Source organism: Propionicicella superfundia DSM 22317, from assembly GCF_000423465.1.
Classification (GTDB): domain Bacteria; phylum Actinomycetota; class Actinomycetes; order Propionibacteriales; family Propionibacteriaceae; genus Propionicicella; species Propionicicella superfundia.
Map to the genome: position 1 here is coordinate 1 of NZ_AUIA01000011.1, position 189,247 is coordinate 189,247.

177 protein-coding genes, 4 tRNA genes and 2 pseudogenes are annotated in these 189,247 nt (G+C 70.6%); 112 read left to right on the forward strand and 71 right to left on the reverse strand.

Translation table 11 applies throughout. The features are described 5' to 3' along the window. A partial coding sequence (locus G555_RS22700; RefSeq protein WP_036920445.1) for a hypothetical protein occupies positions 1-357 on the forward strand: 357 nt, incomplete at its 5' end. A gap of 1,676 nt (positions 358-2,033) precedes the next feature. Here G555_RS22700 and G555_RS23310 read toward each other — a convergent pair. From G555_RS23310 to coaA, 3 genes and pseudogenes are all read right to left on the reverse strand, one after another. Next, positions 2,034-2,138, reverse strand: coding sequence for a CPCC family cysteine-rich protein (locus tag G555_RS23310; protein WP_156887362.1), 105 nt, complete (start codon positions 2,136-2,138; stop codon positions 2,034-2,036). Positions 2,139-2,193: 55 nt separating this feature from the next. Further along, positions 2,194-2,556: pseudogene (locus G555_RS0100010) on the reverse strand (transposase); the annotation flags it as partial. A gap of 56 nt (positions 2,557-2,612) precedes the next feature. Then, a complete protein-coding gene (coaA, locus tag G555_RS0100015; RefSeq protein WP_051208081.1) occupies positions 2,613-3,581 on the reverse strand; it encodes a type I pantothenate kinase in 969 nt (322 codons plus the stop codon). Between the two features lie 107 nt (positions 3,582-3,688). On the opposite strand from coaA, the gene G555_RS0100020 reads away from it, so the two are divergent. Both G555_RS0100020 and G555_RS0100025 read left to right on the forward strand, forming a co-directional pair. Further along, the gene (locus G555_RS0100020; protein ID WP_028707285.1) at positions 3,689-4,030 is read left to right on the forward strand and encodes a holo-ACP synthase; all 342 of its coding nucleotides are present in this window, start codon (positions 3,689-3,691) and stop codon (positions 4,028-4,030) included. Next, positions 4,030-5,460 (forward strand): bifunctional ADP-dependent NAD(P)H-hydrate dehydratase/NAD(P)H-hydrate epimerase, encoded by a 1,431-nt coding sequence (locus G555_RS0100025; RefSeq protein ID WP_028707286.1) that lies wholly within the window; start codon positions 4,030-4,032, stop codon positions 5,458-5,460. The genes G555_RS0100020 and G555_RS0100025 overlap by 1 nt, the downstream gene beginning before the upstream one ends. Positions 5,461-5,579: 119 nt before the next feature. Here the strand turns inward: G555_RS0100025 and G555_RS16885 are convergent, their stop codons facing one another. Beyond that, positions 5,580-6,716: a glycosyltransferase family 4 protein gene (locus tag G555_RS16885; protein ID WP_036920450.1), complete on the reverse strand. Its 1,137-nt coding sequence runs from the start codon at positions 6,714-6,716 to the stop codon at positions 5,580-5,582. A gap of 300 nt (positions 6,717-7,016) precedes the next feature. Here G555_RS16885 and tsaE point away from each other — a divergent pair, with 300 nt between their 5' ends. The 14 genes from tsaE to G555_RS0100100 all read left to right on the forward strand — a co-directional run bounded on the left by tsaE (position 7,017) and on the right by G555_RS0100100 (position 21,672). Continuing rightward, positions 7,017-7,976 (forward strand): tRNA (adenosine(37)-N6)-threonylcarbamoyltransferase complex ATPase subunit type 1 TsaE, encoded by a 960-nt coding sequence (tsaE, locus tag G555_RS23275; RefSeq protein WP_342662656.1) that lies wholly within the window; start codon positions 7,017-7,019, stop codon positions 7,974-7,976. After that, on the forward strand, positions 7,973-8,617 hold the full coding sequence (gene tsaB / locus G555_RS0100040; RefSeq protein ID WP_028707288.1) for a tRNA (adenosine(37)-N6)-threonylcarbamoyltransferase complex dimerization subunit type 1 TsaB: 645 nt from the start codon (positions 7,973-7,975) through the stop codon (positions 8,615-8,617). Before tsaE ends, tsaB begins: the two co-directional genes overlap by 4 nt. Further along, positions 8,614-9,090, forward strand: a complete 477-nt coding sequence (locus G555_RS16890) for a GNAT family N-acetyltransferase (RefSeq protein ID WP_051207989.1) — start codon at positions 8,614-8,616, stop codon at positions 9,088-9,090. The genes tsaB and G555_RS16890 overlap by 4 nt, the downstream gene beginning before the upstream one ends. Beyond that, entirely contained in the window at positions 9,083-10,126 is a 1,044-nt protein-coding gene (tsaD, locus tag G555_RS0100050; protein WP_028707289.1) for a tRNA (adenosine(37)-N6)-threonylcarbamoyltransferase complex transferase subunit TsaD, read from the forward strand. Before G555_RS16890 ends, tsaD begins: the two co-directional genes overlap by 8 nt. 3 nt (positions 10,127-10,129) lie before the next feature. Beyond that, complete coding sequence (locus G555_RS0100055; protein WP_028707290.1) at positions 10,130-10,621, forward strand: NUDIX hydrolase; 492 nt, start codon at positions 10,130-10,132, stop codon at positions 10,619-10,621. A 337-nt stretch (positions 10,622-10,958) separates the two neighbouring features. Beyond that, a complete protein-coding gene (locus G555_RS16895) occupies positions 10,959-12,032 on the forward strand; it encodes a zinc-binding metallopeptidase family protein (RefSeq protein WP_169337834.1) in 1,074 nt (357 codons plus the stop codon). A 664-nt stretch (positions 12,033-12,696) separates the two neighbouring features. Continuing rightward, positions 12,697-13,689: a hypothetical protein gene (locus G555_RS0100065; protein WP_028707291.1), complete on the forward strand. Its 993-nt coding sequence runs from the start codon at positions 12,697-12,699 to the stop codon at positions 13,687-13,689. A gap of 108 nt (positions 13,690-13,797) precedes the next feature. Next, on the forward strand, positions 13,798-15,006 hold the full coding sequence (locus G555_RS16900; protein ID WP_036920452.1) for a THUMP-like domain-containing protein: 1,209 nt from the start codon (positions 13,798-13,800) through the stop codon (positions 15,004-15,006). Positions 15,007-15,158: 152 nt separating this feature from the next. Next, entirely contained in the window at positions 15,159-15,455 is a 297-nt protein-coding gene (gene groES / locus G555_RS0100075; RefSeq protein ID WP_028707292.1) for a co-chaperone GroES, read from the forward strand. A gap of 13 nt (positions 15,456-15,468) precedes the next feature. Then, positions 15,469-17,061: a chaperonin GroEL gene (gene groL / locus G555_RS0100080; RefSeq protein ID WP_028707293.1), complete on the forward strand. Its 1,593-nt coding sequence runs from the start codon at positions 15,469-15,471 to the stop codon at positions 17,059-17,061. A gap of 165 nt (positions 17,062-17,226) precedes the next feature. Beyond that, on the forward strand, positions 17,227-18,663 hold the full coding sequence (locus tag G555_RS20920) for a PAS domain-containing protein (protein ID WP_051207992.1): 1,437 nt from the start codon (positions 17,227-17,229) through the stop codon (positions 18,661-18,663). Between the two features lie 90 nt (positions 18,664-18,753). Continuing rightward, a complete protein-coding gene (gene guaB / locus G555_RS0100090) occupies positions 18,754-20,271 on the forward strand; it encodes an IMP dehydrogenase (RefSeq protein WP_028707294.1) in 1,518 nt (505 codons plus the stop codon). A gap of 4 nt (positions 20,272-20,275) precedes the next feature. Further along, positions 20,276-21,379, forward strand: coding sequence for a GuaB3 family IMP dehydrogenase-related protein (locus G555_RS0100095; RefSeq protein ID WP_028707295.1), 1,104 nt, complete (start codon positions 20,276-20,278; stop codon positions 21,377-21,379). Further along, positions 21,376-21,672, forward strand: a complete 297-nt coding sequence (locus tag G555_RS0100100; protein ID WP_028707296.1) for a chorismate mutase — start codon at positions 21,376-21,378, stop codon at positions 21,670-21,672. Before G555_RS0100095 ends, G555_RS0100100 begins: the two co-directional genes overlap by 4 nt. A gap of 142 nt (positions 21,673-21,814) precedes the next feature. On the opposite strand, the gene G555_RS0100105 is transcribed toward G555_RS0100100, so the two are convergent. Genes G555_RS0100105 through G555_RS0100120 form a run of 4 tightly spaced genes read right to left on the reverse strand, consistent with a single transcriptional unit; the run spans position 21,815 to position 23,671 of the window. Then, a complete protein-coding gene (locus G555_RS0100105; RefSeq protein ID WP_028707297.1) occupies positions 21,815-22,411 on the reverse strand; it encodes a recombinase family protein in 597 nt (198 codons plus the stop codon). Beyond that, the gene (locus G555_RS0100110) at positions 22,408-22,644 is read right to left on the reverse strand and encodes an antitoxin VbhA family protein (protein ID WP_028707298.1); all 237 of its coding nucleotides are present in this window, start codon (positions 22,642-22,644) and stop codon (positions 22,408-22,410) included. The genes G555_RS0100105 and G555_RS0100110 overlap by 4 nt, the downstream gene beginning before the upstream one ends. Beyond that, positions 22,641-23,480, reverse strand: coding sequence for a Fic/DOC family protein (locus G555_RS16910; RefSeq protein ID WP_084634460.1), 840 nt, complete (start codon positions 23,478-23,480; stop codon positions 22,641-22,643). The genes G555_RS0100110 and G555_RS16910 overlap by 4 nt, the downstream gene beginning before the upstream one ends. Next, on the reverse strand, positions 23,480-23,671 hold the full coding sequence (locus G555_RS0100120; RefSeq protein ID WP_028707299.1) for an antitoxin VbhA family protein: 192 nt from the start codon (positions 23,669-23,671) through the stop codon (positions 23,480-23,482). The genes G555_RS16910 and G555_RS0100120 overlap by 1 nt, the downstream gene beginning before the upstream one ends. A gap of 158 nt (positions 23,672-23,829) precedes the next feature. Between G555_RS0100120 and G555_RS23175 the strand changes: the two genes are divergently transcribed. Further along, positions 23,830-23,961, forward strand: a complete 132-nt coding sequence (locus G555_RS23175; RefSeq protein ID WP_281168159.1) for a hypothetical protein — start codon at positions 23,830-23,832, stop codon at positions 23,959-23,961. A 27-nt stretch (positions 23,962-23,988) separates the two neighbouring features. Here the strand turns inward: G555_RS23175 and epsC are convergent, their stop codons facing one another. Further along, entirely contained in the window at positions 23,989-24,543 is a 555-nt protein-coding gene (gene epsC, locus G555_RS0100130) for a serine O-acetyltransferase EpsC (RefSeq protein WP_036920454.1), read from the reverse strand. 140 nt (positions 24,544-24,683) lie between these two features. Between epsC and guaA the strand changes: the two genes are divergently transcribed. After that, positions 24,684-26,240 carry a glutamine-hydrolyzing GMP synthase gene (gene guaA / locus G555_RS0100135; RefSeq protein WP_028707301.1) on the forward strand — a complete coding sequence of 519 codons (1,557 nt, stop codon included), beginning with the start codon at positions 24,684-24,686 and terminating at the stop codon, positions 26,238-26,240. 87 nt (positions 26,241-26,327) lie between these two features. On the opposite strand, the gene G555_RS21585 is transcribed toward guaA, so the two are convergent. The 3 genes from G555_RS21585 to G555_RS0100150 are packed head-to-tail and all read right to left on the reverse strand — an operon-like array spanning position 26,328 to position 28,160. Then, entirely contained in the window at positions 26,328-26,633 is a 306-nt protein-coding gene (locus tag G555_RS21585) for a PspC domain-containing protein (RefSeq protein WP_084634461.1), read from the reverse strand. 4 nt (positions 26,634-26,637) lie between these two features. Next, the gene (locus G555_RS0100145; RefSeq protein ID WP_028707303.1) at positions 26,638-26,835 is read right to left on the reverse strand and encodes a hypothetical protein; all 198 of its coding nucleotides are present in this window, start codon (positions 26,833-26,835) and stop codon (positions 26,638-26,640) included. Continuing rightward, on the reverse strand, positions 26,832-28,160 hold the full coding sequence (locus G555_RS0100150; protein WP_028707304.1) for a PspC domain-containing protein: 1,329 nt from the start codon (positions 28,158-28,160) through the stop codon (positions 26,832-26,834). The genes G555_RS0100145 and G555_RS0100150 overlap by 4 nt, the downstream gene beginning before the upstream one ends. Before the next feature lie 145 nt (positions 28,161-28,305). Here G555_RS0100150 and G555_RS16915 point away from each other — a divergent pair, with 145 nt between their 5' ends. Continuing rightward, complete coding sequence (locus tag G555_RS16915) at positions 28,306-29,580, forward strand: ATP-binding protein (RefSeq protein WP_084634462.1); 1,275 nt, start codon at positions 28,306-28,308, stop codon at positions 29,578-29,580. Beyond that, complete coding sequence (locus tag G555_RS0100160; protein WP_028707305.1) at positions 29,577-30,227, forward strand: response regulator; 651 nt, start codon at positions 29,577-29,579, stop codon at positions 30,225-30,227. The genes G555_RS16915 and G555_RS0100160 overlap by 4 nt, the downstream gene beginning before the upstream one ends. A gap of 84 nt (positions 30,228-30,311) precedes the next feature. Here the strand turns inward: G555_RS0100160 and G555_RS0100165 are convergent, their stop codons facing one another. Further along, positions 30,312-30,572 carry a GlsB/YeaQ/YmgE family stress response membrane protein gene (locus G555_RS0100165; protein WP_028707306.1) on the reverse strand — a complete coding sequence of 87 codons (261 nt, stop codon included), beginning with the start codon at positions 30,570-30,572 and terminating at the stop codon, positions 30,312-30,314. A 105-nt stretch (positions 30,573-30,677) separates the two neighbouring features. Next, positions 30,678-31,907 carry a phospholipase D-like domain-containing protein gene (locus G555_RS0100170; protein WP_211223114.1) on the reverse strand — a complete coding sequence of 410 codons (1,230 nt, stop codon included), beginning with the start codon at positions 31,905-31,907 and terminating at the stop codon, positions 30,678-30,680. Positions 31,908-31,965: 58 nt separating this feature from the next. On the opposite strand from G555_RS0100170, the gene pcrA reads away from it, so the two are divergent. After that, the gene (gene pcrA, locus G555_RS0100175; RefSeq protein WP_028707308.1) at positions 31,966-34,377 is read left to right on the forward strand and encodes a DNA helicase PcrA; all 2,412 of its coding nucleotides are present in this window, start codon (positions 31,966-31,968) and stop codon (positions 34,375-34,377) included. 48 nt (positions 34,378-34,425) lie between these two features. Here the strand turns inward: pcrA and G555_RS0100180 are convergent, their stop codons facing one another. After that, the gene (locus G555_RS0100180; protein WP_028707309.1) at positions 34,426-35,340 is read right to left on the reverse strand and encodes a M23 family metallopeptidase; all 915 of its coding nucleotides are present in this window, start codon (positions 35,338-35,340) and stop codon (positions 34,426-34,428) included. Between the two features lie 306 nt (positions 35,341-35,646). Between G555_RS0100180 and sucC the strand changes: the two genes are divergently transcribed. Then, positions 35,647-36,819 carry an ADP-forming succinate--CoA ligase subunit beta gene (gene sucC, locus G555_RS0100185; RefSeq protein ID WP_028707310.1) on the forward strand — a complete coding sequence of 391 codons (1,173 nt, stop codon included), beginning with the start codon at positions 35,647-35,649 and terminating at the stop codon, positions 36,817-36,819. A 14-nt stretch (positions 36,820-36,833) separates the two neighbouring features. After that, positions 36,834-37,724, forward strand: coding sequence for a succinate--CoA ligase subunit alpha (gene sucD / locus G555_RS0100190; protein ID WP_028707311.1), 891 nt, complete (start codon positions 36,834-36,836; stop codon positions 37,722-37,724). Between the two features lie 469 nt (positions 37,725-38,193). Here sucD and G555_RS0100195 read toward each other — a convergent pair whose 3' ends face one another. Then, complete coding sequence (locus G555_RS0100195; RefSeq protein ID WP_028707312.1) at positions 38,194-40,242, reverse strand: hypothetical protein; 2,049 nt, start codon at positions 40,240-40,242, stop codon at positions 38,194-38,196. A 165-nt stretch (positions 40,243-40,407) separates the two neighbouring features. Here G555_RS0100195 and G555_RS22080 point away from each other — a divergent pair, with 165 nt between their 5' ends. From G555_RS22080 to G555_RS0100240, 9 genes are all read left to right on the forward strand, one after another. Then, complete coding sequence (locus tag G555_RS22080; protein ID WP_028707313.1) at positions 40,408-41,808, forward strand: cell division protein PerM; 1,401 nt, start codon at positions 40,408-40,410, stop codon at positions 41,806-41,808. Positions 41,809-41,912: 104 nt separating this feature from the next. Beyond that, entirely contained in the window at positions 41,913-42,497 is a 585-nt protein-coding gene (gene purN, locus G555_RS0100205) for a phosphoribosylglycinamide formyltransferase (protein ID WP_028707314.1), read from the forward strand. Further along, positions 42,494-44,041 (forward strand): bifunctional phosphoribosylaminoimidazolecarboxamide formyltransferase/IMP cyclohydrolase, encoded by a 1,548-nt coding sequence (purH, locus tag G555_RS0100210; RefSeq protein WP_028707315.1) that lies wholly within the window; start codon positions 42,494-42,496, stop codon positions 44,039-44,041. The genes purN and purH overlap by 4 nt, the downstream gene beginning before the upstream one ends. 88 nt (positions 44,042-44,129) lie before the next feature. After that, positions 44,130-44,717: a TetR/AcrR family transcriptional regulator gene (locus G555_RS20930; protein WP_051207995.1), complete on the forward strand. Its 588-nt coding sequence runs from the start codon at positions 44,130-44,132 to the stop codon at positions 44,715-44,717. Positions 44,718-45,143: 426 nt separating this feature from the next. Beyond that, positions 45,144-46,121: a sugar ABC transporter substrate-binding protein gene (locus G555_RS0100220; RefSeq protein ID WP_028707316.1), complete on the forward strand. Its 978-nt coding sequence runs from the start codon at positions 45,144-45,146 to the stop codon at positions 46,119-46,121. Beyond that, positions 46,096-47,697, forward strand: coding sequence for an ATP-binding cassette domain-containing protein (locus G555_RS16925; RefSeq protein WP_051208001.1), 1,602 nt, complete (start codon positions 46,096-46,098; stop codon positions 47,695-47,697). Before G555_RS0100220 ends, G555_RS16925 begins: the two co-directional genes overlap by 26 nt. Next, entirely contained in the window at positions 47,694-48,713 is a 1,020-nt protein-coding gene (locus G555_RS16930; RefSeq protein ID WP_051208005.1) for an ABC transporter permease, read from the forward strand. Before G555_RS16925 ends, G555_RS16930 begins: the two co-directional genes overlap by 4 nt. Positions 48,714-48,743: 30 nt before the next feature. Then, on the forward strand, positions 48,744-49,589 hold the full coding sequence (locus G555_RS16935) for a MoaF C-terminal domain-containing protein (protein ID WP_051208008.1): 846 nt from the start codon (positions 48,744-48,746) through the stop codon (positions 49,587-49,589). Between the two features lies 1 nt (position 49,590). Next, entirely contained in the window at positions 49,591-51,243 is a 1,653-nt protein-coding gene (locus G555_RS0100240; RefSeq protein ID WP_028707317.1) for an amidohydrolase, read from the forward strand. A gap of 112 nt (positions 51,244-51,355) precedes the next feature. Here G555_RS0100240 and G555_RS0100245 read toward each other — a convergent pair whose 3' ends face one another. Next, on the reverse strand, positions 51,356-53,890 hold the full coding sequence (locus G555_RS0100245) for a glycoside hydrolase family 65 protein (protein WP_028707318.1): 2,535 nt from the start codon (positions 53,888-53,890) through the stop codon (positions 51,356-51,358). 368 nt (positions 53,891-54,258) lie between these two features. Here G555_RS0100245 and G555_RS0100250 point away from each other — a divergent pair, with 368 nt between their 5' ends. Then, positions 54,259-55,113 (forward strand): bifunctional methylenetetrahydrofolate dehydrogenase/methenyltetrahydrofolate cyclohydrolase, encoded by an 855-nt coding sequence (locus G555_RS0100250; RefSeq protein ID WP_028707319.1) that lies wholly within the window; start codon positions 54,259-54,261, stop codon positions 55,111-55,113. 40 nt (positions 55,114-55,153) lie between these two features. Next, entirely contained in the window at positions 55,154-55,420 is a 267-nt protein-coding gene (locus G555_RS0100255; RefSeq protein ID WP_028707320.1) for a DUF3017 domain-containing protein, read from the forward strand. Positions 55,421-55,526: 106 nt separating this feature from the next. Here G555_RS0100255 and G555_RS0100260 read toward each other — a convergent pair whose 3' ends face one another. The 4 genes from G555_RS0100260 to purU all read right to left on the reverse strand — a co-directional run bounded on the left by G555_RS0100260 (position 55,527) and on the right by purU (position 60,335). After that, positions 55,527-56,516 carry a malate dehydrogenase gene (locus tag G555_RS0100260; protein ID WP_028707321.1) on the reverse strand — a complete coding sequence of 330 codons (990 nt, stop codon included), beginning with the start codon at positions 56,514-56,516 and terminating at the stop codon, positions 55,527-55,529. A 110-nt stretch (positions 56,517-56,626) separates the two neighbouring features. Further along, the gene (locus G555_RS22475) at positions 56,627-57,757 is read right to left on the reverse strand and encodes an acyltransferase family protein (RefSeq protein WP_028707322.1); all 1,131 of its coding nucleotides are present in this window, start codon (positions 57,755-57,757) and stop codon (positions 56,627-56,629) included. Positions 57,758-58,817: 1,060 nt separating this feature from the next. Beyond that, on the reverse strand, positions 58,818-59,366 hold the full coding sequence (locus G555_RS16940) for a type II toxin-antitoxin system PemK/MazF family toxin (protein ID WP_051208011.1): 549 nt from the start codon (positions 59,364-59,366) through the stop codon (positions 58,818-58,820). 117 nt (positions 59,367-59,483) lie between these two features. Continuing rightward, positions 59,484-60,335, reverse strand: a complete 852-nt coding sequence (purU, locus tag G555_RS0100275) for a formyltetrahydrofolate deformylase (protein ID WP_028707323.1) — start codon at positions 60,333-60,335, stop codon at positions 59,484-59,486. A gap of 93 nt (positions 60,336-60,428) precedes the next feature. On the opposite strand from purU, the gene G555_RS0100280 reads away from it, so the two are divergent. After that, the gene (locus G555_RS0100280) at positions 60,429-61,646 is read left to right on the forward strand and encodes an NADP-dependent isocitrate dehydrogenase (protein WP_028707324.1); all 1,218 of its coding nucleotides are present in this window, start codon (positions 60,429-60,431) and stop codon (positions 61,644-61,646) included. A gap of 9 nt (positions 61,647-61,655) precedes the next feature. Here the strand turns inward: G555_RS0100280 and G555_RS0100285 are convergent, their stop codons facing one another. The 5 genes from G555_RS0100285 to G555_RS0100305 form a co-directional block, all read right to left on the reverse strand. Next, positions 61,656-62,789 carry a zinc-binding dehydrogenase gene (locus G555_RS0100285; protein WP_036920457.1) on the reverse strand — a complete coding sequence of 378 codons (1,134 nt, stop codon included), beginning with the start codon at positions 62,787-62,789 and terminating at the stop codon, positions 61,656-61,658. Beyond that, positions 62,786-63,514 carry an HAD family hydrolase gene (locus G555_RS16945; protein WP_036920517.1) on the reverse strand — a complete coding sequence of 243 codons (729 nt, stop codon included), beginning with the start codon at positions 63,512-63,514 and terminating at the stop codon, positions 62,786-62,788. Before G555_RS16945 ends, G555_RS0100285 begins: the two co-directional genes overlap by 4 nt. A 35-nt stretch (positions 63,515-63,549) precedes the next feature. Further along, positions 63,550-65,244, reverse strand: a complete 1,695-nt coding sequence (gene phnE, locus G555_RS0100295; protein WP_028707326.1) for a phosphonate ABC transporter, permease protein PhnE — start codon at positions 65,242-65,244, stop codon at positions 63,550-63,552. Beyond that, positions 65,241-66,095 carry a phosphonate ABC transporter ATP-binding protein gene (gene phnC, locus G555_RS16950; RefSeq protein ID WP_211223115.1) on the reverse strand — a complete coding sequence of 285 codons (855 nt, stop codon included), beginning with the start codon at positions 66,093-66,095 and terminating at the stop codon, positions 65,241-65,243. The genes phnE and phnC overlap by 4 nt, the downstream gene beginning before the upstream one ends. A 97-nt stretch (positions 66,096-66,192) precedes the next feature. Beyond that, complete coding sequence (locus G555_RS0100305; RefSeq protein ID WP_028707327.1) at positions 66,193-67,110, reverse strand: phosphate/phosphite/phosphonate ABC transporter substrate-binding protein; 918 nt, start codon at positions 67,108-67,110, stop codon at positions 66,193-66,195. Between the two features lie 234 nt (positions 67,111-67,344). Here G555_RS0100305 and G555_RS0100310 point away from each other — a divergent pair, with 234 nt between their 5' ends. Continuing rightward, positions 67,345-68,451 (forward strand): 2-aminoethylphosphonate--pyruvate transaminase, encoded by a 1,107-nt coding sequence (locus tag G555_RS0100310; protein ID WP_028707328.1) that lies wholly within the window; start codon positions 67,345-67,347, stop codon positions 68,449-68,451. Positions 68,452-68,814: 363 nt separating this feature from the next. On the opposite strand, the gene G555_RS0100315 is transcribed toward G555_RS0100310, so the two are convergent. After that, the gene (locus G555_RS0100315; RefSeq protein ID WP_028707329.1) at positions 68,815-70,125 is read right to left on the reverse strand and encodes a UDP-glucose dehydrogenase family protein; all 1,311 of its coding nucleotides are present in this window, start codon (positions 70,123-70,125) and stop codon (positions 68,815-68,817) included. Between G555_RS0100315 and G555_RS22085 the strand changes: the two genes are divergently transcribed. From G555_RS22085 to meaB, 6 genes are all read left to right on the forward strand, one after another. Then, positions 70,124-70,321, forward strand: coding sequence for a hypothetical protein (locus G555_RS22085; RefSeq protein ID WP_156887352.1), 198 nt, complete (start codon positions 70,124-70,126; stop codon positions 70,319-70,321). The genes G555_RS0100315 and G555_RS22085 overlap by 2 nt on opposite strands. A gap of 142 nt (positions 70,322-70,463) precedes the next feature. Next, positions 70,464-71,789 carry a hemolysin family protein gene (locus G555_RS0100325; protein WP_028707330.1) on the forward strand — a complete coding sequence of 442 codons (1,326 nt, stop codon included), beginning with the start codon at positions 70,464-70,466 and terminating at the stop codon, positions 71,787-71,789. 115 nt (positions 71,790-71,904) lie between these two features. Beyond that, the gene (locus G555_RS0100330; protein WP_028707331.1) at positions 71,905-73,122 is read left to right on the forward strand and encodes a phosphotransferase; all 1,218 of its coding nucleotides are present in this window, start codon (positions 71,905-71,907) and stop codon (positions 73,120-73,122) included. A gap of 121 nt (positions 73,123-73,243) precedes the next feature. Next, positions 73,244-75,076 (forward strand): methylmalonyl-CoA mutase family protein, encoded by a 1,833-nt coding sequence (locus tag G555_RS0100335; RefSeq protein ID WP_028707332.1) that lies wholly within the window; start codon positions 73,244-73,246, stop codon positions 75,074-75,076. Continuing rightward, a complete protein-coding gene (scpA, locus tag G555_RS0100340) occupies positions 75,073-77,268 on the forward strand; it encodes a methylmalonyl-CoA mutase (protein ID WP_028707333.1) in 2,196 nt (731 codons plus the stop codon). Before G555_RS0100335 ends, scpA begins: the two co-directional genes overlap by 4 nt. A gap of 11 nt (positions 77,269-77,279) precedes the next feature. Then, positions 77,280-78,293 (forward strand): methylmalonyl Co-A mutase-associated GTPase MeaB, encoded by a 1,014-nt coding sequence (gene meaB, locus G555_RS0100345; protein WP_036920520.1) that lies wholly within the window; start codon positions 77,280-77,282, stop codon positions 78,291-78,293. A gap of 81 nt (positions 78,294-78,374) precedes the next feature. Here the strand turns inward: meaB and G555_RS0100350 are convergent, their stop codons facing one another. After that, on the reverse strand, positions 78,375-79,076 hold the full coding sequence (locus G555_RS0100350) for a TetR/AcrR family transcriptional regulator (RefSeq protein ID WP_028707335.1): 702 nt from the start codon (positions 79,074-79,076) through the stop codon (positions 78,375-78,377). Between the two features lie 213 nt (positions 79,077-79,289). Between G555_RS0100350 and G555_RS0100355 the strand changes: the two genes are divergently transcribed. From G555_RS0100355 to metG, 9 genes are all read left to right on the forward strand, one after another. Then, positions 79,290-80,228, forward strand: coding sequence for an NAD-dependent epimerase/dehydratase family protein (locus G555_RS0100355; protein ID WP_028707336.1), 939 nt, complete (start codon positions 79,290-79,292; stop codon positions 80,226-80,228). Between the two features lie 218 nt (positions 80,229-80,446). Then, positions 80,447-80,923, forward strand: coding sequence for a hypothetical protein (locus G555_RS0100360; protein WP_028707337.1), 477 nt, complete (start codon positions 80,447-80,449; stop codon positions 80,921-80,923). Between the two features lie 369 nt (positions 80,924-81,292). Further along, positions 81,293-82,378, forward strand: a complete 1,086-nt coding sequence (locus G555_RS0100365) for a BMP family lipoprotein (protein WP_036920461.1) — start codon at positions 81,293-81,295, stop codon at positions 82,376-82,378. Between the two features lie 58 nt (positions 82,379-82,436). Then, positions 82,437-84,032 (forward strand): ABC transporter ATP-binding protein, encoded by a 1,596-nt coding sequence (locus G555_RS0100370; RefSeq protein ID WP_084634467.1) that lies wholly within the window; start codon positions 82,437-82,439, stop codon positions 84,030-84,032. Further along, positions 84,029-85,258, forward strand: coding sequence for an ABC transporter permease (locus tag G555_RS16955; protein WP_425413813.1), 1,230 nt, complete (start codon positions 84,029-84,031; stop codon positions 85,256-85,258). The genes G555_RS0100370 and G555_RS16955 overlap by 4 nt, the downstream gene beginning before the upstream one ends. Continuing rightward, positions 85,258-86,550 (forward strand): ABC transporter permease subunit, encoded by a 1,293-nt coding sequence (locus tag G555_RS0100380; protein WP_051208014.1) that lies wholly within the window; start codon positions 85,258-85,260, stop codon positions 86,548-86,550. Before G555_RS16955 ends, G555_RS0100380 begins: the two co-directional genes overlap by 1 nt. An 8-nt stretch (positions 86,551-86,558) precedes the next feature. Continuing rightward, positions 86,559-86,963 (forward strand): cytidine deaminase, encoded by a 405-nt coding sequence (locus G555_RS0100385; protein ID WP_028707341.1) that lies wholly within the window; start codon positions 86,559-86,561, stop codon positions 86,961-86,963. Further along, positions 86,960-88,036 carry an adenosine deaminase gene (locus G555_RS0100390; protein ID WP_028707342.1) on the forward strand — a complete coding sequence of 359 codons (1,077 nt, stop codon included), beginning with the start codon at positions 86,960-86,962 and terminating at the stop codon, positions 88,034-88,036. The genes G555_RS0100385 and G555_RS0100390 overlap by 4 nt, the downstream gene beginning before the upstream one ends. 133 nt (positions 88,037-88,169) lie before the next feature. After that, positions 88,170-89,954, forward strand: coding sequence for a methionine--tRNA ligase (gene metG / locus G555_RS0100395; RefSeq protein WP_028707343.1), 1,785 nt, complete (start codon positions 88,170-88,172; stop codon positions 89,952-89,954). A gap of 22 nt (positions 89,955-89,976) precedes the next feature. Here metG and G555_RS0100400 read toward each other — a convergent pair whose 3' ends face one another. Then, the gene (locus G555_RS0100400; RefSeq protein WP_245581150.1) at positions 89,977-90,594 is read right to left on the reverse strand and encodes a uridine kinase; all 618 of its coding nucleotides are present in this window, start codon (positions 90,592-90,594) and stop codon (positions 89,977-89,979) included. 67 nt (positions 90,595-90,661) lie between these two features. On the opposite strand from G555_RS0100400, the gene G555_RS0100405 reads away from it, so the two are divergent. After that, positions 90,662-92,086 carry an outer membrane protein assembly factor BamB family protein gene (locus G555_RS0100405; RefSeq protein ID WP_169337836.1) on the forward strand — a complete coding sequence of 475 codons (1,425 nt, stop codon included), beginning with the start codon at positions 90,662-90,664 and terminating at the stop codon, positions 92,084-92,086. 29 nt (positions 92,087-92,115) lie between these two features. Here the strand turns inward: G555_RS0100405 and G555_RS0100410 are convergent, their stop codons facing one another. Further along, complete coding sequence (locus G555_RS0100410) at positions 92,116-92,922, reverse strand: purine-nucleoside phosphorylase (protein WP_028707346.1); 807 nt, start codon at positions 92,920-92,922, stop codon at positions 92,116-92,118. A 59-nt stretch (positions 92,923-92,981) separates the two neighbouring features. Then, entirely contained in the window at positions 92,982-93,491 is a 510-nt protein-coding gene (locus G555_RS0100415; protein ID WP_028707347.1) for a hypothetical protein, read from the reverse strand. Between the two features lie 135 nt (positions 93,492-93,626). Here G555_RS0100415 and G555_RS0100420 point away from each other — a divergent pair, with 135 nt between their 5' ends. Beyond that, positions 93,627-94,052 carry a hypothetical protein gene (locus G555_RS0100420; protein ID WP_028707348.1) on the forward strand — a complete coding sequence of 142 codons (426 nt, stop codon included), beginning with the start codon at positions 93,627-93,629 and terminating at the stop codon, positions 94,050-94,052. A 269-nt stretch (positions 94,053-94,321) separates the two neighbouring features. On the opposite strand, the gene G555_RS0100425 is transcribed toward G555_RS0100420, so the two are convergent. After that, a complete protein-coding gene (locus tag G555_RS0100425; protein WP_036920464.1) occupies positions 94,322-96,100 on the reverse strand; it encodes an ATP-binding protein in 1,779 nt (592 codons plus the stop codon). Between the two features lie 118 nt (positions 96,101-96,218). Further along, positions 96,219-96,905, reverse strand: a complete 687-nt coding sequence (locus G555_RS0100430; RefSeq protein ID WP_036920468.1) for an SDR family oxidoreductase — start codon at positions 96,903-96,905, stop codon at positions 96,219-96,221. Between the two features lie 138 nt (positions 96,906-97,043). Here G555_RS0100430 and G555_RS0100435 point away from each other — a divergent pair, with 138 nt between their 5' ends. After that, complete coding sequence (locus tag G555_RS0100435) at positions 97,044-97,490, forward strand: hypothetical protein (protein WP_036920471.1); 447 nt, start codon at positions 97,044-97,046, stop codon at positions 97,488-97,490. 42 nt (positions 97,491-97,532) lie between these two features. On the opposite strand, the gene G555_RS0100440 is transcribed toward G555_RS0100435, so the two are convergent. From G555_RS0100440 to G555_RS0100450, 3 genes are read right to left on the reverse strand one after another with little or no spacing between them, the layout of a single operon-like run. After that, on the reverse strand, positions 97,533-98,159 hold the full coding sequence (locus G555_RS0100440; RefSeq protein WP_028707352.1) for a Maf family protein: 627 nt from the start codon (positions 98,157-98,159) through the stop codon (positions 97,533-97,535). Next, on the reverse strand, positions 98,156-98,392 hold the full coding sequence (locus tag G555_RS0100445) for an acyl-CoA carboxylase subunit epsilon (protein WP_245581151.1): 237 nt from the start codon (positions 98,390-98,392) through the stop codon (positions 98,156-98,158). The genes G555_RS0100440 and G555_RS0100445 overlap by 4 nt, the downstream gene beginning before the upstream one ends. Continuing rightward, on the reverse strand, positions 98,389-99,969 hold the full coding sequence (locus tag G555_RS0100450; protein ID WP_028707354.1) for an acyl-CoA carboxylase subunit beta: 1,581 nt from the start codon (positions 99,967-99,969) through the stop codon (positions 98,389-98,391). Before G555_RS0100450 ends, G555_RS0100445 begins: the two co-directional genes overlap by 4 nt. Before the next feature lie 65 nt (positions 99,970-100,034). Here G555_RS0100450 and G555_RS0100455 point away from each other — a divergent pair, with 65 nt between their 5' ends. Continuing rightward, complete coding sequence (locus G555_RS0100455) at positions 100,035-100,811, forward strand: biotin--[acetyl-CoA-carboxylase] ligase (protein ID WP_028707355.1); 777 nt, start codon at positions 100,035-100,037, stop codon at positions 100,809-100,811. Between the two features lie 15 nt (positions 100,812-100,826). Here the strand turns inward: G555_RS0100455 and G555_RS0100460 are convergent, their stop codons facing one another. Next, on the reverse strand, positions 100,827-101,540 hold the full coding sequence (locus G555_RS0100460; protein ID WP_028707356.1) for a Type 1 glutamine amidotransferase-like domain-containing protein: 714 nt from the start codon (positions 101,538-101,540) through the stop codon (positions 100,827-100,829). Between the two features lie 55 nt (positions 101,541-101,595). Between G555_RS0100460 and G555_RS0100465 the strand changes: the two genes are divergently transcribed. The 9 genes from G555_RS0100465 (at position 101,596) to G555_RS0100505 (ending at position 109,990) form a co-directional block, all read left to right on the forward strand. Then, a complete protein-coding gene (locus G555_RS0100465) occupies positions 101,596-102,744 on the forward strand; it encodes a 5-(carboxyamino)imidazole ribonucleotide synthase (protein ID WP_028707357.1) in 1,149 nt (382 codons plus the stop codon). Next, on the forward strand, positions 102,737-103,231 hold the full coding sequence (gene purE, locus G555_RS0100470; protein ID WP_028707358.1) for a 5-(carboxyamino)imidazole ribonucleotide mutase: 495 nt from the start codon (positions 102,737-102,739) through the stop codon (positions 103,229-103,231). Before G555_RS0100465 ends, purE begins: the two co-directional genes overlap by 8 nt. Further along, the gene (locus G555_RS0100475) at positions 103,221-103,997 is read left to right on the forward strand and encodes an EI24 domain-containing protein (RefSeq protein ID WP_169337837.1); all 777 of its coding nucleotides are present in this window, start codon (positions 103,221-103,223) and stop codon (positions 103,995-103,997) included. Before purE ends, G555_RS0100475 begins: the two co-directional genes overlap by 11 nt. Before the next feature lie 91 nt (positions 103,998-104,088). Further along, on the forward strand, positions 104,089-105,546 hold the full coding sequence (locus tag G555_RS16960; protein ID WP_036920475.1) for an LCP family protein: 1,458 nt from the start codon (positions 104,089-104,091) through the stop codon (positions 105,544-105,546). Next, positions 105,546-106,565 carry a glycosyltransferase family 2 protein gene (locus tag G555_RS16965; protein ID WP_036920480.1) on the forward strand — a complete coding sequence of 340 codons (1,020 nt, stop codon included), beginning with the start codon at positions 105,546-105,548 and terminating at the stop codon, positions 106,563-106,565. Before G555_RS16960 ends, G555_RS16965 begins: the two co-directional genes overlap by 1 nt. Before the next feature lie 330 nt (positions 106,566-106,895). After that, positions 106,896-107,612, forward strand: coding sequence for a hypothetical protein (locus tag G555_RS0100490; protein WP_211223117.1), 717 nt, complete (start codon positions 106,896-106,898; stop codon positions 107,610-107,612). A gap of 35 nt (positions 107,613-107,647) precedes the next feature. Next, the gene (locus G555_RS0100495; protein WP_028707361.1) at positions 107,648-108,874 is read left to right on the forward strand and encodes a hypothetical protein; all 1,227 of its coding nucleotides are present in this window, start codon (positions 107,648-107,650) and stop codon (positions 108,872-108,874) included. Between the two features lie 51 nt (positions 108,875-108,925). Next, positions 108,926-109,120 carry a hypothetical protein gene (locus tag G555_RS0100500; RefSeq protein ID WP_028707362.1) on the forward strand — a complete coding sequence of 65 codons (195 nt, stop codon included), beginning with the start codon at positions 108,926-108,928 and terminating at the stop codon, positions 109,118-109,120. A gap of 453 nt (positions 109,121-109,573) precedes the next feature. Beyond that, positions 109,574-109,990 carry a hypothetical protein gene (locus tag G555_RS0100505; RefSeq protein ID WP_156887353.1) on the forward strand — a complete coding sequence of 139 codons (417 nt, stop codon included), beginning with the start codon at positions 109,574-109,576 and terminating at the stop codon, positions 109,988-109,990. A gap of 152 nt (positions 109,991-110,142) precedes the next feature. On the opposite strand, the gene G555_RS16970 is transcribed toward G555_RS0100505, so the two are convergent. Further along, positions 110,143-110,856: a TIGR03089 family protein gene (locus G555_RS16970; protein ID WP_156887354.1), complete on the reverse strand. Its 714-nt coding sequence runs from the start codon at positions 110,854-110,856 to the stop codon at positions 110,143-110,145. Between the two features lie 33 nt (positions 110,857-110,889). On the opposite strand from G555_RS16970, the gene G555_RS0100515 reads away from it, so the two are divergent. From G555_RS0100515 to G555_RS0100535, 5 genes are all read left to right on the forward strand, one after another. Then, positions 110,890-111,969, forward strand: a complete 1,080-nt coding sequence (locus tag G555_RS0100515; RefSeq protein ID WP_028707364.1) for a mannose-1-phosphate guanylyltransferase — start codon at positions 110,890-110,892, stop codon at positions 111,967-111,969. Positions 111,970-112,043: 74 nt separating this feature from the next. Further along, positions 112,044-112,691 (forward strand): hypothetical protein, encoded by a 648-nt coding sequence (locus tag G555_RS0100520; protein ID WP_028707365.1) that lies wholly within the window; start codon positions 112,044-112,046, stop codon positions 112,689-112,691. A 90-nt stretch (positions 112,692-112,781) separates the two neighbouring features. After that, positions 112,782-113,042 carry a WhiB family transcriptional regulator gene (locus G555_RS0100525; protein ID WP_028707366.1) on the forward strand — a complete coding sequence of 87 codons (261 nt, stop codon included), beginning with the start codon at positions 112,782-112,784 and terminating at the stop codon, positions 113,040-113,042. A gap of 140 nt (positions 113,043-113,182) precedes the next feature. Then, positions 113,183-116,179, forward strand: a complete 2,997-nt coding sequence (locus tag G555_RS0100530; protein WP_156887355.1) for a hypothetical protein — start codon at positions 113,183-113,185, stop codon at positions 116,177-116,179. Next, positions 116,176-117,558 (forward strand): DUF5719 family protein, encoded by a 1,383-nt coding sequence (locus G555_RS0100535; RefSeq protein ID WP_028707368.1) that lies wholly within the window; start codon positions 116,176-116,178, stop codon positions 117,556-117,558. Before G555_RS0100530 ends, G555_RS0100535 begins: the two co-directional genes overlap by 4 nt. A 40-nt stretch (positions 117,559-117,598) precedes the next feature. On the opposite strand, the gene G555_RS0100540 is transcribed toward G555_RS0100535, so the two are convergent. Next, positions 117,599-118,450: a tryptophan-rich sensory protein gene (locus G555_RS0100540; RefSeq protein ID WP_028707369.1), complete on the reverse strand. Its 852-nt coding sequence runs from the start codon at positions 118,448-118,450 to the stop codon at positions 117,599-117,601. 128 nt (positions 118,451-118,578) lie between these two features. Beyond that, on the reverse strand, positions 118,579-119,022 hold the full coding sequence (locus tag G555_RS0100545) for a metallopeptidase family protein (RefSeq protein ID WP_028707370.1): 444 nt from the start codon (positions 119,020-119,022) through the stop codon (positions 118,579-118,581). Positions 119,023-119,480: 458 nt separating this feature from the next. On the opposite strand from G555_RS0100545, the gene G555_RS0100550 reads away from it, so the two are divergent. Genes G555_RS0100550 through ahcY form a run of 7 tightly spaced genes read left to right on the forward strand, consistent with a single transcriptional unit; the run spans position 119,481 to position 125,322 of the window. Beyond that, entirely contained in the window at positions 119,481-119,837 is a 357-nt protein-coding gene (locus G555_RS0100550; protein WP_028707371.1) for a DUF3499 domain-containing protein, read from the forward strand. 19 nt (positions 119,838-119,856) lie between these two features. Then, a complete protein-coding gene (locus tag G555_RS0100555; RefSeq protein ID WP_028707372.1) occupies positions 119,857-121,218 on the forward strand; it encodes a phosphohexomutase domain-containing protein in 1,362 nt (453 codons plus the stop codon). Beyond that, a complete protein-coding gene (locus G555_RS0100560) occupies positions 121,208-121,399 on the forward strand; it encodes a Trm112 family protein (RefSeq protein WP_028707373.1) in 192 nt (63 codons plus the stop codon). Before G555_RS0100555 ends, G555_RS0100560 begins: the two co-directional genes overlap by 11 nt. Before the next feature lie 3 nt (positions 121,400-121,402). Beyond that, complete coding sequence (locus tag G555_RS0100565) at positions 121,403-122,428, forward strand: SIS domain-containing protein (protein WP_028707374.1); 1,026 nt, start codon at positions 121,403-121,405, stop codon at positions 122,426-122,428. After that, the gene (locus G555_RS0100570; protein ID WP_028707375.1) at positions 122,425-123,390 is read left to right on the forward strand and encodes a cation diffusion facilitator family transporter; all 966 of its coding nucleotides are present in this window, start codon (positions 122,425-122,427) and stop codon (positions 123,388-123,390) included. The genes G555_RS0100565 and G555_RS0100570 overlap by 4 nt, the downstream gene beginning before the upstream one ends. Position 123,391: 1 nt before the next feature. After that, positions 123,392-123,871, forward strand: coding sequence for a type II 3-dehydroquinate dehydratase (gene aroQ / locus G555_RS16975; protein ID WP_051208023.1), 480 nt, complete (start codon positions 123,392-123,394; stop codon positions 123,869-123,871). Beyond that, complete coding sequence (gene ahcY, locus G555_RS0100580) at positions 123,868-125,322, forward strand: adenosylhomocysteinase (RefSeq protein WP_028707376.1); 1,455 nt, start codon at positions 123,868-123,870, stop codon at positions 125,320-125,322. Before aroQ ends, ahcY begins: the two co-directional genes overlap by 4 nt. 99 nt (positions 125,323-125,421) lie before the next feature. Here ahcY and G555_RS0100585 read toward each other — a convergent pair whose 3' ends face one another. Beyond that, on the reverse strand, positions 125,422-125,931 hold the full coding sequence (locus G555_RS0100585) for a SixA phosphatase family protein (RefSeq protein ID WP_036920485.1): 510 nt from the start codon (positions 125,929-125,931) through the stop codon (positions 125,422-125,424). Between the two features lie 4 nt (positions 125,932-125,935). Beyond that, on the reverse strand, positions 125,936-126,724 hold the full coding sequence (locus G555_RS0100590) for an RDD family protein (RefSeq protein ID WP_028707378.1): 789 nt from the start codon (positions 126,722-126,724) through the stop codon (positions 125,936-125,938). 88 nt (positions 126,725-126,812) lie between these two features. Between G555_RS0100590 and G555_RS0100595 the strand changes: the two genes are divergently transcribed. From G555_RS0100595 to G555_RS16980, 3 genes are all read left to right on the forward strand, one after another. Beyond that, complete coding sequence (locus tag G555_RS0100595) at positions 126,813-127,811, forward strand: stage II sporulation protein M (RefSeq protein ID WP_028707379.1); 999 nt, start codon at positions 126,813-126,815, stop codon at positions 127,809-127,811. A gap of 27 nt (positions 127,812-127,838) precedes the next feature. Next, the gene (locus G555_RS0100600; protein WP_036920488.1) at positions 127,839-128,111 is read left to right on the forward strand and encodes a DUF3039 domain-containing protein; all 273 of its coding nucleotides are present in this window, start codon (positions 127,839-127,841) and stop codon (positions 128,109-128,111) included. Between the two features lie 77 nt (positions 128,112-128,188). After that, positions 128,189-129,556: an MFS transporter gene (locus G555_RS16980; RefSeq protein ID WP_169337838.1), complete on the forward strand. Its 1,368-nt coding sequence runs from the start codon at positions 128,189-128,191 to the stop codon at positions 129,554-129,556. A 6-nt stretch (positions 129,557-129,562) separates the two neighbouring features. Here the strand turns inward: G555_RS16980 and G555_RS0100610 are convergent, their stop codons facing one another. Beyond that, positions 129,563-130,750 carry a serine/threonine-protein kinase gene (locus tag G555_RS0100610; RefSeq protein WP_028707381.1) on the reverse strand — a complete coding sequence of 396 codons (1,188 nt, stop codon included), beginning with the start codon at positions 130,748-130,750 and terminating at the stop codon, positions 129,563-129,565. A gap of 165 nt (positions 130,751-130,915) precedes the next feature. Between G555_RS0100610 and G555_RS0100615 the strand changes: the two genes are divergently transcribed. Continuing rightward, the gene (locus G555_RS0100615; protein WP_051208106.1) at positions 130,916-131,398 is read left to right on the forward strand and encodes a MarR family winged helix-turn-helix transcriptional regulator; all 483 of its coding nucleotides are present in this window, start codon (positions 130,916-130,918) and stop codon (positions 131,396-131,398) included. A gap of 34 nt (positions 131,399-131,432) precedes the next feature. Further along, a complete protein-coding gene (gene malQ / locus G555_RS16985; protein ID WP_084634472.1) occupies positions 131,433-133,646 on the forward strand; it encodes a 4-alpha-glucanotransferase in 2,214 nt (737 codons plus the stop codon). A gap of 147 nt (positions 133,647-133,793) precedes the next feature. Here the strand turns inward: malQ and G555_RS0100625 are convergent, their stop codons facing one another. Then, a complete protein-coding gene (locus tag G555_RS0100625) occupies positions 133,794-134,375 on the reverse strand; it encodes an isochorismatase family protein (protein WP_028707383.1) in 582 nt (193 codons plus the stop codon). Then, a complete protein-coding gene (locus tag G555_RS0100630; protein WP_028707384.1) occupies positions 134,372-135,730 on the reverse strand; it encodes a nicotinate phosphoribosyltransferase in 1,359 nt (452 codons plus the stop codon). Before G555_RS0100630 ends, G555_RS0100625 begins: the two co-directional genes overlap by 4 nt. 35 nt (positions 135,731-135,765) lie before the next feature. Between G555_RS0100630 and clpS the strand changes: the two genes are divergently transcribed. Continuing rightward, positions 135,766-136,077, forward strand: a complete 312-nt coding sequence (gene clpS, locus G555_RS0100635) for an ATP-dependent Clp protease adapter ClpS (RefSeq protein ID WP_028707385.1) — start codon at positions 135,766-135,768, stop codon at positions 136,075-136,077. Then, positions 136,074-136,622: a DUF2017 family protein gene (locus G555_RS16990; RefSeq protein ID WP_051208029.1), complete on the forward strand. Its 549-nt coding sequence runs from the start codon at positions 136,074-136,076 to the stop codon at positions 136,620-136,622. The genes clpS and G555_RS16990 overlap by 4 nt, the downstream gene beginning before the upstream one ends. A gap of 29 nt (positions 136,623-136,651) precedes the next feature. On the opposite strand, the gene G555_RS22090 is transcribed toward G555_RS16990, so the two are convergent. Continuing rightward, a complete protein-coding gene (locus tag G555_RS22090; RefSeq protein ID WP_156887356.1) occupies positions 136,652-136,819 on the reverse strand; it encodes a hypothetical protein in 168 nt (55 codons plus the stop codon). Between the two features lie 29 nt (positions 136,820-136,848). Here G555_RS22090 and murI point away from each other — a divergent pair, with 29 nt between their 5' ends. The 5 genes from murI to G555_RS0100670 are packed head-to-tail and all read left to right on the forward strand — an operon-like array spanning position 136,849 to position 140,364. Beyond that, positions 136,849-137,679 carry a glutamate racemase gene (gene murI / locus G555_RS16995; RefSeq protein WP_036920540.1) on the forward strand — a complete coding sequence of 277 codons (831 nt, stop codon included), beginning with the start codon at positions 136,849-136,851 and terminating at the stop codon, positions 137,677-137,679. 54 nt (positions 137,680-137,733) lie between these two features. Beyond that, positions 137,734-138,468, forward strand: a complete 735-nt coding sequence (rph, locus tag G555_RS0100655) for a ribonuclease PH (RefSeq protein ID WP_245581152.1) — start codon at positions 137,734-137,736, stop codon at positions 138,466-138,468. Further along, positions 138,465-139,079 (forward strand): RdgB/HAM1 family non-canonical purine NTP pyrophosphatase, encoded by a 615-nt coding sequence (rdgB, locus tag G555_RS0100660; protein ID WP_028707387.1) that lies wholly within the window; start codon positions 138,465-138,467, stop codon positions 139,077-139,079. Before rph ends, rdgB begins: the two co-directional genes overlap by 4 nt. Continuing rightward, the gene (locus G555_RS0100665) at positions 139,076-139,870 is read left to right on the forward strand and encodes a thymidylate synthase (RefSeq protein ID WP_028707388.1); all 795 of its coding nucleotides are present in this window, start codon (positions 139,076-139,078) and stop codon (positions 139,868-139,870) included. The genes rdgB and G555_RS0100665 overlap by 4 nt, the downstream gene beginning before the upstream one ends. A gap of 14 nt (positions 139,871-139,884) precedes the next feature. Beyond that, positions 139,885-140,364 carry a dihydrofolate reductase gene (locus tag G555_RS0100670; RefSeq protein ID WP_028707389.1) on the forward strand — a complete coding sequence of 160 codons (480 nt, stop codon included), beginning with the start codon at positions 139,885-139,887 and terminating at the stop codon, positions 140,362-140,364. A gap of 123 nt (positions 140,365-140,487) precedes the next feature. On the opposite strand, the gene G555_RS0100675 is transcribed toward G555_RS0100670, so the two are convergent. Together G555_RS0100675 and G555_RS0100680 are read right to left on the reverse strand one after the other, a co-directional pair. Beyond that, positions 140,488-141,501 (reverse strand): hypothetical protein, encoded by a 1,014-nt coding sequence (locus tag G555_RS0100675; RefSeq protein WP_156887358.1) that lies wholly within the window; start codon positions 141,499-141,501, stop codon positions 140,488-140,490. Positions 141,502-141,626: 125 nt separating this feature from the next. Then, complete coding sequence (locus tag G555_RS0100680) at positions 141,627-141,962, reverse strand: hypothetical protein (protein WP_156887359.1); 336 nt, start codon at positions 141,960-141,962, stop codon at positions 141,627-141,629. 70 nt (positions 141,963-142,032) lie between these two features. Here G555_RS0100680 and G555_RS0100685 point away from each other — a divergent pair. The 5 genes from G555_RS0100685 to G555_RS17010 all read left to right on the forward strand — a co-directional run bounded on the left by G555_RS0100685 (position 142,033) and on the right by G555_RS17010 (position 145,832). Next, positions 142,033-142,113 (forward strand) — tRNA-Leu (locus tag G555_RS0100685). A gap of 178 nt (positions 142,114-142,291) precedes the next feature. Beyond that, positions 142,292-142,906: a TetR/AcrR family transcriptional regulator gene (locus G555_RS0100690; protein WP_028707392.1), complete on the forward strand. Its 615-nt coding sequence runs from the start codon at positions 142,292-142,294 to the stop codon at positions 142,904-142,906. After that, complete coding sequence (locus G555_RS17000; RefSeq protein ID WP_051208032.1) at positions 142,903-143,694, forward strand: patatin-like phospholipase family protein; 792 nt, start codon at positions 142,903-142,905, stop codon at positions 143,692-143,694. The genes G555_RS0100690 and G555_RS17000 overlap by 4 nt, the downstream gene beginning before the upstream one ends. Beyond that, on the forward strand, positions 143,691-144,503 hold the full coding sequence (locus G555_RS20935) for a putative ABC transporter permease (protein WP_051208035.1): 813 nt from the start codon (positions 143,691-143,693) through the stop codon (positions 144,501-144,503). The genes G555_RS17000 and G555_RS20935 overlap by 4 nt, the downstream gene beginning before the upstream one ends. A 72-nt stretch (positions 144,504-144,575) precedes the next feature. Then, positions 144,576-145,832, forward strand: a complete 1,257-nt coding sequence (locus G555_RS17010) for an MFS transporter (RefSeq protein WP_051208039.1) — start codon at positions 144,576-144,578, stop codon at positions 145,830-145,832. A 31-nt stretch (positions 145,833-145,863) separates the two neighbouring features. Here the strand turns inward: G555_RS17010 and G555_RS17015 are convergent, their stop codons facing one another. The 5 genes from G555_RS17015 to G555_RS0100730 all read right to left on the reverse strand — a co-directional run bounded on the left by G555_RS17015 (position 145,864) and on the right by G555_RS0100730 (position 153,044). After that, complete coding sequence (locus G555_RS17015; RefSeq protein ID WP_084634474.1) at positions 145,864-150,264, reverse strand: acyl-CoA dehydratase activase-related protein; 4,401 nt, start codon at positions 150,262-150,264, stop codon at positions 145,864-145,866. Positions 150,265-150,670: 406 nt separating this feature from the next. Further along, positions 150,671-151,159, reverse strand: a complete 489-nt coding sequence (locus tag G555_RS0100715; protein WP_028707393.1) for a Rieske (2Fe-2S) protein — start codon at positions 151,157-151,159, stop codon at positions 150,671-150,673. Between the two features lie 88 nt (positions 151,160-151,247). After that, a complete protein-coding gene (locus G555_RS17020; RefSeq protein ID WP_051208044.1) occupies positions 151,248-152,090 on the reverse strand; it encodes a sulfurtransferase in 843 nt (280 codons plus the stop codon). Between the two features lie 47 nt (positions 152,091-152,137). Then, on the reverse strand, positions 152,138-152,488 hold the full coding sequence (locus tag G555_RS0100725) for a NifB/NifX family molybdenum-iron cluster-binding protein (protein ID WP_028707394.1): 351 nt from the start codon (positions 152,486-152,488) through the stop codon (positions 152,138-152,140). A gap of 61 nt (positions 152,489-152,549) precedes the next feature. Continuing rightward, positions 152,550-153,044: a peroxiredoxin gene (locus tag G555_RS0100730; protein ID WP_028707395.1), complete on the reverse strand. Its 495-nt coding sequence runs from the start codon at positions 153,042-153,044 to the stop codon at positions 152,550-152,552. A 78-nt stretch (positions 153,045-153,122) separates the two neighbouring features. Here G555_RS0100730 and G555_RS0100735 point away from each other — a divergent pair, with 78 nt between their 5' ends. Next, positions 153,123-153,530: a DUF3618 domain-containing protein gene (locus G555_RS0100735; RefSeq protein ID WP_028707396.1), complete on the forward strand. Its 408-nt coding sequence runs from the start codon at positions 153,123-153,125 to the stop codon at positions 153,528-153,530. A gap of 32 nt (positions 153,531-153,562) precedes the next feature. Then, positions 153,563-153,859 (forward strand): GroES family chaperonin, encoded by a 297-nt coding sequence (locus G555_RS0100740; protein WP_051208109.1) that lies wholly within the window; start codon positions 153,563-153,565, stop codon positions 153,857-153,859. Between the two features lie 71 nt (positions 153,860-153,930). Here the strand turns inward: G555_RS0100740 and G555_RS0100745 are convergent. The 8 genes from G555_RS0100745 to G555_RS22485 all read right to left on the reverse strand — a co-directional run bounded on the left by G555_RS0100745 (position 153,931) and on the right by G555_RS22485 (position 159,333). Beyond that, positions 153,931-154,003, reverse strand: a tRNA-Lys gene (locus G555_RS0100745). Between the two features lie 91 nt (positions 154,004-154,094). After that, positions 154,095-154,814, reverse strand: a complete 720-nt coding sequence (locus tag G555_RS0100750; protein ID WP_028707398.1) for a type 1 glutamine amidotransferase — start codon at positions 154,812-154,814, stop codon at positions 154,095-154,097. Beyond that, complete coding sequence (locus tag G555_RS0100755; protein WP_028707399.1) at positions 154,811-156,112, reverse strand: Mur ligase family protein; 1,302 nt, start codon at positions 156,110-156,112, stop codon at positions 154,811-154,813. The genes G555_RS0100750 and G555_RS0100755 overlap by 4 nt, the downstream gene beginning before the upstream one ends. Before the next feature lie 2 nt (positions 156,113-156,114). Further along, positions 156,115-156,381 carry a hypothetical protein gene (locus G555_RS22950; protein ID WP_028707400.1) on the reverse strand — a complete coding sequence of 89 codons (267 nt, stop codon included), beginning with the start codon at positions 156,379-156,381 and terminating at the stop codon, positions 156,115-156,117. A 70-nt stretch (positions 156,382-156,451) separates the two neighbouring features. Beyond that, positions 156,452-157,279: an SGNH/GDSL hydrolase family protein gene (locus G555_RS17025; protein WP_051208047.1), complete on the reverse strand. Its 828-nt coding sequence runs from the start codon at positions 157,277-157,279 to the stop codon at positions 156,452-156,454. 88 nt (positions 157,280-157,367) lie between these two features. After that, positions 157,368-157,988: a vitamin K epoxide reductase family protein gene (locus G555_RS0100770; RefSeq protein WP_028707401.1), complete on the reverse strand. Its 621-nt coding sequence runs from the start codon at positions 157,986-157,988 to the stop codon at positions 157,368-157,370. Further along, a complete protein-coding gene (locus G555_RS22480; protein WP_051208050.1) occupies positions 157,985-158,752 on the reverse strand; it encodes a DsbA family protein in 768 nt (255 codons plus the stop codon). Before G555_RS22480 ends, G555_RS0100770 begins: the two co-directional genes overlap by 4 nt. Positions 158,753-158,838: 86 nt before the next feature. After that, positions 158,839-159,333, reverse strand: a complete 495-nt coding sequence (locus G555_RS22485) for a hypothetical protein (protein WP_169337839.1) — start codon at positions 159,331-159,333, stop codon at positions 158,839-158,841. 125 nt (positions 159,334-159,458) lie between these two features. Between G555_RS22485 and G555_RS17035 the strand changes: the two genes are divergently transcribed. Together G555_RS17035 and purL are read left to right on the forward strand one after the other, a co-directional pair. Beyond that, a complete protein-coding gene (locus G555_RS17035; protein WP_051208053.1) occupies positions 159,459-160,256 on the forward strand; it encodes a maleylpyruvate isomerase family mycothiol-dependent enzyme in 798 nt (265 codons plus the stop codon). Positions 160,257-160,471: 215 nt separating this feature from the next. Further along, the gene (purL, locus tag G555_RS0100790) at positions 160,472-164,353 is read left to right on the forward strand and encodes a phosphoribosylformylglycinamidine synthase (RefSeq protein WP_028707403.1); all 3,882 of its coding nucleotides are present in this window, start codon (positions 160,472-160,474) and stop codon (positions 164,351-164,353) included. Between the two features lie 124 nt (positions 164,354-164,477). On the opposite strand, the gene G555_RS0100795 is transcribed toward purL, so the two are convergent. Next, positions 164,478-165,416 (reverse strand): cyclase family protein, encoded by a 939-nt coding sequence (locus tag G555_RS0100795; RefSeq protein ID WP_051208056.1) that lies wholly within the window; start codon positions 165,414-165,416, stop codon positions 164,478-164,480. Positions 165,417-165,615: 199 nt separating this feature from the next. Between G555_RS0100795 and G555_RS0100800 the strand changes: the two genes are divergently transcribed. From G555_RS0100800 to G555_RS0100830, 7 genes are all read left to right on the forward strand, one after another. Further along, positions 165,616-166,920: a four-carbon acid sugar kinase family protein gene (locus G555_RS0100800; protein WP_028707405.1), complete on the forward strand. Its 1,305-nt coding sequence runs from the start codon at positions 165,616-165,618 to the stop codon at positions 166,918-166,920. Continuing rightward, positions 166,917-167,912, forward strand: coding sequence for a 4-hydroxythreonine-4-phosphate dehydrogenase PdxA (gene pdxA / locus G555_RS0100805; RefSeq protein WP_028707406.1), 996 nt, complete (start codon positions 166,917-166,919; stop codon positions 167,910-167,912). Before G555_RS0100800 ends, pdxA begins: the two co-directional genes overlap by 4 nt. Before the next feature lie 13 nt (positions 167,913-167,925). Beyond that, positions 167,926-168,720, forward strand: a complete 795-nt coding sequence (locus G555_RS0100810; RefSeq protein ID WP_028707407.1) for a DeoR/GlpR family DNA-binding transcription regulator — start codon at positions 167,926-167,928, stop codon at positions 168,718-168,720. A gap of 174 nt (positions 168,721-168,894) precedes the next feature. After that, the gene (locus tag G555_RS0100815) at positions 168,895-169,260 is read left to right on the forward strand and encodes a DUF2200 domain-containing protein (RefSeq protein ID WP_028707408.1); all 366 of its coding nucleotides are present in this window, start codon (positions 168,895-168,897) and stop codon (positions 169,258-169,260) included. Positions 169,261-169,399: 139 nt separating this feature from the next. Then, complete coding sequence (locus G555_RS0100820) at positions 169,400-170,227, forward strand: MerR family transcriptional regulator (protein WP_084634477.1); 828 nt, start codon at positions 169,400-169,402, stop codon at positions 170,225-170,227. A 142-nt stretch (positions 170,228-170,369) separates the two neighbouring features. Continuing rightward, positions 170,370-170,867 carry a MarR family winged helix-turn-helix transcriptional regulator gene (locus tag G555_RS17040; protein WP_156887361.1) on the forward strand — a complete coding sequence of 166 codons (498 nt, stop codon included), beginning with the start codon at positions 170,370-170,372 and terminating at the stop codon, positions 170,865-170,867. Positions 170,868-170,877: 10 nt separating this feature from the next. After that, positions 170,878-172,122, forward strand: coding sequence for a multidrug effflux MFS transporter (locus tag G555_RS0100830; RefSeq protein WP_051208061.1), 1,245 nt, complete (start codon positions 170,878-170,880; stop codon positions 172,120-172,122). Positions 172,123-172,299: 177 nt separating this feature from the next. Here G555_RS0100830 and G555_RS17045 read toward each other — a convergent pair whose 3' ends face one another. From G555_RS17045 to G555_RS23315, 5 genes and pseudogenes are all read right to left on the reverse strand, one after another. Then, positions 172,300-173,493, reverse strand: coding sequence for a TIGR02679 domain-containing protein (locus tag G555_RS17045; protein ID WP_084634479.1), 1,194 nt, complete (start codon positions 173,491-173,493; stop codon positions 172,300-172,302). Then, on the reverse strand, positions 173,490-177,638 hold the full coding sequence (locus G555_RS0100840; protein WP_028707411.1) for an SbcC/MukB-like Walker B domain-containing protein: 4,149 nt from the start codon (positions 177,636-177,638) through the stop codon (positions 173,490-173,492). The genes G555_RS17045 and G555_RS0100840 overlap by 4 nt, the downstream gene beginning before the upstream one ends. Next, complete coding sequence (locus G555_RS0100845; RefSeq protein WP_028707412.1) at positions 177,635-178,783, reverse strand: DUF2398 family protein; 1,149 nt, start codon at positions 178,781-178,783, stop codon at positions 177,635-177,637. Before G555_RS0100845 ends, G555_RS0100840 begins: the two co-directional genes overlap by 4 nt. After that, on the reverse strand, positions 178,780-179,715 hold the full coding sequence (locus G555_RS17050; protein ID WP_051208068.1) for a DUF2397 family protein: 936 nt from the start codon (positions 179,713-179,715) through the stop codon (positions 178,780-178,782). The genes G555_RS0100845 and G555_RS17050 overlap by 4 nt, the downstream gene beginning before the upstream one ends. Positions 179,716-179,761: 46 nt before the next feature. Further along, positions 179,762-180,325 (reverse strand): annotated as a pseudogene (locus tag G555_RS23315) (DUF2397 family protein); the annotation flags it as partial. A 220-nt stretch (positions 180,326-180,545) separates the two neighbouring features. Between G555_RS23315 and G555_RS0100855 the strand changes: the two are divergent. The 4 genes from G555_RS0100855 to G555_RS0100870 all read left to right on the forward strand — a co-directional run bounded on the left by G555_RS0100855 (position 180,546) and on the right by G555_RS0100870 (position 183,913). Then, positions 180,546-181,166, forward strand: coding sequence for a DUF262 domain-containing protein (locus G555_RS0100855; RefSeq protein ID WP_028707413.1), 621 nt, complete (start codon positions 180,546-180,548; stop codon positions 181,164-181,166). Between the two features lie 196 nt (positions 181,167-181,362). Continuing rightward, positions 181,363-182,202, forward strand: a complete 840-nt coding sequence (locus tag G555_RS0100860) for an ABC transporter ATP-binding protein (RefSeq protein ID WP_245581153.1) — start codon at positions 181,363-181,365, stop codon at positions 182,200-182,202. 68 nt (positions 182,203-182,270) lie between these two features. Further along, a complete protein-coding gene (locus G555_RS0100865) occupies positions 182,271-183,032 on the forward strand; it encodes an ABC transporter permease (RefSeq protein ID WP_028707415.1) in 762 nt (253 codons plus the stop codon). A 368-nt stretch (positions 183,033-183,400) separates the two neighbouring features. Then, positions 183,401-183,913, forward strand: a complete 513-nt coding sequence (locus tag G555_RS0100870; protein ID WP_028707416.1) for a MarR family winged helix-turn-helix transcriptional regulator — start codon at positions 183,401-183,403, stop codon at positions 183,911-183,913. On the opposite strand, the gene G555_RS22705 is transcribed toward G555_RS0100870, so the two are convergent. Next, positions 183,907-184,263: an aldo/keto reductase gene (locus G555_RS22705; protein ID WP_245581154.1), complete on the reverse strand. Its 357-nt coding sequence runs from the start codon at positions 184,261-184,263 to the stop codon at positions 183,907-183,909. The two genes, G555_RS0100870 and G555_RS22705, sit on opposite strands and share 7 nt — an antisense overlap. A gap of 79 nt (positions 184,264-184,342) precedes the next feature. On the opposite strand from G555_RS22705, the gene G555_RS0100880 reads away from it, so the two are divergent. Continuing rightward, positions 184,343-185,311 (forward strand): quinone oxidoreductase family protein, encoded by a 969-nt coding sequence (locus G555_RS0100880; protein ID WP_028707418.1) that lies wholly within the window; start codon positions 184,343-184,345, stop codon positions 185,309-185,311. 447 nt (positions 185,312-185,758) lie between these two features. Here the strand turns inward: G555_RS0100880 and G555_RS0100885 are convergent. Both G555_RS0100885 and orn read right to left on the reverse strand, forming a co-directional pair. Beyond that, positions 185,759-185,834 (reverse strand) — tRNA-His (locus G555_RS0100885). 70 nt (positions 185,835-185,904) lie between these two features. Next, positions 185,905-186,612 carry an oligoribonuclease gene (gene orn, locus G555_RS17055; protein WP_051208072.1) on the reverse strand — a complete coding sequence of 236 codons (708 nt, stop codon included), beginning with the start codon at positions 186,610-186,612 and terminating at the stop codon, positions 185,905-185,907. A gap of 86 nt (positions 186,613-186,698) precedes the next feature. On the opposite strand from orn, the gene ppk2 reads away from it, so the two are divergent. Then, the gene (ppk2, locus tag G555_RS0100895) at positions 186,699-187,640 is read left to right on the forward strand and encodes a polyphosphate kinase 2 (RefSeq protein ID WP_051208075.1); all 942 of its coding nucleotides are present in this window, start codon (positions 186,699-186,701) and stop codon (positions 187,638-187,640) included. A gap of 94 nt (positions 187,641-187,734) precedes the next feature. Then, positions 187,735-187,807: transfer RNA gene (locus G555_RS0100900), tRNA-Arg, on the forward strand. 186 nt (positions 187,808-187,993) lie between these two features. On the opposite strand, the gene G555_RS17060 is transcribed toward G555_RS0100900, so the two are convergent. Next, the gene (locus tag G555_RS17060; RefSeq protein ID WP_211223119.1) at positions 187,994-189,226 is read right to left on the reverse strand and encodes a recombinase family protein; all 1,233 of its coding nucleotides are present in this window, start codon (positions 189,224-189,226) and stop codon (positions 187,994-187,996) included. Between the last annotated feature and the right edge of the window lie 21 nt (positions 189,227-189,247).

Below are 189,247 nucleotides of genomic sequence, written 5' to 3' on the forward strand. Positions count from 1 at the left end.
TTCTGGGAGGCGCGGCATAGCGTGTCGTGGGTGACGGGTGCGGGGGTGCGTATGTTTCCGTTTGTGGGGCGGTTTACTCCGGTGGGGCGGGTGGAGGCGGTTGCGGTGAATATGGGTGCGGTTGGTCTGGTGGCGGATTGGTCGGTGGTGCTGGTGATGAAAGAGCGTTCGTCGGGGAGGTTTGGTAGGACGCCGTTGTACATGGATTGTTATACGTTTGGTGGGGCGACGCGGGTGGCGCGGCGTATGGCGGATGTCCTTGGTGTTCCGATGCGGGACGGGGAGATCGAGTTGCCCCCGGGGCGGGAGCGCGATACCGGGCTACCGGGGGAGCGTGTCATTGATGAGGGGCCGTGAGAACGAGGATCTGTACCAGCAGCCGGCCTGTGAGGCCGGTGAGCCTAGGTATGCCACGGGTCAGGAGCTCTCTCTCATCGTCATCCGATCGAATCGCCCAGAACGGTCAGACCCTGACGTGGGGGTTGGATGGAGCTGGGCGTCGTTACTCCCAGCACACCAACATCGACGGGGCGAACGTCACGACGTTGTGGAATCACTACACCGATACCGGGGGCAATCCCACATGGTCGGTGAATCGGCGTAACGGTATGGCGGAGGCTATGGTATGTGTCAACTACACAGCGGCTCATAAGCTCCTTAAGATTGGGCTGTCTTTGTGGTCTCGTGGTTACTTCCATAAGAGGGTGCGATGAAGATCAGATCCCTTATTGTCTACTCGTTCTTGGTGGCTCTCGTAACGCTCGCTTTTGGGTGTTCGCGTGGTGGAACCGTTCAGGACTATCGATGCAGCGCCAATGGGCGGACAGATCTTGAGAAGGTCATGCAGGAGGTTGAAAAGGTTCTTCCGTGGATTTCCGACGGTCAGATATATTGGGAATGCACGTGGTTGACCTCCGGGGATGCATACGCATATTACGCCAGCAGTCGCCCTCAGGATGTAAGCCGTGACGCGTTGCTGAAGCAGGACGGATGTTCGCTTGCGGGGGGCGAGGAAGGGCCTTTGGACGTGATATGCGAGTGGGATGGAATAAAGTTTGTCGCACCCATGGATGACAATAATGGTGACAATCGTTTCGTTATTTGGGTTACAAGAGACTGAACAGCACCATCCTGATGTGGCCAGCGTCGCCAGCCAGGCTATGGTTGGCTCGGTACCAAACAGGTTCATCTCAGTCGAGGGCGTAGTTGCGATCTGAAGCCTCCGCCCTCGGCTTTCGCGGCCCCATCAACTGTGTCGCCCATAGCCTGCTATCTTCCGGCAGGTTTGCTGGGCACTATCCTCCGCGTATGAATACTCTCATTCCAGGTGTTGTCATAGAAAAAGGTCGTTCGACGAAGGTGGTCGTTGATTGGGTCCTAGGGGGTCTGTCAAGTGCAAGCGAAGAGGGGCTTTTTATGCGAGATCGCGGAGTGGCTATTGGTGGACTGCTTTGAGATCGGTTTCAATGCTTATGTGAGTCGCGTGGGACTATTGTGCTATGTAGCTTTCGTTATACTTCTTGTCTGGCTCCTGGTGAACCCCAACGGGACTGGTGACGGTGAGTTCTTCTTGTGTATACTTACGAGGGTTCGGGCGGCAAACTCACAATTGAGGTCACGCGGCCTGCCTGGCCGGTGTGGCCATGATGGTCTCGTATTCTATGGGGGATGGGAAAGGGTGTTATGCGCGAAAGTGGGGCAAGGTTGGTTCGGCGGGCGTTCATTGTCCTTGGTGCCTGTGTGCTGTTGACAGGGTGCGGAGTGGATTATTCTTGCACCGCCGCAGGAAAGAGGGAACTGGAGAGTGTTCGACCTGATGTTGAGTCTCGACTCTCCGGAATAACATTCACTGGGGTAAGGGACTTCGACTGTGACTCTGGGGCACACGCCTCACTTGGGTATGAACGGACCGATACGCTGACTTCAGAATCGTTGAGCAAGCAGCTCGAGGCTTCGGGCTGCAAGCGCCAAGTCGGGCATACTGGAGAAGTGCTGTACGCGTGTGACGATCACGGTCGCGCTTTTTTCGTTTCTTATGTGGATGATATGGTAATTGCGTTCCTAGGCTGATCATCCCACCAGCAGATGGCGCACAACTCATAGTGACCACTCTCATGGAGCGTCCTCCTCTCGCAGATATAGACATTCTAGTTTCGCATCAGAGGTATCTGGCTGTTCAGGAGTTCCGTGAGGTCAGGCTCCCCGTGGTCCCACGGGTGCTTCCATAAGTTCCAATCGAGGGTGGAGTTGCGGTCGGAAGCCGCCGGTTTCCAGGAGCGATCTGGCGATGTGGTTCGTGAGCTTGCGGAGGCACAGGGTCGAGCTGCGGAGGCGTTCGAGGCGGCCGCTGAGCGCCTCGGTGGGTCCGTTGCTGGTTCGCGGGTGGTCGAAGTAGGCGAGCACGTCGGCAGCGCGCTTCTTCAGGGTGCCGCGCAGCGTGATTAGCTCGGACAGCGGCTTCGGGACGCCGTTGGACAGGTCGGCGATCAACGTGGTGATCAGCTCGCGCCCGCGTGGCCGGTCGGGATCGCGGTAGGCGCCGATCATGCGCTGGTGCCATTAGGCCCTACGCCAGCCGCAGACAATGCCGCGGGCTTCGATGGCGGCCCGGTTCACACCTTGCGGATGCGCACCCAACTCACCTGGTGGTTCTCGTTCTTGCGGAGGATCGCCGTCGCGCGGCCGCGGGTCGGGCGGATGTTGACGACGAGATTGGGGCCGTTGATGGTGTCCCAGATCTCGGTGGCCGTCGCGCGGGCGAGGTCGTCGGGCATGTTCGCGAATCGGACGAAGTACGACCGTGGATCGGAGAAGGCCGTCTCTCGGAGCGTCAGGAAGCGCGACACATACCACTGCTTGATGTGGGTCGTCGCCGCGTCGACGTAGATGGAGAAGTCGAAGAAGTCGCTCACCGCCAGGGACGTCCTCCCGTCGCTGCGGACACGGGCCGGCTCCAGCACGTTGAGGCCCTCGACGATGAGGATGTCGGGATGCCGGATGACGACCTGCTCGCCGGGGACGATGTCGTACACGAGGTGCGAGTACACCGGTGCGGTCACCTCGGGCTCGCCCGACTTCACGTCCATGACGAACTTGAGCAGCGCCTTGCGATCGTAGGACTCGGGGAAGCCCTTGCGGTTCAGGATGCCGCGGTCCTCGAGGACGGCGTTCGGATACAGGAAGCCGTCGGTCGTGATCAGGTCGACCTTCGGGCGGCCGGGGCCCCGGGACAGCAACTCGCGCAACAGCCGCGCCGTCGTAGACTTGCCCACCGCGACGGAACCGGCGACGCCGATGACGAACGGCGTCTGCCGGACGTTCTGCCGCAGATAGGCCAGCGACACCGAATGCAGCTTGCTGGTGTGCTCCCGGTACAGGCTCAGCAACTCGGTGAGCGGCCGGTAGACCTCCTGCACCTCCAGCAGGTCGGTCGGATCCCCCACGCCGCGCAGCGACGTCAGGAGCGGGTGGTCCAGCTCCAGCGGGAACGTGTCGGCCACTGCGGCCCAGTCGGCGCGCGTCATCGTCACATAGGGGCCGCTGGGAACCTCCGCCTCGGCCCGCTCCACCTGCTCGTTCATCGCGTACAGCCTGACACATCCGATGTGGGTGCCCCGAATGTAGCCTGGCGTGACAGGGGCGCGCGCCGTCGCCGCACCGTGCATCACCCAGGGGAAGGGGTCAGGACATGATCGTCGGACTCGGCGTGGACGTGTGCGCCATCGACCGCTTGGCCGAACCGCGCCGACGGCTGGTGGAGCGGCTGTTCACGCCGTCCGAGCAGGACGGTTCCGCGGCCACCCTCGCCGGCCGGTTCGCTGCGAAGGAGGCGCTCGCGAAGGCGCTCGGCGCGCCCGGCGGTCTCGTGTGGACCGACTGCGTCGTCGGCCGGCTGGAATCCGGGCAGCCGACGATCGAGGTGCTGGGCACGGTGCGGCGTCGCGCCGACGAGCTCGGCGTGACGAGCATCCACCTGTCCATCACCCACGACGCAGGCGTCGCCGTGGCCGTGGTCGTCTGCGAACGCTGATGTTCGGCGCGTACGACACCGCGCAGATCCGCGCGGCCGAGGCGGCGGCGATGGACGGCCCCGACGACCTCACGCTGATGCTGCGGGCGGCGACCGGGCTCGCCGTCGAGGTGGCGGGCGAGCTGCGCCGGGTGTCCGGCGGGGTGTCCGGGCGTCGCGTCCTCATTCTCGCCGGGGCGGGCAACAACGGCGGCGACGCGCTCTTCGCCGGTGCGTGGCTCGCGCGCCGCGGCGTCCAGGTCTCCTGGTGCCCCGTCATGGATCGGTTCCACGAGCGGGGCGCCACCGCGCTCGCCCGCGCCGGTGGACGCCGCGTCGCCCTCGCCGAGGTGCCCTCCGGACTGACGCGGCACGACGTGGTCGTGGACGGCGTGCTCGGAATCGGCGGCCGCGCAGGGCTGCCCGGCGGGCTCGCGCCGCTGACCGGCGCGCTGGCGCAGGCGAGGACGCCGGTCGTCGCGGTCGACCTGCCGACGGGACTGTCCGCGGACGCGGGCGGAGCGCCGGCAGGCGGGTATCTGCCCGCCGCCCTGACCGTCACGTTCGGCGGCCGCAAACTGTGCCAGGTCGTCCACCCGGCCGCTGCGGCGTGCGGGCGGCTCCGCCTCATCGACATCGGCCTCGACCTGCCGGCCCCCGTTCTGCGTTGCTGGGAGGCCGGCGACGTGGCTGCCCGGTGGCCGGTCCCGGGCCCGTCCAGCGACAAGTACGCGCGGGGCGTCGTCGGCGTCGACGCCGGTTCGGACGCCTATCCGGGGGCGGGTGTGCTCGCCGTGTCGGGTGCGGTCGCGGCCGGGGCGGGCATGGTGCGCTTCCTCGGTGCAGACCGGGTGTCGGACCTCGTCGTGCGCCGACTGCCGAACGTCGTGACGGCGGCCGGGCGGGTGCAGGCGGCCGTCCTCGGTCCCGGGTGGGGCGAACGTCCCGACGGGCTCGGCGCCGTCCTCGGGTGGGTGCTGGGCACCGATGTCCCCCTCGTCGTGGACGCCGACGCGCTGCGATACCTGCCCGCGGGGCCGCTGGGCGAGAGAGTCGTCCTCACCCCGCACGCCGGCGAACTCGCGCGCCTGCTCGGGCGGGAGCGGGCCGAGGTCGAGGCCGATCCCGTCGCGGCCGTGCGGGCCGCGGTGGCGACGACAGGCGCGACGGTCCTCCTCAAGGGAGCGACACAGTTCGTCGCCGGCCCCGGGGAGGACACCGTCGAGGTGGCCGTCCCCGGCCCGGCGTGGACGGGGCAGGCCGGATCGGGGGACGTCCTGGCGGGCATCGTCGGGACGCTGCTGGCGGCGGGCCTCACCCCGCGCGACGCCGCGACCGCCGGTGCCTCGGTGCAGGCCCTCGCCGCCGCCGCGCACCCGGGGCCGCACCCGCCTCAACGGCTGGCCGCGCGACTTCCCGGCCTCATCGCGGCACTCACAGCCGGTCGGTGAGCCTGTCGAAGCGGTCGGTGAGCCTGTCGAAGCGGTCATGGGTAGTCCTTTCGACGGGCTCAAGGACCCAGGGGGCGGGGTCCTGTCGACACGCTCAGGACCGTTCAAGGACCCTTGCGTCAGACGGCATGCGCCTGGCGGCGGCGCTGGTGGGCCGACATGGCCCGCTCGTAGTGGGACAGGAGATCGTCGCACACCGACTCCCACGTCGCCGTCAGGGTCGCCGCACGGGCGGCCTCGCCGAACGCCCGCCGCTTCGCGTCGTCCCCGACGAGATCGACCACCCGGGTGCGCAGCACGTCCAGCCTGCCGGGAGGGTACAGCCAGCCCGTCCGGGACGGCGCGATGATGTCCAGCGGGCCGCCCTTGGCCGGTGCGATCACCGGGACGCCGCTCGCCAGCGCCTCCTGCAACGCCTGCCCGAACGTCTCCAGCTCGCCCGGATGGACGAACAGGTCGAACGAGGCCAGCACCCGGGACAGGTCGGAGCCGCCGAGCTGCCCGGTGAAGTGCGCGCGGGGCAGCGCGCGCTCGAGGTACGCCCGGCTCGGGCCGTCGCCCACGACGACCGTCGTCGTCAGCGGGAGGTCTGCGAGGACGGTGAGATCCTCGACCTGCTTCTCGGGAGCGAGGCGCCCGACATACCCGATGATGCGGCGGCCGGGGGCCACGGCGGTCCGCCAGCTCTCGTCCCGGTGGCGGGGGTGGAAGCGGTCGGTGTCCACGCCGCGTCCCCACAGCTCCACCCGCGGCACCCCGCGGGCGAGAAGCTGACGCTGGGCCGCCGTCGACGGGGCCAGCGTGAGGGTGGCGAGCTGGTGGATCTGGCGGACGCGCCCCCACAGCAGCGGCTCGGCGATGGCGAGCCGGTAACGAGCGGCGTACGAGGGGACGTCGGTCTGATACACGGCCACGGTCGGCAGGTCGAGTCGCCCGGCGGCGAGCAGGCCGCGGTGGCCGAGCAGGAACGGCGCGGCCAGGTGGACGACATCGGGCCGGAAGCTGCGCAGCGCCGTCTCCAAGGTGCGCGACGTGCCCGTACCCACACGGAAATCCCGGTAGCCGGGCAGCGGCACCGCCCCGAGCGGGACGATCGGGTAGCCGTTGACCTCGGCCGGCACATCCCCCGCGCGGCCGGGGGCGAGGACGACGGCCTCGTCGCCGCGGGACTGGAGGTGGTCGAGGATGCGCAGCACCGAGTTGGTGACGCCGTTGACATGGGGCAGGAAGGTCTCCGTGACGATCGCTATTCTCATAAGCCCACATCTATGGGTTCCACGGGCTGCGACATCGGCATCGACGTGTCCGTCCGGGCAACGCCCGATGACATCTTGGCGATGCGACTCCGAAGGTGCCGCGCGGCAGGCCAGCGGCACGTCGCGTCCGCCGGAGGACGATCGTCTCGCGAGTCCGGCGGCCGGCTCGGGGCCGCGCGGCACGGGAGCGGGCGCCCGGCGCGCCGGCCGCCGCCCGCGGCGAAACCGCGCGATGCGGCCCGTCCGGGCCGGGCGGGTAGAGTGTGCTTCCGCCCTTTCCGCACCGAAGGAACGTGATTCGTGATCGCGGCAGATGCTGCCCAGGAGCCCGCTGTCCCGGCGTCGACGGCGAGCGGGGACCCCGCGCCCCAGGTGACCCTGCATCCCGCGGCGACCACGGACGCGGGCGAGATCGCGGCCGTGATCAGGGCGGCGTTCGGGGCTCGTCCGCGACTGGGCCCGCCTCCGTCCGGCCTGTCCGAGACCGCGGAGTCGGTCGCCGCCAAGCTCGCCGCCGGTGGGGGCTTCGTCGCCGTCACCGACCGCATCGTCGGGGTCGTCCTCGTGCGCCGCACCGGTCCCGTCGCGCGACTGGAACGGGTCTGCGTCCTGCCCGCCCATCAACACCACGGCCTTGCCGCAGCCATGGTGCGCGAGTCGGCGCTCCAGCTCGCCGCCGCGGGCGTGGCGAGGATCGAGGCCGGGGTGCGACCCGAGTACCCGGGGCTGCTGGCCTGGTGGCTCGACAACGATTTCGAACGGATCGGCGAGCGCGACGGGCTCATCCTCGTCGCCCGGGCGGCCCCCCAGCACGTCGCCGTGCCCGATGCCGGCGCCATGCGTGCCCTCGGGGAGCGGATCGCCGTGCACCTGCGGCCGGGCGACGTCCTCATCGAGTCCGGAGAGCTCGGGGCCGGCAAGACGACCCTCACGCAGGGGATCGGCGCCGGTCTGCACGTCGACCGTCCCGTCATCTCGCCGACGTTCGTGCTGTCGCGAGTCCACCCGTCCCTGGTCGGAGGCCCGGCGCTGGTCCATGTCGACGCGTACCGCCTCGGGTCGTGGGACGAACTCCTCGACCTCGATCTCGATCAGACGCTCGCGGACTCCGTGACCGTCGTCGAATGGGGGACGGGGATCGCCGAGCCGTTGGCGGCCGACCGGCTCGAGATCGACATCCGCCGTGACGATCCCGCGACCGACGAGCGACAGGTGTTCCTGACGGGTGTCGGGCCGCGGTGGGACGGGGTGACGCTGTGAGTGGCATCGTGCTCGGGATCGACACGGCGACGTCGGTGTCGGCCGGCGTGGCCGCCGCCGGGCGGGTGCTGGCCACCCGCACGCTGGAGGGCGACCGAAACCACGTCGAGCAACTGCAGCCGACGATCGACGCCGTGATCGCCGAGGCGGGGATCTCCCTGTCCGACCTGACCGGCGTCGCGGTCGGCATGGGTCCCGGGCCGTTCACGGGGCTGCGCGTCGGCATCGTCACCGCGCAGGTCCTCGCGGAGGCGCTGGGCGTGCCGCTGCACCGGGTCTGCACGCTGGACGTCCTCGCCGCGCAGTGGGAACGGCCCCCGGCGGACTTCGTCGTCGTCACAGACGCCCGCCGCCGCGAGGTGTACTGGGCGCGCTACCGGGACGGCGAGCGCGTCGACGGGCCGAACGTCACCTCGCCGGGTCTCGTGCCCGCCGGTCCGGGGGCGGGCCCCGGAGCCGGGCTGTGCGCACAGGTCGAGTCGTCGCCCGGTGCCCCGGGCGCCGTGTCCGGCGGGGTGCTGGCTGCCCGCGCCTCCGAGCTGCCCGATCCCGGCGCCGTCCCGCTCTATCTGCGGCGTCCCGACGCGACCGTGTCGACCCGGCGGAAGTCGGTTCTCGTCGTGCCGGGGAGGCGGTCGTGACCGAGGTCGGTCCCGTCGTCGCGGCGGAGGTCGCCCAGGTCGTCGCCCTCGACGCGCTCGCACCGCGCGGCTGGAGCCGGACATCGTGGGAGGCACAGGTGAGCGCCGAGAACACGCTCACCCTCGCCTGCCGGGACGGCGGACGGCCCGGCATCCTCGGGGTGGCCGCGTTCTCGCTCGCCGCCGACGTCGCCGACCTGTTGCGCGTCGCGGTCGCCCCGGAGCATCGCCGCCGGGGGATCGCGCGAGCCCTGGTCGCCGAGGGCATCGCCTGGGCCGAGTCGCTGGAGGCGACCCGGATGCTGCTGGAGGTCGAGCCCGGCAACGAGGCGGCGGTCGCCCTGTACGAGGGGTTCGGGTTCGCCCCGATCGGCGTCCGCACGGACTACTACGGCGCGGGCGCCGACGCCGTGGTGATGGAACGACCGCTGGGCGGCGGACAGCAGGGGAACCGAGGAGCCGACGATGAGTGAGCCCCTGATCCTCGGCATCGAGTCGAGCTGCGACGAGACCGGGGTCGGCATCGTCCGCGGCACCACGCTGCTGGCCAACGAGGTCGCCTCCAGCGTGGAGGAGCACGTGCGCTTCGGCGGCGTCGTTCCCGAGGTCGCCAGCCGGGCACACCTGCAGGCCTTCGTCCCGACGCTGCGACGCGCGCTCGCCGCGGCCGACGTCGACCTCGGCGACCTCGACGGCATCGCCGTCACCGCCGGACCGGGGTTGATGGGCGCCCTGGTGGTCGGCATCGCCGCCGCGAAGGCGCTCGCCGCCGCGACCCGGACTCCGTTGTACGGCGTCAACCACCTCGTCGGCCACGTGGCGGTCGACGTCCTCGAACACGGCCGGCTGCCGGGGGGCAGCGTGGCGCTGCTCGTGTCGGGCGGCCACACGTCCCTGCTGCGCGTGGGCGACATCGCGACCGACGTGACAGAGATCGGCTCCACGATCGACGACGCCGCCGGGGAGGCCTACGACAAGGTCGCGCGCCTCCTCGGCCTTCCGTACCCCGGCGGTCCGGTGATCGACCGCGCCGCCGCCGACGGCGATCCGTCGGCCATCTCGTTCCCGCGGGGCCTCACGGGGCCGCGCGACCGTCAGCGGCACCGGTTCGACTTCTCGTTCTCGGGGCTCAAGACGGCGGTGGCGCGCTGGGTCGAGACGCGGGAGCGCGACGGCCTGGACGTCCCCGTCGCCGATGTGGCGGCCTCCTTCCAGGAGGCGGTCTGCGATGTCCTCACGGCGAAGGCCGTCGACGCCTGCGCGGCCGTCGGCAGCGACCGGCTGCTCATCGGTGGCGGGGTGGCCGCCAACTCGCGACTGCGGGGTCTGCTGGAAGAGCGCTGCGCGGCCGCCGGGATCGCCCTGCGCCGCCCGCGGCCGGGACTGTGCACCGACAACGGGGCCATGATCGCCGCGCTCGGCGCCCAGGTCGTGGAGCGCGGACTGCCGCCGTCACCGGCCGACCTCGGGGCCGACTCGGGCCTGCCCGTCTCGCGGATCCTGGTCTGAGCCGTGCCCTTCACGCCGGTCATCGGGGTCCTCGCCTACATCCTGTCGCCGTCGCGGGACGAGGTGCTCCTCGTCCACCGGATCGCGCGTCCCGGCGACGCCCACTTCGGCAAGTACAACGGTCTCGGCGGCAAGCTGGAGCCCGGTGAGGACGTCGTGTCCGGGCTGCGCCGCGAACTGCGCGAAGAGGCGTCCATCGAGGCGACCGGGGTGCGGTTGCGCGGCACGGTGTCGTGGCCGGGTTTCGGCGCGGGCGGCGAGGACTGGCTCGGGTTCGTCTTCGTCGTGGACGCGTTCAGCGGTGTCGTGCCCGACCGCAACGAGGAGGGCCCGCTGACGTGGGTGCCGCTCGCCCGTCTCGCCGACCTGCCGATGTGGGAGGGGGATCGTCACTTCCTGCCGCTCGTGTTCGACGACGCGGTGGGTCAGTTCCACGGGGTGCTGCCGTACGAGGACGGGCGGCCGGTCTCCTGGGACGTCACGATCCTGCCGTGACCGGCTCGGCGTGGACGGCTGTGCTGGTCGTCCATCGGCAACCCTCCGCGCCGGCGACGCGGCGACCGTCCATACGGGGACACGAGTGCGGAGCCGTCCGGTCGTGTGCCCGACCGCCAGGTTGTGAGGCATACCGGGACGGTGGGCACGACCCTCGAAGGTTGACCGCCACCTTGCACGGCATACGACGCCGGATCCGGACCGGACAACCCGCAGAACGTGGCGGTCAACCCGCGCCGGAGGGATGACTCCGTCTCCGATGCCGCACAACCTGGCGGTCACCGGCCCCGTCCGCCCGGCGCGGGCGCGACATACGCGAGCGGATAGGTTGGCGGGCGTGATCCTGTTCTCCTGCCCGCGCTGCTCCTCGCCGGTCGCGCTCGAACATCGTGAATGTCCCTCGTGCACCGCAGCCCTCGCCTTCCATCCGCCGTCGCGGCGGATGGTCGAGGCGACCGGGTTCGACATCGAGGTCGACGGTGGCCTCTGGCACGAGTGCGCCAACCGGCGCGAGTGGCGCTGCAACTGGCTCGTCGCCGATCAGTCCGGTGCCCGCTGCTTCGCGTGCCGGCTCGTGCGGCACCGGCCACCGGCCGACGACACGCTCGCCAACGAGAAGCTCGCCGACGCGCTCGGCGACCAGCACCGGCTGCTGGTCCAGCTCCAGAGCCTGGGGATCCCGGTCGATCCCTGGTTCGAGGGCGACGGCGGGCTCGGCTTCGACCTGCTGTCGTCGTACTCGGAGAACCGCGTGGTCACCATCGGCCATGCCAACGGGATCGTCACGCTCGACCTCGTCGAGACCCTCGACCAGGTGCGGGAGCAGACCCGGGTGCGGCTCGGCGAGGCGTATCGGACGATGCTCGGCCACTATCGCCACGAGGCCGGCCACTACTACCAGTGGATCCTCGTCGAGCAGACGCGCTGGATCGACGAGTGTCGCACGCTGTTCGGCGACGAGCGGGCGTCCTACACCGACGCGCTCGCCCGGCACTACGAGAGCGGCGCCCCGGAGGGCTGGCAGGACGCCTTCATCTCGGAGTACGCGACCATGCATCCCTGGGAGGACTTCGCCGAGACCTTCGCCCACTACCTGCACATCACCGGGGTCCTACAGACATCCGCCTCGGCGGGGGTCGTGATCGACGCGGCAGGCCCGGTTCCCCCGCAGCCGGTGCGGCCGCGTCCGTCCTACGGCCCCGACGACTTCGACGCCATGCTGGCGGACTGGCGGTGGACGAGCGGCTTCTTCAATCAGGTGAACAGGTCGATCGGAAAGGCCGACTTCTACCCGTTCCGGTTCGTCGCCGCGCCGGTCGTCGAGAAGCTACGGTTCGTCCATCGCGTCCTGACCGCGCTGCCGCCCACGCACATCGCGCCGACCGACGGCTTCGCCCGGCGGGCGGCCTGAGCATCACGCGGCCGGCCTCTCCGGCCTGCGTTCCGAGGAGCGCCCGGACGGGCCGGTGAGGTGGTCCGGCCGTCCCGGCACGGCCCCGTCGGGAGCGAGACGGGACGGCTTGTGAATCCCCTGTGTCGTTCGGGAATTCCCGAAGGGGGACAGGGTAGGAGGTTCGATTGCTGGTGAACAAGTCGTCTGTTAGTGTGACGCGCGAAGCTTGGGTTCGGGGGCTCGCGGCCCCAGGGCTCAAGTAAACAAGGGGGAAAGCAGACCGGCGGTGTCCGCCTGTCTGGCAGTTTCGCGCTTCGCGGCGGTCGAGGGGAGATGGGCCGCACACGGGGCGTGAAAGGCGTGAGGACCGCTCCGGGCGAGCTGCTCGAAGCGATCCTCACGGAAGACCTCTCGCGCAAGGAACGTCACTGCAATGCGTTTGCGCGAAGGGACTCTGCGTGGTGGCGTGCGCTCGCGGCAGCGAGCCGCACAGCACCGCCGTCCACTGTAGTGGGTCGACGCGAGATCGTCCGCCCACTCGGTCTGTTGGTTGGTCTCCGGGCGTCCGGAACCAGTCGGGCCCTTGTGCGGACGTCGCTGGGAAGCCGGCGGCATCCCGGGGGCACGCCCCCTTCCGCCGCGCAGCTGCACGGTGGACGGTCAACCACAGTTAGGAACTTGCATGAAGAAAGGCAACACGGTGCTCGCCCGCGCCGGTCTTGTCTGTGCAGCGGCAGCACTCGCCTTCACCGCCCTTCCCGGGGTCACGACGGCCCACGCGGGATCGGCCGACACGGAGACCGCGTCCGTCTCGCAGACGGCGTCCGTCTCGCAGACCTCGAATCCGTCGGCGAAGTGGCCCACGCCGTACGCGACGTATGCCGGCAACGTCGACTACACCGTGGTCGGCAGCACGATGAGCGTGTCGGAGAACCGCAACAACTGCACGAAGAAGGCGTCGTCGTCGGCGACGCTCGACATCCCGTCCGACGCGAACGTCCTCAAGGCGACGCTGGAGTGGTCGGGCACCGGTCAGACCATCGACACGTCGGTGACCGCGAACGGCCAGACGATCACCGCGAACCGCACGTCGCGCCTCGCCGTGGCCAACGGCCTCAGCCTCATGTACTTCTTCGTGGCCTCCGCCGACGTCACCAGCCTGGTGACGGGCTCCGGCCAGGCGACCATCAGCGATCTGGCGTGGGCCAACACCGGCATCTACTGCACCTCCAACAGCGCCTACGGCGCCTGGACGCTCACCGTCGTCTACGAGAGCTCGACTGTGGAGAAGGGGCAGGTGAACCTCTACCAGGGGCCCACGCACACCAAGTTCCCGACTCCCGGGACGACCACGGTCGACCTGAGCCAGCTCCCGAGCCAGTCCTGCTGGGCCTCGGCGAAGATGACCAACGTGTGGTACGACGGTGACGCCTACAAGGGCGAGTACTTCTACGCCAACGGCATCTACAAGGGCAACAACACCCTCAACGGATCGTCCGGGCCGAACCTGGACATCGACACCTACTGGGGTGGCCTGAACGCGTACCAGACGTCCTTCAGCTACGCGATCAAGAACTTCAAGGTGTCGACCCAGTGGGGAATCGCCGTCGAGCACGCCGTCAACTCCTCCACGGTCGTGAAGATCGCGAACTGCGGAGACAAGACGAAGGCCTGATCCAAGGCTCTGCCACGTCCCGAGCACGGACCCAGCCCTCCCGGGCTGGGTCCGTGTTTCGTCCCCGGCCCGGGCAGCGCGACGACGCGGGCCCACTACCGTGGGGGCGTGGACGCCGAGACCGCCGAACTGCTCGTCTCCCCGTCGGGGGCCGAGGCCATCGCGGCCGCCGAGGCCGAGGACGATCCGGGTTCGCTGGCGGCTGCGACACGGCTGCGGCGCTCCTACCCGCCGGAGCTCGCCGCGGCGGCGCTCACCCAGGCCGCGCTGCGACGTCGGGCCGGCAGGAGACTCGGCCCCCGGGCGTCGGGGATGGTCCTCACTCCCGACGGCCTCGAACAGGCCACCCGGTGGGATGCCGCCGCCTGGCGAGCGGGGCTGGTCGCCGCCGCGGGGGTGACCCGCGTCATCGATCTGTGCTGCGGCCTGGGCACCGACGCCATGGCGTTCGCAGCGGCCGGCCTCGACGTCGTCGCCGTCGAGCGGGATCCGGCGACGGCCGTTCTCGCGCGGCACAACCTGGCCGGCCGGGCCGAGGTCCTCACCGCCTCCGCCGAGGACGCGCTGCCGGGGCTCGCCGGACGTCCCGGCACGGCGGTCTTCTGCGATCCCGCCCGGCGCACCTCCCGCGGCCGGAGCTGGGACGTCGCCGACCTCTCGCCGCCGTGGCCTTTCCTGCAGTCCGTGCTCGCCGCCGGCGAGCCCGCCGTGCTGAAGCTCGGGCCGGGCCTTCCCGCGCGCCTGATCCCCGCCGGCGCGGCCGCCGTGTGGGCGAGCGTGGCGGGGGATCTTGTCGAGTGCGGTCTGTGGCGCGGGCTCGCGTTCGATCCGGGTGCCCGCGAGGCCGTGCTGCTGCCGGCGGGGGACCGGCTGCGCGCGGACGGCTCGGCTCCAGCCCCGGCCGGCCGCGTCCCGGTTCCGGGCGATGTGCTGTACGAGCCGGACCCGGCGGTGATCCGCTCCGGTGCGGTGGGGGTGCTCGCCCGCGAGCTCGCCGCCGCTCCCGTCGCCGATCAGATCGCGTATCTGCTCGCCCCGGCGTCTCGCCGGACCTCGTTCGCGACGGCCTTCGCCGTCACCGAGGTGCTGCCGTGGAAGGAGTCCGCGCTGCGGCGATGGGTCGCCGAGCGCGGCATCGGCACCCTGGAGATCAAGAGGCGCGGGCTGGACGTCGATCCCGCCGCCCTGCGCGGACGGCTGCGCCCCCGGGGGGACGCCGCCGCGACGCTGATCCTCACGCCGACCGCGGAAGGTGCCGTCTGCCTCGTCGTCCGGCGGCTGCCCCGGACCCCCGTCCACGCCTGGCACTCCGCTTGATCGAGTGCTAACCGAGGTATAGATTCGGGTTAGCACTCAGCTCATGAGTGTGCCAAGGCGGGCGGCACCGCGACGACGTCCGACGAAGGCTGACAGCGAACACAAAACCACCGGTTTCGCCGGATGAACGAACTATTGAGAAAGGGTTGAACGTGGCAGTCACGATCAAGCCGTTGGAGGACCGTGTCCTCGTGCAGCCGCTGGAGGCTGAGCAGACCACCGCTTCCGGTCTGGTGATTCCCGACACGGCGAAGGAGAAGCCGCAGGAGGGCAAGGTCCTCTCGGTCGGCCCGGGCCGTGTCGACGACAAGGGCACCCGTATCCCGGTCGACGTCGCCGAGGGCGACATCGTGATCTTCTCCAAGTACGGCGGCACCGAGGTCAAGTACAACGGTGAGGAGTACCTGCTCCTCAACGCCCGCGACATCCTGGCCGTCGTCAGCAAGTAAGGAACCCGAACCCATGGCAAAGATCCTTCAGTTTGACGAGGAGGCGCGCGCCTCGCTCGAGCGCGGCGTCGACATCCTCGCCAACACGGTGAAGGTGACCCTCGGCCCCAAGGGCCGTTACGTCGTCCTCGACAAGAAGTGGGGTGCGCCGACCATCACCAACGACGGCGTCACCGTCGCGAAAGAGGTCGAGCTCACCGATCCGCACGAGAACCTCGGCGCGCAGCTCGCCAAGGAGGTCGCCACCAAGACCAACGACGTCGCCGGCGACGGCACCACCACCGCGACCGTCCTGGCGCAGGCGCTCGTCCACGAGGGCCTCCGCGCGGTCGCGTCCGGCGCGAGCCCGGTCGGCCTCAAGCGTGGCATCGACGCGGCCGTCGAGGCGATCTCCGACGAGCTGGCCCGCGTCGCCCGCGACGTGGACACCGTCGCCGACATGGCGTCGGTCGCCACCATCTCCGCCCGTGACGAAGAGATCGGCAAGCTCATCGCCGACGCGTTCGACAAGGTCGGCAAGGACGGCGTCATCACCGTCGACGAGTCGAACACGTTCGGCACCGAGCTCGAGTTCACCGAGGGCATGCAGTTCGACAAGGGCTACCTGTCGCCGTACTTCGTGACCGACCCCGAGCGCATGGAGGCGGTCCTCGAAGACCCGTACATCCTGATCCACCAGGGGAAGATCTCGGCGATGGCCGAGCTGCTCCCGCTGCTGGAGAAGGTCATCGCCGCATCCGGCACGCTGTTCGTGGTGGCCGAGGACGTCGACGGCGAGGCGCTGTCGACCCTGGTCGTGAACAAGATCAAGGGCACGTTCAACTCGCTCGCCGTGAAGGCCCCGGCCTTCGGCGACCGCCGCAAGGCCATGCTCGAGGACATCGCGATCCTCACCGGCGGCCAGGTCGTCGCCCAGGAGGTCGGCCTCAAGCTCGACCAGGTCGGGCTCGAGGTGCTCGGCCGGGCACGCCGGATCGTCGTCACGAAGGACAACACGACGATCATCGACGGCGCGGGCGAGGCGGCTGCCGTCGCCGACCGTGTCGAGCAGTTGCGCGCCGAGATCGCTCGCACCGACTCCGAGTGGGACCGCGAGAAGCTGCAGGAGCGGGTCGCGAAGCTCGCCGGCGGCGTCTGCGTCATCAAGGTGGGCGCGGCGACCGAGGTCGAGCTCAAGGAGAAGAAGCACCGCATCGAGGATGCCGTCTCGGCGACCCGCGCGGCCATCGAGGAGGGCATCGTCGCCGGTGGCGGCTCCGCTCTCGTCCACGCCGCGAAGGTTCTCGACGGTGACCTCGGCAGGTCGGGCGACGAGAAGACCGGCGTCGGCATCGTCGCGCGGGCCGTCGTCGAGCCGCTGCGCTGGATCGCCGAGAACGGTGGCCAGTCCGGTTACGTGATCGTGACCAACGTCGCCGGGATGCCGCCCGGGCAGGGCTACAACGCCGCCACCGACACCTACGGCGACCTGGTCGCCGCCGGTGTGATCGATCCGGTCAAGGTCACGCGCTCCGCGCTGGCCAATGCCGCGTCGATCGCGGCGCTCATCCTCACCACCGAGACGCTGGTGGTCGAGAAGCCGGCTGACGAGGACGACGACGCCTGACGCGTCGCACGACCGAGTCGAACGCGGCTGGGGTGGCAATATGCCCCCCAGTCGCGTTATTTTTAGGGGGGATTGCGCGGCGGCAGGGTGTTTCGCCCTGGCCCAGACGTCGTTCGCCCAGTCGGTTGGTCTTGTGGGACACAGTGCGAGGGGGTCGCGTTAACCATGCCGGACGTCCGGGTCATCGATGCGCACGACCGGATGCCCACGGGTGGCGTTCACGAGGTCGGCGTCGATCAGTTGTTCTTCTCGACGACGAACAGGCTGGGGATCATCGAGCAGGCGAACTCCGTGTTCTCCCAGGTCTCCCGATTCAGCCACGAGGAACTCGTGGGCAAGCCTCACAATCTGATCCGTCACCCCGACATGCCGCAAGGGGCGTTCCGGCTCATGTGGGACACGCTCGAGGCGGGAGAGCCGTTCTGCGCCTACGTCGTGAACCTGGCGAAGGACGGCTCCGACTACGTCGTCTTCGCCACCGTCACCCCGCTCGGGGACGGCTATCTGTCGGTCCGTTCGCGCCCCTGCGTCGAGGCGCTGAGGGATGCGTGCCTCGGCATCTACGAAGCCGTCCGGCCGGGCGAGCTCCAGAACCGGTTCCGCGGTGTGAACTCCCGCGAGTGCGCCCGGCTCGGGGCCGCGGACCTCTTCGCCCGGGTGCAGGCCGCCGGGTTCCCCACGTTCGAGGAGTTCGTGTGGACGGCGCTTCCCGCCGAGGTCCAGACGCGGACGGCGCTCAGCGGGCCGAGCGTCCGTCACGAGTGCACCGGGCCGCTGGCCCTCCTCCAGTCGTCGGCCGCGCAGGTGTCCATCGAACTGGACGAGTGGATGACGCGGATGGACGAGCTGCAGCACGCCATCGACGCGCTCACCGCCGAGGTGCCCGAGATCCGGTCCGCGATCGACGAGAGCGGGCGGACCGCGACCGAGGTGTCCGGCCGGCTGGGCGGGCACACCGGCATGGCTCCCATCATGCTCTCGGTGAACCTGTGGGCGTCGATGACGACCGACATCGTCAACATCCTGGACGACCTCGTCGACGAACTGGTCGGCCTGCGTTCGAGCTGCGCGCGGACCAGGTTCCGGATCGCGCTGGGCCGGCTCCACAACGACGCGGTGATCCAGTTCATCGAGGAGCTCGCGACATCGCGTCCCGGCACCGAGGACGCTCGTCCGGCCATCGCGGACCTCACACGCGCGCTGCAGGAGGGGATCGTCGAGACCGAGCGGCAGATGCGGGCCAACGCGCTCATGGCCGAGCAGGTCGCGGAGAAGCTCGAGTCGGCCCACGGGCTGCTGCTCATGCCTCACGGGCTGATCGCGAACTGGAGCCAGATGGTGGTCGGCCGCCAGGATGCGGAGGTGCTCCAGTTGCTGCCGACGATCGAGAACCAGATGCAGATCAGCGACGCGAACCTGGCTCGCCTCGCGCGCCTCGCCGAGACATCCCGTTCGATCGCCCAGCCGGTCGACGCGTCGACCGCGACGCGCCTGTGCCTCGGGATGCGGGACGCTGCGGCGGACCTGGCCGCGCCGCGGTCGGCGGGTGTCCGCTCCGACGACGAGACGGGCTACGCGGCGGACCCGCGCCGGCTGGCCTGATCGGCGGGGTCCGCCGGCCGCGACCTGGCTGTCGCGACCGGACCGCGCATCGCGTGGTTAGAATCGGACTCTGAATCGAAAGGTGGAAGCTTGTCCTCCGATGATGCCAGCACCCTGCCAGACAAGTTCTCGGCTCTCGGCCTGACCTTCGACGACGTCCTGCTGCTCCCGGGTGAGAGCGACGTCATCCCGAGCGAGGTGGACACGTCCACTCAGGTGAGTCGCAACATCACGCTTCGACTGCCGCTCGTCTCGTCCGCGATGGACACCGTGACCGAGCATCGGATGGCGATCGCCATGGCCCGCGAGGGCGGCCTCGGCATCCTCCACCGGAACCTGTCCATCGAGGACCAGGCGACGCTCGTCGACCGGGTGAAGCGGTCCGAGGCCGGCATGGTGGACGAGCCCATCACCGTCTCGCCCGAGGCCACGATCGGCGAGGTGGACGAACTGTGCAGCCAGTACCGGATCTCCGGCGTCCCCGTCGTGGGGCCCGACCAGGTGCTGCTGGGCATCGTCACCAACCGGGACATGCGCTTCGAGGACGACCCGCAGCGGCCCGTCGCCGAGGTGATGACGAAGATGCCGCTCGTCACCGGGCGGCAGGGCATCTCCGGCGAGGACGCCCTGGCACTGCTCGCGAAGCACAAGATCGAGAAGCTCCCGCTCGTCGACGAGCACGATCGGCTCACCGGACTCATCACGCTGAAGGACTTCGTGAAGTCCGGCAAGTACCCCAACGCGTCCAAGGACGGCCAGGGCCGGCTGCGGGTCGGCGCCGCGATCGGCTTCTTCGGTGACGCCTGGGAGCGGGGCATGGCGCTGGTCGAGGAGGGGGTCGACCTCATCGTCGTCGACACCGCGCACGGCCACAGCGGCGGCGTCCTCGACATGATCCGCCGCCTGAAGCGAGAGCATGCGGCGCGCGGTGTCGACATCGTCGGCGGCAACGTGGCGACCTACGAGGGCGCGAAGGCTCTCGTGGAGGCGGGCGTCGACGGAGTGAAGGTCGGTGTCGGGCCGGGCTCGATCTGCACGACCCGCGTCGTGGCCGGCGTCGGCGTCCCCCAGGTGACCGCCATCTACGAGGCGACGCGCGCCTGCGCGCCCGCAGGGGTTCCGGTCATCGGCGACGGGGGCCTGCAGTTCTCCGGCGACATCGCCAAGGCGCTCGTCGCGGGCGCCGATTCGGTGATGCTGGGTTCGCTGCTGGCCGGCTGCGACGAGAGCCCGGGCGAGTTGGTGTTCATCAACGGCAAGCAGTTCAAGTCCTACCGGGGCATGGGGTCGCTGGGCGCGATGGCGGCCCGCGGCCGGAAGGCGTCCTACTCGAAGGACCGCTACTTCCAGGCCGACGTCCTGAACGACGACAAGCTCATTCCGGAGGGCGTCGAGGGGCAGGTGCCGTATCGTGGTCCGCTGGCGGCCGTCGCCTACCAGCTCGTCGGCGGCCTGCGGCAGTCCATGTTCTACTCGGGGGCGGCGACGATCCCCGAGCTGCATGACAAGGGACGTTTCGTGCGGATCACGTCCGCGGGGCTGCGGGAGTCGCATCCTCACGACATCCAGATGACCGTGGAGGCTCCCAACTACTCCGGGAACAGGTGAACAGATGATCGAAATCGGTCGCACCAAACGTGCGACGAAGGCCTACAGCCTCGACGACGTGGCGATCGTGCCGACGCGACGCACCCGCGGCATCGAGGAGGTCGACCTGACGTGGCGCATCGACGCGCTGCAGTTGGAGTTTCCGCTCGTGGCGGCACCCATGGACTCGGTGATGTCTCCGGCGACGGCGATCACGCTGGGCCAGCTCGGCGGGCTGGGCGTGCTGAACCTCGAAGGGCTGTGGACGCGCTACGCCGACCCCGAGCCGCACCTGGCCGAGCTGGCCGAGATCGCCGACGCCCCGGCCGCGACGAAGCGGATGCAGGAGCTGTACTCCGAGCCTGTGAAGGCCGAGCTGATCACGGCCCGGCTCGACGAGATCCGGCAGGCCAACGTCCCGGTGGCGGGCGCGCTGTCGCCGCAGCTCACCCGGGAGTTCGCCGGCGTGGTGGAGCGTGCGGGCGTCGACCTGTTCGTCATCCGCGGCACGACGGTCTCCGCCGAGCATGTGTCGTCGCTGGCCGAGCCGCTGAACCTCAAGGAGTTCATCTACAACCTGGACGTCCCCGTGATCGTCGGCGGCTGCGCGAGCTACCAGACCGCGTTGCACCTCATGCGCACCGGTGCGGCCGGCGTCCTCGTCGGGTTCGGCGGCGCCTCCACCCGGCGGACCCGGAGCGTGCTCGGGGTCGAGGTCCCGATGGCGACGGCGATCGCGGACGCGGCCGACGCCCGTCGCGACTACCTGGACGAGTCCGGGGGCCGGTACGTCCAGGTGATCGCCGACGGCGGTGTGGGCGGCTCCGGTGACATCGCCAAGGCGATCGTCTGCGGCGCCGACGCCGCGATGGTGGGGCGTCCGCTCGCGCAGGCGACCGAAGCACCGGGCCGCGGCTACCACTGGGGAGCCGAGGCGTGGCATCCACGCCTGCCGCAGGGACGGCGGGAGCGTTTCGACACCGTCGGGACGCTGGAGGAGATCCTGCTCGGGCCGTCGCGTGTCGCCGACGGCACGATGAACCTCGTCGGGGCGCTGCGCAAGGCCATGGCCACGACCGGCTACACCGTCGTGAAGGAGTTCCAGCGGGCCGAGTTGGTGGTCCATTGAGTCGGCAGCAGAATCCCGAACTGCAGCGGCTGCGGGCGTCCATCGACAACATGGACGCCGCGCTCGTGTGCCTGCTGGCGGAACGGTTCAAGATCACCAAGCAGGTCGGGGAGCTGAAGGCCCGGGAGGGCCTCGCCCCGGCCGACCCCGAGCGCGAGGCCGAGCAGATCGCGCGGCTGCGTCGACTGGCCGAGATGGCCGACCTCGACCCGGAGTTCGCGGAGAAGTTCCTCACCTTCATCGTCGCCGAGGTCGTGCGGCACCACGAGGCGATCAGCGGGGCGAACGGCTGACACGTCCTCCGGACGACCGTGTCCGGCATCGCGCGGGTGGCTCATAGCCCTGCGCGCGTAGTCTCTCCGCGCGAAGCCGTCGTTTCCTGTGGTGTGCAGGGCGACATCTATCGGGGGGATGGGCAGGAGCGGTCAGGACCGCCTACGGCGAGACGGTCGGCTCGGCGTCCTCGTCGGCCTTCGCGAGGGCACGAGACACTGACGAGCTGCCGACTCCGAGCACCTTCGCGATGTGCGCGATGCTGTGCCCCTGGGCGCGCATCTGCACCGCCGCCGCGGTGCGCTCAGGCGTCATCACCGACGGCCGCCCGCCGGTGCGTCCCTGCGCGCGAGCGTGCGCCAGGCCGCGCCTGGTGTTCTCGCGGATCGTGGCCACGCGGAGCTGCGCCAAGACGGCCATGATGCCGACGATGGCCTCGCCCGTCGGAGTGCTGGTGTCGATGTCGAGGAAGGGTTCGGTCAGGCTGCGCAGGCGCACGCCTCGACGGCCCAGGTCGCGAATCAGTTCGATGGCCATCTGCTCGGTGCCGGCTACCCGGTCGAGCGCGCGGATCACGAGCGTGTCGCCCTCGCGCAGGTAGTCCAGGCACGCGCTCCACTGCGGCCGGTCAGCGATGCGGCTCGACTCGCCGTGATCGACGAACACGCGCACCGCGCCCGCGGCGCGCAGCTCGGCCGTCTGCGCCTCCGGGTTCTGCTCGCGGGTGCTCACGCGCGCGTAGCCCACGATGTTCGTCATCGGTGCTCCTGTCGTTGGCGCTCCGCAGCCTCAGCGACACGGCGGTGGTATTCGGCATCGTCGATCACGCCGCGGGTGTGGTCTGTCAGGAGCGCGACGTCGGCGCGGCTCGGCACCCAACCCTCGTGCCACGCAGCGGCAAGAGACTGCACCACCGCCCATCGCTGTGTCGTGTCCAGGTCCGTGAACAGCTCAGGCCAGCGTTCCTCGATCGCGAACGCGCTACCGGTCATCCTCGGCCCGTCTCCGGCCCGCTACGTCCGGTCCGACGCGCTGCGCGTGCCGCCACCGACTGCGGGTGAGGCGTCATAGACCTCGCAGTGCTCGGTGCCTGCGGGAGGCTCGCGGCGCGCAGCGCCGGTCCCCCCTGACTGAGGCCACGGCCTGGGTCGCCACCGGGGTCGCGTCCGGGCGGCGGTGGCTGTGCGATGGCCTGGTCCAACACTGCCGCAAGCTGGTCGTTACGGCCGGTGTCCTGGCTATGAAACCGGGCCTTGACGAACTCCTCACGCAGTGGGTTGCCGGGCTTGAACACCTCGGTGTCCAGGCGATGGCCGGCCTGCTCGCATAGCTCGGAGAAGAACACGAACTGCGTGCGGGTGTTGCCCTCGCGGAAGCTGTGGACGACGTTCAGCTCCCCCCACCGTTCAGCCAACTCGGTCACGAAGTCGTCACGGCCGAGACCCTGCACGTAGTCGGCGGCGGCGATCTTGGCGTACTCGGCTTCGGCGGCCGCGGTGAGCTGTGGTCCGGCGGGGTAATAGGAGTGCCCTTCCTTCACCATGAACTGGCCTATCGGCGCGGTGCGCTCCTGGCCGGCCCATTCATAGACGTCTTTGAAGATCGCGCCGTGGATTGCCTTCATATGGGCGTAGTCGAACCGGCCCACGATCGGGTGCTGCCGCAGCTCCTCCAAGCGGAACGCGGCCGCCGCCTCCTCCATCGTGCGCAGCTTGTCGGGGTCGGGCTCGCCGTGGGGCTTGCCCGGAGTGGTGAACTTGTTCCTCAACACAGACGTACCTGGGATGAAGTAGTCATCCCAGGTACGAAAGGTGGTGCCGCGGGCCATCAGTCCTGAACGTGCTGACGCATCGCTGCGACAGCCTCGTCGGCGGTCATCTCGTTGCTGGCCACCCGCTCCATGAGCGCGCGCAGCGCGGGGTCGGTGACCTCGTGACCGGCCAGCCCGAGAGCTGCGTCAGCGAACGCCAGCCGGTCGTCAACGTCAGCCCGAGCGGGCCGTGCGATCGCGTGAGCCATGATCTGCCCCTTCCCTGAGCTACTTCGATTCTACCGGAATCCAACCGAAAACGGCAGTAGGGGTGTTTCGGTTCACATGAGTTTCGGTGCACAGTTTCGGTGCACTCAGCGTCGGCGTGTCGCGGTACCGCCGGCGGGCACCACTCTCACCGAGGAGGGTGAGCGCGTCGACCGTCCAGTACGCGGAGGGCGAGATCACGTCGGGGAGTCTCACCGCGACGATCACGGGAGACGTCAGCGAACTGGAGATCGAAATGACCTACCTGGTGACCTCGTACAAGGTCTCGTAGCGCCGCCGTGCGGCCGGCTCGCGGCGCTCAGGCGATGATGTCGCCCGGGTTCGTGTTCGCGGGGATGCCGGTCACGACCGAGTTCGGCGGGACGTCCTTCACGACGAGAGCGTTGGCGCCGACCTTGGTCCCGTCCCCGACGGTGATCGGGCCGATGATCTTCGCGCCCGCCCCGAGCAGGACGTTGTTGCCGATGGTGGGGTGACGCTTGAACCGTCCGCGGGAGCGCCCGCCCAGCGTCACCTGGTGGTACATGAGGACGTCGTCGCCGATCTGCGCGGTCTCGCCGATCACGACCCCCATCCCGTGGTCGATGAAGAACCGCCGCCCGATCACGGCGCCCGGGTGGATCTCGATGCCGGTGAGGGCGCGGGACACCTGGGACACGAGACGGGACACCGGTCGCAACGGCGGGTACTGCCACAGCCTGTGGCAGAGGCGATGCAGCCATACCGCGTGAAGCCCGGGGTAGGAGATCGCCACGACCCATCGATCGGTCGCGGCGGGATCTTCGCGCATGGCGGTGTCGACATCCTCCCGGAAGCGCTCGCGCGCTCGCGTGAGCAGGGACGGCAGGGTCATGCCTCCATGAGACCGGAACGGCCGTGCATTGGCAAGCCGGACCCCGCGGCGCGCGCCCGGGCGCCGAGCGGAGGCAGCGGTGCGCGCCCGGGGTTCGTCGCCGGTCGGGCAGGACCGGGACGCGCCTCTAGACTGCCGCCATGCAACAAGCGTCCCTGCCGCGTCCCGTGCTCGTCGTGGACTACGGCGCCCAGTACGCCCAGCTCATCGCGCGCCGCGTGCGCGAGGCCGGTCTGTACTCCGAACTCGTCCCCCACACCGCTCCGGTCGCCGACCTGGCCGCCCGCCGCCCGCTGGCCATCATCCTGTCCGGCGGGCCGGAGTCGGTGTACGCACCGCGCGCGCCGCGCCCCGACGCCGGCCTGTTCGCGACCGGCGTTCCCGTCTTCGGCATCTGCTACGGCTTCCAGGCGATGGCCCAGGCGCTCGGCGGGACGGTCGCCCGGACCGGGCTGCGCGAGTTCGGCCGGACCGAGGGGGAACTGCTGGAGCCGGGCACGCTGCTCGCGGACTGCGCCGACCTGCGCGTCTGGATGAGCCACGGGGACGCGGTCACGGCCGCCCCCGAGGGATTCACGACGCTCGCCACGACGGCGGGTGCGCCCGTGGCGGCCTTCGAGGACCTGGCCCGCCGCTTCGCCGGCGTCCAGTGGCATCCCGAGGTGCTGCACACCGAGGGCGGCCAGCGCATGCTCGAGCACTTCCTGTACGACATCGCCGGGCTGGAGCCCAACTGGAGCCCGGCGGGCATCGTCGAGGCGGCCGTCGCCGAGATCCGCGAACGCGTCGGGTCGGCCGACGTGATCTGCGGGCTGTCCGGCGGCGTCGACTCGGCGGTCGCCGCCGCGCTCGTCCAGAAGGCCATCGGCAACCAGCTCACGTGCGTCTTCGTCGACCACGGACTGCTGCGCGAGGGCGAGGCGGAGCAGGTCGAGCGTGACTTCGTCGCCCACACCGGCGTCGAGCTCGTCGTCGTGGACGCGTCGCAGTCGTTCCTCGCGGCGCTCGCGGGGGTCACCGATCCCGAGGACAAGCGGAAGATCATCGGCCGCGAGTTCATCCGCTCCTTCGAGAAGGCCGCGCGCGAGATCGCGGCCGGCGGCGACGTCCGGTTCCTCGTCCAGGGGACGCTGTACCCCGATGTCGTGGAGTCGGGGGGCGGCGAGGGCGCGGCCAACATCAAGAGCCATCACAACGTCGGCGGGCTGCCGGACGACCTCGCGTTCGACCTCATCGAGCCGCTGCGCAGCCTGTTCAAGGACGAGGTCCGGGCCGTCGGCCTGGAGCTGGGCCTGCCCGAGGCGATGGTGTGGCGACACCCGTTCCCGGGGCCGGGGCTCGGCATCCGCATCGTCGGCGACGTCACCGCCGAGCGGCTGCGGATCCTGCGGAAGGCCGACGCGATCGCGCGCGAGGAGCTCACGGCCGCGGGGCTCGACCGGCTCATCTGGCAGTTCCCGGTCGTGCTGCTCGCCGGCGTCCGCTCTGTCGGGGTGCAGGGCGACGGACGCACCTACGGCCACCCGATCGTGCTCCGCCCCGTGACCAGCGAGGACGCCATGACGGCGGACTGGGGACGCCTGCCGTACGAGGTGCTGGAGCGGATGAGCACCCGGATCACCAACGAGGTCTCCGAGGTGAACCGCGTGGTGGTCGACATCACGAGCAAGCCGCCGGGCACGATCGAGTGGGAGTGACCCCCGAGAACCGCCGAACGCTCCCGAACTGCCGGAAAACTGCGAGAATCCGGCAGATCGAGAGCGTTCGGCGTAGGGCGCCGGCGGTCAGGCGGCCGGCGGCGGATCCTGCGGACCGTTCGGCTGGCTGCCCGGGTACTGCTGGTAGGTCTTGTCCGAGGACCCGGCGAAGGTGTCCTTGAGGCTGTCGACGCCGGTGCGTCCGCTGGAGTCCTCGGGGACGACCAGCCACAGCACGATGTACACCACCCAGCCGACCTGGGTGAACACGGCCAGCAGCACCGTGATCAGGCGGACCAGCGAGACGTCGAGGTTCAGGTACTTCGCGAGCCCGGTACAGACACCGGCGATCATCTTGCCTTCGGGTACACGGGTGAGCGGCATGTTGCCCATGGTTTCAGTCTCCTTCTCGTGAGTTCTGGCTGAGGTACAGGCCGAGGCCCCCGATGAGGACCAAGGCGATCGGGACGGCGAGGACGACACCCCATGGGACGGCGGCGAACGCGGACCACAGCGCGACGCTCGCGCCGGCGGCGGCGAGGATGCCGACCAGCAGGGCCAGCAGGTCGACACGGGTTCGGCGACGAGGGCTCATGAGTCCTTCACCGTGACCTCTCCCATGCCGACGTGGACGTGGACGCGCAGGCGCCCCGCATCGGCCGCGGCCTCGTCGTGGCGGTAGGTGCCGGTGAGCCGGGTCCCCTCGTCGGTGCCCTGCGACGTGGTGACCGATCCCATGCCGACATCCCACTCGACGTCGACCGCCCCGGATCGAGGGAGCAGGACGATCGCCTCACCGGTCCCGACGGACACGTTCAGGTCACCGGTCCGGTCGACCGTCAGGCCCGTCAGGTCGACGGTGCTCGTGCCGGCATCGAGCTTCAGCGACGACGACGGAAGCTCGGCCATGCTCGTGTATGCGTGCCGGTGGTCCCCGACCGTCAGCGACGACAGATCGCGGGGCAGCGCGACACACGACACCAGCGTCGCGGCGGCGAGGACGACGGCCACGACGATCAGGCCCCGGGGCCGTGCGAAGAACGCGCTCACGATCAGGGTCAGCCCGACGGCGAGCAGCACGACGGCAGGGTAGGCGAAGGCCGGGACCGCGACCGTCGAACTCGCCGTGGAGAGCACGGACAGCGCGACCACCGACGTCGCCAGGGCGATGAGCCACGTCCACCCCGCGCGGCGCGGAGCCCGCACCGGCGTCCGCACGCTCGCCGCGGGCACCAGCGAGGCGACCGGCGGCGGCGACGCGGGGCGCGGCGGGACAGGCTCGGTGGTGGCGGCCGTGCTGAACGGCTGGAAGCCCTCGGTCCGCTCCGGCGGCGCAGGGACGTCGGCGGCGACCGGCCGGACGTGTTCGGCCGCGCCCGTCCGCTGCTGCGGGAGCGTCTCCCACGGGGTGGGAGAGGGTGCGCCACCCGTCTGCTGCCGTTGCTCGGCGACGCGCCGCAGCCAGGCGTTCGCGGCCTGTTCGAACGCTTCGCTCTCGGATGTGCGCGGCAGGCTCGCCGGGGGAGTGGACGCGGCGCGAGGCCGTTTCGGGCGCCGGAAGCCGAAGTACCACACCAGGGCGAGGACGATGACCGGCCCCACCCCGAAGGGGAACGCCGACCCGGCCACGAGGAAGAACACGAAGCCGAGAACGGCGGCGACGACCCACAGCGTGGTGTCCGACCAGCGCCGCGTCCACCCCCACTTCTCCTTCAGCAGCGGCAGCTCGCGATCCTCCCGCGGGACCAGCAGCCACGCCGCGGCGTACCCGACCAGCCCGATGCCGGCCGAGAGCGCGAGGACGGCGGTCGCGACCCGCACGAGCGTGGGGTCGATTCCCCAGTGCCGCGCGATGCCACCGCAGACCCCCGCCACGTGGGAGTCCGAGGTGGAACGGCGGAACTCGGAGATCTGTGCCATGTCCCTATCCTGTGCCGGGTCGTCCCGTCGGACATCAGGGGTTCACCCCCGACTGTCCCCTGAAGACGGCCCGGTGACGGCGGGGTGACGTGCGGGAGAGCCCCCGGTGACACCGCCTGTGCGCACGTGTGAAGCTGGGTACATCATGGACGAACCGACCGAACCGGTCCCGGTCGACCCCCGGGACGCGCCCGATGTGCGGCGTGCGTCCCGGTCGTTGGACGATGCGTGGGTCGGTGGCGTGTGCTCCGGGCTTGCCCACCACCTCGGCTGGCCCGTCCTCGGACTGCGCGTGGCGTTCGTCGCCCTGGGCGCGGTCCAGTTCATCGGCGTGGCCGCGTACCTGGTGCTGTGGCTGGCCCTGCCCGTCCGCACGCAGGAGCGTCCCGTCGGCCTGGAGGCCGCGACCCGCAGCGGGCACCGGACCGAGATCGTCGGGCGCGGGGCGTGGGGAGGCGAGCTCGGGCTGATGCTCGCGCTCGTCTCGCTGGGCGTCGGGCTGCTCGCCCTCCCGCCACTGCTCGGCATCGGCATGAACGTGTGGTGGCTGGCGGCCGGCGCGACCGGGACCGCCGGGGTGTTCGCCCTGTGGAGCGCCGCCGACAAGATGTCGGCCCGTCCCGTCGAGGTGGGGACGCGTCGCCGCTGGGTGCTGCTCACGCGCGGGGGATGGCTGGTGTGGCTGCAGGTCACGGTCGGGGTCGCGCTTCTGGGAGTGGCGGGCTGGACGATCGTGTTCGCGGCCCGCGTGGACGGTTCGAGGGCGACGGTGCTCATCGTCGTGCTCGTCGTGGCGGGCATCGTCCTCGTCGGCGCGCCCGTGGCGAACCAGGCCCGCTTCTCCCTGGCCGCCGAGCGGGAGGCGCGGCTGGTCGCCGCCGCGCACGCCGACATGGCCGCCCATCTGCACGACTCCGTCCTGCAGACGCTCGCCCTCATCCAGCGCCAGGCCGACAATCCGCAGCTCGTGGCGCGGCTCGCCCGGCGCCAGGAGCGCGAGTTGCGCGAATGGCTGTACGGGGACCAGCTCGCCGACGAGACCCTCGCCGCGGCACTCAAGCGGGTCGCGGCGGACGTCGAGGACAACCGGGGCGTGGTCGTGGAACTCGTCGTGGTCGGGGACACACCCCTCACCGACGGGCTCCGGGCGCTGGTGCGTGCGGCGGGAGAGGCCATCCTCAACGCCGCGAAGCACTCGGGCGAACACGAGGTGGACGTCTACGCTGAGGTGGACGGCGACCAGGTCGAGGTGTTCGTCCGGGACCGCGGCGTGGGGTTCGACGTCGAGACCGTCGCCGCGGACCGGCAGGGTGTCCGCGGGAGCATCCTGGACCGCATGGCACGGCACGGCGGCCGGGCGCAGGTGCGCTCGACCCCCGGAGTGGGGACCGAGGTTCGACTGGAGATGAGGATCGCATGACCGAGACGTCCGAGATCACGGTGGTCGTCGTGGACGACCACGAGATGTTCCGCGCCGGCGTGAAGGCCGAGATCGGCGAGCGTGTGAACGTCGTCGGCGAGGCCGCGGACGTCGCGTCCGCCGTCGCCGTCATCGCCGAGACCACGCCGATGGTCGTGCTGCTCGACGTCCATCTTCCCGGGGGTGGCGGGCTGGAGGTCCTCAAGCAGGTGCACGCGACCTCCCCCGACGTCCGCTTCCTGGCGCTGTCGGTGTCGGATGCCGCCGAGGACGTCATCTCGGTGATCCGCGGCGGCGCGCGCGGCTACGTGACGAAGACCATCGGCGGCGACGACCTCGTGGACGCCATCCGCCGGGTCGCCGAGGGCGACGCGGTGTTCTCGCCGCGGCTGGCCGGCTTCGTGCTGGACGCGTTCTCCGGGGCGATCGACGTCGCATCCATCGACGAGGATCTCGACCGGCTGTCCAACCGGGAGCGGGAGGTCCTGCGGCTGATCGCCCGCGGCTACGCCTACAAGGAGATCGCCCGCGAGCTGTTCATCTCGATCAAGACCGTGGAGACGCACGTCTCCAGCGTGCTGCGCAAACTGCAACTGTCGAACCGGCACCAGCTCACGCGCTGGGCGACCGACCGGCGGCTGGTCTGACACGGAGCGTCCCGCCGGAGGCGGACATGCTGCGGGCCCGCCCTCGCGGACGGGCCCTGACGGCGGGGCGTGGCGGCGCCGGCGTCAGCTCTTGTTCTTGGTGATCAGGCCCCAGACGAACAGCGCGAGCAGGGAACCGCCGATGGCGAGCAGCCAGGTGCGGAGATCCCAGAAGGTCCCGAGCCCGATGTTGAACAGAGCCGAACCGATGAACCCGCCGAGCAGCGCCCCGACGACGCCGAGCAGGAGGGTGGCCAGCCAGCCGCCCGACTGCTTGCCGGGCAGAATGGCCTTCGCGATGGCTCCGGCGAGGAGCCCCAGAACGATCCAACCGAGAAATCCCATGCGTCAACGGTAACCACGGCGACGGCCCCGGGTCGAGACGGCCGACCCCGGGACGCCCCCCTTCGTACCCTGACGGGGCCCGCAGCGCAGGGCTGCGTCGCTCCGTCACAGGAACGGGCGGAGCGGCACGAGGATGCGCTCGGAAGCCTTCGACAGGAGGTTGCGCCGTTCCCACTCGTCCAGGGTCAGCTCGACGCTGTTGGCCAGATCCATGCGGAACGTCTTCTCCATGTCCCCGGCCAGGTCGGGGCTCGCGGCGTCCACGTTGATCTCGTAGTTCCACGACAGGCTGAGCCGGTCGAGATTGGCCGTTCCGATGGTGGACCACTCCCCGTCGATCGTCGCCGTCTTGGCATGGATCATGGTCCCCTGGTAGCGGAAGATCCGCACCCCGCCGCGCAGCAGCACGGTGTACAGGCCCCGCGACAGCCAGTCGGCGATGATGTGGTTGGACTGTGCCGGGACGATGATCCGCACGTCCACGCCGCGGCGGACGGCGTCGAGCAGCGCCTTCGTGAGGTCGTTGTCGGGGATGAAGTAGGCGTGCGTGAGGTAGATGTACTTCTCGGCCCGGTCGATCGCCTCGAGGTACATGTACCGGATCGGGAACACGAGCGCGCTCGGCACGTTGCGGGTGATCCGCACCGGGGACGTCCACCCGCGGCCCGTGGGCGAGTCGAGTTCCGGCAGGGCGGGCGGGCGGGCGATGTTCCAGTAGTCGACGAAGGCGTTGTCCAGCTCGGCGACGGTCTCGCCGCGCAGCCGGGCATGCGTGTCGCGCCAGCGCGTGGCGTACAGGGCGCCGATGTTGTACCCGCCGATGAAGGCCACCTCGGCGTCGACGATGAGCAGCTTGCGGTGGTTGAGCCCCGGCACGCGCGGGTGCCACAGTCCGGCGATCCCGTTGAACGGGGTGTGCCGCAGCACCTTGATCGGGGGCGGGAACCGGAAGAACCGGGGGTCGACGACGAGATTGGCGAAGACGTCGTACACGAGGTGCACCTCGACACCGCGCTCGGCGGCTGCGATGAAGGCGTCCTTGAAACGCTGCCCGACCGCATCGGACTTCCAGATGTAGGTCTCGAAGTAGATCCGGTCGTGAGCGGCGTCGATGGCCGCCAGCATGTCGTCGTACACATCCTGGCCGTAGGTGTAGACGCGCAGCGTCGTGTGCTCGGCGGTGATCTCGGGGGACGTCCGGGTGGGGAACTCCTTGTGGCGGCGTCCTCGCTTGCGGTAGTTGTCGACGATGAGCAGCGTCCCGATCGTGACGGCCTGAGCAGCGAAGGCGATCCCTGCGAGCACCCTGACGACGCGAGCAACCCAGGAACTCATGCGGCTCAATGTACCTGTGAGCCGGATTGGCAGGCATCTGACCTAGGGTGTACATGCGATGACCGAGACTCTTTTCCCCGACTTCCTTCCCGGCTTCACGACGCCTCCCGGCTCCGGCTCTGCGGCGGTCGGGGGCGTCTCCGCGCCTGCGCAGGAGGCCCGTGCCGGGTCACATGCGCCGGCGCTGAGGGAGGCCGACCTGCTGGAGGGGCTCAACCCGCCCCAGGCGGAGGCCGTGGCGCACACCGGCGGGCCGGTGCTGGTGGTCGCGGGCGCCGGTTCCGGCAAGACGCGGGTGCTGACCCGGCGGATCGCGTATCTCATCGCGAAGAAGGTCCATCCCGGGTCGATCCTGGCCATCACCTTCACCAACAAGGCGGCGGCGGAGATGCGGCAGCGCGTCGCCGACCTCGTCGGCAACCGGGCCCGTGTGATGTGGGTGTCGACCTTCCACTCGGCGTGTGTTCGCATCCTGCGGTCCGAGATCGGCCGGCTCGGCATCGCGCGCAACTTCTCGATCTACGACGACACCGACGCCAAGCGGCTCATGACGCTCATCACGCGCGATCTCGGGCTCGACCCCAAGAAGCACCCGGTGCGCGGGATCATGAACTGGGTGTCGAACCAGAAGAACGAACTGGTCGACTTCGAGACGGCGGCGGCGCGCGCGGAGACCGGGACCGAGCAGGTGTTCGCGGAGGTGTACCGGGAGTACCAGCGACGTCTGGCGGCCGCGAACGCGCTCGACTTCGACGACCTGATCATGACGACGGTCCACCTGTTCCAGGGTTTTCCCGACGTTCTGGAGACGTACCGGCGGCGGTTCCGGCATGTGCTGGTCGACGAGTACCAGGACACCAATCACGCGCAGTACTGCCTCATCCGGGAACTGTGCGCCGAACGTCCCGGCGATCCGGACGCCGTGACCGCCCCCGAGCTCATGGTCGTCGGCGACTCCGACCAGTCGATCTACGCGTTCCGCGGAGCGACGATCCGCAACATCTTGGACTTCGAGTCCGACTTCCCCGGAGCGACGACGATCACGCTCGACCAGAACTACCGGTCGACGCAGAACATCCTGTCGGCCGCGAACGCGGTGATCTCGCGCAACGCCGACCGGCCCGAGAAGCGCCTGTGGTCCGACGCCGGCGACGGTGATCTCGTCGTCGGCTACGTCGCCGACACCGAGCACGACGAGGCGTCCTTCGTGGCGTCGGAGATCGACCGGCTCAGCGACGAGGGGACCGCCGGGCCCGGGGACGTCGCGGTCTTCTACCGCACCAACGCGCAGTCGCGGGCGTTCGAAGAGGTGTTCATCCGCGTCGGGATGCCGTACAAGGTCGTCGGCGGGCTGCGGTTCTACGAGCGCAGGGAGATCCGGGACGCGATCGCCTACCTGCGAGCCATTGCCAATCCCGACGACGACGTGTCGGTGCGGCGCATCCTGAACGTCCCCAGACGGGGCATCGGGGACAAGGCCGAGGGAGCGATCGAGCAGGTGGCCGCCGCCGAGCGGATCTCGTTCGGCGCCGCGCTCGACCATGCGGAGCGGAGCGGACTGGCGAGCCGGTCGCTCACCCAGGTGCGCGGCTTCGCCGACCTGCTCGCGCGGCACCGTGCGATGGCCGCGGGGGGCGATCCCGCCAACAAGATCCTCGCCTCGATCCTGGACGAGTCCGGGTACCTGAAGGAACTGAGCAACTCGACCGACCCGCAGGACGAGACGCGGGCCGAGAACCTCCTGGAGTTCGTGAAGGTGGCCGACGAGTTCGTCGCGTCGGCGCATGCCCAGGACCTCGTCGAAGGAGAGGGCGGCATCCTTGCCGCCGCCGGTCCGGAGCCCGACGACTCGCTCGGCGCGTTCCTGGAGCGGATCGCCCTCGTCGCCGACTCCGACCAGGTGCCCGAGGAGGGCGCTGCGACGGTGACCCTGATGACGCTGCACACCGCCAAGGGGCTGGAATACCCCGTCGTGTTCCTCACCGGCATGGAGGACGGGATCTTCCCGCATCAGCGCTCGCTCGGTGAGAGGGACGAGCTGGAGGAGGAGCGGCGCCTCGCATATGTCGGGATCACGCGCGCCCGGCGACGTCTGTACCTGACGCGGGCGACGGTTCGGACCGTGTTCGGGCAGCCCCAGTACAACCCGCCGAGCCGGTTCCTGGAGGAGATTCCCGCTCATCTGCTCGACTGGCGGAGGCTCGGGTCGCTGGCAGGGGGATGGGCGTCCCGTTCGGCTGAGCGGCAGGGGACGACACGCACGTCTTTCGGCGGGTTCGGGTCCAGGGCTCCGGAGCCCAAGGCCGTGCCGTCGTTGGTGGCCGGCGATCGCGTCCTGCACACGACCTTCGGCCTGGGGACGGTCGTGGCGGCGTCCGGGGCCGGGGAGAACCTCCGCGTCGACGTCGACTTCGGCTCGGCGGGAACGAAGCGGCTGTCGGTCAGGCACGCTCCGATGGAGAAGCTGTAGACAGGCCCGATGCGCACTCCACGGGCGCGCGCCTGTCGGGCGTGCGGGCTAGCTGGAGGCGATGTACGGCACGGGATCGACGTTGGTGCCGTCTTCGAAGATCATGTAGTGGAGGTGGCAACCGGTCGAGGTGCCCGTGGTGCCGACGTACCCGACGATCTCGCCGCGCGTGACCTTCTGCCCGACGGAGACGATGTAGCTCTCGGCGTGGTAGTACCCGCTCATGATGTCTTTGCCGTTGTAGGTGCCGTGCTCGATACGCAGGGCGTTGCCGCCTGAGCCGTACCAGCCGACGAAGGTGACGGTGCCGTCCTGCGGGGCGCGGATCGGGGTGCCGCAGCCGATGGAGATGTCCTGCCCGCTGTGGAGCTCCGATGCGCCGGTCACGGGGTTGGTGCGCCAGCCGAACGGGGAGCTGAAGCTGCCGCCGGCGACGGGGCGCAGGAAGGACGGGTTCTTGCCGCCCGGCTCCCACCCTTCGCTCTTGCGCTTCTGCTCTTCTTTCGTGATGGTCTGCGCGGTGCTGACGAGGGCTTTCTGGCGGCTCGTGGAGAGGGCCGTCACGCTCGCGGTCCGGACGGTCTCCGCCGTCGCGCTGAGCGCGGTCTCGCGGGCGTCCACGGCGGTCTCGGCGTCGGCGGCGAGCGACTCGCGCTCGGAACTGCGGCTCGTGAAGGCGGCCAGCGCGCCGCTGGTGAGGCGGGCGTCCCGGGCGGCATCGATGTCGGAGCTCCCGGCCCCGGTGGACCCCGAGGTCTCGGCTGCGGCGTGGGAGGCGGCGACCGTGACGCCCACGCCCGCGGTGGCGACGGCGCCGGCCGCGAGGGCGACGAAGCCCAGACGTAGCGGCGACGGGCCCGCGTCAGGGGTGGGGAGTGCGCGAGACGGCGCTGCGGTCTCCGTGACCACCGTGTCCCCGGCGACGGGATTGAGAGCCCGGCGGGGGGTCGAGGTGTTGCTCAACGGTCCTTCATCTCCACTGGTCGGCGATGCGGTGTGTGATTCACCGAACCAGACAGTAGCAGTTCCCTGAGGTTCTCTCAGAATCGAGGCAGAAGATCTCAGGAAAGCTCAGCGGACGGACAAGTGACCGGCGATCGCGCGGATCTCGGTCTCTCCTTGTGGCGGCTACCGTCCGGACTTACCGCGCCCCCTCTGCGAACCCGGTGTCGATGCAGGTGTCCCTCGAAAACAGGCGCCGTGGCCAAAAGCGCAGGGCGGCCTCGGGAGGGTCTAATCTGGCAACGAGCACGAGAGACGGAGTTGTCAGTGGATCTGTTTGAGTATCAGGCCAGGGACTTGTTCGAGGCTGCGGGGGTTCCGGTGCTGCCGGGCATCATCGCGGATGCTCCCGAAGAAGTCGCCGAGGCCGCCGAAAAGCTCGGTACCCCGGTGGTGGTCGTCAAGGCGCAGGTGAAGGTCGGCGGGCGCGGCAAGGCGGGCGGAGTCAAGGTCGCAAAGAGCCCGGAAGAAGCAGCGGAGGTGTCGAAGAACATCTTCGGCCTCGACATCAAAGGACACACGGTCCGGCGCGTGATGGTCGCCGCCGGCGCCGACATCGCCGAGGAGTACTACTTCTCGGTCCTCCTGGACAGGGCCGAGCGGCGGTACCTCGCCATGTGCAGCCTCGCGGGCGGCATGGACATCGAGACCATCGCGTCCGAGCACCCCGAGCAACTGGTGCGATTCCCGATCGACCCGCTGACGGGTCTCGACGAGACCGCCGCGGCGGCGATCGTGGAGCAGGCCGGCTTCGCCGAGGCGGACCGCGCCGAGGTCGCGCGGGTCCTCGTCCTGCTGGGCAAGGTGTACACCGACAACGACGCGACTCTCGTCGAGGTCAATCCGCTGGTCAAGACCGGCGACGGCACGATCATCGCCCTCGACGGCAAGGTCAGCCTCGACAACAACGCGTCCTTCCGTCACGACTGGTCCGCCCTCGTCGACAACTCCCGGACCGATCCGCTGGAGCAGAAGGCGCAGGAACTCGGTCTCAACTACGTGAAGCTCGATGGCGATGTCGGCGTGATCGGCAACGGCGCGGGCCTCGTCATGAGCACCCTGGACGTCGTTGCCCAGGCCGGTTCCGGGCTGCCGGGATCGCCCAAGCCGGCGAACTTCCTCGACATCGGCGGTGGCGCGTCGGCGCAGGTGATGGCCGACGGGCTCGGTCTGATCCTGTCCGACCAGGCCGTGAAGGTCGTCTTCGTGAACGTGTTCGGTGGTATCACCGCCTGCAGCGAGGTCGCAGCCGGCATTGTCGGCGCGCTCGGACTCCTCGGCGATCAGGCTACGAAGCCGATCGTCGTCCGGCTGGACGGCAACGCGGTGGAAGAGGGCCGGCACATCCTGGCCGAGGCGGCCCACCCGCTGGTCACCATCGTGGACACCATGGACGGCGCGGCCGCGAAGGCCGCCGAACTGGCCAGCGCGGCCGCTTAGGGGACAACACAACAATGGCTATCTGGCTCAACAGCGACTCCTTGATCCTTGTTCAGGGAATGACCGGCGCCGAGGGGCGCAAGCACGCGCAGCGGATGCTGTCGTCCGGCTCGAAGGTCGTCGCCGGCGTGACCCCGGGCAAGGGCGGTCAGAGCGTCGAGTTCGAGGACGGCGTCACGGTGCCGGTCTTCGGCTCCGTCGCCGAGGCGATGGCGGCGACCGGCGCGAATGTGTCGGTCGTGTTCGTCCCCGCCAAGTTCACCCGCGGTGCCGTGATCGAGGCGGTGGACGCCGGCATCCCGCTGGTCGTCTGCATCACCGAGGGTGTCCCGGTGAAGGACACGGCCGAGTTCAACGCGTACGCGCAGCAGAGCGGGACCACGCAGCTCATCGGTCCCAACTGCCCCGGCATCATCAGCCCCGAACTGTCGAACGCCGGGATCATCCCCGCCAGCATCACCGGCAAGGGGCCGATCGGGCTGGTCTCGAAGTCCGGGACCCTGACCTATCAGATGATGTTCGAGCTCGGCGACATCGGCTTCACCACGGCCGTCGGCATCGGTGGAGACCCGATCGTGGGGACGACGCACATCGACTGCCTGCAGGCGTTCGAGGACGATCCCGAGACCGAGCTCATCATCATGATCGGCGAGATCGGCGGCGACGCCGAGGAGCGTGCGGCGGCGTACATCACCGAGCACATCACCAAGCCGGTCGTCGGCTACGTCGCGGGCTTCACGGCGCCCGAGGGCAAGACCATGGGCCACGCCGGCGCCATCGTGTCCGGTTCCTCCGGCACGGCCGAGGCGAAGAAGGTGGCGATGGAGGCCGCCGGCGTCCGCGTCGGCCGCACTCCGAGCGAGGCCGCGCAGATCGCGCGCGAACTGCTCGCCAAGAAGGCCTGAGCGCGACTCAGCGAGAAACGACCTCCCCGTCAGGACGGCGGGGAGGTCGTTCTGTGTCCGGCTCTGTGTCCGGTGCTGTGGTCCGGTCTGGTTCGGTCCTGTGGTGCGGTCTGGTTCGGTCCTGTGGTCCGGGGATCGGTGCCGTTCGCAACCACCCGCCTCGCAAGCTCGGCGGGGGCCAGTCCCGTCCGCGCTCACGGCACCGATCCCCGGACCACAGGACCACAGGTGCGGTTCGCGACCACCCGCCTCGCAAGCTCGGCGGGGGCCAGTCCCGTCCGCGCTCACGGCACCGATCCCCGGACCACAGGACCACAGGTGCGGCGGGGTCCGGCGTGGCTACACTTCGGCCGGGAAGCTACCGGGGGACCGGTAGCTTCCCGGCCTTGGCGTAGCGGCGTGGCCCGACGGGTAGCGACGTGGCCGACGGGTAGCGGCCCGGGCCGACGTGCCGCCGTCGGGTGGGGGCTCAGCCCTGGGACGCCCGCTGGACGGCGCGCAGCGCGAGGGTTGCCCACTGCTGGTCGCTGAAATCGAAGCTGCTCGACGGCGTCGCCCGCAGGAAGACGACGCGCGAGCCCACGTTCAGCACGGCGACGCGGTAGAGGGTCTTGTCGGGGGCCTGCGACAGTTCGAAGGACTGACCGGTCACCTTCGCGTTGCCCTGGCCGGTGCCGGTGACGTCCACCGGTTTGCTCACCGTGGCGGTGCGGGTGCGATCCCCGCAGTTGGCGATGTTCGTGCGCAGCGTGTTGCCGAACGACGTCGCCGCGTTCGCGTCGGAGAACGTGAACGAGATCATGTCGACCCCGAAGGTCACCGGGGCCGAGCTGTCGCCGGCGAGCACATAGCTCCTCGCCGCGCGGGTCTTCGGGCCCGAGACCGTGGACAGGTCGACGTTCTCGCACTGGGTGCCCGTGGCGCTGCTGATCGTGCTGGAGGTCCCCGCCCACGTACCGGCGCCGGACTTCACCCGCGGCAGATCGGCCGCTTCGAGCCACCCCTTCGTGCTGCCTGCGGGAGGCGGCGTGTCGGTCACGCCGGGCGAGGCCGGGCAGGTGCCTCCTCCGGCTTCGCACAACCGGGCGAGAGCCGTCTGGGCGACCGCGACGATCTTCTTCGCATCGGGGGCGCCGGACCTGGCCGCGACGTCCAGGATCGCGATGCTCTCCCCGGTGCGGGTGGCGAGGATCGTGTGGCGCACGAAGTCGGTGTCCAGCGCGTCGACGACGACACCGGTGGCCTCGTCGGCCAGGTTCGAGACCGACAGACCCGCTGCGAGGAAGGCCGGGCCGGGCGCGCAGGTCCCGAGGGCGGTGGAGATCTCGGCGAACGCCGTCGTCGCCGCGGCAGGGTCGGCGTAGGTCTGCACCAGTTGCAGGACGACCGGGTCGTCGTCGCCGGAGCCTTGCAGCACCTGCTCGCGAAGGGCCTCGGCCGACGTCGCGAGCGCCGCCGGATCGATGCACTGAGGCCGTGGCGTGTCGTTCTCGAAGGTCTCGGTGGACGACGCGACCGCCCAGGTCGTCGATGCGATCGAACCCAACTCGGACGGCTGCAGCATCGTGTGGGCGAGCGCGTCGATCTGCGACGCGTCGGCCGTCGGGGACACCGAGGCACCGGGCAGGCTGCGCGGGACGAGGACGAGCGTCAGGACGAGCGCGACGACGAGGGCGGCGACGCCACCGCCGATCGCGACCGTCCGCCGGGTGAGGAGGCTTCGCCTCCGCGTCGAGCCCGCGGAGGTCTCGGCGGGAGCCGGGATCGCCGTCTCGGCCGTCCGCTCGGGTCGCGCGGCCTTCGGGGCCGCGGCCCTCTTCTTCGGGACGTCGGTCTGCTGCGGCTCCGCGGCACGGGCCGCGGCCGGCTTCCGCCCCGACCGGCCGGTGCGAGGGAGGATGCGGGTCTCCTCGTCGGTGCCACCGGGCGGCGCCACGGCCGGAGCAGGGCTCGTCGGCTGCGCCGCGCCGGGGACGGACGGTCTCGGGAGGGACACCGTGTCCTCGATGTCCGCGGTGCCGGAACGGGAGGTCGAGGCCGGTCCTTGCCACGGCCGTGCCCACGGGGCCACCGGCGCGAGCTGGTCGGGTCGATCCTCCACCGTCTCCGCCGGGGGCAGCAGCGGCGTGAGTTCGGCACCTCCCGGGGCGGAGCCGGAGACCGGCGCCGCGGTGCCGGGGCCTGCAGGGCCTCCGGCCGGTGCAGCGGGCTCGGCGGATGCCTCGACCGGATCGTCGGACGGGGCTGCCGAGAATCGGCGCCCTGCCCCCGACGCCCTCTCGTCGGCGGCCGGGTCGGCCGCGAACCGCCCTCCGTGTGGCGGCGTCGCGGGGGACGAGGGCGAATGGTCGTCGCCCGACCCCGGCCCGTCGGTCGTGTCCTGGGCGGGGCCGGAGGCCGACGCGAAGCGGGCACCCCGACCGGTGGCGCCCGGCGCGGATGCGGAGCCCGGCGGGGTCTGCCCGGCGGGCTCTGTGCCGGGCGACGCGTCGGACGGGCCCGGCGATGGCGGCATCATGGCCCGCCTCGGCCGTGGTGTCTCGTCGGTCACATCGCCCCCGGGTGTCTGGACTGTTCACGGCAACAGTACCCGTGTGCGCAGACGCGGCAGTCGAGCGTGCAACCCGCCCGCGGGCGTGTCCGGCACCCGGGCGGGGCCGCACTGGGCGAGCATGGAGGGGCCATGCCGACACGACAGCGGAACTCAGACCACGTCTCCCTCCAGGTGGCGACGCCCTCCGACTCCGACTCGGGCGCGCCCCGATCGCCGTTCGGCGGACTCGTGCCGCAATGGATCCTGGGCGGCGCGACCGGAGCCCTGGGCGTGATTCTCGGGGGCTGGCTGCTGGTGTCCGTGTGGGCACTCGTCGGGTGGGGCACGGAGATGAAGGGCAGCGTCGGCACCGTCCTCGTGTTCGCCACGAGGGCCTGGCTGGCGGGCAACGGCACCGGGCTGCTGCTCGGCTCGACACTCATGACCGTCGTTCCGCTCGGCCTGACCGTCGCGTCCCTGGGCGGGCTGGCCGCCACGGGCTTCTTCGCAGCCCGGACCGGCCGGGGCGAGGACGGCGAGGACGAGCCGGCGGCGCCGTCCCGCGTCGTCCTGCAGACGACCATCGCGGCCACGGTCGCCTACGTCGGCGTCGTGGTCGTCCTCGCCCTCGCCTTCACCGAACCCCTCCAGGCGGCACGCGGCCTCGGGACGTCGCTCGTCATCGCCGTGCTCGCCGCAGGCGGAGGCGCCTGCGCCGGCGTGAGACTGCCCGTGCTCGATCTCCTCCCGGGGTGGGTGCGCTGGGGCGCCCGGGCCGTCGGCGCCGGTCTCGCCGTGCTCGTCGTGCTCGCCGTCGCGACGTTCGTCGTCGCGCTCGTCGCCCACTGGGACCGGATCATGGCACTGTCGGCGGAGCTGAACCTGGCACCCGTCCCGGCCGCAGTGCTGTTCCTCGGCCAGGGCGCGTTCTGGCCGAATTACCTGCTGTGGGCCGGGAGCTGGGCCCTCGGCGGAGGCCTGTCGATCGGCTCCGGCACCGCCGTGACCGTGGTGTCCACCACCCTCGGGCTGCTCCCGGCGTTTCCCGTCCTCGGGGCCCTGCCGCAGGCGGGCGCGGCCGAGCCGGGCCAGGTGTTCTGGCTTGCCGGCGGCGTGGTCGCCGGGGCAGTCGCCGGCGTCTTGGCCGTGCGATCGTGGTGGGCCGAGGACGAGAGCGAGCGGGTGGAGATCGCGGGCGCCGTGGGGCTGGCGGCGGGGCTCGCCACGGCCGCGTGCTGGGTGGCGCTGGCCGCCGTCTCCCGAGGCGACCTCGGAGCGACCCGACTGATCGACGTCGGCCCTCGACTGCTCGAGCTGGCGGGATTCTCGGCCGGTCTGCTCGGGATCTCCGGGGCCCTGTTCGGAACCGGCTATGCCGTGTGGCTGTCGCGGAAGGCGTCCTTGGCCGGACTGGCCGCCGGCGCATCGTCACCCGGCGACGCCGCGGACGACGCCGACGCGACCAGACCGCTGCCGCGCTCCCGGAGCGACGTCGACGAGACGGCACCGCTGCCCCCCGCCTCGCCGGGCCCCCCGGCCGGGGCCGACTGACGGGCGTCGGGCCGCACAGCGGGGAGCGGAGCCGAAGAGGGGCGGGGACCCTCATCTGACGGGCCCGGCGCGACCACGCCGGCCCATCCCGGTAGGGTGACCCCGTGGCGAAGCGCGTGGTTGTCCTCGTGTCCGGGTCGGGCACGCTGCTCCAGGCCATCATCGACGCGGTCGCCGAGGGTCGACTCGACATCGACCTCGTGGCCGTCGGATCGGACAGGCCCGACGCACACGGGCTCGCCCGGGCGCGCGCGGCCGGCGTGGACACCTTCGTGGTCGAGCTGGCAAAGGGCGCCGATCGTGCGGCCTGGGATCGCGAGCTGCGGGACGCCGTGGCCGCCCACGACCCCGACCTCGTCGTCGGCGCCGGATTCCTGCGGATCGTCGGGCCCGCGTTCCTCGAGCGCTTCGGCGGCCGCATGATCAACTCGCATCCCGCGCTGCTGCCCTCCTTCCCGGGCGTTCACGGCGTCCGCGACGCCCTCGCGCACGGGGTCAAGGTGTCGGGCACCACGATCTTCTGGGTGGACGCCGGGGTCGACACCGGCGCGATCATCGCCCAGCACGCCGTCCCCGTCCTCCCCGGTGACACCGAGGACGACCTGACGGAGCGCATCAAGGAGGTCGAGCGGCCCCTGCTCGTGGCCACGATCGCCGACCTCACCCGCACGCCCGAGAGGAACCCATGACCGACCGCATCCAGCTCCGCCGCGCACTGGTGTCCGTCTACGACAAGGACGGCCTCGCCGACCTGGGCGCCGACCTGGCCGCCGCGGGCGTCGAGATCGTCTCGACGGGCTCCACCGCCGCCACCCTGGCCGCCGCGGGGATCCCGGTCGTTCCGGTCGAGCAGGTCACCGGGTTCCCCGAGTGCCTGGACGGCCGCGTGAAGACGCTGCACCCGCACATCCACGCCGGCATCCTCGCCGACCGGAGGCTGGAGTCCCACCGCGCGCAGCTCGACGAACTCGGCGTGAAGCCGTTCGACCTCGTCGTCAGCAACCTGTATCCGTTCGCCGCCACCGTCGCCTCCGGCGCATCGCCCGACGAGTGCGTGGAGCAGATCGACATCGGCGGCCCGTCGATGGTGCGCGCCGCGGCCAAGAACCACCCCAGCGTCGCGATCGTGACGTCTCCGGGCCAGTACGGCCTGGTCCGGGCGGCGCTGGCCGCGGGCGGCTTCACGCTCCCCGAGCGCCGGGAACTGGCCGCGGCAGCCTTCCGGCACACCGCCGACTACGACGTGGCGGTGGCCTCCTGGATGACATCGGACCTGCTGGCGGAGCAACCCGCCTCCTGGGTCGGACGCACCTACCGCCTCATCGGGTCGCTGCGGTACGGCGAGAACGCGCATCAGCCGGCCGCCCACTACCGTGACTCGTCCCTGAACGCCGGGCTGACCGCCGCGACGCAACTCCACGGCAAGGAGATGTCCTACAACAACTACACCGACGGGGACGCCGCCTATCGCGCCGCGTACGACTTCGCCGAGCCCGCGGTCGCCATCATCAAGCACGCCAATCCCTGCGGCATCGCGGTCGGGTCCGACATCGCGGCCGCCCACGCCGCCGCGCACGCCTGCGACCCGGTCTCGGCGTACGGCGGCGTGATCGCCGCCAACCGCCCGGTGAGCGTCACGATGGCCGAACAGATCGCGCCCGTGTTCACCGAGGTCGTCATCGCACCCGGCTACGAGGACGGTGCGTTGGAGGTCCTCACCCGCAAGAAGAACGTCCGCATCCTGCAGGCCCCGGCGTACCCGGCGGCGGCCGCCGAGCTCAGGCCGGTCACCGGCGGCGTCCTCGTCCAGGCGCCCGACAGGATCGACGCGCCCGGCGACGACCCGGCGAACTGGACGCTCGTGGCGGGGGAGCCCGCGGACGCCGCCACCCTCGCCGACCTCGTCTTCGCCTGGCGGGCATGCCGCGCGGTGAAGTCGAACGCCATCCTGCTGGCCCACGGCGGTGCCTCGGTCGGCGTCGGGATGGGGCAGGTGAACCGCGTCGACTCGTGCCGGCTGGCGGTGGACAGGGCCGGGGACCGCGCCCGCGGATCGGTTGCGGCCTCCGACGCGTTCTTCCCCTTCAGTGACGGCCCGCAGATCCTGCTCGACGCGGGCGTGCGCGCCATCGTCCAGCCGGGCGGGTCGGTGCGGGACGAGGAGACGTTCGCGGCCGCGGCCGCGGCGGGCGTCACCATGTACACGACCGGCACGCGGCACTTCTTCCACTGAGCAGCGGCTCGGCCGCCACGAGACGGTGCCCGGCCGCATCTCGTCAGGCCCGCCGTCGGCCGCTACGCTCGCGAGGAAGGAGGCGGCTATGCCGAAGATCGTTGACTATGCGCAGCGCAGGTCGGAGATCGTCGACGGGTTCCTCACCCTGATCGCGAAGGAGGGGTTGGCCAATGCGACATCGCGGTCGCTGGCCGACCACCTCGGGGTGTCCAACGGGGCTCTGTGGCGCTACTTCTCCGACAAGAACGACCTTCTCACCGAGGCCAACGAGAAGGTCATCGAGAACACCCACAAACGGGCGCTGGAGGCGCTGGCCGACGTGCGGGGGGTCGAGGCCGTCGTCACGCTGGTGGAGGCCCTTCTCCCGCTGACCCCGATCTCCAAGGACGAGGCGCGGATCGTCGTCGGGTTCTGGGGGCTCGCGTCGTCCAGCCTCAGTGTCGAGCGGGTCGGCCGGCCCGAACTCGTGGAATGGGGCGGCATGCTGCGGTCCCTGCTCGACGAGGCGGTCTCGCTCGGGGAGCTGTCGCCGGATGCGCCGCTGGACGCCCTCGCGGCGATGTTCATGGCGCAGGTCGTGAACGCGCAGATCGAGTTCGTGTTCAAGGGCGACCTCGGCACCGACGACATGGCCGCTCCGGTGCGTGCGCTGCTGGACGCCTTCCGTCCCTGAGTCCCCACGCCGCCACGCCGTGAGACGCCGACGTCGCGCGGCCCGTGGAGGCAAGGCGAAACACGTTCTTCACACGGACGCAACTTTTCAGTGTACGTGCGCTCATTAACGTGTGCGTCATCGGAGCTTTCACGGGCGGGAGCACACGGGCGAGGCGGGGTCGAGGGGTGTTGAACCCCAGGGTCCGGTCGCCGTCTCGTGACTTCTGTCCGCAGGCCTGAAGCCTCCGATGGCGGTGGTGTCTCTTGCGGGACGCCCAAGGTCGCCACACGCCGAGAGGTCCGGGAGCCCGCGCTGCGGGCCGCCCCGGCACGCTCTGATCGATCCCCCCGACGGTCGGCGCGCATCCCGCCTCGTCCCTTCGTAACAGGAGTACGCCCTGCGGTCGTCAGGGCGTGCTCCGACACCGCACGAAAGGAACCGACCGTGTCGACCCGCACAAGACGCCTCGTGGCAGCCCTTGCCGCCCTGACGACCGGACTGGCGCTCACCGCCTGTTCGACTCCCGACTCACAGTCCTCCACGGCGACGGAGGGGTCGAAGGGCGCCCTCGCCTGGAGCTTCCCGACGCAGGACGTGAACATCTGGAACTCCCAGCTCACGCTGATGAAACCGATCATCGAGGACGCCGGCTACGAGTTCCTCACCGACAGCCCCAACTTCGACGTCAAGACGCAGGTCAACGACTGGGAGTCGTGGGTCGCACGCGGCGACGTCAAGGCGATCGGCGGCTTCCCGGCCGACGTCGACTCGGTCGTGGCCGTCACGGCCCAGGCGACGGCGGCGAACATCCCCGTCATCGGGTACGCCGTGAAGTGGGACGGCGTCGACTACGCCACCCTGATCTCCAACTACGACGCCGGGTACAGCGTCGGCAAGGCCGCCGGAGAGTGGATCGTCGCCACCTACGGGACGGAGAAGATCGACGTCGCGCTGCTCGCCGACACGACCTCCCAGCTCGGCCAGGACCAGCTCAAGGGCCTCAAGGAAGGCCTCGCCGCGACGGACGCGAGCATCACCGTGACCGACCTGGAGGCGAAGACCCGCGACGACGGGTACAAGCAGGCGCAGAGCAACCTCGTCGCGCACCCGAACACGGCCGTCTGGCTGGGGATCGGCGCCGACATGATCCACGGCGCCCGGCAGGCGCTCATCGACTCGGGCGTCTCGGCGACCGGAGGCAAGCACTACGTCAGCGCGACCGACGCCGACAACGAGGCGCTCGACCTCATCAAGACGGGCACCGACATGTGGCAGACGTCCTTCGCATGGAAGGCGGCCGACCTCGCCGAGGCGAACGCCAAGCAGCTCATCTCTGCGGCCGAGGGGACGATCTCCGGAGACATCACCGTGGGCGTGACGCAGGTGACCAAGGACAATGTCGACGACTTCCGGACGGAGTGAGGCCCGCCCGGCGGGGGAGGAGCCAGGAGGCTCTCTCCCCGCCGGCTCGGCCGGCCTCACCAACCCTCCGGGGACGCCACCGCGGATCGCCTTCGCAGACGTCAGCAAGTACTTCGGGGCGACCGTCGCGCTCGACGGCGTGACCTTCGAGGTGGCGCCCGGCGAGATCGTCGGGCTCCTGGGGCACAACGGGGCGGGCAAGTCCACGCTGATCAACGTCGCGAGCGGCGCACTGCAGCCCTCCACCGGGCGCATGCTTCTCGACGGGCGGTTCATGGACTCGCCCAGCCCGGCCGCCATGGCCGAGGCGGGGCTGTGCGTCGTGAGCCAGGTGCCCGCGCTCATCCCCGGCATCTCGATCCTGGACAACCTGTTTCTCGGCGACAAGCGGCGTTCGACCCGCGCCCAGCGGATCGAGCGCGCCCACGCCGCGCTGACCGAGGTCGGGCTCGGCCATCTGTCGCTGCGGACGATCGCGTCCCAGCTCTCCGTCGGGGAGCGCCAGCTCGTCGACCTGGCACGCGGGCTCGTCCGGGGCGACATCCGGATCCTGCTCCTGGACGAGCCGACGGCCGCCCTCGGCCTTCCCGAGACGGCCAATCTGCACCGCCTCGTCCGGGGATTCGCCGCCTCCGGGACAGCCGTCGTGTACGTCTCGCATCGGCTTCCCGACATCATGGACATCTGCTCGCGAGCCGTCGTCCTGAACGCCGGGGCGGTCGTCCTCGACGCCTCGATGGACGGCCTCTCGCTGGACGACCTCGCCGCGGCGCTGGCCCCCGGGTTCACGAAGGCCGAGTCCACCACGGCGACCCCCGGCGAGATCGTGCTCGGCGTCCACGACCCCGACCCCGACGGGCTCGAACTGGAGTTCCGGGCCGGGGAGGTCGTCGGGATCTTCGGCATGGCCGCAGGCATCGAGTTCGACATCCTGACGGCCGCCTTCGGTCTCGGCAGGAACCGGAAGACGACCGGCCTCACGTTCGATCTGCACGGTCGGCCGTTCACTCCGCGCAGCCCTCGACAGGCCATCCGGGCGGGGGTCCACCTCGTCCCGGCGGACCGTGAGACCGACGGCCTCGCGCACAACCTGTCCGCCCGCGACAACGTGATGCTGCCCTGGTTCGGCTCCTATGCCCGCGCCGGTGCCATCGGCAGGACGACCGGGGTGGCCGCCTACGAGGAGGGACGCACGCTGTTCAACGTGCAAGGACCGCCGGGGACCCACTCGATCGACGAGTTCAGCGGCGGCAACCGGCAGAAGCACCTCATCGCGCGCTGGACGCTCCCACGACGGCCGGAGCTGCTCCTGCTGCTGCAGCCCACCCAGGGGGTGGACGTCGGCGGCAAGAACGACATCATCCGGGCCGTCCAGGAGTACGCCGCGCAGGGCATGTGCGTTGTCGTGGCGTCGTCGGAGTCCGACGAGATCATGCGCATGTGCCACCGCGCGTACGTGGTGTACGGCCATCGCCACGCGCTCATCCCGGCCGGCGCCGACATGGAGGGACAGCTTCTCTCGACCCTGCTGGCCCTGGCCGGCGACGCCGTCTCGACTGGAGGACAAGCCTCGTGAAGACACCCACATCCGAACAAGTGCGGCTGTTCCTCGTCCGCAACGGCGTGCTGTTCGCCCTCATCGCCCTGATCGCGGTGTTCGGCGTCCTCAACCCGCGGTTCCTGACGGTCCAGAACATCCAGACGATCCTGCTGCAGATCTCCGAGCTCGGGCTCATCGCTCTCCCGGTGGCGTTCATCGTGATGCAGGGCACGGTGGACATGTCGGTCGGCTCGGTCGCGACCCTGGCCGCCGTGGCGGGCGGCTACACGATGGTCGCGACGGGAAACCCCCTCGCGGGCGTCGCGGTCGGGCTCGCGGTGGGCGTCGCCGCCGGGGCGATCAACGGATTCCTCGTCGCGTGGGTCCGTCTCAATCCGTTCGTCGTGACCCTGGGCTTCCTCAGCGCCTGGGGCGGCCTGGCCCTGTTCCTCACCAACGGCAAGACCGTCTCGGGACTGCCCAAGTCCTTCACGGCGCTCGGGTCGCTGTCGGTGCTCGGGATCCGGCTGCAGATCATCCTGCTGATCCTCGCGATCGCGCTGGCCTGGTTCATCCTGGAGCACACGGCGCGCGGCCGGGAGATCCTCGCGGTCGGCGGAAGCATGCGCGCCTCTCACCTCATGGGCCTTCCCGTGGAGGGCATCAAGGTCTCCACCTACATCGTGTCGGGCGGGGTGGCGGCCTTCGTGGGCCTGCTGCTCGCCGCCAAGCTGGGCGCGGTCAGCCCCGTCGTCGGGCAGGGACTGGAAGTGGATGCCCTCACCGTCGTCCTGCTCGGCGGGGTGGCGTTCGAAGGGGGCTCGGGTCGCATCAGCGGCATCGTCTACGGCCTGGTGTTCGTGGGCGTCCTCAAGAACGGGCTCGTGATCCTGGGCGTGTCGGCATACCTGCAGACCGTTCTCGTCGGCCTCACCCTCGTCGCGGCCGTCCTGCTCGACAAGACCATTCAGCAGGCGGTGGGGCGGGCCATCGCCACGCGGGGCCGCCGACAGGCCGCGGCCCAGCGACCCACCGCCGCCATCTCCGACTGACATCTCACCGGATCCCACAGGAGTATCAGCATGACGACCCATGCGTTCAACGACACCGCCCACTGGCTGCCGCTCGATCAACTGGAGCCCGGGTTCGACGCCAACAAGGCGGCGACCTCGGCCCTGCTCGACGGGACGTCGATCTCGATCACGACCGGGGACGGGACCGTCATCGGCCACGACTTCGCCGGCGGGACGGTGACGTGGACCCTGACCCAGCCCGACGGCGGCCTGGACCTCGGCACCGACCCGTACGAGGCGTTCCAGGTGGCCGACGGCCTGTTCTACGTCCAGTTCCACCATGCACGGACGCATCCGGAGGAGGCCGTCTCCGCGTTCTTCGACCTGTCCAACGGCGTCGCCCTGTGCGTCCTGTCGTTCATCGGGCCCGCCGGCGGTGACGGTGCGACCCGGGTGACCCAGCAGTTCGTCCCCGCCACCGTCAACGGCGCCTCCGACCGCGGGCCGCTGCCCGTCCCGACCGAGGATCTCGTCGGGCGCAGGGTGTTGTGGCGTTACAGCGCGCAGCACGTCTACGAGCACTACTACCTGAACGACCTCTGGTACACGTGGCACTGCGTCACCGGCCCCGAGGGCGGTCAGGCCGACACCGACGAGCAGACCACCTACCGGCTCCGGCCGGGCATCTACGTGTTCGCGTGGCGCGAGAAGGTCATCCCCTGCGCGTCGGTCACGGTCGCCGACCACCGCGACGCCCTGGCGCTGCGATCGCACGGCGTCCTCTTCGGGCTCAACGAGGACGAGACCAGGCTCAGCCACTTCACCTTCGGCGCGCACGGCTCCCTCGTCGGCATCTCCGACCCCGTGGGCGCCCTCGAATCGACCGCTCGGCATTCCGAACAGAGGAGGAACTGACATGGCACCCGACACGATCTTCAGCAACGCCCGCGTGTACACCGGCGATGCGGCGCAACCGTGGGCGGAGGCCTTCGCCGTCGCGGACGGTCGCATCGTCGCCGTCGGCGACGCGGCTGCCGCCGGCACCTGGACGGCGGAGGGGACGGCCTCGGTCGACCTGGGCGGGCGGTTCGTCATGCCGGGATTCGTGGACGCCCACAACCACTTCTGGCTGCAGGGGCGCACCGAGGCCTACGAATGCCCGATCGATCCGACGCTCGATCTCGACGGCGTCCTCGCCGCGATCCGGGCCGCCGTCGCGGACCTGCCCGCCGGCACGTGGGCCGTCATCAGCCCGTACAGCGCGGCCGTCGCGATGGAGATCGAACACGCCGACGTCCTGCGGCGACTCGACGAGGCGACAGGGAACCACCCGGTCATGGTGCGGGAGTACAGCCGGCACAACCGGTGGGCGAACAGCGCGGCGCTGGCGGCCGCCGGGATCGGTCCGGACACGCCGCAACCCGCCGACGGGGTCATCGTCACCGACCCGGTCACCGGCGGGCTCACCGGCGTCCTGTACGAGGGTGCGGGGCTGCCGGTGGAGCATGCGTTCCTCGACTGGGCCGGCTACACCCCCGACGACTACCTCGCGATGGTCGCGGAGGGCATGCGGATCCTCAACAGCTACGGGATCACGGCCTGTCTCGACGCGGGGGCGTCGTGGGAGATGATGGTCGGCGCGAAGCGGCTCGACGAGACCGGCGGGATGACCGCGTGGGCCGTCAGCGGAATGCCCTTCTACGAGCAGATCTTCGGCTACCGGCTGACCGGTCCCGGTCTGTTCGCCAAGGGCGCCGAGTGCCGCTCGCGGCACCATCGACCCGACTTCATCAAGGTCTTCCTGGACGGCATCCCGCCGGCCCGGACGGCCGCGTTCTCCCGGCCGTACCTGCCCGCGCCCGGGGCGGCCGACGAGGACTTCTGCGGCGAGACGCTGTTCACCACCGATGCACTGGCGGAACTGCTCTCCGACGGGGCGCGCGACGGCCTGTCGGCGGTCGTCCACTGCACGGGCGACGGCTCCGTCCACACGGCTCTGGACGCCATCGAGCGGGTGCGTGCCGCCGGGTTCACCGAGCCCAGCTACCACATCTCGCACTGCCAGTTCATCCAGCCCGCCGACATCGCGCGCTTCGCGGAGTTGGACGTCGTGGCCGAGATCTCTCCCTACTACTGGGTCCCGGGGCCGGTGCCGACGGCGATCGCGAGCGTCGTCCCGGCCGAGATCTCCGACCACATCCATCCGAATCGCGACCTCGCGGACGCCGGGGTGAAGATCGTGGTCGGCTCCGATTGGCCGTGCAGCGACACGCCCGACGCGTGGTACGCCATCCATGGGCTGGTCACCCGGACCGATCCGCTGGGCCTGGCCCCGGGCGCGTTGACCCCCGAGCAGGCGCTGACGCTGGAGGAGGCCATCGCGGCCTGTACCTCGGAGGCGGCCGACTCGCTCGGGCTGGGGACGGAGACCGGGTCGCTGGCGGCGGGCAAGTCGGCGGACTTCATCGTCCTCGACCGCGACCCCTTCGAGATCGAGCCGACCGAGCTGTCCCACGTGACGGTGACGGAGACCTGGTTCGAGGGCAGGCGGGTCTTCGAGCGGGCGTGACACCCGCTGGGACGTCCCGGCCCGGGGTCCGGCCGCCACCCCTGCCCGCGCAGCAACGCCGCCCCGGGCGTGGCGAGCGGGCGACGTGGTGCGCGAGCACCGCGGGAAGCGGTCAGGACGGATCCAGGAGGTGCCGTTCCGCCTCGGCGACGTCCTCGTCGAACGGATTGGACGGAACCGTGGCGCGGATCACCGAGCCGTCCTCGCGGACGGTGCCCTCGATGTCGCTCACCAGCGGACGTCCCTCCAGCAGCCGCGGCTGCTCCACGGCGACGACGAGCGGGACGCCGCGAGTGACCTCGAGCGGGCGACCCTGCACGGTGATCGGCAGGGAGGCGGCGTCGCCGGTCTCCAGCGTGAACGTGATCGTGTCCCGTTCGACCCGCACCCGCAGGCGATTGCCGTGGATGGTGAGCCGGTAGGTGAGCGCTGCCCAGTCGTCGGGCAGACGCGGGTCGAAGCTCCACACGCCGAGGTAGTCGCGCATCCCGCCGAATCCGGCGACGAGCGCATTCCAGACACCTCCGAGCGACGCGACGTGGACCCCGGCGTCGGTGTTGCGATGCAGGTCGGCGAGGTCCACGAAGACGGCGGTGCGGAAGTACCCGAGCGCGAGGTCGGCGTACCCCACCTCGGCGGCGATGATCGACTGCACGACGGAGGACAGGGTCGAGTCGCCTGTCGTCAGCGGGTCGTAGTACTCGAAGTCGGCCCGTTTCTCCTCCAGCGTGAACTCGTCGCCCTGCAGGTAGAGGGCGAGAACCACGTCGGCCTGCTTGAGCACCTGGTGCCGGTAGATCACCAGCGGGTGATAGTGCAGCAGCAGGGGGCGCTTGTCGGCCGGGGTGTTCTGCAGATCCCACAGTTCCTTCGACAGGAAGTCGTCGTCCTGCGGGTGGATGCCGAGGCGGTCGTCGAACGGCACGTGCATGGATTCGGCGATGCGGGAGAACTCGGTGATCTCGTCCTCGGTGAGCGACAGCCGCTGCCGCGCGCTGCGGTACGCCGCGGCATCGTGGCCGGCCAGCCAGCGCAGATTGCGGACGGCGGCCCGCAGGTTGGCGCGGGCCATCACGTTGGTGAACAGGTTGTCGTTGACGACGGCGGTGTACTCGTCGGGTCCGGTCACGCCGTGGATGTGGAACTCCTCGGAGCCGGAGTCACCGTCGATGCGGCGCCAGAAGCCCAGGTCGGCCCACAGCCGGGCCGTCTCGACGAGGATGTCGATGCCCTCCCGGGCCAGGAAGTCGCGGTCGCCGGACGCCGCGACGTATTGCGACAGCGCGTGCGAGATGTCGGCATCGATGTGGTACTGGGCCGTTCCGGCGGCGTAGTACGCCGAGGCCTCCTCGCCGTTGATCGTGCGCCACGGGTACAGGGCGCCCCGCTGGTTGACGCTGACGGCGCGGCGGCGGGCGGCGTCCAGCATCGTGTAGCGGAAGCGCAGCCCGTTGCGGGCGAAGGAGGGCGACGTGTAGGTGAGGAAGGGAAGGGCGTAGATCTCGGTGTCCCAGAAGTAGTGTCCGTCGTAGCCCGAGCCGGTCTGGCCCTTCGCGGGGATGCCGGCGCCCTCTGCGCGCGCGGAGGCCTGGATGAGCTGGAACAGGTTCCAGCGCACCGCCTGCTGCAGTTCGGGCTGGTCGGCGATCTCGACGTCGCTGCGCTCCCAGAAGTCGTCCAGCCAGGCGCGCTGCCGGGCGAAGAGCGCGGCGGTCCCGGAGTCCTTCGCCCGGTCGAGCGTGCGGCGGCAGCGATCGACGAGTTCCAGCGGCGGGACCACCCTGGAGGTGTGGTAGCTGACCGTCTTCGTGACCCGCGTCGTGGTGCCCGCCGTGCCGTGGATGCGCCACACGTACTTGGCGACATCGTCGGAGACCTGGGTCCGGACCTCGTAGTCGTCGGAGGTCTCGATGGTGTGGTCGGCGGCCACGGCGAGCGTCATCCCCGACGCGGCGACGCGGTATCCGAGCACCGACCGTCCGCCGCCCTCCCATTTGGAGACCGGTTCCAGGACGCGCCCGGCCAGGTTCGCCGCGCGTCGCGGGTCGAATCCCGTCCCCATCGCCTCGGCTCGCACGTGGAACTCGTCCTGCCCGTCCTGCCGGTTGAGGATCTCGCAGCTCACCACGAGCGGCGCGTCGGCGTCGAGCAGGGTGATCTCGTAGTCCATGACCACCAGGTGCCGTTCGGAGAACGACACCATCCGCCGCGAGCGGAGCTGGACGTGTTTGCCGGACGGCGTCCGCCAGGTGAGCTCGCGCGTCAGCACCCCGTCGCGGAACGACAGCGACCGCTCGTAATGCTGCAGGTCGGCGACGCTCAGCAGCAGGGGCTCGTCGTCGACGTACAGCCGCATGACCTTCGCGTCGGGGGCGTTGACGATGGTCTGCCCCACCTTGGCGAAGCCGAACGCCTCCTCCGCGTGATGGATCGGCCACACCTCGTGCAGGCCGTTGACGAAGGTGCCGTGAGCGAAGGAGTCGCGGCCCTCCTCGACGTTGCCGCGCAGGCCGATGTAGCCGTTGGCGACGGAGAAGAGGGACTCGGTGACGCCCAGGTCACGGGCGTCGAAGCGGATTTCGCGCAAGGCCCACGGGTCGACCGGGAAGCGGGTCCGGTCGAGGGGGTCGGCCTTCGCCGGCCTCACGAGTCGCTCCGGCGCGTGCCGTGGGCTCGTCGGCCGAGAGCGGACGGTGGTACTGCGGTCACGAGGCCCCTCTTCTCGGTTGGTGCTGCGCAGAGACTACCCCGCGGATCCCCTGCCGCAGAAGGTGACCCGCGCGCGTCGGATCGCGGAACGGGGGAGCGCCGCCTCGAGGGGATGGCCCGTCGCGGAGCCGGGGCGCACCGGCGTCTCGGCGAGGCGGGATTCCCGCGGAGTCCGGCCCGCTGTGAACCTGTCGTCCGCGGTCGTGCCCGCCGGGTCCGCCCCTAAGATGGGCACCGCCGTGGCTGGGCGATCGAGCACAGGCAGGGCAGGATGCGGCGGACGATTCACGGACGTGGGAGCGGCGGATGGTGGCGGAGAAGATCGACGGTCTCGCGGTCGCGAGGACTATCAAGACGGACCTCGCGGAGCGGGTCGCGATCCTGGCGGCGGCCGGGCACCGGCCCGGGCTCGGGACGGTGCTCGTCGGGCAGGATCCCGGCTCGATCAGCTATGTCAGGGGCAAGCACCGCGACTGCGCCGAGGTCGGCATCGAGTCGCTGCGCGAAGACCTCCCGGGCGATGCGTCGGCGGCCGACGTCGCCGCGGCCGTCGCGCGCCTCAACGACGATCCGCGGTGCACGGGCTTCATCGTCCAGTTGCCGCTGCCCCCGCAGGTGGACGACACCTGGGCGCTCGGCCTGGTCGACCCCGAGAAGGATGCCGACGGGCTGCACCCCCTCAACCTCGGGCGCCTCGTGCTCAACACCCCCGGCCCGCTGCCGTGCACCCCGCGCGGGGTGGTGGAGCTGCTGCACCGCTACGAGGTGCCGCTCGCCGGTGCGCGGGTCGCCGTCGTCGGCCGGGGAACCACGGTCGGCCGTCCGCTGGGCCTGCTCCTCACCCGCAGGTCGGAGAACGCGACGGTGACGCTGTGCCACACGGGCACGATCGACCTGCCGTCGCTCACGCGGCAGGCCGACGTGGTCGTCGCGGCCGCCGGGTCGCCCGGACTGATCACGGCCGACCACGTGCGTCCGGGCGCGGTCGTGGTGGATGTGGGGATCACGCGGACGGCCGCCGGCCTCGCCGGCGACGTCGACGCGTCGGTGTGGGACGTCGCGAGCCTGGTCGCACCCGTGCCCGGCGGCGTCGGGCCGATGACGCGCGCGATGCTGCTGACCAACGTCGTCGAACGGGCGGAGCACCTCGCCCGTGCCTAAGCAGCGGGGCCCGCGAACCCACTGGACCGACCGTTCGTTCGTGCACAAGGTGCTGGACGAGTGGCCGCTGCTGATCGTCCTCGGCGGCGTCGTCGTCGGCCTCGGAATCACGATGACGGGGCACTGGCGGATCGGTTCGACGGCGATCGGCCTGTCGGTGACCCTCGGAGGGGTGCTGCGCCTGATCCTGCCGAGGCCGGTGGCGAAGCTGCTCGGCGTCCGCAGCAGGCTCACCGACGTGCTCTGCTACCTGGTGGCCGGCCTCGGGATCCTCGCTCTCACCTGGGTCGTGCCGCCGCAGCGTTGACGCCGTCACGCACCGGCCCGCGCGGGATGCGGACGGACGTCACGGGGGCCCGGTCGCGCGACCGGGCCCCCGTGACATGCTCCGGCGGTGAGCCGGGGCGGGTCGATCAGATGAGACCGAGTTCGGTGACGGCCTTCCGCTCGTCGGCGAGCTCGGCGACCGACGCGTCGATCTTGGCGCGGCTGAACTCGTTGATCTCCAGCCCCTGCACGATGGAGTAGGAGCCGGAGGCGTCCACGGTGCACGGGAACGAGGAGATGAGTCCCTCGGGCACGCCGTACGAGCCGTCGGACGGCACGGCCATCGAGACCCACTCGCCCGCAGGGGTGCCCTTCACCCAATCGTGCATGTGCTCGATGGTCGCGTTCGCGGCCGAGGCGGCCGACGATGCCCCGCGGGCCTCGATGATCGCGGCTCCGCGCTTGGCGACGGTCGGGATGAAGGTCGACTCGATCCAGGCCTCGTCCGCCACGACCTCGGCGGCGTTCTTGCCGGCGACCTGGGCGTGGAAGATGTCGGGGTACTGCGTGGCGGAGTGGTTGCCCCAGATGGTGATGTGCGAGATATCGGTCACCGGCGCGCCCACCTTCTTGGCGAGCTGGGACGTCGCCCGGTTGTGGTCGAGGCGGGTGAGGGCGTTGAAGCGCTCGTTCGGGATGTCGGGCGCGTTGCTCATGGCGATGAGGGCGTTGGTGTTCGCCGGGTTGCCGGTGATGAGCACCTTGATGTCGGAGGCCGCGACCTTGTTCAGGGCCTTGCCCTGCGCCGTGAAGATGGCGCCGTTGGCGCTCAGCAGGTCACCGCGCTCCATACCCTTCGTGCGGGGCCGGGCGCCGACGAGCATCGCCAGGTTCACGCCGTCGAAGACCTTCTCGGGATCGTCGCCGATCTCGACGCCCGCGAGCGTCGGGAACGCGCAGTCGTCCAGCTCCATGACGACGCCCTCGAGCGCCTTCAGGGCCGGGGTGATCTCCAGCAAGCGGAGTTCGACGGGCTGGTCCGGGCCGAGCAGGGCACCGCTGGCGATGCGGAACAGCAGGCTGTAGCAGATCTGGCCGGCTGCTCCGGTCACTGCGATCTTGACGGGTTGACTCATTGGTTCCTCCAGCCGACGTTGGTTCTGGGCACGATTCGACGCTACCGCAATCCGGAGCAACGGGTGTGCGGGGAAAGGGGATCAGGGCACCTGTGCGGGAGGCGCGCGTCTCACCGCCCCATGGCCGATGCCGGCAGCGCGAGCTCGGACGGCGCGCGGCGGGCGGAGCCGGTCTCCGGGACGCCGCCCGCGTCGGCCGTCGGACGGGGCCGGGCCGGCCACGCGTGCAACGCGGCGACGGCCGGAAAGCGCCGCCGCAGCGCTGCCATCGCTGCGCACACGCCGAGCGCGATCACCGCCATGAGCGGCACGGCCACCGCGGGATCGTCCACCGAGAACTCGATCAGCACGTGGGCGGCGACACCGATCACGATCCAGTGGGTCACGTAGTAGATGAGGGAGTCCTGACCGAGACGGGCGAGGAGTCGTCCGCCGGGCCCGGTAGCGGCGCGGCGCGCCAGCGGCAGCCCCGCCACGATGACGGCCGCGACCCCGATGCCCGACAGCGGGGTGTACCGCAGCGGCAGGCCGATCGCCGAGGCGGTGGCCAGCGACACCGCGACGATGGCCGCGATCGCGGCGACGATGCGATGGGACGTCCACCTCCACGCGCCGGGGTGCCGGGCGGCCCACTCGCCCGCGAAGAACATGGCCAGGAGGAAGGCGAAGCGGACGACCTGCTCGTGGGCGGACACGCCGGCGACGACGAGGAGGAGCGGCACGCTCCAGGCGCGAACCGCGCGCGGCAGCACCAGCGCGAGGGCGTAGTAGACGCACAGGTAGGCGAGGTACCAGGTGTAGGTGGCGGGATTGACGACGACCTCGACGATCCGGGCCCGGCTCGGGTCGAGCTCGTGATCGATCCGGTCGGTCAGCAGGGTGTACCCGACGATCAGGGTCGTCCAGACCAGGTACGGCCACGCGACGGCGCGGAGCTTGCCGCTCAGGTACGCGCGGGGAGGCTTGCGCAGCGATCGTGGCAGCAATGCCCCCGACAGGAACATCAGCACCGGCATCCGGAACGGCGTCGCGGCCTCTGCCGGCCCGGTGAGCCACGCGGGGCGTTCGACGAGAAAGGAGTCCATCGCGATGGTGGCGTGGTAGAAGACGACGAGCAGGACGGCGGCCCCGCGCAGGATGTCCAGTTCCGGGCGTCGGCGCGCGGAGCGTTCCTCCGTGGCCGGGGTGACGGGGGAGAGCAGGATGATCCTCCTTCTCGACGCGTTCGTGGCGGCAGTCACCGTAACCAGCGCGGCTGTGCAGGAGCCGTGAGGCCACCGTCCGCGGATGCCCGGGGCGTGGAGGATCCGCTTCTCCCGCGAACGGCGCGAGGCGCTCAGGGCTGCGGTCCAGAGTGCTCGGGTCGTCCTTCGTGCTGGACCTCTCGCGTGCCTGCGCGGGCCGGTGCGGTCGGCCTGCTGGTCCTCCAATGCCTCGCCGCGGCGGGGGCCGTCGGCTGTGCGCTCCACCTCTGGCGGAGGCCCGACATCGACGCCGCGCACCTCCGCAACTGCACAGCCGGCGTGACTGGGCCGAAGAGCGCGGTCGACGTGGCCGGCGGCGGAGCACCGGCCTCTCCTCGCCGCAGTGGGGTGACCGCCAGGTTGTGCGGGTTGCCGAGCGGGTCTCGGCGGCCGGTGTGGGGTGACCACCAGGTTGCACGGGTTACGGCCTTCGGTTCTGGGGGTCGAATGCCGCGCAAGGTGGCGGTCATCGCACGGGCTCGGGGTCGCCGGGGCTGGAATGCCTCGCAACCTGGCGGTCAGCAGGGGAGCGACTCCGTGGCGCTCCGAGAGGCCGGGTCGGGTTGGTTCCTGCGTCTCGGGGTCGGGGTGTGGTGATGGGCGGGGTGGGGGCCTCTCCTCGCAGAGACCCGGTCGTGACGACGACGTTCGAAAACGAGGCCACCGGGTCGTGAGTCTCTCGTCTGCCGTGTCCTGGGGTCGGATGCCGGGCAGGGTGTCGATTCCGTGGTTGCGTGGCAGGCAGGAGGCGCCCGTGAGGGGAGGACGTCGGCGTGCTGGGCGACGCGGTCGATCATCGCTGCGGCGACGGCCCGGCCGCCGAGAGACCGGACAGGTGGGTCCTGTGATCCGGGGGCCGGAGCCGTGAGTGCGGACGGGACTGGCCCCGCCGAGCCTGCAGGACGGGTGGCTGCGACGCCCGGTCGCTGTGGAGGCCCGGTCGCTGTGCAGGCCCGATAACAGACCAGACCCGACCGCAGACCAGACCCGACCGCAGACCAGGCCCGACCCCAGAGCGAGGCCGACCGCAGAGCGGGGCCCGGGCCGGAGCCGGGACTCAGGAGAGGTGAGCGCGCATCTGGGCCACGACGGCGGCGAACCGCTTCTCGGGCAGACGTCCGCCCGTTCGCCGCACGGCCGCCGGGTCGACGCGGATCACCCGGTTCACGCGAGCCTCGCTCGGACGCCCGCCGCGATCCCAGTCGCCGGTGCCGATGTCGCACCAGAACCGGCCGGCCGACGCCTCCTGCCGGGCGTCCCTGTCGTGATCCTTGCTGGTGACGGGCAACGCGAGCAGCCACGGATCGTCCCGGCCGACGACCAGCACCGGCCGGTCCTTCCCCTGCGCGTGGTCCTCCTCGAACGGGACCCACGTCCACACCACCTCGCCGGGGTCGGCCTCGCCGTCGTCGCGGGGCGCGTACGACACCGGCGGCATCCCCTCGTAGTCCCCCGGGTAGGCGTCACCGGCGGCGGGCGGCGCACCGCGCGGGGTGGAGGTCCGCGACTCGGAGCGAGCCGGATGCTCCTGGCTCGCGGTGGCGGCGTTCAGCAGGTACCCGACGGCGCGGCCGAGCAGGCCCAGCAGTCCCCTGGAATCGCTCATGGTCTCGGTAACTCCTCAGCGCGGGATCGGCGGCGTGACGGGACAACCGTAACCGCCCGACAGCGTGGAGGGTTGATGTTGGTAGTCCAACATCAACCCTCCACGCTGTCCGCCGAGTCAGTCGAAGATGATCGTGCGGGCGCCGTCCAGCAGCACCCGGTGTTCCGCGAAGAGCTGCATTGCGCCGGACAGCGTGGCCGACTCCTGCCGCTGCCCGGCATCCACGAGCTGGCGAACCGTCATCTCGTGGTTCACCCGGACGACGTTCTGCTCGATGATCGGCCCCTCGTCCAGGTCGGCCGTCACGAAGTGTGCGGTCGCCCCGACGATCTTCACCCCTCGTCGGTGCGCCTGCCGGTACGGGTTGGCGCCCTTGAAGCCGGGCAGGAACGAGTGGTGGATGTTGATGACCCGCCCGGTCAGCGCCTCGCAGGCGCCGGGCGACAGGATCTGCATGTACCGGGCGAGCACGACGAGTTCGATGCCGAGGTCGCGGACGTGATCCAGCAGGGCCGCCTCGAATCTCTGCTTCGTCTCGGCGGTGACCTCGTGCCGCTCGAAGGGGACGCCGTAGAAGCCCGCCAGATCGGAGAGGTCGGGGTGGTTGCTCATGATGAGCGGGATCTCGATCGGCAGCAGGCCCGCCCGCTGACGGAAGAGGATGTCGTTGAGACAGTGCCCCGCCTTGGACACCAGCACGAGAGTGCGCATCCGGCGCTCGGCCTCGTAGAGCCGGTACCGACCGCCGACGTCCGCGGCGACCGGGTCGAGAGCGGCGCGGAGCCGCTGTTCGGACGCCTCGGTCTCGAACTGGATGCGCGTGAAGAAGCGGCCGGTGTCGAGGCTCGTGAACTGTTTGAGTTCGGTGATGTTGCCGGCTCCCCGCACGATGGCGCCGGTGATCGCGTGGACGATGCCGGGCCGGTCGGGGCACGTCAGCGTCAGGACCCAATGCTGGGTGTCGGGCATCTGCTCAGGGTATCGGCTGCGTGCCGGACCGGTCGATGAGTCCGTGAGCGTGAGGCTTCGGTAAGGTGCGGTCAAACCAAGCACGGAGGACACATGGCGAAGATCAAGGTCCAGGGGAAGGTCGTCGAACTCGACGGCGACGAGATGACGCGGATCATCTGGCAGTTCATCAAGGAGCGTCTCATCCATCCCTACCTGGATGTGGACCTTCAGTACTACGACCTCTCCATCCAGCATCGCGATGCGACCGACGATCAGGTGACCGTCGACGCCGCGAACGCCATCAAGGAGCACGGCGTCGGCGTCAAGTGCGCGACGATCACCCCCGACGAGGCACGCGTCGAGGAGTTCGGCCTCAAGAAGATGTGGCTGTCCCCGAACGGGACGATCCGCAACATCCTCGGCGGCGTGGTCTTCCGCGAGCCGATCATCATCTCCAACATTCCGCGCCTCGTCCCGGGCTGGACGAAGCCGATCGTCATCGGCCGCCACGCGCACGGGGACCAGTACAAGGCCACCAACTTCACGGTCCCGGGCGCTGGAAGGCTGACGATCACCTTCACCCCCGAGGACGGGTCCGCCCCGATCGAGCACGTCGTGGCGAACTACCCGGCCGCCGGCGGCGTCGCGATGGGCATGTACAACTTCGCCGATTCCATCCGCGACTTCGCCCGGGCCAGCTTCTCCTACGGTCTGCAGCGGAACTACCCCGTGTACCTGTCGACCAAGAACACGATCCTCAAGGCGTACGACGGGATGTTCAAGGACCTCTTCGCCGAGGTCTTCGCCGACGAGTTCAAGGCCGAGTTCGACGCGCGCGGCCTCACCTACGAGCACAGGCTCATCGACGACATGGTCGCGTCGGCCCTGAAGTGGGAGGGCGGGTACGTCTGGGCGTGCAAGAACTACGACGGGGACGTCCAGTCCGACACGGTCGCCCAGGGCTTCGGCTCGCTGGGGCTGATGACCAGCGTCCTCATGACGCCTGACGGTCGCACGGTCGAGGCCGAGGCCGCGCACGGGACGGTCACCCGGCACTACCGGCAGCATCAGCAGGGCAAGCCGACGTCCACCAACCCGATCGCGTCGATCTTCGCGTGGACCGGCGGGCTGAGGCACCGCGGCAAGCTGGACGGCACCCCCGAGGTGACCGGGTTCGCCGAGACGCTGGAGCAGGTCTGCGTCACGACGGTCGAGTCGGGCAGGATGACCAAGGATCTCGCCCTCCTCGTCGGCCCCGACCAGCCGTTCCTCACCACCGAGGAGTTCCTGGCGGCCCTCGACGAGAATCTCGCGGCGACGCTCGCCTGACAGCGGCGCTCAGGGCTGCGGGGTCACGGCCACACGGACGGCCCCGCGGCCTGCGGCGGCGAACGCGTCGTCCAGCCGGTGGAGGGGGTACGTCTCGCTCACCAGCGTGCCGAACGGATATTCGTCGCGCCGCCGCGAGATGAACGCGACGGCGGCGACGAGGTCGGCCGGGCGGTAGTTGTGGACGCCCGCGACCGTCAGCAGCCGGCGGACGATCCGTTCGGGGTCGAGCGACACGCCGGCCGTCGGGAACACGCTGCCGACCAGGACGGCGATCCCTGCGACGGCGAGCGATTCGACGCAGGTCCGCACCGCCGACGGGTGTCCCGACGCCTCGATCGCCGCCACGGGCGGCCCCAGGTCGTCCAGTGCCTTCGCCAGCGACTCGCGGCTTCCGTCGACGGCCGTGGGATCGACGACGGCCGATGCGCCGAAACGCCAGGCGAGTTCGCGCCGCCCGGGATCGGGGTCGGAGACGACGACCAGTGCGCCGCGGTCGGTGGCCAGAGCCGCGGCCGAGAGCCCGACCATCCCGGCGCCCGTGACGAGCACCGAGCGTCCACCCAACTCGGCGCGGTGGGCGGCCCTGGCCATGGCGGAGGCGGCTGTCGCCGTGCCGCAGCAGGCCGGCGCGAACAGCGCGGCGGGCAGGTCCTCCGGCACCGGCACGATCGTCGTTCCCGACCGAAGCTGGACGTGGGTGGCGAAGCCCCCGGACAGCGGCCAGGATTCCGAGAACGGCTGGTGCCCGTACTTGCGCAGCGTCGCGCACTTCTGCGGGAGGCCGTCCCGGCAGAGGTCGCACTCCCCACAGCTCACCGCCACCGACCAGACCACGCGTTGCCCGATCCGCACCGAGGACCCGTCGGACGCCTTCACCGCTCCCGCCGTCGCGACGATCCGGCCCACCTGCTCGTGCCCGAGGACGAGCGGTGCCCCGGCGGAGCGGTCCCCGTGGACCGTGTGGAGGTCGGAGCCGCAGACCGTCGCCGCCTCGACCCGCACGAGCGCCTCGCCGGGCGCGAGGAGCACCCGCGGCACCGTCACCGTGCGGTGCGGCGAGCCAGGGGCGCTCCACAGCATCGCGCTGGCGGGAGGTTCGAGGTCGAGGGGGACGGTGGCGGCCCGGGCGGTGGTGCTCACGGCAGTTCGAGCAGGAACCGCGGCAGGGCGGCGACGCTCTCGAGCACGGCATCGGCACCGGCCTCGGTGAGGCGTGCCAGGTCGTGGGAGCCGGTGAGGACCCCGACCACGGCGCCCGCGCCGGCGTTCCGGCCCGCGATCATGTCGCTGGCGGTGTCGCCCACGACGACCACCGACGAGACCGCCCGGGCCTTGGTGGCGACGATCGCCGAGAGGATCATGTCGGGTGCGGGCCGGCCCCGGCCCCCGGCGTCGGCCGGCGACAGCGCACCGTCCACGACCCATCCGAGGTGGGACAGGAGGGCGTCCCTCGTCGCCGGTGAGAAGCCGGTGGTGAGGACGACCCGCAGCCCGGCGTCCCGCAGCGCGGCGATCGCGGCCCCCGCCCCGGGCACCTCCTCGACGCCCTCGGTCTCGGCCAGTTCGCCGTAGGAGCGTTCGAACAGACGGTTCGCCTCCTGGGCCGCCGCCTCGTTGCCGGCGGTGAGGTGCCGGAAGACCGCGATCTTCGACTGGCCCATCGTGTCGTGCACGTACTGTGCCGCCGAGGCGAGCGGCATGTACGTGTCGAGGCCCGCCTCACGGGCCGTGCGGGCGAAGGCCCGCTCGACCAGTCCGTCGTCGCGGACGGTGGTTCCGGCCATGTCCATCACGACCAGATCGAACGAGGGGCGGTGCGCGTCGTCCCGTCGTGCCCGGCGTTCTGTGTTCCACGTGACTGTCATCATCTCTTCCTTGCTGTGAGTCGGGATCGGCAGGGTCATCGGAAGGTGTGGCGCATCCACATCGCCAGCGACTCCACGACGAGCACGGCCGCCAGGATCATGCCCACGATCGTCGTGACGAGCCCGTAGTTGGCGCCCTGGCTGGCGTTGAGCAGGTAGTAGCCGACACCGCCGGCGCCCACGATGCCGAGTGTCGTGGCCGCGCGGAGGTTCGTGTCGAGCATGTAGAAGGTGTGGCCGATCACGGCCCGCAGCCCCTGCGGCACGGTGGCGCCCGCATAGACCTGGCCGCGGGACGCCCCGGTCGCGGTCAGCGCGTGCTCCGGCCCCGGGTCGACCTCCTCCAGCGAGTCGGCGATGAGCTTGCCGAGCAGGCCGATGCCGCCGAAGGCGAGCGCGATCGTCCCGGCCTGCGCGCCGAGCCCGGTGATGACGATGAGGACGATCGCCAAGATGATCTCGGGGATCGCACGGATCAGCACGAGCAGCACCCGTGCCCCGCCCCGCACCGCCGGGTTGGGGGCGACGTTGCGGGCCGCGAGCGAGCCGATCACGAGCGAGAACGCCAGCGACAGGAGCGTCGCGGCGAGCGCGATGGCGATGGTCTCACCCATCGCGCCCATCATCCGGCCCGGCGAGTACGCGCCGACGTCCGGCGGCCAGAACTGCGCGGCCACCGGCGGGATCCTCCCCCAGACCGTGACGATGTCGCCCCAGGCGATGTCGCACACCCACACGCTCGCCGCCAGGACGGCGACTGCGGCCCAGCCCCAGCCGGTGTTCCTGGTGCGCGCCCTCGTCCAGGGACGGCGCAAGGCGCGTTCGACGTCCGACGGGACGGTCTGCGGGCGGGATCGCGGCCGGCGTGCAGGGCGTCCGGACGATGCGCCGAGCATGGCCGCGCGGACGCCGCTGGAGATGAACTCCATCACCACGCACAGCGCGAAGATCACGAGCGCGTACCCGAGCCCGAGCCCGTAGTCGAGCGCCTTGAACGCGTAGGACATCTGCATCCCGAGACCAGCGACGCCCACGTAGCCGAGCAGCACGGACCCGCGCAGGTTGATGTCGTTGCGGTGCAGCGTGGTCGCCACCCAGGACGGCAGCACCTGGGGGAGGACGCCCGCGGTGTACTCCTGCAGCCGGGAGCCGCCCGCCGCCCGGATCGCGAGGCGGGGGCCTTCGTCGATCTGCTCGATGGCGTCGGCGAACATCTTCGAGATCATCCCGACGGAGTGGAGGCCGATGGCGAGGATGCCGGGAAGCGTCCCGAGCGAGAACACGAGCACGAACACCATCGCGAGCACGACGTCCGGCAGGGCCCGGGCGAGGACGCCGACGAATCGCGCGACCGTGCGCACGAGAGGGTTCGGGGTGGTGTTGGCCGCGGCGAGGAATGCGACGGGGACCGAGAGGACGGCCGCGAGCGCCGTGCCGCACACCACGAGGCCGACGGTCAGCGCGGTCTGATAGGCGAGTTCGGCGGGCGCGGGGAACTGGATCGCCCCGATCCGGCGGATGAACCGCTCCGCGTTCGACCAGGACAGCAGCATCCGGCCGACGTCCAGTCGGATCCACAGCAGCGCCCACACGGCCGCGACGGCAAGCGCCAGGAGGACGAGCGATGCGACGACCCGCTCGACCGGCACCGGGGGGCGGGGGGCGCGGGAGGCGACGTCCCTCGCGCCGGGATCGTCCACCCGTCCGGGAGCGGTGTGCAGGGCGGTCATTCGCCGACCTTCACGCGGGACGGCCCACCCGGCCGATGCTCGGTGACGACGGCTTCGAGGGCGGCGATGTCGGCGGCCGACGCGGCCGGCCCGTAGATCCGCATGACCTCGTCCTTGGTGATCTCGAAGGTGGCGGCGTCCAGCACGACCCGTCCTTGCCGCAGGCCGACGACCCGGTCCGCCCAGGAGATCGCCAGGTCGACCTGGTGCAGGCTGCACAGGACGGTGAGGCTGCGCTCGGAGCCGATCTCGCGGATGAGATCCATGACCTGACGGCTCGAGTCGGGGTCGAGGGACGCGACGGGCTCGTCGGCGAGGAGGATCTCGGGATCCTGCATCAGTGCCCGGGCGATCGCCACGCGTTGCTGCTGGCCGCCCGACAGGGTGTCGGCGCGCTGGTAGGCCTGGCCCAGCAGGCCGACGCGGTCGAGATGGCCCAGCGCCGCGAGCCTGGCCGTCCGCGAATAGGACCACAGGCCCAGACGGGGGCCGCGGACGGAGGCGAGCGAGCCGGTCAGCACGTTCTCCAGGACGGTGAGCGAGCCGACGAGCTCGAACTGCTGGAAGATGAACCCGATCCGGCTGCGGAGCGTCCGCAGCGAGCGGCCGGACAGCGAGGACACGGGCTGTCCGAGCACCTCGACCGCGCCCGCCGTGGGCTGCTCGAGGCCATTGACGTGACGCAGCAGCGTGGACTTGCCGGACCCGGAGAGCCCGAGCAGGACGGTGACCTCCCCGGCCGGGACGGCGAGGGTCACGTCGTCCAGGGCGAGGGTCGTGTCGAAGCGCTTGCTGACACCGGCCACCGAGATCACGGGCCCGTCGGGCCGGGCGGTCTTGTTCATGTCCATCGCTGGTCGCCTTCCGGGTGGGGGACGGTGGAAGCACGCGGCGCGGCGGCCCGACCGATGGTCGCGCCACCGCGCACGCGGCGGAGTGAGCCGTGGCTCACTTCTGGCACTGCTTGGCCTGCGTCTTCTCGCAGATGCTGCGGATCGTGTCGTAGTAGGCATCGTCCACGGGCGAGGTGGCGTAGAAGACCTTCCGGAAGGCCTCGGTGTCGGCTCCGCTCACGCCGGCGGCGATGATGTCGTCGATGGTGACCTGCTGCAGGACGTCCTTGAGTTGCGACTGGATGTCGGCCGGGAGCGTGCTCGACATCACGATCGGCGCGCCCGGCACCATCGTCTTGGTGATGACCTTGACCTTGTCGGACTTGGCGACCTCGCTGTCCTCGGCGAAGCCCGCCTCGCATTCGGTGCCCTCGCCGACCTTCTGGACGCTGACGTCGTGCTTGCCTGCGAAGACGGGGGTGATGTCGGTGGTCGGATCGATGCCCTCGTTCAGCAGGTTGTAGCTCGGGAAGAGGTAGCCGGAGGTGGACGATGGGTCGACGAAGCAGACCTTCTTGCCCTTGAACTGCGCCAGCGAGGTGATCGAGGAGGATGCCGGGGCGATCGCCATCGAGTAGTAGCCGGGCTCCTGGCCCTTGACCGTGATGATCGACGAGATGGGGGTGAGCTTGGCGCCGTTGTTCGTCGCCGTGACGTACGTGAAGCCGGAGAACGACGCGACGTCGATCTTGCCGGCGATCGCTGCCTCGATGAGCGCGGCGTAGTCGGTGGACTCGTGGTACTGAACCGTCTTGCCCGTCTTGGTGGCGATGTAGTCCATGAGCGGCTGGTAGTTCGTCTGCGTGCTGACCGAGTCGGGCACCACGCCGAAGACCAGTGTGTTCGAATCGACCGCGAACGTGCCCGCGTCGGTGGTGGGCTCCGCCGTCGGAGAGGAGCAGCCGGTGACTCCGGCGACCAGCAGCAGCGAGCCGAGGAGAGCGGAGAGGACGGCGACGAATCTGGCTTTCATCTGGACCTTTCGGATTCGATTGACGAGGCCACAGTGGCACCGCCGTCGGGCCGCGCTGCCGGGGGGATGCGAGCTTTCCAACAGCGTTCAGCAGATGTTGCGCCCTGTGTCGTCTTGGACACCTGGGCGTCGCGCGGGTGTTGCGGTGCGGAAACCTCGCCGTCCGACGTCCGTCATGGGCCATCTGGATGATCGTGCCTGCAGATATGCCTTTGCAGATGGAGATGATGACGCATGGATCGGGACAATGTCCTGCTCACGCCGGGACCGCTGACGACGACTCTGCGCACCAAGCTCGCGATGTTGCGCGACTGGGGCTCGTGGGACGCGGGCTTCAACGAGCTCACCGCTCGCGTGCGGGGCAGACTGCTGGACATCGTCCATGGCGGGGACACCCATGTGGTGGTGCCGCTCCAGGGGAGCGGGACCTTCAGCGTCGAGGCCGCCGTCGCCTCGGTGGTGCCGCGGGACGGCCACCTCCTGGTGCTGGACAACGGCGCCTACTGCAGGCGCATGGGCCGGCTGGCGACGCTGATGGGACGACGGACGACGGTCTCTGTCCAGCCCGAGAACGCCCCGGTCGATCCGGAGGTCGTGGCCGGCCTGCTGGAGGCCGATCCGACGATCACGCACGTGGGCTACGTCCACTGCGAGACGGGGACAGGGGTCGTCAACCCGTTGCAGGAGGTGTCCGACCTGTGCCGGCGTACCGGCCGGGGACTCATCATCGACGCGATGAGCTCGTTCGGCGCTCTTCCGCTCGATGCCCGCGCGCTGCGGTTCGACGCGCTCGTCGCGGCGAGCGGCAAGTGCCTGGAGGGCGTGCCCGGCATGGGGTTCGTCCTCCTCCGTTCGGAGATCCTCGCCGCCTGCGAAGGACGCAGCCACTCCCTGTCCCTGGACCTGTACGACCAGTGGGCGTATATGGAGCGCACGGGACAGTGGCGTTTCACGCCGCCGACGCATGTCGTCGCCGCCCTGGACGAGGCCGTTGCCCAGTTCCTGGAGGAGGGGCAGCGGGAGCGGCTGGCCCGCTACACGGACAACCTCCGGACCCTTCTGGACGGGATGGGCGCGCTCGGCTTCCGGACGTTCCTCGATCCCGCGGATCTGTCCCCGATCATCGTCACGTTCCACGCCCCGTCGGACCCGCGGTATGACTTCCGGACCCTGTACGAGGGGACGAGGCGGCGCGGCTTCATCCTCTACCCGGGCAAGCTGACCGAGGTCGAGACCTTCCGGGTCGGCTGCATCGGGGCCATCGGCCGCACCGAGATGGAGCAGGCCGTCGACGCGATCGCTCGCACGCTCGCCGAGGCCGGGGTCACCCGCGTCTCCTGACGGCGTCCGCGGGGCGAACCGCGGTGAGCGAGGCCGGTTCGACCCGGGGCGCGCCCCGCTCCGGGTCGACGCGGTGCCGTCCTCACGCGCCGTCCTCAGGCGGTGTTGACCGCCAGGTTGTGAGGCATACCGGCCCGGTGAGGGCGACCCAGGGGAGATGACCGCCAGTCTGTGAGGCATACGGCACCTCCGCCGGGCCTGGTATGCCTCACAACCCGGCGGTCACCCACAGCGACCGGAGCAACCTGGCTGGTATGCCTCGCAACCTGGCTGGTATGCGGCCGCAGATGGCGACGGAGGAGGTGCCCGAGGAGGAGGCAGCCCCTTCGGGGAGCTTCACGCCGAAGGGTGCGACGGGATGGGTCACAGGGTCGCGGCGCGGCCCATCTGGACGACCTTCCAGCCCGCGGCCTGCCAGCGGGCGCGGTCGAGCTTGAGGCGCCCGTCGATCAGCACCCTGTTCCTCACCAGCCCGGCGCAGTCGGCGGGATCGAGCTGGCGGAACAGCGGCCACTCGGTGAGATGGAGGACGAGCTCGGCGTCGCGCAGGCAGTCCTCGACGGTCTCGGCCTGGGTGAACGACGGGCCGGACACCTGCGCCTCGGGGTCGTAGATCCAGACGTCGGCGCCGGCCGCGGCGAGATGGTCGGCGACGGTCAGCGCCGGGCTGTTGCGGGTGTCGTCGGTGCCGGGTTTGAACGCCGCCCCGAGGACGGCCACCTTCCGCCCGGCGATGTCGCCGCCGAGTTGCGCGATCGCCAGCTCGGCCACCTCGGCGCGCTGCCCCTCGTTGATGGCCTCGACGGATGCGATGAAGTCGGCGAGGACGTCCACCCTCAGCTCCCCGGCCCGTGCGGCGAGCGCCCGGATGTCCTTCGGCAGGCAGCCCCCGCCGAAGCCCAGCCCCGCGTTGAGGAACTCCCTGCCGATCCGGGTGTCGTGGCCGAGGGCGTCCGCCAGCAGCGTCACGTCGCCACCGGCGGCCTGGCACATCTGCGCCATGGCGTTGATGAACGAGATCTTCGTGGCGAGGAAGGCGTTCGCCGCCACCTTGATCAGCTCGGCGGTCGCGATGTCGCACTCCACGACGGGGACGCCGTCGCTGATCGGGATCGCGTACACCTCGCGCATCGTCTCGAGCGCCTGCGCGCTGCGGGTGCCGAGGACGATGCGGTCGGGGCTGAGGGTGTCGGAGACGGCGAACGCCTCGCGCAGGAACTCGGGATTCCACATCACCTCGACCCCGGCGCCCGGCGCGAGCCGGTCGAGGCGCTGCTGCAGGAGGGGCGCCGTCCCGACCGGGACGGTCGACTTGCCGGCGATGAGGGTGGGCCGCGTCAGCAGCGGGCCGAGCGACTCGACGACCGACCACACCTGCGACAGGTCCGCCGCGCCCGACTCCGACTGGGGCGTCCCGACGCACAGGAAGTGGACGTCGGCCCAGTCGGCGATCTCGCGATAGTCGGTGGTGAACCGCAGCCGGCCCGACGCGGTGTGCTTGGCGAGGAGCGGCTCGAGGCCCTCCTCGAAGATCGTGGAGTGGCCGGACGCGAGGACCGCGACGCGGCCGGGATCGACGTCGACGCCGATGACCCGGTGCCCGAACTCCGCCATGCCCGCGGCATGAGCCGCGCCGAGATAGTTCGTGCCGATGACCGCGACATTCAATGGCATGGCGCCCATGCTTCCACAGGCGCGAGGAACGCGCGTCCCGGTGGACACCTACGGCCACGTCGCACGGATCGCCGCGCCCGAAGTCCTCGGTGCAGCCGGTCGGCGGCCCCGAGCCGGCATCGCCCCGCCGGCGCGCCCGGCCCGCGCCTGGTCGCGGCGGGCGCAGGAGTTCGCGCCCGATGCCTGGAGCAGATGACCGCCCAGGATGATGCACGCTGCCGCGAGCCTGGCGCAGCGGCTCTGGTGCAGGACGCCGCCGGACGTCGCGGAGCGTCCGGCGGATCGGGGGTCCGCTAGCCTGTAGAGGGTGAGTGACAGACGGTTGTCGACAGGTCCACATGGCTGACACGCTGCAGAACGTCGGGCTGATCCTGCTGTTCATCGTCATCGGCGGCGTCTTCGCGGCGGCCGAGATGGCCCTGGTGTCCCTCCGGGACAGCCAGATCAAGGGGCTGGCCGGCAAGGGCAAGCGCGGCCAGACGGTCGTCCGCCTCGCGGAGGATCCGAACCTCTTCCTCTCGGCCGTGCAGATCGGCGTCACCCTGTTCGGCTTCCTGTCGGCGTCGTTCGGCGGCGCCACGCTGGCCGACGAACTCTCACCGGTCTTCGTGGGGTGGGGCGTGCCGGAGTCCGTGGCATCCCCTCTCGCGCTCGTCGTGATCACGCTCGTCATCTCGTACTTCTCGATCGTCATCGGAGAGCTCACGGCGAAGCGGCTGGCGATGCAGCGGGCGGAGGCCTTCGCGATGGGTCTCGCGCCGATGGTCTCCGTCATCGCCACGGTCGCCCGGCCGATCATCTGGTTCCTCGGCGTGTCGACCGACGTCCTCGTGAGGCTCCTCGGCGGCGATCCCAAGGCCAGTCGCGAGGAGGTCACCGACGAGGAGCTGCGCACCATGGTGGGCCAGTCGCAGACCCTCGGCGACGAGGAGCGGCAGATCATGGACGAGGTGTTCGCCGCCGGTGAGGTGAGCCTGCGGGAGGCGATGGTGCCGCGCACCGAGGTGGACTTCCTCGACGGCGACCTGCCCGCGTACAAGGTCCTGAACGAGGTGCGCAGCGGCACCCACTCGCGCTACCCGGTCACCGGGGCGACGACCGACGACATTCTCGGGTTCGTCCACGTCCGGGACCTGTTCGATCTCGATCCGGCAACGCGCAACACCCCGGTGGGCCAGCTCGTCCGGCCGATCCTCGCCCTGCCGCAGAGCATGCGGGTGCTGCTCGCGCTCACGCAGATGCGCAAGCAGGGGTCGCACCTGGCGGTGGTGAAGGACGAGTACGGCGGCACGGCCGGCATCGTCAGTCTGGAAGACCTGGTCGAGGAGCTCGTCGGCGACATCACCGACGAGTACGACGCGGTGGACGCGACCGGTCCGCTCGAGGCGAACGACCTCGACGGGCTGATGACCCTGGAGGAGTTCGCGGAGCGGACCCGTCTCATCCTGGAGGAGGGTCCGTACGACACGATCGCCGGGTACCTCATGGCCCGGATCGGGCGGCTGCCCTCCGTGGGCGACGCGATCGAGGTCGACCTGCCGGTCGTGGATTCCTCCGAGCGGGTCCGGGTGGAGATGACCGTGACGGCGCTCGACGGACGCCGCGCGGCGCGGCTGCTCGTCCGCCGGATCGCGCCCGGGACGGCCGACGACGTCCCTTCCTGACGCCGCTCCCCTCCTCGACATGCGCCGAACGCTCTCAAACCGCCGGATTTCGGCGCTTTTCCGCCAGCTTGGGAGCGTTCGACGGGTCGGCTGGGCAAAGCAGTAGGCTCCCGGCGTGGCGTACGATCCCGACGGGTCGCTCCTGCTCACCTCCCCGGACGTCGGCGACCTCCTGCGCACCGCGGTCGAGCACGCGGGCGGCTGCCTCGTGTCGTGGCGGCTGGACCATGTCGACGCCAATCCCGGACTGTCGACGACCGCGACCTACGCCGCCGTCGTCGACTGGGCGTACGGCCGGCGCGAGGAACTGCTCGGCGCGAGCGCCCGTGCCGGGCGGCTCACCCGCGGCGATCACAGGGCCGAGGTGTTCTTCGACGGCGAGCGCGAGGTCGCGGTGTGGCTGTACCCGAAGGACCCGGATCTCCCCGGCCTCGTGCGGGCGGCCTACGCCGACGACATGGCATCGATCCTCAACGAGTCCCGCGTCTTCACCTTCCGGATCCGGCCCGAGGACGTCCGCCTCGACATGATCGGCTACCGTCCGCGGCGGCGGGCGGTGCTCAAGGCGACGGTCGCGCGGCACCGCACCGTGCTGTACACGAAGGTGCTCCGTCCCGGCCCGTTCGCCGCCGTGAAGCGACGCCACGAATTGCTCCTCGGAGCCGGCGTCCCCGCCCCCGTCATCGCGGCCGCGACCCCCGACAACCTGCTCGTGCTGCGACGACTGCCCGGGGTGCCGCTGGCACGGGCGGTCTTCGAGCCGCAGGATCCGTGCACGGCCGAGAACCTCATCGAGGTCCTCGACTCGATGCCGGCCGGGATCGCGGGCCTGGAGCGCCGTCCTCCCTGGGCGGACGCCGTCGCCCACTACGCCACCATGGTGACGCGGGCGCTGCCGGGCCAGGAGCGCCGGCTCGCATGGATGGTGCGCCAGATCGAGGCCGGTCTGAAACCGATCCCGCCCGGCTCCGAACCCACCCACGGGGACTTCCACGAGGGGCAGCTTCACGTCATGGGGGGACGGATCTGCGGGATCCTCGACGTCGACACGGCCGGTCCCGGGTCGCGGGCCGACGACCTCGCGTGCCTGATCGCCCACCTGTCGACGGTCCAGCGGATGAACCACCAGCAGGCGTCCAGGGTGCACAGCCTGATCCGCGCATGGGTGCCGGTCTTCGACGAACGGGTCGACCCGACCGAGCTGCGACTGCGGGCGGCGGCCGTCATCATCTCGCTGGCCACCGGCCCGTTCCGGACCCAGGAGGCGAACTGGCAACGGGAGACGTCGAAGATCGTGGATGCCGCCGAGGCGCTCGTGCGGCAGGTCACCTGAGGCGGAGCCTCCGTCCGCCGTCACGATTGACCCCCTACCACCCGGACCCCCGCACCAAGGTGCCTCGGTAATCTCCAGGAGCGGAAGCGCGGTCGGAACCTTGCGGACTAGGCTCGTGCCCATGACCGACACACCGCTGCAATTAGCCAGCGACTTCGCATCCCCCACACGAGAGGATTGGGAGGCTGAAGTCCTGAAGGTCCTCAACAGAAGGCGGCCGGAGGGTAAGGAACTCACCATCGAGCAGGCGATGACCCGCCTGCGCACCGTCACCGTTGATGGGCTGACCATCGAACCGTTGTACACGCGCCTCGAGGAGCATCTCGGGCATCCCGGGGTGGAGCCGTTCACCCGCGGCGCGAGGGTCCGCACGGGCGCCGTCCAGACCTGGGACGTCCGCCAGCTCCACGAGGACCCCGACGTGGCCTTCACGAACCAGCAGGTGCTGAAGGACATGGAGCGGGGCGCGACGGCGCTGCACCTGCGCATCGACCCCGACGCCATCGCCCCCGCCGACGTCCCGGCCGCGCTGAACGGGTTCCGGCCCGAGCTGGCGCCCCTGTCGGTCAGCAGCCTCACCGACCATGTGGCCGCAGCCACCGCTCTCAGGGACTTCTGGGAGGGCAACGACCCGGCCAAGATGCACGGCAACTTCGGCATCGACGGTCTGGCGCAGGCAGCGCTCCAGGGAACCGCCGCCGACCTCGGCCCGCATCGCGAGTGGGTCCAGATCGCCCTCGGCTACGGCCATGTGCGGGCGCTCACGGTGGACGTCCTGCCCTACGACAACGCCGGTGCGAGCGACGTCCAGCAGCTCGGCTATGCCATCGCGACCGGCATCGAGTACCTGCGCGACCTGGAGGCGGCCGGGATCGCGCCCGAGGTGGCCTTCTCGCAGATCCAGTTCAAGGTCAGCGCCGACGCCGACCAGTTCATGACCATCGCCCGGCTCCGGGCGCTGCGCGCGCTGTGGGCACGTGTCGGCGAGGTCGTCGGCGTACCGGCCGGCAAGCGCGCCGCGCTGCAGCACGTCGTCACCTCGCGGCGGATGTTCACCCGCGATGATCCGTACGTGAACCTGCTGCGCATCACGATCGCCGCGTTCGCCGCGGCCGTCGGCGGTGCCGAGCGGATCACGACGCTGCCGCACGACACCGTGCACGGGCTGCCCACCGATTTCAGCCGCCGCATGGCGCGCAATGTCCAGTTGCTGGTCAGCGAGGAGTCCAACATCGGGCGCGTCGCGGACCCGGCCGGCGGCTCCTGGTACGTCGAGGCGCTCACGAAGCAGCTCGGCGACAAGGCGTGGGCGCTGGTGCAGGACATCGAGTCCGAGGGCATGATCGCCGCGCTGGCGAGCGGCAAGGTCGCCGACCAGATCGGTGAGGCGAACGCCGAACGGGCCACGCGCCTGGCGAAGCGCACGCAGCCGATCACCGGGGTCTCGATGTTCCCCCAGACCACCGAGCCCGAGGTCGAGGTACGCCCGCGGCCGGCCGCTCCCGAGCTCGGAGGCCTCCGGCCGGTCCGTGACTCCGAGGTGTTCGAGGCGCTGCGCGATCGTTCCGCGACGGGTGCGCCGGAGGTCTTCCTCGCGTGCCTGGGAGCGCGTCGCGACTTCGGGCCGCGGGAGATGTTCACCACGGCGCTGCTCAACGTCGGCGGCATCGCGACGCCGTCCAGCGAGGGCGGGACGCCTGCCGAGATCGCCGCGCGAGCGGCGGGCCGGAAGTTCGCCGTCCTGTGCTCGTCCGGCAAGGTCTACGCCGAGCAGGCGATCCCCGTCGCCACGGCGCTGAAGGAGGCCGGCGTCGAGACCGTCTACATCGCCGGCAGCAGGAAGGAGGCCGCGTCCGCCGAGGCCGACACGGTCCTCGACGGCGAGGTCTTCGCCGGAATGGACGTCGTCGCCTTCCTGGGCGACGCGCTCGACAAGTTGGGAGTTGCGAAATGAGCACGATCCCGCGGTTCGACGCCGTGGACCTGGGCGCGATGGAGGCCCCGGCGGACTCGGAGGCGCAGTACGAGGAACTCCTCGCCGGTGTCCCGAACTACAGCCACGGCTGGCAGACGCCGGAGCACATCCTCGTTCCGCCGCTGTTCGGCGACGAGGCGTACGAGGGTCTCGACTTCCTCGGCACCTACCCGGGCATCCCGCCGTTCCTGCGCGGCCCGTACGCCACGATGTACGTCAACCAGCCGTGGACGATCCGCCAGTACGCGGGCTTCTCCACGGCCGAGGAGTCGAACGCCTTCTACCGCCGCAACCTCGCGGCCGGCCAGAAGGGCCTGTCCATCGCGTTCGACCTCGCCACCCACCGCGGTTACGACTCGGATCATCCGCGGGTCACCGGTGACGTCGGCATGGCCGGCGTGGCCGTCGACTCGATCCTCGACATGCGGCAGTTGTTCGCCGGCATCCCGCTGGACTCCATGTCGGTGTCGATGACCATGAACGGCGCGGTGCTCCCGGTGCTCGCGCTGTACATCGTGGCGGCCGAGGAGCAGGGGGTGAAGCTGGAGCAGCTCGCGGGCACGATCCAGAACGACATCCTCAAGGAGTTCATGGTCCGCAACACCTACATCTACCCGCCTGCCCCGTCGATGCGGATCATCTCCGACATCTTCGCGTTCACCAGCGCGAACATGCCGAAGTTCAACTCGATCTCGATCTCGGGCTACCACATGCAGGAGGCCGGGGCCACCGCCGACATCGAGATGGCCTACACGCTGGCCGACGGTGTGGACTACATCCGGGCCGGGGAGTCGGTGGGGCTGAAGGTCGACCAGTTCGCGCCGCGGCTGTCGTTCTTCTGGGCGATCGGCATGAACTTCTTCATGGAGGTCGCCAAGATGCGTGCCGCGCGTCTGCTGTGGGCGCGCCTCGTGCGGCAGTTCGGGCCGAAGAACCCGAAGTCGATGTCCTTGCGGACCCATTCGCAGACGTCGGGCTGGTCGCTGACCGCGCAGGACGTGTTCAACAACGTCGGGCGCACCTGCCTGGAGGCCATGGCGGCGACCCAGGGACACACGCAGTCCCTGCACACCAACGCCCTGGACGAGGCCATCGCGCTCCCGACCGACTTCTCGGCGCGGATCGCCCGCAACACCCAGCTCTTCATCCAGCAGGAGTCGGGCACCTGCCGCGTCGTCGATCCGTGGGCCGGCAGCGCCTATGTCGAGCGGCTCACCTACGAGCTCGCGAAGAAGGCCTGGGGCCACATCCAGGAGGTCGAGGCGGCCGGCGGCATGGCGAAGGCCATCGAGGCCGGCATCCCGAAGATGCGTATCGAGGAGGCCGCCGCGCGGACCCAGGCCCGCATCGACTCGGGCCGGCAGCCGCTCATCGGCGTCAACAAGTACCGCGTCGAGGACGATGTCACGCCGGAGGTTCTGAAGGTCGACAACCGCAAGGTGCGCGGGGAGCAGATCGCGAAGCTGGAGCAGCTCCGCGCCGAGCGGGACGAGACCGCCACCCAGGCGGCGCTGGAGAAGCTGACCTGGGCCGCGGCGAACCCCGACTCGACCGATCCGGACCGCAACCTGTTGAAGCTGACGGTCGATGCGTGCCGTGCCAAGGCCAGCCTGGGCGAGGTGTCCGACGCGCTGGAGAAGGTGTTCGGGCGCTTCACCGCGCAGATCCGTACGATCAGTGGCGTGTACAGCACCGAAGTCGGGTCGAACGAAAAGGTGGCCGAGGCGCGCAAGCTCGTCGAGGACTTCGAGGCCGCGGAGGGCCGTCGCCCCCGTATCCTCGTCGCCAAGATGGGCCAGGACGGCCACGACCGTGGGCAGAAGGTCATCTCGACGGCCTTCGCGGATCTCGGCTTCGACGTCGACGTCGGCCCGCTGTTCGAGACCCCGGCCGAGGTGGCGCGGCAGGCCATCGAGGCCGACGTCCACGTCGTCGGCGTGTCGTCGCTGGCTGCCGGTCACCTGACGCTCGTGCCGGCGTTGCGCAAGGAACTGGACGACCGCGGTCGTCCCGACATGATGATCGTCGTCGGCGGCGTCATCCCCCCGCAGGACTTCGACGAGTTGCGGGAGGCGGGCGCCGATGCGATCTACCCGCCCGGGACGGTCATCCCCGACGCGGCGGTCGAGGTGTTGAAGAAGCTGCGCGCCCAGCAGGAGGTTCAGCAGTAGTGCGTGGCCAGATGATGGGTGCCGCGGAACTGGCGGAGCAGGTGCTCGCCGGTTCCCGGCCCCACATCGCCCGGGCCATCACGCTGGTGGAGTCCAGCCGGTCCGATCATCGTGTGCGCGCGCGAGAGATGCTGCGGCTACTGCGTCCGCACGCGGGCAACTCGGTCCGTGTCGGCATCTCGGGCGTGCCCGGGGCCGGGAAGTCGACCTTCATCGACGCCCTGGGCATGAAGCTCATCGGGCAGGGACACAAGGTCGCCGTCCTGGCCGTCGACCCGTCGTCCACCCGCACGGGTGGGAGCATTCTGGGCGACCGCACCCGGATGGCCAAGCTGGCCGCGAGCGACTCCGCCTTCGTGCGGCCGTCGCCGAGCGCCGGGCATCTGGGCGGCGTCGCGCGTGCGACCCGCGAGTCGATGATCGTCGTGGAGGCGGCCGGCTTCGACGTCGTCCTCGTCGAGACGGTGGGCGTCGGGCAGTCCGAGGTCGCCGTGTCCGGCATGGTCGACACGTTCCTGCTGCTGACGCTGTCGCGTGCCGGCGATCAGTTGCAGGGCATCAAGCGCGGCATCCTCGAGATGGCCGACGTCATCACGGTCAACAAGGCCGACGGCGACCACGAGGGCGAGGCCCGCGTGACCGCCCGCGAGCTGCGGATCGCGATGAAGCTCATCACGTCCGATCCGAACGCGCGGCGCCCACCGGTCCTGACGTCGAGCTCGTACACGGGCATGGGTCTCGACGAGGTGTGGGAGGCGATCCTGGAGCACCGCCAGTACCTCGAGGTGGGCGACGGGCTGGCCAAGCGTCGTGCCGCCCAGCAGCTCGACTGGCTGTGGTCGCTCGTCAACGGCGAGATCCTCGACGGGGTGAAGCGGTCGGCGCGGGTGAAGTCGGTCGTCCCCAGCATCGAGGCGGAGATCACCGGTGGGGAGCTGTCCGCCCTGGAGGGCGCCGAGGAGATCGTGAAGGCGTTCGTCATGGACGTGGGCGCGCTGTGGCCCGGCGAGGCGGCCGTCGACTGACGGCCGGGTTCCGACACGCGCGCTGTCCGGGGGCAGTTGGTCACTTCTGCGAGGGTTCTGCCCTCCGGCACCCGTGATTGGTCACAACGTGCACGCGGGCCCGAGGAGGATCCGTTCGCCGATGCGGACGATGCCGTCGAAGTAGGCGTCCGGCTCGACGCTCTCACCGAGGTGGCCGAACCGCTCGCTGATCACCGCGCCCATCACGAGGTGCCAGGCGGCGAGCCCGGCAAGGATCCACTCCGGGCCCAGCGTCACGCCATCGGCGGCGAGGAACGTCTGCACGGCCGGGAGCGCCCGTTCCGCCGCGTCGCGGTAGGAGTCGGCGGCCGGCGGTCGCCGACCGGCCGCCGCGGCGTCGGCTCCCAGGTGCGCGAGGAGGAGATGGACCCGCGTGCCGGGTTCGGTCGTCCGCTCGGCGGGGGCGTGGTAGCCCGGCACCGGGGTGCCGAAGATGAGCGCGAACTCGTGCGGATGGGCCGACGCCCAGTCCCGGATCGCGTGGGCGATGGCGCGCCACCGTCCGTGCAGGTCTGTGGCTCGTACGCGGTCGTGGGCGTCCTGGACGGTGTCGGCCAGATCGCCATGGGCGTGCGCGACGAGCATCGTGAGCAGGTCGTCGCGGTTCGCGACGTACCGGTACAGCGCGGACGGCACGAGGTCGAGTTCGCGCGCCAGCCCTCGCACGGTCAGCGCATCGCTGCCGCCGTCGGCCAGCAGGCGCAGGCCTGCGGTCAGCACGGCTCGCTGTGTGGTCTCCCGGCGCTCGGCCCGAACCCCCATGTTCCCCCCAGATCGTGAACGGTGTTCTTGCATTCTGCCACGCTTGCCGGAATCGAACCTTCCTGGCGTGGAGGGTTGATGTTGGACTACCAACACAAACCCTCCACGCTATGAGGGGTAGGCCTGAATCGTGAACGGTGTTCTTGATTTTGGCTGCGCGCTGTGCTTCCCTGGTCGTAACGGAGAACGATGTTCACTGATTGGGGGAGTGTCATGGGTCACCATCTCGTCGTCGGAGCCGGCGGCATCGGCCGGGCCACTGCGCAGCGACTGCGCGACCTGGGGCAGGAGGTGACCGTCGTCTCGCGATCGGGCCCGCGGAACCTGCCCGCCGACATGCAGGGGCTCGCCCTCGACATCACCGACGCCGGCGCGCTCGCCCACGCGGCGGAGGGCGCGGCCAGCATCGTCAACGCGGTGAACCCGGCGCAGTACTGGCGCTGGAGCGAGGAGTGGCCGCCGATGGCCGACGCCTTCCTCGCCGCCGCCGAGCGGTCCGGGGCGGGGCTGGTCACCGTCGGAAACCTGTACCCCTACGGGCCGGTGGACGGACCCATGCGCGAGGACACTCCGGAACGCGCGTCGGGCGCGAAGGGGCGGCTCCGGGCGTCGATGTGGCGCGCGGCGCTGAACGCTCACGAACAGGGACGCGTGCGCGCCACCGAACTGCGGGCCTCGGACTACACCGGGCCCGGGGCCGGTGGCGGACAGTCCTTCCTCAACACCTACGCGATCGTGCCGGCGATCGCCGGGAAGGCGGTGCGCATGCCCATGGGCGACGTCGACGTCCCTCACTCCTGGACGTACCTGCCCGACATCGGCGCCCTGGCGGCGGCCCTCGCGACGGGCGAGGGGTGGGGACGGCTGTGGCATGTGCCGACGGAGCCGGCGCGCTCGGTGCGCGAGGTGGTGACCGATATCGCCCGGCTGCGCGGCACGAGCGTGCCGAAGGTCTCGGCACTGCCGCGGTTCGTGGTGACGGCCGGAGGCGTCTTCTCCCCGCTGCTGCGGGAACTGCGGGAGACCAGGCATCAGTTCGAGCGGCCGTTCGTGCTCGACTCGTCGGCCGCCCAGGACGAGTTCGGCCTCACGCCGACGCCCTGGGAGGACCAGCTTCGCGCGTGCCTCGCCGATCCCGTCCTGGCGCCGTGACATCCGGGCGGCGGGGTGGGCCCGGGGCGGCGCCGGGCGCCCCGGCCAGGGTCGGACCGGAGCTCTCGTCCTGGAGAGCGTCGCACCGGCCATCGGGCATCACGCGGTGACGCCGCTCCACGAGCGGCGGCCGGCTGCGTCGCTCGCGGGGTGGGGGCAAATCGTTCGGAATCCCTTGCGTGGTTGACGCCTGGACCGTCCAGCCCTAGGTTCTGCTCATGGGAAAGACATCGATCCGACCGGGCGCCGGGTGGCGCCTGCTGGCCTCGGCGATGGCCGTTGCAGCGCTGACGACGGGCTGCACCAGCACGCCGGGCATTACCGAACCCCCTGCCACCTCCCCGTCGGCGGACGGCACGCGGCCTGCCTCGACGGCCTCCCCGTCGGCGAGCGGCAGTGCGACGCTCCCCGTGCTCGCGATCCGCTCCGATGACGATGCCGTGGAGAGGGCGTCCGGGCACGGCCGGCGGTCCTTCACCTACACCGTCGATTCCGGGACGTACGCGATGTACCTGGTGTGCCGCGGCTCGTCGGCCGTGTCCGTGAGCGCGTCGGGCGCCACATCGACCTGGGAGGTGCCGTGCGATGAGGTCGTCTCCCGGAGGATGATCGTGACCGAGCCGGCGACGGTCGATGTCACCCTCGACGCGGCCGACGCGACCGAGTGGGCCTTCGTCTTCGCCGTGCCGCGATAGCCCGGCGGCGCACGGCTCGCTCACAGGTGCTGTGACCGGTTGGTAACCTGACGGGCGACGCCCACCGCGTGACGGGGTAACCAGGGTGAGCCGGGGTGTCCACGAGGTGAGCATGGGTGATTCCCGGGCAAGTGTCCGTGTCCATGCCGTAAGGGCTTCGGGCGGGTGCGGCCGTGGACGCCCGAACCGCCATCGCGAGGCGGTCGGCGGTAACTTAGGCTGGCCTCGCCTCCGGGGTCCGGGGGAACTAGGTTACAAAGGCATATCGACCCGTCCGGCACGGTGCCGCCGGAGGTGGCGAAGGTCTAGTGTGTCGCTCACAGCCGGCCCCTGCCGGGCGGCAAGACTTCCAGCCAAGGAGGCTCCTTCGTGAAGAAAGCTCTGGTGATCCCCGCGGCGCTGCTCGGTGCGGCGGCTTTGACGATGAGCGGGTGTTCGACGCCGCCGTCCGCCACGACGGCGGAGACGACCGCCGCCCCGAAGATCGACTACATCGCCTGTATGGTCTCCGACTCCGGCGGCTTCGACGACAAGTCCTTCAACCAGACGTCGCACGACGGCCTCATCAAGGCACGCGACGAGCTGGGCGTGCAGACCAAGGAGGTCGAGTCCACGAACACGAAGGACTTCGAGAACAACATCAACTCCATGGTGCAGGCGGGCTGCAAGACCATCGTCACCGTCGGCTACCTCCTCTCCGACGCGACCGTGAAGGCGGCGACGGCCAACCCCGACATCAACTTCGCGATCGTCGACGACAACCCGACCGCGGCGAAGGACCTGAAGAACCTCAAGCCGCTCGTGTTCAACACGGCGCAGTCGTCCTTCATGGCGGGGTACCTCGCCGCGTCCCTCAGCACGTCGGGCAAGGTCGGGACCTTCGGCGGCATGAAGATCCCCACCGTGACGATCTTCATGGACGGCTTCGCGCAGGGCGTCACCTACTACAACGAGAAGAAGGGCAAGGACGTCGCGACCCTCGGGTGGGACAGCGCCAAGCAGGACGGCCAGTTCGTCGGCGGCTTCGAGGACGTGGCCGCGGGCAAGCAGACCGCCAAGGCACTGACCAGCCAGGGCGCCGACATCCTCTTCCCGGTCGCCGGCCCCGCAGGCCAGGGTGCGCTGCAGGAGGCGCTCGACTCCAGCGGCAAGGTCTCGGCGATCTGGGTCGACACCGACGGCTGCGTGAGCGCGGCGAACTTCTGCTCGATCCTCGCCTCCTCGGTGTACAAGGGCATGGACGTCGCGGTGTTCGACGCCATCAAGGACGGCGTCGACGGCACGTTCTCCAACACCGCCTTCGTGGGCACGCTGGACAACGGCGGCACCGGTCTCTCGCCGTTCCACGAGTTCGATTCGAAGGTGTCGGCCGACACCAAGTCCGAGCTCGACCAGATCAAGAAGGACATCATCTCCGGCACCATCACCATCGAGTCCGCGGCGCAGCCGTCCTGAACTCGACGTCCCGACACGCGTGACGCCAACAGCCAGCCCCAGCTAGCCTCGTGGCTGGCTGTTGGCGTCCCTAGGGAAGGATGACACCGTGACGACTGAACGCTCCACGGGTCTTCGCCTACGCGGCATCACCAAGCGATTCGGCTCCCTCGTCGCCAACGACCATGTGGATCTCGACATCCTCCCCGGTGAGATCCACTGCCTCCTGGGCGAGAACGGCGCGGGAAAGTCGACGCTGATGAACGTCCTGTACGGGTTGCTGCCGCCCGACGAGGGGACGATCACGATCGACGGCCAGGAGCGGACGTTCACCGCGCCGAAGCAGGCGATGAACGCCGGCATCGGCATGGTCCACCAGCACTTCATGCTCGTCGAGGTGTTCACGGTGGCCGAGAACCTCGTCCTCGGCCGGGAGACCGGCCCCGGCCCCGTGCTGAGCATCTCCCAGGCCCGGCGGATGGTGCGGGACCTCTCCGACCGGTACAGGATGGGCCTCGATCCCGATGCCGTCATCGAGGATCTCCCCGTGGGCGTGCAGCAGCGGGTCGAGATCCTGAAGGCGCTCGCCAACGACGCCACCTACCTGATCTTCGACGAGCCGACCGCCGTGCTCACCCCGCAGGAGATCGACGAGCTCATGGAGGTGATGGGCGCGCTCCGCGACGCGGGCAAGGCCATCGTCTTCATCACCCACAAGCTGAGAGAGGTCCGCGCGATCGCCGACCGCATCACGGTCATCCGCCGCGGCGCGGTGGTGGGGGAGGCCGGGCCGGAGCTGTCCGAGACCGCGCTCGCCGAGATGATGGTCGGGCGCGCGGTCAGCCTCGACATCGACAAGGCCGAGCGTGCGCCGGGCGAGGTGCGGCTCGCCCTGCGCGACCTCGTCGTGCAGAACACCGCGGGGGCGGTCGTGGTCGACGGCGTCTCGCTCGAGGTGCACAGCGGGGAGATCGTCTGCCTCGCCGGCGTGCAGGGCAACGGGCAGTCCGAGCTGGCCGACGCGATCCTCGGCAATGTGCCCGTCGCGGCGGGGACGATCACGGTCGGCGGCCGGGACGTCACCCACTCGACACCGCGGCAGAGCATCCGTGCCGGGGTCGGCTTCGTCCCCGAGGACCGGCAGGTCGACGGGTTCGTGAAGACCTTCACGGTGGCGGAGAACCTCATCCTCAACAGGGCGTCCGACAGGCCGTTCTCCAACGGGGTGAACCTCGACTGGCGCTACATCAAGCAGTTCGCGCGGGATCGCGTCGCGGAGTTCGACATCCGCACCCAGTCCGTCGACGACCCGCTGACGTCGCTGTCGGGCGGCAACGCGCAGAAGGTCGTGCTCGCCCGCGAGCTGTCCCGCGACCTCGCCATCCTCGTGGCGTCGCAGCCGACCCGCGGCGTGGACGTCGGCGCGATCGAGTTCCTGCACAAGAGGATCGTCTCGGAGCGCGACAAGGGGACGGCCGTCCTCATCGTGTCGACCGAACTGGACGAGGTGGAGGCGCTCGCCGACCGCGTCGCGGTGATGTACCGCGGCCGCGTCGTCGGCGTGGTCCCGCCGTCCACACCGCGTGGCGTGCTGGGCCTGATGATGGCCGGGGTGTCCTACGACGAGGCCGTTCGGGCCGAGGAGCCCGGCGAGACGGTGGAGGGGGACCGGTGAGCGCGACTTCCGTGGAGGGCGGCCCGGCCTCGGCCACGCCGCCCGGACCGTCGTTCGGCCAGCGGCTCCTGGGCGTGTTCCGGGGCGGTGGACTGTGGCGTGAGGCCGCCACGACGGCGGCCGCGATCCTGCTCGCCCTTCTCGTCGGCGCGATCTTGATGATCGTGTCCGACCCCGACGTCGCCGGCCAGTGGGCGTACCTGTTCACCGCGCCGCACCTGCCGCTCGCCGCGTCCTGGGGCAAGGTCTGGGGCGCGTACTCGGCGCTGTTCGTCGGCGCGCTCGGCAGCCCCACCGCGATCGCCGAGACCACGGCCCGGTCGGCGCCGCTCATCGCCGCAGGCCTCGGCGTCGGGCTCGGCTTCCGTGCCGGCCTGTTCAACATCGGCGCCCAGGGCCAGGCGATCTGGGGTGCCGTGCTCGCCGCCTACGTCGGCTTCGCGTGGCAGCTTCCCCTCGGCCTCCACCTGCTGGTGGCGATCCTCGGCGGCCTGCTGGGCGGCGCGGTCTGGGGCGGCATCGTGGGCGTCCTCAAGGCGAAGGCCGGGGCCCACGAGGTCATCGTCACGATCATGATGAACTACATCGCGATGTACCTGCTGGCCTGGCTCCTGACGACCTCCGCGTTCCAGCGGCCGGGCCGGACCGACCCGATCTCGCCCGAGCTCCCGGCCAGTGCCACGATGCCGAGCTTCGGGCTGACCCGGTTCCACCTCGGTTTCATCCTCGCGGTCGTGGCCGCGGTCGCCGTGTGGTGGCTGCTGGAGAGATCGGTGCTCGGCATGCAGATCCGTGCCGTGGGCGCGAACCCGCACGCGGCCCGCACCGCAGGCATGAGCGAGGCGCGGACGACGATCATCACGATGGCCCTCGCCGGTGGGCTCGCCGGTCTCGCGGGCCTGATGTCGACGCTCGCGCCCGCTCCGTCGGGGGTGCCCACCCCGCTCAGCGACGGGGTCGTCGGGTCCGTCGGGTTCGACGCGATCACCGTCGCCCTGCTGGGACGGTCGCACCCCATCGGGATCGTCTTCGCCGGTCTCCTGTTCGGTGCGATGAACGCCGGCGGACTGGCGATGCAGTCCATGGCGCAGACGCCGAACACCCTGGTGTACGTGCTGCAGGCGCTCATCGTCCTCTTCGTGGCCGCACCGAAGCTCGTCAGCACGCTGCTCCCGTTCCTCAAGGGCCGCCTCCGCAAGGCGTCCGCAACCGGAGGTGAAGCCTGATGTCCGCGACCCCCGTCATGGCCGCCCCGCAGGTCTCCGGCGTCGAGCGCCTGGAATCGTCCGAGAGACGCCGCAGCCGGCTGTCCCTCGGTGTCCTGCTGCTCGTGCTCGGGCTCGGTCTGGCCGCCCTGCTGCTCGACATCGAGGGCACCGCGTCGTTCGCGTTGTCCGACGCGTTCGACGAGGTGCAGCTCCCCGTGATCGCCGTCCCGGGTTTCCCGACCCTGCTCGCCTGCACGCTCCTGCTGCTCGCCGGCGCGGTCGGCATCCTCTCCGGGAGGCTGCACGGCTGGACGTTCACCCTCGCCGCCACCGTCGCCGGACTCGCCCTGGTCGTGGGCTTCCTGACCTGGGCGGCCGCGGGACGCGATCTGCCGTTCCCCGTCAGCAACCAGTTCGCCGGGACGCTGGCCCTCGCGACACCGCTCGTGTTCGGTGCGCTGACCGGCGTCCTCGGTGAGCGTTCCGGTGTCGTGAACGTGTCGATCGAGGGGCAATTCCTGACCGCGGCGTTCGCCGCCGCGCTCGTCGGAAGCATCACGAAGTCGGTGGTGTGGGCACTGGGTGCCGCCGTCATCGCCGGGGTTCTCATGGCGGCGTTGCTGGCGGTGTTCGCCATCACCTACCTCGTCGACCAGGTCGTCCTCGGCGTCGTGCTGAACCTGCTCGCGTCGGGACTCACGGGGTACCTCTACGACCAGCTCGTCCAGCCCGACTCGCAGAACCTGAACCTGTCCCCGATCCTCGGGAAGATCCCCATCCCGGGGCTGTCGTCGCTCCCGTTCGTCGGGCCGGTCTTCTTCGACCAGACGATCCTGGCCTATCTCGCGGGTGTCTCGGTGCTGGTCGTGTGGTTCCTGCTGTACCGGACGAAGTGGGGGCTGCGGGTCCGCGCGGTCGGCGAGCATCCCCGTGCGGCCGACACGGTCGGCGTCTCGGTCATCGGCATCCGCTGGTCGGCGGTCCTGCTCGGCGGGCTGTTCGCCGGGCTCGGCGGCGCGTTCTTCACACTCGGGACGACTGGCCAGTTCTCCAAGGACATCACCGTCGGCAACGGCTTCATCGCGCTCGCCGCCGTCATCATGGGACGCTGGCACCCAGGCCTCGCGGCGGTGATGGCGTTGTTCTTCGGGTTCGTGAAGCAGCTCGGCTCGCAGGTGCAGTCCCTGAAGACGCCCGTGCCGAGCGACTTCCTGCTGCTGCTGCCGTACGTCGCCACGATCATCGCTGTCGCCGGCGTCCTCGGCCGATCGCGGGCGCCGGCTGCCGACGGCGCCCCGTACGTGAAATGAGGCGCGCTGTGACCGAGATCGGCTGGGAGGGCCTCGTGCAGGCCGCGGTGGAGGTGAACGCCCGCGCCTACGCCCCGTACTCGGGGTATCCGGTCGGCGCCGCGGCACTGGCCGGCGACGGACGCGTGCTCGTCGGGTGCAACGTCGAGAACGCGGCGCTGGGCGTGGTGCTGTGCGCGGAGTGCGGCGTCGTGTCGCAGCTCGCCGCCACCGGTGGCGGCCGGTTGACGGCGCTGGCGTGCGTGAACGCGCGGGGCGAGGCGATCCTGCCGTGCGGACGCTGCCGCCAACTTCTCTGGGAGCACGGCGGCCCGGCCCTGCTGATCCTGACCCGGACCGGCCCGCGTCCCTTGTCGGAGCTGTTACCTGACGGCTTCGGGCCCGACGATCTCGCCCGTGTGGAGGATGTATGACGATGGAGTTGGAGACGATCCGGCAGGTGCCGAAGGTCGCGCTGCACGACCACCTGGACGGTGGGCTGCGCCCCGCGACCGTCCTGGAGTTGGCCCGGGACGTCGGTCACGAGACGCCGGCGGGTGACGCGGCGTCCCTGGCCGACTGGTTCCGCGACCAGTCGAACGCGGGCAGCCTGGCGGAGTACCTGAAGACCTTCAGCGAGACCGTCGCGGTGATGCAGACACCCGATGCCCTGCGCCGTGTCGCGCGCGAGTTCGTGCTCGACCAGGCCGCCGACGGCGTCGTGTACGCCGAGGCGAGGTGGGCGCCCGAACAGCACCTCACCCGGGGTCTCACCCCCGCGCAGGCGACCGAGGCCGTCCGCGACGGGCTGGCCGAGGGCATGGCGCAGGCGACCGCCGAGGGCCGGCCGATCATCGCGCGCCAGCTCATCACATCGTTGCGGCACACGCCGCCGCGACGGGACATCACCCGGCTCGCCGTCGACTACCGCGACGATTCGGTGTGCGGTTTCGACCTCGCCGGTCCCGAGGACGGGTTCCCGGCCGTCAGCCATGTGGCGGAGTTCGAGTACCTGCGCCGCAACAACGTCCTGTTCACGATCCATGCGGGGGAGGCCGCCGGGCCGTCCTCGGTGTGGGAGGCCGTGCAGCTCTGCGGGGCGCGACGGCTGGGGCACGGGGTGCGGATCGTCGAGGATGTCGACCTCACCACGGGCCGGCCCGCGCCCGGCGGCATCGCCGCCTACGTCCGCGACGTCCAGATCCCGCTGGAGGTGTGCCCGACGTCCAACGTCATGACGGGGATCAGCGACGGCATCGACACCCACCCGGTGGACGTGCTGCTCGACCTCGGCTTCGCCGTCACGATCAGTTGCGACAACCGGCTGATGAGCGACACGACGCTGAGTCGCGAGCTGGCGGCCCTGTCGGCCGCGTTCGGCTACGACGCGGACGACCTGCTGTTCCTCACGCTCAACGCGGCGCAGGGGGCGTTCCTGCCGCTGGACGAACGCGTCCAGCTCATCGACGAGGTGATCCTGCCCGGCTTCGCCGCCGTCACCGGCTGACATCCGGGGCCACGGCGTGCCCGCCTGCCCGCGCGGTTCGCCGCGCCGCAGGCACATCCGCGCTCTGCCGGGCCCGGCCGCCGGACGCCGGGCGACGCGCAGGCACCGGCGCCGGAGCCCTAGTCTTACCCTCATGAGTTCTGCGATCCTGTCCGCTGTCGCCTGGCCCTACGCCAACGGCCCGCGGCATATCGGCCACGTGTCCGGCTTCGGCGTCCCGTCCGACGTCTTCTCCCGCTACCAGCGCATGGCGGGCAAGGACGTCCTGATGGTCTCCGGCACGGACGAGCACGGCACCCCCATCTCGGTGCAGGCCGACAGCGAGGGCGTCAGCGTCCGGGAGCTCGCCGACAAGTACAACCGTGTGATCGTCGAGGACATGCACGGGCTGGGGCTCGCGTACGACCTCTTCACGCGGACGACGACCCGCAACCATTACCGGGTCACCCAGGACATCTTCACGAGCCTGTTCCGCAACGGCTACGTTCAGGCGAAGTCGCAGCAGAGCGCGATCAGTCCCTCGACGGGGCGGACGCTGCCCGACCGCTACATCGAGGGCACCTGTCCGATCTGCGGCGCCGACGGCGCCCGCGGCGACCAGTGCGACACCTGCGGCAACCAGCTCGACCCGGCCGACCTCATCAACCCCCGTTCGAAGGTGAACGGCGAAACCCCCCTGTTCGTGGACTCCGAGCAGTTCTTCCTCGACCTGCCCGCCTTCTCCGAGGCGCTCGGCACCTGGCTGCAGACGCGAACCGACTGGCGCCCGAACGTCCTCAAGTTCTCGGCCAATCTGCTCGGCGAGCTGCGGCCGCGGGCGATCACCCGCGACCTCGACTGGGGCGTGCCGATCCCGCTCGACGGGTGGCGCGACCAGCCGATGAAGCGGTTGTACGTGTGGTTCGACGCGGTCATCGGCTACCTGTCGGCCTCGGTCGAGTGGGCGGCGCGCACCGGCGAGCCCGACGCGTGGCAGCGGTGGTGGTGCGATCCCGAGGCCCGTTCCTACTACTTCATGGGCAAGGACAACATCGTCTTCCACTCGGTGATCTGGCCGGCGATGCTGCTCGGCCACAACGGGCAGGGCGACCGCGGGGGCGAGCCCGGGCCGTTCGGCACGCTCAATCTGCCCACCGAGGTCGTGTCCAGCGAGTACCTGACGATGAGCGGCTCGAAGTTCTCGACGTCGCGACAGCAGGTCATCTACGTCGGCGACTTCCTCGCCGAGTTCGGCCCCGACGCGTTGCGCTATTTCATCGCCGCGGCCGGGCCCGAGACGCAGGACAGCGACTTCACCTGGGACGAGTTCGTGCGGCGTACGAACTTCGAGCTCGCCAACGAGTGGGGCAACCTCGTCAACAGGTCGATCTCGATGGCGCACCGCAACGTCGGCGCCGTCCCGACGCCCGGCACGCTCACCGCCGCCGACTCGGCGCTGCTGGCCACCGCGACCGCTGCCTACGCGACGGTCGGCGAGCAGCTCGGGCGCGCCCGCTTCCGCGCGGCGCTCGGCGAGGCGATGCGGGTGGCCGCCGCCGCGAACAAGTACCTGAGCGACCAGGAGCCCTGGAAGCTGAAGGACGATCCGGTGCGCCGCGACACCGTGCTTCACACGGCGCTGCAGGTCGTCCAGGACACGAACACCCTGCTCACCCCGTTCATGCCGCATGCCGCGCAGAAGGTGCACGAGGCGCTGGGGGGCACCGGGGTGTGGGCCGCGCAGCCCGAGGTCCGCACCGTGTCCGAGGAGGGCGGCCCGGACTACCCGGTCCTCATGGGCGACTACGCGCAGCAGCAGGCGGTGTGGCGGTCCACGCCGATCGAGGTCGGACGTCGGTTGTCCAAGCCGGAGCCGCTGTTCGCCAAGCTCGATCCGTCGCTGGGGGAGACCGGGCCGTCCTGGGCTCCGCTGGCCTGAGCGCCGCTCGCGCGGAGCCCCGTCAGGGCACCGTGTCGGCGCGACGACCGGGATCGCCGGCCATCGCGCCGATGCGTCGCTGAGCGGCACGCATGGACAGCGGCCGGAAACCCGCCGCCACGGCGTCGCGTTTGAGCGCGGGCTGCTCGCGCCACAGTGTGAACCCCCGCCGCAACAGGACCGCGGGAGGCTTGCGGTGGGTGCGCAGGTCGCGTACGAGGCGCAGGATCGCGACCAGGGTTCGCGGCCGGTCGAGGTAGATCGCCTCCACCGGAACGCCCGCCTTCCGCGCGTCGGCCAGGAGGGTCGGGGCGAAGATCCCCTCGGCGACGAAGGCGGGCGCCGCTCCGAGGTCGAGATCGTGGCATCCGATGCGGGCACTGGACGCGATGTCGTAGGCGGGGACCTGCGCGCGACCGGTCGCACACAGCGTCGCGAGCGCGGTCAGGCATGCCTCGCGGTCCCAGCTCGCGGGATCGTCCCAGTCGACGATGCCATGCCGTCGTGGGAGGTCGGGATGGTCGCCATCGCGATAGAAGTCGTCGAGTCTGAGCAGGGGCAGCCGGCACAGCCGGGCGAGCCGTGACTTGCCGCTGCCGGAGGGGCCGGCGAGCAGGATCGCGATCGCGGCTCTTGTCACGGCTGGGAATCCTATCGGCAATGAGACAGTGGTCACATAGACTCACAGGTTCAGCGAGGTGATGTTGGTGTGCAGCAACTGCGGGCGACTACTGGTCGGTGTGGGCGACTATTGCCCCTACTGCGGGTTCCCACGCCCGAAGCTGACCCAGCAGTTGGAGGACACCGGGGCGATTCCGCGGGTCAGGCCGTCCAAGCGCACGCCTGGCCTGAAGAAGGTCGGCAAGCGGACGCTGGCCATCGTCGTCAGCCTCGTCGGGATCGTCGGTCTCGTCGTGGGCGGGCTGTACCTTTTCCGGCCGTCGTCGGCCGTGGGCGACCCCGATGTGGCCAGGGGCACCGTGCCCGACCAACTGTCGCCGCTCACGGCCGCCTGGTCGAAGGCGCGCAGTGAGATCTTCACCGGGCTGGGCGCCATCTCCTCGGTGAGGTTCTACGAGCCGGGCCGGTACGACAGCGCCTACGCGTCCACCATCGTCGCCGCGGCGAGCGATGCGACCGGGCGCAGTCAGCTCGTCTCCCTCAATGCGGTCGACGGCTCGGTGCGCTGGCGTGTCTCCGCCGCGACGCCGTTCTCGTGCGCCGACAGGCCGATCAGCGGCGGGCTGGCCTGCCTGTACGACTCGCAGTTGCGGCTGGTCGTGCTCGCCGACGGGGCCGTCGGGCGCACTTTGCCGGTGCACGTGACGAGCAAGCAGGTGGCGGTGGTCGGTGATGTAGTCCTCGCCCTGTCCGGACAGAACACGAGCAAGACCGAGTCCCGGGTCAACCTGCAGGCGTTCGCGATCGACGGTGACCTGTTGTGGAGCGACGAGGTGACTGCGGCGGGCACGAGCTACTCGTTGTCGACATCGGGCGGTGTCGTGGCCGTCACAGGGGTGGTGCGAGCCGACGACGGCACCCCGATCGTCCACACGGTCGCAGACGGCGCCACGCTCGCGCTGCCGGCCGGCACGGTGACGCTGCTGCCGAACGAGCGGATCGCGGTGACCGCCGACGACGCGACGACGATCTGCACGACGGCCGGGGCGTGCGATGTCCGCGTCGACGGGAGGCCTGTGCTGCCGACCGTGTTCGACTCCGGCCTCGAGGACTACCCGCTGCTCTTCTCGGCCTCCGGCGGGGACGTCAACGAGTTGCGCGTCTACACGTCGTCCGGTGTGCAGACGTGGAGCCGGGCGGTGTCCGACCCGACGGTCGTGGGCTTCTGCGCCGGGAAGCTCGTGCTGCGGGACAAGGCCGCCGTCACGGTGGTGTCGCCGTCCGACGGTGCGCAGGCGTGGTCGCAGACGGCCATTCCCGAGTCCACGGCGATGTGGTGCGACACGGCGCGGGTGATGACGTTCACCGCCGACGCGGGGTTGTCGGCGTTCGAGATCGAGAACGGCCGGCAGGCGTGGACGGTCGACTTCGGCGCGTCGGGGAGGCCTTCGCTGGTCGCGACGACCGGTGGCTTCCTGGCGGTCGGCGACACCTGGGTCCGGTACGGCTGAGGGGCGGTCCGGCGCGGGGTCGCGACGGCTCAGAGTTCGACGACGAGCCCGCGCAGCAGCGCGGCCAGCCTGGGCTGGGCCGCCTTCCCGGCGGCGATCACCTCGGCGTGGTCGAGGGGCGCGGCCGTCACCCCCGCCGCCGCGTTCGTGACGAGCGAGATGCCGAGCACGCGCATCCCCTCGGCGCGGGCCGCGATGCACTCCAGCCCCGTCGACATGCCGACCAGGTCGGCGCCGATCGCCCCCGCCATGCGTACCTCTGCAGGGGTCTCGTACTGCGGCCCGCGGAACTGGCAGTACACGCCCTCGGGAAGGTCCGGGTCGACGCGGCGGGCGAGGTCACGCAACGCGGGGCTGTAGGCGTCGGTCATGTCGATGAACGTCGCGCCGCGCAGCGGGGTGTCCCCGGTGAGGTTGATGTGGTCGGCGATGAGCACGGTCGTGCCCGGCGCCCACGCGGGGTTCAACCCTCCGCAGCCGTTCGTGAGGACGATGTCGGTCGCGCCGAGCGCCGCGGCGGTCCGGACGCCGTGGACGACCTGCGCGACGCCCCGTCCCTCGTAGTAGTGGGTGCGTCCGGTGAGGATGACGGCGACCTTGCCGGTGGCCACCCGGACGAGACGCAACTCGCCGCCGTGGCCGGCGACCACCGGGGCGGCGAAGCCCGGCACGTCCCCGAGGGGCAGCGACGCGATCGTCTCGCCCAGGGTGTCGGCGGCGGCGTTCCAGCCCGATCCGAGGACGAGCGCGAAGTCGGCGGCGGAGACGCCGGTCGACTCGGCGATGGCCGCGGCGGCGTGCGCGGCGTAGGCAGCGGGGTCGGAGAAGTCGATCACACGCGAACTCTAGCGACCCGGGATCGCGGGCGGCCGGCGGCGGCCGGTGCGTCGCCCGGTCAGAGCCTCCGGCTCTCGTCGGGGACGTCGGCCGTGGTGGTCGACGCGTCCGCGCCGGGGACGGGAATGTCGTCGGTCCCGTCGTCGACGACGACGGTGCGGGCGATGGGGCGTTCCTTCTTGATCGCCTGCCAGGCGAGGAAGCAGAAGGCGAGGCCGAGACCGCCGAAGGTGAGGGTGGAGGCCGTGGTGAGCAGTGTGCGCGGCCCGGTCGCGAACCCGACGACGTAGAGCACGACGCCGGAGAGGACGGCCAGCGTCGCGACGGCGTAGAGCAGCAGCACGCCGCGACCGGCGCGGAGCAGCACCCGCGACTCCCACGTCATCTGGATCACGGGGACGGCGACCGCGAGGGCGAACACCGCACTGGCCGCGTCGAGCATGGTCTGCTGCGCCGGGGTGGTGTCGGCGAAGCCCGCGATGACGAGGCCCACCCCGATGGCGACCAGCACCGTCCCCACGGCCAGCGCGATCCAGGCACTGCGGGCGATGGGCTGTCGGCTGCTCATCCGGCCAGACTAGCCGCGGGCCATCGCGACGATCGTCGTGGTACGGAACGGATGCGAAGAACACGCCCTTGTGGGAGCGGCTTTCCTGGCGGTCGGAGGCGGAGACGGGGATTCGCCGACCACTCCAACGCCATCGTGATCGCCGAGCCGACCGGCGGAGAGTCGGCCCGGACGGCGCCGGGCGGAGACGGTGCGGATGACTCCGCCCCCGTCCCGTACGTCACGATGCGGGTCACCAGAGTGCTCGGTGGAGGGGTTTCCGCGTCGGAGATCCAGGTGATCAGCCCCGGGGTGGACCACCGGACGGGCAGGCAGGTGCTCGTGAGCGGTGGGCCCTACCTGCTGTTCCTCGCGCCGGCGATGTATGCGGCCGACGACCCGGCGGGAGGCTATGTGGTGACGGGCGGCCCGGCCGGGCTGTACGCGGCGATCGAGCGCGGTCGCTTCGGCCGCGTCGATTCGTCGAGCCCGAAGCTCCCGTCGACGCTGAGCGGCTCCACGACCGACCTGCCCGAGATCACCAAGAGCGAGAAGCAGGTGCTCGCCGAAGGGCCGCGCTGACCCGGCGGGGCGCTGACTGCGGAACTTTGTACCGAATGCGGGCGCCGAAGGGCCGCGCTGACCCGGCGGGGCGCTGACTGCGGAACTTTGTACCGAATGCGGGCGCCGAAGGGCCCCGCTGATCCGGCGGGGCCCTGACCGCGGAGTTTCGTACCGAAAAGAGGTCGCATGAGGCCTCATTCGGTACAGAAGTCCGCGGCCAGCGACAGGGGCGCTCCGAGCGGCCGTCATTCGGTACAGAAACCTGGCCCGTCACGGCCGAGTCCGGGTCAGGCCGACTCGGTCGCCTCCTCGGGGTCGACGATCTCGCACAGCGCCTCGCCGCTGGCGATGGTCGTCCCGACGTCCACGAGCGAGCGGACGATGCCCGCCCGGTGCGCGGTGATCGGCTGCTCCATCTTCATCGCCTCGAGCACGACGACCAGATCGCCCTCGGTGACCTCGTCTCCGTCGGCCACGTTGAGCTTCACCACCGTGCCCTGCATGGGCGCTGTGAGAGAGTTCGTCGACGGAGCCTTGACGTGTGCAGGCCCGCGGCTCCGCTTGGTGGGCTTGCGGCTCGGGGCGGCCTTCGGCGGAGCCGTGAGGACGCTCGGCAGGCGGATCTCCACACGGCGACCGTCCACCTCGACGGTGTACGTGCTGGTGTCGACGGGCTCGGATTCGCCCACGACCCCGGTGTACGGCTCGATATGGCCGGCGAACTCGGTCTCGATCCACCGCGTATGCACGCCGAACGTCCCGTCGACGGCGGTGAACGCCGGCTCGTCGAGAACCGCTCGATGGAACGGGAGGACGGTGGGCATGCCCTCGATCACCGTCTCGCCCAGCACCCGGCGGGCCCGCTCGATGGCCTGGCTCCGTGTGGCGCCCGTGACGATGATCTTGCCGACCAGCGAGTCGAACGCGCCGGGGATCGACATGCCGGCGAGGTAGCCCTCGTCGACGCGCACGCCGGGACCCGTCGGCGGACGCCACGCGGTGAGCGTCCCGGGCGCGGGCATGAAGTTGCGGCCGGCGTCCTCGGCGTTGATGCGGAACTCGATGCTGTGGCCATGGATCTCAGGGTCGCCGTAGCCGAGCTCCTCGCCGTCGGCGATACGGAACATCTCGCGGACCAGATCCAGCCCGGTCACCTCCTCGGACACGGGGTGCTCGACCTGGAGGCGGGTGTTCACCTCGAGGAACGAGATCGTCCCGTCCTGGCCGACGAGGAACTCGCAGGTGCCCGCTCCGACGTACCCCGCCTCGGAGAGGATCGCCTTGGACGACTCGTACAGCCGGGCGAGCTGCTCGTCGGTGAGGAAGGGCGCGGGCGCCTCCTCCACGAGCTTCTGGTGCCTGCGCTGCAGGGAGCAGTCGCGCGTGGACACCACCACGACGTTGCCGTGCGCGTCGGCGAGGCACTGGGTCTCGACGTGGCGGGGCTTGTCGAGGTAGCGCTCGACGAAGCACTCGCCACGGCCGAAGGCGGTGACGGCCTCGCGGGTCGCCGACTCGAAGAGCTCGGGGATCTCGGCCAGCGCGCGCGCGACCTTGAGACCGCGCCCGCCGCCGCCGAACGCGGCCTTGATCGCGATGGGCAGCCCGTGCTCGCTCGCGAAGGCGACCACCTCGTCGGCTCCGGCGACCGGATCGGACGTCCCGGGGACGAGCGGTGCCCCGGCCCGCTGTGCGATGTGACGCGCCTTGACCTTGTCGCCCAGCGCGTCGATCGCGGCCGGCGGCGGACCGATCCACACCAGCCCGGCGTCGATCACGGCCTGCGCGAAGGCGGCATTCTCGGCAAGGAACCCGTAGCCAGGGTGGATCCCGTCGGCGCCGCTGCGGTGCGCGACATCCAGTATCTTCGCGACATCCAGATACGTCTCGGCGGGGGTCGACCCTTGCAGGGCAAACGCCTCGTCGGCGAGCCGGACGAACAGGTTGTCCGCGTCGGAGTCGGCGTACACCGCCACCGACTGCAGGCCGGCGTCACGCGCCGCCCGGATCACGCGGACGGCGATCTCGCCCCGGTTCGCCACCAGCACCTTTGCCAGCGCCATCATGCCTCCTGAATAGTGACTGCGCCGAGTTTAAGGTACGGAGGCGGTCAAAAGACGAGTGGCACGGGCGCGCGTCCCCGTGCGGGCGTGAGCCTTCGGGGGGCTGGCCCGCACGGCAAGGTCAGCCCACGGCCTCCGGGCGGATCTGCAGCATCTCGACCATCGCCTCGGGCCCGGCATCGAGGACGTAGTGGACCGCCCTCGCCACCGTCGCCGGCGCCAGGTGGTCCGACGCGTTGTACGGCCGGTCCATGGCCTCGTAGATGGCCCGCTGCATGTCGGTGTCGATCCGGCCCGGATGGATCGAGGTGACCTTGACGTGTCCCCGCTCCTCCTCGCGCAGCGCGTCGGCGAAGGCGCGCAGGCCGAACTTGGACGCCGAGTACGTCGCCCATCCGGTCCCGGTGTGCAGGCCGAGCCCGGCGTTGATGAACACGACATGCCCGTGCGAGGCGCGCAGCCGCGGCAGCAACAGCCGGGTGAGCTCCGCCGCCGCCATGAGGTTCAGGGTCAGAACGCGCGACCACTCCTGGGGCGTCAGCTCCTCGACGCGCTCGTGCGGGGCGACACCGGCCGAGTGGACCAGGACATCCAGCTTCTCTATGCCCGCGACGGCCGACGGCAGCGACTCCAGGTCCGACAGGTCGCAGGCGAAACCCCGCGCGGACGGGAAGCCGCTCGCGATGCCCTCGGTCACGGCCGGGTCCCGCCCGCCGAGGAGAAGGTCGTAGTCGGGGGAGAGCTGGTCGGCGATGGCCAGCCCCAGACCGCGCGTAGCGCCGGTGATCAGTGCGGTTCGACGTTCCATGATCGCGACATTAGCGGCGGGCTCCCGGGCCCCCGGCCGGAGCGGGTCACTCGTTTGAGCGAAGTTCGCCTGCGATGTCCCCGCGGTCGGCCCGGCCGAGCCCCCTGCCGCGCGGCGAGCGGCGGTAATGTGCTCGGCGTGACCGCACGCACAGCCCGGCACGACTCGTCCCTACGCATCGCGGCCGCGGCCGCGATGGCCGGGCTGGTCCTCGCGAGCGGCGGCTGCAGCGCCGGCACGGCCGGTGAGACGACCCCCGCGTCCCCGGGCGCGTCCGTCGCGGTGACGATCCCGTCCGACGGCATCACGCTGCGGGCGCTCGGCTTCTCCAACGGCCCGGGCACGGCGTTCTCGATCCCCCACGGGTCGGTCCTGACCAGTCGGATCGACCAGGAGAACGTCGTCACCATGGTGTTCGCCGAGCCGTCCGGCGAGACCCTGCGGGCCTACCTCGTGCGCGCCCTGCCCGCCGCCGGCTTCACGATCGCCGCGACCGCCGACGACGCCCTGACCTTCGCCGGGCACGGCTGGAGCGGCAGCTTCGTCGGCGGCGCAGAGTCGGCCGTGACCCTGCGGCGGCAGTGACGCCCGGTCCGACCGGCCCGGAGCGGCGCGGCCCCGGTCGTCTCAGGTCGACGCGCCCCGCACCCGCCACAGCGTGTGCCACTTGACGCCGAGATCGGCCAGCATCATCCGGACCAGCGGCAGGCTGACGCCCACGACGTTGTGCGGATCGCCCTCCAACGCGGTGATGTACGCGCCGCCGTAACCGTCGATGGTGAACGCCCCGGCCACGCCCTGCGGTTCGCCGGTCGCGACGTACGCCGCGATCTCCTCGTCGGTCGGGTCGGCGAACCGCACGACCGTGGACGCGACACGCGTCGCGTCCCACCGGTTCTCACCGGCCAGGACGACGACGTGATGACCGGTGTGGAGCACGCCTGTGCCGCCGCGCAACTGCTGCCACCGCTCGGTCGCGGCCTGCGCCGTGCCGGGCTTGCCGTGAACGGCACCGTTGAACTCCAGCACCGAGTCGCAGCCGAGCACGACGGTCCGCTCCTCGTCGGCGATCCGTGCCGCCACGGCGTCGGCCTTCAGCCGGGCGAGGGTGGCGACCAGTTCGGGCGGCGTCGCCGCATCGATGCCCCCCTCGTCCACGCCGGACACGATCACCTCGGGATCGAGCCCGGCGGCGCGCAGCGTCGCCAGGCGGGCAGGCGACTTGGATGCGAGGACGAACCGTGGCCGGCTCACAGTCGGAAGCTGCTTCGCCAGGCCTCACTGCCCGGGACGAGCGGGTTGCGGACGGTGTGCCAGTAGCTCTTCCAGCCGCCGGCGAGCGTCGACGTGGACGGTGTGTGCGGCCGGTCGCGCTCGCGTCGCAGCACGGCGACCACGGCGGTGAGGGCCGCGAGCTCGGACGCGGTGAGGTGTCCTTTGACGACGATGGGCGGACGCGGGTCCGCCTCGGTCTCCTGGGCGCTCACAGCGGGATGTTCCCGTGCTTCTTGGGCGGAAGCTGCTGCCGTTTCGTGCGGAGCAGGCGCAGCACCTTGACCACGCTGCTGCGCGTCTGGTGGGGCACGATGACCTGATCCACGTACCCTCGCTCCGCGGCGAGCCAGGGGTTGGCGAGCTCGTCGTCGTACTTCTGGGTGAGCTCCGCGCGCATCGCCGCCGGGTCGTCGGCCGCGGCCAGCTCCTTGCGGTACAGGATGTTGACGGCCCCGTCGGCGCCCATCACCGCGATCTGCGCGGTGGGCCAGGCGAGGTTCACGTCGGCGCCCAGGTGCTTGGACCCCATGACGTCGTAGGCGCCGCCGTACGCCTTACGGGTGATGATCGTCACGAGCGGGACGGTCGCCTCGGCGTAGGCGTAGATGAGCTTCGCCCCCCGCCGGATGATGCCGCTGTACTCCTGGTCGGTGCCGGGCAGGAAGCCCGGCACGTCGACGAAGGTCAGCACCGGGATGTTGAAACAGTCGCACGTGCGCACGAACCGCGCCGCCTTCTCGGAGGCGTCGATGTCCAGGCAGCCCGCGAACACCATCGGCTGGTTGGCGACGACGCCCACCGACCGTCCCTCGATCCGGCCGAAGCCGCAGATGATGTTGCCCGCGAACAGCGGCTGGACCTCCAAGAACTCGTCGTCGTCGAGGACGCGGCGGATCACCTCGCGCATGTCGTACGGCTGGTTCGGCGAGTCCGGGACGAGCGTGTCGAGCACGAGGTCGTGCTCGGTGATCGTCAGATCGGCCTCGGTCTCCTCGAAGACCGGCGGATCCTCCAGGTTGTTCTGCGGCAGGAAGGTGATGAGCTCGCGAACGTACTCGATGGCGTCCTGCTCGTCGGCGGCGAGATAGTGCGCGTTCCCCGACTTCGTGTTGTGGGTGCGTCCGCCGCCGAGGTCCTCCATGGTCACCTCTTCGCCGGTGACGGCCTTGATCACCGCCGGGCCGGTGATGAACATCTGCGAGGTCTGGTCGACCATCACGACGAAGTCGGTCAGCGCCGGCGAATACACGTGACCGCCGGCGGCGGCGCCCATGATGACCGAGATCTGAGGGACGACGCCCGAGGCCAGGGTGTTGCGCCGGAAGATCTCGCCGTACAGCCCGAGCGAGACCACACCCTCCTGGATGCGTGCGCCGCCGCCCTCGATCAGGCCGATCAGCGGGCACCCCGTCTTGATCGCGAAGTCGATGATCTTCACGATCTTCTCGCCGTAGACCTGGCCGAGAGAACCGCCGAACAGGGTCACATCCTGGCTGAACACGCACACCGGACGTCCGTGGATCGAGCCGAGGCCGGTGATCACGCCGTCGGTGTAGGGGCGCCTGGACTCCAGCCCGAAGGCGGTGGAGCGGTGGCGGGCGAACTGGTCGAACTCGGCGAAGCTGTCCTCGTCCAGAAGGCGCTCGATGCGCTCACGAGCGGTGAACTTGCCCTGCGCGTGCTGCCGTTCCACGGCGTCGCGGCTGGCGGGATGCAGAGCCTCAGCGCCCTTCGCGGCCAGATCGGCCAGCTTTCCCCGCGTGGTGTGGATGTCGATGCCCGGTTCCATGGGAGGACAGTACCCGCAGGGGCGGTCGCGACGCCGCACCGGCGCTGCCCGATCTAAGCTGAACCGTGCCCGAAAGCCCTCCGCTGGACGTCCGTCAGGTCCGTACACGTGTCGCCGACACCCGATGGGGCCCGGTCGAATGGGTCGCCGGGACGGGCTCCACCAACGCCGACATCGCCGCTGCCGCCCGGGCCGGGGCGCGTCCGGGACGGGTCCGCATCGCCGAGCACCAGGAGAGCGGTCGCGGCCGGCTGGGCCGGCACTGGTCCTCGCCCGCCGGGGCCTGCCTGGCGATGTCGATGCTGACCCGGCCGGTCGTCCCGACCCCGGCCTGGACCTGGATGCCGCTGCTGGCCGGAATGGCGGTCGCCGACGCGCTGCGCACGCTCCAGGTGGACGACGTGGCGGTGAAGTGGCCGAACGACGTCCTGGTGGGAGGCGGCAAGATCTGCGGCATCCTGGCCGACCTGGTCGCGGCCCCCGAGGGGCCGGCCGTCGTCCTCGGGATCGGGGTCAACATGACGCTGTCCGCCGACGAGCTGCCGGTCCCGACGGCGACCTCCCTGCTGCTGCAGGGGGCCGACGTCTCCAAGACCGACCTGGCCGTCGCCGTGCTGCGAGAGCTCGACGAGCAGCTCACCCGGCTCGACCGCGGCGCCGACCTCGCGGCGGCGTTCACCGCGACGTGCGCGACGATCGGCCGAGACGTCCGGGTCGAGGTGCTCGAGTCGGAACCGGTGCTGGGCACCGCGTGCGGCGTGGACGCACAGGGCCGGCTGGGCGTCCGCACGGCCGAGGGCGTGACGTGGTTCGCCGCAGGCGACGTCTTCCACCTGCGGTGAGGCCGGGGCCGAGCGTCAGATCAGTTCGATCCTGAGCGGCTCGACGAGCACCCCCGACGCGGTCGGTTCGGCCGTGGGCTCCATGCGGGACACCCGGGCGCGTGGTCGCTCGGCGATGGCCTTGTGGAACGTCGTCCCGGTGAAGTGGACGCCGGCACCGTCATCTGCCGCGTACCCGCCGGGGAGGTCGCCGGAGGCGACCGCGTCCGTGTAGGTCGGAGCTCGGTCCACCTCGCCGTCGAAGTGGCAGCAGAAGCTCCCCTCGAGCAGTCCGAGGCCGCCCGTGTACGGTCGCAGGTCGCCGAACGTGTCGGTGATGCAGCCGCGGAACCACGCGTTGGCGCCGGCCGAGAAGCCGCCGAGGACGACATCGGACTCGGCCGCCATCGTGCGGATGCGGTCGCTGACGCCGTGCGCGTCCCACAGCGCCAGCAGGTTGACGGTGTGCCCGCCGCCGACGACGACGACGTCGGCGGCCTCCAGCCGGGCCACCGAACGAGCGGCGTCCTCCCACAGGGTGAGCACCATCGTCCGAACGCCCAGTTGTCCGTACGCGTTCAGGAAGCTGTTGATGTAGCGCGGGTCGTCCGCAGAGGCGGTGGGCACGAAGCAGACCAGGGGACTCGCGACGGGGCTGATCTCGAGCAGATACCGGTCGATAGCCGTCGGGCGGTTGTACTCGTCCATCGAGAAACCGCCACCGCCCATAGCCACGATCTGAGAAGTCATGACCTCATGATTCCATGCCGAAGCCCACCGTGCGCGCGTCCGTTAGGCTCCCCGTGTGAACTCGGCACCTCGCGTCGGAATCATCGGTGGCGGCCAGTTGGCCCGGATGATGTACGAGGCGGCGATCCCCCTCGGCATCCACGTCCGGCTCCTCGCGGAGGGCCCCGACGTGTCGGCCGCGCAGGTCGTCGCCGACACGACCGTCGGCGACTACACCGATCCGCGGACCGTCGCCGCGTTCGCCGCCGGGTGCGACGTCGTGACGTTCGACCACGAGCACGTGCCCCCCGGAATCCTGCGTGAGCTGGAGGACTCGGGGGTCATCGTCCGGCCCGGCAGCGCCGCACTCGCGCACGCGCAGGACAAGGCCCTGATGCGGGAGCGGCTGTCGGGGCTCGGCGTCGATTGCCCCGAGTTCGAGATCGTGCCGGACGCCGCAGCGCTGGCCGCCTTCGGGGAGCGGATCGGCTGGCCGGTCATCGCGAAGACGTCCCGCGGCGGCTACGACGGCAAGGGCGTGTGGAGACTGGACGGACCGCGGGACGCCGCGACGCCGTTCACCGGTCTGCGGGAGGGCATCCGCATCGTCGCCGAGGAGTACGTGGACTTCGCCCGCGAACTGAGCGCGCTCGTCGTCCGCAGCCCGTCGGGGCAGGCCGTGGCGTATCCGGTGTCGGAGTCCGTGCAGCGCGACGGCGTGTGCGTCGAGACGACCACCCCCGCCCCCGGCCTGGCCGAGGACGTCGCGCTGCACGCGCAGGAACTGGCCTTGCGTGTCGCGGCCGAACTCGGCGTCGTCGGCGTCCTCGCCGTCGAGCTCATGGAGCGGCGTTCGGGCGAGCTCGTCGTCAACGAGCTGGCCATGCGCCCCCACAACACCGGTCACTGGACGATCGACGGCGCCCGAACCTCGCAGTTCGAGAACCATCTGCGCGCCGTCTGCGACCTTCCTCTCGGCTCCCCGCGGACGCGAGACGCCTGGACCACTATGGTGAATGTCCTCGGAGGATCGCGTTCGGATCTCGTCGCGGGACTGATGCACTGTTTCGCCCACGACAACCAGCTACGCGTCCACGTGTACGGAAAGCCGGTCACCCCCGGCCGGAAGGTCGGTCATGTCACGGCGTCCGGCGCCGCCCTGGAGACGGTCCAGGCGCGGGCCAGGCATGCGGCGGGCCATCTGATGGGAGAAACCGATGGGTGACACACCGCTCGTCTCGATCGTCATGGGGTCGGACTCCGACTGGCCGGTGATGGAGCAGGCGGCGCTCGCGCTGGCGGAGTTCGACGTCCCGTACGAGGCCGACGTCGTGTCGGCGCACCGCATGCCGGAGGACATGGTCGCGTTCGGGCGCGCCGCGCACACGCGCGGCGTGCGGGTCATCATCGCCGGGGCCGGAGGAGCGGCGCACCTGCCGGGAATGCTGGCGTCGCTCACGCCGCTGCCGGTGATCGGCGTGCCGGTGCCGCTGAAGTACCTCGACGGCATGGACTCGCTGCTGTCGATCGTGCAGATGCCCGCAGGCGTCCCCGTGGCGACCGTCGGCATCGGCAACGCACGCAACGCGGGCCTGCTGGCCGTGCGCATGCTGGGGATCGCGGACGGGTCGTTGCGCGACGGCCTCGTCGGATTCGCGTCCCGGCTGCGGGACGCGGCACAGGCGAAGGGTGAGATCGTCCGTGGCCGCTAGCCGACCTCGTGCCCGCAGGCCGGGCGTCGCGGACGGCATCGGCGTGCTGCGGCAGGGGTTCGACTTCGTCCTGCGTCGCCCGCGCCTGCTCGCCCTGGGGGCGCTGCCCCCGTTCGTCACCTCGATCCTGACCGTGGTCGTCCTGGTGCTCGTCGGCCTGTACGCCGACGATGCGGCGAACTGGGCGACGCCGTTTGCGAACGGCTGGGAACCCGCGTGGCGCGACCCGTTCCGGATGGTGTTCGCCGTGGTCCTGTTCGCCGCGACGATCCTCGTCCTCGTCATGGTGTTCACGTCGCTCACGCTCGCGATCGGCGCCCCCGTGTACGACTGGATCTCCGAGGCCGTCGAGTCCGCCGCGGGCGGGGTCCCCGACCGTGTCGACCACCCCGCCCGGGTGTGGGTGCCGCGGATGGTCGGCCAGACGCTGCTCACGATCCTGCAGGCCGGCGTCGCGGGCCTGGCTCTCTTCCTGATCGGTCTCATCCCCGGGGTCGGCGGCCTCGTGTCGGCGATTCTGGGGGCGCTGGTGGGCGGCTTCCTCATCACCCGCGAACTGGTCGGCGGCGCGGCGGAGCGGCGGGGGATCGTCCGGCTCTCGGACCGCCGCCGACTGCTCGGCCGCGAACCGCTGTTCACCCTCGGATTCGGCATCCCGGTCTACGTGCTCCTGTCGATCCCGTTCGTCGCCGTGGCGGTGTTCCCGGCCGCGGCCGCGGGCGCCACCATCTTGACCAGGCGCATCCTGGCGCAGCAGATCCCGTGACCCGTACGCCCGGCCTGCCGTGGCGTGTCCCCCGGGCGGGGGCTTTGCGCGGCAGTTACGGTTGAGCGAGGCGACGAGGGAGGACGCAAACGTGGAGCAACCCGCCGAGCGGACGACGCAGGAACGTAGTTCAAGCGTCAAGGTGCGGCGCGGCCTGACCCTGCTGTTCATGAACGTGGTCGTTCCCGGGTCGGCCCAACTGGCCGCCGGAAACAAGCATCTCGGCCGGATCGCCCTGCGCGTCTGGGGAGCCGTGATCGCGATCGTCCTGATCGTGGGCATCCTGGCGCTGGTCCGGCGCGACTGGATCCTGTCGGTGTTCGCCAACGGCATCGCCTTGACCATCCTGGCCGTCCTGGGCATCGCCCTCGCGCTCGGCTGGGTCGTGCTGCTGATCGACGCCTGGCGCCTCGGTCGGCCGCGCGAGATGACCCGCCGGGCGGGGATCGGGATGACGGTCCTCACCGCCGTGCTGTGCATCGGCCTGGTGGCGATCTCGGCCGGCGCGGCGAACTATCTGCGTACCGCCGGTTCGTTCATCGACACCGTGTTCGGCGGCGGCGGCGACACGCAGGCGAAGCAGGGGCGGTACAACATCCTGCTCATCGGCGGCGATGCGGGCGCCGACCGGGTGGGGTTGCGGGCCGATTCGATCACGGTCGCCAGCGTCGATGCCGCGACCGGACGCACCGTTCTGTTCGGGTTGCCCCGGAACCTGGAGCACGTCCCGTTCCCGACGTCCTCGCCGCTGCACGAGCTGTACCCCGACGGCTATTACTGCGCGGATCACGAATGCCTGCTCAACGCGATCTACATGCTCGGCGAGGAGAACAAGAAGCTCTACCCGGGTGTGAAGTACCCGGGCGTGAAGGCCACCACCGAAGCCGTGGAGGAGACACTCGACCTCAAGATCAACTATTTCGCGATGATCGACATGCAGGGGTTCATCCAGTTGATCGACGCGGTCGGCGGGATCACCATCTCGACCGACCTGAAGGTGCCGATCGGCGGCGGGACGTCGCGTATCTCCGGATATATCGGCCCGGGGAAGAATCTGCGCCTCGACGGGTATCACGCCCTGTGGTTCGCGCGTTCGCGGGAGGGTTCCAGTGACTACGAGCGCATGGCGCGGCAGAAGTGCGTCATGAACGCGATGCTCCATCAACTCGACCCGATGACCGTGTTCACGAAGTTCTCGCAGATCGCCGAGGCCGGCAAGAGCGTCATCGCCACCGACGTGCCGTCGACCGAGATCGGTACGCTGCTCGACCTGGCCGACAAGGGGCGCAAGCTGCCGATCAAGACGGTGAGCTTCACCCCGCCGCTCATCGCGACGGGCAATCCCGATTTCGACCTCATCTCGGAGACGGTCTCGAAGGCGATCGCGCAGTCGGAGTCGCTGGACGCGCAGGCCACGGCGCCGGCGCAGACGAAGAGCTCGCAGAGCGGCTCGTCGTCGGCGAAGGCCACGACGAAGGCCACGAGCACGGCGACCGCGACCTCGACGGGGAACACCGACGACCTCAACGCGATCTGTCAGGTGGCCTGATGCCGGACTGGCCCCCGATCAGCGTGATCATGCCTGTCCGCAACGAGGAACGGCATCTGGCGGCATCTGTCGGCGGCATCGTCGGCCAGGACTACCCCGGCACCTACGAGATCGTGATGGCGGTGGGGCCGAGCGACGACCGCACCGAGGACGCCGCGGCGGCGCTCGCCGCCGAGCACTCGCAGGTGCGTGTCGTCCCGAACCCGACAGGTCGAACGCCGGCCGGCCTCAACCTGGCGATCGCAGCGAGCCGCTACGACATTCTCGTCCGGGTCGACGGGCACGGCGAGTTGGCGCCCGGGTACCTGCGCACCGCCGTCCGCACGCTGCAGGAGACGGGTGCGGCGAACGTGGGCGGGGTGATGGACGCCCGTGGCGAGACACCCCTGGAGGAGGCCGTCGCCGTCGCGTACAACTCCCGGCTCGGCCTCGGCGGGTCGAGTTTCCACCTCCGCAAGAGTCCTCCGGGACCGGCGCAGACCGTGTTCCTCGGGGTGTTCGACAAGGCACGGCTGCTCGCGGTCGGCGGGTTCGACGAGACGATGTACCGCGCGCAGGACTGGGAGTTGAACCACCGCCTGATCCAGGCCGGCGAGACGGTCTGGTTCACGCCCGAACTGACCGTCACCTACCGGCCGCGGTCGACGCTACGCGCCCTGGCCCGTCAGATGTACAACACGGGCAAGTGGCGCCGGGAGGTGATTGCGCGGTATCCCGAGACGGCCAGCCTGCGGTATCTGGCGCCGCCGCTCGCGGTGGCCGGCGTTCTCGCCGGGACGTCCGCCGGTCTGGCCGGTCTGTTCGCGCAGGGCCCGTGGCGGCTGCTGTCGCTCGGCTGGCTCGCTCCGCTGGGGTACGTGGGGGCGCTGGCCGCCGGGATCGCGGCGCTGCACCAGCCGATGTCGGGTGGCGCACGGGTGCGGCTGCCTCTCGTGCTCGCGGTGATCCACGGGGCGTGGGGCTGGGGTTTCCTTCGTGGCCTGTCGCGCGCCGAGAACCCGCGGCTGTCGGGGGACTGAGTCCTAGGGCTGCCGGCTCGTCGCGGTGGCGTCGAGGGGCGTGCCTTCGCGGCGTTTCGATGAAGGGCTGCCCAGGGTCTGTGAGACGTCCTCGGGCAGCGCGGTCACCCGCCTCGATCAGGCTTGCCCGCCGTTCCTCGTGGGGGTGCAACAGCGGCGACGAATCGCGTGGACCAGGAGTGACCCTGTCGCCTGTTAGCTTGCAGGCATTCAGCCCTGCCCCCTGTGTGAAAACGGTTGCCCGCCACGGGGGTCCAGTGCGCTGGAGGCCGTGCGTTCGCGGCGTTTCGACGAAGGGGTGTTGTGTCTATCTCTACGACAAAGGTGCTGTTGCGACCGGGAGTCCTTCTGGTCCTCGGCGTTCTGTTCGCCGTGTTCGTGCCGGCGAGTCCTGCCCATGCCGAAGATCCTCTGGGTGAACTCGTGGCGGCGAACCCGGGCGTGGCCCGCTCCGAAATGGCGGCCGCCGTGCGCGCCGAGGCTGCGCGAACCCGGGTCTCCGAGCGCACTGTCATCGCCAACGCCCTTGATGAGGCGCGCTCCTCGGCCGCGTCGGCGGCTGGGTCGGGTTCCCCGGCGCTCCGGTCATCGGGCGGCGGGGGAACTGTCGCACTCGGGGCCGCGCGTTACCCCGGCGACATCTTCGTCGCTCCCGCGGACACGGCAGGTATCCAGCACGGCCACGCGGGGATCTACCACGGGAAGGGGACCATCGTGGAGGCCCCCGGTGCGGGGAAGCGCAGCCGAAGCGCCGCGGCCTCTATCTATCCGGTCCGGAAGGGGGCCGTCAAGCAGTACGTGAAGGTCTCGTACAACGACGGGGCCAAGGCTGGGAAGTACGCTTACGACCACCTGCGGGGGAAGGAATACAACAACAACTTCGCCTTCAACAAGGATCCGAACGGGGCGAAGATGAACTGCTCCCAACTGGTGTGGGCCGCCTACAAGAAGGCGTTGAACGTCGATCTCGATGGAAACGGCGGGCCGGGCGTGTATCCGTACGACCTGAAGAACTCCAGCCGCACAGTCACCTATCAGGTCATGTGATGCGGAGGTGCGGGGTGGCGACGCGGAGTCGGTGTGTGTTTCGTCGCCTCGTCGCCTGCGTGGTCGCGGGGGTGATGGTCGCGGCGACCGCGTCGTGTTCTGTGGTGGGCCCGCGGTTGGCGCGCTGGCGGATGCTCGCCGAGGGCGAGGCGCGGCTGGGCCCTGACGTGGCGATGGCTGTGTATGTCAGCCCGCCGAGCAGGGAGTTCGGGGCGCCGGGCTATGTGTTGCTCATCGACACGGCGGGGGAGGTGTCGGCGATCGAGACGGCGGGCATGGACGCTGCACTGCTGACCTGGACGGCGGAGGGCATCTTCTTCTCCGACGAGGAGCGCGACTATCTGCTGAGCGAGTCCGGGTTGACCACGTGGGACAGCCCGAAGGCGAACATGCAGAGTTCCGTGTTCGCGAAGCCGGATGGGACGGGCTATGTGAGTGTGTACAACGAGGGGTTCGCCGATCCGGACACCGAGGGCATGGGGTATATCGAGCAGGTGGTCGAGACCACGGCGGATCGGGTGACCCGCTACGACGTCGCCGGTTACAGCACGCTGACGGCCTGGTGTGGGTCGGCCTTGTACTCCGCGTTCGAGGTGACCGAGCCGTATGTCGGGCGTGCCGGGGCGGAGGGCGCGGTCGAGCGCGAGGTGGGGCCCTACTGGCCCGACATGCTGACGCAGCGCTACCCGCGGCCGGATTCGCCCGCCGAGGCGTTCCGGTCGGTGAGGCTGGGTGGCTACGGCGGCTACGCGCGGGATCCGGTTTGCCGTGCGGGCCGGATCCTGGCGATAACGAGTGATCAGGGTGACACCCCTCCGCTGGTGGTGGAGTGGCCGACGGATGGCGGCAGGCCGGTCGAGCGCGTCCTCGTCGGGCCGGGCGATGAGCGCCTCGCTCTCGACCCCGAAGCGGCCGGCTGGACCGGGCGGATCGCGTCGTGGGCACCCGATGAGCACCAGGTGGTGTGGCACGGGGGCGATGGGGTCGTGCGCTCCACGGATATCACGACCGGACGCACTCGGGAGCTGTGGGACTCGGGCACGGAGCCGATCACCTCGGGCTACGACGACGTTGTCTTCGAAGGTGCGAACATCTATGTCTTCGACACCGATGACCCGGTGTCGCCGGACCGGGCGATGAGGCTGCGCGCCCACGATCTGCGCACCGGCCGGACGCGGGACGTCCTCACCACGAGGCCGCGATTCGAGACGGTCGGGCCGACCCTGGTGCAGCGCGGCATCGCCGTCCGCCCAGGCTTATGAGACGGAGGTGCGGGGTGGCGACGCGGAGTCGGTGCGTGTTTCGTCGCCTGCGTGGTCGCGGGGGCGATGGTCGCGGGGGCGATGGTCGCGGCGACCGCGTCGTGTTCTGTGGTGGGCCCGCGGTTGGCTCGCTGGCGGATGCTCGCCGAGGGCGAGGCGCGGCTGGGCCCTGACGTGGTGATGGCTGTGTATGTCAGCCCGCAGAGCAGCGAGTTCGGGGCGACGGTCGGCGTGGACCAGGAGTGACCCTGTCGCCTGTTAGCTTGCGGGTATTCAGCCCTGCCCCCTACGTGAAGACGGTTGCTCACCATTGGGGTCCAGCGCGCTGGAGAGGCTGTGTTTTCGCGGCGTTTCGATGAAACGGGTGTTGTGTCTATCTTCACGACAAAGGTGCTGTTGCGACCGGGAGTCCTTCTGGTCCTCGGCGTTCTGTTCGCCGTGTTCGTGCCGGCGAGTCCCGCCCATGCCGAGGGTCGCGCGCGTTCGAGGATGGCGGCCGTCGTTGCAGCGATCGAGCGGGTGGATAAGACGCTGATCGAAAGCGCCGCCGACGTTCGAGTGCCACGCGCTGGGTGCATTGTTCGCCGGCCAGTGGAATCTTGAGAAGTTCCGCCCGAATCGGTCCGCGCACTGGTCATACGGTGTGAGTGTCCACCACTGCAACTGGACAACCGCGAATCGCTACTGAGGAGCCTGGAGATGAGCCGAGAAGTGAGCACTCACGCCCGTCACCGCTGGCCGCTGGGACGGGTCGGCAGCGGACTGCTGATCCTGCTCGTGGTGATCGGCCTGGTCACGGGCTGGTGGTTGCTCGGCGGAAGCGGTGCCTTCGCGCCGCGCACCGTCGAGGAACTGCTCGCCGCCGAGCAGGACATGCATCCCGTCGAGGCGACCGCGGAGCTGTGCCGTGACCCTGTCTGCGTCGAGGGCTGGCGGACCGACTACGGCAGGTTCGTGAGATTCGAGTCCGAGGGCGAGGCGGAGCACTGGGTGACCGTGCTGGGCGACGACGGAAGGCGGTGGAAGACCGTGGTCCTGGACATGCGCGACACCGATCTCACGTTCGAGCAGAGACGGCACGCCATCGACACGCTGTTCGCCGCGCACGATTGGTAAGGAGCATGGCCTCCATCGCGAGAACCGGGCAGGTCGGCATCCGCGGTGACGGCCGCGGTCCCATCCTGCACCGCCGGTCGATCAGCGGTGGATCGACAGTCGCCGGGACCGGGCCGTGGCGGTCACCTGCCCGGGTGACTTTCCCGATGTCGTCAGGTGCTGGTCCCCGGCGGCGTCGCGCGCTCCTCGGCCGCGATGCGCGCCACGTCGGCGGGCGTCCCGCCGGTGACGACGACGACGCTGCCCGTGCCGAGCAGGCATCGCCACGGTCCGTCGACGACCGTCGCCTGCGGATCGGCCGGCAGCAGCACGAACCGGTCGTCGCGCGGCGGCAGCGAGGCGAGGTCCGCCAGAGGCGTGGGCGGGGCGTCCCATGCCACGCGGGCGAGGTCGGCGGCGGCGTCGCGGCCCACCTCCGGATAGGCGTCGGGCTGGGCGAGGACGTCGGCATAGTCGAGGTCGGCGGGCGGTGTGCCCGGGAAGCCGAGGCCGAGCGGATGCAGCGAGCAGGCGACGCTCGGGCACCGGGCATCCGGCGGGATCCCCTCGGGGCCGGCGACCGCCACGACGGCCCGGTCGGCATCGGTCAGAGAGACAGTGGTCCCGGCCAGCCAGGAGGACACGGACCAGACCGCGCCCACCCAGTGCCCCGGATGGGCGGCCAGGAGCGGTAGCCACACCGTGTCGCCCGGCCGGGCGCCGAGATCGTCGAGCAGGTTCGCCGTCTTGTGAACCCAGTTCGCGAACGTGACCGCACTGAGTTCCGTGCGGTGCCCGGCGGTCGCGTCGTAGTGGGTGAGGAGCGGAGATGCTCCTGCGACACGAGCCCGATCACGCAAGATGTTCCGGACGGTTCGCGGCTCCACGCGACGAATGCTAGCGGCCGGTAGGCTGAAAGCGTGCGTTACGTCGTCATCATGGCCGGTGGTTCAGGGAAGCGTCTGTGGCCCCTGTCCCGTCAGGGGACCCCGAAGCAACTCCTGAAGCTCGTCGAGGGCAAGTCCTTGCTGCGGATAGCCTTCGAACGGGCACTGGGCGTCGTTCCGGCCGAGAACATCCTGGTCTGCACCGGTGCGAGCTACGCCGACGCGGTGGCCGCCGATCTCCACGAGTTGCCGCCGGAGAACCTGCTGGGCGAGCCCGTCGGGCGCGATTCGCTGAACGCGGTGGCGTGGCCGGCGGCCGTGCTCGCGCTGCGCGACCCCGACGCCGTCATCGCGCAGCTCACAGCCGACCACATCATGCATCCCGTGAGCGCGTTCCAGGATGCGCTGCGCACGGCGTTCGAGGTCGCCGAGAGCGATCCGCTCGCCCTGGTCACCCTCGGCGTCGTGCCCACCAGTCCCCACACCGGCTACGGATACCTGCAGCGCGGCCAGGAACTGGAGGGATTCACCGACGCGAACGCGGTCGTCGAGTTCAAGGAGAAGCCCGACCGGCTCACGGCCACGCAGTACGTCGAATCCGGCAACTACTGGTGGAACTCGGGCATGTTCGTGTGGCGGGCGCAGACCCTCCTCGATCAGGTCCGTGCCCTGCTGCCCGCGACCTACGAGACGGTCGTCGACATCGCGGCCCATCCCGAGCGGGTCGGCGACCTGTACCCGACGCTGCTGAAGACGTCGGTGGACTTCGGGATCATGGAACCCGTCTCCCGCGGCGAGGCGACGGCGCACGTGGCCGCGGTCGCGTTGCCGATCCAGTGGTACGACGTCGGCGGGTTCGCCAGCCTCGCCGAGCATTTCGCCCACGACGACGCCGGCAACGCGACCGAGGGGCTCACCATCGCCCTGGACTCCGAGCGCAACCTGCTGATCAACAAGGGCGACGCGGGCTCCCTCGTCGCCGTCGTGGGGCTGCACGACACGGTCGTGGTGTCGACGCCGCAGATCACCCTGGTCTGCCCGATGGAGGACACCGAACGGATCCGGGAGCTCGTGGACCACGTCTCGACGCAACTGGGCCCCGAGTACGCCTGATTCGCGGACGTCGCTCCGCGGGCGGGGAACCCGCCGCCAGTACTGTGGGCAGCGACGACAGGGGAGGAAGCTCCGTGCTCGATCACGTGAAGAAGTACCGGGACATCGCCGCATGGGTCGTGCTCGCGCTGGTCGTGGGGTCGATGGTCTTCGCCGTGGTTCGGATCGTCGTCACGTCCGTGTCCACCGAATACACGCTCGGCCAGGCCGCGCTCAGCTACGGCGAGTCGACGCTCGGGCTGACCCCGGCCCTCATCGTGCTCGCGGTCGTGGCGTTGTGCGTGTTCCTCAAGCCGAGCTCGCCCAGCGCGCCGACGCTGACACTGGTCGCCGCGATCGTCGTCTCGGCCGGCACGGTCCTGTCACTGATCTTCACGTTCATCGGGCTCAGCGCGACACTGGGCGGCTCGATCGGCGTCATCTTCCAGCTCCTCGGCTCCATGACGGACGTCATCCTCAAGGCGCTCGTCGCGGCGGCTTTGTGGTTGCTGCGCCGCGGGCAGCAGACGGGCGTGGTCGGCTCGCCACTGGCGGCGAACACCCCCAGCGCCCAGGCGTCCGCGCCGACGGTGTCCCCGGCAGGGCCCGGTGAGCCGATCGCCGGATCGGCCTGGAAGAGCGCGAGCGACGCGGCCAAGGGCGCTCCCGCCGAGGTCCGCCCGGAGTCGGGTGCCTCGCGCCAATGGCGCCCCGTGAACCGCCCACCCGATGAGACGAACTGAGACTGGTAACTTAATCGGGCTTGACGTGACATGAACTACACCTGTGTAATTCCAGGAAGGTAGTTCATCACCCCGGCCCGAGGAGGTTACATGCTCGAACTGCTGTCGAGCCCTAACCCGGAAGACATGGGCGCCCTTGCCTGGCAGGAGTCCGCGCTGTGCGCGCAGACCGACCCCGAGGCGTTCTTCCCCGAAAAGGGCGGTTCCACGCGCGAGGCCAAGAAGGTGTGTCAATCCTGCGAAGTCCGCCTCGAATGCCTGGAGTACGCCCTGGCCAACGACGAACGGTTCGGAATCTGGGGCGGTTTGAGCGAGCGTGAGCGGCGGAAGCTGAAGAAGCGGGCCGTGTGACCGCGAACGCTGAGAGGGCCCCCGTCCCGGGAGCCTGCTCGGCGGGGCGGGATACTGTGGGCACGTCAGTGCCCGTGAGGGCGCCTTCGGGCGCCCTTCGCGCTGTGTAAAGCCTGTGAGTCTGCCGAGCCGGAGGGTCAGTGAGTAGTCACGAAACCGTCGTCGACGACACCTGGGCATGGGCCCGTGAAGAGGATCCCGCGCCTCCCGATGTGAGCGCGGCGACCGTCCACGTCCTCATTCCCGGCGGTGCCGGCGCCCCCTGGCTGGCCTCGCTGCTCGCCCTGTGCGCCGAGCAGACGGTCCGGCCGGTCCGCGTCTCGGTCGGCGCGGTCCCGGATGCGGACACCCCCACAGACGCCGCTCCCGGCGCCGGGTTGCCCGTGGAGACGGTGCCCGCCGCGTCCCTCGCAGACCTGTGGGACGCCGTGTCCACCAGCGAAGCGGAGTTCTGCTGGCTGCTGCCCGCCGAGAGCGAGCTGGCTCCCGACACACTGGAGCGTCTGCTGCGCACCCTGGCCGACGACGGTGTGGCGGCGACGGGCCCGGTCGTGTCGCGCCGGGTGTCCCGCAGGTCGGATCCGCAGATCGAATGGGTGGGCGCGACGCTGACCACGACGGGAATCCCGGTCAGCCACGAAGGGGTCGGCGAGGTCAACCAGGGACAGGTGGACGATCCGGTCGTCCTCGGTCTGCCCGCCGCGGGACTGCTCGTCCGCACCGCCGTCCTGCGTGAGGTGGGGGGCTTCGGCACATCCCCGATCCCCGGCGTCGAGGTGGGAGCGCTCGCGACCCTGGCCGGTGGCCGCGTCCTGGTGACCGGTGACGCATCGCTCACCCTGGTCGGCCCGGGGGCGGGTTCGCCTGTCGCGTCCCGGCGTGCCGGCATGAACCTGGCCGCCGCACTGTCACGGTCGTCGGCGGGGCACGCGATCGGGACGGTGACCGGATCGGTGGTCGGCGCGCTCGGCCATGTCCTCGCACGCGACCCGCGACAGGCGGGCGTGGCACTGTCCGCGCTCGGCGGCTGGCTGCGGGACGGGGCGGCACGGCGTGGCCTGCGGGCGCGGGTCGCGTCCCTGCCCCAGACCAGCCCGGCCGCCGTCGCCGCGCTCCGGCCGCATGGCGCGCGCCGGATCGTGGACTGGGGGGAAGGCCTGCTCGGTGCGCTCGGCGACTGGCTCGACGGTTTCAGCGTGCGCGTCGAGTCGGGCAGCGCGATCGACGACCTCACAGGAACCGACGCAACCGCCGCAGGAGGCACCCGGTGGCGCCTGTCGCCGACGCTGATCGGGTTCGTGACGATGCTGGTCCTCTCCGTGATCGCCCTGATCCCGCTGTTCGGGCTCGGTTCGGTGACCGGAGGGCAACTCCTGCCGGCGCCGGGCTTCTCCGAGCTGTGGGCGACATATCTGGCTCCGGTCGCGGGTCAGCCAGGTGGCAGCGGTCCGCCATGGGTCGCCTTCGTCGGGCTCCTCTCCCTGGTGACGATCGGCAACGTCGACCTCGCGATCTTCGGGACGATCCTGCTGGTCGTGCCCGTCACCTGGCTGGCCTGCTACCGGCTGCTGCGGCACCTGCTCTCCGAACAGCCGCAGGCGATCGGCGCCGCGGCGGTCGTCGCGCTGAGCCCGGTTCTGACGGGTGCGCTCAACCGCGGCGATGTCGGCACGCCTGTGGCGCTGCTGTTCGTCGTTTTCGGCGCCCTCGCCGCCCGCCGCCTCGCGATCCAGCCGAGTTGGCGCTGGTCGGCCACCGCGGCGCTGTGCCTGGCGGTGGCGGGCGCGATCCAGCCGCTGCTGTGGGTCCCCTCGGCGGTCGTCGGCGTGTGGGCGGCGGTCACCCGGCGGGCCACCTGGGGAAAGGTCATCGTCGCACTGGTCGCCCCGCTGGTCGTGCTCGCGCCGTGGGCGCCGACGCTGTGGCGCTGGCCGGGCAGGCTGCTGACCGGCCCCGAGCCGGCTCTGGCCTCGGCGGCCGCCCCCGATGCGTGGGCACTGCTCGGCCGTGACGGCGGGGCGGGCCTTCCGCCGGTGTGGGTGTCGATCGCGATCGTCGGGGGGCTGTGGCTGATCGCGATCGTCGGGCTCATCCGGGTCGGACGTCGATCCTGGGCCGGGTGGGGCGTCGCCGCGCTCGGGCTGGCCGGCGTCGTCGTACTCGGCAAGATCGTCGTCGACGTCCCTCCCGGGGTGTCCGTGCGGCCGGCCGTGACGTTCTGGCTCACCCTCTTCGTGTCCGGGCTGGCCCTCGCCGCGGCGCTCGGCGGAGACCGGGTCGTGAGCGATCTACGCGACTCCGCGCTGGGCTGGCGGCAGGTCGTGGTCGCTCCCCTGTCGGTGCTCGCCGCCGTCGTCGCGGTGCTGGGGGCAGGCTGGTGGGTCGTCGGCGGGGCGTCCGACCTGCGGCGCGACGATCTCACCTCGACCCCGCCGTACGTCGCGAACGCCCAGGCCGGCCAGGACCCCGGTCGCACGCTGGCGATCAGCCTCTCCGGCGAGGGGGACCGGCAGGCGTCCTGGGCGTTGCTGGAGTCCGACCTGCCGCGCCTCGGCGACGGGGAGCGGGGAGTGGCCGCCGGTGGCTCGGCGACCGCGGCGGGGCAGGCCGCCGGCGTCGTCACGCGGTTGCTGGCCGGCACCGCCGACGATCTGCTGCTGCCCGACCTGCGATCGCTCGGCGTCGCGTACATCTGGGTGCGCGACGCGGACGAGACCGAACTGGCCAACATCGGCAACACGCCGGGCCTCGGAGTGGGGTCCGGGGACGAGTCGACCTGGGTGTGGCCGGTGCCGGACTCGGCGCGGGCCGTCGTCGTCTCCGGATCCGACGTCGTCGTCGCCGGGAACGGCTCGACCATCGCGGCGGGCGCCGCGGACCGGGAGCTCATCCTGTCCGAGCCCGCCGATCCACGCTGGGAGGCGACGGTCGGCGGGGAGGAACTGTCGCCGTCGCCGGTGGCGGACTGGCGCCAGAGGTTCGCGGTGCCCAAAGCGGGCGGAGAGCTCGCCTATCGGCTCCGCGGCTCGTCGTGGTGGGCCTGGCTCCAGGCCGCCGCACTCGTGGTCTGGCTGGTGATGGTCGCGCCGGCCGGCGCGCGACAGTCGACCGTCGGCGCCCGTGGAGGTGTGTCGTGAGACTGAGAGCCACCGTGTACATCCTGATCCCGCTGGTGGTCATGGGCCTGCTGCTCGGGGCGGTGGCCGTCGTCCCCGCCGCGTCGCCGGCGACGGCCGTCGCGCCGTCGGCCGTGGGCCAGGCCGCGCTGGCGTGCGCCGCGTCCGAGGGGACGACGGCGGCGACCAGGACCGCCGTCGCGCCCGGCGGCGAGGTGACCGTCACCGGTGTCGGCGAGTCGAAGCCGAAGGTGGTGGCCGGGTCCGTCGCCGTCGCGACCGCCGACTCCTCGCTGCGGATCTCGGCACCCGTCGACATCGCGTTCGGGGGCACCTCCATCGCGTCCGGCGACTCGGGGCCGTTGCGCGGAGTCAGCCTGACATCGTGCCGGACGCCCGCGACCGAGTCCTGGGTCACCGGTGTGAGGTCGAGCGACGATGTGCTCACCGACCTCGTCCTGACGAACCTCGACAAGGACAGCGCGGCCGTCGACCTCACCTTCTACGGAGCCGACGGAGAGGTGGCCGCGCCCGGCGCGCGGGGTATCGTCGTCGACGCGCTGAGCCAACGGAGCATCTCGCTGAAACCGCTCGTGTCCCAGGACGGGCCCGTCACGATCCACGTCGAGACGTCCGAGGGGCGGGTCGCGGCGGTGGCCCGCGAGACGGTCTGGCAGGGGACCAACGCGGTCGGCACCGACTGGGTGGCTCCCGGCAGCGCCGGGACGGATGTCGTCGTGCCGGGCGTCGCCGCCGGGAGCGGCACCCGGCAGCTCGTCGTGACCAACCCCGGGGACCGGAGCGTCACGGCGTCCGTGACGGCGCTGACCGGCAACGGACCGGTCGCGCTGGAAGGTGCCGCCCAGGTGGACGTCCCGCCCCAGTCGACGCGAACGGTGTCGCTGGAGACCGGCTTGGCCCAGGAAGCCGCCGCCATCCGTGTCACGGCGACCTCGACCATCGCCGCCGCAGTGCGCGCCGACACGGCGAGTGCGGGCGCGACGTCCGACATCGCCGTGGCGAGCGCGGGCGGTGCGCTGCCGCAGCGGGCCGTGCTGCCCGTCGCGGCCGGCACGTCCGCCACGACGTCGTTGCTGCTGTCCAACGCCTCCGACACCGACGCCGCCGCGACCGTGCGGTTCACCGACGCGTCGGGCGCGTCGCTGGGCGACGAGACGGTCTCCCTCGTCGCCGGGGCGTCGGCGTCGGTGGAGGTCCCCCGCACGACGGCCGTCGCGATCGAGGTGGAGACGACGCGGGGCTCACTGCACGGCGCCGTCGTGGTGACCGCGACGCTCGGAAAGGTGCACGGCATCGGTATCGCCGCCTATGCGGGACTGGCCGACCAGGACGCGCCGCGCCTGGTGGAGGATCCGCACGTCGACGAGCGGGCGCGCTGATCCTCGCGGCCCGCGGGCGCGGGCGGCGAACCCGCCGGAGTCAGGAGCGGGTCTTCGGGCGGGTGCGGTCCGAGGCGGGCGTCATCCGGCGCGTGAGAGAGCGCAGCGACCAGCCCGCTGCGGCGAGACGCCGCAGGGCTGTGAGGACGAGCACGGTCGCGGCCGCGGCGCCGGCGGCGGTCCCGACGATGACGGAGCGGGGCGTGCCGGTCAGGCGGGCGACGGCGATCCAGGCGAAGGCCCAGGCCATGCCGCCCGCCACCGCCCAGCGGGCGCCGAGCTTGTTGGCGTACCTGCCCGCCAGGGCCACCGCCACGATCAGCACCGCGACGGCGAGGAGCTCGCTCACCTCGCCGGGGGTGCTCACCGTCGCGCTGACCGCCACGGCGATGTTCGCGACCGTGGCGACGCTGACCCAGCCGAGGTACAGGCCGAAGGTCCCGTCGAGGATCACCGACGAGGACGGCGAGGAGGCGGGAATGGCGGCGAGACGTCCCACGAGGACGGCGAGATCGACCACCAGGAGAGTGATCACCAGCACGCTCATCCACACCCAGCCGAACTGGACGACGAGCAGCCACGCGCCGTTGAGGAGCATCGACACCGCCGCGGGCCAGCCGATCCGGCGAGCGCGGGGATCCGCCGGGGTGAGCGTGTGCCGCACCGCGAAGGCGATCAGGCCGAGATAGATCACCGACCAGACGGCGAAGGCGGGACCGCCGGGGGTGAGCAGCGTCCGGCCGGCCGCGAAGACGCCCCCGGCGCTGTCGGGGACCGAGGTGCCGATCACGCCGACGCCCGCCAGGGCGGCCAGCAGCATCAGAACGGCCGTGACGATCACGGCCACCTGCCGCGCCCTGTCGGGGGTGGTCGCCGGCTCCTCCTGAGTCATGGGCGTCCTCCGTTGTCAACCTGGACATAAGAGTCGCAAGTGGGCCCGTCGGAGACAATACTGCGCGGTAAGCGTTGAAAAAGTCGCGCCGAATGCTGAACGCCGTGCCGCTCGGCCGGCCCGGCGCCTCAGTCGTCGTCGCGGCCGGCCTCGCCCTGCGGGTCGATGGTCTCGATGGACAGCCCGGTGAGGGCGGACAACTGCTCCACGATCGTCCGGTACACGAGGCGCTGCAGGTCGCGACGCCCGTCGGCGCGATGTTCGAGCGGTCGCCGGAACACGACTACCTGGGCGGGGTGGTCGCGGGTCGGCTGGACGGCCGCCGCGAGCAGCGCCCGGTCGCCGGCCCATTGCGGCTCGAACTCCGGGACGTCGGCGACGCCGATCTCCACGTCGCGCAGCGCGTCGGGGCAGGACTTCTCGATGCGTCGCACGGCGTCCTCGACACACGACACGAAGAACACCGACTTCCGTTCGTTGCGGCGCAACGGCACCGGAGCGCGGGTGAGGGGGTTCGGTCCGGCGATCGGTCCGCGCATCCCGCGGCCGTGACGATCCCTCGTGCGCGACATGCCTTCAGCCTATTACCCGGTCCGTGCGGGCTCGGGGCGGGAGCCCGGCTCGTCTTCGGCCCGGGGAGTCGACGGCACCGTCGCCTCGACCTCCGGGAGCGCTCGCCCCGGCGCTGACCGCCAGGTTGTGCGGCACACCGGTCCGGGTGCGGCGACCGACGAGCCATGACCGCCACCTTGCGAGGCATATGACACCGGATCCGGACCGCGTATGCCTCACAACCTGGCGGTCAGCTCGTACGGGTCGCGGTGGCGCGCTGGTATGCCTCACAACCTGGCGGTCACGTCCGATCGGGCGCGCGGGATGCCCGTTCCCGTCGCCCGGTCCGGAGCTCCCGACCCGACGGACCGCGACGACCGCGAACAGCCGTCGGCGAGGCGTCGAGAGTCTCCAGCGGGGGTAGACACTCACGGCCGGCTTGGCGTCGTCGGGCACCTCGCCGCTGTACCGTGAGCCCGTGAGATCGCGCAGGTGTTCGCGGTCGGCATGCTCCGGCCCCGCAGTCGCCACCCTGACATTCGCGTACCGGGACCAGACGGCCGTCCTCGGCCCTCTCGCCCTGCAGTCCGAGCCCGGGGGCTACGACCTGTGCCGCGAGCACGCGGCCGGGCTGTCCGCGCCGCTCGGCTGGGAGGTCATCCGGCTGCCGCTGGACGAGTCGGCCGGGCAACCGGACCCCGACGACCTGCTGGCGCTCGCCGACGCCGTCCGAGAGGTCGGCTTCCGGACGCCGCCCGCCCCCGCCGTCCCGCCCGAGGTGATGGAGGGACGCCGCAAGGGCCACCTCGTCGTGCTGCCGGACCCTGGTCGCTAGGCCGCTAGGCTGATCTCCGATGATTAACGACGACATCTTCAAGGCCAACGACATTCGCGGTGTCGTCGGTGGGGCCGAGCCGCAGTGGGACGAGGACGGTGCCTTCGCCATCGGTGCGGCCTACGTGCACGTGTTCGGGCTGCAGGGCAAGCGCTTCGTGATGAGCCGGGACATGCGGGTGAGCGGGCCGCAGATGTCCGCGGCGTTCGCCGACGGCGCCCGATCCCAGGGCGCGAGCGTGGTCGACATCGGCCTGGCCAGCACCGACGAACTGTGGTTCGCCTCGGGGCATCTCGGGATCCACGGCGTCCAGTTCTCGGCGAGTCACAACCCCGCGACGTACAACGGCATCAAGTTCTGCCTGCCCTTCGCCGCGCCGGTCACTCCCGATGCGCTCCTCGAACTCACCGCGGCGTGCCGCACGGTGTTCCCGCCGGTCGACGAGCCGGGCACGCGCACCGAGCAGGATCTGCTCGGCGCCTACGCCGCGTACCTCCACGGGCTGGTCGACCTCTCCGGGATCCGCCGGCTGCGCGTCGTCGTGGACGCCGGCAACGGCATGGCCGGGTACACCACCCCGGCTGTCCTCGGGCCCCTCGGCATCGACATCGTCGGTCTCTTCATGGAGCTCGACGGCAGTTTCCCGAACCACCCGCCGAACCCGCTGGTGCCCGAGAACCTGCTGGACGCCCAGGCTGCCGTGCGGGAGCACGCGGCCGATCTCGCCCTCGTCTTCGACGGCGACGCCGACCGGTGCTTCATCATCGACGAGCGCGGCGAGGTGGTGAGCCCGTCGATCGTCACGGCGCTCATCGCGAGCCAGGAGCTGCGGCGCGAGCCGGGCGGCACCATCGTCATCAACACCATCACGTCGCGGTCGGTCGCCGAGGTGGTGTCGGCGGCCGGTGGCACCACCGTCGTGTCCCGCGTCGGCCACACGTACGTGAAGGCCCTGATGGCCGGCCACGACGCGGTCTTCGGCGGCGAACACTCGGCGCACTACTACTTCCGGGACTTCTGGGGAGCCGACACGGGCATGCTCGCGGCGCTCCACGTGCTCGCCATCGCCGGACGCTCCGAACGGCCGCTGTCGGAGCTCGTCGCCGAGTACTCCTCCTACGCGGCGTCCGGTGAGATCAACTCGGAGGTCGCCGACGCACGCGCCGTCATGGACGCGGTCGGGCTGGCCTTCGCCGGCCGCGGCGAGGCGGACTGGTCCGACGGGCTGACGATCTCGGGGCCCGACTGGTGGGTGAACGTCCGACCGTCCAACACCGAGCCGCTGCTGCGGCTGAACGTCGAGGCGCGCACGGCCGCCCACATGCAGGCACTGCGCGACGAGACGCTCGCGATCATCCGGGGAGGCACCGATGTCGCCTGAGTCGCTGTCCGAACTGCTGGCGATCCTCGCGTGCCCGAACTGCCACGCGAAGCTGGCCGTCGACTACGACAGGTACGAGCTGGTCTGCCTGTCCGGGACGTGCGGCCTCGCCTATCCCATCCGCGACGACATCCCGATCCTGCTCGTGGACGAGGCCCGACGCCCCGGCACGGCAACCTGACCCATGGACTTCGACGACGGACGCCTGGACGATCCGGTCGCGCTGACCATGGTCGACGCACGGCTGCGCGATCTGGCATCGGCCGGCGCGCGGCTGCGGATCGAGGCCGAGGCCGCCCAGGGGCCGATCGCGGCGCTGACCGAGCGGGACCGGCCCCGCGCCGTGCTGGCGCTGGGCACCGAGGCGCGATTCCTGCGGGCCGTGCTCGAGCCGGGCTGCCCCGTGCCGTTCGTGGCCTGGCAGGAGCCCACGCTTCCCGGGTGGGTCGGGCCCCTGGACATCGTCGTCGTCCTCGGTGCCGAGAGCAGGCTCGTCCCGAGCCTCGTCGAGGCGGTGCGCCGCGGGTGCCAGGTCATCCTGTCGTGTCCGCCCGGCGCGCCCGGCGGCGAGCTGATCGACGCCCGCTCGACGCTGCTCCCGGCGACGACGGCCGACCCGCTGGCCATGGCGATCGTGATGCTGTCCGCGCTGCACGGCGTGGGGCTGGCGCCGTTCGTCCACGTCCAGTCGATCGCCGACGCGCTGGACGGCGTCGCCGAGGCGTGCTCGGTGCACGCCGATCTCGTCTCCAACCCTGCGAAGGTGCTGGCATCCGAGCTCGCCGACGCCCTCCCGCTCGTGTTCGGGACCTCGGTGCTCTCGGCGCGGGCGGCGCGCCGCGTCGCCGAGGGGCTGCGTTCCGCCGGCGGCCGGGTCGCCCTCGCGGCCGACGCGCGCGAGTTGCTGCCGGTGGTCGAGGGCACTCCTGCCCGCGACCTGTTCGCCGATCCGTTCGAGGAGCACACCGACACGGCACCGGTCCTGCTCTTCCTCGACGACGGGCTCGCCGAGCCGAGCGTCCATGTGGAGACGCTGCTCGACGCCGCCGAGGCGCGCGACGTCCGCGTCAGCCGCATCGCCCGATCCGAGAACTCCGCGGTCGAGCGCTACGCGACGATGCTGCAGGAGGGCCTGTTCGCCGCGACGTATCTGCGGGTCGGTCTGGGGCGTGATGCCGGTGGCCCGACCTGGCATAATCGGCGCCCGTGAGCGCATCCGGAGGCACGAAGGCCGTCGTGGCGGCCATGACGGCGAACGCGGCCATCGCGGTCATGAAGTTCACCGCGTGGCTGCTCACCGGCGCGAGTTCGATGCTCGCCGAGGGCATCCACTCCGTCGCCGACACCAGCAACCAGCTTCTGCTCCTGCGGGGCGGACGGAGCGCCCGGAAGGCGGCGACCGAGGAGCACCCGTTCGGGTTCGGACGGGAGCGGTACGTGGCCGCATTCCTCGTCGCCATCATCCTGTTCAGCCTGGGTGGGCTGTTCGCTCTCTACGAGGCGTTCCACAAGTACGAGGAGGTCGTCTCGGGCCATCCGAACGAACTGCTCGAAGGTCCGTGGTGGTGGGTGCCGCTCGTGGTCCTCGTCGGGGCGATGGTCGCCGAGGGACTGTCCCTGCGCACCGCCATCCACGAGTCGAGCGGGGCGAAGGGGAAGCAGACGTGGTTCCGTTTCATCCGCACGTCGCGGCAGCCCGAGCTCCCGGTCGTGCTGCTGGAGGACACGGCCGCGCTGCTCGGCCTGGTGTTCGCCCTCCTCGGCGTCGGCCTGACGCTCCTGACGCACAACGGGCTCTGGGACGTCGCGGGCACGGCCCTCATCGGCGTCCTGCTCATCACCGTGGCAGGGGTGCTGGCGGTCGAGACGAAGAGCCTGCTGGTCGGCGAGTCGGCGACCCCCGAGGCGGTGCGCCGGATCGAAGCCGCGCTGACGGCCTCGGACGGCGTCCAGCGCGTGATCCACATGAAGACGCTCCACCTGGGGCCCGACGAGGTGATGGTGGCCGCGAAGATCGCCGTCGAGCCGACGGCGTCGGCGGACAGGGTCGCCGAGGTCATCAACACCGCCGAGGCCGCGATCCGGGCGGTCGATCCCATGGTGACGGCCCTGTACATAGAACCGGACATCTGGCACGGTGCCGATGCGGCGCCAACGGGTGAGGAGTCCTGAGATGCAGAAGGTACTGGTCCTCAACGGCCCCAATCTCGGACGGCTGGGCAAGCGCGAGCCGGCCATCTACGGGCATGCGACCCACGACGACCTCGCCCGCCATCTGGTCGGCACCGGTGAAGGCCTCGGTCTCGCCGTCGACGTGCGGCAGACCGACTCCGAGGCCGAGATGCTGTCGTGGCTGCACGAGGCGGCGGACGAAGCCGTGCCGGTGGTGCTGAATCCCGCCGCCTGGACGCACTATTCGATCGCCATCGCCGACGCCGTCGCGCAGGTCCCGGTCGTGATCGAGGTGCACATCAGCAACGTCCACGCCCGTGAGGACTTCCGGCGCCACTCGGTCGTGTCGCCGTACGCACTGGGCGTCATCGCCGGGCTGGGCCTCGCCGGGTACGACCTGGCGCTGGCTCACATCGCCGCAACGGGGATCTCCGCGGACGCCGCCGCGACCGGGGGAGCCGAGGAGGGAACGCGCGCATGAGCGGCACGACAGCCACCCTGACCGCCGCCGATTTCCGGGTCGCCGACCTGGGCCTGGCCGCGGCCGGACGCCAGCAGTTGGTGCTGGCCGAGAAGGAGATGCCCGGCCTGATGGCGATGCGGGAGCGGTACGCCGCGACGCAGCCGCTCCGGGGTGCCCGCATCGCCGGCTCGCTCCACATGACGGTCCAGACCGCGGTCCTCATCGAGACGCTGGTGGCGCTCGGGGCACAGGTGCGCTGGGCGTCCTGCAACATCTTCTCCACCCAGGACGAGGCCGCCGCCGCGATCGTCGTCGGCACGGGCACGCCCGCGGAGCCGCGCGGAGTGCCCGTCTTCGCCTGGAAGGGCGAGACCCTCGCCGAGTACTGGTGGTGTGCGGAGCAGATCATGACGTGGCCCGACGGCGCGCCGAACATGATCCTGGACGACGGCGGGGACGCGACCCTGCTCGTCCATCTCGGCGCCCGCTTCGCCCAGGACGGTGCCGTGCCGGATGAGACGGCGGACGACTCGGCCGAGTACCGCGTCATCCTCGACACGCTGCGTCGCAGCATCGCCGAACGGCGCGTCGACTGGCCGGCGCTGGCCGCGGGAATCCGCGGGGTGACCGAGGAGACCACCACGGGCGTCCACCGGCTGTACGAGCGGGAGCGCTCGGGATCGCTGCTGTTCCCCGCCATCAACGTCAACGACTCGGTGACGAAGTCCAAGTTCGACAACAGATACGGCATCCGGCACTCGCTGATCGACGGCATCAACCGCGCCACCGACGTCCTCATCGGCGGCAAGACCGCGGTCGTCTGCGGGTACGGGGACGTCGGAAAGGGCTGTGCCGAGGCACTCAGCGGGCAGGGGGCGAAGGTCGTCGTCACCGAGGTCGATCCGATCTGCGCGCTGCAGGCCGCGATGGACGGCTACCGTGTCGCCGTCCTCGACGACGTCCTGCCCGAGGCCGATATCGTCATCACGGCGACCGGGTGCCTGAACGTCGTCACCGCCGATCACATGGCACGCATGAAGGATCTCGCGATCGTCGGCAACATCGGCCACTTCGACAACGAGATCGACATGGCCGGCCTGGAGTCGCGCTCCGACGTGAGCCGCACGCCGGTGAAGCCGCAGGTGGACCTGTGGACGTTCGCCGACGGGCACACGGTCGTCGTGCTGAGCGAGGGACGGCTGCTGAACCTGGGCAATGCCACGGGGCATCCGAGCTTCGTGATGAGCACCTCCTTCACCAACCAGGTTCTCGCACAGATCGAGCTGTTCACCCGCACGGCGGAGTACCCGGTCGGCGTCCACACCCTGCCGAAGGCGCTGGACGAGGAGGTGGCACGACTGCACCTCGACCACCTGGGTGCGCGTGTCACGACCCTGACCGCGGAACAGGCCGCCTATCTGGGTGTGCCCGTGGAGGGCCCGTTCAAGAGCGACTACTACCGCTACTGACCGGCGCGCGCTCGCCGAGCGCTCTCAAAGTGCCGGTTTCGGGCGCGTTTCCGCGCATTCGGGAGCGTTCGGCGCACCTGCGGGACGTCGAACGGGCGGTCAGCCGCGCGGCGTCTGGAACGTCACGAGCCGCGCCGAGCCCGGGGCGAGGTCGGACCAGCCTCCGGTGAGGCCGAGCACGGCCAGAGCACTGGTGCGGAAGCCCTGCGCGAAGCCGTCGGCGCCTCCCCGGCCGGTCGTGGGCCCGACCGCTGTGCGGCAGAACATCTCGACGGTGGGCTGGTGCCCGACCACGAGGACGCGACGCGTCTCGGCCGGCACCTCCCGCAGCAGCTCGAACAGGGTGCCGGCGCCGCCGTGGTAGATGTCGTCGGCGTACTCCACCCGCACGGCCTGGACGCCGCCGTCGGCGAGCCGGCCCCACGTCTGCCGAGCCCTGATCGCCCCCGAGCAGTACACGAGGTCGAAGGCGAGCCCGGCGCCGGTCAGCCAGCGCGCGGCGGCGGCCGCGTCACGCCGCCCGCGGGAGGCGAGAGGACGCTCGATGTCGTCCTCTCCCGTGGACCACGACGACTTCGCGTGACGCATGACGGTCAGCAGACGCTCCACCGCGTCACCTCCATCCCACGGGGAGTTCACCCGCGGACGGAACCGCCCGCGAGGCCTGCACTCTGAGCCCGGCGCGGCGCCGGTTCTCCCCGCACACGGCGGCGAGGAAGTCCTCCGGCGGGACACCGGGCGGGGGCAGCGGCGCGGTGCGTCGCGACACCTCGTAGGCAAGACGCCCGAGGAGCGCCGTCCGGAAGCTCTTGCGCATCAGCCGGTCGCGCTGCAGGGCGGTCCGGGCCGCCGCGAACTGCTCGTCGGTGACACGGCTCATCTCCAGCGTCGCGGCCCACTCGACGAGGTGAGGCGGGATCTCCGGCAGGGCGCCCGCCGCGCGGGGTGCGCGCACGCGGATCACCAGCGTCCCGGCGAGGACGTCGCCGATCCGTTTCCCGTCGGGCTGGAGGATCGACACGATCGTGCCCAGCAGGAACCCGGTGTACAGGGAGTAGTCGACGAGCCAGAACGCCAGCCCGCGCATCAGCGCGTGCCGGAAGCGGATCGTGCCGCCGTCGTCGCGGACGGCCTGCAGCCCGACGACGTACGCGCCGGGGGTTCGTCCGCGCGTGAGGGTCTCGAAGCCGATCAGGTACCCGAACGAGATGATGATGTACCCGGCGAGGGCGACGGCCTGCTGGGCCGCGGCCGAGCCGCCGAAGGACGTCGTCAGCGTGTTCCAGCCCCAGGTGAGCAGGAGAATCGCGGAGATGTCGACGAGATCGGCGAGGATGCGGGTGGGGATCCGCGCCGGACGCAGGTCGAGCAGGACGGCGTCCCCCGTCACGATCTGGCTCACAGCGGCCAGCCTAACCGCCTCGGGTGCCGCCCCGCAGCGCGCGGGCCCCAGGTCCACGAACCGCCCCGGCCGTCGATAGGCTGGCCCCGTGGATGTGGACGCCTACGTACTGGAGCACCGCGACACCTGGAACCGGCTCGACCGCCTGGTGAAGCGGCAGCGTCCCACGGGCGCCGAAGCGGACGAGATCGTCGATCTGTATCAGCGCACGGCCACGCATCTCGCCGTCATCAGGGGTTCCACGTACGACCCCACGCTGGAGGCCCGCCTCTCGACGCTCGTCACCAACGCGCGCGCCGTCGTCACCGGCACGTCGGTGCCGCTCATGGCCGCGGTCGCGTACTTCTTCACCGCCACGTTCCCGGCGGCCGTGTACCGGCTGCGCTGGGCGTGGATCGCCATCGCCGCGGTCAGCGTCCTGACGGCCTTCGGCATCGGATACCGGGTCGTCACCGTCCCGGGCCTGGAGCAGACGCTCATCTCGCCCGAGGCTCTGCAGTCGCTCCTCGACCACGACTTCGCCGCGTACTACAGCGAGAATCCCGCGGGCGATTTCGCGGCCCAGGTGTGGCTGAACAACTCCGTCGTCGCCGCCACCTTCATGATCACGGGGATCGCGGTGTACCCGCTGGCGCTGGCGTGGTGGAGCAACATGCAGAACCTCGGCATCGTGGGCGGGCTCATGGTGGGCAACGGCCGGGCCGACGTCTTCTACGGACTGATCCTGCCGCACGGGCTGCTGGAGCTCACCTGCCTGTTCATCGCCGCCGCGGCCGGTCTGTCCCTGGCCTGGGCCGTCGTGTCGCCGGGCCCGCGGACACGGGCACGGGCGCTCGCCGAACAGGGACGCCGGGTCGGGGCGATCGCGGTCGGGCTCGCCTGCGCTCTGGCGGTGAGCGGCGTCCTCGAGGCGTTTCTCACGCCGTCCCGTCTGCCGGCCGCGGCGCGGCTGGCGATCGGCGCCGCCGTCTGGCTGGCCTTCCTGGCGTACGTCCTCATCCTCGGGCGGCTCGCGACCCGCGGCGGCGAGACGGGCGATGTCGACGCGGGGTCCGCCGGGTTCGATGCCCCGACCGAGGCGGCCTGAGGGGCGGGGCGCACCTAGACTGTGGCCATGACCGCAGAACCCCGCATCCGAACGCTCGCGGACGAACGCACCGAGGAGCGTCTCGACCCTCGCGTCGAGGAGGGTGATCACGATCGTTTCTCCCACTACGTCGAGAAGGCGAAGCTGACCGAGGCGATGGTCATGGGGACGCCGGTGATCGCGCTGTGCGGCAAGGTGTGGATCCCGAGCCGCAATCCCGACAGGTTCCCCGTGTGCCCCGACTGCCGGCGGGTCTGGGAGGGCCTCAAGCCCGGCGGGGACGATTCGGGCGACGAGTGACGCGCCGGCGACCGCTCATCGGGCGGTCGTCGGATATCGAGTTGCCCCGTCCGTCCGAACCTGATGGGCTGGCGGGCGTGTCCGAACGCTCCGGCCCGTCACGGGCGCTGACGATCAGCCTGCTCGTCTGCGTCCTCGCCATCGCGTTCGAGTCGCTGGCCGTGTACACGGTCATGCCGGTCGTCGCGAAGGAGCTCGGCGGCCTCGACTACTACGCGTGGGCGTTCACGCTCTTCATCATCGGGATGATGTTCGCGACCGTCGCCGCGGGTCGGCTCGCCGATCGCTTCGGCCCCGGGTACCCGCTGGCCGGCGGGCTGGTGCTGTTCGTCGTGGGCCTGCTCGCGGGCGGCTATGCGCCCAGTATGAGCGTTCTCCTGGTGGGACGGTTCGTGCAGGGGCTCGGCGCGGGCACGCTCAACCTCGCTGCGATGGTGCTCGTCGCCCGCCTGTACGCGCCGGTCGCACGGGCGCGGATCATGACCTGGATGTCGGCGTGCTGGGTGTTGCCCGCGTTCTTCGCGCCCGCCATCGGGGCGTGGCTGGCCACCCACTTCGGCTGGCAGTGGGTGTTCCGGGCGGTGGTTCCGGGCGTCGTGATCGCAGGAATCGTCTCGGCCCGCCCCGTCCTGCGGCTGGGCCGCTCGCTCTCTCCCGCGGCCCCCGACCCGGCGGTGCGTCCTGTTCCCGTGTGGGCCGCGGCGGCCGTCGCGCTGGGCGCGGCCGGCATCCAGCTCGCCGGGCAGCACCTCGAACTGGCGTCGCTCGCCTCCCTCGCCGTGGCGGTCGTCCTGCTGGCGGTCTCACTGCCGCGGCTCATGCCGCGCCGGCACGGGTCCGGTCGGGATCTGTGGACGGTGATCGGCGTCCGGCTGCTGGCCGCCGGCGCGTTCTTCGGCGCGGAGTCGTTCACGCCGCTGATGCTGACCGAGACGCGCGGACTGGACACGCTCGCGGCCGGCACCGCGCTCACCGTCGGCTCGGTCGGGTGGACGATCGGATCGTGGCTCCAGGCCCGGCCGTGGATCACGCTGCGTCGCGACCGGCTGCTGCAGCTCGGCGGCGTGGTGCTCTGCGGCGGCGTGTGCGCCATGGCTCTCGGGGCCTACCTCGCGACCGTTCCGCTCGTGGTCATGGCGCTCGCCTGGACGTGCTGCGGGCTGGGCATGGGACTGATCGTGCCCGTGACGACGCTGACGACGATCCAGTTGTCCGGCGATGCCGAGCAGGGCCGGAACAACTCGTCGCTGCAGGTCGGCGAGGCGCTCGGCAACAGTCTCTTCTCGGGTCTGGCGGGCACGATCTTCGCCGCCGTCCACGCGTCATGGCCCGTGAGCTCGACGTTCGGCGCCGTCATCGGCGCAATGGCCGGTGTCGGGCTGGCGCTGGTGATCCTGACGATGCGTCTGGGGCCGCTGGCCAACGAGGCGTCGGCGCCCGCCTGAACGACCTCAGCCGAAGAGGGCGATCGTCGCGAGGAGGGTCAGCACGAACGCCAGCACCGCTCCGATCGCCAGCAGCAGGTAGAACGTCCCGGTGTGCCGTTCCTTCGCCTTCGCGGGCGCATAGGACGAGTCGGGCCCGAGGTAGCTCTGCAGCAGCGATGCCGGGGTCTCGGCGGGCGTCGCGATGGGCCCGTAGCTGCCGACCATCGCGACGGGGCTGGGGTAGGCCGCCTCGGCGGGGGCCTGGACGCCGCTGCCGACGGACGGCGAGGGCGGTGTGCTGCCCGGACCGCCGAGGCCGACGGTGTAGGCGGGGGACTGCTGGGCCGGCCCCGCGCCCCCGGCCGGCGGCAGCGGGCGCGGGGTGTAGGTCTCCCCGCCGGGCAGCAGGTCGGCGATCTGATCGAACGCGGTCGCGACGACCTCGGCGGTCTGCGGCCGCCGGCCCGGCTGCGGCGACAGCGCGGCCGCGAAGAGCTGGTCGAGCATGGGCGGCGCACCGATGGTGTCGGCGATGGGCGTCGGGTCGACGTTCGGGTTTCGTGCGAGCAGGTCCGGCAGCGTCCGCACCGGGAACGGCGGCCGGCCGGTGAGAAGTGCGTAGGCGACGGCCGCGATCGAGTAGATGTCGGCCCGCTGGTCGAGGGCGCCGACACCGGTCGCCTGTTCGAGCGCCATGTATGCCGGTGTGCCCGCCGTCATCGTCGCACCCTGCTGGCCGACCATCTTCTTGGCGACGCCGAGATCGGCGAGCAGGACCCGGGTCTCGGCGCCCTCATGGGTGAGGAGGATGTTTCCGGGGGTGACGTCGCGGTGGATGACCCCGTTGCGGTGCAGCACCTCCAGCGCCCGCGCCGCCTCGGCGCACAGCCGCAGCGCGCGACCGGGTGCGACGAGATTGCGGCGCAGGTCTTCCAGCGAGCCGCCGTTGGCGAAGTCCATCACGAAGTAGGGGCGGCCGTCCTCGGCGGTGCCGATGTCGTAGACGCGGACGATGCGTTCGTCCTGGATCTTGCGCAGCAGCCGCGCCTCGGCGAGGAACCTGTTCCGGACGTCGTCGTTGGACGCCCAGTTCTCGGCCAGGACCTTCACGGCGACGTCGACGTCGAGGTCGTCGTCGTGCCCGCGCCACACGGTCGCGAAAGAGCCGGCGCCGAGCCGCTGCCCCAGTCGATAACGTCCGATCTTCACCATGACCCTCCTAGTGTCCCCCAAGGAGGCGGGAATTGCCGCACCGGATCCGATGGACAGACCACGGGGTTGGGATGTGACGTGTGCGACGAGGGCGTGGACGCCGGCGACGCGTCCCGGTCGATCGGCGAGGATGGGGTCGTGGGATTGAGTGAGGTCGACCGGATCATGTCCGCCTGGCGCACCGAGTTGCCCGGCCTCGATGTCGCCCCGCTGGCCGTGTTCTCGCGTCTGACGCGGCTCGCGCGGCACCTCGAGCTGGCCCGCCGGTCCGCGTTCGGCGGGCACGGGTTGGAGGAGTGGGAGTTCGACGTCCTCTCGGCGTTGCGTCGTGCGGGCGCACCCTACGAGCTGTCCCCGGGGGTGCTCGTGGAGCAGACGCTGGTGACGAGCGGCACGATGACCAACCGGATCGACCGGCTGGTCGGACGCGGCTACGTCGATCGCTTCCGGGACGCCGCCGACGGGCGGGCCGTCCGGGTCCGGCTCACCGAGTCGGGGCGGCAGGCCGTGGACGCGGCGATCGCCGGGCTCGTCGCCTACGAGCGAGGGTTGCTGGACGCGATGGACGAGCCGTCCCGGGAGGACCTTGCCCGACACCTCCAGACACTCCTGGATGGCTTCGAAGGAGCAGGTCCGGACCCTCGCTAGAGTGGCGTCACGCACTCACCGGACTGGAGGCGTCATGTCACTGGACGAGGCTGTCGCCGAGCTTGCTCGGGCGTATCGCATCGACACCGAGTTCTGGGACTGGAAAGGTCGCCGGGTCGAGGTTCCTCGGGGGACGATCGTGGCGGCACTGGCAGCGATGGACGTCGACGCGTCCACGCCCGAGGCCGCACGGGAGGCGCTGGCCGCCTTCGAGGCGCGCCCCTGGACACGGATGCTGCCGAGTTTCGTCGTGATGGAACAGGGACGCGGCCGGACGGTCGACGTTCATGTGCCCGTGGGCAGCGCCCTGTCGACGGTCGTGTCGGTGCGGCTGGAGGACGGCGGCGAGTGGCAGCTCTCCCAGGCCGACAACTGGGATCCGGATCGCGAGGTCGACGGCGTCCTGAAGGCGCGGATGAGCTACTGGCTGCCCGACAACCTGCCGCTGGGCTACCACCGGATCCAGGCGACTGCAGAAGCGGTGACCGCTGAGACGACGCTGCTCGTCAGCCCGCATTTCCTGGGCCTGCCCCCGCAGCTCGGCGATCGTCGCGTCTGGGGATACGGCCTGCAGCTCTACAGCGTCCACGGCCAGAACTCGTGGGAGATCGGCGATCTGCGCGATCTGCGCGACCTCGCGGTGTGGTCGGCGACGCAGCAGAACGCGGACTACCTCCTCATCAATCCGCTGCATGCGGCGCAGCCCGAGCCTCCGACCGAGCCGTCGCCGTACCTGCCGACCAGCCGGCGCTATGTCAACCCGCTGTACATCCGTGTCGAGGCGATCATGGAGTACGCGCTGCTCAGCGAGGAGGACCGGCGCGAGATCCGCCGGATCAAGGACGCCCTGCACCGGCGCCTGACCGGCAGCCCGCTCATCCAGCGCGACCCGATCCTGTCGGCGAAGCTCGAGGCGCTGCGCATCGTGTACGAGGCGGGCCTGCCTCCGGCCAGCCAGATGGCCAAGCAGGAGTTCGCCCGTCGCGAGGGGCGCGGGCTCACGCAGTTCGCCACGTGGTGCGCCCTGGCGACCGAGTACGGGCCGCAGTGGCGGGGCTGGCCGGCGGAGTTGCAGCGGCCGTCGTCCCCGGCCGTGTCGGCCTGGGCGGCCGAGCACGCCGACGAGGTCGATTTCTACATCTGGATGCAGTGGATCGCCGATCAGCAACTGCGCCGGGCGCAGAGTTCGGCGCGCGACACCGGCATGGCGATCGGCATCGTCCACGACCTCGCCGTCGGCGTGTCGCCCGACTCGGCCGAGGCATGGTCGTTCCCCGATGTGTTCGCGCCGGGCGTGAGCGTCGGCGCGCCGCCGGATCCGTTCAACCAGTTCGGCCAGGACTGGGGTCAGATGCCGTGGCGGCCCGACCGGCTGGAGGAGTTGTCGTACGCGCCGTTCCGGACCATGGTGTCCGGCATCCTGCGCCATGCCGGTGGGCTGCGCGTCGACCACGTGATGGGCCTGTTCCGGCTCTGGTGGGTGCCCGAGGGAGCCAAGCCCCACGAGGGGACCTATGTCCGCTTCAACCACGAGGCGATGGTGGGCATCCTCGTGCTGGAGGCGTACCGGACGGGCGCGCTCGTCGTGGGGGAGGATCTGGGCACCGTCGAGCCGTGGGTCCGCGACTACCTGCGGGATCGGGGAATTCTCGGCACGTCGATCCTGTGGTTCGAGGAGGACGCCGCCGGGCCGCGTGATCCCGGGGCATGGCGCGACTACTGCATGGCGTCGGTGACGACCCACGACCTTCCGCCGACGGCCGGGTATCTGGCTCTGGACCATGTCCGCCTCCGCTCGGAGCTGGGCCTGCTGACCGAGAGCCTCGACCACGAGCTCGAGATCGCTCGGGCCGATCTGCAGCGGTGGATCGACAAGCTCGCGCAGTTGGGTCTGCTGCCGGGCGACGACGCCCTCGATCCGACGGAGAACCTGGTGCTCGCGCTGCACCGGTATCTGCACATGACACCCGCCCGGGTCCTGTGCGTGGCGCTCACCGACGCGGTGGGGGAGCGGCGCACCCAGAACCAGCCGGGCACCGTCGACGAGTACCCGAACTGGCGCGTGCCGCTCGGCGGTCCCGGTGGGGAGCCGTTGCTGTTGGAGGATCTGTTCCTCGCCGAGCGTCCGATGCGGATGTCGGCCCTGATGAACCGTTTTCGGAACGTGCCGCAGCCGTTTCGTCCGTTCGTGCCGGAGGCGAAGCGGAAGAAGAAGAGCCGCAAGCCGATCTGGGGTCTGTTCGGCTAGACCGGACGGCACGCTACGCCGACGGTGCCGAGCGCTCCGTTCCTCGCGCCCGACGGTGCCGAGCGCTCCGGAACTGCCGGAAAACCGGCGGAATCCGGGGGTTTGGGAGCGTTCGGCGCGTCCCCGATGGGGCGACGGGCCGGGCGCTCAGTCGGCCTCGGCTGCCGGACCCGACGCGGACTGGACCGCGACGCCCTTGCCGGCGAGCTTGAGCCAGACCTCGTCCAGCCTGGACGGGTCGACGGCCGCGGTGAGATCGGCGAGGACGGTGGTCGCGAAGCCGTAACAGGCCGCGGACAGAGCGGTCGCCTTCACGCAGTAGTCGGTCGCGATCCCGCACACGTCGACGGCGCGGATGCCCTCCTCGCGCAGGTACTCCACGAGCGGCTTGCCGCGGTGGGATCCCTCGAAGCCCGAATAGGCGGCGGTGTACTCGCCCTTGTCGAAGATCGCCGCGAAGACGGGATCGCCGAGGCCGGGGTGCAGGTCGGCGCCGGGCGTGCCGACGACGCAGTGCGGCGGCCAGGAGTCGACATAGTCGGGAGAATCCGAGAAGTGCGAGCCCGGGTCGATGTGGTGGTCGCGAGTCGCGACGACCAGGGCGTACCCGTGATCGCTGCGCAGGAGTTCGCCGATGCGGGCCGCGACGGACGCGCCGCCGGCGACCGCCAGCGAGCCTCCTTCGCAGAAGTCGTTCTGCACATCGACGACGATGAGTGCGGTGTTCATGATTCGCTCACAACGTAGGGATTGTTGGTCGGTCGGCCGTGCTCGTCGAGCAGCACGGTCGGGATGGCCGGTTCGCCGCGTGACATCTTGCCAGCGGATACGGGCAACTCGGAACGGGAGCGGACGTGGCGCTCCCGTGCCGCCGCCAGGGGCTCGCGGCCCACGACGGTCCCGTCGGTCATCAGTGGGACGAGAAGCGGCCGGTCGTTGTGGTCGCTGTCGGGTGCGGCGCCGATGCCGACGACCTCGGCCTCGGCGCGCCCGCGCTCGTCGAAACGACGGACGGCGAACTTCCGCCCGCCGATGGATGCCTTGGACGCGCTCTTCTTGGCCACGGGCACGAGCTCGGCGTCCGGGTCGTCGGAGGTCGCCCGGGCGACCAGCTTGTACACCAGGGCGCAGGTGGGCGCCCCGGAACCCGTCACGAGGGACGTCCCGACGCCGAACCCGTCGACCGGCGCGCCGCGCAGGGCGGCGATCTGCCACTCGTCCAGATCGCTGGTCACGATGATCCTGGTGTGTGTCGCACCCAGGGAGTCGAGCAGCCGCCGGACGTCCCGGGCGGCCTCGGCGAGGTCGCCGGAGTCGATGCGGATCGCACCGAGGCGGCCGCCGGTGAGCTCGACGCCGAGCCGCACCGCCTGCTCGACGTCGAAGGTGTCCACGAGCAGGGTGGTGTCCTCGCCGAGTGCGGCAAGCTGGGCGGCGAAGGCGTCCGACTCGGTGTCGTGGAGGAGTGTGAAGGCGTGTGCGGCGGTCCCTGTGGTCGGGATGCCGTGCGTGCGGCCCGCCTCCAGGTTGGAGGTCGCGACGAAGCCCGCGATATAGGCCGCCCGTGCGGCCGCCACCGCGGCACCCTCGCTGATCCGGCGCGAACCCATCTCGATGCAGGGCCGGTCTCCGGCCATGAGGGTCATCCGCGAGGCCGCCGAGGTGACGGCCGAGTCGTAGTTGTAGATCGACAGCAGGACGGTCTCGAGGACGACGGCCTCGGCGAACGACCCCTCGACGATGAGCAGCGGGGACCCGGGGAAGTACACCTCGCCCTCGGGGTATCCCCAGATGCTGCCCGTGAACCGGTAGGACGACAGCCAGTGGGCCGTGTCGTCGTCCACGACGTCGTGGGTGACGAGGAAGTCGAGTTCGGGTTCGCCGAACCGGAACGCCTCCACGGCGTCCAGTGCGCGCCCGACGCCGCCGACGACCCCGTACCGGCGGCCGGTCGGCAGCCGTCGGCCGAAGAGTTCGAAGATGCTGTGACGGAATGCCGTGCCGGACCGCAGTGCCGCCCTCACCATGGTCAGCTCGTAGTGGTCGGTCAGCAGCGCGGTCGTCGCGCCAAGCGCAAGGCTCATGACGCCAGCCTAGGCCGCAGTGACATGATGGGCGCATGAGTGAGACACACGGCACCGAGCACGCCGAGCCCGGCACGGGTCTCCTCGAGCGTGCGGACGAGCAGGAGATCGGGCAGCACCCCTGGGCGACCATCGTGTGGGACGACCCGGTGACGCTCATGTCCTATGTCACGTACGTGTTCGTCACCTACTTCCGCTACCCGCCGGCGCAGGCCGAGCGGCTCATGCTGAAGGTCCACAAGGAGGGGAAGGCCGTCGTGTCGAGCGGGACCCGCGAGGAGGTGGAGCGAGACGTGGCCGCCATGCACTCCTACGGTCTCCAGGCGACGGTGAGTCGGGGCGAATGAAGGTGTTCAACCGCGTCGGTGACATGTACGTCACCGAGCTGACCTCGTTCGAGGTCGAGCTGCTGTTCTCGCTCCTCGGTCAACTCGACGAGATCGTCGGCGTCGGTGCCGCGCCGGAGGGCGACCCGCTGGCGGCGATGCAGCACGAGGCCGAAACGGAGCGACTGGACCGGTCGGACCCGCTCGTGGGCCGGTTGTTCCCCTCCGCCTACCCCGACGACGCCGAGGCGAGCGCCGACTTCGCGCGCTTCACCGAGTACGAGCAGCGGACACAGCTCGCCCACGACCTCGCCATCGTGACCGGGGGCCTGGCCGGCACCGAGGACGGAACCCTGCCGCTCCAGGTGTACGCCGATGAGGTCGTGGCATGGCTGCGGGCGCTCTCGGCGCTTCATCTCGCGCTCGCCGCCCGGCTCGAGATCGTCGACGAGGCATCGTTGGAGCGTCTCGACCTTCTGCCCGAGGACCACCCCGACGCGTTCGGATACGAGATCTTCGAGTGGCTGGGGTCGGTGATGGAGAGTCTGCTGCGGTCCGTCTCCTGAGGGGTCGCTCCGCCGTCCCCGGCGTCAGGTCACCAGATCTGCGGCGGCCGTTCGGTGTCGCGGGTGGAGGCGGGGTCGACCGGTGCCTGCTCCTTGGGGCGCCTCGCTCTGGCTCCCTGACCCCTGCGCAGCGCACGCTCCCACGCCAGCAGGGCCTGCCGCATGAGGTTGGTGGGCTCCAGTGGTGGGATCGGCATCGCGCTCCTTCGCTGAGTTGGGTTCCATGATGCCTCAGGCCCTATTGTCGGTGGTTGTGAATGACGTGAATGCGCCGATCGGTGTGTTCGACTCCGGCTTCGGGGGGCTCACCGTGGCCCGCTCGATCTTCGACCTGATGCCCAACGAGGACATCGTCTACCTCGGGGACACCGCTCGGGCGCCGTACGGGCCGAAGCCCCTCAACGAGGTCCGCGAGTATGCGATCGAGTGCCTCGACCACCTCATGGCGCACGACGTGAAGGCCCTCGTCATCGCATGCAACTCGGCGAGCTCGGCGGTGTTGCGGGACGCCCGTGAGCGGTATGACGTGCCGGTCACCGAAGTCATCCTGCCGGCCGCCCGCCGCGCCGTCCGGGTGACGAAGAACGGTCGCGTCGGCGTCATCTGCACCGCGGCGACCGCCACCTCCCGCTCCTACGACGATGCCCTGGCGGCCGTCCCCGGCGTCACCTTGCACACCTCGGCGTGTCCGCTGTTCGTGGAGTTCGTCGAGGCGGGCGTCACGGGCGGTCCCGAGTTGCTGAACGTGGCCCGCGACTACCTCGCGCCGCTCCAGCGTGCCGATATCGACACGCTGATCCTCGGCTGTACGCACTACCCCCTGCTCGCGGGGCTCCTGACCTACGTCATGGGCGAGAAGGTCACCTTGGTGTCCTCGGCCGACGAGTGCGCGAAGGAGACGTTCGGCGTCCTCACCGACCACGGGCTGCTCCACGACCGTCCCCGGGACGCGGCGCGCACATTCCTCACCACGGGCAACCCCGAGCGGTTCTCCGGCATCGCGCACCGCCTGCTCGGGAATTTCGTCACCGACAGCACCCAGGTGTACGCGGTATGAACCCGGCGACGGGCTGCCCGGCGTTGCCTGTCGATCGCGCGTCGGGTCGCTAGGGTGGGCTCCGTGAATGGCACCCGCATCGACGGAAGGCGCCCGGACGATCTTCGTCCCGTGCGCATCACGCGCCACTGGCTGGACCATGCAGAGGGCTCTGTCCTCGTCGAGTTCGGACGGACGCGGGTGCTCGTCGCCGCCAGCGTCACCGAGGGAGTTCCCCGGTGGCGCAAGGGCTCCGGGCTCGGCTGGGTGACGGCCGAGTATGCGATGCTGCCGCGCGCCACGAACGAGCGCTCGCAGCGGGAGTCGACCAAGGGACGCGTCGGCGGGCGTACCCACGAGATCAGCCGCCTGGTGGGGCGGTCCCTGCGCGCGATCATCGACTACCGGGCGCTCGGGGAGAACACCATCGTGTTGGACTGCGACGTGCTGCAGGCCGACGGGGGAACGCGGACGGCGTCCATCACGGGGGCCTACGTGGCACTCGCGGACGCGGTGTCGTGGCTGCGGGACAGGGGGGCGCTCGTCGCGGAGCCGCTCACCGGTTCGGTCTCCGCCGTCTCCGTCGGCGTCGTCGGCGGTGAGTGCCTCCTCGACCTGTGCTACGAGGAGGATTCGACCGCCGACGTGGACCTGAACGTCGTCCTCGCCGGGGACGGCCGGTTCATCGAGGTTCAAGGGACGGCCGAGGGCCAGCCCTTCGAGCGAGCGCTCCTGGATCGGCTTCTCGATCTGGGGGCGGCCGGGTGCGAACAGGTGAGTCGAGTCCAACAGGAGTCCCTGCAGAGATGAAACAGATCGTTCTTGCGACGAACAACGACCACAAGCTCGTCGAGCTCCGCCGCTTGTTCAAGAACGGCGGTCTCGAGGTCGAGGTGCTCGGCCTCGCCGATGTCCCGCCGTACGAGGTGCCGCCCGAGAACCGGCGCAGCTTCGAGGGCAACGCCCTGCTGAAGGCCCGGGCGGCCATGCATGCGACCGGCCTGCCGTCCCTGGCCGACGACTCCGGTCTGGAGGTCGATCTCCTGAACAACATGCCGGGCGTCCGGTCGTCCCGCTGGGCGGGTGTGGACGCCACCGACGAGGAGAACACCGCCCTGCTCGTGCGCCAGCTCGCCGACACCGAGGAGACGCAGCGGACGGCCCGCTTCGTCGCTGTGATCGCCGTCGTGATGCCGGACGGCCGCGAGGAGGTCGTGCGCGGCACGATGAACGGCCGCATCGTCCTCGAGCCTCGTGGCAGCTTCGGCTTCGGGTACGATCCGATCTTCGTCGCCGAGGAGTACGACGTGACGAACGCCGAGCTGCAGCCCGAGGTGAAGGACGAGATCAGTCACCGCGGCAAGGCGATGCGGGCGGTCGGTCGGCGACTGCGCAAGCTCATGGACACGGAGCCCTTGTGAAGGCCTATCTCGATCTGCTCGACCGGATCCTCGCCGACGGCGTCCGGCGCGATGACCGCACCGGCACCGGCACGCTGAGCGTCTTCGGCCACCAGATGCGGTTCGACCTCCGCGAGGGGTTCCCGCTGCTGACGACGAAGAAGCTGCACACCCGCTCGATCTTCGCGGAGCTGCTGTGGTTCCTGCGGGGGGACACGAACCTCGCGTGGCTGCACGAGCAGAAGGTGACGATCTGGGACGAATGGGCCGACGAGGACGGCGACCTCGGGCCCATCTACGGTCATCAGTGGCGTTCCTGGCCGACGGCCGACGGCCGGACGATCGACCAGATCGCCCGCCTCGTCGAGGCGTTGCGCTCCAATCCGGACTCGCGGCGGCACATCGTGTCGGCGTGGAACGTCGGCGATGTCGACGAGATGGCCCTGCCGCCCTGCCACACGTTGTGGCAGTGCTACGTCGCCGAGGGACGGCTGTCGGTGCAGTTGTACCAGCGGTCGGGCGACGTCTTCCTCGGCGTCCCGTTCAACATCGCCTCGTACGCCCTGCTCACGCACCTGCTCGCGCAGGTGAGCGGCCTGGAGGTCGGCGAGTTCGTCCACACGCTGGGCGACGCGCATCTGTACCTCAACCATCTCGACCAGGCGAGGCTGCAACGGACACGCGAGCCGCGTCCGCTGCCGCGCATCCACATCAATCCCGAGGTGACGGCGATCGACGAGTTCGAGCTCAGCGACTTCGAGGTCGTCGGCTACGACCCTCACCCGAGCATCAAGGCACCCATCGCCGTATGACCCGGACACCGACCATGACCAAGACCGTGACCGCCATCGCGGCGGTGGCCCGCAACGACGTGATCGGGGTCGGGCAGCGGATCCCGTGGCACCTCCCCGAGGACTGGGAGCGCTTCCAGGCCGTGACGATCGGGAACATCCTCATCATGGGCCGCAAGACGTACGACTCCATCGGGGCTCCGCTGCCGGGCCGCACGACGATCGTCGTCAGCCGTTCTCGCCCGGAGCTGCCTGCGGGCGTCCGCGTCGTGGAGTCCCTGGACGCTGCGCTGGAGCTGGCCGAGTCCTTGCCGGGGAGGGTGTTCGTCGCCGGTGGCGCGGAGGTGTACCGGGCCGCCTGGCCGCGCCTCACGGACCTCGACCTGACGCTGGTGGACCAGGAGCCCGAGGGCGGGACGGCGTTCTTTCCCAGCGTGAATCCGTCCGAATGGGACGAGATCGCGACGGTGGCGCGCGAGGGCTACACGTTCGTGCGGTACCGCCGCCGCCGCTGAGGCGACCGTCGCGCCGCGCTCGCGCGTCGAACGCTCCACAACTGGCGGAATTCCGCTGGAATCCGGCAGTTCGGGAGCGCTCGGCGAGGTGCGCGGGGCTCGGACGTCGGCGACGACACCCCGTCAGGAGTTGTTCTTCGACTCCTGGACGGTCGCGGCGGCCGTCGCCACCGGGGTGCTGGTCTGCGTGGACACGCCGGCGGGACTCGTCCCCGAGGTGGGGGTCGTCCGGGTGGCCGACGGTGTCGCGGACGCGGTCGGCGTCGCCTCGGTGGAGGTCGTCGTGGTGGCGGACGCCGGGGTCGGGGTGACCGACGACGTGGAGGCCGGTTCCGTGCTGGACGCGCTCGTGCCCGTCTCGGTGGAGGTCGGTTCGGCGCTCGACCCGGAGCTCGACGTGGCGGTCGGCTCGGCGGCGACGGCCCTGCGCCCCTGCGCGATCTGCCCCAGCGACGTGCCCTGGCCGCCGGACAGCGATTCGCCGGTGAGTGCCTCGAAGCCGGTGATGGCTCCGAGGGAGATCGCGAAGGCGGCGGCCGCCGACGCCAGGGACGCGCCCACGAGGACCGGCCACCGCCGACGAGGAGGAGTCGTGCCGGCGGGCCGGGTCTTCTCGGCCGTCGTCACCGTGCCGTCCACGGGCAGGACGGTGGTGGCGTCCGGATCCGGGATGGGCAGGACGGTCGTCGCGTCCGGGTCGGCGGTGGGCAGGAGGACCGTCGCGTCCGTGTCGCCGGTCGAGGCGAGCGCCTCGGCGTCGTGCGGGGTCGCGTCGAGGACGATGCTGCCGGCTTCGGCCGGGTCCGCGGCCTGGGCGGCCGTCGTGTCCGTGGCGAGCGGTGCCGTCGCGGCGCGTGCCTCCTCCGTCGGCTCGATGCCGCGGATCCGCCGGGTTCCGAGCACGGTCAGGTGCTTGATGTGATGGTGGGTCTTCTCGATCCCGGCCTGGTAGACCGTGCCGGCCACCGCCGAGGCGACGCTGCCGACCGCGGCGCCGAACACCGTGCCGGCCACGCCGAGCTGGGAGCCGAGGATCGCGGCCGTGGCGGCGGCCATCGCACCGGCCGTGACCTGGGGTACCGAGATGCGGGGGGTCTTCTCTGTGGGTTCCGTGTCGTCCGTGCTGGTATCGCTCAAGATCTCGTTCGATTCCTTGCCGTTGTTCAGCACTCCATTCTAGTCACCCGGCTAGAAAGTCCCTGATCATCGGCTGTGAGCCTCCTCAGGCTCGGTTCGGCCGCGCCCGAGCGATGACGCGTCGGTCAGGCCTCGTCCGCCTCGGGGGCGGGTGCCGGTGCGGGTTCCGCGAGCCGTTCCTGGATGCGAGCCTCGACGAGCTCGTCCAGCTTCTTCTGCGACGGCGCGAAGCGGGTCGGCAGGCTCAGGCCCACGCCGAGCGCCAGGCCGGCGCCTGCGGCGAGTGCCGCGATGACGAGCACCGTCTGACGCGGGTCCTTCAGACCGGAGGTCGTGCCGTAGCGGGTCGCGATCTCCCAGATGACCTTGATGTCGATCATCACGGTCATGAACAGCAGGGAACCGGCGATGATGAGCCCGATGAGGCCGACGGCGAGGAGGATGATCTTGAGCACCTTCATGCCCGCAGGATAGGGCCGCGCGGGGTGCGGCGGGGAGTGCCCGCGCCGGTTCCGTACACTGAGGCCGGAAGCCGGAGTGGTGGAATGGCAGACACGCAGGATTTAGGTTCCTGTGCCGCAAGGCGTGAGGGTTCAAGTCCCTTCTCCGGCACGTCTTCTCCCGTGCGCGACGCGGCGGGCCGAGCCGGTGGCGTCGGCCGAGGTTCCGGCCTCGAGACCCTCCACGACTCTCTCGCCGGGGATGCGCCGGCACCCTCGCCCAGGCATCGCCCTCGAACGGGGGACCCTCCGGCCTTGATTATCTGATAGTCGTCTCTCAAAATGGGAGTGTGATATCAGTTCCAAAGCACGACGGCCGCTCGCCGCGGATCGATGCCCTGTCGAACATCGGGCGGATCACCGCTGCCGCCAGGCAGGCGTTCCGCGAATCGGCCGAGGCGACGCTGAGCGCCATCGCCCGCCGCGCGGGCGTGGGCGTCGCCACCTTGTACCGGCACTTCCCCAACAGGGAGAGCCTCGCCGGAGCAGTCATGGAGCAGGTCTTCCACGAAGAGGTGGAGCCCCTGCTGGCCGCGTTCTCCCGGACGGGTGCACGCCGGGAGGATCTGCTGGACGTCGCCGACCGGGTCGTGCAGGTCCTGGAGGGCGAGTGGGGAGTCGCGGCGTCCGTGGGCGACCTGCCCGCGTTCGCCGCCCGGCACCTGGCCGGACGCGAGGAGTTGCTGCAGACGGTCCACCGGGCGCAGGCCGCCGGGAACCTCCGCGCCGACCTCGATGTCGGGGACGTGCCGGTGCTGCTGGCGATGGTCATCACCGCCCCGGGGGTCGTCAACGCCGAGCCGGCCTCCCGGCGTCGCTATCTCAGCCTGCTCCTCGACGGGTTGAATCCGCATCACGCCGAGCCCCTGCCGGCCCGCACCGACAGCGAGGTGTCCGCGTCGTGACCGCGGGGCTGGGGCTCGCGCTCGGCGGGGGAGCGGTGCTCGGTGCCGCGCACCTCGGCGTCCTGCAGGCCCTTCATGCCCGCGGTCTGGTCCCCGAGGTCATCACCGGCACCAGCGCCGGTGCCCTCGTGGGCGCCGCCTACGCGGCCGGGCTGAGCCTCGACGAGATGGAGGACCGCATGCTCACCACCACCTGGGCGGCGGTCGGCCGCCTGACCCTGGCGCCGAGGTTCGGCCTGCTCGACTCCCGCGTCCTGGAGGACACCGTGCTGGAGATGGTGGGCAGCGCGGCGCTCGTCGAGTCGCTTCCGCGCCGCTTCGGCGCCGTGGCGACGGACCTGCTGACCCGCCGGGCCGTCGTGCTGGACTCCGGCCCGCTCGGCAGGAGCCTGCGGGCCAGCATCGCCGTGCCGGGCCTGTTCCCGCCGGTGGTGACAGGAGGGTGCGTCCTGGTCGACGGCGGCGTCGCGGCGAATCTGCCCATCGAGGCCTGCCGGCGGCTCGGCGGGCACACCGTCGTCGCGGTCCGGCTCCGCCCGGAGTGGGACATGGTGCCGCTGGTGCGCTCACGCGAATCCATCGCCCGCCTCGAACAGGAGCCGGCCACGCTGGTGATCCGACCGGACGTGAAAGGCCTGTCCCAATGGACGCTGGCCGACGTCCCGCGACTCATCGACGCCGGGCGTCAGGCCGCCGACGAGTCGCTCGACGCCGCAGGCCTGTCGCCGGCGACCCGGCCGGGATCGCCGCCCGGTGAGGACCCCGGTTCCGTGGGGGGCTCGCTGTGACCGCCCTCGACGCGAGCGTGACGGCGCTGTGCTTTCTCGCGTACGGCTTCCTGGGCTGGGTGGCCGAGGGCGCGGTCGCGGTCTTCCAGCGCCGCTGGTTCGCGAACCCGGGCTTCCTCGCCGGTCCGGTCGTGCCGATCTACGGGGTCGGCGCCCTGGCGATCCTCGTCGCGACGCGGCCGGTCGACGACGATCCGCTGCTGGTCTTCCTTCTCAGCGTCGCGATCGCCACGGCCGTCGAGTTCATCGGGCACCTGGCACTGGAGAAGACGCTGGGACTGGTGCTGTGGGACTACACGGGCCACGTGGGCAACATCCAGGGCCGGGTGTGCACGCTCAACTCCCTCGCCTTCGGCGTCGGGGGCGTGCTCGTCGTGTTCGTGTTCGACCCGTGGCTGCGGGGGTCGCTGGCCGCTCTCGGCGTAACCACCCTGGTCAGCATCGCCTCGGCGCTCGGAGCCCTGTTCGTCGCCGACCTCGCGCGTTCGGTGGTCGTCGTCGCCGCCTCGCGCCCGGAGGTTCGTGCCGCCTGGGCATCGCTCAGCGAGGTCAGGGCGCAGATCGAGCTGCAACTCGACCTCCTCAGCGACAGCCTCGAAGGACGCCGCCGCCGACAGCGGGTCCGGAGGCTGCGGCGGGCCAGCGAGGTGTTCGACCGGCTCGCGCGGGCGTTCCCGGCGGCGCGCGTCATCGCCACGCTTCCGCGGTCCGTCCGTGGCGAGCGTCCGCCTCTGACCGGGCCCGCTCACGATCCCATCCGGGCGCGCCCGGATCGGCCCCGGCGATCCGATACGGCTCTTCACAACTGACGATGCGTCGCGGGATGCGGCGCGGGCTCCCGCCGCAGAGGCGTACCGTGTCGTGGGGTCACGGGAGGTCTGGTGGCGGATCCGGAGTTGCGCGCCCTGCTGCGGCGCCTGGTTCTGCCCGTCTACGTCCCGGCGGCCCTGTACGCGACAGGAGCGGCCGCCATCGTCCCGGTCATCCCCCTGGTCGGCCTTCGCCTCGGACTGAGCGTGCCGCAGGTCGCCCTGCTCACCACGATCGCCGGTCTCGTCACGGTCATCGGCCCGATTCCCACCGGGCAGCTCGTGGTTCGGATCGGCGAGCGTGCCGCGTTGATCATCGGAGGCGCGGTCTCGGTCGGGTCCGTGATCGCCTGTCTGGTCGCTGCGGGGACCTCCGACGCCCGGCCCGGCGCCATGGCCGCCCTCTTCTGCGTCGCGATCCTCGTCATGAGCCTGGGAGACCTGACCTGGGACCTGGGGCGGCAGACGTACGTCGCCGACGAGGTGCCGGCCCGGTTCCGCGCCCGGGCCATGACGCTGTTCGGTGGGACGATCCGGGTCGGGCGGATCGTCGGGCCGCTGCTGGGCGCGGGTGCCATCGCCCTCGGCGGTCTGGCCGCGCCCTTCGCCGTGCACCTGGTGGCAGCCGTCGCCTCCATCGTCCTCATCACGGTGTTCCTCGTGCCGGGCCCGGCCGCGGAGGACCCGGCGTCCCTGGACGACGGCGGAGCGCCGCCGCTGAGCCGCCGGGACGTGGTGCGGCCCCTGATCCTCGTCGGGATCGCCCCGCTCGTGCTGACGGCGGTCCGCACCAACCGCGATCTGCTGCTGCCTCTGCTCGGGAACCACTTCGGACACTCCGAGTCCGTCGTCGCCCTGGTGTTCGGGGTCGCGGCGCTCGTCGAACTGGCGTTCATCTGGCCCGCAGGGCCGATCATGGACCGGTTCGGGCGTGCCGCGGTGCTCGTCCCGTGCCTCGTGATCACCGGCATCAGCTACCTGCTGGCCCCCCTCGCGGGGACCGTGGCCGGCTTCCTCCTCCTCTCGGTGGTCTTCGCCGTCGGCAACGGGCTCGGCGCCGGGATCGTGAAGACCTTGAGCGCGGACGTGACGCCACCCGAACGGCGGGCCGCGTGGATGGGTCTGTACAACAGCCTGGTGGGCACCGGAAGCCTCGTCGGCCCCGCCCTGGTCACCGTCGCGACCGGGATAGCGGGGATCGTCACCGCAAGTTTCCTGACCGGCGGTCTCGCGCTGGCCGGCGCCGTATGGGCCGCCCACTGGGTGCCGCGGCTCATTCCTCGTCCCCGGCTCCGGGAGTCGCAGGGACCCCCGGTCGGTCACCTCTGAGAGCTGTCGACCGCTTTCGGCCGGCGGTCGGTCAGCTCCCGCTCGGCACCGCCTGCGCACTCGGCGCCACCTCGGCACCCACGAGCGCATGGTTCTTGTGGGCGCTCGCGACGACGAGCTTGATCCGGTTCAACTGGTTGACCTCACTGGCGCCGGGGTCGTAGTCGATCGAGGTGATGTTGGCCTGCGGGTACAGACGTCGCAGCTCGCGGAACATGCCCTTGCCGACGACGTGGTTCGGCAGGCAGGCGAACGGCTGTGCACAGATGATGTTGGGCGTGCCCGACTCGATGAGCTCCATCATCTCGGCCGTGAGCAGCCAGCCCTCGCCGGCGGTCGTCCCGAGCGAGATGACCTCCTGCGCGCGTTCGGCCATGGTCTCCATATCGGCCTGGACGTCGAACTTGCCGCCGCACGAGGCGAGCGCCTTGCGCACCGGAGCCTGATACTGCTCCAGCGCCCACAGCCCGATCTTCTTGGCCCGCACCGACTTCTCGCCGATCCCCAGGTTCCGCGCCTTCCAGTCGCCGGTGTACAGCGCCTGCCCGAAGAACTCCAGGAGGCCGGGCAGAACGGCCTCGCACCCCTCGTCCTCGATCACCTGGACGGCATGGTTGTTCGCGTCGGGGTGGAACTTCACGAGGATCTCGCCGACGAGGCCCACCCGCGGCTTGCGGGGGACGGGACGCAGCGGGAGCGCGTCGAACTCCGACACGATGTGCCGCACCAGCCAGCCGTACGTCACCCGGCGGCGCAGTGTTGCGGAGAACCCGCCCTCGGTGAAGTACTCCTGGCAGATGGCGTCCCAGTGCGCGTACAACGCCTGCGCCGCGCCGGCCTCGGCCTCGTACGGGCGAACCCGCAGCAGGACGGTCTGCAGCAGGTCCCCGAGCACGAGGGCCTGGACGCCGCGATGGACGAGCGCCGGGGTGATCGAGAAGCCGGGGTTCTCCTCCAGCCCCTGCGCGCTCACCGCCACGACCGGGACCTGTTCGAAGCCGGCGTCCTTCAGCCCCTTGCGGAGCATGCCGGCGTAGTTGGTCGCGCGGCACATGCCGCCGGTCTGGGTGATGACGACACTGGAGTTGTCGGGGTCGGCGTCACCGGTGAGGAACTTGTTGATCAACTGCCCGATGACCATGATCGCCGGGTAGCAGGCGTCGTTGTTGACGAACGTGAGACCCGCCTCGATGTCCTCGGGCGTCGTCTTCTCCAGCAGTTCGATCTTGTAGCCCATGCGCTTCACGACAGCCGCGACGAGGCGGAAGTGGATGGGGGACATCTGCGGCGCGTACAACGTGTGCGTCTTCTTCGCCGCCTTCGTGAACACGGCCCGGGTGGCGACCCGCTCGTCGGTCGGGTACGTCGCGATCTCGGCGCTGTGACGACGCTCGGCCGCCGCGGCCTTCAGCGACCGCAGCCGGATGCGCGCGGCCCCGAGGTTGGACACCTCGTCGATCTTCAGCACCGTGTACACGTTGTCGGAGGCCTCGAGGATCTCCTGCACCTGGTCGGTGGTGATCGCGTCGACACCGCAGCCGAACGAGTTGAGCTGGACGAGCTCGATCCGCGGGTCGGTGGTGGAGACCGCGGCCGCCTCGTACAGGCGTGTGTGGTAGGCCCACTGGTCCCGTACCCGCAGCGGACGCTCCAGGACGGGGTTGTCGATCACGCTGTCCTCGGTGAGGACGGCCATGCCGAGCCCGGCGATGAGCTCGGGGATGCCGTGGTTGATCTCGGGATCGACGTGGTAGGGCCGTCCGGCGAGGATGATGCCGCGGGCGTCGTGCTCGTCGATCCACTCCATCGCGCGGCGCCCTTCGGCGCGGACGTCGGCTTTCGCCGCCGCGTCCTCCTCCAGTCCGGCCGCGACCGCGGTCTGGGCCTCGGCGAGGGTGACGCCGTCGGACGCGAACACCTCCGTCAGCCGTCGCGCCAGCAGCTCGGGCTGGTCCAGGTTGAGGAACGGCGCGAGGTAGCGGACGCCCTCCTCGGCCAGCCGGGGGATGTTCTTCTCCAGCACCTGGGGGTAGAACGCGACGATCGGGCAGTTGAAGTGGTTGTCCGCACCGGCGAAGTGCTGCCGCTCGTACGGGACGCAGGGGAAGAAGATCGTCCGGACGCCGCGGTCGAGCAGGTCCTCGATGTGGCCGTGGCTGAGCTTGGCCGGGTAGCACACGTTCTCGGACGGGATCGACTCGGCTCCGCGCGCCAGCGTGTCGTGGCCGGACCGCCCCGAGATCATCACGCGGAAGCCGAGCTTCGTGAGCACCGTGAACCAGAACGGGAAGTTCTCGTACATGTTGAGCACGCGCGGGATGCCGATGTCGCCCCGGGTTGCGGCCTTCTCGGTGAGGCGACGGTAGCTGAACAGACGCCGGTACTTGTAGTCGTACAGGTTCGGCACCTCGGACTTCTTCGGGATCCGCTCGGTGCTCGCGCCGCGCTCGCACCGGTTGCCCGAGACGTGCCGGGTGCCGTCGCCGAACATCGAGATCGTGAGCTGGCAGTGGTTCTGGCACAGCCGGCACGTGTCGAGGGTCGTCTCGACGGAGAAGGCGTCGAGCTCGGACGGTCCCATGATCTCGGAGTGCTCGCCGGGCACGTACTGGTGGCTGGCCGTCAGGGCGGCGCCGAACGCCCCCATGAGCCCGGCGATGACGGGTCGGACGACGGTCGTCTTCGTGAGCAGCTCGAACGCCCGCAGCACCGCGTCGTTGAGGAAGGTGCCGCCCTGGACGACGACCTTCTCGCCGAGCTGGGACGCGTTCTTGAGCTTGATGACCTTGTAGAGGGCGTTCCGCACGACGGAGTAGGACAACCCCGCGGAGATGTCGGCGACGCCCGAGCCCTCCTTCTGGGCCTGCTTCACCGACGAGTTCATGAACACGGTGCAGCGGCTGCCCAGGTCGACGGGGTGGGTCGCCTCCGTCGCCAGTTTCGCGAAGCTGGCGACGTCCGTCCCCATCGTCTCGGCGAAGGTCTGCAGGAAGGATCCGCACCCCGACGAGCACGCCTCGTTGACCGCGATGGAGTCGACCACGCCACCCCGGATCTTCAGGTACTTCATGTCCTGGCCGCCGATGTCGATGACGGAGGTCACGCCAGGGCTGATGTGCTCGGCGGCGCGATAGTGCGCCATCGTCTCGACCTCGCCGTCGTCCACGCGCAACGCGGCCTGGATCAGCCCCTCGCCGTACCCGGTGACGCAGGCCCGGCCGAGCCAGGCGGCCGGCGGGATCTCGGCGTGCACCTGCCGGACGATGTCGACGGCGGCCGCGACGGGATCGCCCCTGTTGGAGGCGTAGTGGCTGAACAGCAGCCGGTCCTCGCCGTCGAGAAGGACGGCCTTGATCGTCGTCGAGCCGGCGTCGATGCCGAGGAAACACGGCCCGGTCGCCTCCGAGAGGAGGGCGCGCGGGACGTCGGCGGCCGCATGCCGTGCGGTGAACTCGGTGCGCTCGTCCTCGTCGGCGAACAGGGGCCGCAGGGCAGGCGTGGCGAGGGCGAGCGGGATGACGACGCGGGTGAGTCCGGCCAGCAGGTCGGACACCGTCCGGGCCTTGCCGCCGGCCAGCAGCGCCGCGCCGATCGCGACGAAGAGCTGGGCGTTGTCGGGCGTCGTGAACGAGTCCACCATGCCGTCGAGCGCCCTCTTGTAGGCCTCGCGCAGTTGCGGCAGGAAGTGCAGCGGGCCTCCGAGGAAGACGAGGTTGCCGCGGATGGGATGTCCGCACGCGAGGCCCGAGATCGTCTGCAGCGCGACCGCCTGGAACACGGACGCGGCGAGGTCGGTGTGCGGGGCGCCCTGGTTGATGAGGGGCTGCAGATCGGACTTCGCGAACACTCCGCAGCGGGAGGCGATCGGGTAGAGATTGCGGTAGCGGGAGGCGAGGTCGTCCAGGCCGGCGGCGTCGGTCTGCAGGAGGGACGCCATCTGGTCGATGAACGCGCCGGTGCCTCCGGCGCAGGTGCCGTTCATCCGCTGCTCGGGGGTCGGGCGCAGATAGGTGATCTTCGCGTCCTCGCCGCCGAGTTCGATGACGACGTCGGCGGCGGGCAGGAACTGCTGCACGGCCTCGGTGCTGGCGATGACCTCCTGGACGAAGTCCGTCCCCATCAGGTCGGCGACGACCAGCCCGCCCGAACCGGTGACGGCGGCGTGGAACTCGGTGACGGGGAACTGCTCGCCGATCGAGCGCAGCAGGTTCTTCAGCTCGCCGCGGACGTCGGCGTTGTGCCGTCGGTAGTCGCTGAATACGACCTCGGTTCCGCGGAGGATGACGGCCTTCACCGTTGTGGAACCGATGTCCAGGCCGAGCGCGAGGGGGGCCTCGGAGTGTGCGGGCGGCTCCGTGAGGCCGTCGGGCGCGCCCGCGAGGGTCGCGCAGGCCGGACTGTCAGACGCGGCGGGCCCGGGCACAGCTCTCATTCCTCATCCTCACTTCCCGCGACACGGCGGCCTCGGCATGTCACGGGACCGGGGGTGCATCCCACTACGACGGACCGATGCTGCCATCGTAAGCCCCTGTTTCCGCACCGGCGGGGGGAGCCCAGCACGCATGTCCCCCGCGGGGCACAGATGTGCAGGGCGCTCGTCGGCGTGCCATGCCGGACGGGTGGCCGCATCGGGGCAGGGGTCGCGGACGTGAGGGGCGAGAGCGAGCGCGTCACCTGTCGATCCTCGGCCCGATCCGTCGGCAGGTCAACCCCTGATGAAATTCTCGACGGTGCGTATCGCGCGCCGTGCCACAGGGGAGAAAGGACGAGGGCGGCCCTGTTCGGGAAAGGTGATGAATTGCCGGGATGTGTCCCGGGAGCGCGCTGGATCCGCGGCACTAGCCCAGGTAGACCTGGCCGTTCGCCACGGTGATCGTCCTCGTCTCCAGCGCCTGGGTGGCCGGGCCCTGCAGAACGGCGCCGGTCAGGTCGAACTCGCTGTTGTGGCACGGGCAGATGATCTTGCCGTCGGTGATCGAGCCGACCGGGCACTGCTGGTGCGGGCAGATCGTGGACAGTCCGACGAACGTGCCCGCCGCCGGCTGCGTGACGACGAGTTCGTCGGCGGACAGGATCACCCCGCCCCCCACGGGGACGTCCGTGGTTGCGACGACGCCGGGGCTGCTCCCCGCGGAGGCGCTGGTCGCGTTTCCGCCGGTGCTCGGGGACGTCGCCCCCGTCGCGTCGGCGGAGGGTGTGGTCGTCGTGGCGGGCGCCCCGGATGTCTGTGTCGTGTCGGCGCATCCCGCGGCGATCAGCAGCGCTCCTGCCGCGCCGGCGCTGAGGACGACGCGGCGGGACACCCCGCCTGGTTCCAGCAGTTCCATGTCTCATCCCCTCCGTGCCCGTGTGTGGGGGCCATCCTGCCAAACCGGTCGGGCGAACCACGAAGGGCGGGCTCGACCCACAGAAGGCTCACAGGTGCCTGATGGCTCCGTCGGTCCCGTCGTCCCCGGTGGCCACCGGACGTGTCGGGTCGGCGATCCACTCGCTCCACGACCCCACGTACACGCCGACCGGGATGCCCGCCTCGGCCAGCGCCAGCGCCACCTGGGCCGCGGTGATGCCGGATCCGCAGGAGGTCGCGTCACCGGCGGAGAGCCCGAGCGCCGCGGCGTGCCGGCGAATGCGATCGGCGGGCAGGAAGCGACCGGAGGGGTCCTGGAAGTCCCCTGCCGGGGCGTTGCGCGCGCCCGGGATGTGCCCGGCGACCGTGTCGACAGGCTCGGCCTCGCCCCGATAGCGCTGTGGGGTGCGGACGTCCCACAGCCGTCCGGCGGCGGCAGCGGCGGCGGCGCCGGCGGCGTCCAGCAGCGGCAGGTGCCCGGGTGTGAGGCGAACGCTGCCGGGGGCGGTGCCGGGGACCTCGGTGGTGACCGGGCCGCCCAGCTCGACCCACGCGTCCATGCCGCCGTCGAGGACGCGGACGGCGTCGAAGCCGAAATAGCGCAGCACCCACCAGGCGCGGGCGGCCGAGAGGGACGTCCGTCTGTCGTACACGACGACGTCGTCGCCGTCGCGGACCCCGCACCTCTCCAGCGCCGCCGTCACGGCCTCCGCCGGCGGCAGCGGGTGACGCCCGTGTTCGCCGGGTGCCGCGGACAGGTCGCCGTCGACGGCGAGGTGGCGCGCGCCTGGCAGGTGAGCGGTGCGGTACTCGTCGCCGCTGGGCGGTCCGCCGAGGGTGAACTGCACGTCCAGCACGACGTGGTCGGCGTAGGTCTCGCGGAGTTCCGCGGCACCGATGAGAGCGGTCATGGCGTCACCCTAACCGGCGGGTGCGCCGTCCGTGGGCGCCGATGCGGTCAGTCGCCGGCGGGCGTCGTCGCGTGCAGGACGGCCTCGAGCACCGACGCCTGGGCGTCGCCGGGCGTCGCGGGCAGCATCGGGATCCGCATCCGGTGGAGCATCCGTCGCATCCCCTCGCCGACATGGTCGACGACGATGCCGTCGATGTCGTTGTCGAGCAGGAACCGCACCACCCGGGCGTGGTGTGCGCCGTGGCCGCCCGAGTCGTGGAGGACGTCCCAGGACACCTCGTGGACCTGCCAGTCGGCGATGTGTTCGTGCTGGACGTCGGCGACGGCGATCCAGTGAGCCCGCCCCCAGGCGGTGGCGGAGTTCCCGGCCGCGTCGACGGGCGTTGCGATCTTCATGGGGCCTCCTGACGTCGGTTCGACTGTACCCGTGACCGGCGACGGTCGGGTTGGGGGCCGCCTAACCCGCGATGGCGTCGAGGCCGAACTCGCGGCGTAGCCGGGCCACGTGCCCGGTCGCCCGCACGTTGTACTGCGCGAGGGCGATCGCGCCCGTGCCGTCGGCCGCGACATCGACGAGGAACGTCGAGCGGATCACGCCCTCCACCGACTTCCCGTACAGCATCTTGGAGCCGTACGCCGCGTAGGCGCGCAGGACGTCCTTGCCGGGATCGGACAGCAGGACGATGTCGTCCAGGCCGGACTCGGCGCGGAACCGGGCGATCTTGGCCACGGGATCGGGGGAGATGCCGATGATCTGCAGTCCCTGCGCGGCGAAGTCCCCGGCGGCGTCGCGAAAGTCGATCGCTTCGCGCGTGCAGCCGGGCGTCATGGCGGCGGGATAGAAGTAGACCACCACACGGCTCCCGGCGAAGTCGGAGAGCGACACTGCGGTGCCCGACCAGTCGGGAAGGGCGAAGGCGGGGGCCGTGTCGCCGGCGACGAGTCTGTCCATGCCGAAACCCTAGCGTGGGACGCACACCGGGGGTTTCGCTATAGGCTGGCTCTGCCAGGCGAGCGTGGGAGGTAGTCCGTGACCGAGACCGATGCGAAGGTTCCTCCGAAGACGAAGGAACAGTTGCAGGCCGATGTCGCCGCCATCCGCGCCCGACTGTCGGGGAACGTCGAATCGCTGATCGGGCAGGTGCACCCCAAGTCGATCGCGAATCGAGCTGTCAACGACGCGCGTGACCTGCTCGACGCCGAGGCGACGAGCGCGCGCCGCAAACTCGACGAGGCCGTGTCCACGGTGCGCGGCTTCGTCGGCCCCAAGGTGGACGACGCGGCCGATTTCGTCAAGGACGAGCACGGCTGGCGGACCGATCGGCTGATGCTGCTCGGCGGCGTCCTCGCCGGGCTCGTGACGCTGGTGCTGCCGATCGTCGCCGCGTCGATCGCCATCGGCCGTGCCGTGCGGGCGCACAAGAAGTCGGCGCGGTAGAGGTGGCGGACGCCGGAGAGCTCCCGATCAGGATGCTGCACGATCGCATCCTGGTGAGCATGGAGGTCGAAGCGGGGGAGCGGCGCAGCGGTGGTGGCATCCTCATCCCGGCCACGGTGCAGCTCGGACGGCGGCTGACGTGGGCCAAGGTCGTGGCCATCGGCGCGAGCGTGCGTCAGGTGAAGACCGAGGACCGCGTCCTCTTCGATCCCGAGGACAGGGCAGAGGTCGAGTTGCGCGGTGAGATGTACGTGTTGCTGCGCGAGCGGGATCTGCATGCGGTGGCGGCCGAGCGGCTGCAGGACGGCTCGACCGGTCTGTACCTGTGACGCCGCCCCTCGGGAGCGCGAACGGTCTCTGGAAGGCGCAAAGCCCATCCGGAGACCGGATGGGCTTGTCGTGCGCCGCCAGGGACTCGAACCCCGAACCCGCTAGTTAAGAGCCAGCTGCTCTGCCAGTTGAGCTAGCGGCGCGCGGCTCCCAACGTTAGCGCATCGCGGGCGCCGAGGCGAAATCGTCCGACCGGCCGCGGCCGGTCCCCGATCGTTTCGGCGCCACCCGCTCTCAGCGCCGTCCGCGGACGTGGGCGAATCGCTGCGCGCGCAGGGTGTCGAGCTCGGGCAGCGGGAGCGGATCGAGCCCGTGGCCGAGGGCGCGTTCGAGCAGGTGGTCGGCCAGGTCGGGGTTGCGGGCCAGGACGGGCCCGTGCGGGTATGTCCCGATCACGTTGTCCTGGACGGCTCCTTCGCTGCCGTCGCCGTTGCCGACGCCCACCTCGACCGTGGCGAGCGGTGCCGCATCGGGCCCGACGGTCGTGAAGCCGCCGTGGTTCTCGAAGCCGGTGATGAGGCTCTGCGAGCCGTCGGGCCTCGCCCACCGGGTGAGGATCTCGCCGACGGCCCGTTCGGGACCGCGGCGGGTCGTGACGTCGAGCAGGCCGAGCCCGTCGATGACCTCGTCGCGCTCGCCGATGGTGAACGTGCGTCCGCAGATCTGGTAGCCCGCGCAGACGGCGAACAGCACCGCGCCGCGGTCGAGGGCGCGGAACAGGTTGCCGTCGGCCTTCAGGGCGGACACGGCCGACACCTGTGCGGCGTCCTCGCCGCCGCCCAGGAGATACACCGAGCCGGTCGCGGGGACCTCCTGGCCGGGCTCGACGATGCGGAGTGCCGCCTCGATGCCGCGCCACTGGAGCCGTTTGACGAGGACGGCCGCGTTGCCCCGGTCGCCGTAGATGCCGAGCAGCGACTGGTAGACGAGGACGATCTCGACGGGTGCGCTCATCGGAGGCCTGCCATCTTGAGGAGCTTCTGGAACGGGGTGTAGGTGGCGATCACGTCCACGGGGGCGGTGTGCCCGGCGAGCGCCTCGCCCGGCTCCGGGACGACGGTGTGCTCGACACCTGCGTAGGTGAGCCGGACCGCCAGGTCGTGGGCCCGCGGGCCAGTCGCGATCACCCTCCGGCCGGCCAACTGCTCGTACTCGACGTCCCACAGCCAGGACACGTCCTTGCCGTCGGCGGCCACGGAGTCGATGGCGAGGACGACCGGATCCGTCTCCAGCAGCGGCAGCGCCTCGGCCCAGCCGGCCGGGTTCTTGGCGAGGATGAGGCGGGCGGTGGTGGTTCCGAACGTCGCGGTCGCGAATCGCCCGGCCGGGGCCTCGACCGTGCGCATCCCGCGCAGCGCGGTCTCGACCGGCACACCCCAGACGGCCGCCGCGGCGAGCGCGCACGCCGCGTTGTTGACGTTGAATCGCCCGGGAACCCTCAACTCGGGGTCCCAGGCCGTCCCGGCAGGGTCGACGATCCGGCCGCCGACCACCCGCCACGGCGCCTCGGGCTCGGTGAGGTCGCACCCGGGGCAGTCCCAGTGGGACGCGTCCGCTCCGGCTCCTCCGGTGCGGGTGAGCACCGTGCCGCAGGCGGGGCACAGGGCGGAGTCGGCGGACCACAGGGTCTCGGCGGCCACCCAGACCACCTCGTGGGCCGTCCCGGAGGCCCAGACGACGAGCGGATCGTCGGCATTGGCGACGATGACCGGGCCGGACGTGCCCGCGTCGCCGAGCGCCTCCCGCCACGCCTGGGCGAGCGCCTTGATCTCGTGGTGCCGGTCCAACTGGTCGCGACTGAAGTTGAGGAACACGAGGACTTCGGGGGCGCCGTGGGTGATGAGGTCCTTCACGACGCGCTCGTCGGTCTCCAGCACGGCCAGGTCGGCCGCGGGAGCCTTCGCGAGCGCGCTCGCGATGCCGTAGTGGAGGTTCGCGCCGTCGGCGTTCGTGACGACCCGGTCCGCGTCGCGCACGCCGGCGCGGACGGCGGCGGCGAGCAGATGCGTGGACGTCGTCTTGCCGTTCGTCCCGCTCACCGCGGCGATCCGGCGTCCCTTCACGAGCTTGCGGAACGCGAGCGGGTCGATCCGGGTCATGACCTGGCCGCGGATGGAGGCTCCGGACCCTTTGCCGGCAAGTCGTGAGCCGAGCGCGGCGGCGTCGCCGGCGAGGATCGCGGCGCGCAACCGCAGGCGTGCGGCGAACCGAAGCCCGGCGGGAGCGGCGTGTCGTTCGAGCGGTGCGGGCACGATCACCTCTCCTCGGCGAGGGTGAGCAGGTCGGCGAAGAAGTCGGTCGCGTCCCCGAAGTCGCCGCGCGCGACGGCCGCGCGGACGAGGTCGCTCTCGGTGCAGGTCAGCAGCCCGCGCGGGTGGCAGTACTCGACGACGTCCATCGCCAGCCGTGCCCATTCGGCGTCGTCGGCGAGCATGCGCCCGGTGCGGCGCAGCGTCGAGGGCAGGTCTGTCACGTGGGCATGCCACAGGCGTTCGCCGAGGTCGGTTAGGAGGACCGTCACACCCTGCATCGTACGAGTTCGCAGCCGCCGGGCCGCGCAGGCCGTCGGGCGCGGACCGGGTTCCCGCGGTTCAGACGGGCCGGGCCTCCTGCGGTGCGGGCGGGACGAGGTCGGCATCGGCGACGTCTTCCAGCGTGGGCCTTTTCGCGGTCCGGCCCGCGCCCGAGGACGTTCGGCGGAGGCGCCGGCCGATCCACGGCAGCATGTGCTCGCGTGCCCACACGGAGTCCGCCCGCAGCCTCTCGGTTCGTGAGGCGGGGGGCCGCGGCTCCGCCGGACGGTCCCAGTCGGGGTCCGACGGTTCCAGCCCGAGCCCGACGAGCGCGCATTCGGCCACGCGCCGGTGTCCCTCGGAACTGAAGTGGATACGGTCGTCCGCCCACATGCGCGGGTCGTGCAGACTGCGCATCCCCCAGACGTCGAGGACCCGGGCGCCGGTGCGGCGCGCGATGGACCACAGGTTGGCCGAGTACACCGCGGCGCGGCCCCGGGTGAGCTCCAGGACGGGGGTGCCTCCCGAGTCGACGCCGAGGCCGATCAGCACGTCGGCGCCGGTGGCGCGGATCGTGACGACCGCGTCCTCCACGGCTGCGGCGAGCCTGTCGGGGTCGGCGTTGGGGCGCAGCGTGTCGTTGCCGCCACCCCACAGGCTGACGAGGTCGGGCTGGAGCGCGAGCGCCTGGGGAAGCTGCTCGGTGAGGATCGCGGACAGGAGGCGGCCGCGGATGGCGAGATTGGCGTACTGGAACGGCCGGCCGAGCCGTCGTTCGCGGAGCACCGCGGCGAGACGGTCGGCCCAACCGGCGTACGAGCCGTCGGGCCGCGCGTCCATGAGGCCCTCGGTGACGGAGTCGCCGATCGCCACGTAGCGGGTCCAGGGGATCGGGGGGGTTTCCACCCGGTCAGTCTAGGAGCGTCCGGGCGAGGGGATCGGGGCGTTCACGTGGAGGACCCGACCGCCGGCGCGGGTCCTCCACCGGGTGCCGTCAGGAGAAGATGACCGCTCCGTACTTCCAGAAGATGAGCGCGACGACCACGCCCAGCCAGACCGTGACGATGAGCGCGTCGAGACCGAGTCGCAGCCCGGCGGCGGCCTTCGCCTGCGCCCGCGGTGGCAGGAAGAGGTTGCCGTCGCGGATGTTGACATGCGTGAGGGACGTGAACACGAGCGTCGTCGACAAGGTGACGAGCAGGCACCACGGGCACAGCGCGCCGATCACGAACATGGCTTCGAAGAACAGCCAGTAGGCGAAGATCACGCCGAGCGTGTAGACGATCTGCGCGGCGAGCATGAACCCGCGCGGGAACCTGACCCCCGCGAGGCTGGCGACGGCGATCGTGATGACGACCGGTTCGCACACGAGGCCGAGGAACGCGTTGGGGAATCCGAACAGGCGGGCCTGCCAGGACACCCCGACCGTCCCGCAACTGATCGCGGCGTTGATGTTGCAGGAGAGCTGCGCGTTCGGGTCGCGGGCGAGTTCGACGGCGTCGATGGACAAGACGAAGGACGCGAGCAGGCTCAGGCAGGCCGACACGAGCATCGTCGAGAAGATCCACGCGTTGGACTGCCGGAACCCGTGGACGCGGTCGAGGACGTCGGTCACTTGCTCGCGGCTTCTTGGGCGGCGGCCTTCAGCACGCCCGCCGTGTACAGGTCGCCGGAGAACTTCTCGCCGTTGATCTTGATGGTCGGCGTCGAGTCCACGCCCTCGTCGAAGGCCGCCTGCGTCGCCTTGCCCACCCAGTCGGCGTAGAGCTGGCTCTTGAACAGGTTGATCGTCGTCTCGCTCACGCCGGCCTGCGCGGCGAAGTCTGCGATCTGGTCGTCGCTCAGCCCGTCGGTGCCCTCGGCGGGCTGGTTCGCGAACAGGATCGCGTTCATCGCCAGGGTCTTGTCGGGCTCGTTGTTGTACACCGTGACGAGGGCGTTGGCCGCGCGGGTCGAGAACTTGGTGCCGTTGGACGACTCGTCCAGGAACGCCATCGGATGGAGCTGCACCTTGGCCGTGGCGTCGGAGACGAGGCTCTGCAGGTCGCTGGTGTTGGTGCGCTCGAACTGGCCGCAGTAGGGGCACATGTAGTCCTGGTAGATGTCGATGGTCACCGGGGCGCTGGCCTCGCCGACGGTCAGGACGTATTCGGAGGTCGCGCCGCTGGCGACCGGGTTGGCCGTCTGCCGCTGCTGGTTGAAGGCGCTGACGATGACGTAGACGAGGGTGGCGACGAGGGCCACGACGACCACGCCGACGATGCTGAAGGTGATGATGTTGCGAGTGCGCCTCTCGCGCGCAGCCTTCTCCTGCTGCTGGCGGAGGAGTTCGCGGCGGCTGCCGCCGGAGGGATTCGGCTTGTTCGGCTTCTTGGCCATGGGTCTGTCCTTCGTGTGGTGATGCGGTGCCGGTCGCCGGGCAGAGGGCGAGGACGGTGCGGCGACCGATGGATGCGCGGGCGTCCTCAGCAGGACGCCGGCGGCGGACCACGGCGAAGGCGGGGCTGGCTGGCGTAGCGGGGTGGGTGGACCGGGACGGGCAGCATCGCCGGCTGCCGGCGCGGCAGGACCGGGACGCGCGCGAGGCCGGGGATCAGTGCGAGGCGCACACGGAACCAGGTGCGCAGCGAACGCACCAGTCGGTGCGCCCACACGCTGGTTCCGACGGCCACGAGAAGCCCGAGCAGCCCGACGAGGAGCGTCGACAGCGACAGGGCGAAGGTCGCGGTTGCGATGGTCGCGAAGTGCGGGCCGGGCCCGTAGGAGCCGTCGGGGCAGTGGGACACCGGCGCGAGCAGATGGAGGTGCAGTCCGATGCGTGCGAGCCCGGGGGACTGCGTGATGCAGGTCGGGAGCGTCGCCGTGACCGATGCCTGGGCCAGCGGTGTCGACAGCGTCGCGGCACCCAGCCCGATCAGGAGCCCTGACCGGGTGATGGACCGAACGACGTGGTGACGCATGTCCCGCATTCTCGTGGTGGACGCATGGATGCTGGAGCGAGTCTACCCCGTGCCCTGTGCCAAGGCGATTCCGCGGGTTCATCGCGTCGCTGCCTGCGGTGACGTCCCGCGAGTAGCATCGTCCCATGAACGTCACGCAGGGTCGCGTCGCGTCTGTGCCGGGCCCGCCGTCCGCGCTGCCTCTCGCAGCCCCGGACCATCTTGCCTCGCTGGCGGCCGAGGCCGCCGCCTTCTCCCAGGCCCTGGCCGGGGAGCCGTGGGAGCTTCGCGTTCCCATGTCCGCCGACTGGACGCTGCGTGATCTCACGCGTCATCTCGGAGGGATCCACCGATGGGGCGCCGCGGTCGTCGCCTCGGGCCGCGAGGAGCCCCGGCCCGAGGAGGCCGTGGACGACGACGCCCTGGGGGGTTGGTTCGCCGAGGGCGCCGACCTTCTCGTCGCGGCCCTGGCGCAGGCCGACCCGCAGTCCCCGTGCTGGACGTTCGGCCCCGAGCAGACCGTCGCGTTCTGGTTCCGGCGGCAGGCCAACGAGACCGCGGTCCATCGCGTGGACGCCCAGGATGCCATCGGTGCGGCCGGATCGATCGCACCGCTGCGCGCCGCGGACGCGGTCGACGAGTTGTTCTCGGTGTCCGTGCCGCGGGCGGCGTCCCGGTGGGATGCGTCGCCGAGGCTTCCGGCGCCGGTGCTGCTGTCGGCGACCGACACGGGGCATGCCTGGCTCCTCGTCGACGACCCGGCGCGCCGTCTGCCCGCCGCCAGGCTCGTCACCGGCGTCGTGCCGGAGGCGGCGGCGGTCCTGTCGGGGACGGCGTCCGACCTGCTCCTGGCGCTGTGGCGGCGGCGTCCCCCGTCGATCCTCGGTCACGAGGGCGATGCGGCCGTTTCCGACCTGCTCTTCTCCGGGCGGCTCACGAACTGACGTCCCTGCGCGATCCGGCGCACCGGTGGCGACGGGTCGTCCGCCGAGGACGCCGGACGGGGGTTCGCGGCCGCCGGACGTTACCCTGCTCCTAGGAGCCTGCTGAACGGTCGCGGCCCGGTCGCCGCGGTTCGTCCCGCCGGACGTGCCCTTCGCTCGGCGCAGGGTCGTCCAGCACGCTCCCAGCGCCCGTTTCGAGCCGGAGGTGTCCGTCCTTGTCCTCGTTCGTGCTGACCGCTCTTGCGGGATCCAACGCGTTGTCGCCCTTCCGGGCCGCCGCACTCGTGGCGTCGCTCCGGCAGGCCGCGCCCTCGGTCACCGCGGTGAGCGCCCGTCACGTCCACTGGGTCGTGACCGGTGGTGTGCTCGACGCCGAGACCGGTGACACGGTCCGGCGACTGCTGACCTACGGCCCGCCGGCGGGATCACCCGCGACGGGCGGCCACACCACGACCATCGTGGTGGCCCCGCGGCTGGGAACGCTGTCGCCGTGGGCGTCCAAGGCGACCGACATCGCACACAGTTGCGGGGTCGCCGTGCGGCGCGTCGAGCGCGTCGCCGAGTACACGGTGGCGTCGGACGCCCCGCTGACCGAGACCGAATGGACCGCCTGCGCGGCGTTGCTGCACGACCGGATGACCGAGTCGGTCTTCGCGGCCGTGGCCGACTCGGCCGCGCTGTTCGACGAGCGGGACGCCGAGCCCATGGTGCGCGTCGACGTCCTCGGACGCGGACGGTCGGCGATCGAGGAGGCGAATGTCGCCTTCGGCCTGGCGCTGTCGGACGACGAGATCGACTACCTCGTGACGTCGTTCCGCGGGCTCGGACGCAACCCCACCGACGTGGAGCTGACGATGTTCGCGCAGGCGAACTCCGAGCACTGTCGCCACAAGATCTTCAACGCCGATTTCGTCGTCGACGGCGAACCCCAGTCGAGGTCGCTGTTCGCGATGATCCGCCACACCGAGGCGGTCGCCGGGCAGGGCACCGTCGTCGCCTACAAGGACAATGCGTCGATCATGGAGGGCGGCCCGGTGACGCGCTGGCTGCCGGAGGGCGACGAGGGCCCCAGCCGGTACGTCGCCCGGCCCGACGAGGTCCACGTCCTGATGAAGGTCGAGACCCACAACCATCCGACGGCGATCAGTCCCTTCCCGGGTGCCGCCACCGGCGCCGGCGGCGAGATCCGCGACGAGGGCGCCACCGGGCGCGGCTCGCAGCCGAAGGCGGGCCTCACGGGGTTCGCCGTGTCCAACCTGAACCTGCCGGGCACCGCCGAGCCGTGGGAGGCCGATCCGTACGGCGCGCCCGGACACATCGCGTCCCCGCTCGAGATCATGACGGCGGGGCCCCTCGGCGCGGCCGCCTTCAACAACGAGTTCGGACGTCCGGGGCTGGGTGGCTTCTTCCGTGTGTTCGAGCAGACGGTCGACGGTGTCCGGCGCGGGTACCACAAGCCGATCATGAGCGCCGGCGGCCTCGGGTCCATCAGCGCGTCCCAGACGGAGAAGGTCGCGTACGCGCCCGGGACCCTGTTGGTGCAGATCGGCGGGCCCGGCATGCGGATCGGCATGGGCGGCGGCGCGGCGTCCTCGATGGCGGCGGGCGCGAACGCGGCCGAGCTCGACTTCGACTCGGTGCAGCGCGGCAACCCCGAGATCCAGCGGCGTGGCCAGGAGGTCATCAACCACTGCTGGAGTCTCGGCGCCGACAACCCGATCCTGTCGATCCACGATGTCGGCGCGGGTGGCTTGTCGAACGCGTTCCCCGAGATCGTCGACGGTGCGGGGCTCGGTGCCCGGTTCGACCTGTCGGCGGTCCCGGTCGAGGAGTCGGGGCTGGCGCCGAAGGAGATCTGGTGCAACGAGAGCCAGGAGCGCTACGTCCTGGCGATCGCACCCAGGTCGCTGGAGCGGTTCGCGGCGCTGTGCGAGCGTGAGCGTTGCCCCTACGCCGTCGTGGGGGTCGCGCGCGACGACGGGGGGCTGGTGCTGGCCCCCGGTGCCGAGGACGTGCCGGGTGACGACCGGCCGATCGACATGCCGATGGAGGTGCTGCTGGGCAAGCCGCCGCGGATGACCCGGGACGTCGTGCGTGTCCCGCGCAGCGCCCCGCCGCTGGACCTCACGGGCGTCGATCTGCGGGCTGCGGCGTATGCGATCCTGCGGCACCCGTCGGTCGCGTCGAAGCGCTTCCTCATCACGATCGCGGACCGGACCGTCGGGGGACTGTCCCACCGCGACCAGATGGTCGGCCCCTGGCAGGTCCCGGTCTCCGACGTGGCCGTGACGCTGGCCGATCACGCCGGGCTGGCCGGCGAGGCCATGGCGTCGGGGGAGCGGATGCCGCTGGCGGCGGTGAACGCGCCGGCCTCGGGCCGCATGGCGGTCGGCGAGGCGCTGACGAACCTGTTCGCCGCGCCGGTGACGCTGTCCGGCGTCAAGCTGTCGTGCAACTGGATGGCGGCCTGCGGCGAGACGGGGGAGGACGCCGCCCTGTACGACACGGTCGCGGCGGTCGCCATGGAGTTGTGCCCGGCGCTCGGCATCTCGGTGCCGGTCGGCAAGGACTCCCTGTCGATGCGCACGCGGTGGACGGGCGACGACGGTGCCGAGCGCCAGGTCACCTCGCCGGTCTCGCTGGTGGTGTCGGCGTTCGCGGCGGTGCCCGATGTCAGCGGTACGTGGACGCCGCAGGTGCACGACGGCTCCGCGCTGATCCTCGTCGACCTCGGTGCCGGCCGGGATCGCCTCGGCGGGTCGATCCTCGCTCAGGTCACGGGCCAGTTCGGCGACGTCGTGCCCGACCTGGACGACCCGTCCCGCCTTGTCGCGCTGGCGTCGGCGCTGACCCGGCTGCGGGCGGAGGGGCTGGTCACGGCCTACCACGATCGTTCCGACGGCGGTCTGTGGGCGACGGTGTGCGAGCTGGCGTTCGCGGGCGGCGTGGGCGTGCAGGTGGACGTGCCGTCGGTCGCGGCCCTGTTCGGTGAGGAGCTCGGCGTCGTCCTCGGGGTGCCGGCCGAGGCGGCGGGGCGCGTGCTGTCGGTGCTCGCCGATCACGGCCTGGGCAACCTGAGTGCCGTCGTCGGCCGGACGTCCCCCGATCGCCGGGTCCACGTCGACCTGGCCGGGGAGCGGCTGCTCGACGAGGACCTGGGCGAGCTCGCGCAGGCGTGGGACGAGGTGTCGTGGCGGATCGCGCGGCTGCGGGACAACCCGGCGTGCGCCGACGAGGAGCATGCTGCGATCGGCGTCGCGACGCCGACGCTCGTCGTGGCGCCGTCGTTCGACCCGTCCGAGGACGTCGCGGCCCCCTACATCGCGACGGGGGCGCGGCCGAAGGTGGCGATCCTGCGGGAGCAGGGTGTCAACAGCCATGTCGAGACGGCCTGGGCGTTCGACCGCGCCGGTTTCGACGCCTACGACGTCCACATGACCGACCTGCAGGCGGGCCGGTTCGATCTGAGCGATGTCGTGGGGCTCGTCGCCTGCGGCGGGTTCTCCTACGGCGACACGCTCGGCGCGGGGGAGGGGTGGGCCCGATCGGTGCTGTTCAATCCGCGGCTCACCGAGGCGTTCGCCGCGTTCTTCGCGCGTTCCGACACATTCGGTCTGGGCATCTGCAACGGCTGCCAGATGTTCGGGGCGTTGGCCGGCCTGATCCCGGGGGCGGAGGCGTGGCCCCTGTTCACCCGCAACCGGTCGGAGCAGTTCGAGGCGCGATTGAGCCTCGTCGAGGTGCTGGACTCGCCGTCGATCCTCCTGTCCGGCATGGCCGGGAGCCTGATCCCGATCGCCGTCGCGCACGGGGAGGGTTTCGCGGACTTCGCCGCGCGCGGCGACGAGCAGCAGGTCGTACGCGCCGCCCGTTTCGCCCTGCCCGACCGGACGCCTGCCGTCGCGTACCCGGCGAACCCGAACGGGTCGCCGGCGGGCCTGACGGCGGTGACCACCCCCGATGGCCGGTTCACCGCGATGATGCCTCACCCCGAGCGGGTGTCCCGCAATGCGCAACTGTCGTGGTCCGACGCGCCGCCCGCGGACGAGAGCCCGTGGCTGCGCCTGTTCCGCAACGCCCGGGTGTGGGTCGGCTGAGGCGGTCTGCCGTCCTGCCCTTCGGGGCCGGGCAGCGTTCGACGCGTGAGGGGCTCCTCGGGAACCCCTCACGCGTCGCCGGTGTCCTGGCGATCAGGGCGACTGAACCGCCGGGACGGGTCTCTCAGACGATGGCCACCGGGCGGACCCACGACCCGGTCGCGCCGCGGATGCGCAGCGGCAGGCACACGAAGAGGAACTCCGTGACCTTGTCGCGCGCCAGGTCGTCGAGGTAGGCGTTCTCCAGCAGGTGGATGCCGCGCTCGACGAGCATCTCGATGTGAACCGGGTGCGGGTTGTTCAGATCCGGCGAGGGATCCGCCTCGACGGTGCCCTGGTCCGCACCCAGCACGACGGCGCCGTGATCTGCCGCGTACTCGGCGATGGCCAGCGACACGCCCGCGCCGATGTGCTTCGACGTGACGTCGGAGTCCTCGGTCCACACGGTGAGCCAGCCCGTGTTGATCAGCACGGCGTCACCGGGCTGGAACGTGATGCCGTTCTCGGCGACCACAGCGAGGAAGTCGTCCAGCGACACGACGTGGCCGGCGGGCAGGGGGCCCGTGCCGCGTGTCATGTCGACCAGGATGCCGCGGGTCACGATCGGCGCGATCGAGGACGCTTCAGCGCGCGTCGGGCCGAAGTCGCCGAGCGCTTCGGCGTTCTTGTAGCCGGAGTAGGCGTGATTGTCGTCGCCGCAGGTGATGTGGTAGAGCGCGTCGAGGTGCGTGCCGGTGTGGGTCGTGCCCATCACCATCTCGGTGTTGACGGCCATGTGCACGGGGTTCGCGCCGCGCCACTCGTCCATGTCGCCGACGACGTCCATACCGCTGGCGCTGCGGTAGGTGATGACCTGGAACGGCGGATGGACGGCCATGAGGGGCATGCCGTTCCAGCGCCCGCAGTCGAGGTCGTAGATCTTGCCCTGTTTCACCAGCCCGAGCGCCGCCACCAGTTGGGCGGCGGTCAGACTGGCGACCCGGCCGAACTCGTCGTCGTTGTACTCCACACCCGGCAACGCGGCGCGCCGCTCGGGTGCCCACGCCTTGGTCGAATCTGCCATAGCCACTCCTTTGTCGTCTTGGCGGAGAGGGTCGCGCCCGCGTCATCGGATGGGGCTCCCGCTCGTGACTGCAACGTAACACGGATTGCGTGATGTGCGCAATGGTGTTAGCGTGAATCACGCGGAAGAGCCGTTGCCGCAGTGACGTCCGGGCGTCATCGCCGCCCACCGCACGAACCGTTCGGAGAAGAGGGGTCCCATGTCCGCACCGCGCACGGTCGTCGTCGCCGACGACCTGACCGGGGCCGTGGAGTCCGCCGCCGCGCTGGCGGGACTGTCGGGGCCTGTCCCGGCCGCCGCCGAGGTGGTGCTGGATGTGGCCGCCCTGCGGGAGCCCGATGCATCGGGAACCGGTGGTTCCGACGTGGGGCGCGGGCCGGCCGGCGGGCGGGGCGGTGAGCATGAGGAACCGCCCTGGCAAGCCACTATTGTCTCCTTGGACCTCGATTCTCGCGCCGTGGCGCCGCAGGTCGCCACGGTGAGACTGCTGTCGGCCCTCGAAGCCGCGCGGCGCTGCGCCGGGCCGGGCGGAAGGGTGATCAAGAAGATCGATTCCCTGTGGCGCGGCAACACGGCCGCCGAGGTCCGGACGCTGATCGGAAAGGGGCCCGCCGTCATCGTGCCCGCCCTTCCCGCGCTCGGACGGACCGTGCGCGACGGGGTGCTGCACGGTGTGGCGGACGGGGCTCCCGACCCTGCCGGACGATGCGATCTCGTGCATCTCCTGGAGCCACACGTCCGCTCCGTCCGCTGTGTTGATCTGCGCGTTGTGCGCAGTCGTCGTGGCGAGTGTGTGCGCATGCTCGCCGGCATCGTGAATGCGGGCGGCGTGGCCCTGGTCGACGCGGAGACGGACGACGACCTCGATCTCGTCGCGGCAGCGCTCGCCGGCCTGCCCGACGAGCTGATCATCAGCACGGGCGGGCTCGCCGCCGCGCTCGGCAGGCGGGCGCGCCGCGAGCGCCCCGAGCAGGCGGCGTCCCCGATGCCGTCGGCGGCGCCGGGGCCGGCCGAACGCGATGCCGCCGTGCCCCGGCGGATCGCCGTGCTGGTCGGCTCGACGGAGCCGGCCGCCCGCGCCCAGATCGGCCACCTCGCCGAGGCGGGCGTCCCCGTGATCGAAGTGACGGGACCCGACGCGGGCGCCTCGTCGAGCCTCGCGCCGGTCGTGGTGCTGACCACCCCCGCAGCGGGGGATCGTCCCTGCGAGGACGGCTCGTGGGCGCGGGCGCTCGTCGACTGTGCGCTTGCGCGGTACGGCGACGCCGATTTCGTGGCGACCGGCGGTGCCACGGCCCGTGCGCTCGTCGACGGCCTCGGCCTCTCCCGCCTACAGCCCCTGGCGGAGGCGTACCCGGGCGCCGTCGTCAGCCGGACCCCGAGCGGGCGCTTCATCGCGACCCGCCCCGGCAGCTTCGGCGGGCTCGACTCGCTCGCCGTCCTGGTGCAGCGCACCAGCGCCATCAGGCTCTCCATGCCTCCCGACAGAAAGGCCGACCGATGAACCTCCCGCTGATTGCTGTGACCATGGGCGACGGGGCCGGGGTGGGCCCCGAGGTCACGGTCGCCGCGTGTCTCGATCCGGCCGTCCTCGCTCACTGCAGGCCGGTCGTCATCGGCGATGCCGAGCGCCTCCGGCAGGCCCTCGCGGTGCAGGGGCGGTCCGCGTCGATCGTGACCATCGCCGATCCGGCCGAGGCCGCCCCGGCCTTCGACCGGCTGTGCGTCATCGACCTGGCGCTCCTGCCGTCCGATCTTCCGTGGGGCCGGCTCAGTGCTGCGGCCGGCGAGGCGGCCTACCGCTACATCGAGAAGGCGGCCGAGCTCACCGTCGCGGGACGGGTCGATGCGATCTGCACCGCGCCGATCAACAAGGCCGCGCTGAAGCTGGCCGGTCACGACTTCCCCGGTCACACGGAGCTTCTCGCTCATCTCACCGGCACTCCGGAGGTGTGGATGATGCTGGCCACCGAGAAGCTGAAGGTCATCCACGTCACCACGCACATGGGCCTCATCGACGCGATCCACTCGATCGAGCCGGGCCGGGTCTTCCGCACGATCGTCGAAGGGGACAAGACGCTGCGCCGGGCCGGCCTGACGCGGCGGATCGGCGTCTGCGCCATCAACCCTCATGCTGGCGAGAACGGGCTGTTCGGCGACGGCGAGGAGGAGCGTCAGATCGCCCCCGGCATCGCACAGGCACAGGAGGCGGGGATCGACGTGGTCGGGCCGCTGCCCGCGGATTCCCTGTTCTTCCTCGCCGTGCGCGGCGACTTCGACCTCGTCGTCGCGATGTATCACGATCAGGGGCATTGCCCGGTCAAGGTCCTCGGTATCGAGGCCGGGGTGAACATCACGGTCGGGCTGCCGGTGATCCGGACGTCCGTGGATCATGGAACCGCCTTCGACATCGCCGGCCGGGGCACCGTCGATCCGCGGAGTATGATCGAGGCGATGCGCCAGGCCACCTCCTTGGCCGGGTCGAACCCAGTCTGACGAGGGAGCCGCGATGTCGCCCCGTGATGCCGCCAGCAGGCGCCGCGGCATCATCGAGTGGGCGAGCACCAGCGGCGAGGCGAACGTGGAGGTGCTGGCTCAGCACTTCGGCGTCACCCCGTCGACGATCCGGCGGGATCTTGCGCGGCTGACCGAGACGGGCCAGATCGCCCGGACCTACGGCGGCGCCATCCCGCTGGCCGCCGCGCACCAGGAGCTGTCGTTGCGGCAGCGGCTGGGCGAGGCCGCGGCCGCGAAGCGCGCGATGGCGAAATGGGCCCGGCGGCAGGTGGCGCCCGGCGACACGGTGTTCCTCGACGGCGGATCGTCCGTCGCGGCCCTCGCGCACGAGCTTCGCGATGCGACCAGTCTGACCGCCGTGACCGTCTCGCTCACGTCCATGCACGAGTTGGGCGACGTCCCGGGGATCAACGTCGACTGCCTCGGCGGTCGGCTTCGGCCGATCAGCCAGGCGTTCGTGGGTCCGATCACCGAAGCCGCGCTGGATCGCCTCACCTTCGACGTGGCGTTCCTCGGAACCGACGGGGTCAGCGCCGACCGTGGCCTCTGCGAGGCCGATCTCACCCAGACCCGTCTCAAGGAGCAGGTCGCCGCCCGCACGGGGCGGCTCTTCGTCCTGGCGCATGCCGCCAAGGTCGGGGCCACGCCGTTCCATGCCTGGGCGCGCATCCCCACGCCGTGGACGCTCGTCACCGACGACTCCCTGACCGAGGAACAGGCCGCGCCGTTCGCGGACTCCGCGATCGAGCTCGTCATGGTCGCCGTCCCCGATCACCCGGTCAGGTGAGGCCCTGGCGGACGTCGGGGTGACCGTCGCCGAGCCGTCGTGCGACGACCCGAGGCCGGTCACCCGGCTGCCGGGGTAGCCGGACACGGCCGAGGTCTCCTACGCTCGCGGCGTGAGCCGTGCGGCTTCGCCGGGAGCCGGTGGGCGGCTCCCCGTCCGACGAAGGGGGCAGGAATGGCACGGCATCGGATCTTCGCGACCAGTTTCGCCAGCATCTACCCGCTCTATGTGGCCAAGGCCGAGCGTAAGAATCGCAGCAGAGAAGACGTGGACCAGGTCATCTCCTGGCTCACGGGCTACGACGCCGCCGGGCTGGAGGAGGCCATCGCCCGTGAGGTCGACCTGGAGACCTTCTTCGCCGAGGCCCCCGGCATCAATCCGCAGGCGTCCCTCATCACGGGCGTGATCTGCGGCCATCGCGTGGAGGAGATCGAGGACCCGCTGATGCAGCAGATCCGCTACATGGACAAACTGGTCGACGAACTGGCGCGCGGAAAGAAGATGGCGACGATCCTGCGGGACGGCACCGTCGGCACGTAGCTGCGATCCCGTCGGCAGGCCGTCGGACTCGGCCCGGCCGCCTGACTCCGTCGTCCGCAGGCCGGGTCCGGGTCGGGGCGTGCGTGACTCCGCCGTCGTGTCTTGCATCTGCCATGGTGTGAGGGTGTGTGCTCAGGGTATGGATCGCAACGACGACAGCCTGCTGCGAATCGGCGCCTTCTCGACGATGTCGAGGATCAGCGTGCGGATGCTCCGCCACTACCAGGAGCACGGCGTGCTCATCCCGGCTCGGGTCGATCCCTTCAGCGGGTATCGGTACTACCGGGCCGAGCAGTTGGCCGACGCCAATCTGGCGGTCCAACTGCGTGATGCCGGGTTCTCGGTCGAGAAGATCGCCCAGCTCCTGGAGTCGACCGATCCTGCCATGGTCGAGGCTGCCATCGACGCCCGGCGTCGGGAACTCTCGCGTCAGCGCGAGGACCTCCATGCGCAGCTCATCGCCCTGGACCGCGTCAGCACCACGTTGAAAGGACGACCCGAAATGACCGAAGTGACCGTCACGACGCTGCCGGAGATGGAGATCGCAGCTCTGCGCAAGATCATCCCCGGCTATGGGGACGAGGGCATTCTGTGGCAGGAGATCATGCCTCTGCTGCAGCAGTCGGGCGCCTCGTTCCCGGCGGGTGGGATCTCGGGTGCCACCTTCCATGACCCCGAGCACCGCGAGGCCGACGTCGACGTCGAGGTCTGGATCCAGGTCGCCGGGCCGTTCACGCCGGTGGCGCCCCTGGACCGACGACACCAGCCCTCCCAGGAGATCGTCACCGCGACGCTGACCGGCGACTACTCCCAGATGCCCTCGATCACCGGCGCGATCGGCGTGTACATCGCCGGGCACCGCCTCCGAACGGGACCGATGTTCAACATCTATCGCGTCAGCCCGGCCCAGAACCCCGACCCCAGCAGTTGGATCACGGACGTCTGCTTCCCGATCCTCGGGCGGTAGTCCCGGCTCCGGGAGAGGCCGGCCGGGAGGTTCCGGTCGGCCTCGCGCACCTCGGGCCGGATGAGGCGCGAGACGTCCCGGGGAGGCCGCGAAATAACTATCTGATCATAGTGATGATGAGATAGGTATATCGTTGCTGACCGTGAACAAGCCGATGAGAATCGACCCCGACGTCGCGGACCTCGCGGATCTGGTCCTGAACGTCGCACGCAAGATCACGGTCCGCGGGCACAGCGACGTCGACGTGATTCCCCTGACTCCTCTGGAGAGCCTGGTGATGCGGTACGTCCATCAGCATCCCGGAACCTCTCCCTCGCGGGTCGCGGCCGACGTCGGGCTGGCGGCGAGCAATATGAGCGCGGCCCTGCGCTCGCTCGACGCGAAGGGCCTGGTGGGTCGCTCGACCGACCCGCACGACCGGCGAGGGGTTCGGCTGTCGCCGACGCCCCTGGCGGACCAGAACCTGGAGCGGATCCGCAGCGAGTGGACACGGCTCTTGATGCCCGTCGTCGGCGGGAGGGCGGAGCTGCCCGAGGTCAACCGGCTGCTGCGCGACCTGGACAGGCGGCTGGGCGTCGCCGCGGAGGCAGGAGATCGCGAGCCGGGGCCCGTGGCCGTGGAGCGGGGTTCGGGTGCATAGGCGCGGGGCAGTGGCCGATGTGCGGCAGTGGTGGGAGCTCGGACCCGCCGCGGGGGCCGTCGCGCTGACACTGTCACCGGCGGTGCTGGCGACCATTGCGCTGCTGGGGGCGGTCGCGCCGCTGGCGACCGACCTCTATCTGCCGGTCTTCCCTCAGGTCGCCGCCGAGTTCGGGACGTCCTCGGCGTCGGTGCAACTGACGCTGACCGTGTTCATGATCGGAATGGGGATCGGGCAGCTCTGCTGGGGTCCGATCTCCGATCGCTTCGGACGGCGCCGCCCCCTCATCATCGCGGGCGCGCTGTTCGTGGTGGCCAGCGTGATCGCGCCGATGTCCGGCTCGATCGGCGTGCTCGTGGCGGCACGGTTCCTGCAGGGATTCACCGGATCGGTCGGGCCCGTCCTGGGACGCGCCATCGCCCGGGACCTCGCCCATGGCGTCGAGTTGGCGAAGGCGCTGAGCGTCCTGGGAATCATCACCGGCCTCGCTCCGATCGCAGCACCGGTGCTCGGCGGTGTGCTGGCCGAACCCGTCGGGTGGCGCGGGATCCTGTGGGTGCTCGCCGGCATCTCGGTCGTGATGCTGGCGTGTGCGGCGTCGATCGTGGGGGAGTCGCTGCCCGCCGGGCGGCGCGTCAGCGGCGGCCTTGGAGATGTCGGGCGGAGCATTCGCACGGTTCTCACCGACCGCGTCTTCGTCGGGTACGTGCTGACGCAGGCGTTCGGCCTCGGTGTCCTGTTCGCCTTCATCTCCGGGTCGTCCTTCGTCCTGCAGACCGAGTACGGGCTGGGGTCGCTCCACTACTCGCTGCTGTTCGCCCTGAACGCACTGGTGCTGATCGTCGGCGGCCTGCTCAACAATCGGCTGGTCGTGCGCCATTCACCGAAACGGATCCTCGTCATCGGCCTGCTGGTGAGCGTGGTGGCCGCGGTCGCCGCCGCGACGATCACCGGAGCCATGGGGCATCCGCCTCTGTGGGTGCTGCTGTTCCTGGTGGCGTTGGCGTCGGCCTGCAACGCGCCGGTGCTGGCCAACACCACGACGCTGGGCCTCGATCGCCACGGCGCCAATGCCGGGATGGCGTCGGCGGTCATGGGAGCGGTGCAGTCGGCTGTGGCCGGGGGAGTGGCGCAACTCGTCGCGATCACCGGCCAGACGAGCGCCGTGTCGATGACGTTGGTGATGGGAGGCTCGGCGGTCGCAGCCGGGGCCGCCTACCTGTTTCTCTGCCGCCGTGGCGACGCGACGGCGTGAGGACCCGGCCAGCGCAGGATACGCCCGCCCGTCGAAGCTGAATCGCTGCGCCGAGGTCTGTGGGCGGCCCCGGAGTGCGGAGCACAGGTTCGGGGGATCGACATGTTCACATCGCGTCCGTATTCGAACATGCTCTGTGGATGTGTTCATGACGTGCGCATGTCGTGCACTGGGACGTCAGGCCGTCGGTGGTGACGCGCCGAGGTCGAGGAGGAGGTCGTCGAGGACCTCCTCCTCGTAGGCGCTGAGACCGGCGGGCATCCGCCAGGATTCGGCCCCGGGGAGCTCCAGGAGCCGACTCACGATCGACCAGCCGACCGCGTCGCCGTCGGCACGGACGCGGAGCCTCGTCGACGGTGCGAGGGCGGTCAAGAGGGTGGTTGCCGCGAGGTTGGGGAGGCCGAACGTACACACCAACGGTCCGCTGGCCGCACCGAATGCATCGGCCGCGGCTTCCACGACGGCGGGGTTCTCGCAGACGAACACCTCAGGCGTGCCGTCGGCCAGCGCGAACGGGTGCCGCAGAGTCCGCAGCGTGAGCCATACCGGCTCGCCCGTGACAGCGCACAGCCGGGCCGCCGGGCCGTCGCCGATCAGCGGCAGGTTCAGCACAAGCACCAGCGCGGAAACCCCGTCGCAGACGACACCCACCGAGGCCCACGCCTCGCGCCAGGCGGCCGCGTCGCCGACGGGGTCGGCATATGGGCGCTCGGGTGTCGCAGCCCGCCCGCAGGCGAAGCGGACGACGGCGCGGCCCAGCCCAGCGGAGCGGTCCAGCGCATGCGCGTCACCGAACAGTTCCGCGGCGAGCACACCCAGCCGGACGGGTTGCTCCGTGGGCGAAATGCTCGCGTGTGCGTCGAGGCGGCGGATCACTCTCGTGATCTGCTCGGCGCGATTCACCTTGTCGTCGGCGCCGACCAGGCAGCGCTCCAACACAGCCGGATCCATCACTGTGGGAGACAGGGACGCGAGCAGGGCGAGAGCGCTCTGGCGGTTCGAGACGCGTGCCGCTCGCGCCTCGGCCCGCTCGGAGCGCAGGTCGCGCAGCGGCCCGCCGACTGTGGTGAGCAGGTCCTCCAGCGTGACGCCGTGGTCGTCGAGTGCCCGGCGCAGCTCGAGCGCCGACACCGGGTCGCCGGACGCCGCCCAGGACGGTGCCAGCATCTGGCCGACCTCGGCTCGCTCCGCTGGAGTGAGGTCGAGCTCCAGCTTCGCTCGCGACCCCAGCCGTCCGGATTCCACGCGGACTCGTGCTGCCGCAAGCACCTTGGCCGGACCGGGCCGCGCCGCCCAGTCGAGGAGGAATGGCGGCACCGTGACGCTCGACCCCTCGGCCGTCCCTGGGACGGGCCGACCCGGCCGCGTCATAGCAGCGCGTCCTGGTCGGGCGGGACGGCGGGCGACGGCTCGAGCCAGGACAGAGGTAGGTCGATCGCCTCCAGCGTGCCGCCCGCCCACAGCTCAAGGGTCAGGTCGGCACCGGGGACGGGCTCGGGGGCGCGGACGACCTGGTAGATCGCCGCCGCCGGAACCACCGCCACGTTGACCAGCCGGCCGGGCCCGGCGACCAGAACGTCGAAGTCGAACTCGCGCAGCAGGTCCATCACCATCGACCGGTTAGGCACGTCGAGACCGTCGAATGCCTCGTCGAGCCAGAGCGGACGAGGGGCTCCGGACATCTCCTGGTAGAGCGCGGACAGCGTCGCGACGAGGGGCAGCATCAGCATCACGGCGCGGGCTCCGCCCGACAGCAGGGCGAAGCTGCGCGTGTTCAGCGGACCCCAGTTGCCACCCTTGCCGACGCGCCGCTCAAGGTGGATCTCGTACCAGGCGCGGTAGTCGAGTTGGCGCGCGAGTGCGTCGCGCCAGTCCGCCTGACCCTCGTCGGTGGCCTGACGCTTGGCTTCGTCGACCCGAGTACGGAGGAAGTCGCGAACCTGACCCGCGACGTCGGGGTCGAGCAGGCCGCCCTTCCGGCGGAATGTGTCGAGCACGGCCCTGTTCTGCCCGGGCTCGAGCCGGATGCGCAACGCGGTGTCGCTGGTGGAGGTGGCGTGCTGCAGCAGCACGATGTTGATGTCGTGAATGAGTTTCTCGGTCCGGCCGATCCGCTCGCGCATGTGCTCCAGGAAAGTGGAGCCCAACAGGTCGTCGAGTGTCTGCTGAACCCTGGCATCATATGCCTCGGACAACATGGTGACGGTGTTCGAAAGGGTGGTGGTCGCTTCCCGAAGGGGCTGCGTGGTGCCGTTCGAGTTGACCGTTACCTCGATCCGGACGAGATCGTCGGCCGGCTCGAGCTGCAGCGAGCGACCGCCTTGCTCCAGTTCGTCCCGGGCCTCGCGTGCGTCGCCCTCGAGCCCCGACCGCAGCCGCTGGAGGACGTGGGCGTTGGCTTCGGGATCGCCGTCGCGCCACTGCCGGCCGGGATTGACCGCGCGACGCACCTCGGCCACCTGCGCCCGGACGTGCTCCACGCTCGACGAGTGGGGCTCCGTCAGGGGGAGTCCCAGATCGTCGGCGACCCCGCGGTCGATCAGCGAGCGGAAGCGACGATAGGCCCGGTCCCTTTCCCTGGTGGCCGACTGGCGTAGCTCTTCGACGCTGCGGAGGTGTTCCCTGGCGGCGCCCACGTCGGCCGACACCTTGATCCGTTCGGTCTCGTGCCGACCTGCTTCGTCGGAGGCATCCTTCGCCGTCCTCTGCAGCCGGCCCAGCTCGTCGAGCACGGTCTGGTCGTCGGCGTCGACGGCCGAGCGCATCGCCTCGGACCGAGCTTCCGCCACCCCCAGCGCTCGTTCTGCTTCCGCGTGGCGTCTCTGTGCTTCGGCACGTTCGTCCTGCAGCTCTTCGAGCTTCGACCGAGCGTGGTCGGCGCGCCGCTCGGAGAGGGCAACGGCTTCGTTCTCGCGTTGCAGCGTCCGAAGCGCGGCGCGCAGGTCCTGGAGCGCAGCGACGACCTGGCTGATGTCTTCTCTCGTGTGCGGCAGCCGGTGCTCGTTTGCGAACCGCAGCAGCTCGGCCTGGCGGGTCTCGGCGGACGCCCGCGCGTCACGAGCCCGCTCCTGGCTCTTGGCCGCCGCAGCCCGGGCCTCCTCGGCCACGTCGGCCAGAATGCCTGTGGCGCCGAGTCGTCGCCGCAATTCGGCGTCCGACGGTGCGTGGCGGACGGCACCGGCCACGGCGTCCAGCGCGGCCTGCGCCTCGGCCCGCCCCGCCTCATGCGCGGCGGCTTCCTCCTCGGCCGTCGCGATCTGGGCGGTGAGCTCCGTCAACCGACGACGACGCTGTGCCTCGCGCGCCGACTCACCCAGCCACTCGGCGGCCTCGTGGGTGGGAGCGGCGGTGCCTTCGAGTGCGGAGTTGCGCCATCGGCCGTCGACGGCGACCGCGACGCCCGCAGCGGGCAGCGACTCGTCCGCGCGCCGCAGTGCCACTCCGTCCAGCACCGCCTGCGCGGCAGCGCCGAGGGAGCCCGCATCGTCGGCGACGCACAGCAACGCGGACAGCCGGAGACCGTCACCCGGATTGTCGGGGGAGACCGCGAATGTGTCGAGCCCGTGTGCTCCGCCCGGCTCGACCCAGGCGTCCAGCAGCCCGGCTGCTGCCAGCGCCGCCTCAATGTGCGCCACCTCCGCGTCGGTCGCCGCCGGCACGGGATTCAGCAGGCGCCACAGAGGCGCACCCGACACCCCTGCGCGGGAGCGACGGTGCCACAACGTGGGCGATGGCGGCGGCGCCACGCCCGCGCCTTTCAGTTCCGAGATGTCGTGCCGCAGACGGTTGGCTTCGGTGAGGGCGGATTCCTTCGCGGTCGCTGCGGCAACCCGTCGCTGCTCGAACTCTGTTCGGAGCGGTTCATACCATTCGGCGCGAATGATGTCTGTGAGAAGTGGGGCTGACAGGTCCCCGGTGGCGCGGGGCAGCGCCTCGATCCAGGCCGCGAACCTGTGCACGGGTTGTGGCGCGATGGCCGCCCACGCCTCGATATTGGCCACGAGCGCCTCGTGCTCGGCCTCCGCGTCGGCCCATGCTCCCTCGGCTTTGGTGTTCGCCTCGTCGGCACTGGTGGCTGCCGCCCCGGCGAGGGCCTCCTGCTGGGCGGCCGCGGACTGAGCGTCCTCTGCCACGCGCAGCAGTCCCAGGGCGCGATCCGTCGCCTGCCGGCGTTGCTCCGTGCTCTGCAGCAGTCGACCCGGGTCGAGCGTCTCCGATGGCGGCATGCCGGCGAGTCCGGCTGTTCGGCGTACCTCGCCCGCCGCGCCTTGCGCCTGCTGCCGGGCCTCATCCGCGAGGTCCACCTCCGTCTGGGCAGCCTCCGCCGCATCGGCCGCCCGCTTGTCCGCGCGATGCGCGCCGTCTCGGGCCGCATCGCGGTCCGATCCCGCGCGGCGCATGTCCTCCTCGGCGCGGCGAGCGTTCTCAATGCGGGTGCTGGCGTCCTTGTAGGCGGCCGATTCGAGCAGTTGCTCGGCCGCCGCTCTCACGGAGGCCGCGCTCAGGGAAGCGGCGTCCGCGAGACGCGCGAGGTCGCTGTCTCTAGCCTCTGCCGTCGTCAGGGTAGCCTTCGCGGTCTCCTCCTCGCGCGTCACCCGGTCGAACCCGGTGCGCTGGGCCGCGGCGTCGTCGGCGTCGATCCGGAGCCGCGCACGCAACCAGGGCCGCCACGATCGTTCGGCGAGGCGCGCCACACGTTCGGCGGCCCGGCGGGCCCGCTCCAGATCGTTGCGGATCTGGTCGAGCTGGTCCCAGCCCTGGGCGAGTTGGTCGATCTCGCCCTGCCGCAACGCCGGCAGCGAATCGCGGAGGTGATCCGTCACGAACCGGACATCGAGTTGCGCGCCCAGCTTCGGAGTCCGGGTCACCTTCAGGATCTTGCCGATGGTCTCGAGCCGGTCGACTGTGGAGCCCAGCAGGCGCTCGGCTACCGCCGCCTTGTAGAGCTGCCCGGAGGGATACGGGAAGAAACCGGGCGCCTCGATGGCCTTCGGTGGCAGGACGTCGCGGCCGGCGGTGAGACGCAGCGCCTCACGCACGCGACTGGACTCGCAGGTGCACCATTCGAGGGCGACCTTCTGGCTCCCGGTACGCGCCGACGAATACAGCAGCGTGGTGAAGAACCGCGGGCCCGTATCGGTGACCCGGCCGTATTCCACCCACAGCCAGCCGTGGAAGAACGACGCGGAGGCGTCCCGCCGGTCGCCGTCGGTGCCGATGGGCCGCACATAGTAGGCGAACTGCTTGCCAGACCGGCCGAGGGTGTCGATGTTGGTGCTGGAGGTGTCGCCGAGCCAGGGGATCAGCGTGGTGAGGGCCATCAGAGAGGACTTGCCGGTCTCGTTGCGGCCCATCAGTTGCGCCCAGCCGTCGGCGTACCAATACTCGGCGACCTCGAACTCCCACAGGTTGACCACGCCGGCCCGTAGCGGCTGCCAGCGCTTTCGGGTCGGGGTCGGGAACCCGCCGGATCGGGCGGCATCGCGCCAGGCCCGCAGATCGTCGTCGGTCCTCACGCGTCCTCCGGGAAGAGCGGGTCGTCGGGAATGGAGAGGTCGGCGTCGCGATAGCGGCCGGCCAACGGGGTGAGCCGCCAGGCGCCGTCGGACAGCACGTGCAGCAGGCCCAACGCGGTGAGCCGCTCCTGGGCGGCGACCAGTACCGCAGACGGCGACTCCTGGAGGGCCTTGGTGAGGTGTCTGCTGCTGGAGGCGTGCAGGTCGGTGGCGAGCCGGCGTACCTTCTCCGCAGGGCAGACGCGGAACGATCCGGTGTCCTCCCGCGCGGCGCCCTCCAGGAGGTGCAGCGAGACCCAGTCGACGGTGGTTGCGGAGGGGAAGTCGACCTGGAGGTCGGCGGGGAGGTCACGGTCGGCGGGCAGGACGAGGGTGATGGCATCGCTTCGGATCTCCACCGAGCCGCCCGTCATCTCCTCGGCACGCGACGCCAGTCGGGTCCGCTGCCCGCTGAGGTAAGCCCGCGAGGACTCCGGCAACTCGTCGACGAGGATGGCCTGGGTCTCCACCAGCGCGCGCAGCAACTCGACACCGCGAGTGTCATCCTCGGGCTCGCCTCTTCGGGCAAGCGCCAGGTCGACGTCGCCGGTGTCGATCAGCATCATCAGCGCGTCGCGGTGGAGCAGGTAGCCGGCACCGATGCCTTCGCCCGAACGCTCCCAGCCTTCCACCAACTGCTCGTCGGTGCGGGGCTCCAGTACTCCGTGCCCGACGAGCAGGCGCACCGCCGCGATCAGACTCTGACGGTGCGGGCGCAGGTTCGGGTCGTAGGGCCAGCGGCCGAGTCCAGCGGTCGCCAGCCGGACGACGTCGGAGAGTTCTTGCAGCGTTATGGCGTCTTCGTGATGATCGTCGAGGCACGCTGCCGCGTACAGCGTGAGAAGCAGCACAGCCCGGCGCGGGGCCTCGCCGTCGGGGACCGCGACACCGCCGTCGAGAGGGACGCGCCGGAGCCGATAGCAGCGGTCGAGGTGGACCAGTCGGTAGTCGAGTCGGCCGCACCACGTGGTGAGGGTTGCGGCGTGCCGGTGGACCAGCGGGTAGAGCGCCGGGTGCGACCAGGGTGTGACGACCTGGGACGACAGCAAGCCCAGGAAGGCGCGCTGCTTGTCCGCGTCGTCCGCGCGCCGCATGGACTCGGTCATGTGCCGAACTCCACATCCGCGTCGGGCATGGCGAGCCGGCCGTCGGGGATCGTCAGCACAGCGGACCCCGGGCGGGGACGGAGGATCAGGCTCCAGCGGCCGTCGGCGCTCCGTCCTGTGCTCACGCCGTCACCGGAGCGCTGGTTACGGGCGATCGAGACCAGTTCGAGGAAGAGCTCCGCCTCGGTCGCGCCGAGCGCGCCCCAGGCGCTGAGCGGGGTCCCGGAGCGGGCGGCCAGGGAGGATCCGGCCCGCTCCAGATCAGCCTGAGCCCGGGCCGCCAGCAGGCGGGCCTCGGCCCGGGCCGCCGAGGTGTCGGCGATGCGGGTGGCTCGCCCGGTCAACGCGCGAGCGCCTTGCGTTCGCAGTCGGCGCGAGATCGCGGCCGGAGGTGCATCCCAGGTGGAGGTCTGTGGTCCCGCAGCGATATCGGGCGTCTCCCAGGTGACGTGCCGAGCGGAGTACAGGCCGGTGGAGGTGCACCACAGGCGCCAGGCGTCGTCGTCGGTGTCGGCCCGTTCGAGCGCGGCGGCCAGGCGGAGCAGATCGGCTTTACGCGAGACGGTGCCGCCCACGGCCAGCAGAGTGCGGTGGCTGCGCAGCACGGGGGTGACGGCGTCGCGGATCTGCCGCCGCAGCCGTTGTGCTTGGGGGTGATCGCCGGAGAACCACGTGGCCAGAGTGTGGACCACCGCGCGCATCTCCTCGGCGGCATCGGTCAGCGCGATCTCGGCGGCCTCAGCTCCGAGCCGCGCCAGAGCCATGGCCCGCCAGTCCGGCGCGGGCACCTCGCGGAGCCGGGGCAGGGTGGCGGCGATGTCGTCGGTCCACGCGTCGACTCCGGAGCCCCACGCCTCGACGTAGGAGAGGATCGTCTCGAGCAGGCGGGTGACCTTCTGCTCGGTCGGTGCCCCGCCGAGTGCCGCGGTCAAGAGCCGCGAGAGTCGCAGTGAGGCGCTCCACGAGAGTGACTGGCGCCAGCAGCACGGCGGTCGACGTCGTGCCGAGGTCTGCCTCGATGCGCCGCGCCGCCGCGTTGAAGGCGGAGCCGGCCTCCGTCAACTGGTAGCGGTGGCGGTTGCGGAGGAAGTCCGGCTGGGACTCGGCGCGGTCCTGCCATGACTCGCAGGTGCCCCAGTCGACGAGTTGACGCATGCGGCTGTCGAGGTCGAGGTCGGAGAGGAGGCCCCGGGTGGCGTCGCCGGGGAGCCGCGCGCGGACGAGTGCCTCGAGCTCGTCGTGCCCGATGCCCGTGAGCGAGTGCATGCGCTCGTCGTCGAGGATGTCGACGATGAGGCGATACTGCTTCGCCAAGGGGCCGGTGAGATAGGACGCAGCGGTCACAGCTCCCGGCAAGGACAGGAGCTGCCAGGGGGTCGGTGCTGGGACGTCCACCATCGCCTCCGTCGTCTCGCCAGGTTCCGACATTCTAAGCTTCGCCACCGGGCGAGAGCTTGCGCGGGCCTGAGCCGTCTCCATCTTGGGAGGGATCGTGAGGATGATGAACGGGCTCCGCTTCACCGGGACCCCCCGACAAGGCATTTCGGAACTCAGCAGTCGCGTAGCCCGATGGCGATTCAACCGGTGGAGCCTCCGGCCAGAAGGTCGCCGCAGACATCTGACCGGATGGCAGGCCCTTGGGCGTCCCAGCCGCCTGACTGCTGACCGATGGGCACTGCCCCGTCCCGACGTGCTGGCCCGTGAATGTCCGGGCCATCGCCTACTGTAGCGGTGAGGTCGCGACGGAGGAGGCCGACGAAAGGTGACCGAGATCGCCACTCGGACCAGGGCCGGGGTGTACCGGATCGAGGATCTCGCGAGCCTCGTCGCGCAGGGGCGCCTCCGCGTGCCAGAGTTTCAGCGGAACTTCCGCTGGGTGCGCAAAGACGTTCTGAACCTCTTCGACAGCATTCTCAAGGGCTATCCGATCGGCAGCTTGTTGCTGTGGAGCCGGCCAGCCGGAGCAGCCCAGGTGAGGCTGGGCGAGTTGAGCATCCCGGCGCCCGAGACCACCGAGGCGATGTGGGTCGTCGACGGCCAGCAGCGCATCACGGCCATTGCGAACGCAGTCGACCAGCTTGCCTACGACGCTTCCGAGCGCTTCCGGATCGACTTCGATCTGGCCAAGAACGAGTTCGTCCCGGGTGGCGGCGGAGGCGACGAGCCGCGGGTACCGCTTCCGGTGCTGTTCGATCTGCGACGCCTGCTGGAATGGGCGCAGGCCCGGCCGGACGCCGCATGCGCCATGTTGGCCCCCTACGTAAGCCCAGCCCAGGACGGTCGAGACAGCGACACCCCGCTTCGCCGACCGTCGGCGCGTGGAGGCGCGGCATCTGCTCTGAGCTCGTCAGCCTGCTCTCGGCGGGACGGGCCGCGGTGTTGAGCCCGGAAGGTGCATGCGGTGGACTACGGAGGAGGGGCGCGATCCGGCACGATTTCGTCCGTTCCGCAGGCGGCCCGGCGAGGGCGACTACGTAGCGCGTGGCACAGGCTGCTATGCAAGCCCTGTGAATCCTGTGTGTGCTACAGCCGCAATCGTCCTGCGGAACGTCCACAAACGCTTCGGTGACGTCGAAGCGGTGAAGGGCGTCGACCTGGAGATCCCCGCAGGCGAGGTGGTCGCCCTGCTGGGCCCCAACGGTGCGGGCAAGACCACCATCATTGACATGGTGCTGGGCCTGTCGATGCCCACATCGGGCTCGGTCACGGTTCGCGGAATGACCGCCCGGGAAGCGGTGGATGCCGGTCTGGTGGCCGCGGTCACCCAGACGGGCGGGCTGCTGAACGACATCGCAGTGGGTGACCATGTGCGCATCGTCGCCGATATCTTCGGCTACGGGAAGCAGCGTGCCGATGAGGTCATGGCGCAGGTGGGAATTGCCGGCATCGCGCACCGCAAGACCCAGATGTGCTCCGGCGGGGAGAAGCAACGCCTCAAGTTCGCCATGGCGCTGATCCCGAACCCGGAACTGATCATCCTCGACGAGCCGACCACCGGGATGGACGTGGCTGCTCGTAAGGCGTTCTGGGGGGATATCCACGACCAGGCGCTCTCTGGTCGAACGGTCCTGTTCGCGACGCATTACCTGGAGGAGGCCGACGAGTACGCCGACCGCGTGGTCGTGATCGCGGAGGGAGTCGTTGTCGCCGACGGGACAACGGCCGAGATCCGCAACCTGGCCGCGGGACGTACCGTTCAGGCTGACTTCCCCTCCGGTGAGGCGGCAGCGACGGCCGCGGCGCAGGTGCGGGACGGCAGCATCGTGTGCGAACTCCAGGGTCCCCGGCTGATCGTCCACACCCAGGATTCCGACCGCGTCGTCGCGGCCCTGAGCACAGCCGGAGGACGCAACCTGACAGTGACCTCCGAGTCCCTGGAAGCCGCCTTCCTCAAGCTCACCGAACGGAGCAACGCATGACGGCCACCACTGTTTCGCGTCGCACGGCCGAGGACGGAGCCGATCGATCCCGCGTGTCCCCTCGCCCTGTGAGCTTGGTCTACCTGGGTGTCGAACTCAAGCGGATGGGCACGCGGGCGGTCACCCTCCTGTTCTGCGGTGCCATGCCCGTCGTCTTCTACTTCCTGTTCGGTTCCATGCAGGGTATGGACCAGATGTCAGGGCGTGGCAACGGCAACGCCGTCCTGCTGTGCTTCATGGCGTTCTACGGGGCCTGCATGACCGCCGCCACCGAGGCGATGACGATCGCCCACGAGCGTCCACTGGGCTGGAACCGGACGCTGCGCCTCACCCCCCTTCGGCCATGGAGCTACATCGTCGTCAAGTCGGGCTCCGCAGTCATCGGCGCTCTGGGCAGCGTGGCCGTGCTCTACGTCGTCGCCGCGATCTGGCACCAGGCCGTCATGCCCGGTTGGATCTGGCTGGCGGCGGTCGGCATCGCACTGCTCGGTGCGCTCACTTTCGCCGCGATCGGACAGATCCTGTGCCTGCTGCTCAACCCCGACCGGAGCACCGGCCTGCTCGTTCCGGTCATCCTGTTCTGCAGCTTCCTCTCCGGCGTGTTCACCCTTCCGTTGAGCGGAGATTTCTTCGCCGTCCTGCAGCAGATCGTCCCGATGGGGGGCATGGTCAACCTCGTGCTCGCCCTGTTCGGCCCCGATGCGAAGATCAACGACCTCGGCGGCATGGCGGTGGGCGACTGGCGGATCTGGGCGAACCTCACCGGCTGGATCGTCGTCGGCTTCGCGGTCGCTGCCTGGGCCTGGCGGCGCGACACCAAGCGCCAGTAGCCACGACGGTCCGGACGATGAGCAGGCACAGGTTCGGTTCCTCACATCTCTGAACCGCGCTGGGTTCTTTGGAGGCTCGTGATCTTGGAGACGAGGATGAGCACGTGCCGAAGGAGCAGGTGCCCGGGAAGCCGCAGACGCGGCGCTATACCCCGGCGAAGGTCGGCGCGAACGTCAGGCCGGTGACCCACATCTGGGACCGTGCGCCCGTCACCTCGAACTCCGCGAGAGCCGCGAGAGCCGCGAGAGGACCATCGCCCGATACCCGGCGGGGCGTGACACTGACGCTGCGGCGGAATGGACGGGCCGCGAAATCAGGATCACCCCCAGCCCGGGCGACAATATCTCAGGTAGCTTATTCTAGTTAGATGACTGACAGTGATGCCTCGGGGTTCTGCCTTCCTGCGCCTCGCCGGGGTGAGGTGGAGTTCGTTGCGGACTTGGGGGCTCGGCTGGGGTCGCATATCAAGGCGGCGGAGCAGGCGATGATCGCGGCGAAGGCGGAGGCGTTGCGTCCGTTTGAGTTGACGGTGGCGCAGTACGCGGCTCTGGTGTCGCTGTACTACGTCCCGGGGCAGTCGTCGGCGCAGTTGGCTCGGGTGGCGGCGGTGACGCCGCAGACGATGGGCACGACGCTGGACAAGCTGGAGGCCAAGGGGCTGGTGCGGAGGGAGCCGTCGTCGTTGCACCGCAAGGTGCTTGTGGTGACGTTGACGCCGGCGGGTGAAGCGTTGGTACTGCGTGCGGATGAGGTCGCGCGGGCGGTCGAGCAGCGGCTGGGTGAGGCGTTCAGCGAGCAGGAGCGCACGCTGCTGCGCGACCTGTTGCAGCGGGCCGCGACGGCGCTGCGCGGCGACCCTGCTGCGGCGGTCGATCAGTAGCGGGAACCGTATGCTGCAGGAGGCCTGGTCAGGCGGTCTCGTTCATCGGCAGTGAGGCGGATGTCGAGGGCGGCGAGGTTGTCTGCGAGGTGGATGCTGCTTCGGGTGCCGGGGATCGGGATCACGTTGCCGGCGAGGTCGAGCAGCCAGGCCAGCGCGATCTGTGCCGGTGTTGTGTGGTGCGCGGGGGTGATGCGTGCGACTTCTTCGGATGGCACGGTTTCGGTCGAACGCTTCGGTGATGAACCGTGCGTTGCCGGCGCGGAAATCCCCGTCCTCGAAGCTGTCGGCGGTGAGGGTGCCGGTGGCGTCACTCGCGGCCCGCCGGAACCGAGTTCGCGCTTGTCCATCTCGTCTCCATTCTCAGCATGAATCAGTACGCTGATACTATGTAGGGTACTGATACTCGCCATTGGGGAGGCGTGCCGGATGAAGGCGATGCAGATCACGAGTTACGACGGGCCCGATGGGCTGAGCTACCGCGAGATGCCCGCGCCCGTGCCGGGAGCGGGGCAGGTCGCGTTGGATGTGGAGTTCGCCGGCGCGAACTATGTGGAGGCACTGTTCGCGGGAGGCTTCGTCAACATCCCCTTGCCGTGGGTGCCCGGCATCGAGGCGTCCGGACGCATCCGGGTGCTCGGCGGGGGCGTGACCGGGCTCGCACCCGGCCGGCCGGTCGCGGCGTTGACCATCAACGCCGGCGGCGGTTACGGGCAGGTCGCGGTCACCCATGCCGGCCTGGTCGCGCCCCTGCCGCCAGGAATGGACCCGGCTCTGGCAGCGGCGGTGCCCTCGAACACCACGACGGCTCTGCTCGTGCTCGAACGAGTCGCCCACCTCCAACCCGGTGAGCACGTCCTGGTGCACGCCGCCGCCGGAGGCCTGGGGTCGCAGTTCGGGCAGATCGCCCGCCTCCTCGGCGCCGCGCGAGTGGTCGGGGTCGTCGGCAGCGAACACAAACGACAAACCGCGCTCGACCTGGGCTACGACGACGTGTGGATGCGCGCCGACCTTGCAGACCAAGAGCCCGGACAGTTCAACGTCATCGCCGATCCCGTCTCCGGGGCAGGCCGACAGGCAAGCCTCGGGCTGCTGCGCCTGGGCGGACGACTGCTCGCCGTAGGCGACGCCGCCCAGGACGGGGACCAGCAGATCGCCAGCAACACACTCTGGTTCGGCGGGATCGGCGTACTCGGCTTCAACCTCGGTGCACTCTCCGCCGCGCAACCGCACACCGTGGGCACCTACCTGCGGCGCGCCCTCGCGCTCGTGGCCTCCGGCGAGGTGACCGTACACGTCGCCGAGCAAGCACCGATCCAAGACGCGCCCCGTATCCTCGCCGCGCTGCGCGACGGCACGACGATCGGCAAGACCGTCCTGGTCCACGAGACCGCCTGACTCACCCCAAGCTCAGCCCCGTACGCCCGGGCTGGGCACTCCACAGGAAGCACAAGAAGCCGATGAATGATCGTGTCGCGTCGCCGCTGTCTTGCTCAGAACAGCGCTGCCCACGATGAACAGCAGTCGGCGGCCAACGAGGTCGCCCATCTGCGTTCGTCCGCACCAGCCTCGACGACTCGCTGATCCTGCTGTCGAACGTCACAGACATCCACGCGAACGCCGACTACGCTATCCGCCGGCTATGCAACCAGGCTCTGTTCAAGGCGATCTACGTCGATGAGGACAACGGCATCCGGGTTGGTTACCGGTCGCCCCACGACGGGCTCAGCATTGCCGAGTTGCAGGCCGATGCGTTGACCTGGGCGGCCGAGGCAAAGAAAACGGGTCAGGCGGGAACTTCCTCCAAGGGCGGGCCCTTGGTCGCACGTTCACACTTGACCCATTTGGGGTGGATGACGGGACTCGAACCCGCAACGTCTTGGACCACAACCAAGTGCTCTGCCAATTGAACTACACCCACCACGCCCCCCGAGGCGTACCCCGTAGGGCCAGCAAAGTCTATCCGAGGCGGCGCGTGGGAGGGAAATCGATTAGCCCGCGGCCGACGTGCCCGCACCCGGCGTGGCGGACGCGTCCTCACCGTTCGCCGACGAGGCGCTCTCGTCGGGTTGCGGCGCGGCGGGGATCGCGAGCCCGGCCGTGAGGGATGCCTCGTGCCGGGAGGAGATCTCCTTCAACTCGTCGGTCGTGAGGCCGGGTTCGGAACGGAACAGGGCCTCACGGTAGTACCGCAGTTCCTCGATGGACTCGGCGATGTCGGCCAGCGCCCGGTGGCCGCCGTTCTTGGCGGGGGCGTTGAAGTAGACCCGCGGGAACCAGCGCCGGGCCAGTTCCTTCACCGACGAGACGTCGACGTTGCGGTAGTGGACGTGCCCCTCCAGGGCCGGCATGTACTTGGCGAGGAACGCCCGGTCGGTGCCGATCGTGTTGCCCGCGAGCGGTGCCTTGCGGGCCTCGGGGACGTATGCGCGGACGTACTCGAGCACCTGCGCCTCGGCGGCGCCGACGTCCACGCCGAACTCCCATGCATCCGACAGGCCCGACTGCGCGTGCATGTTCGTCACGAAATCGTCCATCTGTGCGACGGCGGCGGCACTGGGCCGGATGATGACGTCCACACCCTCGCCGAGGACATTGAGGTCGCCATCGGTGACGAGCGCGCCGATTTCGCACAACTCGTCCGTGTCGATGTTCAGCCCGGTCATCTCGCAGTCGATCCACACCAACAGATCCTTCACGTAAGTAAACACTAGCCCTCACCTGCGGGCAGGGGTCGTCCGGATGGATAGGCTGGATACGATCAGAACTCGGCGGTGGGGGTGTTATGACGGATCTGGAGAAGCTCATCGATCCCTACGAGGACGTCGGGAACGAGGAGCGGGAGAACCTGCGCGAGTTCATCGACAAGCTGATCGCCGGCGGGTACACGGTCGGCGACCCCGAGGGCCCCGATCCGGAGCTCATCGACCCGGGCGGCCGGGCCGTCGAGACCTGGCGGCAGGACTACCCGTACGACGAGCTGATGCCGCGCGACGCGTATGAGGCCGAGAAATACCTGCTCCAGGTCGAGTTGCTGAAACTGCAGTACTGGGGCCAGGACAACGACATCCGCCACATCATCATCTTCGAGGGACGCGACGCCGCCGGGAAGGGCGGCACGATCAAGCGGTTCACCGAGCACCTGAACCCGCGGACGTGCCGTGTCGTGGCGCTGAACAAGCCCACGACCACCGAGCAGGGGCAGTGGTACTTCCAGCGCTACATCCAGCACTTCCCGACATTCGGCGAGATGGTGCTCTACGACCGCTCCTGGTACAACCGTGCGGGCGTCGAGCGCGTCATGGGCTTCGTCAACGAAGAGGACTACCACGTCTTCATGCAGCAGGCACCCGACTTCGAGCGGATGATCGTGGACAGCGGCATCCACCTGACCAAGTTCTGGTTCTCGGTGACGCAGCGCGAGCAGCGGACCAGGTTCGCGATCCGGCAGATCGACCCCGTCCGGCGCTGGAAGCTGTCACCGATGGATCTCGAGTCGCTCGACCGGTGGGAGGACTACACCGCCGCCAAGGAGCGAATGATGGAGGTCACCGACACCGACCGCGCCCCGTGGACGGTGATCCGCAGCAACGACAAGAAGCGTGCCCGCATCAACACCATGCGGTTCTTCCTCAACCAGTTCGACTACGAGGGCAAGGATCCGTCGGTCGTGTTCGATCCCGACCCGCTCATCGTGCAGCGGGCCAAGGACGTCATCGGGGACTGACGGGCCCGTCCGAGGGCTCGACGGGCACTGCCGGCAAGACGACGACGCCTTGCTGTGGGCGTGTTGTGTGCGTTCCCGCTACCATCGGTGCGATGCCCCCGTAGCTCAGCGGATAGAGCAGCAGCTTTCTAATCTGTCGCGCGCAGGTTCGAGTCCTGCCGGGGGCACTTTTTCAGACGTACTAGAACCTGAGACATCGCGAGATGTCTCAGGTGAGGTGATGGCGGCGAGGGGTTCGGTGAGGCGGATCGTGGCCTCGCCGTCTTCTCCGAGGTCGATGCCGCCCGTGAGCGCCTGGTTCGCGAGGCGCTTGCCGTGGTCATCGGTGCGCGCGTACATGGTGGCGCAGTCGATCAGCAGGCGCAGCGCGGCAGTGAGATGACGACGTACGCCCTCGCTGCCCTCACGCTCGCGGGTGAGGCGCCGGTCGATGTCGGCGAGTCCTGCGCGGCCAGCGCGGTGTACTGCTTCTCGGTGATGGAGATGTCTTGGTAGCAGTCGGCGACGAGCTTCTCGACGATCCCGACGGGTACGGCTCTGCGGGTGCAGTTCTTTCGTTTGGTGGCTCGTCCTGCGCAGACGAAGTAGGCGTATCGGATGCCCTGGCTGTTGGTTGGGAAGTCGAGTTGCATCCGTGACCCGCAAGAACCGCAGAACAGTGACCCTTTGAGGTAGTGATCGTGGATGCGACGCCGCTCAGAGGCGAGCTTCCGCGAGTCCAGGAGGCGTTGCACTCGCGCCCAAGTGTCGAAGTCGAGCAACGGCTCATGCGCGCCAGGGTGCTCGACGCCTTTGTAGCGGACGATGCCGACGTAGTACGGGTTGCGGAGCATAGCGAAGAACCCCGAGCGGGCTACCGGCTTCGGAGGCCTGCTTGGCGTCGGCAGCGTCCGGAGTCCCCGAGCGGTGACCTCATCGAGGAGCTCGACGACGGTGTGGTCGCCGGTGGCGTATTGCTCGAAGACCCACCGGATCATCGGCCCACGCTCGGGGTCGATCTCCACGGTGCGGTACTCGCGCCCACGCTCATCACGTCTGCGGACGTTGAGGTACCCGATCGGTGCCCGCATCGGAGTACCACCGGTCGTGACCTTCTGCGTCAGCCCCTTCACCACCTCCGTAGCGAGGTTCTTTGAATAGAACTCCGCAATGCTCGACATGATCCCGTGCAACAGCATCCCGGACGGGGTCTCGTCGATGTTCTCCGTCGCCGACACCAACGTGACGCCTGCGTCGAGTAACGCGCGGTGGATCTCGACATCGTCGAGGCGGTTGCGGGCGAGCCGGTCGACCTTGTGGACGATGCAATACGTCACCTGATGGCTCGCGATGTAGTCGAGCATGCGTTTCAAGTCCGGCCTGTCGGCGGAGCGGGCGGACTCCCCAGCATCGACGAACTCCGCCACAATCCGCGCACCGAGAGCTTCAGCCTTGCGGCCGTTGGCTTCGCGTTGCGCCGGGATGGAGAACCCCTCGTCGCGGCCACCCTTCGCGGCCTGTTCCTTCGTGGAGACGCGCTGATAGGTCACCGCCGTAAATGCGAGCTTCTCGTCAGCCTCGGCTGGTGCTGGGAGTAAGAGGGTCATCGTGCTGTCCTTCCTTGGCCT

Excerpts from the sequence above, each read along its gene's own strand:
- coaA (WP_051208081.1), bottom strand. The coding sequence starts at position 3,581 with ATGAACGAGCAGGTGGAGCGGGCCGAGGCGGAGGTTCCCAGCGGCCCC.
- G555_RS0100020 (WP_028707285.1), top strand. The coding sequence starts at position 3,689 with ATGATCGTCGGACTCGGCGTGGACGTGTGCGCCATCGACCGCTTGGCC.
- G555_RS0100025 (WP_028707286.1), top strand. The coding sequence starts at position 4,030 with ATGTTCGGCGCGTACGACACCGCGCAGATCCGCGCGGCCGAGGCGGCG.
- G555_RS16885 (WP_036920450.1), bottom strand. The coding sequence starts at position 6,716 with ATGAGAATAGCGATCGTCACGGAGACCTTCCTGCCCCATGTCAACGGC.
- tsaD (WP_028707289.1), top strand. The coding sequence starts at position 9,083 with ATGAGTGAGCCCCTGATCCTCGGCATCGAGTCGAGCTGCGACGAGACC.
- G555_RS0100065 (WP_028707291.1), top strand. The coding sequence starts at position 12,697 with ATGAAGAAAGGCAACACGGTGCTCGCCCGCGCCGGTCTTGTCTGTGCA.
- groL (WP_028707293.1), top strand. The coding sequence starts at position 15,469 with ATGGCAAAGATCCTTCAGTTTGACGAGGAGGCGCGCGCCTCGCTCGAG.
- G555_RS20920 (WP_051207992.1), top strand. The coding sequence starts at position 17,227 with ATGCCGGACGTCCGGGTCATCGATGCGCACGACCGGATGCCCACGGGT.
- G555_RS0100095 (WP_028707295.1), top strand. The coding sequence starts at position 20,276 with ATGATCGAAATCGGTCGCACCAAACGTGCGACGAAGGCCTACAGCCTC.
- G555_RS0100105 (WP_028707297.1), bottom strand. The coding sequence starts at position 22,411 with ATGACGAACATCGTGGGCTACGCGCGCGTGAGCACCCGCGAGCAGAAC.
- G555_RS0100110 (WP_028707298.1), bottom strand. The coding sequence starts at position 22,644 with ATGACCGGTAGCGCGTTCGCGATCGAGGAACGCTGGCCTGAGCTGTTC.
- G555_RS16910 (WP_084634460.1), bottom strand. The coding sequence starts at position 23,480 with ATGGCCCGCGGCACCACCTTTCGTACCTGGGATGACTACTTCATCCCA.
- G555_RS0100120 (WP_028707299.1), bottom strand. The coding sequence starts at position 23,671 with ATGGCTCACGCGATCGCACGGCCCGCTCGGGCTGACGTTGACGACCGG.
- epsC (WP_036920454.1), bottom strand. The coding sequence starts at position 24,543 with ATGACCCTGCCGTCCCTGCTCACGCGAGCGCGCGAGCGCTTCCGGGAG.
- guaA (WP_028707301.1), top strand. The coding sequence starts at position 24,684 with ATGCAACAAGCGTCCCTGCCGCGTCCCGTGCTCGTCGTGGACTACGGC.
- G555_RS21585 (WP_084634461.1), bottom strand. The coding sequence starts at position 26,633 with ATGGGCAACATGCCGCTCACCCGTGTACCCGAAGGCAAGATGATCGCC.
- G555_RS0100145 (WP_028707303.1), bottom strand. The coding sequence starts at position 26,835 with ATGAGCCCTCGTCGCCGAACCCGTGTCGACCTGCTGGCCCTGCTGGTC.
- G555_RS0100150 (WP_028707304.1), bottom strand. The coding sequence starts at position 28,160 with ATGGCACAGATCTCCGAGTTCCGCCGTTCCACCTCGGACTCCCACGTG.
- G555_RS16915 (WP_084634462.1), top strand. The coding sequence starts at position 28,306 with ATGGACGAACCGACCGAACCGGTCCCGGTCGACCCCCGGGACGCGCCC.
- G555_RS0100160 (WP_028707305.1), top strand. The coding sequence starts at position 29,577 with ATGACCGAGACGTCCGAGATCACGGTGGTCGTCGTGGACGACCACGAG.
- G555_RS0100165 (WP_028707306.1), bottom strand. The coding sequence starts at position 30,572 with ATGGGATTTCTCGGTTGGATCGTTCTGGGGCTCCTCGCCGGAGCCATC.
- G555_RS0100170 (WP_211223114.1), bottom strand. The coding sequence starts at position 31,907 with ATGAGTTCCTGGGTTGCTCGCGTCGTCAGGGTGCTCGCAGGGATCGCC.
- pcrA (WP_028707308.1), top strand. The coding sequence starts at position 31,966 with ATGACCGAGACTCTTTTCCCCGACTTCCTTCCCGGCTTCACGACGCCT.
- sucD (WP_028707311.1), top strand. The coding sequence starts at position 36,834 with ATGGCTATCTGGCTCAACAGCGACTCCTTGATCCTTGTTCAGGGAATG.
- G555_RS0100195 (WP_028707312.1), bottom strand. The coding sequence starts at position 40,242 with ATGATGCCGCCATCGCCGGGCCCGTCCGACGCGTCGCCCGGCACAGAG.
- G555_RS22080 (WP_028707313.1), top strand. The coding sequence starts at position 40,408 with ATGCCGACACGACAGCGGAACTCAGACCACGTCTCCCTCCAGGTGGCG.
- purH (WP_028707315.1), top strand. The coding sequence starts at position 42,494 with ATGACCGACCGCATCCAGCTCCGCCGCGCACTGGTGTCCGTCTACGAC.
- G555_RS20930 (WP_051207995.1), top strand. The coding sequence starts at position 44,130 with ATGCCGAAGATCGTTGACTATGCGCAGCGCAGGTCGGAGATCGTCGAC.
- G555_RS16925 (WP_051208001.1), top strand. The coding sequence starts at position 46,096 with ATGTCGACGACTTCCGGACGGAGTGAGGCCCGCCCGGCGGGGGAGGAG.
- G555_RS16935 (WP_051208008.1), top strand. The coding sequence starts at position 48,744 with ATGACGACCCATGCGTTCAACGACACCGCCCACTGGCTGCCGCTCGAT.
- G555_RS0100240 (WP_028707317.1), top strand. The coding sequence starts at position 49,591 with ATGGCACCCGACACGATCTTCAGCAACGCCCGCGTGTACACCGGCGAT.
- G555_RS0100250 (WP_028707319.1), top strand. The coding sequence starts at position 54,259 with ATGGTGGCGGAGAAGATCGACGGTCTCGCGGTCGCGAGGACTATCAAG.
- G555_RS0100260 (WP_028707321.1), bottom strand. The coding sequence starts at position 56,516 with ATGAGTCAACCCGTCAAGATCGCAGTGACCGGAGCAGCCGGCCAGATC.
- G555_RS16940 (WP_051208011.1), bottom strand. The coding sequence starts at position 59,366 with ATGAGCGATTCCAGGGGACTGCTGGGCCTGCTCGGCCGCGCCGTCGGG.
- purU (WP_028707323.1), bottom strand. The coding sequence starts at position 60,335 with ATGCCCGACACCCAGCATTGGGTCCTGACGCTGACGTGCCCCGACCGG.
- G555_RS0100280 (WP_028707324.1), top strand. The coding sequence starts at position 60,429 with ATGGCGAAGATCAAGGTCCAGGGGAAGGTCGTCGAACTCGACGGCGAC.
- G555_RS16945 (WP_036920517.1), bottom strand. The coding sequence starts at position 63,514 with ATGACAGTCACGTGGAACACAGAACGCCGGGCACGACGGGACGACGCG.
- phnE (WP_028707326.1), bottom strand. The coding sequence starts at position 65,244 with ATGACCGCCCTGCACACCGCTCCCGGACGGGTGGACGATCCCGGCGCG.
- phnC (WP_211223115.1), bottom strand. The coding sequence starts at position 66,095 with ATGGACATGAACAAGACCGCCCGGCCCGACGGGCCCGTGATCTCGGTG.
- G555_RS0100305 (WP_028707327.1), bottom strand. The coding sequence starts at position 67,110 with ATGAAAGCCAGATTCGTCGCCGTCCTCTCCGCTCTCCTCGGCTCGCTG.
- G555_RS0100310 (WP_028707328.1), top strand. The coding sequence starts at position 67,345 with ATGGATCGGGACAATGTCCTGCTCACGCCGGGACCGCTGACGACGACT.
- G555_RS22085 (WP_156887352.1), top strand. The coding sequence starts at position 70,124 with ATGGCGCCCATGCTTCCACAGGCGCGAGGAACGCGCGTCCCGGTGGAC.
- G555_RS0100315 (WP_028707329.1), bottom strand. The coding sequence starts at position 70,125 with ATGCCATTGAATGTCGCGGTCATCGGCACGAACTATCTCGGCGCGGCT.
- G555_RS0100325 (WP_028707330.1), top strand. The coding sequence starts at position 70,464 with ATGGCTGACACGCTGCAGAACGTCGGGCTGATCCTGCTGTTCATCGTC.
- G555_RS0100335 (WP_028707332.1), top strand. The coding sequence starts at position 73,244 with ATGACCGACACACCGCTGCAATTAGCCAGCGACTTCGCATCCCCCACA.
- scpA (WP_028707333.1), top strand. The coding sequence starts at position 75,073 with ATGAGCACGATCCCGCGGTTCGACGCCGTGGACCTGGGCGCGATGGAG.
- meaB (WP_036920520.1), top strand. The coding sequence starts at position 77,280 with ATGATGGGTGCCGCGGAACTGGCGGAGCAGGTGCTCGCCGGTTCCCGG.
- G555_RS0100350 (WP_028707335.1), bottom strand. The coding sequence starts at position 79,076 with ATGGGGGTTCGGGCCGAGCGCCGGGAGACCACACAGCGAGCCGTGCTG.
- G555_RS0100355 (WP_028707336.1), top strand. The coding sequence starts at position 79,290 with ATGGGTCACCATCTCGTCGTCGGAGCCGGCGGCATCGGCCGGGCCACT.
- G555_RS0100360 (WP_028707337.1), top strand. The coding sequence starts at position 80,447 with ATGGGAAAGACATCGATCCGACCGGGCGCCGGGTGGCGCCTGCTGGCC.
- G555_RS0100380 (WP_051208014.1), top strand. The coding sequence starts at position 85,258 with ATGTCCGCGACCCCCGTCATGGCCGCCCCGCAGGTCTCCGGCGTCGAG.
- G555_RS0100390 (WP_028707342.1), top strand. The coding sequence starts at position 86,960 with ATGACGATGGAGTTGGAGACGATCCGGCAGGTGCCGAAGGTCGCGCTG.
- metG (WP_028707343.1), top strand. The coding sequence starts at position 88,170 with ATGAGTTCTGCGATCCTGTCCGCTGTCGCCTGGCCCTACGCCAACGGC.
- G555_RS0100415 (WP_028707347.1), bottom strand. The coding sequence starts at position 93,491 with ATGAGCAGCCGACAGCCCATCGCCCGCAGTGCCTGGATCGCGCTGGCC.
- G555_RS0100425 (WP_036920464.1), bottom strand. The coding sequence starts at position 96,100 with ATGATGGCGCTGGCAAAGGTGCTGGTGGCGAACCGGGGCGAGATCGCC.
- G555_RS0100430 (WP_036920468.1), bottom strand. The coding sequence starts at position 96,905 with ATGGAACGTCGAACCGCACTGATCACCGGCGCTACGCGCGGTCTGGGG.
- G555_RS0100450 (WP_028707354.1), bottom strand. The coding sequence starts at position 99,969 with ATGGAACCGGGCATCGACATCCACACCACGCGGGGAAAGCTGGCCGAT.
- G555_RS0100460 (WP_028707356.1), bottom strand. The coding sequence starts at position 101,540 with ATGACTTCTCAGATCGTGGCTATGGGCGGTGGCGGTTTCTCGATGGAC.
- purE (WP_028707358.1), top strand. The coding sequence starts at position 102,737 with ATGGGTGACACACCGCTCGTCTCGATCGTCATGGGGTCGGACTCCGAC.
- G555_RS16965 (WP_036920480.1), top strand. The coding sequence starts at position 105,546 with ATGCCGGACTGGCCCCCGATCAGCGTGATCATGCCTGTCCGCAACGAG.
- G555_RS0100505 (WP_156887353.1), top strand. The coding sequence starts at position 109,574 with ATGAGCCGAGAAGTGAGCACTCACGCCCGTCACCGCTGGCCGCTGGGA.
- G555_RS0100525 (WP_028707366.1), top strand. The coding sequence starts at position 112,782 with ATGCTCGAACTGCTGTCGAGCCCTAACCCGGAAGACATGGGCGCCCTT.
- G555_RS0100540 (WP_028707369.1), bottom strand. The coding sequence starts at position 118,450 with ATGACTCAGGAGGAGCCGGCGACCACCCCCGACAGGGCGCGGCAGGTG.
- G555_RS0100545 (WP_028707370.1), bottom strand. The coding sequence starts at position 119,022 with ATGTCGCGCACGAGGGATCGTCACGGCCGCGGGATGCGCGGACCGATC.
- G555_RS0100555 (WP_028707372.1), top strand. The coding sequence starts at position 119,857 with ATGATTAACGACGACATCTTCAAGGCCAACGACATTCGCGGTGTCGTC.
- G555_RS0100560 (WP_028707373.1), top strand. The coding sequence starts at position 121,208 with ATGTCGCCTGAGTCGCTGTCCGAACTGCTGGCGATCCTCGCGTGCCCG.
- G555_RS0100565 (WP_028707374.1), top strand. The coding sequence starts at position 121,403 with ATGGACTTCGACGACGGACGCCTGGACGATCCGGTCGCGCTGACCATG.
- aroQ (WP_051208023.1), top strand. The coding sequence starts at position 123,392 with ATGCAGAAGGTACTGGTCCTCAACGGCCCCAATCTCGGACGGCTGGGC.
- ahcY (WP_028707376.1), top strand. The coding sequence starts at position 123,868 with ATGAGCGGCACGACAGCCACCCTGACCGCCGCCGATTTCCGGGTCGCC.
- G555_RS0100600 (WP_036920488.1), top strand. The coding sequence starts at position 127,839 with ATGACCGCAGAACCCCGCATCCGAACGCTCGCGGACGAACGCACCGAG.
- G555_RS0100610 (WP_028707381.1), bottom strand. The coding sequence starts at position 130,750 with ATGGTGAAGATCGGACGTTATCGACTGGGGCAGCGGCTCGGCGCCGGC.
- G555_RS0100615 (WP_051208106.1), top strand. The coding sequence starts at position 130,916 with ATGTCCGCCTGGCGCACCGAGTTGCCCGGCCTCGATGTCGCCCCGCTG.
- malQ (WP_084634472.1), top strand. The coding sequence starts at position 131,433 with ATGTCACTGGACGAGGCTGTCGCCGAGCTTGCTCGGGCGTATCGCATC.
- G555_RS0100625 (WP_028707383.1), bottom strand. The coding sequence starts at position 134,375 with ATGAACACCGCACTCATCGTCGTCGATGTGCAGAACGACTTCTGCGAA.
- G555_RS0100630 (WP_028707384.1), bottom strand. The coding sequence starts at position 135,730 with ATGAGCCTTGCGCTTGGCGCGACGACCGCGCTGCTGACCGACCACTAC.
- clpS (WP_028707385.1), top strand. The coding sequence starts at position 135,766 with ATGAGTGAGACACACGGCACCGAGCACGCCGAGCCCGGCACGGGTCTC.
- G555_RS16990 (WP_051208029.1), top strand. The coding sequence starts at position 136,074 with ATGAAGGTGTTCAACCGCGTCGGTGACATGTACGTCACCGAGCTGACC.
- G555_RS22090 (WP_156887356.1), bottom strand. The coding sequence starts at position 136,819 with ATGCCGATCCCACCACTGGAGCCCACCAACCTCATGCGGCAGGCCCTG.
- murI (WP_036920540.1), top strand. The coding sequence starts at position 136,849 with ATGCCTCAGGCCCTATTGTCGGTGGTTGTGAATGACGTGAATGCGCCG.
- rdgB (WP_028707387.1), top strand. The coding sequence starts at position 138,465 with ATGAAACAGATCGTTCTTGCGACGAACAACGACCACAAGCTCGTCGAG.
- G555_RS0100670 (WP_028707389.1), top strand. The coding sequence starts at position 139,885 with ATGACCAAGACCGTGACCGCCATCGCGGCGGTGGCCCGCAACGACGTG.
- G555_RS0100680 (WP_156887359.1), bottom strand. The coding sequence starts at position 141,962 with ATGAAGGTGCTCAAGATCATCCTCCTCGCCGTCGGCCTCATCGGGCTC.
- G555_RS17015 (WP_084634474.1), bottom strand. The coding sequence starts at position 150,264 with ATGAGAGCTGTGCCCGGGCCCGCCGCGTCTGACAGTCCGGCCTGCGCG.
- G555_RS0100715 (WP_028707393.1), bottom strand. The coding sequence starts at position 151,159 with ATGGAACTGCTGGAACCAGGCGGGGTGTCCCGCCGCGTCGTCCTCAGC.
- G555_RS17020 (WP_051208044.1), bottom strand. The coding sequence starts at position 152,090 with ATGACCGCTCTCATCGGTGCCGCGGAACTCCGCGAGACCTACGCCGAC.
- G555_RS0100725 (WP_028707394.1), bottom strand. The coding sequence starts at position 152,488 with ATGAAGATCGCAACGCCCGTCGACGCGGCCGGGAACTCCGCCACCGCC.
- G555_RS0100730 (WP_028707395.1), bottom strand. The coding sequence starts at position 153,044 with ATGGACAGACTCGTCGCCGGCGACACGGCCCCCGCCTTCGCCCTTCCC.
- G555_RS0100740 (WP_051208109.1), top strand. The coding sequence starts at position 153,563 with ATGCTGCACGATCGCATCCTGGTGAGCATGGAGGTCGAAGCGGGGGAG.
- G555_RS0100750 (WP_028707398.1), bottom strand. The coding sequence starts at position 154,814 with ATGAGCGCACCCGTCGAGATCGTCCTCGTCTACCAGTCGCTGCTCGGC.
- G555_RS22480 (WP_051208050.1), bottom strand. The coding sequence starts at position 158,752 with ATGGCCAAGAAGCCGAACAAGCCGAATCCCTCCGGCGGCAGCCGCCGC.
- G555_RS22485 (WP_169337839.1), bottom strand. The coding sequence starts at position 159,333 with ATGCGTCACCACGTCGTTCGGTCCATCACCCGGTCAGGGCTCCTGATC.
- G555_RS17035 (WP_051208053.1), top strand. The coding sequence starts at position 159,459 with ATGAACGTCACGCAGGGTCGCGTCGCGTCTGTGCCGGGCCCGCCGTCC.
- G555_RS0100795 (WP_051208056.1), bottom strand. The coding sequence starts at position 165,416 with ATGGCAGATTCGACCAAGGCGTGGGCACCCGAGCGGCGCGCCGCGTTG.
- G555_RS0100800 (WP_028707405.1), top strand. The coding sequence starts at position 165,616 with ATGTCCGCACCGCGCACGGTCGTCGTCGCCGACGACCTGACCGGGGCC.
- pdxA (WP_028707406.1), top strand. The coding sequence starts at position 166,917 with ATGAACCTCCCGCTGATTGCTGTGACCATGGGCGACGGGGCCGGGGTG.
- G555_RS0100810 (WP_028707407.1), top strand. The coding sequence starts at position 167,926 with ATGTCGCCCCGTGATGCCGCCAGCAGGCGCCGCGGCATCATCGAGTGG.
- G555_RS0100815 (WP_028707408.1), top strand. The coding sequence starts at position 168,895 with ATGGCACGGCATCGGATCTTCGCGACCAGTTTCGCCAGCATCTACCCG.
- G555_RS0100820 (WP_084634477.1), top strand. The coding sequence starts at position 169,400 with ATGGATCGCAACGACGACAGCCTGCTGCGAATCGGCGCCTTCTCGACG.
- G555_RS17045 (WP_084634479.1), bottom strand. The coding sequence starts at position 173,493 with ATGACGCGGCCGGGTCGGCCCGTCCCAGGGACGGCCGAGGGGTCGAGC.
- G555_RS0100845 (WP_028707412.1), bottom strand. The coding sequence starts at position 178,783 with ATGACCGAGTCCATGCGGCGCGCGGACGACGCGGACAAGCAGCGCGCC.
- G555_RS0100870 (WP_028707416.1), top strand. The coding sequence starts at position 183,401 with ATGACTGACAGTGATGCCTCGGGGTTCTGCCTTCCTGCGCCTCGCCGG.
- G555_RS22705 (WP_245581154.1), bottom strand. The coding sequence starts at position 184,263 with ATGGACAAGCGCGAACTCGGTTCCGGCGGGCCGCGAGTGACGCCACCG.
- G555_RS0100880 (WP_028707418.1), top strand. The coding sequence starts at position 184,343 with ATGAAGGCGATGCAGATCACGAGTTACGACGGGCCCGATGGGCTGAGC.
- ppk2 (WP_051208075.1), top strand. The coding sequence starts at position 186,699 with ATGACGGATCTGGAGAAGCTCATCGATCCCTACGAGGACGTCGGGAAC.
- G555_RS17060 (WP_211223119.1), bottom strand. The coding sequence starts at position 189,226 with ATGACCCTCTTACTCCCAGCACCAGCCGAGGCTGACGAGAAGCTCGCA.